209 protein-coding genes, 5 tRNA genes, 1 pseudogene and 1 riboswitch (1 of these 216 only partly in view) are annotated in these 225,137 nt (G+C 66.4%); of the genes and pseudogenes, 133 read left to right on the top strand and 82 right to left on the bottom strand.

What is annotated here, in order from left to right; all coding sequences use genetic code 11:
- From AO057_RS04005 to AO057_RS04055, 11 genes are all read left to right on the top strand, one after another.
- On the top strand, positions 1-689 hold a 689-nt coding region (locus AO057_RS04005; RefSeq protein ID WP_156404465.1), incomplete at its 5' end, for a uracil-DNA glycosylase.
- A gap of 24 nt (positions 690-713) precedes the next feature.
- Entirely contained in the window at positions 714-1,151 is a 438-nt protein-coding gene (locus AO057_RS04010) for a hypothetical protein (RefSeq protein WP_082605401.1), read from the top strand.
- Positions 1,152-1,261: 110 nt separating this feature from the next.
- Positions 1,262-1,597 (top strand): hypothetical protein, encoded by a 336-nt coding sequence (locus AO057_RS04015; RefSeq protein WP_057674422.1) that lies wholly within the window; start codon positions 1,262-1,264, stop codon positions 1,595-1,597.
- A gap of 30 nt (positions 1,598-1,627) precedes the next feature.
- On the top strand, positions 1,628-2,707 hold the full coding sequence (locus tag AO057_RS04020; RefSeq protein ID WP_057674423.1) for an alpha/beta fold hydrolase: 1,080 nt from the start codon (positions 1,628-1,630) through the stop codon (positions 2,705-2,707).
- Positions 2,691-3,245: an RNA 2',3'-cyclic phosphodiesterase gene (gene thpR, locus AO057_RS04025; protein ID WP_057674424.1), complete on the top strand. Its 555-nt coding sequence runs from the start codon at positions 2,691-2,693 to the stop codon at positions 3,243-3,245. The genes AO057_RS04020 and thpR overlap by 17 nt, the downstream gene beginning before the upstream one ends.
- A gap of 45 nt (positions 3,246-3,290) precedes the next feature.
- Complete coding sequence (locus AO057_RS04030; RefSeq protein WP_057674425.1) at positions 3,291-3,782, top strand: MarR family winged helix-turn-helix transcriptional regulator; 492 nt, start codon at positions 3,291-3,293, stop codon at positions 3,780-3,782.
- Between the two features lie 159 nt (positions 3,783-3,941).
- Entirely contained in the window at positions 3,942-4,991 is a 1,050-nt protein-coding gene (locus AO057_RS04035) for an aromatic ring-hydroxylating dioxygenase subunit alpha (RefSeq protein WP_057674426.1), read from the top strand.
- Positions 4,992-5,000: 9 nt separating this feature from the next.
- Positions 5,001-5,966, top strand: coding sequence for a PDR/VanB family oxidoreductase (locus tag AO057_RS04040; RefSeq protein ID WP_057674427.1), 966 nt, complete (start codon positions 5,001-5,003; stop codon positions 5,964-5,966).
- Positions 5,967-6,015: 49 nt separating this feature from the next.
- On the top strand, positions 6,016-6,855 hold the full coding sequence (gene pyrF / locus AO057_RS04045) for an orotidine-5'-phosphate decarboxylase (protein WP_205629996.1): 840 nt from the start codon (positions 6,016-6,018) through the stop codon (positions 6,853-6,855).
- A 146-nt stretch (positions 6,856-7,001) separates the two neighbouring features.
- Positions 7,002-7,598, top strand: coding sequence for an RcnB family protein (locus AO057_RS04050; protein WP_240480731.1), 597 nt, complete (start codon positions 7,002-7,004; stop codon positions 7,596-7,598).
- A 37-nt stretch (positions 7,599-7,635) separates the two neighbouring features.
- Positions 7,636-9,876: a putative bifunctional diguanylate cyclase/phosphodiesterase gene (locus tag AO057_RS04055; RefSeq protein ID WP_057674428.1), complete on the top strand. Its 2,241-nt coding sequence runs from the start codon at positions 7,636-7,638 to the stop codon at positions 9,874-9,876.
- Positions 9,877-9,880: 4 nt separating this feature from the next.
- On the opposite strand, the gene uvrA is transcribed toward AO057_RS04055, so the two are convergent.
- Positions 9,881-12,910: an excinuclease ABC subunit UvrA gene (gene uvrA / locus AO057_RS04060; protein WP_082605403.1), complete on the bottom strand. Its 3,030-nt coding sequence runs from the start codon at positions 12,908-12,910 to the stop codon at positions 9,881-9,883.
- 156 nt (positions 12,911-13,066) lie between these two features.
- On the opposite strand from uvrA, the gene AO057_RS04065 reads away from it, so the two are divergent.
- Both AO057_RS04065 and ssb read left to right on the top strand, forming a co-directional pair.
- Positions 13,067-14,239 (top strand): MFS transporter, encoded by a 1,173-nt coding sequence (locus AO057_RS04065; RefSeq protein WP_057674429.1) that lies wholly within the window; start codon positions 13,067-13,069, stop codon positions 14,237-14,239.
- A 26-nt stretch (positions 14,240-14,265) separates the two neighbouring features.
- Positions 14,266-14,754 carry a single-stranded DNA-binding protein gene (gene ssb / locus AO057_RS04070; protein ID WP_057674430.1) on the top strand — a complete coding sequence of 163 codons (489 nt, stop codon included), beginning with the start codon at positions 14,266-14,268 and terminating at the stop codon, positions 14,752-14,754.
- Between the two features lie 168 nt (positions 14,755-14,922).
- On the opposite strand, the gene AO057_RS04075 is transcribed toward ssb, so the two are convergent.
- Positions 14,923-15,915: a LysR family transcriptional regulator gene (locus tag AO057_RS04075; protein WP_057674431.1), complete on the bottom strand. Its 993-nt coding sequence runs from the start codon at positions 15,913-15,915 to the stop codon at positions 14,923-14,925.
- A gap of 121 nt (positions 15,916-16,036) precedes the next feature.
- Here AO057_RS04075 and AO057_RS04080 point away from each other — a divergent pair, with 121 nt between their 5' ends.
- The 3 genes from AO057_RS04080 (at position 16,037) to AO057_RS04090 (ending at position 19,485) form a co-directional block, all read left to right on the top strand.
- Positions 16,037-16,888 carry an aldo/keto reductase gene (locus AO057_RS04080; protein ID WP_057674432.1) on the top strand — a complete coding sequence of 284 codons (852 nt, stop codon included), beginning with the start codon at positions 16,037-16,039 and terminating at the stop codon, positions 16,886-16,888.
- 93 nt (positions 16,889-16,981) lie between these two features.
- Complete coding sequence (locus AO057_RS04085) at positions 16,982-18,166, top strand: (R)-mandelonitrile lyase (RefSeq protein WP_057674433.1); 1,185 nt, start codon at positions 16,982-16,984, stop codon at positions 18,164-18,166.
- A 101-nt stretch (positions 18,167-18,267) separates the two neighbouring features.
- Complete coding sequence (locus AO057_RS04090) at positions 18,268-19,485, top strand: aldo/keto reductase (RefSeq protein WP_057674434.1); 1,218 nt, start codon at positions 18,268-18,270, stop codon at positions 19,483-19,485.
- Positions 19,486-19,604: 119 nt separating this feature from the next.
- Here AO057_RS04090 and AO057_RS04095 read toward each other — a convergent pair whose 3' ends face one another.
- The 4 genes from AO057_RS04095 to AO057_RS04110 are packed head-to-tail and all read right to left on the bottom strand — an operon-like array spanning position 19,605 to position 23,695.
- A complete protein-coding gene (locus AO057_RS04095; protein ID WP_057674435.1) occupies positions 19,605-20,522 on the bottom strand; it encodes a dihydrodipicolinate synthase family protein in 918 nt (305 codons plus the stop codon).
- Positions 20,523-20,527: 5 nt separating this feature from the next.
- Positions 20,528-21,700 (bottom strand): L-rhamnonate dehydratase, encoded by a 1,173-nt coding sequence (locus tag AO057_RS04100; RefSeq protein ID WP_057674436.1) that lies wholly within the window; start codon positions 21,698-21,700, stop codon positions 20,528-20,530.
- Between the two features lie 11 nt (positions 21,701-21,711).
- Positions 21,712-22,728, bottom strand: coding sequence for a 4-hydroxythreonine-4-phosphate dehydrogenase PdxA (locus AO057_RS04105; protein ID WP_057674437.1), 1,017 nt, complete (start codon positions 22,726-22,728; stop codon positions 21,712-21,714).
- 7 nt (positions 22,729-22,735) lie between these two features.
- Complete coding sequence (locus tag AO057_RS04110) at positions 22,736-23,695, bottom strand: Bug family tripartite tricarboxylate transporter substrate binding protein (RefSeq protein WP_057674438.1); 960 nt, start codon at positions 23,693-23,695, stop codon at positions 22,736-22,738.
- A gap of 111 nt (positions 23,696-23,806) precedes the next feature.
- On the opposite strand from AO057_RS04110, the gene AO057_RS04115 reads away from it, so the two are divergent.
- The 6 genes from AO057_RS04115 to AO057_RS04140 all read left to right on the top strand — a co-directional run bounded on the left by AO057_RS04115 (position 23,807) and on the right by AO057_RS04140 (position 30,311).
- Positions 23,807-24,742: a LysR family transcriptional regulator gene (locus AO057_RS04115; RefSeq protein WP_057674439.1), complete on the top strand. Its 936-nt coding sequence runs from the start codon at positions 23,807-23,809 to the stop codon at positions 24,740-24,742.
- Positions 24,743-24,860: 118 nt separating this feature from the next.
- A complete protein-coding gene (locus AO057_RS04120; protein ID WP_057674440.1) occupies positions 24,861-25,919 on the top strand; it encodes an efflux RND transporter periplasmic adaptor subunit in 1,059 nt (352 codons plus the stop codon).
- An 8-nt stretch (positions 25,920-25,927) separates the two neighbouring features.
- Positions 25,928-29,248 carry an efflux RND transporter permease subunit gene (locus tag AO057_RS04125; RefSeq protein WP_057674441.1) on the top strand — a complete coding sequence of 1,107 codons (3,321 nt, stop codon included), beginning with the start codon at positions 25,928-25,930 and terminating at the stop codon, positions 29,246-29,248.
- 16 nt (positions 29,249-29,264) lie between these two features.
- The gene (locus AO057_RS04130) at positions 29,265-29,489 is read left to right on the top strand and encodes a YgaP family membrane protein (RefSeq protein ID WP_057674442.1); all 225 of its coding nucleotides are present in this window, start codon (positions 29,265-29,267) and stop codon (positions 29,487-29,489) included.
- A gap of 10 nt (positions 29,490-29,499) precedes the next feature.
- On the top strand, positions 29,500-29,946 hold the full coding sequence (locus AO057_RS04135) for an OsmC family protein (protein ID WP_057674444.1): 447 nt from the start codon (positions 29,500-29,502) through the stop codon (positions 29,944-29,946).
- A gap of 11 nt (positions 29,947-29,957) precedes the next feature.
- Positions 29,958-30,311: a metal-sensing transcriptional repressor gene (locus tag AO057_RS04140; protein WP_082605405.1), complete on the top strand. Its 354-nt coding sequence runs from the start codon at positions 29,958-29,960 to the stop codon at positions 30,309-30,311.
- Positions 30,312-30,329: 18 nt separating this feature from the next.
- Here AO057_RS04140 and AO057_RS04145 read toward each other — a convergent pair whose 3' ends face one another.
- The 6 genes from AO057_RS04145 to AO057_RS04170 all read right to left on the bottom strand — a co-directional run bounded on the left by AO057_RS04145 (position 30,330) and on the right by AO057_RS04170 (position 36,664).
- Complete coding sequence (locus AO057_RS04145; RefSeq protein ID WP_057674445.1) at positions 30,330-30,815, bottom strand: DUF4262 domain-containing protein; 486 nt, start codon at positions 30,813-30,815, stop codon at positions 30,330-30,332.
- 60 nt (positions 30,816-30,875) lie between these two features.
- Positions 30,876-31,892, bottom strand: coding sequence for an adenosine deaminase (locus tag AO057_RS04150; protein WP_082605406.1), 1,017 nt, complete (start codon positions 31,890-31,892; stop codon positions 30,876-30,878).
- Positions 31,893-31,961: 69 nt separating this feature from the next.
- Complete coding sequence (locus tag AO057_RS04155; RefSeq protein ID WP_057674447.1) at positions 31,962-33,098, bottom strand: BMP family ABC transporter substrate-binding protein; 1,137 nt, start codon at positions 33,096-33,098, stop codon at positions 31,962-31,964.
- A 32-nt stretch (positions 33,099-33,130) separates the two neighbouring features.
- Entirely contained in the window at positions 33,131-34,051 is a 921-nt protein-coding gene (locus AO057_RS04160; protein WP_057674448.1) for an ABC transporter permease, read from the bottom strand.
- Positions 34,051-35,112 carry an ABC transporter permease gene (locus AO057_RS04165; protein WP_057674449.1) on the bottom strand — a complete coding sequence of 354 codons (1,062 nt, stop codon included), beginning with the start codon at positions 35,110-35,112 and terminating at the stop codon, positions 34,051-34,053. The genes AO057_RS04160 and AO057_RS04165 overlap by 1 nt, the downstream gene beginning before the upstream one ends.
- A complete protein-coding gene (locus AO057_RS04170; protein ID WP_057674450.1) occupies positions 35,099-36,664 on the bottom strand; it encodes an ABC transporter ATP-binding protein in 1,566 nt (521 codons plus the stop codon). The genes AO057_RS04165 and AO057_RS04170 overlap by 14 nt, the downstream gene beginning before the upstream one ends.
- Positions 36,665-36,811: 147 nt before the next feature.
- Between AO057_RS04170 and xdhA the strand changes: the two genes are divergently transcribed.
- From xdhA to AO057_RS04190, 4 genes are all read left to right on the top strand, one after another.
- A complete protein-coding gene (gene xdhA, locus AO057_RS04175; protein WP_057674451.1) occupies positions 36,812-38,239 on the top strand; it encodes a xanthine dehydrogenase small subunit in 1,428 nt (475 codons plus the stop codon).
- Positions 38,236-40,524, top strand: coding sequence for a xanthine dehydrogenase molybdopterin binding subunit (xdhB, locus tag AO057_RS04180; RefSeq protein WP_057674452.1), 2,289 nt, complete (start codon positions 38,236-38,238; stop codon positions 40,522-40,524). The genes xdhA and xdhB overlap by 4 nt, the downstream gene beginning before the upstream one ends.
- A gap of 9 nt (positions 40,525-40,533) precedes the next feature.
- On the top strand, positions 40,534-41,940 hold the full coding sequence (locus tag AO057_RS04185) for an 8-oxoguanine deaminase (RefSeq protein WP_057674453.1): 1,407 nt from the start codon (positions 40,534-40,536) through the stop codon (positions 41,938-41,940).
- A 192-nt stretch (positions 41,941-42,132) separates the two neighbouring features.
- Positions 42,133-43,047 (top strand): hypothetical protein, encoded by a 915-nt coding sequence (locus tag AO057_RS04190; RefSeq protein ID WP_057674454.1) that lies wholly within the window; start codon positions 42,133-42,135, stop codon positions 43,045-43,047.
- A 4-nt stretch (positions 43,048-43,051) separates the two neighbouring features.
- Here the strand turns inward: AO057_RS04190 and xdhC are convergent, their stop codons facing one another.
- Positions 43,052-43,864, bottom strand: coding sequence for a xanthine dehydrogenase accessory protein XdhC (gene xdhC, locus AO057_RS04195; protein WP_057674455.1), 813 nt, complete (start codon positions 43,862-43,864; stop codon positions 43,052-43,054).
- 894 nt (positions 43,865-44,758) lie between these two features.
- Complete coding sequence (gene mnmA, locus AO057_RS04200) at positions 44,759-45,961, bottom strand: tRNA 2-thiouridine(34) synthase MnmA (RefSeq protein WP_057674456.1); 1,203 nt, start codon at positions 45,959-45,961, stop codon at positions 44,759-44,761.
- A gap of 51 nt (positions 45,962-46,012) precedes the next feature.
- On the opposite strand from mnmA, the gene AO057_RS04205 reads away from it, so the two are divergent.
- Both AO057_RS04205 and AO057_RS04210 read left to right on the top strand, forming a co-directional pair.
- Positions 46,013-46,945, top strand: a complete 933-nt coding sequence (locus AO057_RS04205) for a LysR family transcriptional regulator (RefSeq protein ID WP_057674457.1) — start codon at positions 46,013-46,015, stop codon at positions 46,943-46,945.
- Positions 46,946-47,091: 146 nt separating this feature from the next.
- A complete protein-coding gene (locus tag AO057_RS04210) occupies positions 47,092-47,604 on the top strand; it encodes a GlcG/HbpS family heme-binding protein (RefSeq protein ID WP_057674458.1) in 513 nt (170 codons plus the stop codon).
- 35 nt (positions 47,605-47,639) lie between these two features.
- Here AO057_RS04210 and AO057_RS04215 read toward each other — a convergent pair whose 3' ends face one another.
- The gene (locus AO057_RS04215; RefSeq protein ID WP_057674459.1) at positions 47,640-48,575 is read right to left on the bottom strand and encodes a LysR substrate-binding domain-containing protein; all 936 of its coding nucleotides are present in this window, start codon (positions 48,573-48,575) and stop codon (positions 47,640-47,642) included.
- A 147-nt stretch (positions 48,576-48,722) separates the two neighbouring features.
- Here AO057_RS04215 and AO057_RS04220 point away from each other — a divergent pair, with 147 nt between their 5' ends.
- From AO057_RS04220 to AO057_RS04310, 19 genes are all read left to right on the top strand, one after another.
- Complete coding sequence (locus AO057_RS04220) at positions 48,723-49,994, top strand: ABC transporter substrate-binding protein (protein ID WP_057674460.1); 1,272 nt, start codon at positions 48,723-48,725, stop codon at positions 49,992-49,994.
- A 103-nt stretch (positions 49,995-50,097) separates the two neighbouring features.
- Complete coding sequence (locus AO057_RS04225) at positions 50,098-50,973, top strand: branched-chain amino acid ABC transporter permease (RefSeq protein WP_057674461.1); 876 nt, start codon at positions 50,098-50,100, stop codon at positions 50,971-50,973.
- Between the two features lie 22 nt (positions 50,974-50,995).
- On the top strand, positions 50,996-53,530 hold the full coding sequence (locus tag AO057_RS04230; RefSeq protein WP_057674462.1) for a branched-chain amino acid ABC transporter ATP-binding protein/permease: 2,535 nt from the start codon (positions 50,996-50,998) through the stop codon (positions 53,528-53,530).
- 30 nt (positions 53,531-53,560) lie between these two features.
- A complete protein-coding gene (locus tag AO057_RS04235; RefSeq protein ID WP_082605624.1) occupies positions 53,561-53,947 on the top strand; it encodes a cupin domain-containing protein in 387 nt (128 codons plus the stop codon).
- Positions 53,947-55,416, top strand: coding sequence for an aldehyde dehydrogenase family protein (locus tag AO057_RS04240; protein WP_082605407.1), 1,470 nt, complete (start codon positions 53,947-53,949; stop codon positions 55,414-55,416). Before AO057_RS04235 ends, AO057_RS04240 begins: the two co-directional genes overlap by 1 nt.
- Positions 55,417-55,448: 32 nt before the next feature.
- Positions 55,449-57,227, top strand: coding sequence for a thiamine pyrophosphate-binding protein (locus AO057_RS04245; RefSeq protein ID WP_057674464.1), 1,779 nt, complete (start codon positions 55,449-55,451; stop codon positions 57,225-57,227).
- A 30-nt stretch (positions 57,228-57,257) separates the two neighbouring features.
- Positions 57,258-57,980: an SDR family oxidoreductase gene (locus AO057_RS04250; protein WP_057674465.1), complete on the top strand. Its 723-nt coding sequence runs from the start codon at positions 57,258-57,260 to the stop codon at positions 57,978-57,980.
- A 5-nt stretch (positions 57,981-57,985) separates the two neighbouring features.
- Positions 57,986-58,882 carry a sugar ABC transporter substrate-binding protein gene (locus tag AO057_RS04255; RefSeq protein WP_057674466.1) on the top strand — a complete coding sequence of 299 codons (897 nt, stop codon included), beginning with the start codon at positions 57,986-57,988 and terminating at the stop codon, positions 58,880-58,882.
- Positions 58,879-59,850 carry a Bug family tripartite tricarboxylate transporter substrate binding protein gene (locus AO057_RS04260; protein WP_057674467.1) on the top strand — a complete coding sequence of 324 codons (972 nt, stop codon included), beginning with the start codon at positions 58,879-58,881 and terminating at the stop codon, positions 59,848-59,850. The genes AO057_RS04255 and AO057_RS04260 overlap by 4 nt, the downstream gene beginning before the upstream one ends.
- Before the next feature lie 15 nt (positions 59,851-59,865).
- Positions 59,866-60,837, top strand: coding sequence for a Bug family tripartite tricarboxylate transporter substrate binding protein (locus AO057_RS04265; RefSeq protein ID WP_057674468.1), 972 nt, complete (start codon positions 59,866-59,868; stop codon positions 60,835-60,837).
- A gap of 10 nt (positions 60,838-60,847) precedes the next feature.
- On the top strand, positions 60,848-62,332 hold the full coding sequence (locus AO057_RS04270; RefSeq protein WP_057674469.1) for an FAD-dependent oxidoreductase: 1,485 nt from the start codon (positions 60,848-60,850) through the stop codon (positions 62,330-62,332).
- 98 nt (positions 62,333-62,430) lie between these two features.
- Complete coding sequence (locus tag AO057_RS04275) at positions 62,431-63,186, top strand: SDR family NAD(P)-dependent oxidoreductase (protein ID WP_057674470.1); 756 nt, start codon at positions 62,431-62,433, stop codon at positions 63,184-63,186.
- Between the two features lie 88 nt (positions 63,187-63,274).
- Complete coding sequence (gene tcuA / locus AO057_RS04280) at positions 63,275-64,693, top strand: FAD-dependent tricarballylate dehydrogenase TcuA (RefSeq protein WP_057674471.1); 1,419 nt, start codon at positions 63,275-63,277, stop codon at positions 64,691-64,693.
- Positions 64,680-65,867 (top strand): tricarballylate utilization 4Fe-4S protein TcuB, encoded by a 1,188-nt coding sequence (gene tcuB, locus AO057_RS04285; protein WP_057674472.1) that lies wholly within the window; start codon positions 64,680-64,682, stop codon positions 65,865-65,867. The genes tcuA and tcuB overlap by 14 nt, the downstream gene beginning before the upstream one ends.
- Positions 65,868-65,947: 80 nt before the next feature.
- Positions 65,948-66,487: a decarboxylase gene (locus AO057_RS04290; protein ID WP_057674473.1), complete on the top strand. Its 540-nt coding sequence runs from the start codon at positions 65,948-65,950 to the stop codon at positions 66,485-66,487.
- A gap of 9 nt (positions 66,488-66,496) precedes the next feature.
- A complete protein-coding gene (locus AO057_RS04295; protein ID WP_057674474.1) occupies positions 66,497-67,144 on the top strand; it encodes a thiamine pyrophosphate-dependent enzyme in 648 nt (215 codons plus the stop codon).
- A complete protein-coding gene (locus tag AO057_RS04300) occupies positions 67,144-68,556 on the top strand; it encodes an aldehyde dehydrogenase family protein (RefSeq protein ID WP_057674475.1) in 1,413 nt (470 codons plus the stop codon). The genes AO057_RS04295 and AO057_RS04300 overlap by 1 nt, the downstream gene beginning before the upstream one ends.
- 20 nt (positions 68,557-68,576) lie before the next feature.
- Entirely contained in the window at positions 68,577-69,923 is a 1,347-nt protein-coding gene (locus AO057_RS04305; RefSeq protein ID WP_057674476.1) for an MmgE/PrpD family protein, read from the top strand.
- A gap of 2 nt (positions 69,924-69,925) precedes the next feature.
- A complete protein-coding gene (locus AO057_RS04310) occupies positions 69,926-70,936 on the top strand; it encodes a D-2-hydroxyacid dehydrogenase (protein WP_057674477.1) in 1,011 nt (336 codons plus the stop codon).
- A 13-nt stretch (positions 70,937-70,949) separates the two neighbouring features.
- On the opposite strand, the gene AO057_RS04315 is transcribed toward AO057_RS04310, so the two are convergent.
- Entirely contained in the window at positions 70,950-71,444 is a 495-nt protein-coding gene (locus tag AO057_RS04315) for an NUDIX hydrolase (RefSeq protein ID WP_057674478.1), read from the bottom strand.
- 149 nt (positions 71,445-71,593) lie between these two features.
- On the opposite strand from AO057_RS04315, the gene AO057_RS04320 reads away from it, so the two are divergent.
- The 4 genes from AO057_RS04320 (at position 71,594) to AO057_RS04335 (ending at position 77,170) form a co-directional block, all read left to right on the top strand.
- The gene (locus AO057_RS04320) at positions 71,594-73,201 is read left to right on the top strand and encodes a Re/Si-specific NAD(P)(+) transhydrogenase subunit alpha (RefSeq protein ID WP_057674479.1); all 1,608 of its coding nucleotides are present in this window, start codon (positions 71,594-71,596) and stop codon (positions 73,199-73,201) included.
- Positions 73,202-73,221: 20 nt separating this feature from the next.
- The gene (gene pntB / locus AO057_RS04325; protein WP_057674480.1) at positions 73,222-74,637 is read left to right on the top strand and encodes a Re/Si-specific NAD(P)(+) transhydrogenase subunit beta; all 1,416 of its coding nucleotides are present in this window, start codon (positions 73,222-73,224) and stop codon (positions 74,635-74,637) included.
- 105 nt (positions 74,638-74,742) lie between these two features.
- Positions 74,743-76,419, top strand: coding sequence for a long-chain-fatty-acid--CoA ligase (locus tag AO057_RS04330; RefSeq protein ID WP_057674481.1), 1,677 nt, complete (start codon positions 74,743-74,745; stop codon positions 76,417-76,419).
- A 13-nt stretch (positions 76,420-76,432) separates the two neighbouring features.
- A complete protein-coding gene (locus AO057_RS04335; protein ID WP_057674482.1) occupies positions 76,433-77,170 on the top strand; it encodes a 5'-methylthioadenosine/adenosylhomocysteine nucleosidase in 738 nt (245 codons plus the stop codon).
- Between the two features lie 127 nt (positions 77,171-77,297).
- Here the strand turns inward: AO057_RS04335 and corA are convergent, their stop codons facing one another.
- Entirely contained in the window at positions 77,298-78,284 is a 987-nt protein-coding gene (gene corA, locus AO057_RS04340) for a magnesium/cobalt transporter CorA (protein ID WP_057674483.1), read from the bottom strand.
- Between the two features lie 453 nt (positions 78,285-78,737).
- On the opposite strand from corA, the gene hpf reads away from it, so the two are divergent.
- The 3 genes from hpf (at position 78,738) to hprK (ending at position 80,672) form a co-directional block, all read left to right on the top strand.
- A complete protein-coding gene (hpf, locus tag AO057_RS04345) occupies positions 78,738-79,070 on the top strand; it encodes a ribosome hibernation-promoting factor, HPF/YfiA family (protein WP_057674484.1) in 333 nt (110 codons plus the stop codon).
- A 167-nt stretch (positions 79,071-79,237) separates the two neighbouring features.
- On the top strand, positions 79,238-79,705 hold the full coding sequence (locus AO057_RS04350) for a PTS sugar transporter subunit IIA (protein WP_057674485.1): 468 nt from the start codon (positions 79,238-79,240) through the stop codon (positions 79,703-79,705).
- A gap of 19 nt (positions 79,706-79,724) precedes the next feature.
- The gene (gene hprK, locus AO057_RS04355) at positions 79,725-80,672 is read left to right on the top strand and encodes an HPr(Ser) kinase/phosphatase (protein ID WP_057674486.1); all 948 of its coding nucleotides are present in this window, start codon (positions 79,725-79,727) and stop codon (positions 80,670-80,672) included.
- Between the two features lie 121 nt (positions 80,673-80,793).
- Here hprK and fur read toward each other — a convergent pair whose 3' ends face one another.
- The gene (fur, locus tag AO057_RS04360; RefSeq protein WP_057674487.1) at positions 80,794-81,222 is read right to left on the bottom strand and encodes a ferric iron uptake transcriptional regulator; all 429 of its coding nucleotides are present in this window, start codon (positions 81,220-81,222) and stop codon (positions 80,794-80,796) included.
- 84 nt (positions 81,223-81,306) lie between these two features.
- On the opposite strand from fur, the gene AO057_RS04365 reads away from it, so the two are divergent.
- From AO057_RS04365 to AO057_RS17400, 9 genes are all read left to right on the top strand, one after another.
- Positions 81,307-81,813 (top strand): outer membrane protein assembly factor BamE, encoded by a 507-nt coding sequence (locus tag AO057_RS04365; protein ID WP_057674488.1) that lies wholly within the window; start codon positions 81,307-81,309, stop codon positions 81,811-81,813.
- Between the two features lie 13 nt (positions 81,814-81,826).
- Entirely contained in the window at positions 81,827-82,642 is an 816-nt protein-coding gene (gene dapB / locus AO057_RS04370; RefSeq protein WP_057677164.1) for a 4-hydroxy-tetrahydrodipicolinate reductase, read from the top strand.
- A gap of 16 nt (positions 82,643-82,658) precedes the next feature.
- Positions 82,659-85,352, top strand: a complete 2,694-nt coding sequence (gene leuS, locus AO057_RS04375) for a leucine--tRNA ligase (RefSeq protein WP_057674489.1) — start codon at positions 82,659-82,661, stop codon at positions 85,350-85,352.
- 4 nt (positions 85,353-85,356) lie between these two features.
- The gene (gene lptE, locus AO057_RS04380; RefSeq protein ID WP_057674490.1) at positions 85,357-85,860 is read left to right on the top strand and encodes an LPS-assembly lipoprotein LptE; all 504 of its coding nucleotides are present in this window, start codon (positions 85,357-85,359) and stop codon (positions 85,858-85,860) included.
- 36 nt (positions 85,861-85,896) lie between these two features.
- Positions 85,897-86,976: a DNA polymerase III subunit delta gene (gene holA / locus AO057_RS04385; protein WP_057674491.1), complete on the top strand. Its 1,080-nt coding sequence runs from the start codon at positions 85,897-85,899 to the stop codon at positions 86,974-86,976.
- A gap of 4 nt (positions 86,977-86,980) precedes the next feature.
- Positions 86,981-88,273, top strand: coding sequence for a glutamate-5-semialdehyde dehydrogenase (locus AO057_RS04390; protein WP_057674492.1), 1,293 nt, complete (start codon positions 86,981-86,983; stop codon positions 88,271-88,273).
- A 92-nt stretch (positions 88,274-88,365) separates the two neighbouring features.
- Positions 88,366-89,661, top strand: a complete 1,296-nt coding sequence (gene gshA / locus AO057_RS04395; RefSeq protein ID WP_057674493.1) for a glutamate--cysteine ligase — start codon at positions 88,366-88,368, stop codon at positions 89,659-89,661.
- 146 nt (positions 89,662-89,807) lie between these two features.
- A complete protein-coding gene (locus AO057_RS04400) occupies positions 89,808-91,676 on the top strand; it encodes a potassium transporter Kup (RefSeq protein ID WP_057674494.1) in 1,869 nt (622 codons plus the stop codon).
- 150 nt (positions 91,677-91,826) lie between these two features.
- A complete protein-coding gene (locus AO057_RS17400) occupies positions 91,827-92,897 on the top strand; it encodes an IS30 family transposase (protein WP_082605367.1) in 1,071 nt (356 codons plus the stop codon).
- A 555-nt stretch (positions 92,898-93,452) separates the two neighbouring features.
- On the opposite strand, the gene AO057_RS04410 is transcribed toward AO057_RS17400, so the two are convergent.
- The 3 genes from AO057_RS04410 to argS all read right to left on the bottom strand — a co-directional run bounded on the left by AO057_RS04410 (position 93,453) and on the right by argS (position 96,495).
- Entirely contained in the window at positions 93,453-94,094 is a 642-nt protein-coding gene (locus AO057_RS04410; RefSeq protein WP_057677165.1) for a thiol:disulfide interchange protein DsbA/DsbL, read from the bottom strand.
- Between the two features lie 70 nt (positions 94,095-94,164).
- Positions 94,165-94,758: an SPOR domain-containing protein gene (locus tag AO057_RS04415; protein ID WP_057674495.1), complete on the bottom strand. Its 594-nt coding sequence runs from the start codon at positions 94,756-94,758 to the stop codon at positions 94,165-94,167.
- Between the two features lie 51 nt (positions 94,759-94,809).
- Positions 94,810-96,495 (bottom strand): arginine--tRNA ligase, encoded by a 1,686-nt coding sequence (gene argS / locus AO057_RS04420; RefSeq protein WP_057674496.1) that lies wholly within the window; start codon positions 96,493-96,495, stop codon positions 94,810-94,812.
- Positions 96,496-96,651: 156 nt separating this feature from the next.
- Here argS and AO057_RS04425 point away from each other — a divergent pair, with 156 nt between their 5' ends.
- Positions 96,652-96,960 carry a PsiF family protein gene (locus AO057_RS04425; RefSeq protein WP_057674497.1) on the top strand — a complete coding sequence of 103 codons (309 nt, stop codon included), beginning with the start codon at positions 96,652-96,654 and terminating at the stop codon, positions 96,958-96,960.
- 81 nt (positions 96,961-97,041) lie between these two features.
- Here AO057_RS04425 and AO057_RS04430 read toward each other — a convergent pair whose 3' ends face one another.
- Entirely contained in the window at positions 97,042-97,965 is a 924-nt protein-coding gene (locus AO057_RS04430; RefSeq protein WP_057674498.1) for a LysR family transcriptional regulator, read from the bottom strand.
- A 94-nt stretch (positions 97,966-98,059) separates the two neighbouring features.
- Here AO057_RS04430 and AO057_RS04435 point away from each other — a divergent pair, with 94 nt between their 5' ends.
- From AO057_RS04435 to AO057_RS04465, 7 genes are all read left to right on the top strand, one after another.
- Positions 98,060-99,334, top strand: coding sequence for a GGDEF domain-containing protein (locus tag AO057_RS04435; protein WP_057674499.1), 1,275 nt, complete (start codon positions 98,060-98,062; stop codon positions 99,332-99,334).
- 82 nt (positions 99,335-99,416) lie between these two features.
- Positions 99,417-100,286 (top strand): HTD2 family dehydratase, encoded by an 870-nt coding sequence (locus AO057_RS04440; protein ID WP_057674500.1) that lies wholly within the window; start codon positions 99,417-99,419, stop codon positions 100,284-100,286.
- 15 nt (positions 100,287-100,301) lie between these two features.
- Positions 100,302-101,459 carry an acyl-CoA dehydrogenase family protein gene (locus tag AO057_RS04445; RefSeq protein WP_057674501.1) on the top strand — a complete coding sequence of 386 codons (1,158 nt, stop codon included), beginning with the start codon at positions 100,302-100,304 and terminating at the stop codon, positions 101,457-101,459.
- Positions 101,459-102,637 (top strand): CaiB/BaiF CoA transferase family protein, encoded by a 1,179-nt coding sequence (locus tag AO057_RS04450; protein ID WP_057674502.1) that lies wholly within the window; start codon positions 101,459-101,461, stop codon positions 102,635-102,637. Before AO057_RS04445 ends, AO057_RS04450 begins: the two co-directional genes overlap by 1 nt.
- A gap of 2 nt (positions 102,638-102,639) precedes the next feature.
- Entirely contained in the window at positions 102,640-103,998 is a 1,359-nt protein-coding gene (locus AO057_RS04455) for an MmgE/PrpD family protein (RefSeq protein WP_057674503.1), read from the top strand.
- 141 nt (positions 103,999-104,139) lie between these two features.
- Positions 104,140-105,126 carry a tripartite tricarboxylate transporter substrate-binding protein gene (locus AO057_RS04460; protein ID WP_057674504.1) on the top strand — a complete coding sequence of 329 codons (987 nt, stop codon included), beginning with the start codon at positions 104,140-104,142 and terminating at the stop codon, positions 105,124-105,126.
- A gap of 119 nt (positions 105,127-105,245) precedes the next feature.
- Positions 105,246-106,064, top strand: a complete 819-nt coding sequence (locus tag AO057_RS04465; protein ID WP_057674505.1) for a metal-dependent hydrolase — start codon at positions 105,246-105,248, stop codon at positions 106,062-106,064.
- A 31-nt stretch (positions 106,065-106,095) separates the two neighbouring features.
- On the opposite strand, the gene AO057_RS04470 is transcribed toward AO057_RS04465, so the two are convergent.
- Both AO057_RS04470 and AO057_RS04475 read right to left on the bottom strand, forming a co-directional pair.
- The gene (locus AO057_RS04470; protein ID WP_057674506.1) at positions 106,096-106,296 is read right to left on the bottom strand and encodes a hypothetical protein; all 201 of its coding nucleotides are present in this window, start codon (positions 106,294-106,296) and stop codon (positions 106,096-106,098) included.
- Positions 106,297-106,472: 176 nt separating this feature from the next.
- On the bottom strand, positions 106,473-107,381 hold the full coding sequence (locus tag AO057_RS04475; RefSeq protein WP_057674507.1) for a LysR substrate-binding domain-containing protein: 909 nt from the start codon (positions 107,379-107,381) through the stop codon (positions 106,473-106,475).
- 188 nt (positions 107,382-107,569) lie between these two features.
- On the opposite strand from AO057_RS04475, the gene AO057_RS04480 reads away from it, so the two are divergent.
- Positions 107,570-108,280: a haloacid dehalogenase type II gene (locus tag AO057_RS04480; protein WP_057674508.1), complete on the top strand. Its 711-nt coding sequence runs from the start codon at positions 107,570-107,572 to the stop codon at positions 108,278-108,280.
- Between the two features lie 43 nt (positions 108,281-108,323).
- Positions 108,324-110,540, top strand: a complete 2,217-nt coding sequence (locus AO057_RS04485; protein WP_057674509.1) for a malate synthase G — start codon at positions 108,324-108,326, stop codon at positions 110,538-110,540.
- Positions 110,541-110,664: 124 nt separating this feature from the next.
- On the opposite strand, the gene AO057_RS04490 is transcribed toward AO057_RS04485, so the two are convergent.
- Complete coding sequence (locus tag AO057_RS04490) at positions 110,665-110,970, bottom strand: hypothetical protein (protein WP_057674510.1); 306 nt, start codon at positions 110,968-110,970, stop codon at positions 110,665-110,667.
- Between the two features lie 254 nt (positions 110,971-111,224).
- On the opposite strand from AO057_RS04490, the pseudogene AO057_RS04495 reads away from it, so the two are divergent.
- Positions 111,225-112,066 (top strand): annotated as a pseudogene (locus AO057_RS04495) (NAD-dependent protein deacetylase).
- Between the two features lie 72 nt (positions 112,067-112,138).
- On the opposite strand, the gene AO057_RS04500 reads toward AO057_RS04495, so the two are convergent.
- The 15 genes from AO057_RS04500 to AO057_RS04575 form a co-directional block, all read right to left on the bottom strand.
- A complete protein-coding gene (locus AO057_RS04500) occupies positions 112,139-112,702 on the bottom strand; it encodes a hypothetical protein (protein ID WP_057674511.1) in 564 nt (187 codons plus the stop codon).
- A gap of 94 nt (positions 112,703-112,796) precedes the next feature.
- Positions 112,797-113,399 carry a hypothetical protein gene (locus AO057_RS17695; protein WP_156404466.1) on the bottom strand — a complete coding sequence of 201 codons (603 nt, stop codon included), beginning with the start codon at positions 113,397-113,399 and terminating at the stop codon, positions 112,797-112,799.
- Positions 113,400-113,591: 192 nt separating this feature from the next.
- On the bottom strand, positions 113,592-113,867 hold the full coding sequence (locus AO057_RS04515) for a KTSC domain-containing protein (protein WP_057674514.1): 276 nt from the start codon (positions 113,865-113,867) through the stop codon (positions 113,592-113,594).
- Positions 113,868-113,940: 73 nt separating this feature from the next.
- Positions 113,941-116,349 carry an AsmA family protein gene (locus tag AO057_RS04520; RefSeq protein ID WP_057674515.1) on the bottom strand — a complete coding sequence of 803 codons (2,409 nt, stop codon included), beginning with the start codon at positions 116,347-116,349 and terminating at the stop codon, positions 113,941-113,943.
- A 117-nt stretch (positions 116,350-116,466) separates the two neighbouring features.
- On the bottom strand, positions 116,467-116,964 hold the full coding sequence (locus AO057_RS04525; protein ID WP_057674516.1) for a hypothetical protein: 498 nt from the start codon (positions 116,962-116,964) through the stop codon (positions 116,467-116,469).
- A 24-nt stretch (positions 116,965-116,988) separates the two neighbouring features.
- Complete coding sequence (locus tag AO057_RS04530) at positions 116,989-117,345, bottom strand: DUF1304 domain-containing protein (RefSeq protein WP_057674517.1); 357 nt, start codon at positions 117,343-117,345, stop codon at positions 116,989-116,991.
- Between the two features lie 78 nt (positions 117,346-117,423).
- The gene (locus tag AO057_RS04535; RefSeq protein ID WP_057674518.1) at positions 117,424-118,248 is read right to left on the bottom strand and encodes an HDOD domain-containing protein; all 825 of its coding nucleotides are present in this window, start codon (positions 118,246-118,248) and stop codon (positions 117,424-117,426) included.
- A gap of 8 nt (positions 118,249-118,256) precedes the next feature.
- The gene (locus AO057_RS04540; RefSeq protein WP_057674519.1) at positions 118,257-118,859 is read right to left on the bottom strand and encodes a hypothetical protein; all 603 of its coding nucleotides are present in this window, start codon (positions 118,857-118,859) and stop codon (positions 118,257-118,259) included.
- Positions 118,860-118,902: 43 nt separating this feature from the next.
- Positions 118,903-119,148 carry a hypothetical protein gene (locus AO057_RS04545; protein ID WP_057674520.1) on the bottom strand — a complete coding sequence of 82 codons (246 nt, stop codon included), beginning with the start codon at positions 119,146-119,148 and terminating at the stop codon, positions 118,903-118,905.
- Positions 119,145-119,363: a hypothetical protein gene (locus tag AO057_RS04550; RefSeq protein ID WP_057674521.1), complete on the bottom strand. Its 219-nt coding sequence runs from the start codon at positions 119,361-119,363 to the stop codon at positions 119,145-119,147. The genes AO057_RS04545 and AO057_RS04550 overlap by 4 nt, the downstream gene beginning before the upstream one ends.
- Positions 119,364-119,477: 114 nt before the next feature.
- A riboswitch (cyclic di-GMP riboswitch) is annotated at positions 119,478-119,567 on the bottom strand.
- Positions 119,568-119,692: 125 nt separating this feature from the next.
- Positions 119,693-120,433, bottom strand: a complete 741-nt coding sequence (locus AO057_RS04555; RefSeq protein WP_057674522.1) for a sulfite exporter TauE/SafE family protein — start codon at positions 120,431-120,433, stop codon at positions 119,693-119,695.
- A 7-nt stretch (positions 120,434-120,440) separates the two neighbouring features.
- Positions 120,441-122,045: an MFS transporter gene (locus AO057_RS04560; RefSeq protein ID WP_057674523.1), complete on the bottom strand. Its 1,605-nt coding sequence runs from the start codon at positions 122,043-122,045 to the stop codon at positions 120,441-120,443.
- A 51-nt stretch (positions 122,046-122,096) separates the two neighbouring features.
- Positions 122,097-122,780, bottom strand: coding sequence for a glutathione S-transferase family protein (locus tag AO057_RS04565; RefSeq protein ID WP_057674524.1), 684 nt, complete (start codon positions 122,778-122,780; stop codon positions 122,097-122,099).
- Between the two features lie 20 nt (positions 122,781-122,800).
- A complete protein-coding gene (locus AO057_RS04570; RefSeq protein WP_057674525.1) occupies positions 122,801-123,589 on the bottom strand; it encodes a phosphatase PAP2 family protein in 789 nt (262 codons plus the stop codon).
- A gap of 6 nt (positions 123,590-123,595) precedes the next feature.
- Positions 123,596-125,116 (bottom strand): glycosyltransferase family 39 protein, encoded by a 1,521-nt coding sequence (locus AO057_RS04575; RefSeq protein ID WP_057674526.1) that lies wholly within the window; start codon positions 125,114-125,116, stop codon positions 123,596-123,598.
- Between the two features lie 63 nt (positions 125,117-125,179).
- On the opposite strand from AO057_RS04575, the gene AO057_RS04580 reads away from it, so the two are divergent.
- Entirely contained in the window at positions 125,180-125,401 is a 222-nt protein-coding gene (locus AO057_RS04580) for a cysteine-rich CWC family protein (protein WP_057674527.1), read from the top strand.
- A 2-nt stretch (positions 125,402-125,403) separates the two neighbouring features.
- Here the strand turns inward: AO057_RS04580 and AO057_RS04585 are convergent, their stop codons facing one another.
- On the bottom strand, positions 125,404-125,712 hold the full coding sequence (locus AO057_RS04585) for a c-type cytochrome (RefSeq protein ID WP_156404467.1): 309 nt from the start codon (positions 125,710-125,712) through the stop codon (positions 125,404-125,406).
- Positions 125,713-125,785: 73 nt separating this feature from the next.
- Between AO057_RS04585 and AO057_RS04590 the strand changes: the two genes are divergently transcribed.
- From AO057_RS04590 to AO057_RS04600, 3 genes are read left to right on the top strand one after another with little or no spacing between them, the layout of a single operon-like run.
- Positions 125,786-126,916: a cation diffusion facilitator family transporter gene (locus tag AO057_RS04590; protein WP_057674529.1), complete on the top strand. Its 1,131-nt coding sequence runs from the start codon at positions 125,786-125,788 to the stop codon at positions 126,914-126,916.
- Positions 126,917-126,939: 23 nt separating this feature from the next.
- Entirely contained in the window at positions 126,940-128,373 is a 1,434-nt protein-coding gene (locus AO057_RS04595; RefSeq protein ID WP_240480816.1) for a DHA2 family efflux MFS transporter permease subunit, read from the top strand.
- A 4-nt stretch (positions 128,374-128,377) separates the two neighbouring features.
- Entirely contained in the window at positions 128,378-129,142 is a 765-nt protein-coding gene (locus AO057_RS04600) for a class II glutamine amidotransferase (protein ID WP_057674531.1), read from the top strand.
- A gap of 9 nt (positions 129,143-129,151) precedes the next feature.
- Here the strand turns inward: AO057_RS04600 and gshB are convergent, their stop codons facing one another.
- A complete protein-coding gene (gene gshB / locus AO057_RS04605) occupies positions 129,152-130,114 on the bottom strand; it encodes a glutathione synthase (RefSeq protein WP_057674532.1) in 963 nt (320 codons plus the stop codon).
- Positions 130,115-130,340: 226 nt separating this feature from the next.
- Here gshB and lptA point away from each other — a divergent pair, with 226 nt between their 5' ends.
- From lptA to AO057_RS04635, 6 genes are all read left to right on the top strand, one after another.
- Positions 130,341-130,940: a lipopolysaccharide transport periplasmic protein LptA gene (gene lptA / locus AO057_RS04610; RefSeq protein WP_057674533.1), complete on the top strand. Its 600-nt coding sequence runs from the start codon at positions 130,341-130,343 to the stop codon at positions 130,938-130,940.
- Between the two features lie 74 nt (positions 130,941-131,014).
- Positions 131,015-131,770 (top strand): LPS export ABC transporter ATP-binding protein, encoded by a 756-nt coding sequence (gene lptB, locus AO057_RS04615; protein ID WP_240480817.1) that lies wholly within the window; start codon positions 131,015-131,017, stop codon positions 131,768-131,770.
- A gap of 31 nt (positions 131,771-131,801) precedes the next feature.
- Positions 131,802-133,376 carry an RNA polymerase factor sigma-54 gene (locus tag AO057_RS04620; RefSeq protein ID WP_057674534.1) on the top strand — a complete coding sequence of 525 codons (1,575 nt, stop codon included), beginning with the start codon at positions 131,802-131,804 and terminating at the stop codon, positions 133,374-133,376.
- Positions 133,377-133,387: 11 nt separating this feature from the next.
- Complete coding sequence (locus AO057_RS04625) at positions 133,388-134,647, top strand: THUMP domain-containing class I SAM-dependent RNA methyltransferase (RefSeq protein ID WP_057674535.1); 1,260 nt, start codon at positions 133,388-133,390, stop codon at positions 134,645-134,647.
- A complete protein-coding gene (locus AO057_RS04630) occupies positions 134,644-135,057 on the top strand; it encodes a putative toxin-antitoxin system toxin component, PIN family (RefSeq protein ID WP_057674536.1) in 414 nt (137 codons plus the stop codon). The genes AO057_RS04625 and AO057_RS04630 overlap by 4 nt, the downstream gene beginning before the upstream one ends.
- A gap of 22 nt (positions 135,058-135,079) precedes the next feature.
- Positions 135,080-135,871 carry a YecA/YgfB family protein gene (locus tag AO057_RS04635; protein WP_057674537.1) on the top strand — a complete coding sequence of 264 codons (792 nt, stop codon included), beginning with the start codon at positions 135,080-135,082 and terminating at the stop codon, positions 135,869-135,871.
- 10 nt (positions 135,872-135,881) lie between these two features.
- On the opposite strand, the gene AO057_RS04640 is transcribed toward AO057_RS04635, so the two are convergent.
- Positions 135,882-137,387 (bottom strand): winged helix-turn-helix domain-containing protein, encoded by a 1,506-nt coding sequence (locus tag AO057_RS04640; RefSeq protein ID WP_057674538.1) that lies wholly within the window; start codon positions 137,385-137,387, stop codon positions 135,882-135,884.
- 163 nt (positions 137,388-137,550) lie between these two features.
- On the opposite strand from AO057_RS04640, the gene AO057_RS04645 reads away from it, so the two are divergent.
- A complete protein-coding gene (locus AO057_RS04645; RefSeq protein ID WP_240480732.1) occupies positions 137,551-138,129 on the top strand; it encodes an OsmC family protein in 579 nt (192 codons plus the stop codon).
- Here AO057_RS04645 and AO057_RS04650 read toward each other — a convergent pair.
- The 6 genes from AO057_RS04650 to apaG all read right to left on the bottom strand — a co-directional run bounded on the left by AO057_RS04650 (position 138,122) and on the right by apaG (position 143,499).
- Positions 138,122-139,021: an alpha/beta fold hydrolase gene (locus AO057_RS04650; RefSeq protein ID WP_057674539.1), complete on the bottom strand. Its 900-nt coding sequence runs from the start codon at positions 139,019-139,021 to the stop codon at positions 138,122-138,124. The genes AO057_RS04645 and AO057_RS04650 overlap by 8 nt on opposite strands.
- Positions 139,018-139,500 carry a CinA family protein gene (locus tag AO057_RS04655; RefSeq protein WP_057674540.1) on the bottom strand — a complete coding sequence of 161 codons (483 nt, stop codon included), beginning with the start codon at positions 139,498-139,500 and terminating at the stop codon, positions 139,018-139,020. The genes AO057_RS04650 and AO057_RS04655 overlap by 4 nt, the downstream gene beginning before the upstream one ends.
- The gene (locus AO057_RS04660; RefSeq protein ID WP_082605408.1) at positions 139,500-140,048 is read right to left on the bottom strand and encodes a phosphatidylglycerophosphatase A family protein; all 549 of its coding nucleotides are present in this window, start codon (positions 140,046-140,048) and stop codon (positions 139,500-139,502) included. The genes AO057_RS04655 and AO057_RS04660 overlap by 1 nt, the downstream gene beginning before the upstream one ends.
- Before the next feature lie 71 nt (positions 140,049-140,119).
- Complete coding sequence (gene thiL, locus AO057_RS04665; protein WP_057674542.1) at positions 140,120-141,100, bottom strand: thiamine-phosphate kinase; 981 nt, start codon at positions 141,098-141,100, stop codon at positions 140,120-140,122.
- Complete coding sequence (locus AO057_RS04670) at positions 141,093-143,093, bottom strand: site-specific recombinase (RefSeq protein ID WP_057674543.1); 2,001 nt, start codon at positions 143,091-143,093, stop codon at positions 141,093-141,095. Before AO057_RS04670 ends, thiL begins: the two co-directional genes overlap by 8 nt.
- A gap of 13 nt (positions 143,094-143,106) precedes the next feature.
- Positions 143,107-143,499: a Co2+/Mg2+ efflux protein ApaG gene (gene apaG, locus AO057_RS04675; protein WP_057674544.1), complete on the bottom strand. Its 393-nt coding sequence runs from the start codon at positions 143,497-143,499 to the stop codon at positions 143,107-143,109.
- A 96-nt stretch (positions 143,500-143,595) separates the two neighbouring features.
- Here apaG and rpe point away from each other — a divergent pair, with 96 nt between their 5' ends.
- On the top strand, positions 143,596-144,276 hold the full coding sequence (gene rpe, locus AO057_RS04680; protein WP_057674545.1) for a ribulose-phosphate 3-epimerase: 681 nt from the start codon (positions 143,596-143,598) through the stop codon (positions 144,274-144,276).
- Between the two features lie 77 nt (positions 144,277-144,353).
- The gene (locus AO057_RS04685) at positions 144,354-147,593 is read left to right on the top strand and encodes an EAL domain-containing protein (protein ID WP_057674546.1); all 3,240 of its coding nucleotides are present in this window, start codon (positions 144,354-144,356) and stop codon (positions 147,591-147,593) included.
- On the opposite strand, the gene AO057_RS04690 is transcribed toward AO057_RS04685, so the two are convergent.
- The gene (locus AO057_RS04690; protein WP_082605409.1) at positions 147,583-148,164 is read right to left on the bottom strand and encodes a chalcone isomerase family protein; all 582 of its coding nucleotides are present in this window, start codon (positions 148,162-148,164) and stop codon (positions 147,583-147,585) included. The genes AO057_RS04685 and AO057_RS04690 overlap by 11 nt on opposite strands.
- 329 nt (positions 148,165-148,493) lie before the next feature.
- Between AO057_RS04690 and trpE the strand changes: the two genes are divergently transcribed.
- The 25 genes from trpE to AO057_RS04815 all read left to right on the top strand — a co-directional run bounded on the left by trpE (position 148,494) and on the right by AO057_RS04815 (position 174,197).
- Positions 148,494-149,993: an anthranilate synthase component I gene (trpE, locus tag AO057_RS04695; RefSeq protein ID WP_057674547.1), complete on the top strand. Its 1,500-nt coding sequence runs from the start codon at positions 148,494-148,496 to the stop codon at positions 149,991-149,993.
- Between the two features lie 5 nt (positions 149,994-149,998).
- The gene (locus AO057_RS04700; RefSeq protein ID WP_057677169.1) at positions 149,999-150,592 is read left to right on the top strand and encodes an anthranilate synthase component II; all 594 of its coding nucleotides are present in this window, start codon (positions 149,999-150,001) and stop codon (positions 150,590-150,592) included.
- Between the two features lie 17 nt (positions 150,593-150,609).
- Entirely contained in the window at positions 150,610-151,659 is a 1,050-nt protein-coding gene (gene trpD, locus AO057_RS04705; protein ID WP_057674548.1) for an anthranilate phosphoribosyltransferase, read from the top strand.
- Complete coding sequence (gene trpC, locus AO057_RS04710; protein ID WP_057674549.1) at positions 151,656-152,456, top strand: indole-3-glycerol phosphate synthase TrpC; 801 nt, start codon at positions 151,656-151,658, stop codon at positions 152,454-152,456. The genes trpD and trpC overlap by 4 nt, the downstream gene beginning before the upstream one ends.
- A complete protein-coding gene (locus AO057_RS04715) occupies positions 152,456-153,217 on the top strand; it encodes a uracil-DNA glycosylase (RefSeq protein WP_057674550.1) in 762 nt (253 codons plus the stop codon). Before trpC ends, AO057_RS04715 begins: the two co-directional genes overlap by 1 nt.
- 64 nt (positions 153,218-153,281) lie before the next feature.
- Positions 153,282-153,367, top strand: a tRNA-Tyr gene (locus AO057_RS04720).
- A 34-nt stretch (positions 153,368-153,401) separates the two neighbouring features.
- Positions 153,402-153,475, top strand: a tRNA-Gly gene (locus tag AO057_RS04725).
- Positions 153,476-153,509: 34 nt separating this feature from the next.
- Positions 153,510-153,584: transfer RNA gene (locus tag AO057_RS04730), tRNA-Thr, on the top strand.
- Between the two features lie 83 nt (positions 153,585-153,667).
- Positions 153,668-154,858: an elongation factor Tu gene (gene tuf / locus AO057_RS04735; protein ID WP_057674145.1), complete on the top strand. Its 1,191-nt coding sequence runs from the start codon at positions 153,668-153,670 to the stop codon at positions 154,856-154,858.
- A 9-nt stretch (positions 154,859-154,867) separates the two neighbouring features.
- Positions 154,868-154,943 (top strand) — tRNA-Trp (locus tag AO057_RS04740).
- Between the two features lie 112 nt (positions 154,944-155,055).
- Positions 155,056-155,439 (top strand): preprotein translocase subunit SecE, encoded by a 384-nt coding sequence (gene secE / locus AO057_RS04745; RefSeq protein ID WP_057674551.1) that lies wholly within the window; start codon positions 155,056-155,058, stop codon positions 155,437-155,439.
- A complete protein-coding gene (nusG, locus tag AO057_RS04750; protein ID WP_057674552.1) occupies positions 155,439-156,023 on the top strand; it encodes a transcription termination/antitermination protein NusG in 585 nt (194 codons plus the stop codon). The genes secE and nusG overlap by 1 nt, the downstream gene beginning before the upstream one ends.
- A 124-nt stretch (positions 156,024-156,147) precedes the next feature.
- Entirely contained in the window at positions 156,148-156,579 is a 432-nt protein-coding gene (gene rplK / locus AO057_RS04755; RefSeq protein ID WP_057674553.1) for a 50S ribosomal protein L11, read from the top strand.
- Positions 156,580-157,269 (top strand): 50S ribosomal protein L1, encoded by a 690-nt coding sequence (gene rplA / locus AO057_RS04760; RefSeq protein ID WP_057674554.1) that lies wholly within the window; start codon positions 156,580-156,582, stop codon positions 157,267-157,269.
- 234 nt (positions 157,270-157,503) lie between these two features.
- Complete coding sequence (rplJ, locus tag AO057_RS04765) at positions 157,504-158,010, top strand: 50S ribosomal protein L10 (protein WP_057674555.1); 507 nt, start codon at positions 157,504-157,506, stop codon at positions 158,008-158,010.
- Positions 158,011-158,049: 39 nt separating this feature from the next.
- Positions 158,050-158,424, top strand: coding sequence for a 50S ribosomal protein L7/L12 (rplL, locus tag AO057_RS04770; RefSeq protein WP_057674556.1), 375 nt, complete (start codon positions 158,050-158,052; stop codon positions 158,422-158,424).
- Positions 158,425-158,679: 255 nt separating this feature from the next.
- Positions 158,680-162,792, top strand: coding sequence for a DNA-directed RNA polymerase subunit beta (rpoB, locus tag AO057_RS04775; RefSeq protein ID WP_057674557.1), 4,113 nt, complete (start codon positions 158,680-158,682; stop codon positions 162,790-162,792).
- Between the two features lie 20 nt (positions 162,793-162,812).
- The gene (gene rpoC / locus AO057_RS04780; RefSeq protein WP_057674558.1) at positions 162,813-167,012 is read left to right on the top strand and encodes a DNA-directed RNA polymerase subunit beta'; all 4,200 of its coding nucleotides are present in this window, start codon (positions 162,813-162,815) and stop codon (positions 167,010-167,012) included.
- A gap of 99 nt (positions 167,013-167,111) precedes the next feature.
- Entirely contained in the window at positions 167,112-168,434 is a 1,323-nt protein-coding gene (gene rsmB / locus AO057_RS04785) for a 16S rRNA (cytosine(967)-C(5))-methyltransferase RsmB (RefSeq protein WP_057674559.1), read from the top strand.
- A gap of 34 nt (positions 168,435-168,468) precedes the next feature.
- Positions 168,469-169,023 carry a DUF4390 domain-containing protein gene (locus tag AO057_RS04790; protein WP_240480733.1) on the top strand — a complete coding sequence of 185 codons (555 nt, stop codon included), beginning with the start codon at positions 168,469-168,471 and terminating at the stop codon, positions 169,021-169,023.
- 23 nt (positions 169,024-169,046) lie between these two features.
- Positions 169,047-171,308 carry a sensor histidine kinase gene (locus AO057_RS04795; protein ID WP_057674560.1) on the top strand — a complete coding sequence of 754 codons (2,262 nt, stop codon included), beginning with the start codon at positions 169,047-169,049 and terminating at the stop codon, positions 171,306-171,308.
- A 36-nt stretch (positions 171,309-171,344) separates the two neighbouring features.
- The gene (locus tag AO057_RS04800) at positions 171,345-172,028 is read left to right on the top strand and encodes a response regulator (protein WP_057674561.1); all 684 of its coding nucleotides are present in this window, start codon (positions 171,345-171,347) and stop codon (positions 172,026-172,028) included.
- 46 nt (positions 172,029-172,074) lie between these two features.
- Positions 172,075-172,150 (top strand) — tRNA-Phe (locus tag AO057_RS04805).
- Positions 172,151-172,315: 165 nt separating this feature from the next.
- Positions 172,316-172,717 carry a hypothetical protein gene (locus AO057_RS04810; protein ID WP_057674562.1) on the top strand — a complete coding sequence of 134 codons (402 nt, stop codon included), beginning with the start codon at positions 172,316-172,318 and terminating at the stop codon, positions 172,715-172,717.
- 142 nt (positions 172,718-172,859) lie between these two features.
- Entirely contained in the window at positions 172,860-174,197 is a 1,338-nt protein-coding gene (locus AO057_RS04815; protein ID WP_082605410.1) for an MATE family efflux transporter, read from the top strand.
- Positions 174,198-174,312: 115 nt separating this feature from the next.
- On the opposite strand, the gene AO057_RS04820 is transcribed toward AO057_RS04815, so the two are convergent.
- Positions 174,313-175,197, bottom strand: coding sequence for a dienelactone hydrolase family protein (locus AO057_RS04820; RefSeq protein WP_156404470.1), 885 nt, complete (start codon positions 175,195-175,197; stop codon positions 174,313-174,315).
- A gap of 213 nt (positions 175,198-175,410) precedes the next feature.
- Here AO057_RS04820 and AO057_RS04825 point away from each other — a divergent pair, with 213 nt between their 5' ends.
- Together AO057_RS04825 and AO057_RS04830 are read left to right on the top strand one after the other, a co-directional pair.
- Entirely contained in the window at positions 175,411-175,806 is a 396-nt protein-coding gene (locus AO057_RS04825; protein WP_156404621.1) for a carboxymuconolactone decarboxylase family protein, read from the top strand.
- A gap of 10 nt (positions 175,807-175,816) precedes the next feature.
- Positions 175,817-176,785: a Bug family tripartite tricarboxylate transporter substrate binding protein gene (locus AO057_RS04830; protein WP_057674565.1), complete on the top strand. Its 969-nt coding sequence runs from the start codon at positions 175,817-175,819 to the stop codon at positions 176,783-176,785.
- An 18-nt stretch (positions 176,786-176,803) separates the two neighbouring features.
- Here AO057_RS04830 and AO057_RS04835 read toward each other — a convergent pair whose 3' ends face one another.
- Entirely contained in the window at positions 176,804-177,931 is a 1,128-nt protein-coding gene (locus AO057_RS04835; protein ID WP_057674566.1) for a phospholipase A, read from the bottom strand.
- On the bottom strand, positions 177,928-180,051 hold the full coding sequence (locus tag AO057_RS04840; RefSeq protein WP_057674567.1) for an ATP-dependent helicase: 2,124 nt from the start codon (positions 180,049-180,051) through the stop codon (positions 177,928-177,930). The genes AO057_RS04835 and AO057_RS04840 overlap by 4 nt, the downstream gene beginning before the upstream one ends.
- 68 nt (positions 180,052-180,119) lie before the next feature.
- Here AO057_RS04840 and AO057_RS04845 point away from each other — a divergent pair, with 68 nt between their 5' ends.
- The 5 genes from AO057_RS04845 (at position 180,120) to AO057_RS04865 (ending at position 186,702) form a co-directional block, all read left to right on the top strand.
- The gene (locus AO057_RS04845) at positions 180,120-181,085 is read left to right on the top strand and encodes an AEC family transporter (RefSeq protein ID WP_057674568.1); all 966 of its coding nucleotides are present in this window, start codon (positions 180,120-180,122) and stop codon (positions 181,083-181,085) included.
- A gap of 31 nt (positions 181,086-181,116) precedes the next feature.
- Positions 181,117-182,604 (top strand): M20 family peptidase, encoded by a 1,488-nt coding sequence (locus AO057_RS04850; RefSeq protein ID WP_057674569.1) that lies wholly within the window; start codon positions 181,117-181,119, stop codon positions 182,602-182,604.
- A gap of 303 nt (positions 182,605-182,907) precedes the next feature.
- On the top strand, positions 182,908-185,055 hold the full coding sequence (gene katG, locus AO057_RS04855) for a catalase/peroxidase HPI (RefSeq protein ID WP_057674570.1): 2,148 nt from the start codon (positions 182,908-182,910) through the stop codon (positions 185,053-185,055).
- Between the two features lie 270 nt (positions 185,056-185,325).
- On the top strand, positions 185,326-185,973 hold the full coding sequence (locus AO057_RS04860; RefSeq protein ID WP_057674571.1) for a hypothetical protein: 648 nt from the start codon (positions 185,326-185,328) through the stop codon (positions 185,971-185,973).
- A gap of 96 nt (positions 185,974-186,069) precedes the next feature.
- The gene (locus AO057_RS04865) at positions 186,070-186,702 is read left to right on the top strand and encodes a hypothetical protein (protein WP_057674572.1); all 633 of its coding nucleotides are present in this window, start codon (positions 186,070-186,072) and stop codon (positions 186,700-186,702) included.
- A gap of 41 nt (positions 186,703-186,743) precedes the next feature.
- Here AO057_RS04865 and priA read toward each other — a convergent pair whose 3' ends face one another.
- The 6 genes from priA to AO057_RS04895 form a co-directional block, all read right to left on the bottom strand.
- Entirely contained in the window at positions 186,744-188,816 is a 2,073-nt protein-coding gene (gene priA, locus AO057_RS04870) for a replication restart helicase PriA (RefSeq protein ID WP_057674573.1), read from the bottom strand.
- Positions 188,817-189,213: 397 nt separating this feature from the next.
- Entirely contained in the window at positions 189,214-190,314 is a 1,101-nt protein-coding gene (gene hemE / locus AO057_RS04875; protein WP_057674574.1) for a uroporphyrinogen decarboxylase, read from the bottom strand.
- Positions 190,315-190,432: 118 nt separating this feature from the next.
- Positions 190,433-190,801 (bottom strand): hypothetical protein, encoded by a 369-nt coding sequence (locus AO057_RS04880; RefSeq protein WP_057674575.1) that lies wholly within the window; start codon positions 190,799-190,801, stop codon positions 190,433-190,435.
- Positions 190,794-191,216: a CoA-binding protein gene (locus AO057_RS04885; RefSeq protein ID WP_057674576.1), complete on the bottom strand. Its 423-nt coding sequence runs from the start codon at positions 191,214-191,216 to the stop codon at positions 190,794-190,796. Before AO057_RS04885 ends, AO057_RS04880 begins: the two co-directional genes overlap by 8 nt.
- Complete coding sequence (locus AO057_RS04890) at positions 191,216-191,827, bottom strand: redoxin domain-containing protein (RefSeq protein WP_057674577.1); 612 nt, start codon at positions 191,825-191,827, stop codon at positions 191,216-191,218. The genes AO057_RS04885 and AO057_RS04890 overlap by 1 nt, the downstream gene beginning before the upstream one ends.
- Before the next feature lie 16 nt (positions 191,828-191,843).
- Positions 191,844-194,000, bottom strand: coding sequence for a protein-disulfide reductase DsbD family protein (locus AO057_RS04895; protein ID WP_082605411.1), 2,157 nt, complete (start codon positions 193,998-194,000; stop codon positions 191,844-191,846).
- A gap of 526 nt (positions 194,001-194,526) precedes the next feature.
- Between AO057_RS04895 and AO057_RS04900 the strand changes: the two genes are divergently transcribed.
- From AO057_RS04900 to cynS, 6 genes are all read left to right on the top strand, one after another.
- Entirely contained in the window at positions 194,527-195,753 is a 1,227-nt protein-coding gene (locus tag AO057_RS04900) for an SAM-dependent methyltransferase (RefSeq protein ID WP_082605626.1), read from the top strand.
- A 38-nt stretch (positions 195,754-195,791) separates the two neighbouring features.
- Entirely contained in the window at positions 195,792-196,616 is an 825-nt protein-coding gene (locus tag AO057_RS04905) for a creatininase family protein (RefSeq protein ID WP_057674579.1), read from the top strand.
- On the top strand, positions 196,613-199,195 hold the full coding sequence (locus tag AO057_RS04910) for a sensor domain-containing phosphodiesterase (protein WP_057674580.1): 2,583 nt from the start codon (positions 196,613-196,615) through the stop codon (positions 199,193-199,195). Before AO057_RS04905 ends, AO057_RS04910 begins: the two co-directional genes overlap by 4 nt.
- Positions 199,196-199,273: 78 nt before the next feature.
- Positions 199,274-199,654, top strand: a complete 381-nt coding sequence (locus tag AO057_RS04915; protein ID WP_057674581.1) for a PilZ domain-containing protein — start codon at positions 199,274-199,276, stop codon at positions 199,652-199,654.
- Positions 199,655-199,663: 9 nt separating this feature from the next.
- Complete coding sequence (locus tag AO057_RS04920) at positions 199,664-200,236, top strand: histidine phosphatase family protein (protein WP_057674582.1); 573 nt, start codon at positions 199,664-199,666, stop codon at positions 200,234-200,236.
- A 217-nt stretch (positions 200,237-200,453) separates the two neighbouring features.
- On the top strand, positions 200,454-200,897 hold the full coding sequence (cynS, locus tag AO057_RS04925) for a cyanase (RefSeq protein WP_057674583.1): 444 nt from the start codon (positions 200,454-200,456) through the stop codon (positions 200,895-200,897).
- Positions 200,898-200,959: 62 nt separating this feature from the next.
- Here cynS and AO057_RS04930 read toward each other — a convergent pair whose 3' ends face one another.
- Positions 200,960-201,178 carry a SlyX family protein gene (locus AO057_RS04930; RefSeq protein ID WP_057674584.1) on the bottom strand — a complete coding sequence of 73 codons (219 nt, stop codon included), beginning with the start codon at positions 201,176-201,178 and terminating at the stop codon, positions 200,960-200,962.
- A gap of 351 nt (positions 201,179-201,529) precedes the next feature.
- Here AO057_RS04930 and AO057_RS04935 point away from each other — a divergent pair, with 351 nt between their 5' ends.
- On the top strand, positions 201,530-201,970 hold the full coding sequence (locus AO057_RS04935) for a PilZ domain-containing protein (protein ID WP_057674585.1): 441 nt from the start codon (positions 201,530-201,532) through the stop codon (positions 201,968-201,970).
- Between the two features lie 16 nt (positions 201,971-201,986).
- On the opposite strand, the gene AO057_RS04940 is transcribed toward AO057_RS04935, so the two are convergent.
- Entirely contained in the window at positions 201,987-202,943 is a 957-nt protein-coding gene (locus AO057_RS04940; RefSeq protein WP_057674586.1) for a LysR substrate-binding domain-containing protein, read from the bottom strand.
- Between the two features lie 123 nt (positions 202,944-203,066).
- On the opposite strand from AO057_RS04940, the gene AO057_RS04945 reads away from it, so the two are divergent.
- Positions 203,067-203,525: a DUF2917 domain-containing protein gene (locus AO057_RS04945; protein ID WP_057674587.1), complete on the top strand. Its 459-nt coding sequence runs from the start codon at positions 203,067-203,069 to the stop codon at positions 203,523-203,525.
- Positions 203,526-203,545: 20 nt separating this feature from the next.
- Here the strand turns inward: AO057_RS04945 and AO057_RS04950 are convergent, their stop codons facing one another.
- The 18 genes from AO057_RS04950 to flgB form a co-directional block, all read right to left on the bottom strand.
- Positions 203,546-204,013, bottom strand: a complete 468-nt coding sequence (locus tag AO057_RS04950) for a DUF3237 domain-containing protein (RefSeq protein WP_057674588.1) — start codon at positions 204,011-204,013, stop codon at positions 203,546-203,548.
- Between the two features lie 45 nt (positions 204,014-204,058).
- Positions 204,059-204,727 carry a histidine phosphatase family protein gene (locus AO057_RS04955; protein WP_057674589.1) on the bottom strand — a complete coding sequence of 223 codons (669 nt, stop codon included), beginning with the start codon at positions 204,725-204,727 and terminating at the stop codon, positions 204,059-204,061.
- Between the two features lie 62 nt (positions 204,728-204,789).
- On the bottom strand, positions 204,790-205,458 hold the full coding sequence (locus AO057_RS04960; protein ID WP_057674590.1) for a VOC family protein: 669 nt from the start codon (positions 205,456-205,458) through the stop codon (positions 204,790-204,792).
- Entirely contained in the window at positions 205,455-206,381 is a 927-nt protein-coding gene (locus AO057_RS04965; protein WP_057674591.1) for a PhzF family phenazine biosynthesis protein, read from the bottom strand. The genes AO057_RS04960 and AO057_RS04965 overlap by 4 nt, the downstream gene beginning before the upstream one ends.
- Positions 206,378-207,574 carry an aminotransferase-like domain-containing protein gene (locus AO057_RS04970; protein WP_057674592.1) on the bottom strand — a complete coding sequence of 399 codons (1,197 nt, stop codon included), beginning with the start codon at positions 207,572-207,574 and terminating at the stop codon, positions 206,378-206,380. Before AO057_RS04970 ends, AO057_RS04965 begins: the two co-directional genes overlap by 4 nt.
- Entirely contained in the window at positions 207,571-207,711 is a 141-nt protein-coding gene (locus AO057_RS17700) for a hypothetical protein (protein WP_156404471.1), read from the bottom strand. The genes AO057_RS04970 and AO057_RS17700 overlap by 4 nt, the downstream gene beginning before the upstream one ends.
- Before the next feature lie 59 nt (positions 207,712-207,770).
- Positions 207,771-208,919: an HDOD domain-containing protein gene (locus AO057_RS04975; RefSeq protein ID WP_057674593.1), complete on the bottom strand. Its 1,149-nt coding sequence runs from the start codon at positions 208,917-208,919 to the stop codon at positions 207,771-207,773.
- 38 nt (positions 208,920-208,957) lie between these two features.
- Positions 208,958-210,172 carry a flagellar hook-associated protein FlgL gene (gene flgL / locus AO057_RS04980; protein ID WP_057674594.1) on the bottom strand — a complete coding sequence of 405 codons (1,215 nt, stop codon included), beginning with the start codon at positions 210,170-210,172 and terminating at the stop codon, positions 208,958-208,960.
- A gap of 22 nt (positions 210,173-210,194) precedes the next feature.
- Positions 210,195-212,117: a flagellar hook-associated protein FlgK gene (flgK, locus tag AO057_RS04985; RefSeq protein ID WP_057674595.1), complete on the bottom strand. Its 1,923-nt coding sequence runs from the start codon at positions 212,115-212,117 to the stop codon at positions 210,195-210,197.
- Entirely contained in the window at positions 212,114-212,980 is an 867-nt protein-coding gene (gene flgJ, locus AO057_RS04990; protein ID WP_057674596.1) for a flagellar assembly peptidoglycan hydrolase FlgJ, read from the bottom strand. Before flgJ ends, flgK begins: the two co-directional genes overlap by 4 nt.
- A gap of 1 nt (position 212,981) precedes the next feature.
- Positions 212,982-214,121, bottom strand: a complete 1,140-nt coding sequence (locus AO057_RS04995; protein WP_057674597.1) for a flagellar basal body P-ring protein FlgI — start codon at positions 214,119-214,121, stop codon at positions 212,982-212,984.
- 62 nt (positions 214,122-214,183) lie between these two features.
- Complete coding sequence (locus AO057_RS05000; RefSeq protein ID WP_057674598.1) at positions 214,184-214,861, bottom strand: flagellar basal body L-ring protein FlgH; 678 nt, start codon at positions 214,859-214,861, stop codon at positions 214,184-214,186.
- Positions 214,861-215,643 carry a flagellar basal-body rod protein FlgG gene (gene flgG, locus AO057_RS05005; protein ID WP_057674599.1) on the bottom strand — a complete coding sequence of 261 codons (783 nt, stop codon included), beginning with the start codon at positions 215,641-215,643 and terminating at the stop codon, positions 214,861-214,863. Before flgG ends, AO057_RS05000 begins: the two co-directional genes overlap by 1 nt.
- A gap of 23 nt (positions 215,644-215,666) precedes the next feature.
- Positions 215,667-216,407 carry a flagellar basal body rod protein FlgF gene (locus AO057_RS05010; RefSeq protein ID WP_057674600.1) on the bottom strand — a complete coding sequence of 247 codons (741 nt, stop codon included), beginning with the start codon at positions 216,405-216,407 and terminating at the stop codon, positions 215,667-215,669.
- A 23-nt stretch (positions 216,408-216,430) separates the two neighbouring features.
- The gene (flgE, locus tag AO057_RS05015) at positions 216,431-217,651 is read right to left on the bottom strand and encodes a flagellar hook protein FlgE (protein WP_057674601.1); all 1,221 of its coding nucleotides are present in this window, start codon (positions 217,649-217,651) and stop codon (positions 216,431-216,433) included.
- A 36-nt stretch (positions 217,652-217,687) separates the two neighbouring features.
- Positions 217,688-218,350: a flagellar hook assembly protein FlgD gene (locus tag AO057_RS05020; RefSeq protein WP_057674602.1), complete on the bottom strand. Its 663-nt coding sequence runs from the start codon at positions 218,348-218,350 to the stop codon at positions 217,688-217,690.
- Positions 218,351-218,368: 18 nt separating this feature from the next.
- Positions 218,369-218,773: a flagellar basal body rod protein FlgC gene (flgC, locus tag AO057_RS05025; protein ID WP_057674603.1), complete on the bottom strand. Its 405-nt coding sequence runs from the start codon at positions 218,771-218,773 to the stop codon at positions 218,369-218,371.
- Positions 218,774-218,799: 26 nt separating this feature from the next.
- Positions 218,800-219,219 carry a flagellar basal body rod protein FlgB gene (flgB, locus tag AO057_RS05030; RefSeq protein ID WP_057674604.1) on the bottom strand — a complete coding sequence of 140 codons (420 nt, stop codon included), beginning with the start codon at positions 219,217-219,219 and terminating at the stop codon, positions 218,800-218,802.
- Positions 219,220-219,446: 227 nt separating this feature from the next.
- Here flgB and flgA point away from each other — a divergent pair, with 227 nt between their 5' ends.
- The 6 genes from flgA to AO057_RS17705 all read left to right on the top strand — a co-directional run bounded on the left by flgA (position 219,447) and on the right by AO057_RS17705 (position 222,278).
- Positions 219,447-220,196, top strand: coding sequence for a flagellar basal body P-ring formation chaperone FlgA (gene flgA / locus AO057_RS05035; RefSeq protein WP_240480734.1), 750 nt, complete (start codon positions 219,447-219,449; stop codon positions 220,194-220,196).
- Between the two features lie 129 nt (positions 220,197-220,325).
- Positions 220,326-220,646: a flagellar biosynthesis anti-sigma factor FlgM gene (gene flgM, locus AO057_RS05040; protein ID WP_057674605.1), complete on the top strand. Its 321-nt coding sequence runs from the start codon at positions 220,326-220,328 to the stop codon at positions 220,644-220,646.
- A 19-nt stretch (positions 220,647-220,665) separates the two neighbouring features.
- Positions 220,666-221,025 (top strand): hypothetical protein, encoded by a 360-nt coding sequence (locus AO057_RS05045; protein WP_057674606.1) that lies wholly within the window; start codon positions 220,666-220,668, stop codon positions 221,023-221,025.
- Between the two features lie 103 nt (positions 221,026-221,128).
- Complete coding sequence (locus tag AO057_RS05050; protein WP_057674607.1) at positions 221,129-221,440, top strand: type II toxin-antitoxin system RelE/ParE family toxin; 312 nt, start codon at positions 221,129-221,131, stop codon at positions 221,438-221,440.
- Positions 221,424-221,738, top strand: coding sequence for a helix-turn-helix domain-containing protein (locus tag AO057_RS05055; protein ID WP_057674608.1), 315 nt, complete (start codon positions 221,424-221,426; stop codon positions 221,736-221,738). Before AO057_RS05050 ends, AO057_RS05055 begins: the two co-directional genes overlap by 17 nt.
- 84 nt (positions 221,739-221,822) lie before the next feature.
- Positions 221,823-222,278 (top strand): HNH endonuclease, encoded by a 456-nt coding sequence (locus AO057_RS17705; protein WP_156404472.1) that lies wholly within the window; start codon positions 221,823-221,825, stop codon positions 222,276-222,278.
- A 180-nt stretch (positions 222,279-222,458) separates the two neighbouring features.
- Here AO057_RS17705 and AO057_RS05060 read toward each other — a convergent pair whose 3' ends face one another.
- The 3 genes in view from AO057_RS05060 to flhF are tightly spaced (each overlapping or abutting the next) and all read right to left on the bottom strand, a layout consistent with a single transcriptional unit that may run on beyond the window.
- The gene (locus AO057_RS05060; RefSeq protein ID WP_057674609.1) at positions 222,459-223,175 is read right to left on the bottom strand and encodes an RNA polymerase sigma factor FliA; all 717 of its coding nucleotides are present in this window, start codon (positions 223,173-223,175) and stop codon (positions 222,459-222,461) included.
- Positions 223,175-223,960, bottom strand: a complete 786-nt coding sequence (locus AO057_RS05065; protein WP_057674610.1) for a MinD/ParA family ATP-binding protein — start codon at positions 223,958-223,960, stop codon at positions 223,175-223,177. The genes AO057_RS05060 and AO057_RS05065 overlap by 1 nt, the downstream gene beginning before the upstream one ends.
- Positions 223,953-225,137, bottom strand: the 3' portion of a protein-coding gene (flhF, locus tag AO057_RS05070; RefSeq protein WP_057674611.1) for a flagellar biosynthesis protein FlhF. The gene runs 273 nt beyond the window's last position; the window shows 1,185 of its 1,458 coding nt (coding positions 274-1,458); the start codon falls outside the window, past its right edge; it ends in the stop codon at positions 223,953-223,955. The genes AO057_RS05065 and flhF overlap by 8 nt, the downstream gene beginning before the upstream one ends.

Here is a 225,137-nt window from a genome sequence, read left to right on the forward strand (position 1 = left end):
CTGTGGCCGTGGCGCGCCCGGCCACAGGTTCGGCGACATCTGTGGTCGCGAGAGTCGTTGCTCCCGTTTCGCGTGCCATGCCAGCTGAAATCGCGGGCATGGACTGGGGGCCGCTGCAGCAGGCGGTGGCATCGTGCCAGGCCTGCGGCCTGTGCCAGAGCCGCAAGAACACCGTGTTCGGCGTGGGCGATACGCAGGCGCGCTGGCTGGTGGTCGGTGAAGCACCGGGCGAGAACGAGGACATCCAGGGCGAGCCCTTTGTCGGCCAGGCCGGCCAGTTGCTGGACAACATGCTCAGGGCGGTCGGGCTGAACCGCCAGGGCACGGGGACGCAGGGCGTCTACATCGCCAACGTGCTCAAGTGCCGCCCGCCGGCCAACCGCAACCCGCAGCCCGAAGAGGTGCTGCAGTGCGAGCCCTATCTGCGCCGCCAGGTCGCGCTGTTGCAGCCGCAGATCATCCTGGCACTGGGCCGTTTTGCCGCCCAGTCGCTGTTGCAGCACAGCGTGCCCGACGTGGCCACGATGCCGCTGGGCAAGCTGCGCGGCCGGGTCCACCGCTACGAGGGCGTGCCGGTCATCGTGAGCTACCACCCGGCTTACCTGCTGCGCACGCCGCAGGACAAGGCCAGGACCTGGGCTGATCTGTGCCTGGCCATGGACGTCATGCGCAGCGGCGCCCCCGCCTGAGTCAACGAATCTGGAGCATCCCTCATGAAAAACAAACTGATCCGCCTCGTGCTGATATTCCTCGCGGTCGTGGTCCTGCTGACGATCGGCTGGGTCTGGATCGCCTTGCACTGGAGCTATTCCGACGGCGAGCGCGCGGGTTATGTGCAGAAGCTCTCGCGCAAGGGCTGGCTGTGCAAGACCTGGGAGGGTGAGATTGCCATGGTCACCATGCCGGGGGCCATTCCGGAGAAGTTCGAGTTCTCCGTGCGTGACGACGACGTGGCGCAGAAGATCAACCTGTTGGCCGGCAAGCGTGTCGTGCTGGACTATCGCCAGTACAAGTTCATCCCCTCGACGTGCTTCGGCGAGACCGAATACTTCATCGATGGTGTCCGGGAGGTGGTGGACACACCTGCGCAAGCCGCCCCGCAGCCACTGGCACCCGTCGTCTCACCAGGCCAGCTGACGCCGGTGCGTTGACACACCGGCCGTGGTCATGAAGCCTCGCACCCTGGTCTTCATCGCCACCCGCCTGGACGGCTGCATCGCGTGCAGCAACGGCAGTCTCCGCCGGCCGAAAGGTTGATGCCATGTACGAATCCAGAAAAGAAGCGCCCCTGCCGCACGCCAGTTTTGTCCGGCGTCTCTTGCTGCACCTGTTTCTCGCGTTGGCCCTGCTGGCGCTCTCGCTGCTGGCCGGCATGGCCGGTTACGCGTATTTCGAGCAGCTCGATTGGGTGGATGCCTTCATCAACTCGGCCATGCTGCTGGGGGGCATGGGGCCGGTCCATCTGCCTGTGACGACCGGGGGCAAGCTGTTTGCCGGGTTTTACGCCTTGTACGCGGGGCTGGTGTTCATCGCCACGGCGGCCCTGATGTTCACGCCGGTCATGCACCGCCTGCTGCACAAGTTTCACTGGGACTGACTTCGAATTCATCCACAAGAGGAGACAAGCATGAGACAAGCAATTCAAAAGACGGGCTGGCGTACGCTGGCCCTGGCCCTGGCCCTGCTGGCGGGGAGCAGCCTGGCCGGCGCGGCCGACTACCCGGCGCCCAAGTCGGGCAGCTGGGTCATCAAGAACTTCCGTTTCAATACCGGCGAGGTGATGCCGGAACTGAAGGTGAACTACCACACGGTGGGTGAGCCCACGGGCGAGCCGGTGCTGATCCTGCACGGCACCGGCGGTTCGGGTCGGGGCCTGCTCAGCCCGGGTTTTGCCGGCGAGCTGTTCGGGCCCGGGCAACCGCTCGATGCGGCGCGTCACTACATCATCCTGCCGGATGCCATCGGGGCCGGCGGCTCGTCCAAGCCCTCGGATGGCCTGCGCATGGCCTTTCCGAAGTACAACTACGAGGACATGGTGCGGGCGCAGCACGCGCTGGTGACCGAGCATCTGGGGATCAAGCAACTGAAGCTGGTGCTGGGCAACTCCATGGGGGGCATGCACACCTGGTTGTGGGGCGTCATGTACCCGGACGCCATGCGCAACCTCGTGCCCATGGCCTCGATGCCGGTGGAGGTGGCCGGGCGCAACTGGATGACGCGCCGCATGCTGATGGAGGTGATCAAGCTCGACCCCGACTGGAACAACGGCAACTACACGCGCCAGCCGCGCGGGCTGCAGGTCGCGCAGCTGTACTTCAGCGTGGCCACGCTGGGGGGCAACCAGGGCCTGCACCAGATCGCGCCGACACGCGAGAAGGCCGACCAGTACATCACCGACCAGCTGGCCAAGGGCTCAGCGAGCGATGCCAACGACATCCTCTACCAGTTCGATGCCCTGCGCGACTACAACCCGGCGCCTCGGCTCGAAGCCATCCGCGCCCGCCTGCTGGCCATCAATGCCGCCGACGACGAGCGCAACCCGCCCGAGCTCGGCATCATGGAACGCGAACTCAAACGCGTGAAGAACGGCAGTCTCTATCTCATTCCCGCCAGCCCCAGCACCCGCGGCCATGGCACCACCGGTCAGGCCAAGTGGTGGACGGCCCAGTTGCAGGCCTGGCTCGCTCAGGATGCAGCACGACGTTGAAACGCCCACCGAGGCCCGGCTGTTCCTCGCCCTGGTACCGGGGGGGCCGGTCCGGGCCGAGCTGAGTGCGCACACCCAGGCCTGGCGCTGGAACGACGGGGCCCAACGCTACGCCCCACCCGACTGGCATGTGACCCTGCACTTCATCGGCCCGGTGCCGCGCACACGCCTGGACGAATTGCGGGCCGGGCTGTCCCAGCCGTTCACCCCCTTCGAATTGCGCTTTGGCGAGCCTGCCTTGTGGCCGCATGGGCTGGCGGTGCTCTTGCCGATGGCCACGCCGCCCGCCTTGCAGGTGCTGCATGACCGCCTGGGCGCGCAGCTGCGCCGGCTGGGTTTGCACACCGACGAGCGCCCTTACCGGCCACACCTCACCCTGGCGCGCCGCGCCGAGCAGGCCGTGCCGCCGGCGCCGCCGGCCTGGGGCTGGATGGTGCGGGGGTATGTGCTGATGGAGTCGACCGGCCGGCCCGAGGCGCGCTACCGCGTACTGCAGCGTTTTGATGATCGCGGTCAAGACGATGGCGCGACGGCTTGAAGCACAATTCGTCTTCAGGAACGCCCCCATCATCCCGAAGCCGCCATGACCAACAAGACTGCCGACGCCCCGCTGTCCATCGAGCTCTATGACGAGCCCGGTCACCTGATCCGCCGTGCCCAGCAGATTGCCGTTTCCAAGTTTCACGAGGTGCATGGTCGCCATGTCACGCCCATCCAGTACGCCATCCTGCGCACCCTGCACGAGACCCCGGGCATCGACCAGGTCACGCTGGCGCAGCTGATCGCGCTGGACACTTCCACCACGGCCGACATCGCCGCGCGGCTGGAGACCAAGGGCTGGATCCTGCGCGAGGTGCTGCCGCGCCGCCAGCGCCGTCTGTCCCTGACCCCGGAGGGTGAAGAGGTGCTGCTGGAGCTCAAGCCCGGCGTGGACGTGCTGTACCACGGCATGATGAGCAGCCTGGAGTCGGCCGAGCAGAAGGAGTTCATGCGCCTGCTGCGCAAGTTCGTGCACCTGCACGACAGCCAGAACCCGGCCGAGGTCCGCAAGCTCCGCCTCGCGTCCAAGGCCTGAGGGCGCCTGCCCCCGGCCACCGGTCGGAAACCCCCGCCAGGTCAGGGTAAGTCCGGTTTTTTTGGGTTTGACAGGCCGTAATCATTCAGTACAATGAATGACATTCAGTATACGGAATGATGAAGTCCGTCTATTTTTAACCCTCACAAGGAGCCCGCCATGTTTCCCAAGAACACCTGGTACGTCGCCGCCACCCCCAACGAGATCGACGAAAAGCCCCTGGGCCGCACGATCTGCGGCGAGCGCATTGCCTTCTACCGCGGCGAGGAGGACAAGGTCGCCGCCGTGCAGGACTTCTGCCCGCACCGCGGCGCACCCCTGTCCCTGGGCTATGTGAGCGAGGGCAAGCTGGTCTGCGGCTACCACGGCCTGGAGATGGGCTGCAAGGGCAAGACCATTTCCATGCCCGGGCAGCGCGTGGGCGGCTTCCCGGCCATCAAGGCCTACCCGGTGGTCGAACGCTACGGCTTCATCTGGGTCTGGCCCGGCGAGCCGGCACTGGCCGACGAGAGCAGGATCCCCGTGCTCGAGTGGTACGACCACCCCGACTGGGCCTACGGCGGCGGCCTGTACCACATCGCCTGCGACTACCGCCTGATGGTCGACAACCTGATGGACCTCACGCACGAGACCTATGTGCACAGCACATCCATCGGCCAGAAGGAAATCGACGAGACGCCCTGCAAGACCGTGGTCGAGGGCGACATGGTCGTCACCAGCCGCTACATGAACGGCATCCTGCCCCCGCCCTTCTGGAAGGCCGCGCTGCGCAGCAACAACCTGGCCGACGACGTGCCGGTGGATCGCTGGCAGATCTGCCGTTTCACGCCGCCCAGCAACGTGATGATCGAAGTGGGCGTGGCCCACCAGGGCCACGGCGGCTACGACGCGCCCAGCGACAAGAAGGTCTACAGCGTGGTGGTGGACTTCATCACGCCCGAGACCGAGACCTCGATCCACTACTTCTGGGGCATGGCGCGCAAGTTCAACCCGAAGGACAAGGCGCTGACCGCCACCATCCGCGAAGGCCAGGGCAAGATCTTTGCCGAGGACCTGGAGATGCTGGAGCGCCAGCAGCAGAATCTGCTCACCTATCCGGACAGGAAGCTGCTGATGCTCAACATCGACGCCGGCGGCGTACAGTCGCGCAAGATCATCGATCGCATCGTCGCGGCCGAGCAGGCCGCAGCGGCTGTCGCCACGAACTGAGGACCCGGCATGAGCTCTGTCAATCTGCAGGTGCGTGTGGCCCGCAAGGCCCAGGAGGCGCTGGACATCGTCACGCTGGAGCTGGTCGCCAGCGACGGCCGCGCGCTGCCGGCCTTCTCGGCCGGCTCGCATGTGGACGTGCAGCTGCCGGGCGGCATCACGCGCCAGTACTCCCTGTGCAACGACCCCAAGGAAACGCACCGTTACCTGATCGGCGTGCTGCGCGACCCGGCCTCGCGCGGCGGCTCTTTGGTCGTGCACGACAGCCTGAAGGAAGGCGATGTGCTGCAGATCAGCGCACCCAGGAACCATTTCCCGCTGGCGCACGAGGCGAAGCAACACCTGCTGCTGGCCGGCGGCATCGGCGTCACGCCCATCCTGTGCATGGCCGAGCGCCTGGCCATCACGGGTGCGGCTTTCGAGATGCACTACGCCACGCGCGCGCCCGAGCGCACCGCCTTCCGCAGCCGTATCGCGGCTTCCAGCTTCGCGGACCGTGTGCACTTCCACTACGACAACGGTGATGCTGCGCAGAAGTTGGACCTGAAGGCGCTGCTCGCCAGACCGCAGGCCGGCACACACCTCTACGTCTGCGGCCCCAAGGGGTACATGGACGCGGTGCTGGGCACGGCGCGCGCCGCCGGCTGGCCCGAGAGCCAGCTGCACTACGAGTTCTTCGGCGCGGAAGTGGCGAAGTCCGACAGCGACGCCGGCTTCGAGATCAGATTAGCCAGTTCCGGCCGCATCATCATGGTGCCCAAGGATCAGACCGTCACCCAGGCCCTGGCCGCGGCCGGCGTGGAAGTCATGGTGTCCTGCGAGCAGGGTGTGTGCGGCACCTGCCTGACGCGCGTGCTCGAAGGCGTGCCTGACCACAAGGACAGCTACCTGACACCGGAAGAGCAGGCGGCCAACGACCAGTTCACGCCCTGCTGTTCCCGTTCCAAGACGCCGCAACTGGTGCTTGATCTCTGAGCCGAAGGTGAGGAAGGGGCCCGTTCGGGCCCTTTCTTACAATAGGACCATGACTTTCCTCGACATGTTGCGTGCCGCCGAGCGGCAGAACGATTCCATGCTCTGCGTGGGCCTGGACCCGGAACCGGCGAAGTTTCCCGCCGCCATGAAGGGCGATGCCACGAAGATCTACGACTTCTGCGCCGCCATCGTCGAGTCCACGGCCGATCTGGTGATTGCCTGGAAGCCGCAGATCGCCTACTTCGCCGCGCACCGCGCCGAAGACCAGCTGGAAAAGCTGGTGGCCCACATGCGCCGCGTATCACCCAATGTGCCGGTGATCCTGGACGCCAAGCGTGGGGACATCGGCAGCACGGCCGAGCAGTACGCGAAAGAGGCCTTCGAGCGCTACGGTGCCGATGCGGTGACGCTCTCGCCCTTCATGGGCTTCGATTCCATCCAGCCTTACCTCAAGTACCACGGCAAGGGTGCCTTCCTGCTGTGCCGCACTTCCAACCCGGGCGGTGACGACCTGCAGGCCCAGCGCTTGGCCAGCGTGCCGGGCGAACCCCTGCTCTACGAACACATTGCCCGCCTGGCGCAGGGGCCCTGGAACACCAATGGCCAGCTGGGCCTGGTGGTGGGTGCCACCTACCCGGCCGAGATCGAGCGTGTGCGGGCCGTGGCCCCCACCGTGCCCTTGCTGATCCCGGGCGTGGGCGCGCAGGGCGGTGACGCCGCAGCGACGGTCAAGGCCGGCTGGCGGGCCAGTGGTGGCGAGACCACGGCACCGATCGTCGTCAACTCCTCGCGTGCCGTGCTCTACGCCTCGCAGGGCGCGGACTACGCGGCCGCGGCACGCCAGGTGGCCCGGCAGACGCGAGACCTGTTGCAGACGGCACGCGGCTGAAGCCGATTAGGGCCTGTTCACACTTGAGAAATGAGTGTGAACGGCCCTAGCCTGAAACAAAATGTAGAGGGCAAGCGCTGGACACGGCCTGGAGGCACAATCAAGGTCATGTTTTTTGCAGCCCAGGCTGCGCAGGAGTGTGGCTCATGATGAAAATTCTCAAGCAATTACCGATGTACGCCTTGATCGGCTCCATGGCCCTGGGGGGCTGCTCCGTGGTGGCCGAGGCCCCGGGTGCCAGCGGGCCGGGACGTGACAAGGACCGCTATGAGCGGCGCGATGACCGCAAGGATGACCGTCGGGAGAGCCGCCGCGACGACAAGCATGACCGGCGTGATGATCGACGAGATGACCGACGCGATGATCGCAGGGACGACCGGCGTGACGACCGCGGTGACGATCGCCGCGGCGGCTCGAATGTGCAGATCAATATCGGCGGCTATTTTGGCGAGCGCCAGCGCACTTCGGTCTACGAGGCCTATGGCCAGCCGTCGCGCGCCAACTGCCCGCCCGGCCTGGCCAAGAAGAACAACGGCTGCCAGCCGCCCGGACAGGCCAAGAAATGGAAGATGGGCCAGCCCCTGCCGCGTGACATCGGCTACCGCCCGGTCGAGGCCGACATCCGCGTGCGCCTGGGCACGCCGCCGGCCGGCCACGAGTTCGTGCGCGTGGCGCAGGACATCCTGCTGATCGCCGTCGGCACCAGCATCGTCATCGACGCCATCGAAGACCTGCAGCGCTGAGCAGGCAAGACGCAGCGAACCGCGGGGGAAGGCTTCCATGGACCGAAGCCCTTCCCGCTTCGCCTACACGCGCAGCTTGCGGCTGTCGGTCGGTATTGCGGCGCTGCTCTTCATCTGCTTCGGCATCTACGTCCAGGCGGAAAAACAGATCGACCGCGCCAACGAAGCGCGTTACCGCTCACGCCTGCTGGCCGACGAGTTGCGGCAGTCCTCCGATGATCTGACTCGCATGGTGCGCAGTTATGTGCAGACGGGCCATCCGCTTTACAAGCAGTACTTCTCCGATATCCTGGCCATCCGTGACGGCCGCAAACCCAGGCCGATTGCTTACGACGGCATTTACTGGGACCTGTTCGGCCCGGATGGGCGCCCGCCACGGCCGGACAGCGACCAGGCCACCAGCCTGCTGGACCTGATGCGCCAGGCCGGCTTCACGGCGGCTGAGTTCGAGCGGCTGGAGCAGGCCAAGGAAAACTCGGACGCCCTGACCGAGATCGAGCACGTCGCCATGAACCTCGTCGAGGCCCCGGGCCCCGATCTCCCGCAACGACGCCTGCAGGCCAGCCGCATCCTGCACGACGTGATCTACATGCAGGCCAAGGCCGACATCATGCGCCCCATCGGCGAGTTCTATGCCCTGCTGGAACAGCGCACGGCCAAGGACGTCGAGGATGCCGTCAACCGGGCCTACTGGCTGCGCGTCCTGGTGGTGACCCTGGGCCTGGCCCTGTTGCTGGCCTTGTGGGACAGCCTGCGCAAGCTCAGAGCCACCCTGGGCGCAGCGCCGGACGAGGTCTATGCCCAAATCGTGCAACTGGGCCAGGGCAAGTTCCAGGACCCGATCGCCGTACAGGCGGGCATGCAAGACAGCGTGCTGGGCTGGCTGCAACAGACCCAGCGGCAGCTGCACCAGATGGAGGTCGAACGGCGTGTATCGGACGCCCGGCTGGTGCAGCTGGCCGACTACGATCCGCTGACCGGCCTGCCCAACCGCCGCCTCTTGCAGGACCGGGCGCAGACCGCGCTGGGCCGCGCCCATCGGCATGGCGAGGCACTGGCCCTGATGTTCCTGGACCTGGATCGATTCAAGAACATCAACGATAGCCTGGGGCACCAGCTGGGCGATGCGTTGCTGGTGCAGGTGGCGCAGCGCCTCAAGTCCCTGCTGCGCGAAGAAGACACGATCTGCCGCCTGGGCGGCGACGAGTTCGTGCTGCTGTGCCCGGGCACCGACGCAGCCAGTGCCGCCCACGTGGCGCGCAAGGTGCTGGCCCTGGCGGCGCAGCAGTACCAGATCGGCACGCAGGAACTGGCGGTCACCTGCTCGATCGGCATCGCCATGTACCCCTCGGACGGTGACTCGCTGGAGACCCTGTCGATGAGCGCCGACACGGCCATGTATCGCGCCAAGCAGGCCGGCCGCAATGGCTTTCGCTTCTTCAAGGCGGAAATGCAGACTCACTCCACCCGCACCTTGCAGCTGGAGAACGCGCTGCGCCGCGCGCTGGCACTGGGCCAGATGCACCTGGAGTACCAGCCCCAATTCAGCCTGCACAACGGCGAGGTCACCGGGGCCGAAGCCCTGCTGCGCTGGCACCATCCGGAGCTGGGTGTGCTGTCACCGACCGAGTTCATCCCCGTGGCGGAAGACAGCGGGCAGATCCTGGAGATCGGCGAATGGGTGCTGCGCACCGCCTGCCGCCAGCTGCGTGCCTGGCAGGATACCGGCCTGCCGATCCGGCGCATGGCGGTCAACCTGTCGGCCCTGCAGTTTCGCCACCCCAAGCTGCCCCGGCAGGTGGAGCAGGTGCTGGCGCAAACCGGTTTGCCAGCGCAGTGCCTGGAGCTGGAATTGACCGAGCGCGTGGCCATGGAGAACCCGGAAAGTGCGATCGCCATGATGGATCACCTGTCCGAACGCGGCGTGCAGATGTCGATCGACGACTTCGGCACGGGCTACTCATCGCTCAACTACCTCAAGCGCTTCAGGATCTACAAGCTCAAGATCGACAAGTCCTTCGTGCGGGATATCGCCGAGGACCCGGACGACCGCGCCATCGTGACGGCCATCATCAGCATGGCGCGCAGCCTGGGTTTCCTGACCATCGCCGAAGGGGTGGAAACGCCGGGGCAGCTGCAGTTCCTGCGCGAGCACGGCTGTGACGAGGTCCAGGGCTACCTCTACGGCCGGCCCTTGCCCCCGCAGGAATTCGAGCAGCATGTGCGCCAGCACCTCGCCCGCCACCCGGTCGTGTCCCAGGCGGGCGTGCCGGGCTGAAACCCTACAACAAGGGACGCAGGTAGCGCGCGGTATGGCTGGCCGGGTTGGCGGCCAGTTCCTCGGGTGTGCCCATGCCCACCACGGTGCCGCCGCCCGCGCCGCCTTCGGGCCCCATGTCGATCAGCCAGTCGGCCGTCTTGATGACGTCCAGGTTGTGTTCGATCACGACGATGGTGTTGCCCGCGTCGCGCAGCTGGTGCAGCACTTTCAGCAGCAGGTCGATGTCGGCGAAGTGCAGGCCCGTCGTCGGCTCGTCCAGGATGTAGAGCGTGCGCCCCGTGTCGCGCTTGGAGAGTTCCAGCGCGAGCTTGACGCGCTGCGCCTCGCCGCCCGAGAGCGTGGTGGCCGACTGGCCCAGTTTCACGTAACTCAGGCCCACGTCCAGCAGGGTCTGCAGCTTGCGGGCGATGGCCGGCACGGCCTTGAAGAAGGCGTAGGCAGCCTCCACCGTCAGGTCCAGCACCTGGGCGATGTTCTTGCCCTTGTACATGACCTCCAGCGTCTCGCGGTTGTAGCGGGCACCAAAGCAGACGTCGCAGGGCACGTAGACGTCGGGCAGGAAGTGCATTTCCACCTTCACCATGCCGTCGCCCTGGCAGGCTTCGCAGCGGCCGCCGGCCACGTTGAAGCTGAAACGCCCGGGGCCGTAACCACGCTCGCGCGCCATGGGTACCTCGGCCATGAGATCGCGGATGGCCGTGAACAGACCGGTGTAGGTGGCCGGGTTGGAGCGCGGTGTGCGGCCGATGGGCGACTGGTCGACGTTGATGACCTTGTCGAAATGCTCGATGCCCTCGATTTCCTTGACGGGGGCCGGCTCATCGTGTGCGCGGTAGAGCTGGCGCGCCACGGCCTTGTACAGGGTGTCGTTGACCAGGGTGGACTTGCCCGAGCCCGAGACCCCGGTGACGCAGGTGAACAGGCCCACGGGTATATCCACACTCACGTTCTTGAGGTTGTTGCCGGTCGCGCCGATGATCTGCAGGCGCTGGAGTTCGGTGCGGTCCTTGCCCTTTTGCGGGGTCTTGGTCGAGGCCTCGGCCGGCTCACCGCGCAGGGGCAGCCAGGGGGTGCGGCGCTTGGGCAGGGGAATCTTCAGGGTGCCGGCCAGGTACTGCCCGGTCAGCGAATCCGGGTGGGCCTTGACCTCGTCGTAAGTGCCCTGGGCCACCACGCGCCCGCCATGCACGCCGGCACCGGGGCCCATGTCGATCAGGTGGTCGGCCGCGCGCATCATGTCCTCGTCGTGCTCCACCACCAGCACGCTGTTGCCGATGTCGCGCAGATGGCGCAGGGTTTCGATCAGGCGGTCGTTGTCGCGCTGGTGCAGGCCGATGCTGGGCTCGTCCAGCACGTACATCACGCCGGTCAGGCCGCTGCCGATCTGGCTGGCCAGGCGGATGCGCTGGGCCTCGCCGCCCGAGAGTGTTTCGGCGCTGCGGTCCAGGCTCAGGTAGTTCAGGCCCACGTCGTTGAGGAACTTCAGGCGCAGCCGGATCTCGCGCACCACCTTGTCGGCAATGCCGGCCTTGGCGCCGTGCAGTTGTAGCTGCTCAAAGTAGTCAAAACATTCGCGCAGCGTCAGGTGGCTGACCTCGAAGATCGCGCGTGCCTGCGCGCCTTCGCCCAGCTTCACGTGCCGCGCTTCGGGGCGCAGGCGCGTGCCGGCGCAGGCCGGGCAGGGCTGCGTGCCGCGCAGGCGGGCCAGGTCTTCGCGCACCAGGGCCGAGTCGGTTTCGCGGTAGCGCCGCGTCATGTTGGGGATGATGCCCTCGAAGGGGTGGGTCTTGCTGACCTTGCGGCCCTTGGAGGCACCCGAGTCCATCACGTAGCTGAACTTGATCTCGTCCTCACCCGAGCCGTGCAGGATGACATGCTGGAGTTCAGGCGGCAGCTCCTCGAAGGGGTCTTCGAGCTTGAACTTGTAGTGTTTGGCCAGGCTCTCCAGCATGGCGAAGTAGTAGGCGTTGCGCCGGTCCCAGCCCTTGATGGCGCCGCCGGCCAGGCTCAGGCTGGGGAAGGCCACCACCCGCGCCGGGTCGAAGAACTCCTGCTGCCCGATGCCGTCACACGTGGGGCAGGCACCTTGCGGTGAATTGAAGGAGAACAGGCGCGGCTCCAGCTCGCTGATCGAGTAGTGGCACAGCGGGCAGGCGTAGCGCGCGTTGAACATGTGCTCGGTGCCCTGGTCCGTCTCCAGCGCAATGGCGCGACCCTGGGCGATGCGCAGCGCGGCCTCGAAGCTCTCGGCCAGGCGCTGGCGCAGGGCAGCGTGCTCGGGCTCGTCGGCGCCACGTACCTTGAGGCGGTCGATCACCACGTCTATGTCGTGTTTCTCCGTTTTCTTGAGCGTCGGCAGCTCGTCGAAATTGAGGGCCTGGCCGTCGATGCGAAAGCGCACATAACCCTGGGCCTGCATGTCCTCGAAGACCTCGGTGAATTCACCCTTTTTCTGCCGCGCCAGCGGCGCCAGGATCATCAGGCGCGTGTCGGTGGGCAGGGCCAGCACGGCGTCCACCATCTGGCTCACGGTTTGCGCCTGCAGCGGCAGGCCGTGGTCGGGGCAGTGCGGGGTGCCGGCGCGGGCGTAAAGCAGGCGCAGGTAATCGTGGATCTCGGTCACCGTGCCCACGGTGGAGCGCGGGTTGTGGCTGGTGGCCTTCTGCTCGATGGAAATTGCCGGCGACAGGCCCTCGATCAGGTCCACGTCGGGCTTGTCCATCAGCTGCAGGAACTGGCGCGCGTAGGTCGAGAGGCTTTCCACGTAACGGCGCTGGCCCTCGGCGTACAGGGTGTCGAAAGCCAGGCTGGACTTGCCCGAGCCGCTCAGGCCGGTGATCACCACCAGCTGGTTGCGCGGGATGTCCAGGTCGATGTTCTTGAGGTTGTGCGTGCGCGCCCCGCGGATGTGCATGGCCTGCTGCTGCAGGGCGCGGGCCAGGTAGCGCCCCTGGCCTTCTTCGGCGTGGACGGGGGGGCGGAGGCCTTCAGGGGTGGAGTTCAAGGGCGGCCTATGGGCAAAACCGTCCATGATAGAGAATTCCTGGAGGCCCTGGTGCCCCGGCTGGCCGGATCGGGGACAATACAGGTCTTGCCCGCCCCTGCGCGGGCCTTCTCTATTCCGGTGCCCGCTTCCCCCGTGTCTTCTTCAGTCGCTACGCCCGCCGCCAGCCCCGACGCCTACGCCATGACCGCGCACGAGCGGCGTGCCAGCGCTTCCCTGGCCGCCATCTTCGCCCTGCGCATGCTGGGTCTGTTCCTGGTGCTGCCGGTTTTCGCGCTGGAAGCCGCCCGTTACCCGGGTGGCGACGACCCGGTGCTGATCGGCCTGGCTATGGGCATCTATGGCCTGACCCAGGGCCTGCTGCAAATCCCCTTCGGCATGGCTTCCGACCGCCTGGGGCGCAAGCGCGTCATCATCGCCGGCCTGCTGGTTTTTGCCCTGGGCAGTTTCGTGGCCGCCCTGGCCGGCAGCCTGACCTGGCTCATCATCGGCCGCTCCCTGCAGGGCGCCGGTGCCGTCTCGGCTGCCGTTACCGCCCTGCTGGCCGACCAGACCCGCGACGAGGTGCGCACCAAGGCCATGGCCCTGGTGGGTGCCAGCATCGGCCTGATGTTCGCGCTCTCCCTGGTGCTGGCGCCCCTGCTGGTCACCTACATCGGTCTGGCCGGCCTGTTCACGCTGACGGGCTCGCTGGCCCTGGCCGGCGTGGCCGTGGTGATCTGGTGGGTGCCCGCCGAACCCCTGCAGCACAAGAACCAGCCACGCGGCAAACTCTCCGAGGTGCTCAGACACGCTGCCCTCTTGCGCCTGGATGCCGGTGTGTTCATCCTGCACGCGGTGCAACTGGCCATGTGGGTGGCCATTCCGGCCCTGCTGGTGCAGGCCGGCCTGCCCCCGGCGCAGCACTGGTGGGTCTACCTGCCGGCCGTGCTGGCATCTTTTGTGGTCATGGGCGCCACCCTGTTCCCGCTGGAGCGCCGCGGTTACCTGCGCGCCGTGTTCCTGGGCTCCATTGCGCTGATCGCCCTGGTCCAGCTGGGCCTGCTGTGGGCGGCAGATACGCCGCACATCGCCTGGCTGGCCTTCATGCTGTTCCTGTTCTTCTGCGGCTTCAATGTGCTCGAAGCCAGCCAGCCCAGCCTGGCCTCGCGCGTGGCTCCGCCCCATGCGCGTGGCGCGGCCCTGGGGGTCTACAACACCCTGCAATCCCTGGGCTTCTTCGCCGGCGGCGCGGCCGGCGGCTGGTTGGTCAAGACCCAGGGCGTGCCGGCGCTTTTCATCGCCTGCGCGGTCGGCATGGGCCTGTGGCTGCTGCTGGCCTGGCCCATGGTGGCGCCGGGCCGCAAGGGCTCATAATTACTGAATCTCTGGAGGAATTCCCCATGGCATCCGTCAACAAAGTCATCCTGGTCGGCAACTGCGGCCGCGACCCCGAAATCCGTTACCTGCCCTCGGGCCAGGCCGTGGCCAACGTCAGCGTGGCCACCTCCAGCCGCCGCAAGGACAAGAACTCCGGCGAGATGATCGAAGACACCCAGTGGCACCGCGTCACCTTCTATGACCGCCTGGCCGAGATCGCTGGCGAGTACCTCAAGAAGGGCCGTCCGGTCTACGTCGAAGGCCGCATCAAATACGGCAAGTTCACCAACAAGGATGGCGTTGAGCAGAACACCTGCGACATCATCGCCACCGAAATGCAGTTGCTTGGCGGCCGTGAAGGCTCGGGCGGCCCGGAGGAAGACGGTGGTGGCGCCCCGCGCCGCAGTGCTCCCCCGGCGGCACGCCCAGCGCCCAGCGCCGCCCCGCGCCCGCAGGCCCCGGCCAAGTCGGCCAGCGGCTTCGAGGACATGGACGACGACATTCCGTTCTGACCTTTTCCTTGTCAGGCTGAAGTGCAAGAGCCCCGTTGACCGGGGCTCTTTGTTTTTGGTGAGGTGGGTTGCCGAAACAATTCGTCCGGCGGCCGCACGTTGCCACGGTTGTCGCGCCAGACATGGTCGAGCCCGTCAACGACCACGACCAACGGGGCCTTCTTATCTTCAACTGCCGCGAGAGGCTACTTTTCTCTTGTAAGCGACGCCACGAACCTGGCGTTGCGCGCTTAGAAGCTCCTTGCCGCTCAATACGTACTCAGGGTTGTTGCTTAGTCGTTCCACGGCCAAGTCGATGAACGCCCGGGCACGCGCAGGCTGTGATGTCCTGCTGCCAAAGTACACAAAGTAGCTGGCGAAGTCCGGCATATGGTCGACAAGTATGGGCACCAGCTGCCCTGAACGGATATAGGGTGCGGCAGTTACACCTGCCAACTGCCCCAAGACCTTCCCGGCCAGCACGGCCTGCAACTCGAAAACTTCGTCATTGCTGCAGATGGCGGGCACGACCGGTTGGTCTACGACCTGATCACCCAAGCTGACGTGCCAGGGGACGACCTTGCCTGTCCCTGGGTGGCGGAAGGCACTGCAGCGGTGGGAGGCAAGTGCGGCCAGGGAATCCGGCAGGCCGTGGCGCTGAAAGTAGGCCGGTGCCCCGCAAATGACCATCTGCAAGGGAAACAGCTTGCGGGCGATGACGCCTTCATGCGGCGAGGGCCCGAGCCTGAAGCCGACGTCCACTCGATCCTCTACCCAGTTGCCGACCCGGTCATCCAGGAGCACGTCGGGCTGAATGTTTGGGTATAGCTCACAGAATTCCTCGACCAGTCGCCAGAGGATGGGCTGAAAGGTCGTGCGCGGGCCGGTGATCCGCAATGGCCCGGCGAATTCATCCTTGGCCGTCCGTGCGCTTTGCAATGCGCGTTGCATGCCCAGCAGCGCGGGCTGGACATCTTCGAGCAGGTGCTGGCCAGCGTCTGTCAAGGACATCACCCGCGTGGTGCGGTGAAATAACCGCGCATCCAAATGCTCCTCCAGCTGCGCTAGCGCCTTGCTAGCCGCCTGCGGGCTGATGTTGAGCGCCTGGGCAGCCTTGCGCAGGCTGCCCAACTCGGCAGCCTTGATGAAAGTGGATACGGACCGAAGCTCGTTAATGGCCATGTAAGAGCATCTCCTGTTTTCATTATCTCCAAATTCATGCCAATAAAACAACCTATTGACAACTATTCGGATGCGAGTTGAGTGTCTAAAGTTCGCTGCATGGAACCCTTGAAGACCCGCCATGCAGAACGTCACCCTGAATAACGGCGTCGAGATGCCCATCCTGGGCTTCGGCGTCTTCCAAATCCCCGAGGCGCAGGAGTGCGAGCGCAGCGTCATCGACGCCATCCAGACCGGCTATCGGCTGATCGATACGGCAGCGTCCTACATGAACGAGGCGGCGGTGGGCCAAGGTCTCAAGGCCAGTGGCGTTGCCCGTGATCAGCTTTTCGTGACGACCAAGCTGTGGGTTCAGGACGCCGGCTACGAGCGCACACAGCAAGCCATCGACAAGTCACTGCGTCGCCTGCAGTTGGACTACCTGGATCTCTACCTGATCCACCAGCCCTTTGGCGACGTACATGGCTCCTGGCGCGCCATGGAGAATGCCTATCGCGCGGGCAAGCTGCGCGCCATTGGCGTCAGCAACTTCCACCCCGACCGCCTGATGGACATCAAGGCGTTCAACGAGATCGCACCGGCGGTCAACCAGGTGGAGGTGAACCCTTTCCAGCAGCAAATCGAAAGCGCTGCATTCATGAAGGACATCGGCGTACAGGCGCAGGCCTGGGCACCGTTTGCAGAAGGCCGCAACAACCTGTTCCAAAACGGCGTGCTCGCCGAGATTGGCAAGCGTCATGCCAAGTCGGTGGGGCAGGTTGTGCTGCGCTGGCTGACCCAGCGAGGCATCGTCGCGCTGGCCAAGTCAGTACGCAAGGAACGGATGGCAGAAAACATCGCCATCTTCGACTTCGAGCTCGATGATGCCGACATGGCCCGCATCGCGACGCTCGACACGAACACGAGCAGCTTCTTCTCGCACCGTGACCCCGCCATCGTCAAGTGGATGGCCGAGCGCAGGCTCGACATCTAGGCCGGTCGCATGAGAACTGGCACCGCTTGTGTCCACTGGCTGCATCGTGGCACGACGTCGCCGCCATCCATCACGTCAACAGGAGACCTATGCATGAAAACACTGCTTTGCCTCTTCCTGGGTGGTGCGGCTACCCTGGTGGGCGCGCAGACGCCCGCCACGGCGAGTGCCGCGCCCGCCGTCCTTGTTCGCATGGCCTCGTCTTCGCCAGTCACAACAGGGGCGAAAGAGACCTTCAATGGCACCGTGCGCATCAGCTCTCCGTTCCAGGCGCTGTCGCCCGGGAGAGCCGGGGGCGCGATAGTGAGCTTCGAGGCGCGAGCGCGGACTGCCTGGCACACCCATCCGCTGGGGCAAACCCTGGTGGTCACCGCCGGATTGGGGCTCGTGCAACAGCAGGGGCAGCCAGCCCAGGTGATACGCCCAGGAGATGTCGTCACGATTCCCGCCAACGTGCACCATTGGCATGGCGCAGGCCCCGGCAGCGCCATGAGCCACGTTGCCATCGCCGAAAAGGAAGAGGGCAATTCGGTGACCTGGAAAGACCAGGTCAGCGACCAGGACTACCAGGCTGCCTTGCTCAGCGCCGGCCTCGCTTCGGCTCCCTCCGCCATGAGGCGTGCACAACCCAGCTCCGAAATTCTGTCGGCCAGGCAGCAGGCCATTCCACTGATGGCGTCTTTCATGGCCAACAGCGACATGCCCAGGCTCAATGCCGCTTTGAACCAGGGTCTGGATGCGGGGATGACCATCAACGAGGCCAAGGAAATTCTCGTGCAGCTCTATGCCTACGCCGGTTTCCCGAAAAGTCTCAACGCGCTCGGTGAGCTGCTGAAGGTCGTGGAAGCGCGCAAGCAGCGAGGCATCCAGGACGCAACGGGCCGCGAACCCAGCCGCGCCATTGCCACAGGCAATGAACTGCTTGCGGCAGGCCAAGCGAACCAGACCGAGATTTCCGGTGGTCCGGTGCAGGGCCCGGTGTTCGACTTCGCGCCCGTCATCAACCAGTTCCTGCAGGCCCATCTGTTCGGCGACATCTTCGAGCGCGACAACCTCGACTGGCAAAGCCGCGAACTGGCGACCGTCGGCGCACTGGCTGCCATGCCGGGCGTGGAGGCGCAATTGCGTTCGCACATGCGGGCCAGCCTGCGCGTGGGTTTGAGCGGCGTGCAGTTGCGGCAACTGGCGCAAGTACTGGCCGAACACGGCCATCCCGATGCCGCCACTCGCGCAAACGAAGCACTTACGCAGGCCCTGGCCGCTGCCTCGCAAGGGTGAACATGAAAGCCACTCTCCAACAACGTCCAGATCGCCAACCCGGTATCAAAGTTTCCGGTCGAGAAGAAGCTGGACAGACCTAAATCGCAAGGAGCATAGCCATGAAATCCAAAGTGACCCAGATCCCTCTTCTGGCGCAGACACGCCAGCTCGACCAGCCCGAGCGCCGCCGCTTGCTGGCTGCCACAGCCACGCTGGGTCTCGCCCCGTGGCTGCTGTCTGCCTGCGCCGGGACCGCTGATGCCTCCAGTGCGGCCCATCACAAGCCAGCGTCTGGCACCCACTCCGTTACCCGCCGACGCCTGGGCCCCTTCGATGTGTATCCCATCGGCCTGGGGGTCCAGTGGCATTCCGGCCGCGGCCCGCTAGCGGTCGCCGATCTCTACACCAGCAGCACGACCCGGCAGGGAGGCATCGCACTCATTCGCCGCGCGGCGGATCTGGGCGTCAATCTGTTCGATACCGCTGAAGCCTATGGCCCCTTCATGTCGGAGGAGCTCCTCGGCGAGGCACTGCAAGGCATCCGTGACCGCGTCGTCGTGTCCACCAAGTTCGGTTTCGACATCGATCCGGCGACGGGTGCACGGCGAGGTGGCGTGAATAGCCGCCCCGACCATATCCGGCAGGTCGTCGAGGCCCAGTTGCGGCGCCTGCGCACCGACCGCATCGACCTGCTGTACCAGCACCGTGTGGATCCGAATGTGCCGATCGAGGACGTGGCTGGCACCATCAAGGATCTGGTCAAGCAAGGCAAGGTGCTGCACTACGGCCTGTCCGAGCCAGGACTGCAGACGGTCCGCCGCGCGCACAAGGAGAACCCCGTGGCAGTGATCCAGAACGAGTACTCCATGCTGTATCGCGGCCCCGAAGCCCAGGTTCTGCCGCTGTGCGAGGAACTGGGTATCGGCTTCGTGCCCTGGAGCCCGCTGGGCATGGGCTTCCTGGCGGGCACCATCAACGCCAGGAGCCGTTTCGAAGCGCCGGATTTCCGCGCGACCGTCCCGCGTTTCGCGCCCGATGTGCTGCCGGCCAATATGGCGCTCGCCGAACTGGTCAAGACCTGGGCGGCGCGCAAGAACGCCACGCCGGCCCAGCTTGCATTGGCCTGGCTGTCGGCCCAGAAGCCATGGATCGTGCCGATTCCGGGCACCACCAATGTGGCCCATCTGGAAGAGAACGTCGCCGCCGCCTCGATTTCTTTCAGCGCCGACGAGCTGAAGGAATTGAACGCGGCTGTGGTTGCCATTCCCATCCGGGGCGCGCGCCTGCCGCCTGCCGTACTGTCAGCCACGGGCGTCGAAGCAGTACCGAAGCGGTGATGCGCCTGCATCCTGTCCCACCCCCCCACCGTGTCAGACGGATTCGAGGGGTTGAGGCTGGGCGGGGCGGCGCTGCCGGCGCGCCATTCACCGACGATGTGTAGTTGGCGTGACCGCTCTCAGCGGCCCCAGCGCAGCACCAGCGGATCGAGGCGTTTGGCGGCGTCCAGCAGGCCGGCGCGCACCTCGGGCTGCATCGCAGGGAAGGGGTGGCGGCCCGCCTCGCAGGCGATCACGCCGCCGGCCTTCATGAGCGCCTTGGCGGTGAGGATGCCGCCCTGGCGGTTCTCGGCGTTGATCAGCGGCAGCCATTTGCCGTAGGCCGTCACTGCGGCTTCACGGTCGCCGGCCAGGTAGGGGTCGATGATGGTGCGGATGCCATCGGGGTAGGCACCGCCCGTCATGGCGCCGGTGGCGCCGGCGTCCAGGTCGGCCAGCAGGGTGATGGCTTCTTCGCCGTCCCAGGGGCCTTCGATGGCCTCACCGCCCAGGCGGATCAGCTCGCGCAGCTTCGCTGCAGCGCCTGCGGTCTCGATCTTGAAGTAGGCCAGCTGTTCGATCTCCCGGGCCATGCGGGCCAGGAAGGGCGCTGACAGCACCGTGCCGCTGGCCGGCGCGTCCTGCACCATGATGGGAATGTCGATGGCGTCCGAGACCCGCGCGTAGAACTCGTAGATCTGCGGCTCGGGCACGCGGAAGGTGGCGCCGTGATAAGGCGGCATGATCATCACCATGGCCGCGCCCTGCTCCTGCGCGCGACGGCTGCGTGCGGCGCACACTGCTGTGCCGTAGTGGGTGGTGGTGACGATCACCGGCACGCGGCCCGCCACGTGTTCCAGCACCGTGCGTGTGATGGTTTCACGCTCCTCGTCCGAGAGCGAGAACTGCTCGGAGAAGTTGGCCAGGATGCACAGGCCGTTGGAGCCGGCAGCGATCATGAAGTCGACACAACGCTTCTGGCTTTCCAGGTCCAGCGTGCCGTCTTCATGGAAGGTGGTGGGCACCACCGGGTACACGCCCTGGTAACGACGCTGCATGGCACTCATTCAGTGATGTGGAACTGGTCGAGGTAATCGGGCTTGAGCGTCAGGCCCAGGCCGGGCACGTCGTCGCGCAGGTCCAGGAAACCGTTCTCGGCGATGGGTTCACCGTCGAAGATGTACCAGAACAGCTCGTTGCCCACTTCCACGTCGAAGATGGGGAAGTACTCGGCCATGGGCGAGGCCAGGGTGCTCATGGTCAGGTGGTAGTTGTGCATCTGGCCCGCGTGCGGGATCACCGGCACGCTGTAGGCCTCGCACAGGGCGTTGATCTTGTGCGCGGCGGTGATGCCGCCCACGCGGTTGGTGTCGTACTGCACCACGCTCACGGCTCGTCTGTCGAGCAGCTGCTTGAAGCCGTAGAGCGAGAACTCGTGTTCACCACCCGAGATCGGGATGCTGGTGAGCTGGTTGAGTTCGGCGTAGCCGTCGATGTCGTCGGCGATCACGGGCTCTTCGAGCCAGCGCGGCTCGAACTTCTCCAGTTTGGGCAGGATGCGCTTGGCGTATTCCAGGTTCCAGCCCATATAGCACTCGAGCATCAGGTCATTCTCGTAACCGATGACTTCGCGCACGGCTTCCACCGATTTGAGGTTTTCCGTCACGCCGGTCTGGCCGTGCGCCGGACCGTAACCGAAGCGCATCTTGAAAGCCTTGAAACCCTGGTCCTTGAACTGCTGGGCCTCGGCCTGCATGGCCTGGAGGTCGGTGCGGTAGAGCTTGCTGTAGTAGCAGGGAATTTTTTCCTTGGTGCGCCCGCCCAGCAGTTTGAACACCGGCTTGTTGACCGACTTGCCCAAGATGTCCCAGATGGCCAGGTCCACCGCCGAGATGGCGGCCATGGTCACGCCCTTGCGGCCCCAGGCGTGGGTGGCGCGGTACATGCGCTGCCAGAGGTATTCGTAGTCCCAGGGGTCCTGGCCGAGGACCAAGGGGGTCAGGTACTCGTCGATGATGGCCTTGGCGATCTTGGGTGCCAGGGCCACATTGCCCAGGCCAACGATGCCGTCGTCGGTCTCCACTTCCACCACCGTCCAGGAATGGAAACGGAAGGTGCTCATGGTCTCGGCCCTGGAGTACAGCAGGTCCATGGCGTTGGAGCAGAAGTTGCCCTGGGGCGGCACGGTCTTGCCCTTCCATTCGAAGACACGGGCACGGACGGATTTGATTTTCATGCGGGAGACTTTCAGGAAGACAGGCCGGCCGCACCCATGCGGCAGGCGATGAGAAACGCTTGTTCGGTGGCGCCCACATTGGCGCGGCCCTGGCCGGCGATGTCGTAGGCCGTGCCGTGCGCGGGCGTGGTGATGGGCAGGGGCAGGCCGCCCTGCACCGTCACACCCTTGGAGAAGCCCATGAGCTTGAGCGCGATCTGGCCCTGGTCGTGGTACATGGTGACGATGGCGTCGAGCTCGCCGTCGCGGGCCCGCAGGAAGATGGTGTCGGCAGAAAAAGGCCCGTCGATGGCCAGGCCCTCGGCGCGCAGCGCGCGCACCGCCGGCTCGATGATCTCGATCTCTTCGCGCCCGCAGGTGCCGCCGTCCCCGCCGTGCGGGTTGAAGGCCGCCACCGCCACGCGGGGCTGTGCCGTGCCTGCCGCCTGCAGCGAGCGGTGGATCAGCCGCGTGGCTTGCTGGATGCGTTCCACGCTCAGGTAACTCGCCGCGTCCTTGAGCGGGATGTGCGAGGACACACGCGCCGTCCACAGCCCGTCCAGGGTGTTGAACTCGCAGAAATAGCCCCTCACGCCCAGGTACTCGGCAAAGTGGTGCAGCTCGTCCTCGTGCTTGAGGCCGCCCAGTTTCATGGCCTGCTTGTTCAGCGGCGCAAAGCAGATGGCGTCCACCGCGCCGGCGCGTGCCGCGTCCATGCAGCGGTTGAGCACCTGCAGCACCGAGCGGCCACCGGCGGCGCTCACCTGGCCCACTGTGACCTCGCTGCGCTGCACCGTGTCCATGGCCACAAAGGCTGGCACCCCGGTGTTGCTGCGGCTGCGTGCCTGCTCCAGCGTGGCCAGCGGCGTGGTGGCCACCGGTACCCCGGCCATCTGCTGGCCCCAGGCCCAGAGCCAGGGATCGCCGATCAGCACCACGTTGGCGCGGCGCGTGGCGTCGGTTTCGCTCAGCAGGCGGGCGATCAGCTCGGCGCCGATGCCGGCGGGGTCGCCCAGGGTCAGGGCGACGACGGGAAGTGGCTTGCTCATTTCAGGTTCAGTCCAGCTTGATGTTCTTCTTGCGGATCAGGCCGCCGTAACGCTGGTTCTCGGCGTCGTGAAACGTCTTGAACTGCGCGGGTGTCATGGGGGTGAGATCGGCGCCGATGGCGGACAGGCGGGTCAACGTCTCGGGCATGGCGATCACCTTGTTGACCTCGGCGTTCACGCGCTCGATCACGGCCTTGGGCGTGGAGGCCGGCATGTAGATGCCGTACCAGGCGCTCATCTCCACGCCCTGGACGCCGGCCTCGGCCATGGTGGGCACGTCCGGCAGCTGCGGGTTGCGCCTGGCCGCGGCCACGGCCAGCGCCTTGACCTTGCCGTTCCTGATGTGGCCGATCACCGAGGGCATGGTGTCGAAGCTGATCTGCACCTGGCCCGCGATCAGGTCGATCAGCGCCGGGCCGCTGCCGCGGTAGGGGATGTGGGTGATGAAGGTGCCGGTCGCGTCCTTGAACAGCTCGGCCGCGATGTGCTGCGTGCTGCCGGCGCCACTGGTGGCGTAGTTGAGCTGGCCGGGTTTGCTCCTGGCCAGCTTGACCAGATCGCCCACCGTGGCCGTCGGTAGCGCGGTGTTGGCCACCAGCACATTGGGCACCGAGCCGACGAAGGCCACGGGCACCAGGTCCTTGTTGTTGTCGTAACCCAGCTTGAGCAAATGTGGCGCAATCGCGTGCGCGGTGGACACGCCCATGACCAGGGTGTGGCCGTCGGTGGACTTGGCGGTGAAGTCGGCCGCGAGCGTATTGGACGCACCGGGTTTGTTCTCCACCACCACGGATTGTTTGAGCAGCGGGCCCAGGCGGTCGGCCACCGCACGGGCCATGGCGTCGGTGCCGCCGCCGGGTGAGGAGCCGACCATGATGCGGACCGGGCGGCTCGGCCATTCCTGGGCTTGCACGGCGCCGCAGGTGGCCAGGATCGCGAGGGCGATCGTTGTGGTCAGAGTCTTCATGGTTTTGTCTCCAGATGTGGTTTGAGGACGTCTCGAGAACCGATGGTAGGGATGCCTTCAATTGCCGTAAACTGAAAGCTATTGATCGATCGATAACCTGAGGTAATCAGCGTGGGCTCCATCGACCGCCAGGACAGCACACCGCAGTTGCTCAACCGGCTGCGCATGCGGCAGATTGCGCTGATGCTCGCCATCGACAGCGAGCGCACCCTGCGGGGTGCGGCCGGCCAGCTCGGCCTGACCCAGCCGGCGGCCACCAAGATGCTCAAGGAACTGGAAGACGCCCTGGGCCAGCCCCTGTTCGAGCGTGTGGGCCGCGGCCTGCGGCTCAACGCGGCGGGCGAGCGGGTGACCGGTTATTTCCGCAGCATCCGCGGCAGCATGGAGGCGCTGAACCGCGAATTGGTGGAGGTGCGCCAGGGCCGGGCCGGCAAGTTTTCGGTGGGCAGCATCATGGCGGCCTCACCGGGGCGCCTGACCGAGGCCTTGCTCGGGCTCAAGGAGCTGTTTCCCCTGCTGACCATCGAGATCGCGGTCGACACCAGCGACCGCCTGCTGCAGCAATTGAGCGAAGGTGTGCTCGAAGTGGTCGTCGGCCGGCGCGTGGGCAACCCCGGCATTGAATGCCGTTTCACCGCCATCGAGGACGAACGTCTGGCCGTCGTGGTTGGCAACGAGCATCCCCTGGCGCGCAAGCGGCAGGTGGTGTTTGAGGACCTGCTGGACTATCCCTGGATCCTGCAGCCGGCCGGCAGCCCGCTGCGCGAGCTGATCGAGCGCGAATTCCGCGACCACCAGGCCGCCTTGCCCCGGGGCCTGATCGAGACCGGCTCCATCCTCACCACCATCAACCTGATCCGGCGCTCACAGCTGGTCTCGGTCATTCCCGAAGCCGTGGCCCAGCGTGACGCCGAGCACGGCATCCTGCGCATCCTGCCCTACCGCCTGGGTCAGAGCCTGGCCGCCTACGGCAGCCTGGTCAGCAAGGACCGTCCGCTGAGCAAGCCGGCCGAACATTTTCTGGAACTGCTGCACCGGAAACGATAGCCTTGGATGAAGCCGGGCGGCAGACCCGCCAAGCTCGCGGGTCGTGGGGGTTTGAGGGGGCGTTGTTGTACTCCTGGGGGTATATGGTATATACTGCACCCAGTATATGGAGAAAGCCATGAAATCGATCCACACCATCGCCTTTGTCGTTTCCCTGGCCGTTCTGGCCGGTGCCCCCGTTCTGGCCAAGGGCGGCGTCACCGTGCCGACGGTCCAGATCGGGGCGCGTGCCGTTTCCACCGGTTATGAGATCGACGGCGTCATCGAGCCGGTCAAGCAGAGCGTGGTTTCGGCCCAGGCCTCCGGGCGTGTCGTCAAGCTGCTGGTCAAGATGGGCGACCGCGTCAAGGCGGGCCAGTTGCTGGCCACCATCGACGACCAGGAAAGCTCGGTCGGTGTGCAGCGCAGCGCCGCCCAGGTGACGCAGAGCGAGGCCGAGTTGCGCAACGCCCAGGTCAACTACGAGCGCACGCGCAACCTGCAAAGCCAGGGTTTCGTGAGCCAGGCCGCGCTGGACGTGGCCGAAACCCAGTACAAGGCCGCCCAGGCCGGCCGTGCGCAGGCCGCCGCCGGCGCGCGGCAGTCGGCGCTCTCGCAGGGCTACACCCGGGTGACCGCCCCTTATGACGGCTGGGTGTTGCAGACGCACGCCGAGGCCGGTGACCTGGCCGTGCCGGGCAAGCCCATCGTGACGGTCTACGCGCCGCTGCCGCTGCGCGCCGTGGTGCAGGTGCCGGCCTCGCTGGCCGACAGCACGCGTGCGGCCAAGGAAGTGCTGGTGCAGCTGAGTGAGGCCAACGGCGAATCGAAGTGGGTCGCGCCGGTCAAGCGCAGCGCCATGCCGGCGGCCGATCCCGTGTCGCAGACCGTGGTGTGGCGCCTGGACCTCTCGCCCCAGGCGGCGCAGAATCTGCTGCCGGGTCAGCAGGTGCGTGTGCGTTTCGTCGGAGGCCAGGCCAACCGTACGGTGGTGCCGGCGGCTGCGGTGCTGCGACGCGGTGAATTGACCGCCGTCTATGTGGCCACCGAGCGAGGTTTCGTGCTGCGCGCCGTGCGCCTGGGTGCCGACCATGGTGCCGACGGTGTGGAAATCGTGGCCGGACTGGCCGCTGGCGAGCGCGTGGCGCTCGATCCGGTCAAGGCCGGCCTGGCCGGCGCCGTTGCCGCCCAACCTTGAGAACCGACATGAAAAACAGCCAGGAGGAGCGCATGGGCATTTCCGGACGCATCGCGGCGGCCTTCCAGGCCAACGCCATCACCCCCTTGCTGGCCCTGGTGGCCCTGCTGCTGGGCCTGTTCGCCGTGTTCGTCACGCCGCGCGAGGAAGAGCCGCAGATCAACGTGACCATGGCCAATGTGCTGATCCCCTTCCCCGGGGCCAGCAGCACCGATGTGCAGAACATGGTCGCGCGCCCGGCCGAGCAGGTGCTCAGCCAGATCGCCGGCATCGAACACACCTATTCCGTGGCCCGCCCGGGGCTGGCCGTGCTGACCGTGCAGTTCAAGGTGGGCGTGCCGCGCACCGAGGCGCTGGTGCGCCTGTACGACGTGCTCAACGCCAACCAGGACTGGCTGCCGCGCGACCTGGGCACGCTGGCGCCCATCGTCAAGCCCAAGGGCATCGACGACGTGCCGGTGCTGGCCGTGACCCTGTGGAGCAAGGACGCCCAACCCGCACAGGAACTGGAGCGCGTGGCCCACGAGGTGGAAACCGAACTCAAGCGCGTCAAGGGCACGCGTGAGGTGCAGACCATCGGCGGCCCGGGCCGCGCGGTGCACGTGTGGCTGGACCCCACGCGCCTGCGCGCCCGCGGCATTGACGTGCTGACGCTCAAGCAGACGCTGACCGCCGCCAACTTCGGCATGCCGGCCGGCAGCGTGCTGGATACCAGGGGCAAGACCAAGGGTGCTGCGCCGCAGATGCTGAGCGTGGAAACCGGCGAGTTCCTGCGCTCGGCGCAGGATGTGGGCGACATCGTGGTCGGCGTGAGCCGGGGCGCCCCGGTCTACCTGCGCGAAGTGGCGCGCGTCGAAGCCGGCGCCCAGCAGCCGCAACGTTATGTCTGGTTCACCCCCGGAGCCGCCATGGCCCAGGGTGAGGGTGGCGATGCCGCCCCCGCTGGTCAGGTCTACCCGGCCGTCACGCTGACCGTGACCAAGAAGCCGGGCGAGAACGCGGTGGACGTGGCACGCGGGGCCAACGCCCGCGTGCAGGCCCTGCGCAACACCGTCATCCCGGGCAACATCGAAGCCACCGTCACCCGCAACTACGGCGAGACCGCGGCCGAGAAAGCCAACAAGCTGATCCAGAAACTGGCCTTCGCCACCGGCTCGGTGATCCTGCTGGTGGGTTTTGCGCTGGGCCGGCGCGAGGCCGTGATCGTCGGCGCTGCCGTGATCCTGACGCTGATGGCCACGCTCTTTGCCTCCTGGGCCTGGGGCTTCACGCTCAACCGCGTTTCGCTGTTCGCGCTGATCTTCTCCATCGGCATCCTGGTGGACGACGCCATCGTCGTGGTGGAGAACATCCACCGTCACCAGCAGCTCACACCCGAGGCGCCGCTGCGCGAGATCATTCCGCGCGCCGTCGATGAAGTGGGCGGCCCCACCATCCTGGCCACGCTGACCGTGATCGCCGCGCTGCTGCCCATGGCCTTCGTGAGCGGCCTGATGGGCCCTTACATGAGCCCGATCCCGATCAACTCCAGCCTGGGCATGGCCCTCTCGCTGGCCATCGCCTTCACGGTCACGCCCTGGCTGGCGCTGAAACTGATGAAGGAACACGGCCCCGGCCATGCTGCACACGACGCGCATGCTGGCGGCGGCATCGGTGGCAAGCTGCAAACGCTGTTCACCCGCGTGCTCACGCCCTTCCTGGCCAGTTCGCGCCAGCGCCTGCTGCTGCTGGCCGGCATCATGGGGGCGCTGCTGCTGTCGGTCGCGCTGACCCTGGTGCCTTCTTCCTTTGTCGGCGTGGTGCTCAAGATGCTGCCCTTCGACAACAAGAGCGAATTCCAGGTGCTGGTCGAAATGCCGGCCGGCGCCCCGCTGGAAGACACGGCCGCCACTTTGCACGAGCTGGGCGCTTTTCTCTCGCAGCAGCCCGAGGTGCAGGACCTGCAGGGTTATGCCGGCTCGGCCTCGCCCATCACCTTCAACGGCCTGGTGCGCCAGTACTACCTGCGCGCTGAAGCCGAGCAAGGCGACCTGCAGGTCAACCTCGTCGACAAGCACCACCGCAGCGACAAGAGCCACGTGATCGCCCAGCGCCTGCGCCCCGAGCTGGAAAAGATCGGCGTCAAGCACGGCGCGCGCGTGAAGGTGGTCGAAGTACCGCCGGGCCCGCCCGTCATGAGCCCGCTGGTGGCCGAGATCTACGGCCCCGACGAAGCCGGCCGCCAGCAACTGGCTCGGCGTGTGGCACAGGCTTACAGCGAGACCACCGACATCGTCGGGGTGGATACGTCCCTCAAGGAAGACGCGCCGCGCGCCTGGCTGCGTGTGCGCCGCCAGCGCGCCGAGTCCCTGGGCATTCCGGTGGCCGCCGTGGCGCAGACCGTCTCGGCCGCGCTCTCGGGCACCGATGCCGCCTGGCTGCACGACGCGCAGTCCAAGTACCCCGTGCCGGTGCGCCTGCAGCTGCCGCGTGAGCAGCAGGTCGGCCTGGATGCACTGCTGGCCCTGCCCCTGCGCGCGGCCAACGGCCAGCTGGTGCCGCTGTCCGAACTGGTACGCGTGGAGCGCGGCGTGATCGACAAGCCCCTGTTCACCAAGGACCTGGCCAACGTGAGTTACGTCTTCGGCGACATGGCGGGCAAGCTGGACTCGCCGCTCTACGGTCTGTTCGCCATCCGTCCGAAGCTGGAAGAAGCCGCGCTCAAAGGCACGGGCGAACTCAACGAATACTGGATCAGCCAGCCGACCGACACCTGGCGCCAGTACGCGCTCAAGTGGGACGGCGAATGGCAGATCACCTACGAGACCTTCCGCGACATGGGCGCCGCCTATGGCGTGGGGCTGATCCTGATCTACCTGCTGGTGGTGGCGCAGTTCCGCTCCTACACCACGCCGCTGGTCATCATGGCGCCCATCCCGCTGACCATCATCGGTGTGATGCCGGGCCACGCCCTGCTGGGCGCGCAGTTCACCGCCACCTCCATGATCGGCATGATCGCGCTGGCCGGCATCATCGTGCGCAACTCCATCCTGCTGGTGGACTTCATCGAGCTGCAGGTCAGCCAGGGCATGAAGTTCCGCGACGCCGTGGTGCAGTCGGCCGCCGTGCGCGCGCAACCGATCGCGCTCACGGGCCTGGCCGCCATGATCGGCGCCTTCTTCATCCTGGACGACCCGATCTTCAACGGCCTGGCGATTGCCCTGATCTTCGGCATCCTGGTCTCCACGCTGCTGACGCTGGTGGTGATCCCGGTCCTGTACTATTCTCTATACCGCCGGAGGTATAAGAACGCCGACGGTACGCCCCTGCAACCCGTATCCGCAACCTGAACCCTAGGAGTTAAAAATGACTGTTGAACGCTACATCCGCATCATGGCCGGTTTCTTCGTCATGCTGTCGCTGGCCCTGGGCGTCGAAGCCAGCCCGATCTTCGTGAGCCCCTGGTTCCTGGCCTTCACCGCCTTCGTCGGCTTCAACCTGTTCCAGTCCGGTTTCACCGGCTTCTGCCCGCCCGGCATCCTGCTCAGGAAACTGGGCGTGCCTGAAGGCGGCTCCTGCGGCACCAAGTAAGGCCAGCGCCATGAGCGAGTCCAGGCCCCGTGTCGTGCTGCGTCAGCAGCAGGACTTCCAGTTCGCCATCGACTTCGGCAACGGCCAGCCGCCGCTCGTGGGTGACGAGAACCCGCCGCTGGGCCAGGGCCGAGGCCCGACCCCGGTGCAGTTGCTGGCCGCTGCCGTGGGCAACTGCCTGTCGGACTCGCTGCTGTTTGCCCTGCGCAAGTTCAAGCAGACGCCCGAGCCCATCAGCTGCGAGGTCACGGCGGAGATCGGCCGCAATGCCGACAACCGCCTGCGCGTGCTGGGGCTGGACGTGGCGCTCACCTTGGGCGTGCCGGCAGCCAGCTTGCAGCACCTGGACCGCGTACTCGAACAGTTCGAGGCCTTCTGCACCGTGGGCGCCAGCGTGGCGCAGGGCATCCCCCTGCACGTGAGCGTGCGTGACGCCAACGGGCAGCAACTCAAATAAAGGGAAGAGGCATGGCCAAAAGCGCATCCTTGAAGAAAGCACCGGCGCCCACCAGCACCGTGGTCGGCTGCGACCCGACCGTGCTGACCGACAGCGACGCACGCACCGAGGTGCTCAACCGCCTGCGTCGCGCTGAAGGCCAGCTGCGCGGCATCCAGCGCATGATCGAGGATGGCGAAAGCTGCCTCAAGATCGGCCAGCAGTTCTCGGCCGTGCGCAAGGCGCTGGACAGCACCTACCTGCGCATGACGGTCTGCTTCATGGAGCAGGAACTCGAAGCGCGCCTCTCACCTGGCGAAGAGCAGAAGGCCGACCTCTCGGCCATGATGAAGGACATGGAGACGCTGCTGGCGCGGATGGGCTGAGCTTGCGTGCGGCAACCGTCAGGGGCGGTTGGGACGGACGCGGCCCAGCATGCGCTGGTTCGTCTTGAACCACTCGCTGGCGCCTGCCTGCCAGGGCCATATGCCGCTGGTGGTCGGGTAAATGAGCTGGACGACTTCGTAGCTTTTGCCCTTGTAGTGTCGGTCGCAGCCCAGCGTGTATTCGGTCAGTCGGCTGGGCTTGGCCGGCTCGACATAGATGGAGAAACCTTCCAGGAAGCCCGAGTAGAGTACGCCTCGGGCGAATCGGCCGTTGCGTCGGACCTGGTCCTTGTATTCGTTGATCATGGCGTGGCCCAACTCCGGGCGCACGCCGATGACGATGGCTTCGGGCGCGCCGCAGCTTTCCTGGATGCCCACCGAATAGGAAAACGTGGGCTCTTTCCCCTCGGGGTCAAACACGCTGATCACGTGGCAGCCATATTCGGCGATGTCGGCCTTGACGCGTTCATCGTTCTCCCGTCGCTGTTCTTTGCTGATCGCCATCTCATTCAACTCCAAATGTCTGGTAGATCAAGATGCAGGGTCTCAGTGCACACCCGGTTATCAGCCTGCATCTACGCAGGCGTCGAGCGCTTTTAGCCAGCGGCGCTTGTCCGCCTCGGGCGCGAAGCTGGCCGTGAGGCTGTTGGCGGCCAGCGTGCGCGCATGGCCGGCGTCCAGCTGCAGGGCCTCAAAGGTCTGCAGGTAGTTGTCGAGCAGGTAGCCGCCGAAGTAGGCCGGGTCGTCGGAGTTGATGGTCACGCACACGGCAGCGTCGAGCATGCGGCGCAGGTTGTGCTGCTTCAGGTCTGCAAAGACACAGAGCTTGAGGTTGGAGAGGGGGCAGACGGTCAGCGGCATGCGGCTGTCCGCCAGCCGCTGCATGAGCGCGGGGTCGTGGATGGACTGCACGCCATGGTCGATGCGCTCGACCTTCAGCACGTCCAGCGCCGACCAGACATAGGCCGGCGGGCCTTCCTCACCAGCATGGGCCACAAGGTGCAAGCCCAGCTCGCGACAGCGTGCGAAGACACGCGCGAACTTCTCGGGCGGATGGCCCACCTCGCTCGAATCCAGACCCACCCCGATGAAGTGCTTGCGCCAGGGCAGGGCCGCTTCCAGCGTGGCAAAAGCGTCTTCCTCGGAGAGATGGCGCAGGAAGCAGAGGATGAGGTCGGCGCTGATGCCCAGCTTCGTTTGTGCATCGGCGCAGGCGCGGCTCAGACCTTCAATCACGGTGCCCATGGGCACGCCACGCACGGTGTGCGTCTGGGGATCAAAGAACAGTTCAGCACGCACCACGCCGTCCGCCTGGGCGCGCTCGAAATAGGCCCAGGCCATGTCGTAGAAGTCCTGCTCTTTCAGCAACACGCTGGCGCCGGCGTAGTACAGGTCCAGAAAGCTTTGCAGGTTGGTGAAGGCATAGGCCGCACGCAGGGCGGCCTCGTTGGCGTAGGGCAGCGTCACACCGTTGCGCCGCGCGAGTTTGAAGATCAGCTCGGGCTCCAGCGTGCCTTCGATGTGCACATGCAGCTCGGCCTTGGGCATGCGGCGCAGCAGTTCAGCCAGTGGCGTGTTCATGGTGTCCTCCTTGCAACTCTGCAAACAAAAGGGGCTGCCGAAGCAGCCCCTCTCATGCGGTTTCAGGGTTTATTTGCCCCCGGGAATCTTGCCTTCCACGCCCTTGACGTAGAAGTTGACGCCGCCGAGGAACTTGTCGTCGGCCACTTCGTCCTTCTTCAGAACGTCCTTGCCGTCCTGGCCGACGATGGGGCCCTTCCAGATCACGAAGCTGCCCGCCTTCAGGCCGGCCTTGATCTCGTCGATCTTCTTCTTGCTGTCTTCCGGCACGTCGGCGGCGATGGACACCATGTCGATGGCGCCTTCCTTCACGCCCCACCAGGCCTGGCCGGTGGCCCACTTGCCTTCGAGTGCATCACGCGTGGCCTTCACGTAGTAAGGGCCCCAGTTGATGATGGCCGAACCCAGGTGGGCCTTGGGGCCGTAGGCGGTCATGTCGCTGTCCCAGCCGAAGGCGCGCTTGCCCATCTTCTCGGCGGTCTGCAGCACGGCCGAGGAGTCGGTGTTCTGCATCAGCACGTCGGCACCGCCGTTGATCAGCGCGGTGGCCGCTTCGGTTTCCTTCGGCGGGTTGAACCACTCGCCCACCCACACCACGCGGGTCTTGACCTTGGGGTTGACCGACTGTGCGCCCAGCGTGAAACTGTTGATGTTGCGGATCACCTCGGGGATCGGGATCGAGCCGACCACACCCAGGGTGTTGCTCTTGGTCATCTTGCCCGCGATCACGCCGGCCATGTAGGCGCCTTCGTAGGTGCGGCTGTCGTAGGTGCGCATGTTCTCGGCGGTCTTGTAGCCGGTGGCATGCTCGAACTTCACGTTCTTGAAATCAGGCGCGACCTTGAGCATGGGCTCCATGTAACCGAAGGTGGTGCCGAAGATCAGGGTGTTGCCCTCGCCGGCCATGTCGCGGATCACGCGTTCGGCGTCGGCGCTTTCCGGCACCTTCTCGACGAAGCTGGTGACGACCTTGTCGCCGAATTCCTTCTCGATGGCCTTGCGTCCGTTGTCGTGCGCAAAGGTCCAGCCGCCGTCGCCCACCGGGCCGACGTAGGCAAAGGCGATCTTCAGCGGCGCGGCCTTGGGCGCGGCGGCGGGTGCGGTAGCGGCAGGTTCTTCCTTCTTGCCACAGCCCACGAGGGCGGCGGCGGTGATGGCGGAAATGGCGGCGGCCTGGAACAGGCGGCGTTGGGTCAGGTCGGTCATGGTGTCCTCACTGGGTTGAAAAAACGTTGCGATTATGAGCTTGGCGTGAAAGTCTTGCCCAGCGATGCGGGCATGTTCACGCGGATCCAGGCCGGGTTGCGCGAGATCAGGGCCAGCACCACGATGGTGGCCAGGTAGGGCAGCATGTCCAGGAACTGGCTGGGCATCTCCACGCCCACGCCCTGCAGATGGAACTGCAGCATGGTCACGCCGCCGAACAGGTAAGCACCGAGCAAGACGCGTGCCGGGCGCCAGGTGGCAAAGGTCGTCAGTGCCAGGGCGATCCAGCCCTTACCGGCCACCATGCCCTCCACCCACAGCGGGGTGTAGATGATGGAGAGGTAGGCACCCGAGAGGCCGCACAGCGCGCCGCCGGCCACCACGGCCGCCAGTCGGATGCGCCGCACCGGGTAACCCAGGGCATGGGCCGATTCGGGCGACTCGCCCACAGCGCGCAGGATCAGGCCGCTGCGGCTGCGCCCGAACCAGAAGACCAGGGCCACGACCAGGGCCATGGTCACATAGACCAGCGGGTGCTGGCGGAACAGTGCCGGGCCGATCCAGGGGAGGTCGCCCAGCACCGGCACCACCCATTGCGTGCGCTCGGGCAGCTTGGCCTGCACGTAGGCGATGCCCGCGAAGGCGGAAAAGCCCGCGCCAAAAAGACTCAGCGCCAGGCCGGTGGCATAGGGGTTGGTGTTGAGCCAGATCACCAGCCAGCCGAAGAGCGCGGCCAGCAGCGCCCCGGCGCCCATGCCGGCCACGAAACCCAGCCAGTCGTTGCCCGTGTGCACCACGGTGGCGAAACCGGCAATGGCCGCGCACAGCATCATGCCTTCGGCCCCCAGGTTGACGATGCCCGACTTCTCGTTGAGCAGCAGGCCCAGCGCAGCAAGCGCCAGCACGGTGCCGGCATTGAGTGTGGCCGCGAGCAGCAGCGCGTAGGACTCCATCATCCCCCCTTGCCCCAGCGCAGCCGGTAGTTGATCAGCGTGTCGCAGGTCAGCAGCGTGAACAGCAGCAGGCCCTGGAACACGCCGGTGAGGGACTTGGGCAGGCCCAGGCGCGACTGCGCCAGCTCACCGCCGATGTAGAACATGCTCATGAGGATGGCCGAGAACACCATGCCCACCGGGTGCAGCCGCCCCACGAAGGCCACGATGATGGCGGCAAAACCGTAACCCGCCGGCACATAGGGCGTGAGCTGGCCGATGGGCCCCGCCACTTCCAGTGCGCCGGCCAGGCCGGCCGCGCCGCCCGAGACCAGCAACGCCGTCCACAGCGCCTTGCGTGAAGAGAAACCCGCGTAACGCGCCGCTGCCGGCGCCAGGCCGCCCACCTGCAGTGCAAAACCCGCGCGCAGGCGGAACAGGAACACCCAGAGTGCCCCCGCGCCCAGCAGCGCCAGGATGAGGCCGATGTTCAGGCGCGAGCCGCTCATCAGGCGCGGGATCTGCGTGACCGCCTCGAAGGTCTTGGTTTGCGGGAAGTTGTAGCCCCCCGGGTCCTTCCAGGGGCCGTGCACCATGAAGTTGAGCAGCTGGATGGCCACGTAGACCAGCATCAGGCTCACCAGGATCTCGTTGGCGTTGAAGCGGTCACGCAGCAGGGCCGTGAAACCCGCCCAGACCATGCCGCCCAGCACACCGGCCAGCAGCAGGGCCGGGATGATCCAGGGGCCGGTGCCTTTGTCGGCCAGCAGGGCGACGCCGCCGGCGCAGACAGCGCCGATCACGAACTGCCCCTCGGCACCGATGTTCCAGACATTGGAGCGGAAACACACCGCCAGGCCCAGCGCAATGATGAGCAGGGGCGTGGCCTTGACCATCAGCTCGCCCAGGGCGTAACCCGACTTCACCGGTTCCCAGAAGAACATCTGCAGGCCGCGCAGCGGGTCCTTGCCCAGCGCGACGAAGAGGATCACGCCCAGCAGCACCGTGAGCGCCAGCGCCAGCAGGGGCGAGCCCAGGCTCCAGGCGCGCGAGGGTTGGGGGCGGGCTTCAAGCCGCAGCATGACCGGCCTCCATATCCTGCAGATGGTGTTGCACTTCGCCGTGCCACAGGCCGCTCATCCACTCGCCGATGCGCTCGGTCGTCGCCTCGGCCATGGGCAGCGAGGGCGAGAGGCGCCCCTTGGCCATGACGTGCAGGCGGTCGCTGAGCTCGAACAGTTCTTCCAGCTCCTCGCTCACCACCAGCACGGCGCAGCCCGCGTCGCGCAGCGCCAGGATCTCGGCGCGGATCTGCGCGGCCGCGCCCACGTCCACGCCCCAGGTCGGCTGCGAAACGATCAGCAGGCGCGGGCCGGCGTCGATTTCGCGGCCCACGATGAATTTCTGCAGATTGCCGCCCGAGAGGCTGCGCGCCGCGGCGTGTTCGTCGGCCGCCTTCACGTGCAGGCGCGCGATGATGCCGCGCGCCTGGGCGGCCAGCACCCCGGTGCGTATCCAGCCTAGGGGGCCCAGCGCTTCGCCGCGCGTGAGCAGCAGGTTGTGGTCCAGGCCCATGGCGGGCACGGCGCCACGGCCCAGGCGTTCCTCGGGCACGAAATGCAGGCCCAGGGCGCGGCGGCGGGCCGGGTCCAGCCGGGTCGCGTCCTGCGTGCCCAGGCGGATGCTGCCGCCCGGGCTGCGCAGGTCTTCACCCGAGAGCGCGTAGAGCAGCTCGCGCTGGCCGTTGCCCGACACCCCCGCGATGCCCACCACCTCGCCTGTGCGCACCTGCAGGGCGATGTCGTCCAGGTCCACGCCGAAGGGGTCCTGCCGCGGCAGGCTCAAGGCCCGTACGTCCAGCTGCACCGCACCGGTCTGGGGCGGCTTGTGCTGCAGGGCCGGTGGTTCCGCGCCGATCATCAGGCGGCTCAGCGAGGCATTGCTCTCCTCGCGCGGGTCGCAGGTGCCAGTCACCTCTCCGCCGCGCAGCACGGTGCAGGCCGTGCACAGGGCACGGATCTCGTGCAGCTTGTGGCTGATGTACAGGATGCTGCAGCCCTGGGCGGCCAGCTGGCGCAGCACCTCGAAGAGTTTTTCCACCGCCTGCGGCGTGAGCACCGAGGTCGGTTCGTCCAGGATCAGCAGCTGCGGCTCACCCAGCAGCGCACGGATGATCTCCACGCGCTGCATCTCGCCCACGCTCAGGCTGTGCACGGGGCGCAGCGGGTCGATGTCCAGCCCATACTCCTGTGCCTTGTCGCGGATGCGCTGCGTCACCGCGGCCAGCGTCAGGCTCTTGTCCAGGCCAATCCAGACGTTCTCGGCCACCGTGAGTGAATCGAAGAGGCTGAAATGCTGGAACACCATGCTGATGCCCAGCGCGCGGGCCTGCTGCGGGTTGCGAATGTGCACCGGCTGCCCGTTGTAGATGATCTCGCCCTCGTCGGGTTTGACGGCGCCGTAGATGATCTTCATCAGGGTGGACTTGCCCGCCCCGTTTTCGCCCAGCACCGCATGGATCTGGCCAGCTTGCACCGCCAGCGCCACCTGGTGGTTGGCCACCACGCCGGGGTAGCGCTTGGTGATCCCCGAGAGTTGGAGGCGTAGGCGGGTGTCGGCCACGGCAATGCTCATGATGTCAGAGGGGGTGTACGCACAGGGCTAAAGGTGTGAGCCGTTCCTAGCTTAAGCTATAACTGTGCCAAGTCCTGTATACAACTATCGCATACAAACGGGTGCAGGTGGGCGACATCTGGTATGACGCTTGCTTCGGAGACCGAGATGAACGTAAGACCCTTGCAGTTCGTGCGCCGCGGCCAGCTGGTCAGCCTGGAGAACGTGGCGCCCTCACGCACCCTGCTGGAAGTGCTGCGCGAAGACCTGCAGTGCACGGCCGTCAAGGAAGGCTGCGGCGAAGGCGACTGCGGTGCCTGCACCGTGGTGCTGGCCGAGCCCGCGGGGGAGGGCCTGAGCTACAAGGCCATCAACAGCTGCATCCGCCTGGCCCATTCGGTGCACGGCATGGCGGTCTGGACCGCGCAGGACCTGCCGGCTTCTGACGGTGCCCTGCACCCCTGCCAGCAGGCCATGGTCAACTGCCATGGCAGCCAGTGCGGTTTCTGCACCCCCGGCTTCGTGATGAGTCTGTTTGGCATGTACCAGAACCGTGTCTTGGCTGGCGAGACCGTGAGCCGTGAAGACGCCCAGACCGATCTCTCGGGCAACCTCTGCCGCTGCACCGGTTACCGCCCCATCCTCGACGCCGCGCAGCAGATGGGCGCCTTGCCCCGTGTGCCGGTGGACGAAGCCGCGGTGCTGGCCCAGCTGCACCAGATCGCACCCGCCCCCGCGGCCGACTACAGCGCACCCACTCGCCTGGTTGACTTGCTGAAACTCCGCGCTGAACAACCCCAGGCCCAATTGGTGGCCGGCTGCACCGACGTGGGGCTCTGGGTTACCAAACAGCACCGCCAGTTTGCCCAGGTGCTGGACGTGACCCGCGTGGAGGAACTGCGCCAGCTCAGCCGCACATCCGACACCCTGCGCATCGGCGCGGCCGTCACCCTGCACGAGGCCTACGCCGCCCTGGTGGCCGATCGCCCGCAGCTGCGCCGGTTTGCCGAACGTTTCGCCGGCCTGCCCGTGCGCAACAGCGGCACCCTGGGTGGCAATGTGGCCAACGGCTCGCCCATCGGCGACAGCATGCCCCTGCTGCTGGCCCTGGGCGCCACCCTGGTGCTGGCCAGTGTGCGCGGCGAGCGCCGCTTGCCCCTGGACGATTTCTACACGGGCTACCGCAAGAACCTGCTCGCGCCGGACGAGGTGCTGGCTTTCATCGACGTGCCGTTGCCCGTGGTGGATGAGCACCTGCGTATCTACAAAATCTCCAAGCGCCAGGACGACGACATCTCTGCCGTCTGCCTGGCGCTGAACCTGCACGTGCGTGCGGGCCGTATCAGCAGCGCGCGCATCGGCGCGGGCGGCGTGGCGGCCACGCCGGTGCGCGCGCGCAAGACCGAAGCCGCCTTGCTGGGCCAACCCTGGGCGCTTGCCACCTTCGAGGCGGCAGCCCAGGTGCTGCAGCCCGAGTTCGAACCCATTTCCGATATGCGCGCCAGCGCGGCCTACCGCAGCAGCGTGCTGGGCCGCCTGCTCTTGCGTTACTGGGCCGAAGAACAGGGCGAGTTGCAGCTGGAGGCCTTGTCATGAGCGCTTCCGATCCCGTCTTCGCCAGCGGCCAGTCGGTCGCGCACGAAAGCGCGCGCCACCAGGTCCAGGGCCTGGCGCCCTATGTGGACGACCTGCCCGAGCTGCGCGGCACCCTGCACGCCGCGCCTATCCTCTCGCCTGTCGCGCACGGCAGGCTGAAGGGCGTGGACACGAAGGCTGCACGCGCCATGCCCGGTGTGGTGGACGTGGTGCTGGCCGCCGATATTCCCGGTGACCCACTGTTGGCCACCTTCGTCCACGACGAACCCATCTTCGCGCGCGACACGGTCTTACACGTGGGCCAGGTCATTGGCCTGGTGCTGGCCGAGACCGTGATGCAGGCACGCCGCGCCGCGCGTGCCGTCAAGCTCGACATCGAAGCCCTGCCCGCCCTGCTCACCGCGCGCGCCGCCCATGCCGCGCAGAGTTATGTGCTGCCGCCCGTCACCGTGAAGCGCGGCGAGCCCGAGCAGGCCATGAAGAGCGCCAAACACAGGCTCACGGGCAGCTTTGAGGTCGGCGGCCAGGAGCACTTCTACCTCGAAGGCCAGATCGCCTACGCCATCCCGCAGGAGCAGCAGCAGTGGCTGATCCACAGCAGCACCCAGCACCCGGGTGAAATCCAGCACTGGGTGGCCCATGCTCTCGGGCTGGACAACCACCGCGTGCGCGTGGAATGCCGGCGCATGGGCGGCGGTTTCGGCGGCAAGGAAACGCAGGCCGGGCACCTGGCCGTGTGGGCCGTGCTGGCCGCACACAAGACGGGCCGCCCCGTCAAGCTGCGCCTGGACCGCGACGACGACTTCATGGTCACCGGCAAGCGCCATCCCTTCGCCTACGACTACACCGTGGGTTTTGATGACGAGGGCCTGGTCACCGCCCTGCAGCTCACCCTGCTGGCCGAATGCGGTTTCAGCGCCGATCTCTCGGGCCCCGTGGCCGACCGCGCCGTCTTCCACAGCGACAACGCCTATTTTCTGAGCGATGTGCGCATCGACAGTTACCGCTGCAAGACGAACACGCAGAGCCACACGGCCTTCCGCGGTTTCGGCGGCCCGCAGGGGGTGATCGCCATCGAGACCATCCTGGGTGACATCGCGCGCCAGCTGGGCCGCGATCCGCTGGACGTGCGCCTGCGCAATCTCTACGGCATCACGGAGCGCAATGTCACCCACTACCAGATGACGGTGGAAGACAACATCCTGCAGCCGCTGATGACTCAGCTGGCGCAGACCGCACGCTACCGCGAGCGCCGCGCCGAGATCGCCGCCTGGAACCGCGAGCACACCCTGCTCAAGAAAGGCCTGGCCCTCACACCCGTGAAGTTCGGCATCAGCTTCACCGCCACCCTGTTCAACCAGGCCGGTGCGCTGGTGCACGTCTACAACGACGGCAGCGTGCTGGTCAACCACGGCGGCACCGAGATGGGCCAGGGCCTGCACACCAAGGTGGCGCAGATCGTGGCGGATGAGTTGGGCCTGCCGTTTGAGCGCGTGCTGGTCAGCGCCAGCGATACGGCCCGTGTGCCCAATGCCAGCGCCACTGCGGCCTCCAGCGGCACCGACCTCAACGGCCGCGCGGCCCAGTTCGCCGCGCGCCAGGTGCGCGAGAACCTGGCTGCTTTTGTGGCCGGCCTGCAGGGCTGCGGTGCGGGTGAGGTGCGATTTGCGGGCGGCAAGATCCACGCCGCCGGCAGCACACGCGACTTCCGCGAAGTGGTCAAGGCGGCCTACGCCAACCGCATCCAGCTCTGGAGCGACGGTTTTTACCGCACGCCCAAGATCCACTACGACAAGACCACGCTCACGGGCCGGCCCTTCTACTACTTCGCCTACGGCGCGGCCTGCTGCGAGGTGGCCATCGACACGCTCACGGGGGAGAGCCGTGTGCTGGCCGTGGACATCCTGCACGACGTGGGGCAGAGCATCAACCCGGCCATCGACATCGGCCAGATCGAAGGCGGTTTCATCCAGGGCATGGGCTGGCTCACCACCGAGGAACTGGTCTGGAACGCCGACGGCAAACTCGCCACCCACGCGCCCAGCACCTACAAGATCCCCGCCACGGGCGACGTGCCTGAAAAAATGCGCGTGGACTTCTGGCCCGAGCCCAACCGTGAAGACAACGTCTTCGGCAGCAAGGCCGTGGGCGAACCGCCTTTCATGCTGGCCATCGCCGTGTGGGAGGCCATCCGTGACGCCGTGGCCGCTACACGGACCGACGGCCGCGTGAGCATGAGCGCCCCCGCCACGGCCGAACGCGTCTGGCGCGCCCTGCAAGACTGAGACCTATTCATGACGACACTGCTCATCAAGGACGCCCGTTGCATCGCCACCCAGGACGACGCACGCACGGAACTGAAAGGCGCCTCCATCCTTATCCGTGACGGTTTCATCGACCGCATCCTGCCCGCAGGCACGGACCTGCGCGCGCTCGTGGCCGAAGTGGACGAGGTCATCGACGCCCGCAAGCATGTGGTCATCCCCGGTTTGGTCAACACGCACCACCACATGGTGCAGTGCCTTACACGCGCCATTCCCGGTGTGCAGAACGCCGAGCTTTTCTCCTGGCTCAAGGGCCTCTACCCCATCTGGGCCGGTCTCACGCCCGAGATGGTCAAGGTCTCCAACCAGGTGGCCATGGGCGAGCTGCTGCTCAGCGGCTGCACCACCAGCAGCGACCATCTCTACATCTACCCCAACGGCGTGCGCCTGGACGACAGCATCGAGGCCGCGCACACCATCGGCATGCGCTTCACGGCCACGCGCGGCAGCATGAGCGTGGGTGAGAGCCAGGGCGGCCTGCCGCCCGACCGCGTGGTGGAGAAGGAAGATTTCATCCTCCAGGAAACGCGCCGCCTCATCGAGACCTGGCACGACACGAAACCCGGCGCCATGCTGCAGGTGGCCGTGGCCCCCTGCTCGCCTTTCACCGTGAGCCAGGACCTGATGCGCGAATCGGCCAAGCTGGCCCGCGCCTACGGTGTGCGCCTGCACACCCACCTGGCCGAGAACGACCACGACATCGCCTACACGCGCGAGCACTTCAACTGCACGCCGGCCGAGTACGTGGAAGACCTGGGCTGGGTGGGGCAGGACGTGTGGCACGCCCACTGCGTGAAACTCGACGAGCACGGTAGCCATCTCTTTGCCAAGACCGGCACCGGCATCGCCCACTGCCCTTGCAGCAATATGCGCCTGGCCAGCGGTATCCTGCCGCTGCGCAAGCTGCTCAACCTGGGCGTGCCCGTAGGCCTGGGTGTGGACGGCAGCGCCAGCAACGACGCCGGCCACCTCTTGAACGAAGCACGCCAGGCCATGTTGCTGGCACGCGTGGGCAAGGCGCTCGAACCCTTCGGTTGCGATACGGGGCCGAGCGAAATGACCCCGCGCGACGCGCTTTGGCTCGCCACCCGCGGTGGTGCCCGCGTGCTGGGCCGCAGCGACATCGGCCAGATCGTGCCCGGCAAGTGTGCCGACCTGGCCATGTACCGCACCGACACGCTGAGCATGGCCGGCGGCGCCGTGCATGACCCCCTGGGCGCGCTCATGCTCTGTTCCAGCGACAACGCCGACTACACGGTGGTCAATGGCAGGGTGGTGGTGCGCCAGGGTGAGCTGACCACGGTGGACACGGGCGCGCTGATCGAACGCCAGAACACCCTGGCCTGGCAACTCGCGCAGCAGGCCGGCACGCGCTGAATATTTACTCTTACGGCTGCCTGAGCCGGGCGAAAAGCTTTTGCGCACTAGGCAGACCGGTCACACGCGACGATAGGGGATCAACAGACAAGTCAGCAGTAGACTTATCCGGGCCCGAGCAGCCCATCTTGTAATAGACGGATGGCTCAGGTGGGGTGATGAGTCAATAAAAAAGACACAGGGAGCGCGTGCGTGCTGAAACTATCCGGCTTTGACGTGTTGTTCGCCGTAGCAGGCAATCTGTACCTGCTGTTGGCATTCGCTGGTGTGTGCGTTGCTTTGTGGAAGGGCAGGACCTGGCTGCGCAAAGGAATTTATGCGGTGGTGGTGCTTGTCGGCTTCGCTGCACCGCTCGCGCCCGAGGTCAGTCGACAAATAGAGCATCGCAACAGGCTGGCTACCGCACAGCACATGTTTGCGGAACGCTGCAAGACAGCGGGTGAGAAGATCCACAAGACGGTAGAGGGTGTGGAAGGTATTTACCTGATGAAGGTACGCACCACGACCAACTTCGGAGACCAGTTCGCGCTGGATGACCCGTATGGGGATGATTCAACGGGCGATCAGTACTTGCTCAATTTTTTGCAAGGTTTTTACCATCAGCGCAATGATCCGCCGGTTGCTGGCTCGCCACCGCGCATCGGCTACCACTACATCGAGGCTCAAGACCCCAAAGACGGACAGCGCTATCGTTACACGGGGCGTACTGAACAGCCGGGGCTGACGGACACACGTTACTCCTACGACTACAAGCGTTTTGTTTTCGACAAAGTCCCGGCTCCCGGAAATCCGCCTCGCTACGGCGTCACCTATGACGACATCTCGACCCGCGAAGAGCGCGAATACTGGATTGCAGGCAGTTCGCTCAAGGTAATCGACCTTGAAACCAAGGAAGTCATAGGCGAGCGCATTGGCTACATGATGGATTGGGCGCAGGGCAGCACGGCTGGGTTTCGTTCACCTTGGCGTTATGCAGCGAGTAACGCTTGTCCTGGATTTCAGTGGAATCCGAAATTCCCGATAAACCCAAGCAATGGTGGCGGCGCAAGTGAGCAGCCTGGGCAAACCCTCATATTTGTCGAAAAAATTCTCAAACCAGCTAAGTAAGCGGTCAGGCTGGTCCGAAGCGCTGCAGCAGCTGCGCCGCCACCGCCACGGCTATCACCTCGGGCTGTTTGCCCGCAATGCCCGGCACGCCTATGGGGCTGGTCACGCGCGCGAAGTCTTCCTCAGCAAACCCCCGCGCTTCCAGCCGGTGGCGAAAGGTCGCCCATTTGCTCTTGCTGCCGATCAGGCCGATATAGGGCAGGTCATCCTGCTCACGCGCGCGGCGCAGGCACAGGGCGAGGATCTCCAGGTCTTCCGCATGGCTGAAGCTCATGATGAGCACGGCCGAACCCGGCGCGATGTCGGCCACCGCCGCCTGCACCGGGTATGAATGTTCGCAGCGGATGTTGGGTGGCGTGTCCGTAGGAAAGATCTCGTCGCGGCTGTCGATCCAGTGCAGGGTAAAGGGCAGGTGGGCGAGCTGGCGTGCAATGGCCTGGCCCACATGGCCGCCGCCGAAGAGGGCCACGGGCGAGGTGGGTGCCTGCAGGCGCTGCGCCAGGCCGGTCGCGTCCTGCGGGCCCAGCAATTCGTAACGCAGAAACACCACACCGCCGCAGCACTGGCCCAAGCTGGGGCCCAGGGCCACGCGCTGTGGTTCGGTCGGGACGGCGGCACCTGCGAGCAGGGTGCGGGCCCGGGCGATGGCGTCGAACTCCAGATGGCCGCCGCCGATGGAGCCGATCACGCTTGTTGGCAGTACGGCCATCCAAGTCCCGGTTTCACGGGGCGCTGAGCCTTGAGTCTGAACTACGCGCACCAATACTGAGGGTTTGTGAGAGAGGGCCTGCTCCAGCTTGAAAGACGCAAGATTCATGGGTCTAGTATCGCGCTGAAGGGGCCGGACCAGATGCCGGCGTGTCTGCTAAGTTCTCTTGCGCGCCGCGTGGAAAGCCTGTCGATTGGCCTCGGATGTGAGGGCTGTCTTGCGCATTGCTTTAATGTCATTAGAGCCAGTTAGGGACCTGGCCACTAGCACGCAGGGCCCACTAGCCTGTAGCGACAGGGAAGCAAACGGTTCGGAAAATTGTTGCTGATCTACCTTAATGTATGCCACGACTTTCCCGAGATAGAGGCGGTATGCATTGACACCGTCCCACTGCTCCCGGTGGGGATTCATAAGGGCAGTGGTAGGGATTCGATCATCATCAGATTCGCTCCATACCGAAAGAACTGCATCGAAGGTCGCAGAAACGATAGGAGGTGACCCAAACAGCGACCCCTTTGCCGTCTGCTCCTGAACTCCAAGATCGACGGTGTTGTAAAAGGGCTGACTTGAGGCAGACGCGCGCCACAGAATAGAAACCAAAAACTCCAAGAGCCGAATCTTGTCAACAGCAAGGCCGGCGTAGCCTACGGTTTGAGAGTCTTGCCGAACAGGTTCAAAGTGATTTGTAAATCTGGTCAGCAAAACGTCGACGCCATATGAGTCGGTTGGGGAGAATCTGGCCTCGCATGAAGCGCAAAGCAACTCCTTGTCATATATGCCGATTGGCGCTCGTTTAGGAAGGATTCCTTTTGCACCAGCGACGATAAGAGGACTTTCGCCGCCCTCGCGAAGTGGCCGGAAGAAAGCTTCGGGAATGACATGGGCCTTTATGAGGCTTGCTTCAGCACCGCAAAACCGACAGCACTTCATGTTGTTAGGCTGAAAAATAAGGAGCGTGTCTCGCAAAGCTTCAATAAAGGCTGGCAGGTGGAATCGCGCTCTCTAATTCGCAGCGTCAATCACCCCGCCACCCAAACACACCTCACCGTCATACAGCACCGCCGACTGCCCCGGCGTCACCGCCCACTGCGCCTCCGGGAAAACAAGGCTGAAGCCCGCGCCTTCGATGTCGGAGATCGTGCAAGCTGCATCCGCCTGCCGATAGCGCGTCTTGGCCGCCAGGGCGCCCGGCTTGGGCGGTTCACCCGCCACCCAGCTCGCGTCCTGTGCGCGGAGCAGATGGCTCTGCAGCAGCGGATGCTCGTGCCCCTGCACCACCCACAGGGTGTTCTTCTCCATGTCCTTGCGCGCGACAAACCAGGGGGCGTGTTCACCACCGCCTTTTTGCGCGCCTTTGGCCTTGATGCCGCCGATGCCCAGGCCCTGGCGCTGGCCCAGGGTGTAGAAGCTCAGGCCTTCGTGTTTGCCGATGACACGGCCATAGGCCTTGTCGCCCACAGGCGGCGTGCCGTCCTTGATGGGGCCGGGTTCTTTCTGGATGTAGCGGTTCAAAAATTCGCGGAAGGGGCGCTCGCCGATGAAGCAGATGCCGGTGCTGTCCTTCTTCTTGGCATTGGGCAGGCCGATTTCGGTGGCGATGCGGCGCACCTCGGTCTTGTGCAGCTCGCCCACGGGGAAGAGCGTCTTGCTCAGCTGCGCCTGGTTGAGGCGGTGCAGGAAGTAGCTCTGGTCCTTGCCCGGGTCCAGGCCCTTGAGCAGTTGGTAGCTCACGCGGGCACCATCGCGCGCGGTCGCGTGCGATGTTCCATCTTGCCCAACGGGCTCGCCTGTGTCGGCTGCAACGCAGCGGACACGGGCGTAATGCCCGGTGGCGATCTTCTCGGCGCCCAGGCGCATGGCGTGGTCCAGGAAGGCCTTGAACTTGATTTCGGCGTTGCAGAGGATGTCTGGGTTGGGTGTGCGGCCGGCCTGGTATTCGCGCAGGAACTCGGCGAAGACGCGGTCCTTGTACTCGGCGGCGAAGTTGACGTGTTCGATCTCGATGCCGATCACGTCGGCCACGGCGGCGGCGTCCACGAAGTCGATGTTGGACGAGCAGTATTCGCTGTCGTCGTCATCTTCCCAGTTCTTCATGAAGATGCCGATGACCTCGTAACCCTGCTGTTTGAGCAGGTGCGCGCTGACCGCAGAGTCCACGCCCCCGCTCAAACCCACCACCACCCTTTGTTTGCCTGCTGTACCCATAGGTGTGCGATTATCCCAGCCGCAGACAAACAAGGCAGACAGCAGGCTTTTATGGAACTCAGGCAGATCCGTTATTTCGTGCGGGTGGTGGAGCTCGGCAGCATGAGCCGCGCCGCGCTGGAGCTCGACATGGTGCAGTCGGCCCTGAGCCAGCAGATCAGCCGGCTGGAGGGGGAGCTGTCCACCCGCCTGCTGCAGCGTTCCAGCAAGGGCGTGACGCCCACCGAGGCCGGCCTGGCCTTCTTCCGCGAAGCCCAGCTGACCCTGCGCCACGCCGAGCAGGCCGCGCGCGCGGCGCAGCAGGCGCGGCTCTCGGGTTCGGTCAGCGTGGGCCTGGCGCCCACCACGGCTGCCGTGCTGGGCCTGCCCCTGCTGCGCGCCATGCGCGAGCGTTACCCCGATGTGCGCCTGCATCTGGTGGAAAGCATGTCGGGCCATGTCACCACCATGCTCAATGCGCGCCAGCTGGACCTGGCCGTGCTGTTCAACACCGACCCGGGGCGGCGCTGGAGCGTGATGCCGCTGCTGGAGGAAAAGCTTTATTACATCCGCGCGCGCAGCAGTGTGAAGGGCAAGCTGCCAGCGCAGGTGCGAGCGGCCAGCCTCAAGGGTGCACCGCTGATCATGCCCACGGGGGGGCACGGCCTGCGCAGCGCGCTGGATGCCGTGTTCAGCCGTGCGCGCATCCAGCCCACGGTGGTCGCCGAGATCGACTCCCTGTCCATGCTGATGGATGCGGTCGAAGCGGGCCTGGGCGGTTCCTTGCAGCCCTGGGCGGCGGTGAGCCGCTACCGCGATGCGGCCGAGCGTTTTGCCCTGTCGGAGCTGGCCGATCCCCTGGCCTGCCGCCGCAACATGCTGTGCAGCCTGTCGGACGACGAGCTCTCGCCGGCCGGCCTGGCCGCCCGCGTGGTGCTGGCCGACTGCGCGCGCGAGCTGGTGCGCTCGGGGCGCTGGGTGGGTGCCAGCCTGCTGGCGGATTGAGTCAGCGCACTCTCATCAGAAAAACTGATGCCCCCATCGCGACCCTGAGGGGGGCGAGGGTATTGCGGCGGACTACATTGCGTCGGTCTGCTGCCGGTACTTGACCAGGCGGTCAGATGTCATAAACACACAAACAGGAGACGTTCATGATCAAGACCCGCAAACTGCTGGTGGTGGCTACCCTGCTGCTGGCCGGTACCGCTTTTGCCCAGACGCCCAACCCCCTGGACGTGGTGGCCGAGAAACAACCCAACGACTTCCCTTACGGCAGCCCGATCAGCCTGGAGCGGGCCGACGCCGTGCTGGCGGCGGCCGTGGCCGAAGCCAGGCGCCGCAACTGGACGCTGGCCTGCGCCGTGGTCGATTCCGGCACCAACCTGGTGTCCTTCAAGCGCGTGGACGGCACCCAGATCGGCTCCATCGACGTGGCCATCCACAAGGCCCGTGCGTCGGCCAAGTACAAGCGTCCGACCAAGGCCTTCGAGGCAGGGATCCAGGGTGGCAACAACTATCTGCTGACCCTGGATGACGTGATCGCTTCGCGCGGCGGCATTCCGCTGATGGAGGGCGGCAAGATCATCGGTGCCATCGGCTGCTCCGGCGCTTCCGGCGCGCAGGACGAGGTGGTGGCCAACGCCGGCATCGCCGCGCTGAAGTAAGCCCCGGCGCTCATCCACCTAAGGGGTCAATCTGCTCAGAGCAGGTTGACCCCTTTCCACGTCCCGCTACTCACGAGCTGCTTGACGGTTTCGCGCAGCTCGCCGCGCACGGCGGCGGCGGCGGGTGTCAGGCGCTCCGGGTCGACCGAATAGAGGAAGTTGGGGCGTTTCATCTCGGCGTCGGAAATCGCCAAGGTGCGCCAGCCCTCGCGCATGCGGCCTTCCAGCAGGGCGGCCGACATGGGCTTGATGGTGGCGCCCATGCCGTCGCGCACGCAAGTCATCAGCAGGGAGAGCGAGTCGATCTCGGCCACCACGTGCAGGGCCAGGTTGCGCTGCTCGAACTCGGCCGCGATGCGACGGCGCAGGCCGTGGATGCCGGTGGGCAGGATCAGGGGCAGGTCGGCCGTGTCGGTGCAACTGAGCTTGATGCGCCGGGGCGGCACCAGGTCGCTGTCTTCGGGCAGCATCACAAACAGCTCTTCTTCCACCAGGGGCTCGGCCGGCAGGTCGGGCACGGCGTCGCGGCTGAAGAGGATGGCCAGGTCCAGCTGGCCCATGCGCATCATCTGCGCGAGGTGGCCGCTCATGCCCTCGACCACATTGAGCACGATGCCGGGGAATTTCTCGCGGATGCGGCGCATGAAGGGCACGCCCACGGCGCAGACCGTGGTGGCCGCCAGGCCCACCGAGACCATGCCGTGCACGGTGCCCGGTTCCTGGCGCGCGATCGAGAGCGCCTGGTCCAGCTGGCGCAGCATGAAACGCGCATGGTGGTGCAGGGCGGTGCCGTTTTCGGTGGGGGTCACGCCCTTGGCGGTGCGGATCAGCAGGGGCTTGCCGACCTCGGCCTCCAGCTTGGCGATGTGCTGGCTCAGCGCGGGTTGGGCAATAAAAAGCTGGCGCGAGGCCTTGGCCAGGCTGCCGCTTTCCACGATCTGTACGAAGTATCTGAGTTGTCGCAGGTCCATCGCCGCATCCTATAAGTTTTTGAGGATGGCCCCCTATAAGAAATAGCTATACCCCATCTCGGAAAACAGTATTTTCCAGAGTGACGGGCTCTTCCTATCATCGGCCCTGCATTCCAGTCCATACCCAAACCAACAGGAGACAAGATCATGGAAGCCAAACAGAACAAGCAAAAAAGCCAGGCGCCCTCCAGCCAGCGCCGCACCCTGCTGCAGGCCGGTGCCCTGGTGGCCGGCAGTGCCGCCCTGGGCCTGCCCTCGCTGGTCAGCGCCCAGTCGGGCCCGATCAAGATCGGCCACCTCACGCCCATGACCGGCTTCCTCGGTGCGCTGGGCGAGTATGCCGCGCAGGGCATCAAGATGGCGGCCGAGGAGATCAACGCCGGCGGCGGCGTGCTGGGCCGCCCACTGGAAGTGATGAGCGAAGACTCGGTCAACCCGCAGACGGCCGCCACCAAGGCGCAGCGCATGATCGAGCGCGACAACGTCACGGTGCTGATGGGCGAGATCAACTCCGGCTCGGCGCTGACCATCTCGCAGGTGGCCGCACGCAACAAGAAGCTGTTCATGAGCATCGGCGCGCGCTCCGACGCGCTGCGCGGCAAGGACTGCAACCGCTACACCTTCCACGTCGACATCCCGGTGACGGTGATGGTCAATGCCGCCGGCGAGGCGCTGGTGCGTGAAGGCCACGTCAAGGGCAAGAAGATCTTCAGCCTGACGGCCGACTACCTCTTCGGCCACGACCTGTCGCGCCAGGCCAAGCGTTTCTTCACCGCCAACGGCGGCACCGTGATCGGCGACGAGCTGGTGGCCACCGACGTGACCGACTTCAGCCCCTACCTGCTCAAGATCCGCCAGGCCCGCCCCGATCTGGTGGCCACCAACCTGGCCGGCAACCAGGTGACCAACTTCGTCAAGCAGTATTCGGAATTCGGCCTGCCCTACCCGGTGGCGGGTTTCAACCTGAACACCGCCGACGCCTGGGCTGCCGGCGAGGGCAATCTGGGCGGTATCTGGCCCACCGTCTGGCACCACGAGCTCAAGACCCCGGGTTCGCAGGCCTTCGTGGCCAACTTCACCAGGAAGTACGGCCGCATCCCGGAGAACCACGCCTGGATCGAGTACGTCTCGCTCAAGATGATGGCCCAGGCCATGAACGCCACCAAGTCCACCGACACCGAGAAGCTGATCGCCTACTTCGAGTCCGAGGCCAAGTTCGACGTGCTGAAGGCTCGCCCGGCCTACTTCCGCAGCTGGGACCACCAGCTCATGCAGGAGGCCTATCCCTTCACCGTCAAGCCCAAGGGCCAGGCCAAGAACAAGCAGGACTTCCTGCTGTTCGGTGAAGCCGTGCCGGCCGCGAACCAGCCGCTGGACTCGCTGGCCCCTCCGAAGGCGGAGAGCGCCTGCAAGATGTAAAGAAGCCGTGAGTTGATGGGAGGGGCGTTGCGTGCCGTGACGCCCCTTGCCTTGCCCGGGCCGCCGCGTGCGGTGCCGCGCCACTCCCACCCGTCTGGAAATCATGGAAATCTTGTTCTTGCTCGAGCAGGTCGTCAACGGCCTGGTGCTCGGTGGTTATTACCTGCTGCTGGCCCTGGGCCTGTCGCTGATCTTCAGCGTGGGTGGCATCGTCAACCTGGCGCACGGCGCCTTCTATGCGCTGGGCGCCTACGTTTCGCTGGAGGTGATCAAGCATGCCGGCTTCACCGGCAGCATCTTCATCACGCCGGCCCTCGTGGGCCTGCTGGGCATCCTGTTCGAGCGCTACCTGCTGCGCCGTTTCTACACGGCCGATCCCATCCTCAGCCTGCTGGTGACCTTCGGCCTGGCCCTGGTGGCCGAGCAGGCCCTGCGCATGGCCTGGGGCTCGGCCCCGCTGGCCTCCACCATGCCGCCCGAATTCAAGGGCCAGCTCATCATGGGCGACATGATGTTCTCCAAGTACCGGCTCTTCATCCTGGGCGTGGTGACGGTGGTGATGGTCGGCATCTGGCTGCTGCTGCACAAGACCTCTTTCGGTCGTGTGGTGCGCGCCGGTGTGCAGAAGCCCGACATGGTGGCCGTGCTGGGCATCAAGCTGCAGCCCTATATGACGGCCATCGTCATGCTGGGTGTGGCCACGGCCGCGCTGGGGGGTGTGCTCTTCGGCCCCATCACCATCGTGCACCCGGCCATGGGCACCGAGATCATGACGGTGGCCTTTGTCGTCGTGGTGATCGGCGGCCTGGGCAGCTTCTGGGGCGTGGTGCTGGCGGCGCTGCTGGTGGGCGTGGTGCGCGGCATCACCATCCATTTCCAGCCGGCGGCCGGCGAGGCTTCCATGTACGTGCTGATGTTCCTGGTGCTGATGTTCCGTCCGCGTGGCCTGCTGGGTGAGCGCATCGAACGCTTCGAGTGAGAACGAGAAGAAAACCAAAACAATGACTGCTCTGCTGAATTCCAAATACCGGCCCTTGTGGGTCGGCCTGGTCGCCCTGGTGCTGCTGCCCCTGGGGTTCCAGGCCATCGGCCTGACGCTGGACGCCGCTACCGTGGTGGTCATCCTGGCCATGGCGGCCATGGGCCTGAACCTGCTGGTGGGCACCACCGGCCTGGTCTCCTTCGGCCACAGCGCCTGGTTCGGCATCGGCGGCTACGCAGCCGCGCTGGCCCAGCTGCACTGGTTCAAGGATCAGATCGTGCTGCCCTTCGCCTTTTCCATCCTGTTCACGGCGACCTTGTCGCTGCTGGTGGGCTTTCTCATCCTGCGTCGCCGCGGGGTCTATTTCTCGCTGCTGACGCTGGCGCTGACCGCGCTGACCTTTGCCATCGCCTTCCGCTGGACCAGCCTGACCGGCGGCGAGGGTGGCCTGGGTGGCATCGAGCGGGGCGGGCTGGCCCTGCTCAACCTGGACAGCCACCTGGTCTATTACGTGCTGGTGGCGCTGACTGGTTTTGCCGTGCTCTACGCCCTGCTGCGTGTGACACGCTCGCCCTTCGGCCATGTGCTGGTGGCCATCCGCGAGAACGAGCAGCGTGCGACCTTCCAGGGCTACAACGTCGACCGCTACAAGCTGCTGGCCTTTGTGATCTCGGCCACGGTGACCGGCCTGGCCGGCGCGTTGATGGTCTTCCTGCACCGCCTGGCCGCGGCCGAGTCCACCACGGTGGCCTTCTCGGGTGAGCTGCTGGCCATGGTGGTGATCGGCGGCATGCGCAGCTTCCTGGGCCCGGCCCTGGGCGCGCTGTTCTTCCTGCTGTTCCGCGAGCTGTTCTCCATCTACACCGACAACTGGCTGCTGTATTTCGGCCTGATCTTCGTCGCCTTCATCATCTTCTCGCCCGCGGGCCTGACCGGCATCTGGGCCCAGCTGCAGCGGCGCTGGCGTCCCGCGCCCGAAGACGGCGCCGCCATGAGCAAGCGCAAGATCTTCGAAGGCCTGCCCCTGCCCGAGTTCCTGCGCCCGAAGCGCGTCGAGGGCGCCGTGCTGGAGGCGCAGGGCATCAGCAAACGTTTTGGCGGCATCCAGGCCGTGCGCGAGAACAGCCTCACGATGGAGGCGGGACAGATCCACGCCCTGATCGGCCCCAATGGCGCGGGCAAGACCACGACCTTCAACCTGATCTCGGGCATGTTCATGGCCGACACGGGCACGGTGCGCCTGCACGGGCAGGCCATCCAGTTCCTGGCGCCGGACCGCATCTGCCAGCAGGGCCTGGCCCGTTCCTTCCAGATCACCAATCTGTTCAAGGGCCTGAGCATCTACGAGAACCTGCGCCTCTCGCTGCAGGCGCGGCACGCGGCGCGCTTCAACGTCTGGCGCGACATCGACAGCTACCCCGAGGTTCACACCGAGACGACCGAGCTCATGAAGTTCCTGGGCCTGCAGGGCATGGAGCAGGTGGGCGGGGGCGACCTGTCCTATGGCGGCCAGCGCCTGGTGGATCTGGGCATCGCCCTGGGCTCCAAGCCCCAGGTGCTGCTGCTGGACGAGCCGCTGGCCGGCCTGGCCGCGGCCGAGCGCGAGCGGGTCTCCAATCTGGTCAAGACCATCGCGAGCAACATCCCCGTGCTGATCGTGGAGCACGACATCGACCGCGTGTTGTCTTTCTCGCACCGCGTGACGGTGATGAACCAGGGCGAGGTGCTCATGAGCGGCACGCCCGAGGAGGTGCGCTGCGACCGGCGTGTGCAGGAGATCTACACCGGCACCGGCACGCCGCCCGTGACGGGCCGCACCGGCGTGGCCACGGGCGACCGGCCCCTGGTGCTGGACTTCGACAAGGTCAACGCCTTTTACGGCAAGAGCCACATCCTCAACGACGCCAGCCTGCAGGTGCGCGAGGGCGAGATCGTGGCGCTGCTGGGCCGCAATGGCGCGGGCAAGTCCACGCTGCTGAAAAGCCTGGTGGGCCTGCTGTCACCGGCCAGCGGCCGTGTGAACTTCAACGGCCGCGAGATCGCCGGCCTCAGCGCGCCCGACATTGCGCGCCTGGGCATCGGTTACGTGCCCCAGGGCCGCGGCCTGTTTGCCGGCATGACGGTACGCGAGAACCTGTCGCTGGGCCGGCTGGCGCGTCCCACCGACGGCAAGACCGGCGTGGTCTGGGACGAGGCGCAGATCCTGGCCTATTTCCCGCGCCTGAAAGAACGCATGGACGTGGCGGCCGACTACCTCTCGGGTGGCGAGCAGCAGATGGTGGCCGTGGCGCGCGCGCTGTCGGGCAACGTCAAGCTGCTGCTGCTGGACGAGCCCTTCGAAGGCCTGGCGCCCACCGTGGTGCAGGAGCTGTTCACCGTGTTCGACAAGCTGCGCCAGCACGTGTCCATCGTCATCGTCGAGCACAACCTGGATCTGGTGCTGGCCCTGGCCGACCGCGCCTATGCGCTGGAGCGCGGCGCCGTCTTCCACGAAGGCCCGGCCGAACCCCTGTTGACCGATCTCGATTACCGCAAGAAGATTCTCTGGCTCTGAGCCGCTGCAACACACAAGGAAGGAATGATCATGAACAAGAAACCCGAGCTGCGGCTCCTGCTGGAAAAGATGGCGAACATGCCCTGGAAGGAATACCCGGGCCACTTCGGCGGCGCCCTGTCCAAGGAGCTGGCCGGCCCCACCACCACGGGCAGCTCGCGCGTGGACTTCCGCATCTCGCGCTACGCGCCCATGGCCTATGTGCAGGAGCACGTGCACAAGGTGCAGGAGCAGGTGTATTACGTGCTTGAAGGCGAGGGCATCCTCACGCTGGACGACCAGAAGCAGCTGATGCGAGCGCACGATTACGTCTACGTGCCGCCCGGCATCCGCCACAGCTTCACCAACACCGGCACCGATGGCCTGGTGTTCCTGGTGGTCACCACGCCGGCCGACGACGAAGAGGAGATGCGCTGATGGACCGCAAGGTATCTGCCGTGATCGACACGGCCACGTCCGCCGCTCCGGCTGTCTACGGCCTGCTGGTCAACGGCCAGTGGATCGCCGGCACGGGCCCGCGCGTTGCCGTGCGCGACAAGTACAAATTGCAGCCCTGCGCCACGGTCACCACCGCCGACGCGGCGCAGGTGCGCCAGGCCGTGGAAGTGACGCACGCTGCCTTCCGCCAGGGCGCGCCCGTGGCCTATGAGCGTGGTGTGGTGCTGGACCGCGCCGCCCAGTTGCTGGAGGCGCGCAGCGAGGAGTTCGTGCGCGCCATGCAGCTGGAAGCCGGTTTCACCCAGAGTGATGCCATGGGCGAGGTGCGCCGCTGCCTGCAGACGCTACGGCTTTCGGCCGAGGAGGCGCGCCGCCTGGCCGGCGACGTGATCCCGCTGGCCGGCGCGCCCGGCGCCGCCGGCCGCCTGGGTTTCACGCTGCGTGTGCCCCTGGGTGTGGTGGCCGCCATCACACCCTTCAACTCGCCGCTCAACACGGTGACGCACAAGGTGGCGCCGGCCTTTGCCGCCGGCAATGCCGTCATCCTCAAGCCTTCGTCCTTCACGCCCATCACCGCCTGCCTGCTGGCCGAGGTGCTGCTGGACGCCGGGATACCGAAGGGTTTCCTCAGCGTGCTGCATGGCAGTGCCGAGGTGGTGCAGGCCTTGCAGGCCGACGAGCGCGTGCGCTTTTTCGCCTTCACGGGCAGCACCGAAGTGGGCCGCAAGATCCAGCAGGCCGCCGGCCTGCGCCGCACGCAGATGGAGCTGGGCTCGATCGCCTGCACCATCGTCTGTGACGACGCCAAACTGGACGCGGCCCTGCCCAAGATCGTCAATGCCGGTTACCGCAAGGCTGGCCAGGTCTGCACCTCGGTGCAGCTGCTGCTGGTGCACGAGTCGCTGCTGGCCGAGGTGGAAACGCGCCTGGGCCAGATGGTCAAGGAGCTGGTCTGCGGCGACCCGCAGGACAGCAAGACCTTCGTCGGCCCGGTCATCAGCGAAGACAACGCCATCCGCATCGAGGCCTGGATCAACGAGGCCGTGGCGGCCGGCGCCAAGCTGCTGGCCGGCGGCCCGCGCCAGGGCGCCGTGGTGCCACCCACACTGTTGACCAACATCGGCGACGCCATGAAGGTGGGCTGCAACGAGATCTTCGGCCCCGTGGTCTGCATCGTGCCTTTCAAGACCCTGGCCCAGGCCATCGCGCGCGTGAACGCCACGCCCTTCGGCCTCGCCACCGGCCTGTTCACCAACCGCCTGGGCGATGCGCTGGCCGCGGCCCAGCAGCTGGAGGTGGGCGGCGTGCACATCAACGAGACCTCGAGCTCGCGCGTGGACCTCATGCCTTACGGCGGCTCCAAAGACAGCGGCTTCGGCCGCGAAGGCCCGCATTACGCGGTCCATGAAATGACCGAAGAGCGTATCGTGACGTTCACTGCGGTCTGATACCTGACACCTGAAAGTAGAAAGAGCTGAACATGGCCAAGATGAAAGGTGGCGAACTGATCGCCCAATACCTGGTCCAGGAAAAAGTGCCGTACATCTTCGGCATCTGCGGCCACGGCAACGTGGGCATCCTCGATGCCCTATACGACGTGAAGGACGAGCTCAAGCTCATCTCGCCGCGCCACGAGCAGTGCGCCGGCCACATGGCCGACGCCTACTTCCGCGTCAAGCACAAGCCGGTGGCCACGCTGACCTCCACCGGCCCCGGTTCGGCGAACATGGTGATGTCCTGCGCCACCGCGCTGTCGGATTCGTCTGCCTTCCTGTGCATCACGTCCAACGTGCCGACCTCGCAGCACAACCGCGCGCCCTTCCAGGAGCTGTACAAACACAACCAGGCCGACTTCGCGCAAGTGATGCGCCCGGTGGTCAAGCGGGCCTTCCAGCCCACGCGCGTGGACATGCTGCCGCTGGCCCTGCGCCAGGCCATGGACACCATGGTCACGGGCCGCCCCGGCCCGGTGAACCTGGACATCCCCTACAACGTCTACCAGGAAGAGGCGGATGTGGAGCTGCCGCCGCCCTCGCACGTGCAGCGCGCGCACCGCCCGGGCGCGAACGACGCTGACATCGCCATCGCACTGGACCTGCTGGCCGCGGCGCGCGAGCCCGTGCTCTTCATCGGCCACGGCGCCACCCTGTCCGAAGCCGGCCCCGAGATCACCGAGCTGGCCGAGAAGCTGGGCATCCCGGTCATCACCTCGCCCAATGGCATGGGCGCGATCCGCGGCGACCACCCGCTGGCGCTGGGTTTCATCGGCCGCAACGGCGCCTACCCCGCCAACGAGGCCGGCCGCCGTTCGGACCTGGTGATCACGTTGGGCACACGCTTCGACGACCGCAGCTCTTCGAGCTGGTTCGAGGGTTATTCCTGGAACTTCCCCAAGACCAAGCTCGTGCACGTGGACATCGACCCGCAGGAGCTGGGCCGCAACTACGCGCCCACACTCGGTGTGATCGCCGACGTGAAGGTCTTCACGCGCCAGCTGCTCAACGCGCTGCCCAACCGCAAGGACATCACGGCCACGCGCTACGCGCCCTGGCTGGCCCAGGTGCAGGGCTGGCAGGCCCAGTGGGAAGCTTTCGTGCGCCCGCACTTTGGTGACTCCACCAGCCCGCTGCGCCCCGAGTTCGTGGTGGGCACGCTGCAGAAGGTGCTGCCTGACGACGTGATCCTCGCACTCGACTCCGGCGTGCACCACAACTGGTTCATGCAGTTCTGGCAGGCCAAACGCCCGCAGAGCATGCTCAACAGCTGGGGCTATTCCAGCATGGGCTTCGGTGTCTGCGGTGTCATGGGTGCGGCGCTGGCCGCGCCCGACCGGCCTTGCGTGGCCGTGGTCGGCGACGGTGGTTTCACCATGGCGCCTTATGTGCTGTGCACGGCGGTGGAATACAACCTGCCCGTCGTCTGGATCATCTGGAACAACTTCGCCTGGGGCGCCATCCGCGATCTGCAGTACGGCCTGTTCGACGGCCGCGAGATCGGCACGGCCTTCTACCACGGTGAAACCGGCGCGCGTTACAACCCGGACTTCGCCGCCTGGGCCCGTGCCTGCGGCGCCGACGGCTACACCGTGACCCGTCCGCAGGACCTGGGCGCCACCGTGCAGCAGGCGCTGAAGAACAAACGCCCCTGTGTGATCGACGTGCACGTCGATGCCGAGGTGCGTCCCCCCTCTACGGGTACCTGGCAGCTGCCCCCCATCCCCTACAAAGAACCGATCTACGGCAAGCCTTACAAGGCCTGACATTTCACTCGAATCAATCAAGGATTTCCCATGAGCAAGAAGATCGCACTCGTTTTCGGCGGCACGCGCGGCATCGGCGCGGCGACGGTCCAGAAACTGGCCGAGGGCGGCTACGACGTGGCCTACACCTATGTGAGCAGCGCGCCCAATGTGCCGGCCAAGATCGGCAGCGCCACGACCCGGGGCTACAAGGTCGACATCCGCGAGGCGGCCCAGGTGGCCCAGGTGTTCACCGATGTGGCCAGGGACTTCGGCAGCATGCCCCATTGCGTGGTGGCCAACGCCGGCATCAACGTGCCGCCCGGCCCCATCGCCACTTACGACCCCGAGAACTTCCGCAAGGTCGTGGAGGTGAACCTCATCGGCGCCTTCAACGTGCTGAGCGCGGCCGCGAAGCACGTGGTGGACGGCGGCAACATCATCGGCCTGACCACCTCCATGGTGCGCGTCGCCGTGCCCGGCGGCGGTGCCTACACCGCCACCAAGGCGGGCGTCGAAAGCCTGCTGCGGTCCATGTCCAAGGAACTGGCGCCGCGCAAGATCCGCGTCAACGGCGTGGCCCCGGGCCCGGTGGACACGGACCTGTTCCGCGCCGGCAAGGACGAAGCCGCCATCGCGCGCTCGGCCGGCATGAGCCCCTTTAACCGCGTGGGCCAGCCCGAAGAGGTGGCCGAGGTCGTGGCCTTCCTGGCCTCCGACAAGGCGTCCTGGGTGCACGGCCAGATCATCCAGCCCAACGGCGGCATGGTCTGATCTCGATGCGCCTCGCGGTCTTCACCAAGAACTTTACGAACCCGGCCTACGGCGCAGCGCGCCTGGGCGCGGAGCGTGCGGCCGCGGTCTTCGGCGACGAGGTGCTGCACTTCGTTCCCCAAAAGGGTGACGACCCGGTGGAGCAGAGCGCGCTGATCGAGCAGGCTCTGGCATTGAATCCGCGACCCGATGCCTTCGTGTTTTCGCCCGTCCATGCGAGCAGGGTGGATGCGGCGATCGGCCAGGTGGTGGCCGCTGGCATCCCCATGATCGGCTTCGTCAACCCGATCGCGGCCGCGCCCATGGTGAGTTACGTCAGCTCGGACGATGAGCAGCTGGCGCAGGCGATCGCCAGCTACCTGTTCAGACATCTGCAAGGCAAGGGCCGGGTGCTCGTGGTGACGGGCCCCGAGGAGTCCTACACCAGCCAGGAGCGTCTGCGCGGTTTCCGCGACGCCGCGTGCGCCCTGCCCGGCATCGTGCTGGTCGGCCAGATCGCGGGTGACTACGTGCGCGAGACCGCACGGGACCGCACGGCGGCCTGGCTGCGCGACAACCCGGAACCCGATGCGGTGCTGGTGGCCAACGACATCATGGCCATCGGCGTGCTCGATGCATTGGACGCCGCGGGGAAGACCGCGGCCGTGGTCGGTGTGAACGCCATTCCCCAGGCCATCGAGGCCATCGCCGCGGGCCGCATGCTGGCCACGGCCGATTTCAACGCCATGCAGATGGCCTATCTGGCGGCCGAATGCGCGGCGCGCCACCTGCGTGGTGAGACGGTGCCGGCTTCGGTGGAACTGCCCGTGCAGATCGTGGACCGAGGCAATTTCGCGCAGTGGAACCTGCCCTACGAGCAGCGCCCCGTCATCACCTTGGAACAACTGAGGAGCAAAAAATGAAACGCAACTTCCTGAAGCAGGTCCTGGGCGGACTGCTGCTGGCCACGCTGGCCGGCGGTGCTGTCGCGCAGGACTACCCAAACAAGCCGATCCGTCTCGTGGCGCCCTTCGCGCCGGGCGGCGCGGTCGACATCCTGGCGCGCATCATCGGGGAGCGCCTGAGCACCCAGTACGGCCAGAACGTGATCGTCGACAACAAGCCCGGCGCCAGCGGCCACCTGGGTGCGCAGATCGTGGCCAAGGCGCCCGGCGACGGCTACACCCTGATGGTGGGCACCATCGGCATCCATGCTGCCTACGCCAGCTACAGCAAGCTGACCTACAAGCCGGCCGAGGAGCTGCGGCCCGTGCTGATCATTGGCGAGTCGCCCAATATCGTGGTGGTGCCTGCGAACTCCAGGTACAAGACCTTTGCCGACTTCCTGGCCGATGCGAAAGCGAATGCCGGCAGGATCAACTACGCCACGGCCGGCGCCGGCTCCTCGGTGCACATGGTCACCGAGCTGTTCCAGCTGGCCATCGGCCAGCGCATGAACCACGTGCCCTACCGAGGCAGCGGTCCGGCCCTGATCGACCTGATCGCCGGCCAGGTCGACGTGATGTTCGACAACATGTCCTCCGGCATGCCGCACGTGCAAAGCGGCAAGCTGCGTGTGCTGGCCGTGACCGGTTCGAAGCGCGACCCGCGCCTGCCGGAGGTGCCCACCATCGCCGAAGCCGGTGTGCCCGGTTACAGCGGCACCTCGTGGTTCTCGCTGGCCGCACCGGCCAGCATGCCGGCCGCGCTGGTGGCCAAGCTCAACCAGGACGTGCAGCGTGTGCTGGCCAGCCCCGAGGTGGTGGCGCGCTACGACAAGCTGGGCATGAACTACACACCTAACAGCCCGGCCGAGGCGACGGCGTTTTTCAAGAGCGAAACCGAGAAGTGGACCCGCGTGATCGAAGCGGCCAGGATTCAACTCGACTGACCCCAGGAGACCAACATGCTGAAGCAACTGATCCATCCGCTGCTGGTGACCGGCCTGCTGGCCGCCAGTCTCTGTGCCCAGGCCCAGGACGTCTTTCCCTCCCGGCCGGTCAAGATCGTCGTGCCCTATGCGGCCGGTGGTCCGGCCGACCTGCTGGCCCGCGGCGTGGCCGAGAAGCTGGGCCCGCGCCTGGGCCAGCCCGTGGTGGTGGAGAACAAGCCGGGTGCCGGCGGCCACACGGGCGCCGAGCAGGTGGCCAAGGGCCCGGCCGACGGCTACACCCTGGTGCTGGCCACGATTGCGCACAACGGCGCGGTGGCCCTGTACCCCAAGCTGCGTTACGACCCCATGAAGGAGCTCAAGCCGGTGATCCTGCTGGCCGAAGCGCCCAGCATCCTGATCGTCAAGCAGGACCTGCCGGCCAAGTCGGTGCAGGAGCTGTTGGCGCTGGCCCGGGCCCAGCCCGGCAAGCTGACCTACGGTTCGGCCGGCAATGGTTCGGCCATGCACATGGCGGCCGAGCTGTTTCGTTACATGAGCAAGGTGGACTACGTGCACGTGCCCTACCGCGGTGGCGCGCCGGCCATGGCCGACCTGCTGGGCGGCCAGATCGACATGCTGTTCGAGAGCCTGGGCACGGCCCATCCGCAGCTCAAGAGCGGCAAGGTGCGTGCCCTGGCCGTGACCGGCACCAGCCGCAGCCCCAGCCTGCCCGATGTGCCCACCGTGGCCGAAGCCGGTGTGCCCGGTTACTCCTCGGTGCCCTGGTACACCCTCTCGGTGGCCAGCGGTACGCCGGCGGCCATCGTCAGCAAGCTCAATGCCGAGCTCAACGTCGTGCTCAAGGACAAGGACCTGGTGCAGCGCTGGGACGGCCTGGGCATCATGGCCCTGGGCGGCACACCGGCCGATGCGCAAAAGCGCAACGAGGCCGAGACGAGCAAGTGGACGGCGGTGATCAACGCGGCCAACATCAAGTTGGATTAAGCGCCCGGGCATGCAGAGAGAAGAACGGACTTACGACGTGGTGGTGGTCGGCGGCGGCGGCGCCGGCTTGGCCGCGGCCATCGAGGCGCGCGAGAGCGGGCGCAGCGTGCTGCTGCTGGAGAAGAACCCGGCCCTGGGCGGCTCCACGGCCTGGTCCATCGGTTCGGTGACGTCCAGCGGCACGCCGCATCAGAAAAAGCGCGGCATCGTCGACAGCCCCGCGGACCACTGGGCCGACATGCCGGGGTTTGCGGGTGAGCTCGATGCCCGCGACAACCCCGAGCTGCGCCGCATCCTCTGCAACGAGATCCCCGCCACCTTCCAGTGGCTGCTCGACTCCGGCGTGCGTTTCATGGGCCCCATGCCCGAGCCGCCGCACCGCCAGCCGCGCATGCACAACGTGCTGCCCAATTCACGCGCCTTCATCTACCACCTGGGCCGGCGTGCGCGCCGCGTTGGCGTGGAGATCCGCACCGGCCTGCGCGTCACGGCGCTGCTGCAGGAGGGCGGGCGCGTGACCGGCGTCGATGCCGAGGGTGACAGCGGCCTGAAGCGCTACATGGCGCGCGGCGGTGTGGTGCTGGCCGCGGGCGACTTCACCAACGGCCCCGAGTTCAAGGCTCGTTTCATGGGCCCGCAGGAGGCCAAGGTGGAGGGTGTGAACCTCACGGCCACCGGCGACGGCCAGCGCCTGGGCGAGACCCTGGGCGCGCGCATCGTCAACGGCGACCTGGCCCTGGGCCCCGAGATCCGTTTCATCGCCCCGGCCACCGAGACCTTCGTGCGGCGCCTGCCGCCCTGGCGCTGGCTGGCGGTCTTCATGCAGTGGTCGCTGGACCACCTGCCCCAGGCCATCCTGCGGCCCTTCATGATGAAGTTCCTGACCACGGCGCTGGCGCCCTCGACCACGTTGTTCGAGCAGGGGGCCATCCTGGTCAACCAGCGCGGCGAGCGTTTCGGCAACGAACTTGACAAACCGGCCTGGCGCCTGCCCGACCAGCCCGGCAAGGTGGGCTACATCGTGATCGATGCCGCACTGGCGCAGCAGTTCTCGGCCTGGCCGCACTTCGTGTCCACCGCGCCGGGCATCGCCTATGCCTACATCCCCGACTACCGCCAGAACCGGCCCGACGTCTACGCCGAGGCGCCGACGCTGCCCGAACTGGCGCGCAAGCTCGGCATGGACGCGACGGTGCTGGCGAGCAGCGTGGCGGCGGCCCCGGTGCGCCCCCTGGGTGCAGGGCCCTACGTGGCGCTGGGCCCGGTGCGTTCGGTCTTCGTGCACAGCGAGGGCGGCCTGATGGTGGACCACCAGCACCGCGTGCTGGGTGCCGACGGCCAGCCCGTGAGTGGACTGTACGCTGCGGGTTCCACCGGCCAGGGCGGCCTGCTGCTCAAGGGCCATGGCCACCACCTGGCCTGGGCCTTTGTCTCGGGCCGGCGCGCGGGCCGCCTGGCGGCCCAATCCGGCACGCCCGACCGGCAGCCATCCTAGCCATCACAATCTGTGATACCCCCTTGTGCCCCGACCCCTCGCCGGGGCGGGGCACAACGTATACAGTGCATGCTTATCTTCTCAGCAAGGCACAGATCATGGATTTGCAACTCAAGGACAAGACGGCGCTGGTCACCGGCGCCAGCGCAGGCATCGGCCGTGGCATCGCCAAGACCCTGGCCGCCGAAGGCGTGCGTCTGGCCATCACGGCGCGCCGCGTGGACAAGCTGCGTGAAGTCGCCGCCGAGATCGTGGCCGCTGGCGGCCACGCCCCGGTGCTGATCGAGCAGGACATGTATGCCGAGGACGCCGCGAAAAATCTGGCCCGGGCCGCCATCCAGGGCCTGGGGCACGTGGACATCCTGGTCAACAACGCCGGTGGTTCGCGCAGCTTCAAGGACCTGCACGTGAGCGAAGAGCAGTGGCAGGAAGCCATCACGCTGAATTTCCACCGTCCGCGCCAGCTGGGCGACGCCCTGATCGACCAGATGATCGAACGCAAGTGGGGCCGCATCGTCTGCATCACGGGCAAGAGCGAGCCCGAGCACATCAACGGCGCCTTCTGCGCCAAGGCCGGCATCCACAGCTGGGCCAAGGGCCTCTCGCGCATGGTGGGCCAGCACGGCATCACGGTGAACTGCGTGCCGCCCGGGCGCATCATCTCCGAGCAGATCATGCGCAACTACTCGCCCGAGTTCCAGAAGTGGCAGTGCGAGAACGAGATCCCGGTGGGCCGCTACGGTGAGCCCGAAGAGCTGGCCAATCTGGTGACCTTCCTGGCCTCGCCGCGCGCCGGCTACATCACGGGCGCGGTGATCCCGGTCGACGGCGGCCTGCGCAAGTACCAGTTCTGAACGGAACAGGCTGAGCGCACCGCTCTCCGGCCTGCAGGGGCCCGGGGGCGGCGCATGAGTTTTCCCGAAGAGGGTTGGAGTTGTACGTATGAGTCTGGACGTCCTGGTGATCGGTGGCGGCAATGCCGCCCTGTGCGCCGCCCTGATGGCCCGTGAGGCGGGTGCCAGCGTGATGCTGCTGGAGTCCGCGCCCAAAGAGTGGCGCGGCGGCAATTCCATCCACACGCGCAACCTGCGCTGCATGCACGATGCGCCGCAGGACGTGCTGCAGGAAGCCTACCCCGAAGAAGAGTTCTGGCAGGACCTGCTCAAGGTCACCGGCGGCCTCACCAACGAGCACCTGGCCCGCCTGACCATCCGCGCTTCCTCCACCTGCCGGCCCTGGATGATCAAGCACGGTGTGCGTTTCCAGCCCTCGCTGTCGGGCACCCTGAGCCTGTCGCGCACCAACGCCTTTTTCATGGGCGGGGGCAAGGCCCTGGTCAACGCCTACTACCGCAGCGCGGAGAAACTCGGCGTACAGATCCGCTACAACGCAGCCGTGGATCGCCTGGACATCCAGGACGGGCAATTCAAGGCGGCCTACATCGGCGATGAGCGCATTGAGGCCAAGGCCTGTGTGCTGGCTGCCGGCGGTTTCGAATCCAACCGCGCCTGGCTGCGCGAGGCCTGGGGCCAGAACGCCGACGGTGAATGGCCGGCCGACAACTTCCTGATCCGCGGCACGCGTTTCAACCAGGGCGTGCTGATCAAGGACATGATGAAACACGGCGCCGACATGATCGGCGACCCCTCGCAATCGCACTGCGTGGCCATCGACGCACGCGCGCCGGAATATGACGGCGGCATCTGCACGCGGCTGGACTGCGTCTCGCTCGGGGTGGTGGTCAACAAGCATGCCCAGCGTTTCTACGACGAGGGCGAGGACTTCTGGCCCAAGCGTTACGCGATCTGGGGCCGGCTGGTGGCGCAGCAGCCTGGGCAGATCGGCTACTCCATCATCGACAGCAAGGCCGTGGGCCGTTTCATGCCGCCGGTGTTCCCGGGCATCCAGGCCGACAGCCTGCCCGAACTGGCACGCAAGCTGGGCCTGGACGAAGCCACCTTCATGCAGACGATGAACGCCTACAACGCGGCCTGCCGCGTCGGCACCTTCGACCACACGGCGCTGGACGACTGCCACACCGAAGGCATCACCCCCGCCAAGACCCACTGGGCCCTGCCCATCGACACCGGGCCGTTCTACGGCTACGCGCTGCGCCCGGGCATCACCTTCACCTACCTCGGGCTCAAGGTCGACGACCGGGCCGCCGTGCATTTCGGCGGCCAGCCCAGCGACAACCTCTACGTGGCCGGCGAGATGATGGCCGGCAATGTGCTGGGCAAGGGCTACACGGCCGGTGTGGGCATGTCCATCGGCACGGCCTTCGGCCGCATTGCCGGCACCGAGGCGGCACAGGCTGCCCTGAACATCAAGGATACGGAGAAGCAACGTGCAGCAGCTTGAGACTTTGACCCGCGAGGCACGGGCCCTGGCCAACGGTGAAGTCCTGCCCGGCAGCCCGGAAGCCGAAGTGGCGCGCCAGTTGCAGATCTGCAATGCCTGCCGTTATTGCGAGGGCTTCTGCGCCGTCTTCCCGGCCATGACCCGCCGCCTGTCCTTCAATGCCGCCGACGTGCACTACCTGGCCAACCTCTGCCACAACTGCGGCGCCTGCCTGCACGCCTGCCAGTACGCGCCGCCGCACGAGTTTGCGGTCAATGTGCCGCAGGCCATGGCCAAGGTTCGGCTGCAGACCTACACGGACTTTGCCTGGCCGTCCGCGCTGGGCCAGCTCTACCAGCGCAACGGTCTCACGCTCTCCCTGGCAACGGCGGGGGCCCTGGCCTTTTTCATGATGCTGACCCTGTGGCTCAAGGACACCCTGTGGCGCGTGCCGGCCTCGGCGGACTTCTACGGCATCTTCCCGCACAACCTGCTGGTGAGCCTGTTCGCCCCGGTTTTCCTGTTGGCCGTGCTGGCCCTGTCTTTGGGATTGCGCCGTTTCTGGCGCGAGGTGACGCCGGGCCGCGACTACGAGGCCCCGGTCATTGCGGCCGTGCAGGGCGGTGCGGCGCTGGAAGCCACGCACGACGTGCTGCGCCTGAAGTACCTGGACGGCGGCCACGGCGAGGGCTGCCACAACGAGGACGATGCCTGGACGAAAAAGCGCCGTGTCTTCCACCACGCCACCTTCTACGGCTTCATGCTGTGTTTTGCCGCCACCAGCGTGGCCACGCTTTACCACTACCTCTTCGGCTGGGTTGCGCCCTATGACCTGCCCAGCCTGCCCAAGATCCTGGGTGCCGTGGGTGGCGTGCTGCTACTGATCGGCACGGCGGGGCTGTACTGGCTCAACCTGCGGCGCCACCCGCAGCACGGTGATGCCGCGCAAAAACCCATGGACCGCGGTTTCATCGCCCTGCTGTTTTTCACCAGCCTGACCGGCCTGGGCCTGTGGGGTGCGCGCGGCACGGCGTTCATGCCGGCCACGCTGGCCTTGCACCTGGGCTTCGTGATGGCCCTGTTCCTCACGCTGCCCTATGGCAAGTTCGCGCACGGTTTCTTCCGCAGCGCGGCCCTGCTCAAGTGGGCCATCGAAAAACGCCTGCCGAGCAAGCTCAAGGTGGGTGACGAGTAAGAGCTCGGCGCCAAAAATTCACGATGCATTGCCACGGCGGTGCATCGGCTGTAATCTGAAATAAACAGGAGAGTATTGCCATGGTGCAAGAGACGACCGGCCCGACCGGCGAAACCTGGGACGAGACCCTCGTCCGTGTCTTCAAGGCGAACGAGATCAAGCTCATCACCTATGTGCCCGACAAGGTGCTGGCCCCGCTGATCAAGCGCCTGCATGCCGACGACTACTTCACCGTGGTCTGCCCGGCGCGCGAGGAAGAGGCCGTGGGCATCGTGACCGGTGCCTATATGGGTGGCCTGCGCGGCATCGTGCTGATGCAGACCAGCGGTTTTGCCACCCTGCCCAACGCCCTGGCTTCGCTGACCGTGCCCTACCAGATCCCCCTGCTGATGCTGATCTCGGAGCGCGGCACCCTGGGCGACTTCCAGCTGGGCCAGGTCATCGTCTGCCGCACCATGCGCCCTATCCTGAATTCGCTCAACATCGAGAACTACGCCATCGAGCGCCAGGACGATGTCGAGTTCATCGCCGACCGCATGATCAAACAGGCTTACGCTACCCAGGCGGCGGCTGCCATGATCCTGTCGCCGCTGCTGACCGCGCGCGTGAAGAAGAACTGAGAGGAATACATGCAAGCTCAACTCCTCAACCCCGTGGCCCGCGAAACGGCCAAGGTCATGAACCGCTCCGACCTGACCCGTCGCCTCGTGGCCAAGCTCAAGCACGAAGAGGCCGTGGTCGGTGGTATAGGCCACACCCACTTCGACCTCTGGGCCGCCGGCCAGCGCCCGCAGAACTTCTACATGCTGGGCACCATGGGCCTGGCTGCGCCCATCGCCGTGGGCGTGGCCCTGGCCCAGCCGCAGCGCAAGGTGTTTGCGCTCGAAGGCGACGGCTCGCTGCTGATGCAGCTGGGCACCCTGGGCACCATCGCCAACCTCAAGCTCAAGAACCTGGTCGTGATCGTCTGGGACAACGGTTCCTACCAGATCACCGGCGGCCAGCCCACGCTGACGGCCACCCATGTGGACCTGGTCGCGATCGGCAAGGGCTCGGGCCTGGTGCAGAGCGTCTGGGCCCGTGACGAGGCCCACTTCGAGGCCCTGGTCGAGGCTGCGCTCACGAGCGACGGTCCCCTCTTCATCTGCGCGCGCACCGACAACGCGCCGCCGGCCGGCGTGACCGAGCGCGATGCGGCCAAGATCCGCAACAAGTTCATGGAAGGCCTGAAGGTCAACACCCGCGGCAACCAGCAGACCTACGCCGGAGCCGCATGATGAAACAGCTGCTGATCGGTGGGCAGTGGGTGGCCGGTGTGTCCAGCCAGCCCCTGCGTGACAAGTACGACGGCCAGGTCTATGGCGAGATGGCCGTGGCCTCGCCCGAACAGGTCACGGCCGCCGTGGCCGGCGCCGTGGCGGGTCAGCAGCAGTCCACCCTCACGCCCTACCAGCGCTACAAGATCCTGCTGGCCGCGGCGCGCATCGTCGAGAGCCGCCTGGAGCCGCTGATCGAGCTGATGCGCCACGAGGCCGGTTTCACCCGTGCCGACGGCGACAACGAGGTGCGCCGCTGTGTGCAGACCCTCGAGCTGTGCGCCGAGGAAGCCAAGCGCCTGAACGGCGAGATGGTGCCCATGCAGGCGGCCGATGGCGTGAAGAACCGCGTGGGTTTCACCATGCGCTCGCCGCGCGGGGTGGTGTGCGTGATCACCCCCTTCAATTCGCCGCTTAACGTGCTCATGCATAAGGTGGGTCCGGCCCTGGCTGGCGGCAATGCCGTGGTGATCAAGCCCTCGGAGTTCACGCCGCTCACCGCCGTGGAGCTCTGCAAGATCCTGATCGAGGCCGGCCTGCCGCCCACCCTGTTGGCCCTGGTGCACGGCGACGGCGCCGTGGTCGGCCCGCAGCTGTGCGCCGACCAACGCATTGCCTTCTACGCTTTCACCGGCAGCACCCGCGTGGGCCGCGAGATCCAGCGCGCCGCCGGCCTGCGCCGCACGCAGATGGAGCTGGGCAGCATCGCCAGCACCATCGTCTGCCATGACGCCGACCAGGCCCTGGCCATTCCCAAGATCCTCAACGCGGGTTTTCGCAAGGCCGGCCAGGTCTGCACCTCGGTACAACGTCTGTATGTGGACCGCCGTATTGCAGGTGAATTCGTGCCCAAGCTGGTGGCGGCGGCGCAGAAGATGAAGGCCGGCGACCCGGCCGATGCGGCCACCATCATCGGCCCCATGATCAGCGAACACCATGCCAAGCGCGCGCAGTCCTGGGTGGACGAGGCCGTGGCGGCCGGCGCGCGCCTGCTGACCGGCGGCCAGCGCGTGGGCAATGTGATCCAGCCCACCATCCTGACCGGCGTGAAACCCGAGATGAAGGTGGTCTGCGAGGAGATCTTCGCGCCCGTGATGTCGGTGATCGAGTTCGACGGCATCGATGAAGCCGTGGCGCAGGCCAATGCCCAGCCCTTCGGCCTCTCGGTGGGCCTGTTCACGGCCGACCTGCACACGGCCTTCACGGCCGCCAAGGCCCTGCGTTTTGGCGGCGTGCACGTGAACGAGGCGTCCAGCGCGCGTGTGGACGCCATGCCCTTCGGCGGCGTCAAGGACAGCGGCTTCGGCTGGGAAGGCCCGGCCTATGCGATCCGCGAGATGACCGAAGAACGGCTGATGACCATCAGCTACTGAAGCTGCGATAAGCAAACACCATGATCGTCGACCAACTCGCCGAGTACGCCCAGCGCGAGTCGGCCCGCCCCTTGCCCGCCGAGGTCACGCACCACGCCAAGCGCGCGCTGATCGACTGGTTCTCGGCCCTGTTCCCGGGCATCGCCCTGGCACCGGGCCCGCAGCTCATGCGCACCCATGCGGACGAGCTGGGGCACGGCAAGTCCAGCCTGCCGGGCCAGCGCACCACGGCTTTTGCGGCCACGGCGGCCTGGATCAACGGCAGCATCTCGCACGCGGCCGAGTTCGACGACATCTTCCGTGACGCGGTCTACCACCCCGGCTGCCCCACCATCGGCGCGGCCCTGGCCGTGGCCGAGGAGCGGTCTTGCAGCGGCGCTGAGTTGCTCAAGGCCATCACCATAGGCTACGAGATCTCCACACGCATTGGCGTGGCGGTGCAGCCCTCGCACTACCGCTTTTTCCACACCACCGGCACCATCGGCTGTTTCGGCGGCGCGGCGGCCACGGCGGCCCTGGTGGACGGGACCAACCCGGACGTGATGCGCCATGCGCTGGCGACCGCGGCGACCTTTGCCTCTGGCCTGCAGCAGGCCTTCCGTTCGGACGCCATGACCAAGTGCCTGCACGCGGGCCACGCGGCCTGGGTGGGGGTGACCGCCGGCAAGGGCGCAGCCAATGGCGTGACCGGTGCGCTCGATATTCTCGAAGGCGCCGCAGGTTTCGGCGCCGCGCTCTCGGTCAACCCGAACTGGGCCGAGGCCACGCGGGACCTGGGCACGCGCTACAACATCCAGGTCATCACGCAGAAGAACCATGGCTGCTGCGGCCACACCTTCGCGGCCATCGACGCCATGCTGGACATCCGCCAGCTGCAGACCGTGGACCCGACGCAGATCGCGTCCATCCGCATCGACACCTACCAGACCGCACTGGACGTGACCGGCAACTTCGAGCCGCGCACCGCCTTTGAGGCCAAGTTCAGCCTGCCCTATGTGGTGGCCCATGCCCTGCTCTATGGCGCCGTGCGCCTGAACGCCTTCGAGCCGCAGCGGCTGGCCGACGCCGGCATCCGCGCGCTGATGGCCAAGACGCAACTCGTGGCCGACCCGCAGCTCAGCGCCGGTTTCCCGGCCCTGCGCGCCGCGCGCATCGTGATCACCCTGCGTGATGGCCGCGTGATCGAGCAGTACGCGCCCTGCCGCAAGGGCGACCCGGAGGCGCCGCTGAGCGACGCGGACATCAACGACAAGTTCACCGAGCTGGCCTCACCGGTCATCGGCGCCGGGGCGGCGACCCGGTTGCTGGCGCAGCTCTGGCAGATGGAGCGGCTGCAGGTCGCGGACCTGCGCCTCACCAGTCTCTGAGCATGCCCGCCAGCCTCCTGATCTCCCGGCAGATCGCCGTCGAATACCAGGCGGCCCTGGCGGAGATCCTGGCGGCGGCGCCAGGCCGGCTGGAGTTGCTGCACTTCGAGCCGGACGCTGGCTACACGGCGCAGCAGATCGCCAGCATCGAGGTGGCCTTTTATTCACGCGACATCTGGGAAGGCACGCCGGCCAAGCACCGCAGCCCGCAGGGGCAGGCCTTCTGGTCCCTGGTCGACGCGGCGTCGGGCCTCAAGTGGCTGCAGCTGGTGTCCGCCGGGCTGGACCATGCGGTCTACCAGCCCTCGAAACAACGTGGCATCCGCATCAGCACCGCCGCGGGCACCAACGCCGAGCCGGTGGCCCTGAACGCGCTGACCGGGCTCTTGATGCTTGCGCGCGGCTTCCCGCACTGGCTGCGGGCGCAGCAGCAGCGCGAGTGGGCGCCCATCCGCGACCAGGACCTGGCGCATGACCTGGGCGGTCAGACGGCAGTGATCGTGGGCGTGGGCCACATCGGCACGCGGATTGCCCGCGGCCTGCAGGCCTTGGGGGTGCGCACCATCGGCTTGCGCCGGCAGGCGCAGCGGGCCGAGTTTTTCGACGAGGTGCTGGGCCTGGAGGCCCTTGACGGCCTGCTGCCGCGCTGCGACTGGCTGGTGCTGGCCTGCCCGCTCACCGAGCAGACGCGCCGCCTGGTCGACGCGCGCCGCCTGGCCCTGCTGCCGCGCGGCGCGGGCCTGGTGAACATCGCCCGCGGCGAGATCGTCGACGAAGCCGCGCTGATCGAGGCGCTCACGCGTGGCCATCTGCTGGGCGCCTACCTGGACGTGTTTGCGAAAGAACCGCTGCCGCCCGAGTCCCCGCTGTGGAGCCTGCCCCATGTGCTGATGACACCGCACAGCGCCTCGGCCTCCCTGGGCACCCGCCAGCGCGGCGCCGAACTGTTCCTGCGCAATCTGCGGGCCTATCTGCAGGGCACGCCGCTGGAAAGCGAAGTTCCGCCCAGCTGAGGGCCGCAGCCCGTCAGCGCTGCAGCAACTGCACCGTGGTGTCGGTGTAGACCGACTCCAGCGGATAACGCTGGCCGCGCAGGTGGTCTTCCATGCAGCGCACGAGCAGGGGGCTGCGATGCCGCGCGACACTGGCGCGGATCTCCTCGGGGGTGAGCCAGAGCGTGCGCACGATGCCGGTGTCCAGTTGGCGACCCGGTTCCACCGCGCCCAGCTCGCCGGCAAAGGCAAAACGCAGGTAGGTGATGTCCTCCACGCCGCCGTCCGGCTGCGGGCGCTGGAAGCGCGACAGGTAGATGCCCAGCAGATGCGTGGGTCTGAAGCGGTGGGTGGTTTCCTCCAGCGCCTCGCGCGCGCAGCCTTCGGCGGGGGACTCGCCCGGGTCCAGGTGACCCGCCGGGTTGTTGAGTTTCAGGCCTTCGGGGGTCTCTTCCTCGACCAGCAGAAAACGGCCTTCTCGCTCGATGATGGCGGCCACGGTGACACTCGGTTTCCAGCGCATATTCATATGCGTGCATTATGAATCGGGCCTCAAATCGTTATACCGCTTATTCCTGGGCGGAATGGATTTCTCAGTTAAGCTTTCGTGATGTGCGGACAGCGCCCTGGGGTGGGGCCTGCTTGACCGTCATGTCTATCATGTTCAGGAGTTGATTTATGCAAGCTGGCACAGCTAAACCGGCGCAGCGCATCGGCGTGCCGCGGGAGATTTTCCCGGGCGAAAAGCGCGTGGCGACGGTGCCCGAGGTGGTGGAAAAGCTCATCAAGCTCGGTTTCACGGTGGCCGTCGAATCCGGCGCCGGTGACGCCGCCAATTTCAGCGATGACACCTATCGCGCGGCCGGCGCTGAAGTCATCAACGGCGCCGCGGCGCTGTGGGCGGCTGCTGACATCGTGTTCAAGGTGCGCGCACCGAGCAAGGACGAAGTGGCGCTTTTGCGCGAGGGCAGCGCCCTCATCGGCTTCATCTGGCCGGCTCAGAACCCGGAACTGATGCAGCAACTGGCCGCCAAAAAAGTGACGGTGCTGGCCATCGACGCGCTGCCGCGCACGCTGAGCCGCGCCCAGAAGATGGACGCCCTGACCTCCATGGCCGGCGTCAGCGGCTACCGTGCCGTCATCGAGGCGGCCAACGCCTTCGGCCGCTTCTTCAACGGCCAGATCACGGCCGCGGGCAAGGTGCCGCCGGCCAAGGTCTTCATCGCCGGCGCCGGCGTGGCCGGCCTCGCGGCCATCGGCACCGCCGCCAGCCTGGGTGCCATCGTGCGCGCCAATGACACCCGTGCCGAAGTGGCCGACCAGGTCGTGTCCCTGGGCGGCGAGTTCGTCAAGGTCGATTACGAAGAAGAGGGCTCGGGCGGCGGCGGTTACGCCAAGGTCATGAGCGAAGGCTTCCAGCAGGCGCAGCGCGAGATGTACGCCAAGCAGGCACGCGAAGTCGACATCATCATCACCACCGCCCTGATCCCGGGCAAGCCGGCGCCCAAGCTCATCACCGCCGAGATGGTGAAGTCCATGAAACCGGGCAGCGTGATCGTCGACATGGCGGGCGAGCAGGGCGGCAACTGCGAACTGACCGAACCCGGCCAGGCCGTGGTGAAACACGGTGTGACCATCGTCGGCTACACGGACCTGGCCTCGCGCCTGGCCAAGCAGTCGTCGACCCTGTACGCGACCAACCTGTTCCGCGTTGCCGAGGAACTGTGCAAGGCCAAGGACGGTGTGGCCAACGTCAACATGGAAGACGACGCCATCCGCGGCCTGACGGTCGTCAAGGACGGCAACATCACCTGGCCGGCCCCGCCGCTCAAGCAGGCAGCAGCGCCCGCGCCGAAGCCGGCCGCTGCACCGGTGGCCGAGAAGAAGGGTGGCCACGGCCACGGCAGCAGCGCCCCGCTGCCGGCCAAGACGCTGGCCATCATCTTCGCCGTGGCGGCGCTGGCCTTCTGGTTCATCGGTGCCTACGCGCCGGCAGCCTTCCTGGGCCACTTCACGGTCTTCGTGCTGGCCTGTTTCATCGGCTACATGGTGGTCTGGAACGTGACCCCGGCGCTGCACACGCCGCTGATGAGCGTGACCAACGCCATCTCCAGCATCATTGCCATCGGCGCGCTGGTGCAGATCCTGCCGCCGGAGGCCGGCACGGGCGGTCGCCCTGACGCGCTGATCCGCTGGCTGGCCTTTGCCGGCATCGTGCTGACGGCCGTCAACATGTTCGGTGGCTTTTCGGTCACCCGCCGCATGCTTGCCATGTTCCGCAAATAAAAAAGAGAAGAAAGACGACCATGTCCCAAAGTCTCGCTACGGTGGCCTACCTCGGTGCCGCCATCCTCTTCATCCTGAGCCTGGGTGGCCTGTCCAACCCTGAAACCTCGCGCCGCGGCAACCTGTTCGGCATGGTCGGCATGGCCCTGGCCGTGCTGGCCACGGTGTTCGGTCCGCGTGTCAGCGCAGCCGGCATCCCCTGGATCATCGCTGCGCTGGTGCTCGGCGGCAGCATCGGTCTCTACGCCGCCCGCGTGGTGAAGATGACGCAGATGCCCGAGCTGGTGGCGCTGATGCACAGCCTGGTGGGCCTGGCGGCCTGTCTGGTCGGTTTTGCCAGCTACGTCGACACCTCGATCCAGCTCGCCGGCGCCGAAAAGGTCATCCACGAAGTGGAGATCTACATCGGCATCCTGATCGGTGCGGTCACCTTCTCCGGTTCGCTGATCGCCTTCGGCAAGCTCAACGGCAAGATCGGTGGCAAGCCGCTGCTGCTGCCCGCCCGCCACTGGCTGAACCTGGCCGGCCTGCTGATCGTGATCTGGTTCGGACGCGAATTCATCCAGGCCAAGACGGTGGCCGAAGGCATGACGCCGCTGATCGTGATGACGGTCATCGCCCTGCTGTTCGGCATCCACATGGTGATGGCCATCGGCGGCGCCGACATGCCGGTGGTGGTGTCCATGCTCAACAGCTACTCGGGCTGGGCCGCTGCGGCCACCGGCTTCATGCTGTCCAACGACCTGCTGATCGTCACCGGCGCGCTGGTGGGCTCCAGCGGTGCCATCCTGTCCTACATCATGTGCAACGCGATGAACCGCAATTTCATCAGCGTGATCGCGGGGGGCTTCGGCTCCGGTGGCGGCTCCACCCCGGCCAAGTCGGGTGAGGCGGCCCAGCCGCAAGGTGAAGTCGTGCCCGTGAACGCGGCCGACACCGCCGAACTGTTGCGCGATGCCAAGAGCGTGATCATCGTGCCGGGTTACGGCATGGCGGTGGCCCAGGCCCAGCACACGGTGTACGAGATCACCAGGACCCTGCGTGAAAAAGGCGTCAAGGTGCGTTTTGCCATCCACCCGGTGGCCGGCCGCATGCCGGGCCACATGAACGTGCTGCTGGCCGAGGCCAAGGTGCCTTACGACATCGTGATGGAGATGGACGAGATCAACGAGGACTTCCCGGGCACCGACGTCGCCATGGTCATCGGCGCCAACGACATCGTCAACCCGGCCGCGCAGGACGACCCGGCCAGCCCCATCGCCGGCATGCCGGTGCTGGAGGTGTGGAAGGCCAAGACCTCCATCGTCATGAAGCGTTCCATGGCCTCGGGTTATGCCGGCGTGGACAACCCGCTGTTCTACAAAGAGAACAACCGCATGCTGTTCGGCGATGCCAAGAAGATGCTTGACGAGGTCCTGGGCGCACTCAAGGCCTGACGAGGCATAATTTCCTGCCCGTCCAAAAAAGCACGACCGTGCCGGGTGATACCCGGCACGGTTTTTTTTCGCCGCAACGCCACAAAATTATTAGGAGATCCGACCATGACCGACCGACTCTGGCTCAAGAGCTACCCTGAAGGGGTGCCGGCCGATCTGCCGCCCTCGCCCTACCCCTCGCTGGTGGCCTTGATGGAAGAAAGCTTCCGCCAGTACGCCGACCGCCCGGCCTACAGCTTCATGGGCAAGGAGATGAGCTTCGGCGAGACCGACCGCCTCAGTCGTGCCTTCGCCGCCTACCTGCAGGGCCTGGGCCTGGCGCAGGGCGACCGCGTGGCCATCATGATGCCCAATGTGCCGCAGTACCCGGTGGTGGTGGCGGCCATCCTGCGCGCCGGTTACGTGGTGGTCAACGTCAACCCGCTGTACACGGCGCGCGAACTGGAGCACCAGCTCAAGGATTCGGGTTCCAAGGCCATCGTCATCATCGAGAACTTCGCCCACACGCTGGAGAAGTGCATCGCCGCCACGCCGGTCAAGCACGTGGTGCTGTGCGCCATGGGCGACCGCCTGGGCCTGCTCAAGGGCGCGCTGGTCAATTTCGTGGTGCGCAAGGTCAAGAAGATGGTGCCCGCCTTCAACCTGCCCGGCGCCGTGCGTTTCAACGATGCCATCGCCAAGGGTGAGCGCGGCACGCTGCGCCAGCCCGCGATCAAGCCTGACGACGTGGCCGTGCTGCAGTACACCGGCGGCACCACTGGCGTCTCCAAGGGCGCGGTGCTGCTGCATCGCAACGTCATTGCCAACGTGCTGCAGTCTCAACTCTGGAACGAGCCGGCCATGAAGAAGATCCCGGCCGGCCAGCAGTCCACGGGTATCTGCGCCCTGCCGCTGTACCACATCTTCGCCTTCACGGTGGGCATGATGCTGTCCATGCGCATGGGCGCCAAGCTCATCCTGATCCCCAACCCGCGCGACCTGCCTGCCGTGCTCAAGGAGCTGTCCAAGCACGTCTTCCACAGCTTCCCGGCGGTCAACACCCTGTTCAATGGCCTGGCCAACCACCCCGACTTCAACAAGGTGGACTGGAGCAACCTGAAGGTCTCGGTCGGCGGCGGCATGGCTGTGCAGGGTGCGGTGGCGCAGAAGTGGTTCGAGAAGACCGGCTGCCCGATCTGCGAGGGCTACGGCCTGTCGGAGACCAGCCCCTCGGCCAGCTGCAACCCGGTGACGGCGACCGAATACACCGGCACCATCGGCGTGCCGATCCCCGGTACCTGGATGAAGATCATCGACGACGACGGCCGCGACGTGCCCCAGGGCCAGCCCGGCGAGATCGCCATCAAGGGTCCCCAGGTCATGGCCGGCTACTGGCAGCGCCCGGACGAGACCGCCAAGGTCATGACACCGGATGGCTGGTTCAAGAGCGGTGACGTGGGCATCATGGATGAGCGCGGTTTCTTCCGCATCGTCGACCGCAAGAAGGACATGATCCTGGTCAGCGGTTTCAACGTCTACCCCAACGAGGTTGAGGACGTGGTGGCCAAGCTCGACGGCGTACTGGAGTGCGCCTGTGTGGGCGTGGCCGATGCCCAGACCGGTGAGGCCGTCAAGCTCGTGATCGTGAAGAAGGACCCGGCCCTCACCGAGGAGAAGGTGCGCGCCTGGTGCCGCGAGAACATGACCGGCTACAAGCAGCCCAAGGTGATCGAGTTCCGCACCGACCTGCCCAAGACCCCGGTCGGCAAGATCCTGCGCCGCGAATTGCGAGACGCAAAGTAAAGACTGATCGCTCATGACCACGGCCATCCTGAGTGCGCTGGCCGAGGAGCAGCAGGGGCTGATCGATCTGTTGCGTGAACCCCGGCGCGTGACGCGCGCCGGGCGCGAATTCTGGTTGGGTGAGTTGCACGGCACGCCCGTCGTGCTCGCCTTTTCGCGCATCGGCAAGGTGGCGGCGGCCACCACGACCACCACCCTGATCGAGGCCTTCGGCGCGCAGCGCCTGGTTTTCACCGGTGTGGCCGGCGGCATCGGCCCCGGCGTCCAGGTGGGTGACGTGGTGGTGGCCAGCGAGTTCGTGCAGCACGACATGGATGCCTCGCCGCTGTTCCCACGCTACCAGATCCCCCTCTACGACCGCGAGCGTTTTGCCTGCGACATCGCCCTGGGCGACGCGCTGCTGGCAGCAAGCCGTGCCGGCCTGGAAAGCCTGGCCTTGCCAGCCACGGTCCACCACGGCCTGATCGCCAGCGGCGACCGTTTCGTTTCGGCCGCCGAGGAGGCGCGGGCCCTGCACGCCGCACTCAGCGCAGCCGGTCACCCGCCCCTGGCCGTGGAGATGGAAGGCGCCGCCGTGGCCCAGGTCTGCCACGACTACGGCATCCCCTTCGCCGCCGTGCGCACCATCTCCGACCGCGCCGACGACACGGCGCACGTGGACTTCCCGAAGTTCGTCACCGAAGTCGCCAGCCGCTACGCTCTCGCGATCATCGACGAGTTTGTGCGTGGCTTGAACGTGCCAAAGCGATAGCGAAGGGCGCCACGCGAGAAGGGATTGATACGGGGAACGCCGTGGAACCGGCTTTGCCGGGCCACTGGCGTTGTCCCCCTCAGGGGGAGAGGGCCGCTACACGCAGTGAGCGGTCAACAGGGGGAGATCACTTCAACCAGCCCCGCTTGCGGAAGTACCACATCGGCACCAGTGCGCTGGCCAGCATCAGCACCAGCGCGAAGGGGTAGCCCCAGGTCTGCGCCAATTCCGGCATGTACTGGAAGTTCATGCCGTAGATGCTGGCGATCAGCGTGGGCGGCAGCAGGGCGACGCTGGCCACCGAGAAGATCTTGATGATCTTGTTCTGGTTGATGTTGATGAAACCGACGGTCGCATCCATCAGGAAGTTGATCTTGTCGAAGAGGAAGGCGGTGTGCGAGTCCAGCGAGTCGATGTCGCGCAGGATCTGGCGCGCCTCCTCGAACTGCTCGGAATTCAGCATCTTGCTGCGCATCATGAAGCTGACCGCGCGGCGCGTGTCCATGACGTTGCGCCGGATGCGGCCGTTCAGGTCTTCCTGGCGGGCGATGGCGCCCAGCACCTCACCGGCCAAGGCGTCGGTCACGTCGCCAGCGAGCACCAGCTTGCCGGCTTTTTCCAGCTCGTCGTAGATGCCTTCGAGCGTGTCGGCCGAGTACTCGGCGTCGGCGTCGAAGAGCTTGAGCAGCACCTCCTTGGCGTCCTCGATCAGGCCGGGGGCGCGGCGTGCGCGCATGCGCAGCAGGCGGAACACCGGCACGTCCTCGTCGTGGATGGAGAACAGAACGCCCTTGCTCTTGAGGCTGGCGTTCACGAGGTTGAGGATGAAGGCCACGCGCACGGTGCGCGGCTCGGCGTCGTCGGCGATCAGGAAGTCGCTGCGAATGTGCAGTTCGCCGTTGTCTTCCTCATAGAAGCGGGCGGATTCCTCGATGTCCTCGTCCATCGCGTCTTCCGGGATGGACAGGCCGTAGTACTGCTTGACCCAGCGCTTCTCTTCGAGTGTGGGCGATTCGAGGTCAACCCAGATGGGCTGGAACTTGGAAAGCTCCTCCAGCGACTCGATCTCTTCCTGGAAGAGCCGGCCGTTGGCGAGCGTGAAGATGTTGAGCATGGCTCACTCCCTCTTGGTTGGGGCATCGGGCGGGTGGGGGGTGGGGCGTGGCTTCCAACCCCCGATGCCGGGAGTCGAAAGCTACCGACTAGGGCAGGTTTCCAAGGAGCGATCTCCGGAGTGACGACAGGCGCAATTATGGCACTGTGCCGGCTTGCAGAAGGGGGGATTTGCAGGTCTGCAGGGCCTGGGCCCGGGCTCGCGGAGGGTGCGAGGAGTTGCTGCAATCCAGGCATTCTGCACCGGTGTGTGCAGGCTGGCAAGCCCCCGCGCGACAGGCGGAATTCAAGGGGCGAAGTCCGCAAAAAACTTGTGCGGCATCAAGGAAAAGGGATTGCATTTCGAGCGGGCCGGGCGCATAGTGAATTTGCCTGCAGCAGCGAAGTCCGAAGTGTCGTCGGGCTTCGCAGGTGCGGGCGGCAGTTCAAATCCGAGAGCAACAGGAGGCTACTCATGAACCTGACGATCAGCGGTCATCACCTCGAAGTCACCCCGGCCTTGCGCAGTTATGTCACGACCAAGCTTGATCGAATCACCCGGCACTTTGACCAGGTTGTCGATGTCAAGGTGCTACTCACCGTTGAAAAACAGAAGGAAAAGGAACGACGGCAACGCGCCGAATGCAATATCCACGTCAAGGGCAACGACCTGTTTGCGGAAAGCTCCCACGAGGACCTGTACGCTGCCGTGGATGAACTGGTCGACAAGCTCGACCGCCAGGTGGTGCGCCACAAGGACCGCCTCCAGGACCATCATCACGACGCTGCCAAGCGCCTGATGCAATAGCCGGACGGCCACAGGGACAGGGCTGCGCGCCCGTCCCGCCCAAAGCAGCCGCGGGCCCTCCGCGGCTTTTTTGTCGCCGGACCATCCCAAGCCCCTCGGGGGCGACCCACGTCAGCGGGGGAGCGTTGGAGGACGTTTTGTGTGCATAATCTGCCCACTCGAACATCATGAATCGTCTTGCGTCCATCCTGCCGACCGCACAAGTGCTTGTGCATGTCGATGCCACGAGCAAAAAACGCGCGTTCGAGGAAGTGGGCCTGCTGTTCGAGAACCTGCATGGCCTCAACCGCGCCCTGGTGACCGACAGCCTGTTTGCGCGGGAGCGCCTGGGCTCCACCGGTCTGGGTCACGGCGTGGCCATTCCGCACGGACGCATCAAGGGCCTGAAGGCGCCGATGGCTGCCGTGCTGCAGCTGGCCCAGCCCATTGGCTTCGACGCGCCGGACGAGTTGCCGGTCAGCCTGTTGATCTTCCTGCTGGTGCCCGAGGCGGCCACCCAGAAACACCTGGAAATCCTGTCCGAGATCGCCGAGCTGCTGAGCGACACCGCGCTGCGCGCCAAGCTCAACAGCAGCGCCACCTCCACCGAATTGCACGCGCTGATCGCCAGCTGGCGCTCGGCCCAGCCGGCCTGAGCCCGGCCGTCCGCCCGACATGAGACCCACCGTCGTCAGCGCCGAGGTCCTGTTCGAGGAGTTCCGTGCCAAGCTCAAGTGGGAGTGGGTCGCCGGCCTGGGGGCTTCCGAGCGCCGTTTCGACGAGGTGGCCGTGCGCGCCGCCCGCTCGGGTGCCGACCTGGTGGGCTACCTGAATTACATCCATCCTTATCGCGTGCAGGTGCTGGGCGAGCGCGAGATCGCCTATCTGACCAGCGCCACGCCGGAAGACTGCGAGCGCCGGATCTCGCGCATCACCACGCTGGAGCCCCCGGTGCTGGTGCTGGCCGACGCGCAGAAGGTGCCACCGGCCCTGCAGGCCATGTGCGAGGGCGCCAACATTCCCATGTTCGCCTCGCCGGAGTCCTCGGCTTACGTGATCGACGTGTTGCGCAGCTACCTCTCGCGCCACTTTGCCGACCGGGCCTCCATGCACGGCGTGCTGATGGACATCCTGGGCCTGGGCGTGCTGATCACCGGCGAATCCGGCCTGGGCAAGAGCGAGCTGGGGCTGGAGCTGATCTCGCGCGGCCACGGCCTGGTGGCCGACGACGCCGTGGACCTCTACCGCGTGAACCAGGACACCATCGAAGGCCGCTGCCCCGAGCTGCTGCGCAACCTGCTCGAAGTGCGCGGCATCGGCCTGCTCGACATCAAGGCCATCTTCGGTGAGACCGCCGTGCGGCGCAAGATGCGCCTCAAGCTCATCGTGCACCTGGTGCGGCGCGAGACCCTGGAGCGCGACTACGAGCGCATCCCCTACGAGCCGCTCACGCAGGACGTGCTGGGCATCCCGGTGCGTAAGGCGGTGATCCAGGTGGTGGCCGGTCGCAACCTGGCCGTGCTGGTGGAGGCGGCCGTGCGCAACACCATCCTGCAGCTGCGCGGCATCGACACCTACCAGGAATTCGTGGAGCGCCACCGCAAGGCGATGGGCGAGAGCTGAGGCCGACGCCCCGGTTCAGTGGCTGCCGCCGCTGCGCCCGCCGTTGCCGCCGGGCCGTCCCAAGGCGACGACGGCCCCCGCGGGGGGCAGCGGCTACACGCAGTGAGCAAGCGTGGGGGCGCTATTTAGTGCGGTTCGGGCACTTGTCCTTGGTGCAGTGGGCGTAGAGGCTGAGCGCGTGCTCGGCCAGTTCGAAGCCGCGTGTCCTGGCCACGGCGTTCTGCCGGCTCTCGATCTCGGCATCGAAAAATTCCTCGACCTTGCCGCAGTCCAGGCAGACCAGGTGGTCGTGGTGCTGGCCTTCGTTGAGTTCGAAGATGGCCTTGCCGCCTTCGAAGTTGCTGCGCGTCAGGATGCCGGCTTGCTCGAACTGGGTCAGCACGCGGTAGACCGTGGCCAGGCCCACGTCCGAGCGATCCTCCAGCAGTACGCGAAACACGTCCTCCGCGCTCATGTGGCGCTGGGCGCCTTTCTGGAAGATTTCCAGCACCTTCAGGCGGGGCAGCGTGGCTTTCAGGCCGGTGCTCTTGAGTTCGTCGATGGTGTTCATGGGCGTATTTCCAGAGGGGACCGGACCGGGCGGCAGCAGGTCCAGCCGCTACAATGGGCCGATCATATCGCTAGCGCCAGTTTCATGTTCATTTTCCATCGCGCCCTCGGCCGTCTGGGGCTGGCCCTGCTCTTGGGCGCAGCCCTCTCGGCCTGCAGTTTCCTGCAGCCCTACCGTGTTCCGGTGGTGCAGGGCAATGTTGTCACGCGCGAGCAGGTAGGGGCCTTGCGTCCGGGCATGAGTCGCATCCAGGTGCGCGACATCCTCGGCACGCCGCTGCTGGCCAGCGTCTTCCACGCCAACCGCTGGGACTACGTCTTCACCCTCCGGCGCCAGGGCGCCGAGCCGCAGGCCCGCCGTGTCACCGTCTATTTCAAGGGTGAAACGCTCGAGCGCTTCGAGGCCGATGCCCTGCCCAGCGAGACCGAGTTCGTCTCCACCCTGGGCAACCAGGAGCCGCCCAAGGTGCCGGTGCTCGAAGCCACGCCCGAAAAGCTGCAGGAATTCCCGGCCCCGGTCCCGGCGCCTGAAGCCAAGCCCCTGCCGCCCCTGCCCGCCAGCTATCCTCCGCTGGAGCCGGCCACCCGCTGAGATGGACCACGCCATGACCGCACACACGCCCCACCCGATCGCCATCGCCGGCGCTTCCGGCCGCATGGGCCGCATGCTCATCGAGGCCGTGCATGCGGCCGAGGACTGCCGGCTGGCCGGGGCCCTGGACGTGGCGGCCAGCCCCGCCATTGGCAGCGATGCCACCGCCTTCCTGGGTCACGCAAGCAGCGTGCACATCACGGCCGATCTGAAGGCCGGTCTGCAGAATGCCCGCACCCTGATCGACTTCACGCGCCCCGAGGGCACGATGGCCCATCTCAAGGTCTGCCGCGAGCTGGGCGTGGCCATGGTGATCGGCACCACTGGCTTCAGCGAGGCGCAGAAGGCGGAGATCGCCGCTGCCGCCAAGGACATCGCCATCATGCTGTCGCCGAACATGAGCGTGGGCGTCAACGTCACGCTCAAGCTGCTGGAGATGGCGGCCAAGGCTCTGTCCACGGGCTACGACATTGAGATCATCGAGGCGCATCACCGCCACAAGGTCGATGCGCCCTCGGGCACGGCCATCAAGATGGGCGAGGTGATCGCCGGTGCGCTGGGCCGCGACCTCAAGGACTGTGCCGTCTACGAGCGTTACGGCCACACCGGCGAGCGCGATCCGTCCAGCATCGGTTTTGCCACCATCCGCGGTGGTGACATCGTGGGCGACCACACCGTGCTCTTCGCCGGCATCGGCGAGCGCATCGAGGTCACACACAAATCCGCCAGCCGCGTGACCTACGCCCAGGGCAGCCTGCGCGCCGTGCGCTACCTGGCCGGACGCCAGAGCGGCCTGTACGACATGTTCGACGTGCTCGGGCTCAAGTGAACTGAATCTGTCAGCCATGCAAGACAAATACCAACACCTCGAGGTCGAGAAGGCCGCCCACAGCCACTGGGTGGCACGTGATGCCTACCGCGTGACGGAAGACGCCGGCAAGAAGAAGTTCTACGCCTGCTCCATGCTGCCCTACCCCAGCGGCAAGCTGCACATGGGCCACGTGCGCAACTACACCATCAACGACATGCTCACGCGCTACCTGCGCATGAACGGCTACAACGTCCTGATGCCCATGGGCTGGGACGCCTTCGGCCTGCCGGCCGAGAACGCGGCACTCAAGAACGGCGTGCCGCCGGCCAAGTGGACCTACGAGAACATCGCCTACATGAAGGGGCAGATGCAGGCCATGGGCCTGGCCATCGACTGGAGCCGCGAGGTCGCCACCTGCGACCCCACGTACTACAAGTGGAACCAGTGGCTCTTCCTCAAGATGCTGGAGAAGGGCATCGCCTACCGCAAGACCCAGGTCGTGAACTGGGACCCGGTGGACCAGACCGTGCTGGCCAATGAGCAGGTCATCGACGGCCGCGGCTGGCGCACCGGTGCCCTGGTCGAGAAGCGCGAGATCCCCGGTTATTACCTGAAGATCACCGACTACGCGCAGGAGCTGCTGGACCACGTGCAGATCGGCAACGACAAGGCCACGCTCAAGGGCTGGCCCGAGCGCGTGCGCCTGATGCAGGAGAACTGGATCGGCCGCAGCGAGGGCGTGCGCTTTGCGTTCACCCACAACATCCAGGGTGAGGACGGCCAGCCCATCGGTGATGGCCGCATGTACGTCTTCACCACGCGTGCCGACACCATCATGGGTGTGACCTTCTGCGCCGTGGCGCCCGAGCATCCGCTGGCCCAGCACGCGGCGAAGAGCAACCCGAAGCTGGCAGCCTTTATTGAAGACTGCAAGAAGGGCGGCACCACCGAGGCCGAACTGGCCTTGCGGGACAAGGAGGGCATGCCCACGGGCCTCTTCGTCAAGCATCCGCTGATCGACGAGCAGGTCGAGGTCTGGGTCGGCAACTACGTGCTCATGAGCTATGGCGACGGCGCCGTCATGGGTGTGCCGGCGCACGACGAGCGCGACTTCGCCTTTGCGCTGAAGTACCAGCTGCCGATCCGCCAGGTGGTGCACGTCGACGGCGAGCATTACGACTACCACCATTGGCACGAGTGGTACGCCGACAAGGCCAAGGGTGTGACCATCAACTCCGACACCTTCAGCGGCCTGGCCTACGCCGAAGCGGTGAACGCGGTGGCGCATGCCTTGCAGGTGCGCGGCCTGGGCGAGAAGAAGACCACCTGGCGCCTGCGCGACTGGGGCGTTTCGCGCCAGCGCTACTGGGGCACGCCGATTCCCATCATCCACTGCGAGGAACATGGCGCGGTGCCGGTGCCCGAGAAGGACCTGCCCGTGGTGTTGCCGCAGGATTGCATCCCCGACGGTTCGGGCAACCCGCTGCACAAGCACGAAGATTTCCACGCCGGCGTGGTCTGCCCGGTGTGTGGCAAGCCCGCGCGGCGCGAAACCGACACCATGGACACCTTCGTGGATTCGTCCTGGTACTACATGCGCTACTGCGATCCGGCCAACCCGGACAAGATGGTGGCGGATGGCGCGCAGTACTGGATGCCGATGGACCAGTACATCGGCGGCATCGAGCATGCCATCCTGCACCTGCTGTATGCGCGCTTCTGGACCAAGGTCATGCGCGACCTGGGGCTGGTGAAAGTGGATGAGCCCTTCACCAAGCTGCTGACGCAGGGCATGGTGCTCAACCACATCTACTCGCGCCGCACCGACAAGGGCGGCAAGGAGTACTACTGGCCGCATGACGTGGAGCATGTGCTCGATGCCGGCGGCAAGATCACGGGCGCCAGGCTGAACAAGGCGGTGGGTGGCCTGCCCTCGGGTACGGCCATCGACTACGAGGGCGTGGGCACCATGTCCAAGTCCAAGAACAACGGCGTCGACCCTCAGGACCTGATCGAGAAGTACGGCGCCGACACGGCGCGCCTGTACACCATGTTCACCGCGCCGCCCGAGGCCACGCTGGAGTGGAACGACGCAGCCGTGGAAGGCAGCTACCGCTTCCTGCGCCGCGTCTGGAACTTCGGCGTCAAGCTGAGCGGACTGGATCACACCACCGCGCTGGCCAGCGTGGCCGGCGTGAAGAAGCTCAAGGACGTGAGCTTCGGCAAGGAAGCCAAGGCCCTGCGCCTGGAAATCCACAGCGTGCTCAAGCAGGTCGACTACGACTACCAGCGCATGCAGTACAACACCGTGGTCTCCGGTGCCATGAAGCTGCTCAATGCCCTCGAGGACTTCAAGGCCGCCGGCACACCCGGCGCCGAGGTGGCGCTGATCGAAGGTTTCGGCATTCTCTTGCGCTGCATCTACCCGGCCACGCCGCACATCACGCACGCGCTGTGGAGCGAACTGGGCTACGCCGGCGTGTTGGGTGAACTGCTGGACGCACCCTGGCCCCAGGTGGACGAGTCCGCCTTGCAGCAGGACGAGATCGAGCTCATGCTGCAGATCAACGGCAAGCTGCGCGGCGCCATCCTGGTGCCGGCTGGTGCCTCCAAGGAAGCCATCGAGGCCATCGCCGTGGCCAGCGAGCCGGTACAGACCCAGGCCGAGGGCGGGGCAATCAAACGCGTCATCGTGGTGCCGGGCCGCCTGGTCAACGTGGTGGTCTGAGGCCATGAATCGGCGCCTCCCGGCCTGGCTCTTGTTTGCACTGCTGCTGGCGCTGGCCGGCTGTGGTTTCGGCCTGCGCCAGCCGGTCAACTTTGCCTTCTCTTCGCTCTACAGCGGCGTGCCGCCGACTTCGCCGCTGGGTGTGGAACTCAAGCGCCAGTTGCAGTCCAGTGGCCAGTTGCAGTACATCACCGAGGCCTCACGCCAGCAGGAGGCGCAGGCGGTGCTCGACATCCTCACCGAGCAGCGCGTGAAGTCCGTGGTCGGCGTCAGCGCCACCGGCCAGGTGCGCGAATTCCAGTTGCGCCTCATCATCAAGTTCCGCCTGCGTACGCCGCAGGGCAAGGAGCTCATCCCCGAGACCGAACTGGTGCAGCAACGTGCGCTCAGCTACGACGAAGTCTTTGCCCTGGCCAAGGAGGCCGAGGAGGCGCTCCTCTACCGCAATATGCAAAGCGACATGGTGCAGCAGATCCTGCGTCGCCTCGCGGCGGTGAAAGAGATCTAGGCCCCAGCGCCGGCACCACGACCGCCGCCAACTCCCATGCAAGTCGCCGCCGCCCAGATCTCCGCCCAGCTGCAGCGCGGGCTCAAGAGCCTGTACACCGTGCATGGCGACGAGCCGCTGTTGCAGCAGGAAGCGGCCGACACCATCCGCGCCGTCGCGCGTGCCCAGGGCTATACCGAGCGCACCGTGCACACGGTGGCCGGCGCGCATTTCGACTGGAGCGAGGTGCTGGCCGCCGGCGGAAGCCTGAGCCTGTTCGCCGACAAGCAGATCGTCGAGATCCGCATCCCCTCGGGCAAGCCCGGCAAGGACGGCAGCGTGGCGCTGCAGCAGCTGGCCGAGGCCGCCCAGGGCAACGACAGCACGCTCACGCTGGTGCTGTTGCCGCGCCTGGACAAGGCCACCAAGACCGGCGCCTGGTTCGCCGCCCTGGAGAGCTTTGGCGTGACGGTGCAGGTCGAGCCGGTCGAGCGCCGGGCCTTGCCGCAATGGATCGCGCAGCGCCTGGGCGCCCAGGGCCAGCGCGTGACGGGTGGCGAGGAAGGGCAGCGCACCCTGCAGTTCTTTGCCGACCGGGTCGAGGGCAATCTGCTGGCCGCGCACCAGGAAATCCAGAAGCTCGCCCTGCTTTACCCGCAAGGCGAGCTGAGCTTCGAGCAGGTCGAGGGCGCGGTGCTCAACGTGGCGCGTTATGACGTCTTCAAGCTGTCCGAAGCCGTGCTGGCCGGCCAGGCGGCACGCGTGCAGCGCATGCTCGATGGCCTGAAGGCCGAGGGCGAGGCCGAGGTGCTGGTGCACTACGCCCTGAGCGAGGACATCCGCGCCCTCAAGCGCGTCAAGGATGCCATCTCCGCCGGCCGTCCCCTGCCCATGGCGCTGCGCGAGCAACGCATCTGGGGCCTGAAGGAGCGCCTGTACGAGCGCGTGCTGCCCCTGCTGACGGCCACCGAGCTGTCCCATCTGCTGCAGGCGGCACACCAGGTCGACGGCATCGTCAAAGGACTGAAGGTGCCCGGGTGGCCGACGGACGGCTGGCAGGCCCTGCAGCGCCTGGCCCTGCAGCTGTGCGGGCACTGTGCGTCGCCAGCCGCAAAAACCGCCGCCGTGAGAAAATGAGCCCATGAACGCGCCCGACGCCACTGCCCGCATCACTGAGACCACCCAGACCCTGGGCCGGCAGGCGCGCGTCGCCGCTGCCGGGATGGCCAAGGCCGGCACCGCGCAGAAGAACGCCGCCCTGCGCCGCCTGGCCGAACTGCTGCGCGCCAATACCGCTGCGCTGGCGCAGGACAATGAAAAAGATCTGGTCCGTGCCAAAGCGGCTGGCCTGGCCGAACCCATGGTGGACCGCCTGCGCCTGACACCGAAGGTCATCGAGACCGTGGCGCTGGGCTGCGAGCAGCTCGCGGCCATGGGCGACATCATTGGCGAGATCATCGGCATGAAACAACAGCCCAGCGGCATCCGCGTGGGGCAGATGCGCGTGCCCATCGGCGTCTTCGGCATGATCTTCGAGAGCCGGCCCAACGTCACCATCGAGGCGGCCAGCCTGAGCATCAAGAGCGGCAATGCCTGCATCCTGCGCGGCGGCTCCGAGGCCATCGAGTCCAACAAGGCACTGGCGAAGCTGGTGCAGCAGGCGCTGGTCGAGTCCGGTTTGCCGGCCGAGGCCGTGCAGCTGGTGCAGACCACAGACCGCGAGGTGGTGGGCCAGCTCATCACCATGCCCGAGTACGTGGACGTGATCATCCCGCGCGGTGGCAAGTCGCTGATCGAGCGCATCAGCCGCGAGGCCAAGGTGCCCGTCATCAAGCACCTGGACGGCAACTGCCACACCTATGTCGACGATCCCTGCGACCTCGACATGGCCGTCAAGGTGGCCGACAACGCCAAGACCCACAAGTACAGCCCCTGCAACGCCACCGAGAGCCTGCTGGTGGCGCGCGGCGTGGCCACGGACTTTCTGCCGCGCATCGGTGCCGTGTTCGCAGCCAAGGGCGTGGAGATGCGCTGCGACCCCGAGGCCTGGGCCATCCTGGAAGGTATTCCCGGCGCCAACCTGAAAGAGGCGAACGAGCAGGACTGGTACGAGGAATACCTGGCGCCCATCATCGCCGTCAAGGTGGTGGCGGGGCTGGACGAGGCGATTACCCACATCAACCAGTACGGCAGCCATCACACCGACGCCATCATCACGCGCGACCACATGCACGCCCAGGCCTTCCTGCGCGAGGTGGATTCGGGCAGCGTGATGGTCAACGCCAGCACGCGTTTTGCCGACGGCTTCGAATACGGCCTGGGCGCCGAGATCGGCATCAGTACCGACAAGTTCCACGCCCGCGGCCCGGTGGGCCTCGAAGGGCTGACCTCGCTCAAGTACGTGGTGCTGGGCGAAGGCGAAGTGAGGTCCTGAACGGCCGCATGGCGGTGCCGGCCCGGGCCTTGAATTCGGCGGCCAGCCCGCCACGTCCTAGAATTGCTTCACCCATCCATTAGCGAGGCCGCATGGTCCCCCATCTCATCACGGCCCTGACCGGTCCGATCAACGAGCTCGAGCAGCGCATCCTCGACTCCATGCCCGCCATCGAGCGCTGGTTCCGACTGGAGTGGATGGAACACACGCCGCCCTTCTACAGCTCGGTGGATATCCGCAACGCGGGCTTCAAGCTGGCCCCGGTGGACACCAACCTCTATCCCGGCGGCTGGAACAACCTCACGCCCGAGATGCTGCCGCTGGCCGTGCAGGCCGCCATGGCGGCGATCGAGAAGATCTGCCCCGAGGCGCGCAACCTGCTGCTCATTCCCGAGAACCACACGCGCAACACCTTCTACCTGAGCAATGTGGCGCAGCTGCGGCGCATCTTCCACATGGCCGGCCTGAACGTGCGCATCGGCTCCATCAGCCCCGAGATCAAGAAGAACACCACCATCGAGCTGCCTGGCGGCGAGACCGTGACGCTGGAGCCGGTGATCCGCAGCAAGACCCGCCTGGGGCTGAAGGACTTCGACCCCTGCACCATCCTGCTCAACAACGACCTCTCGGCCGGCATTCCCGGCATCCTGGAGGATATCCATGAGCAGTACCTGCTGCCGCCGCTGCACGCCGGCTGGTCGGTGCGCCGCAAGAGCAAGCATTTCCAGAGCTACGAGGAAGTTTCCAAGCGCTTCGGCAAGTTGCTGGGCATCGACCCCTGGCTGATCAACCCCATGTTCAACCAGTGCGGCCAGGTCAACTTTGCCGAAAGCAGCGGCATGGACTGCCTGACCAGCAACGTCGATGCCTTGCTGGGCAAGATCCGTCGCAAGTACAAGGAGTACGGCATCAAGGAAAAGCCCTTTGTCGTCGTCAAGGCCGACAACGGTACTTACGGCATGGGCATCATGACCGTGCGCGACGTCAAGGAGCTCGAAGACCTGAACCGCCGTACGCGCAACAAGATGAGCGTGATCAAGGACGGCCAGGAGGTCAGCGAGGTCATCATCCAGGAGGGGGTGCTGACCAACGAGCGCATGCACGACGCCGTGGCCGAGCCCGTGGTCTACATGATGGACCGTTATGTGGTGGGCGGTTTCTACCGCGTGCATGCCGAGCGCGGCGTGGACGAAAATCTCAATGCGCCGGGCTCCAGCTTCGTACCCTTGGCTTTCGACCAGAGCACCCGACTGCCTCAGCCCGGTGCCAAACCCGGCGCCAGCGCCCCCAACCGCTTCTACATGTACGGGGTGATCGGCCGCCTGGCCATGCTGGCGGCCAGCTACGAGCTGGAAGCCACCAATCCCGAGGCTGAGGTCTACGAGTAAGCGGGTTCCACCCTGAGTTGCTGCGCTGCAACAATCCGGGCTGCCGGCGGGGTGGCCGAGCGGCATCGTTTGGCGCGCCGGGGCGGTCGGAGCACAATAGCGCATCTGCATAGCTTGAACCCCGCCCTTGAAGACGGGGCCCATTTGTGTCCGCATCCAAATCCTCGCTCGCGGCCCTGACCCTGGGCGCCATCGGTGTTGTCTACGGTGATATCGGCACCAGCGTCCTGTACGCGGTCAAGGAGGTGTTCGGTTCCGGGCACGTGGCCTTCTCGCCGGACAACGTCTACGGCATCCTCTCCATCTTTTTCTGGACGCTGACGGTCATCGTCTCGCTCAAGTACGTCACGCTGGTGCTGCGGGCGGACAACAATGGCGAAGGCGGGCTGGTGGCCATGTTGGCGCTGGCTTCGCAGTCGGTCAAGGACAAGCCGGCACTGCGCCGCGTACTGCTGCTGGTCGGCATCTTCGGCACCTGCCTGTTCTACGGCGATGGTGTCATCACCCCGGCGATCTCGGTGTTGTCGGCGGTGGAAGGCCTGGAAGTGGTGTCACCCACCTTCAAGGCCGCGGTCATACCGCTCACCCTGGTGATCCTGTTCGGGCTGTTTGCCGTTCAAAAGCGCGGTACGGCCGGCATCGGCAAGTTCTTCGGCCCCATCACCCTGGTCTGGTTCGCGATCATCTCTCTGCTAGGTCTGGCGCAGATTGCCAGCAATCCCGCCATCCTGTGGGCGCTCAGTCCGCATTACGCCGTCGGTTTCATGTGGCACAACCCGGGCACCACCTTCATCATCCTGGGGGCGGTGGTGTTGTGCGTGACCGGCGGTGAGGCGCTGTACGCCGACATGGGACACTTCGGCAAGAAGCCGATCCGCCTGGCCTGGTTCTCGGTGGTCATGCCCGCGCTCACGCTCAACTACTTTGGCCAGGGCGCGCTGCTGTTGAAGAACCCCGAGGCCGTGAAGAATCCCTTTTTCATGATGGCGCCCGACTGGGCCCTGCTCCCTTTGGTGGGCCTGGCCACCATGGCCACCGTGATCGCCTCGCAGGCCCTGATCTCCGGGGCCTTCAGCGTGACCAAGCAGGTCATCCAGCTGGGCTACCTGCCGCGCCTGCAGGTGTTGCACACCAGCGTCAAGGACACCGGGCAGATCTACATGCCCTTCGTGAACTGGGGCCTGTTCGTGGCCATCGTGCTGGCGGTGCTGATGTTCCGATCTTCCAGCAACCTCGCGGCGGCCTATGGCATTGCCGTCACGCTGGACATGCTGATCACCACCGTGCTGACCTTCTTCGTGTTGCGCTACGGCTGGAAGTACCCGCTCGCATTGTGCCTGGCGGCCACCGGTTTCTTCTTCGTGGTGGACCTGGCCTTCTTCAGCTCCAACCTCATGAAGCTGCACCATGGGGGCTGGTTTCCCCTGGCCATCGGCGGCGCCGTCTTCATACTGATGGTCACCTGGAAGCAGGGGCGTGCCCAGCTCAACGCCGCGTTGCGCCAGGATGCGCTGGACCTGCCCGGTTTCCTGGAGGCCGTGTTCGTCAGTCCGCCGGTGCGGGTGGAAGGCACGGCCGTCTTCCTGACCGCCGAGACCGGCAGCGTGCCCAACGCGCTGCTGCACAACCTCAAGCACAACAAGGTGCTGCACGAGAACAACCTCTTCGTCACCGTACGCAACCACGAGGTCCCCTGGATCGGGCTGGACAAGCGCATCGAGATCGAACCGCTGGGGCATGACTGCTGGCAGGTCATCGTGCACTACGGCTTCAAGAACGACCCCGATCTGCCCAGTGCGCTGGAGCAGGTCCGTACCCAGGGCTGCGCGCTCAACCCCATGACGACCAGCTACTTCCTCTCACGCGATATCGTCATCCCCACCATGGGTCGCGGCATGTCGCCCTGGCGCGAGAAGCTGTTCGCGCAGATGCACCATAACGCCAGTGCTGCGGCCGAGTTTCTCAACCTGCCGAACAATGCGGTGGTGGAGTTGGGGTCGAAGATCGAGATCTGATCTTCTGGCTTCTTCGATCAGCTGATTTGCTGGCGTGGCTTTGTCGGGATATGCCCCCGACAGGGCAGTAACTTTCTTTTGCTTCGCCAAAAGAAAGTCACGGCGGATTCAAAGCTGAAGTGCAACACACTTCCAGAAGGAGCCCGTTGCATGAAAGCCACCTACACCCACCTGAGCGCCGAGGAACGTGGCGCGATCATGGCCATGAAGTTTCAGGATTGCAGCGTCCGCGGCATTGCTCGGGCGCTTGGCCGTTGTCCGAGCACCATCAGTCGCGAACTGCGGCGAAATGGCTACAAGCAGGAATCTGAGTTAGGGCCTATGGGCCGTCCCCGAGTTGCGGGCGGCTACAACGCAGTACGTGCTGGCGTGCGTGCCCGTCGCCTCCGTCGTGCTTGTCGACCAACCCGAAAACTTCATCCGGACGGTGCCTTGTGGCAAAGGGTTCATGGCCTGCTGTGCCAGAGCTGGTCGCCTGAACAGATTGCGGGCACACTCAAACGCGAGCATCCCGGGCAACCTCAATTGCAAGCTTCCCACGAGACGATCTACACCGCCATTTACGCGGCCCCGCGAGGGGAGCTGCGTCGACAGCTGGTCAGCCTGCTGCGCCAAGGGCGTGGGGCACGCCGTCCCCAGGCACGAGGCACTGGGCGGCGCGGCGCCCTACAGGACATCGTCAGCATTCATCTGCGCCCCCCCGAAGCCAGCGATCGATTACTACCGGGTCACTGGGAAGGCGATCTGATCAAGGGTTCCAGGAACCAATCGGCTGTGGGCACCCTGGTGTGCCGCAAGACCTTGTTCGTCATGCTGGTGAAGATGGATGGTGCCACGGCAGAAGAAGCCCTGCGCGGCTACGAACAGGCCTTCAGCCCTCTGGACGATGCATTACGCCAGACCTTGACGTACGACCAGGGCAAGGAGATGGCGTTGCACAAAAAGCTGGCCGAGAGCACAGGATTGAAGATCTACTTTGCGGACCCGCACAGCCCCTGGCAGCGCGGAATCAACGAGAACACCAATGGGCTGATCAGGCAATACCTGCCCAAGGGGACGGATCTGAGCGTCTATAGCCAGCGCCAGCTCGATCACATTGCCTGGAGTCTCAATACCCGCCCTCGCAAGACCCTTGGGTTCAGGACTCCAGCCGAGGTGCTCTTCGAAGATTGCTTCAAGCAGAATGTCGATATCCAGCCCATCGTTGCACTTGGTATTTGAATCCGCCCACCAAAGAAAAGGCGAGCCGGGTGCGTCGTCCCTCCGCTGCGCTCCGGGCATGCTGCGTTGCTCGGCCAGGACGGGAAGTGCAGAAACTCGCCCTGCGGGCTCAGACATCTGCACTTCTTTTTCCGCCCTTGCCTGTGCTACTCGCCTCCGCACACGGCAGTGGAAACCGACTCCGAATACCAAATGCCAAGACAACAAGGACGCGCCATGGCGCGTCCTTGTGGGGTCCGGCTGTTGGTTCCCTGGCTGTCCGGACCCCCATGCCGTGTGGCAGGGCTGAGCAGCGCAGCAGCGGGCGGATCAGGGCGGGCGTTGTCTGAGCGCAGCGAGTTTAGCCCGACCCCGCCCGATGCGAGCAGCGCAAGGTACCCCGAAGGGGCCCTGACTTCGGCTCGCCTTTCTTTTGGGTACTTTGCTTTGGCGAAGCAAAGAAAAGTACCTCGCCCGCCGGGGCGAGACCCGGCTTGCAACGCACGCAACAAAACAAGGCAGAAAAAGAAAAGCCCGCTCGAAAGCGGGCCTCGGCAAGAGAAGGCGAGAGAAGGATCAACGACCCTTGCGCACTTCCCCGACCAGATAGTCCACCACCTGCAGCGACCGCTCCATATTGCGCGTCAGCGTGCCGTCGGTGTAGAAACGGCCGGCCACGCCCATGGCGGGCACGCCTTCGACCTTGTAGGCGGCGGTCAGCTGGCCGGCGCGGGTGACCTTGGAGGCCACGGTGAAGGAGTTGAACTGCTCCATGAACTTGGTCTTGTCCACGCCCTGGCTGGAAATCCATTCGGCGATGACCTCCGGCTGTTCCAGGCGCTTGCGCTCGCCGTGGATGGCCTGGAAGACCTTGCCGTGGATCTTGTCGACCAGGCCCATGGCTTCCAGCGTGTAGTACAGGCGCTGCTGGCCCTGGTAGGCGCTGCTGAAGGCCACCGGCACGCGCCGGATCACCACGTCCTTGGGCGCGCGCTTGATCCAGGCTTCCAGTGCGGGCTCGAAGGCGTTGCAGTGCGGGCAGTTGTACCAGAAGAACTCGACCACCTCGATCTTGCCGCTGGGCGTTTCGATCGGGGCGGGTTTCTCCAGCGGCAGGTAGTCCTTGCCGGCGTCGAAACGCTGCTGGGCGAAGGCGGGCAGCACGGTGGCTCCGGCCAGGGCAGCGCCGCAGGCGCGGGAAAAGTCACGACGTTTCATCATTTGCGTTGGCTCCATGAAGATGCCGGGGTGGGACACGTCCCGGCGGTACAAGTTCCGTTCAGACGAATCAGCGCTGCACGCGCACCAGGGCGGTCTCGTGGCCGGCGGCCTCGATCTGGCCCTTGACCTTCTCGGCTTCTTCCTTCTTGTCGTAGGGGCCGACGCGCACGCGGTAGATCTGGCGTCCCGCCTGCTCGCGTTCGGTGACCTTGGCTTCCACGCCGGTCAGCGAGAGCTTGGCGCGCTGGGCCTCGGCATCCTCGGGAGTGCGGAAGGCGCCGACCTGGATGAAATAGGCAAAAGGATCGGCAGCACCCGCCTTGGCCTTGGCCAGGTCGCCCAGCGGGTCGGCTGAGGGTTTGCTGTCGGCCTTGGCCGGCTGCTTGACGGCCGGTGCCGGTGTGGCGGGCCTGGCCGCGGCCTTGGGGGTCGAGGCGGCGGCAGCCGGCGGTTTGGTCTTGTTGTAGAGCGGGGCGTTCGGGTCCCAGTCCTTGTTGCGTTTTTCTTCGGCCGCGTCCTGGTCGGGGGTGCGGTTCTGCCCCTTGTTCAGGAAGGGCACCGGGGTCTTGGTCACGTAGAGGGCGACAACCAGCGCCACGGCCAGGCCGATGACGACGCCGATGATCAAGCCCAGGATGGTTCCGCCGCGTTGCTGTTTCATGCCTTGCCTTTGTCTCGCCAATCTGGATGTCCGATACCGCATCGCAGCCGGCTACATCTTCTCCGGTGCGCTCACGCCCAGCACCGCCAGGCCATTGTGCAGCACCTGCGCCGTGGCGGCCACCAGGGCCAGCCGTGCGCGCTTGAGTGCCTCGTCTTCCACCAGGATGCGCTCGGCATCATAGTAGCTGTGGTAGCTGGCGGCCAGCTCGCGCAGGTAGAAGGTCACGTCGTGCGGCGCGAAATCCTGCGCAGCGGCCGTGAGCATCTCGGGGTACCGGGAGAGCTGCAGCATCAGGCCCTGGGCGGCCGGGCTGTCCAGCAGCGCCAGGTCGGCGTCCTTGAGCGTGCTGCGGTGGCCGCCTTCCTTCTCGCGCCAGGCGTTGATCACCGAGCAGATGCGCGCATGGGCGTACTGCACGTAGTAGACCGGGTTCTCGTTGTTCTTCTGCACGGCCAGATCGACGTCGAAGGTGTATTCGGTGTCGGGTTTGCGGCTCAGCAGGAAGAAGCGCACGGCGTCCTTCGAGGTCCATTCGATCAGGTCGCGCAGCGTCACGTAGCTGCCCGCGCGTTTGGAGATCTTCACCTCCTGGCCGCCGCGCACCACGCGCACCATGGTGTGCAGCACGTAGTCGGGGAAACCCTGCGGGATGCCCAGGCCCACGGCCTGCAGGCCGGCGCGCACGCGTGCGATGGTGCCGTGGTGGTCCGTGCCCTGGATGTTCACGACCTTCTCGAAGCCGCGCTCGAACTTGGTGATGTGGTAGGCCACGTCCGGCACGAAGTAGGTGTAGGTGCCGTCGCCCTTGCGCATGACACGGTCCTTGTCGTCGCCGTACTCGGTGGTCTTGAGCCACAGGGCGCCGTCCTGCTCGTAGGTCTTGCCGGCCTCGCGCAGCCGCTGCACGGCGGCGTCGACCTTGCCGCTGGTGTACAGGCTGGACTCGAGGTAGTAGTTGTCGAACTTCACCTCGAAGGCCTTGAGGTCCAGGTCCTGCTCATGGCGCAGGTAGGCCACGGCGAACAGACGCATGCCGTCCAGGTCGTTCACATCGCCGCTGCCGGTGAATTCGCGGTCATCCGACTTGACCGTCTTCTTCGCCATGAAATCCGCCGCAATGTCGGCGATGTAGTCGCCGTTGTAGGCCGCCTCCGGCCACTCGGCGTCGCCCGGCTTGAAACCCTTGGCGCGCAGCTGCACGCTGTTGGCCAGGGTGCCGATCTGCACGCCGGCGTCGTTGTAATAGAACTCGCGGCTGACCTCCCAGCCCTGGGTCTGGAAGAGGTTGCAGATGGCGTCGCCCAGGGCGCCCTGGCGGCCATGGCCCACGTGCAGCGGGCCGGTGGGGTTGGCCGAGACGAACTCGACCATCATGCGCCGGCCCTTGGCCGTCTGTTCACCGTAGTGCCGGCCCTGTGACAGCACCTCGCGCACCACCTGCTGCTTGGCAGCGGGCTTGAGGCGGATGTTGATGAAACCCGGGCCCGCGATCTCCACCGCCTCGACCCAGGTCGAGAAGGCCGGGGTGGCGAGCAGCGCGCTGCGCAAGCTCTCGGCCACCTGGCGCGGGGGCTGTTTCAGGGGTTTGGCCAGCTGCATGGCTGCCGTGGTGGCCAGGTCGCCGTGTTCGGCCACCTTGGGGGATTCAAAGGCCGCGCGCGCGCCGGCGCCGGGCAGCAACTGCTCCAGCACGATGCCGAGGGTCTGGAGCAGTTCGTTTTTGACAGTCAACATGGAGCCCGATTCTACTGACCGGGGCTGTACCGCCTGCTGGTGCGCTGCGCAGGCCGGGGTAACCGTTTGTCAGCAGATTTGCCGTCCGGACCGTTGTATGCTGGAATCGGGCTGCGATTCACCCACCCCAACCGTTCATATCCTGGAGGAGACACCATGAAGAAACTGCTTTCCCTGCTCGCCCTCGGCCTGTCCCTGAGCCTTGGCGTCGCGCACGCCGACGAAGAGAAGAAGGCCCCGACCGCCCAGCAGAACAAGATGGGCATGTGCAACAAGGAGGCCGGCGAGAAGAAGGGCGACGAGCGCAAGAAATTCATGAGCGAATGTCTCAAGGCCAAGCCGGCCGCCGCGACGGCCAAGGCCACGCCCCAGCAGGAGCGCATGAAGAAGTGCAACGCCGACGCCACCGGCAAGACCGGCGACGATCGCAAGAAGTTCATGAGCCAGTGCCTGAGCAATAAATAAGCACCAGCGCTTCTCGAAAACAACCCCGCGTGGCGTACCGCTCGCGGGGTTTTTTCATGGGCCGGGCGCCAGTCCGTAGCCTCAGCGGCGGACCTGCCAGAAGCCGGGCTGGCCGTAATGGTGCTTGAGAAAGTCCACCCACAGCCGCACGCGCAGCGGCAGGTGCTTGCGCTGCGGGAACACCGCATAGATGCCGTTGGGCGGTGCGGCGTAGTCCTCCAGCACGGTCACCAGACGGCCCTCGGCGATCTCCTCTTCCACTTCCCAGGAGCTGCGCCAGGCGATGCCATGGCCAGCCAGGCACCAGTTGTGCAGCACCTGGCCGTCCGAGCAGTCCATGGGGCCGCTGGGGCGCAGGTGCATGACTTCCCGGACCCCCTCCTTGGGAACACTGAATGCCCACCCCCGGGTCTGTGAAGCATCGCTGGACAGCACCAGGCAGTCGAAACGGGTCAGATCCTGCGGTTGCGCGGGGGTGCCGTGGCGTTTGAGAAAGTCGGGGGTGGCCACGCACAGGCGCCGGTTGTCGGCCATACGCACGCTGACCAGGGAGGAGTCCGGCATGTCGCCCACGCGCACCGCGCAGTCATAACCTTCGCCGGCAATGTCCACCACCCGGTCGCTGAGGTTCAGGGAGATGGTCACATCGGCATGCAGTTCGCGGAACTTCGGGATCAGGGGCGCCACATGGCGGCGGCCGAAACCCGCCGGCGCCGTGATCCGCAGGTGGCCGCTGGCCTTGACCCCGCCGGCCGAGACGCTGGCTTCGGCATTGGCCACGTCAGTGAGCAAGCGCTGGCAATCTTCCAGAAAGGCGCTGCCCTCGTGGGTCAGGCTGATGCGTCGCGTGGTGCGCACCAGCAGTTTCACGCCCAGGCGCTCCTCCAGCGCGTCCAGTCGCCGGCCCATGATGGCGGGCGCCACGCCCTCGGCATGGGCGGCAGCGGTGAGGCTGCCGCGGGTGGCCACCGAGACGAAGGACTCCATTTGCTTGAGCTTGTCCATCGGGCAATTATGTCTCTGCGTGGTTCTAATTGACGAAAAACAAGACGGATTTGTTCATTTTTGAGAAAATCCGGGCACAACTTCCCAGGCACCCGTGAACACCTCACCTGCCTCCATCTACCCCGAAAGCCTGCCCCGGCTGGAGGAAGAGGCCATCCAGACGCGCATGATGCGCGAGCTCTTCGCGCGCACGCGCGAATCGGCGCTGGTGGGTTTTCTGCCGGTTTTCCTGATTGTCTGGTCGCACTGGACGGCCCAGCCGCTCGGGCAGTTGCTGCTGTGGGCCGGCTGTGCCCTGCTGGTGCTTGCCTTTCGTGTCCTGCTGGCCCATGTTTTCCTGGCCTCCTTGCCGCAGACCCAGATCGGGCATGGGCGGCTGTGGTTCGGCCTGGAGTGGCTGGGTTCCGTCGGCCTGGCCGCGGTCTGGGTCGGCAGCATCACCATGGTGGGCACGGGCCAGGTCGATGCGCTGTTCTTCCTGCGCCTGATCTTCATCGTGGCCCTCGTCGCCTTCCTGCTGAGTGCGCTGGGCATCGAGATGCGGCTCTACGCCAGTTTCATGACCGCCATCGTCGCTGGCACCCTGTGGCAACTGCACCGGCACTACCCGGGTTTCGTCCAGGAGCTGCCGGTGGTCGACTGGGCCTTCGTGGTGTATGCGGTGATGCTGCTGGTGCGCAGCCGCGGCGAACACCGGCGCACGCGCGAGTGGGTGCGCGCGCGCCTGACCCAGCGCAAGCTGCTGGACCAACTGCACCAGAACATCCAGCAGGAACTGCAGATGCATGAGTTGCTGCGCAGCCGCACCCAGGAGCTGGAGGCCACCAACCGCAAGCTCGGCGAACTCGCCATCCGCGACAGCCTGACCGGCGCTTTCCGCCGCGGCCACATCGAGGCCGAGCTGCGGCGCCAGGTCAAGGCCTGGGAGCGCCAGCCCGAGGACTTCTCCATCCTCCTGCTGGACATCGATTTCTTCAAGCGCGTCAACGACGCGCATGGCCACGCCGTGGGCGACGAGGTGCTGCGGCGCCTGGCGACGCGGGCCCAGGAAACGCTGCGCGGCAGCGACATCTTTGGCCGCTGGGGCGGGGAGGAGTTCATCGTGCTGCTGCCGGCCACGCCCCTGTCGCAGGCCGTGGAGGCCGGTGAACGCGTGCGCCTGGCCATCGCCGGCCTGGAGTTCACGGGCGAGGGCGGGCGCCGCTTTGGCATCACGGTTTCGGTCGGGGTGGCCCAACTGGCGCCCGGCGAAACGGCCGACACCCTGACCGAGCGCGCCGACAAGGCGCTCTACGCCGCCAAGAGCGCCGGGCGCAACCGCGTGCTGGCCTATGAGCCCGGGCAGACCCAGTTCAGCCACCTGGGGTGAAGGCCGCGTTAAGGGCCGGCTAACAGGGCCTTGTCGAAAAGCAAATTGCCGGCGGCAGCCGGCCGGCGCATGATCTGCGCCCATGAACACCCCCGCTTCCACCCCCACCCTGGCGCTGGACACCCTGCGCGACTGGATCGGCCGCAGCGAATCCCGCGAGGACCAACTCAGCGCCACTCCGGTGGCCGCCCTCTCGGCCACGCTGGACCGCGAGGATCCGGTCCCCGTGCCCGGCACCGCGCTGCCGCCCTTGTGGCACTGGCTCTACTTCACGCCGCTGACGCGCCACAGCGAGATCGGCGAGGACGGCCACGCCAAACGCGGCGGTTTCCTGCCGCCGGTACCGCTGCCGCGGCGCATGTGGGCCGGCGGGCGGCTGGATTTCCTGCAGCCGCTGCGCGTGGGCGAGCGCGTGACCCGCGTGTCGACGATCAAGGACGTGACGGTGAAGGAGGGCCGCAGCGGATCGCTGGTCTTCGTCTGCGTACGCCATGAATTCAGCAACGCCCAGGGCCTGGCGCTGAGCGAAGAGCACGACATCGTCTACCGCGACGCACCGGCGCCCGGTGCACCGCAGCCGGCCCCCACGCCCGCGCCGCGCGACGAGCAGTTCAGCCGCGAGATCGTGCCCGACCCGGTGCTGCTGTTCCGCTACTCGGCGCTCACCTTCAATGGCCACCGCATCCACTACGACCGCAGCTATGTCACGGGTGTGGAGGGTTACCCCGGTCTCATCGTGCACGGGCCGCTGATCGCCACGCTGTTGACGGACCTGCTGCGCCGGAATCTGCCGGACGCCAAGGTGCAGCGCTTCAGCTTCAAGGCCGTGCGTCCGACCTTCGACATCCATCCTTTCACGGTCTGCGGCAAACGCGAGGGCCAGACGGTCACGCTCTGGGGCCGTGACCACGAGGGCTGGCTCACCATGCTGGCCACGGCCGAGATCGCATAAGGAACACGTTTCGATATGAACAAGACCGACCAATACCAGGACATCCGCGACGCCGTGCGTGGCCTCTGTGCCCAGTTTCCCGACGAATACCACCGCAAGATCGACGCGGCACGCACCTACCCCGAGGAGTTCGTCGATGCCCTGACCAAAGCCGGCTGGCTGGGCGCGCTGATCCCGCAGGAATACGGCGGCTCCGGCCTGGGCCTGACCGAGGCCTCGGTCATCATGGAAGAGATCAACCGCAGCGGCGGCAACGCCGGCGCCTGCCACGGCCAGATGTACAACATGGGCACGCTCTTGCGCCATGGCTCCAAAGAGCAGAAGGAGCTCTACCTGCCCAAGATCGCGTCCGGCGAGTGGCGCCTGCAGTCCATGGGCGTGACCGAGCCCACCACCGGCACCGACACCACCAAGATCAAGACCTCGGCTATCAAGAAGGGCGACCGTTACGTGGTCAACGGCCAGAAGGTCTGGATCTCGCGTGTGCAGCACTCGGACTTCATGATCCTGCTGGCGCGCACCACACCCCTGGCCGAGGTGAAGAAAAAATCCGAGGGCATGTCCATCTTCATGGTGGATCTGCGCCAGGCCGAGAAGTCCGGCCTGACCGTGCGCCCCATCCCCAACATGGTCAACCACGAGACCAACGAGCTCTTCTTCGAGAACCTGGAGATCCCGGCCGAGAACCTGATCGGCCAGGAAGGCCAGGGTTTCAAGTACATCCTCGACGGCCTGAACGCCGAGCGCACGCTCATTGCCGCCGAGTGCATCGGCGACGGTTACTGGTTCGTGGACCGCGTGACGAAATACGTGAAGGACCGCGTGGTCTTCGGTCGCCCCACCGGCCAGAACCAGGGCGTGCAGTTCCCCATTGCCGAGAGCTACATCGAGGTGGAGGCTGCCAACCTCATGCGCTGGAAGGCCTGCGAGCTGTTCGACGCGCACCAGCCCTGCGGTGCCGAGGCGAACATGGCCAAGTACCTGGCGGCCAAGGCCTCGTGGGAAGCCGCCAACGTCTGCCTGCAGATGCACGGCGGCTTCGGCTTCGCCTGCGAATACGACATCGAGCGCAAGTTCCGCGAGACGCGCCTGTACCAGGTGGCGCCGATCTCCACCAACCTGATCTTTTCCTACGTGGCCGAGCACCTGCTGGGCCTGCCGAGGAGTTTCTGATGAAACCGCTCGAAGGCATCACCGTCGTCACGCTGGAACACGCCATTGCCGCGCCCTTCTGCTCGCGCCAGCTGGCCGACCAGGGCGCGCGTGTCATCAAGGTCGAGCGCCCGGGCAGTGGCGACTTCGCGCGGGGTTACGACAGCCGTGTCAACGGCCTGTCCTCGCATTTCACCTGGACCAACCGGTCCAAGGAAAGCCTGGCGCTCGATCTCAAGCACGCCAAGGCCGGCGAGATCATGGACAAGCTGCTCAGCACAGCCGACGTGCTGGTGCAGAACCTCGCGCCCGGCGCCGCCGCGCGCATGGGCCTGTCCTTCGAGGCCCTGCACGAGAAGTACCCCAAGCTCATCGTCTGCGACATTTCGGGTTATGGCGACAGCGGCCCCTACCGCGACAAGAAAGCCTACGACCTGCTGATCCAGAGCGAGGCCGGTTTCCTCTCGGTGACCGGCTCGCCCGACGAGCCCGCCAAGGCCGGCTGTTCGATTGCCGACATCGCCGCCGGCATGTACGCCTACACCAACATCCTCACCGCCCTGCTGCAGCGCGGCCGCACCGGCCTGGGCCGGCGCATCGACGTCTCCATGCTGGAGAGCATGGCCGAGTGGATGAGTTTTCCCATGTATTACGCCTTTGAGGGCGCCACGCCGCCGCCGCGCGCCGGCGCCTCGCACGCCACCATTTACCCGTATGGCCCGTTCGCGGCCGGCGACGGCAAGAGCGTCATGCTGGGCCTGCAGAACGAGCGCGAGTGGGCGGTGTTCTGCGATCAGGTCCTGCAGCAGCCCGCGCTGGCGAAAGACGCACGCTTCGACGCCAATGCCAAGCGCTCCGCTGCGCGCGCCGAGGTGAAGGCGCTGATCGAAGCGGCCTTCGGCAAGCTCAGCGCGGCCCAGGTGATCGAACGACTGGAAGCCGCCGGGATTGCCAACGCCCAGGTCAACACCATGGCCGATCTCTGGGCGCACCCGCAGCTGGCCGCACGCCAGCGCTGGACCGAGGTGAGCACCCCCGTCGGCCCCGTGCCGGCGTTGCTGCCGCCCGGTGCCCCGGACGAAGCCCATGTGCGCATGGACGCCATCCCCGCCGTGGGCCAGCACAGCGAGGCCATCCTGCGCGAGCTGGGCCTGAGCGCTGCCGATATCGAACAACTCAAGAACGAACAAGCCATCTGAACATGAGCACGACTCCCTCATCCGCGGCCCTGGCCGAATTCGCCGCCACGCTGAAGTTCGAATCCATCCCCGAGCCCGTCATCCGCCGCACTGAGGACCTGTTGCTCGACTGGTTCGGCTCGGCCCTCGCCGGCAAGAACGCGCGCGCCGTCGAGATCCTCGCCACCTTTGTCGAAAGCATGGGGCCCAGCGACGGCCCCAGCGAAATCCTGATCCACCGTCGCAGCAGCAGCCCCCTGCTGGCTGCCATGGCCAATGCCGCCGCCTCGCACGTGGCCGAGCAGGACGATGTGCACAACGGCTCGGTCTTCCACCCCGCGACCGTGGTGTTTCCGCCCGCACTCGCGGTAGCCCAGGCCCTGGGCCTCAGTGGCCGCGAACTGCTGACCGCCTGCGTGGCGGGCTACGAGGTCGGCATCCGCGTGGGCGAATTTCTCGGACGCTCGCACTACAAGGTCTTCCACACCACGGGCACGGCCGGCACGCTGGCCGCCGCTGCCGCGGTGGGCCATCTGCTGAAGCTGAGCCCCGAGCAGATGCTGAACGCCTTCGGCTCGGCCGGCACGCAGTCGGCCGGCCTGTGGGAGTTTTTGCGCGACGCAGCGGACTCCAAGCAGCTGCATACCGCGCATGCCGCGGGCGCCGGCCTCACCGCCGCCTACCTGGCGCAAAAGGGTTTCACCGGCGCGCGCCGCATCCTCGAAGGCCCGCAAGGGCTGGCCGCCGGCATGTCCAGCGATGCCGATGTGAGCAAGCTCACCGACGGCCTGGGCACGCGCTGGGCTACGGCCGAGACCTCCTTCAAGTTCCACGCCTCCTGCCGCCACACGCATCCCGCAGCCGATGCCTTGCAGCAGGTGCTGGCCACGCACAAGATCAAGGCCAGTGAGGTGAAGCGCGTCACGGCCCTGGTGCACCAGGGCGCCATCGACGTGCTGGGCCCTGTGACCGATCCGCAGACCGTGCACCAGAGCAAGTTCTCCATGGGCACGGTGCTGGGGCTGGTGGCCGTGCTGGGGCGTGCGGGCCTGAGCGAATTCGACGCCAGTTTCAAGTCCGGTGAGGTGACGGCCTTTCATGACAAGGTCGTCATGGAACTCGACCCCGAGGTCGATGGCGCTTACCCCGCGCGCTGGATCGGCAAGGTGCGCGTGGAAACGGTCGACGGCCGCCTGCTGCACGGTCGTGTGGACGAGCCCAAGGGCGACCCGGGCAACACCCTGAGCCGCCCCGAACTGGAAGACAAGGCGCTGCGCCTGGCCCTGTACCACGGTGGTGCCAGTGAGCTTGAGATGCGCGCTGCCATGGCCCGGCTCTGGGCCATCGCCGATGCACCACAGGTGGGCCGGCTGCTGCCCTGATACGCCGGCGCAGCAAATCCCCAGAACCCATGGGCCTTAGGGATGACCCGGCTTGTTCGCCGGCCGCATCTGAACGAGCATAGGTACCATAAGAAGGAAAAGGGAGTTCCCCATTCATCCAAGCTACGAGGACGACAAACCATGAACCTGAACCGCAGAATCTTTACCGCCGCCGCCGTGGCTTCCACCCTGGCCCTGGGCAGCAGCCTGGCCCAGGCGCAGGCCTATCCGGCCAAGCCGATCAGTCTGGTCGTGCCCTTCGCAGCTGGCGGCCCCACCGACATCGTGGCCCGCACCCTGGCCGCCACCATGACCAAGTCGCTGGGGCAGAGCGTGGTGGTGGAAAACAAGGCCGGCGCGGGCGGCACCATCGCTGCCGGTTACGTGATGAAGGCCGCGCCGGACGGCTACACCTTCCTGATCCACCACAACGGCATGGCCACGGCGCCGGCGCTGTACCGCAAGCTGGCCTACAACCCCGTGACCGATTTCGAGCACGTCGGCAATGTGGTGGACGTGCCCATGACCATGCTGGCGCGCAAGGACATGGCGGCGAAGAACCTGGGCGAACTGATCGCCTACATCAAGGCCAACGCCGAGAAGATCAACCTGGCCAACGCCGGTCTGGGGGCTGTCTCGCACCTGTGCGGCACGCTGTTCCAGCAGTCGCTGGGCGTGACCCTGACCACCGTGCCTTTCCAGGGCACGGGCCCGGCGCTCAATGCGTTGCTGGGCGGCCAGGTCGACCTGCTGTGCGACCAGACCACCAACACCGTGCCGCACATCAAGGCCGGCACCGTCAAGATGTACGGCGTGACCAGCAAGCAGCGCATCAAGGCCCTGCCCGATGCACCCACGCTGGATGAAGGCGGCCTCAAGGACTTCGAGGTCATCGTCTGGCATGGCGTCTACGCGCCCAAGGGCACGCCGGCGGCCGTGGTGCAGAAGTTCGGCGACGCCATGCGCGCCGCCCTCAAGGACCCGGCCTTTGTTGACCGCATGGCGCAACTCGGTGGTGAGATTCCCCCGGCGGGCCGCCAGTCCGGCGAGGGCCAGCGCGCCTGGTTGACGGCCGAAGTCGAGAAGTGGGGCAAGGCCATTCGCGCCGCCGGCCAGTTCGCCGACTGATCGTCGCGGCACGAGCCATGCAAAACGCCGGGTCCGCCCGGCGTTTTGCATGGACTCCCCCAGGCCTTGCGGGAGGAGTAGCATCGTCCCCGGTTTCCCGTCAATCAGCCCGCCACACCATGACCGATCTTGTTGTCCGCCGCCTGCTCGTCGACATGGACGCGCCCATGGCGCGCCACTGGTGCGCGGGTGACCCCTTGCGCACCGCTTTCTTCAACGCCCTGTCCATGAGTTTCCCGGTGGGGGAGCAGTTCTTCATCGATGCCGTGCGCCAGGGCTATCAGGCCTTGCCCGGCGATCTGCAGGCGAAGTTCAAGGCGGAGGTGCAGGGTTTCGTGGGCCAGGAAGCCACGCACCGGCGGCTGCACGAGCTGTACAACCAGCAGCTGGGCAAGCAAGGCCTGGAGAACCGCTGGGGCCCGCGCGCGCAGCAGCGTCTCAAGCAGCTGGAAGACCTGGACCCGCGGCATCCGCTGGCCATCACCGCGGCCAACGAACATTTCACGGCCATCTTTGCCGACTGGCTGCTCAAGCACCCCGAGGTGCTCGGCAGCGCTGACCGCCGGCTGGCCACCCTGTGGCTGTGGCACAGCGCCGAGGAAGCGGAGCACCGTTGCACGGCCTTCGGCCTCTACCAGGCGCTGGGTGGCAACGAAGCCTGGCGCATCACATGGTTTCGTCGTGCGACGATGTTCTTCCTGGGCGACCTGCTGCGCCAGACGGTGCTCAATCTGCGGCGCGACAAGACGCTCTGGCGCTGGCGCACCTGGACCAGCGCCGCAGGCTTTCTCTTCGGCAGGCAGGGTCTGGTGCGCTGCACTTTCAAGCCCTGGCGCGACTACCTGCGCGCTGATTTCCACCCGGCGCAGCATGATGCGGTGGCATCACGCCAGTGGCTGGAGGCCAACCGCAGCGCCTACACCCCGGTCGGGGGCTGAGGCTGGCGCCGCGGGTCGGCGCCGCCGCCTGTCAGAAGGATGAGTGGAGTTCGCGTTTGACCTGGTGCTCCGCCATCACGAAGTTGGCGATAGCTATCACCAGCGACACGCCCAGGGCCAACAGGCCGATGAGCAGCGCCTTCAGGCTCGGCGCCGCCAGGCCCAGCAGGGTGAACAGGACGAAGGTGGCCAGCAGCGAGATCTTGAAACGGAAAAGCAGGGTGTGGTGCATGGGGTGGTCAGAGCGCCCGGGTGCTCGTGTGCAGTGCAGGAGCAGGCCATTGTCCGGACGGGCCGCCGCGCAGACAAGCGGGAAACCGTATCAGCGGTAACGAAGCGTAGGGGCTTCGGCTGTCCAGGAGTGGGCATTCGGCCCACAGTCGTGGCCATCTGGCGCAGACACGCCCCCTACGCGCCACCCTGCCGCGCATCCTCCACCAGCAAGTCCACCAGCTCGCGCGCATAGGCCGGCAGCGCGTCCAGGCTGCGCACCACGATCTGCATCGCGCGTTCGGCCCAGGGGTCGGCCAGGGGCACGATGCTGATGGCCATGGTCTGCGCATGCCGGTGGGCGGCCGAGCCGGGCAGGATGGCCACACCCACGGCGGCCTCCACCATGCGGCAGGCGGCTTCGAAGTTGCTGACCTGGATGCGCTGCTGCATGGGCCGGCCCATGCCCTCGCAGATCTGCTGCAGGAAAGCGCGGATGGCGCTGCTCTCGGCCAGACCGATGTGGTCGAAATCCAGCGTGTCGGCAAAGCTCACGGCGGGCGCGCCGGCCAGCGCGTGGCCGCGCGGCACCACCAGCACCAGGCGGTCGCGCCGGTAGGGCAGCACCTGCAGGTTCTCGGTGCGCACCAGGCCGGCCACGATGCCGATGTCGGTCTGGCCCTCGGACACCGCGCGCACGATGTCGTGGCTCAGGCGTTCCTGCAGGTCCACGTTCACGTCGGGGTGGGCCAGCAGGTAAGAGCGCAGCACGGGCGGCAGGAACTCGCCCAGGGCCGTGGTGTTGGCGTGCACGCGCAAATGGCCGCGGATGCCGCGCGCGTACTCCTGCAGGTCGGTGCGCAGGTGTTCCAGCTGGCCCAGCACCAGGCGGGCGTGGTGCACAAAGGCCTGGCCCGGCGGCGTGAGCGTCACGCCCTGGGAGCTGCGGTGCAGCAGCTTGACGCCCAGGCTTTCCTCGATGTTCTTGATGCGGGTGCTGGCCGCGGGGGCCGACATATGGGCCGCCTCGGCGCCCTTGGTCAGGCTGTCGGCTTCGGCAATGCGCACCATGAGGCGCAGATCGACCAGATCAAAGGGCATGTTCATCAAAATTGGCTGTCAAAACACGGCAGATCATGAAAGAAGACGGCGATTGATGGATTGATGCCATCGACCGATCCGATTATGCCGTTCTTGGCATTTTTGGCCCAAAAAGTCGATTCGATACTTTTTGTTCGCAATTTACGCATTATTTTGCTATTAATGGTTTTGAAAGTATCAAATAAAGTGGAGGCATGGAAAAAACCCGCGCCTCTGCCACGTCACAGCCGAAAGCCGTGCTGTTCGACGCCTATGGCACCTTGTTCGACGTCTACAGCGTCGGCCTCGTGGCGGAACAATTGTTTCCCGGCCAGGGCCAGGCCCTGGGCCAGCTCTGGCGCGAGAAGCAGATCGAATACACGCGCCTGGTCACCACCAGCAACCACGGCTCGCACTACCAGCCCTTCTGGCAACTCACGCAGGCCGGCCTGCGCTACGCCTGCAAGCGCCTCAAGCTCATCCTCACGCCCGAGGCCGAGTTGCAGCTGATGAACCAGTACCGTCACCTGAGCGCCTTCCCGGAAAACCGCGACGTGCTGCAGGCGCTGAAGGCCCGCGGTATCACCACCGGCATCCTTTCCAACGGCGACCCTGAGATGCTGGGCATCGCCGTGCGCAGCGCGGGCCTCGAAGGCCTGCTGGACCACGTGATCAGCGTGGACGCCGTGCGCAAGTACAAGACCCACCCCGAGGCGTACGCGCTGGGCGAGCAGGCGACCGGCCTGCGTGCCGCGCAGATCGTCTTCGTCAGCAGCAACAGCTGGGACGCACTGGCCGCCACCTGGTACGGCTACCGGACCCTGTGGGTCAACCGCTATGCGCTGCCTTTCGAGGAACTGGGTACCCAACCCACGCGTACCGGCAACACGCTCAACGACGTGCTCGGCTTCTTTCCCGCCGAATGACACGCCGTCTGACTACGATTTTTATATTCCAGGAGTTAAGACCATGACGCAACGCACCAAAGCCCACCGGCTGCAAGTCGCCACCCAGCTGTACCGCTTCATCGAAGACAAGGTGCTGCCGGGCACCGGCATCAGCAGCGCGGCTTTCTGGAAAGGCTTCGACGCCATCGCCCATGAGCTGGGTCCCAAGAACGCCGCCCTGCTGGCCGAGCGCGACCGCCTGCAACTGGAGATGGATGCCTGGCACAAGGCCCACCCCGGTCCCATCAAGGACATGAAGGCCTACCGCGCCTTCCTGGAGAAGACCGGTTACCTGGCCCCCGTGCCCGCCGAAGTGCAGAGCGACACCGCCAACGTGGACGCCGAACTCGCCGTGCAGGCCGGCCCGCAGCTGGTGGTGCCCATCCTGAACGCACGCTACGCGCTCAACGCCGCCAACGCGCGCTGGGGTTCGCTGTACGACGCGCTCTATGGCACCGACGCCCTGCCGGAGGACGATGGCGCCAGCAAGGCCGGCCCGGACGGCAAGGGTTACAACCCGAAGCGCGGCGCCAAGGTCATCGAATACGCGCGCCACGTGCTGGACCGCGTGGCCCCGCTGAAGAAGGGCTCGCACGTCGACGCCACCGCCTACACGGTCGAAGGCGGCAAGCTGAAGGTGGCGCTGAAAGACGGCAGCAAATACTGCCTGGTCGACGCGCACAAATTCGTGGGTTACCAGGGCAGCGCGGTGGCGCCCTCGGCCGTGCTGCTGCGCAATAACGGCATCCACATCGAGATCCAGTTCGATCGCAGCACGCCCATCGGCCGCAGCGACGCTGCCGGCGTGAGCGACCTGCTGGTCGAAGCCGCGCTCTCCACCATCCTGGACCTGGAAGACTCCGTGGCCGTGGTCGATGCCGACGACAAGGTGCTGGCCTATGACAACTGGCTGGGCATCCTCAAGGGCACGCTGACCGAAGAGGTGAGCAAGGGCGGCAAGACCTTCGTGCGCCGCCTCAACGCCGACCGCATCTACAAGGGCGCCAACGGCGAAGAGATCCGGCTGCACGGCCGCTCGCTGCTCTTCGTGCGCAACGTCGGCCACCTGATGACCAACCCGGCCATCCTCTACGGCGACGGCAGCGAGATCCATGAAGGCATCATGGACGCCGTCATCACCACCACCATCGCCCTGCACGACCTCAAGGGCCTGACGCAGAACGGCGTGCGCAACTCGCGCACTGGCTCCATCTACATCGTCAAGCCCAAGATGCACGGCCCCGCCGAGGTGGGCTTTGCCTCCGAGCTGTTCGCCCGGGTCGAGCAACTGCTGGGCCTGGCCGAGAACACGGTCAAGCTGGGCATCATGGACGAGGAGCGCCGCACCAGCGTCAACCTCAAGGCCTGCATTGCCGCGGCCAAGAGCCGTGTGGCCTTCATCAACACCGGCTTCCTGGACCGCACCGGCGACGAGATGCACACCGCCATGTACGCCGGCCCCATGATCCGCAAGGCCGCCATGAAGGGCACCGAGTGGATCGATGCCTACGAGAAGAGCAACGTGCTCGAAGGCCTGGCCTGCGGCCTCAAGGGCCGTGCCCAGATCGGCAAGGGCATGTGGGCCATGCCCGACCTGATGGCTGCCATGCTCAAGCAGAAGGTGGTGCACCCGCTGGCCGGCGCCAACACGGCCTGGGTGCCCTCGCCCACCGCCGCCACCCTGCACGCGCTGCACTACCACCAGGTCAACGTGGCCGACATCCAGGACGCGCTGGAGCAGCAGGCCACGGCGAAGAACTTCAAGGCGCTGGAAGAGAAGCTGCTCACCGGCCTGCTGACCATCCCCGTCGCTGCCAAGCCCAACTGGAGCGCCGAGGAAATCCAGCAGGAGCTGGACAACAACGCACAGGGCATCCTGGGCTACGTGGTGCGCTGGATCGACCAGGGTGTGGGCTGCTCCAAGGTGCCCGACATCCACAACGTGGGCCTGATGGAAGACCGCGCCACGCTGCGCATCAGCAGCCAGCACATGGCCAACTGGCTGCAGCATGGCATCACCGACGAGGCGCAGGTGCGTGCCACCTTCGAGCGCATGGCCGCCGTGGTGGACCAGCAGAACGCCGGCGACCCGCTGTACCAGAAGATGGCTGGTAACTTCGCCACCTCCATGGCCTACAAGGCGGCCACCGACCTCGTGTTCAAGGGCCTGGAGCAGCCCAGCGGCTATACCGAGCCGCTGCTGCACGCCTGGCGCCTGAAGGTCAAGGCGGCAGCCTGACGCCACCCCCTCGCCCTGGCTCAAGGGCGGCGCCAAACAAAACGGCACCCGAGGGTGCCGTTATTTTTTGGCGCTGAGGCCTGGGCCCGTGGGCCTGCCGCAGTGCCGGGAGCGTGCGTGGCGCTTAGCGCGCGCCGACGCGGCTGGTATCGCTCACACGCATCGCGCAGCGTGCGTTCAGCTGGGCGAAAGCCTGGTCCACAGGCGCGTTGATTTCCTTCAGCGAGGCATCCAGTGCCACGTTGTAGCTGGTGGGCAGCGTGTCACCGTCGTTGCCGCCACCCAGCATTTGCATGCAGTTGTAGGGCTGGTCCACAAAGCGGGCCACGGCCGACGAGGCGGCAGCGGAGGGGGCGGGCGTCTCCATGCTCTGGGCATGGGTGGCGATGGCCATGGCGGCGAATGCGATGGAAACTGCGATCTTTTTCATGGTGAAACTCCTTGGTGTGTTGTGTGTTCACGCCGAAGAACCAGGGGCCCCTTGTGGGTTTGGCCGTCCATTTCTTGCTGCAACTTCGTCGTGTAGTCAGATTAAGTCGTTTGTAAAAAAGAGCAACACCGCGTGACACACGCCGCATTCGTTTCTGTCGATTAAGTCACGGTGCAATTCGTCCGGCTGACGCCGGTGTGAAATAAGTCACACGAATTTCCCGGCCTGGTTCCACCACACCGCACAATCCGCTCATGGACGGCCTGCAGCCCCTGATCGACTTTGTCGCCAAGCACCCGCGCCTGCTGGTCATCACCGGCGCCGGCTGCAGCACCGCCGCCGGCATCCCCGACTACCGCGACGAAAACGGCGCCTGGAAACGCCAGGAGCCCATGCGCTACCAACTGTTTGTGGACAGCGCGCTGGCGCGCCAGCGCTACTGGGCACGCAGCATGCTGGGCTGGCGCACCATGGCCGGCGCCTTGCCCACGGCCGCGCATCACGCGCTGGCGCAGCTGGAGCGCGCGGGCCGCATCGTCCAGCTCGTCACGCAGAACGTCGACGGCCTGCACCAGGCCGCGGGTAGCCAGGCCGTGGTGGACTTGCATGGGCGAATCGACACCGTGTGTTGCCTGGGCTGTGGCGTTCGCTCTCCGCGCCGTGCGCTGCAGGAGGAACTGATGGCGCGCAACCCGGACTGGCTGGCGCTCGATGCGCGCAGCCTACCTGATGGCGATGCCGATCTGGAGTCGCTCGACTTTGCCGCCTTCGGCGTACCCGCCTGCCCGCACTGCGGTGGTTTGCTCAAGCCGGATGTGGTTTCTTCGGTGAAAGCGTGCCACGTGAGCGTGTGGCGGCTGTGCGTGCGGCGCTGGCGCAGGCCGATGCCGTGCTCGTGGCCGGCTCTTCACTGATGGTGTATTCGGGTTACCGCTTTGTGGAGGAGGCGGTGGCGGCCGGCAAACCCGTCGCGACCGTCAATCGGGGGCGGACGCGGGCGGACCCGGTGTTGACACTCAAGGTGGAGACGGAAGTGGGACGAGCGCTGAAGGCGTTGGCTCAGCCCGCCGCAGCGGGTGAGCGGGTGGAGAGCTGAAGTTTGGGGCCTCCCGAGTGCGGAAGCGGGCGAAGCCCGCTATGGCACTTCGGGTGCAGCAGAGGGTTAGGCCTACTCATCCCACTTGAGCACACGTGCCCAATCGATGTGCTCCTGGAATACGGCGTTGAACCGCATCATGGCCGTGCACCAATCTGCGACGTTGACTCGGGCCACCCACGCTTTGCCTGACTGCTCATGGCCGAACAGGCGGCAGACACCGGTCCAGTACTCGAACAAGTCTTTGCCCGCGCCGACTTCTTGCCACACGAGTTTTGCACCGGTTGCATGGATGATCTTGTTGCATGAGTCGCGTAGTGACAGTGCGCCGCCTCCCTCGATCGTTCCGATGTCAAGGCCTCTACTCGCATCCAGCTGGAGAGTGTTGGCATCGAACTCTTCGTCCTCCGCACGACCAATGTCCTGAAGCATGCGGATCTTGATCGCCGCATCAATCATCGTTCCGCTGACGAGAGCCTTCAAGTTTCCGAAGTACTGCCACCACTCATATTCAGCCGGCGCCTCGGAGTGACGGGCAATCTTGAATCGGTCGCAGAACGCCCTGCTACCGAGGACTGCGTGGTGAAGGGTGAAGAGGCGCGCTTCGATGGAGTCAAAGTCGATAGAGTGCGTCATTGGGGTTGCTAGTTGACCTAACGTCTGACACGAGATGTACTTATAAGCCTTAGGCCGGAAAGCGTCCTCTCGATGGAGGGATCAAAGCGCTCGCTCACCGCAGGCGCATTTCACTGAGATCTTTGCCCGTGCATGCGCGATACAAGGCGGATAGAGTTGTGCGGGCTTCTTCGATCTCGCCAATCGCGTACTCAGCGAACCCTTGAATGTGGCTTCTGGCAACGTCATCCTCGTCTGATGACCCGTGGTAGAGAAGGCTCTCGCGCACATGCGCTAGCTCTGCTGTCGCGGTGAGGGCCGGCTCCACAAGGTCGAATAGATCTTTATCAAGTGTTGCGACTTCAAGAAGATGCTTTGACATCTGTTCTTGGTGAATAACCGGAACAGCAATCTTTGAATAGTTGCCTTTCGATTCAGAGTCTATGCATGCGTAAATTCGTCCACTTTTCGCATACTCAATTGAGAAGGCAGCTGTGGAATCTGGGTTTGGTGCAGACTGAAGTTCATCAGCGATGCTGCGCAGTGATCGGATGGCCCAGTGGTTCAACTCGCATTCGCGAGCGAGAAGTTCTTTGATCGCTTTTTTCTTGCGCCCCTCGCTGCTGTGGCGTCTCCAAGTCTCCAGAATCTCCTTCAGCATGAAGATGATGATTGCTACTAGAGCGGTGGCCGGAAGAAGTGATGAGAGCGTCTGCATGTGGAGCGCTCTAACGTGATGTAGACCGCAAAAGTGCGGAATGACATGGACGGAAATTCATCCTAGCGCCCCCGTGTTGCAAGCTAAATGCTTGTTTTGTTTGAAGAATTCTCGCAAATATACCGCGACCGGAGGCTCAAAAAAAACCGCGAAACCTCGCAGTAAGGCCCGTCTCTGCTAAAGCGAGCGCGCTCACTTACCGCCGCCAAACAAATCCCGAAATTTCTGAGTCGCATCGTCGGTGCCCGAGCCCTTGCCCATCGGCACCCCCCTCGGATACTCCTCCGCAATCCGGTCTTCCCAATAAGTCGTCGGGTTCGGTGCGCTGCACAGGCGGCGAAAGACTTCCTGCGGCACCTGCTTGTAGGCCAGCACGGTCTTGCTGTCCCAGTGCAGGTCCAGCTGCTGGGATTTTTCGTCGTAGTCCGCGCGGCGGAAGCGACCGATGGTGAAGGTCTTGCTTTGCATGGCGCATTGTCTCGGGCGCCAGGCCCAGGCGCAAGTGGACTTGCAGCGCCGCCCCTGGTCGCGGCGGTGACGTTTATTTGCCTGCTGGCTTGCCGGCGCCGGCCGTGCTGGCGGTGGTCGTCGTACTGACAGGCGCTGCCGGAATCGGCGCGGCCGCCGCCGTCACGCGCGCCTGGTTGGCCCGCGCCAGCCGGGGCAGATTGCCGCCGCTGGCTTCGCCCAGGCTGTAGCTGAGGGTTGCTGCGCTGCCCTGGCCGTTGATGCGCATGGGGATGTTGATGCCCGCCAGTTCGGCCAGTTCGCCGGCGCTGGCGCGCTTGAGACCCGGTGCCACGGTGGTATCGAGCCAGCCGTCGATCTGCCAGGTGCCGAGGTCCAGGTCCATCTCGCCCTTGCTGGTGAAGAGCGGGGACTTCAGCAGCAGGTCTTCGCTGCGTGCCTTGCCTTGCGCCAAGGTCATGCTGGCTTTGAGTTCGTTGTAGGCCGTGTTTTCCGTCAGGCGCACGCTGTCGCGACGCTCGGCGCCGGCCAGGCCCAGCTGCTCCTTGCCGGCCAGCAGGGCTTCGCCCAGCTGCACGCCGGCCAGCGTGCCGCGCGTGAGCGCCAGGCTGGCCGTGCCCGTGAGCGACTGGCGCAGCGCTGGCAGCGTGGCACCTTGCGCGCTCAGGTCGAACAGCAGGTTGCCCTTGCCGCTGAGCCGGGCCTCGCCGCCCGTCAGGTCGGCCAGCAGGGCATCGATCTGCACGCCCGTGAGTTTCTGGCGCACGCTGAGTTGCGGCGCCTCGCCGGCGCTCAGGGTCAGGCCGCCTTGCAGGTTGCCGCCATAGAGCTGTGCCGAGAGCGGCTCCACACTGAGCGTGCCCGAGGCGGCGCGCAGTTCGGCCGTGAATGCACCCGTCTGCAGGCGCGCCATGCGCAGTGACTCGCTGCGCAGCTTGCCGCGCAGGTTCAGGGTCTTGAGCCGGTCGAAGTCCTGGGCTTGCGTGCTTTCCTGCAGGCGGCGTGCCCAGTCGCTGACCAGGTAGCGGTCCAGGTCCAGCGCGCTGGCTGTGAGATCGAAGGTCCAGGCCGGGGCCTTGAAGTCCTGCAACTGCACGCGGCCGCTGAGCTGGTTGTCATCCACGCCGGCCTTCACGTCCAGCGTCACCTCCTGCGTGGCCAGTGCGGCCAACAGCTTGCCGCTGGCCGTGGCCTGCAGGCGCGCAGCCAGCAGGGGGTGGCTGGCGCTCCAGCTGGTGTTGAGAGCGTCGAGTTGCAGCTGGCGTTTCTCGGTGTCGTAGAGCAGGGGGCTGTTGCCGCGCCCCTGCAGCAGACCACCGGCGTGTTTGAGTTCGATGCTGCCTTGCACATCGGCGCTCTTCCAGCTCTTGGCGCCGGCTTCGATGGCCGGTACCTGCAGCGTGGCGGCCAGCACGGACGGTTCGCGTGTGATGCGGCCTTCCAGGGCCAGGGTGCTGGCCTGCCAGAGGTCGCGCGTGAGCTGCACGCGCGCCGCCGCCAGCTTGCCTTCAAAAGGGTCCTGCGCCAGCCGGCCGCGTGCCGTGGCGCTGAAGGGCTCCAGCACCAGCCGGTGCTGATCCGGCCAGGCCGTGAGCCTGCCGCGCCAGTCCAGCAGCAGTTCGTTGAAGCCGCCGGCCTCGCCCTGCGCCTGGCCTTCCATCTGGGACAGCTCGTAGCGATGGGCGGCGTGGTCGTAGAGCAGCTGCGCGTTCAGGCGCAGCTGCAGGTCCAGCGGCGGCTGTGCCGACTGCAGGCGCAGGCTGGCCTGCACCTGCCCGGCCGTGGCGTCGGCCAGGCGGCCGGTTTCCAGCTTGAGTTCGTGCACGAAATAGGTCTGGCCCGAGGCCTCGTCATGGAGCTTGAGCGTGGAGTCGAGTACGCGCACTTTCTCCACCGCGAACTGGAGTTCGCCCATCCAGTCGGCCGGCTGCAACAGGTCGTCGAAATTGGTGCTGCCGTCGGGGTGGCGTTGCAGGTTGGCGTGCACGCCGTCGAGCACGACGCGTTCCACCTGCACCTGCTTGATGAACAGGGGCCACCAGGCGACGTAGAGCCGCGCGTTCTCCACCGAGGCGAACTTGAGGCTGCTGTTGCGCTGGCTCAGGCTGAGCTTGCCGGTTTCCAGGCCCAGTTGCGGGAACCAGGTGACGTGGATGTCGCCTTCGAGCACCAGGTCGCGCTGTTTGTGGGTCTTGACGTAGTCGACGATCTGCGACTTGAAGTCGTTGGCGTCGAGCAGGTGGAAGGCCAGGCTCACGATGCCGCCGATCAGCATGAGCATCAGCACCAGGCTGCCCAGCGCGTGGCGCCAGTGTTCCTTGGCGTAGCCCTCGGCAAAGGGCAGCTTGACCGGGGTGACGTAAGCGAGCGTGACGCCGACCACCCCGTACCAGCCCAGGAAGGCAAGTTTGAGCGAGCCCGCCTGCGCGGGGACGGGTACAGGTGCAGGTGCAGGTGGCGCTTTCTTGCCGGGCTTGCTCATGGTGAGGGGGAGAAGACGGGGACAACCATTCTTGATGAAGTGGCTGTTGCCGTCTGTAAGTTGTGGTAACGCCGGCGTGGCGTGATGCGCGTCATGTCCCTGAAGCGGCCCGTTGCCTCAGGCCGGTTTTTTCCGTCTGAGGAAAAACCAGGCATACAGCGCGGCCAGCAGCAGCACGTTGCCGAAGAAGATGCGCGGGTCGCTCCACGGCACCCCGTCGACGCGCACATCCGAGAGTGGCCACAGGAAGGGCGTGGGGAAGAACGCTTCGCTGTGCGTGAAGATGTCCACCGCGATGTGCAGGCCCCAGGCGCCCAGCTCCATCAGGGGCTTGCCGCGCACCAGCCAGACCAGGCCGAACACGAGGGCGAACACCACCAGGCTGTGCGTGGCGTTGTAGAGGCTGTGCACGTAGGCCGGGATGAGCGTGGGGTCCGGCGGGTGGCCCAGGCCGTTGAAAAAATCCAGGCCGTGGACCCGCAGGCCGTTGGCGAAGACCAGGCCGAAGGAAAAGAGATCGGGTGCGGTACCGATGGCGAAGGCGGTCCAGAAGCTGCGCCGGCTGGCGCGCCCCAGCGCGAGGCCGCCCCAGAGTCCGTGCGAGACGATGTCCATGTGCGGGGTTGCAGCCGGCGGGGACTAGGACAGCATCAGCAGCACCAGGCCCAGCGCGGCCGGCAGGGCCTGCACGAAGAGGATCTTGCGGCTGGCGGTGGCCGCGCCGTACAGGCCGGCCACCAGCACGCAGAGCAGGAAGAAGACCTGGATGTGCGTACCCGCCGCGCCCAGGCTCAGCCCCCAGAGCAGGCCGGCTGCCAGGAAGCCGTTGTACAGGCCCTGGTTGGCGGCCAGCACCTTGGAGGCCTGGGCCTTCTCCAGCGTCTGGCCGAAGGCTTTCAGGCCGGCCGGCTTGTCCCAGAGGAACATTTCCAGCACGAGGAACCAGATGTGCAGCAGGGCGACCAGGACGATGACGATGGCGGCAAGGATGGACATGGCGTTTCCTTCGGGTGGGGTGCGCAGGTGTGGAACGATACCGCAGGCGCAGACCGGCGAGGAAAAGCGTCCGCAACTCTAGCCGGTCAGGGCGTCAACCTCCTGCCCCGTGGTCCAGGCGATGGGGTCGCGGTCCAGCACGTCGTGCAGGTCCAGCTGCAGGGCCAGGGCCGTGGTGTCGGGAAAGGTCCCGGCCAGATCGCGGTCGGTGTAGCCCATCTCCATGGTGCGGCAGCGCCACACCGCCAGGTGCAGGATGCCGCTGAGGGGCTCGTAGTTGTCGCGCTCGAAAGGCGCGTCCTGGTGTTCCAGGATGTCCACCAGGGCCTGTGGCAGCTGCCAGGCGCGCGCCAGGTCGGCCCCGACCTGGGCGTAGTTGTAGCCGACCAGTTCGTATTCGGCGCTGTGCCGCTGCGGGGCGTACAGGGGCACACGACGGTCGAGTTCTTCCATCTGCCTGGGCATGCCCAGGTGCATGACCAGCATGCCCAGGCCGTGCAGCAGTCCGGCCGTGAACGGTGACACCGCATGGCGGGCGTCCTTGGCCAGGTGCCGCGTGAGCTTGGCCACGTTCAGGCTGTAGCGCCAGAAGCGCGGCATGTCCACATTGCCGACCTGGCGGAAGGCGCTGGTGGCGGCCGCGGCGTAGGCCAGCTCGCGCACCTGCTGCAGGCCCACCAGGGCCATGGCCTCGCCCACGCTGGTGATCGGCTTCTGCAGCTGGTGGTGCGCCGTGCCGACGAGTTGCAGCAGGCGCGTGGTCAGCACGGGGTCCTGGCCCAGGAGCCGGTTGATCTGGAAGAGATCGGGCTCGTCCCGGTCGAGTTCGGCCAGCAGCAGCGCGATCACGCGGGGAATGCTGGGAAGCGCGGCGGGGGACTGGAGCAGGCTGGCGAGTTCCATGGAGTGCTTCAGAGTTGCCCGTACTGGGTGCTGCCGATGTCGCTTTTCCCGCCGCCTGCGGCGGGGGCACCGGGCGTGCTGTTCGCGCTGCCCGTCGGTGGCGCCGGTTCGGCGGGGGTCTCCGCGCTGCGGCGCGCCAGTCGCACCCTGGCGTGGGAGACGTCACCCGGCACTTCGCGTGTGCGCATGGCCACACCGGCCTGCTCGGTGCCGTCGCCGGCCCGGGCCGGCATGGCGAAGGCGTCGACCGATTCGTCGACGCGCCAGAAGACGCCCTGCAGCGTGACACCGGCGCGGTTCGTGGCGCCGGTCATCATGCGCTGCTCGGCCTGGGCGAAGCTGGCGGTGGTGCCGTTCCATTTGGCTTCGAACAGCTTGCTGACTTCGATCATGGCAATGAAGACCTCGTGCTGCTGGTCGACGTTCACCACCTTGAACTTGTACATGTTGGAAAGCACTTCCATGGCCAGCATGCTTTCGCGGATGGACTGGTAGAGCATCTCGCGTCGATAGCGCATGCCCTCGTCGGGTGGCATGCGTTCCGCACGGGCTTCGCGCTGGGCCGGGGCGGCGGACTTCTGGCCGAGCAGGGTCTTGATTTGGGGCAGCATGGGGCGTACTCAGGTGGCGATGTCGAGGGGGGTGGGTGGCGTCTCAGCGGAATTTCATCCGGGCCTGGAAGGCGGCCCAGCAGTTGGCGCAGCGGAAACGGCCGGGCGAGGTCTCCACGCCGCCCGCTGCGGGCCGGTCGGCCTGGCATTCGCCGATGCAAAAGCGCAGCTTGTCACGTTGCGGGTCGAGCGAACCCGGCAAGGCGGGTAACATGCGCCCGCGCGCCGCACGGGTTTTCACCGTGGCGGCTTCCGGCAGGGGGTCTGTGATGGCGCTGGACGGGTTCACAACGCGGCCTCGGCCAGCTGCTTCTGTTGCCGTATCCGCCGGGTGTATTCGCGCAGGGCTTCTTCCGCCCGGTCGATCTCGCGGGACGGTGCGGCCCGTGGGGGCCGCAGGCAGTCCTGCAGCACCGAGCTCATGGCGGCCAGGGTGTCATGCCACGCCGTTTCTGCGTCGGTAGCCGGCGGGCGGGGGGCGAACTCTGCTTGCGGGTGTTCCATGCGTGCTTCCATTCAAGGGCTGGCACGCTGGCAAAAGTGGGAGTGGCAAAACACGGAAACGCGCAGGTGGCGTTTCTGTTTGCGACAAGAGCCGGTCCCGAAACAGACCGTCTTGACGGCAACCCCGCTATCGTGCCCAGGGAAGGGGCTTTAGACCGGAGGTTTTGCGACCCCGACTTTCGTGCGGGTGTGCCAAATTGAGAATTCTATCGGCGAATAGCCGGGCGTAGGCGAGCAAATCTGAGCGGGCTGGCGCCTTCATTGCTGCGGAGCATGGCTATGAGCGATGGCCGATTGATAGCGGCCTTATGGCCAGATGGCCTGCCCAGTCAGTCATGCGGCCAGGCCATCCACAGGATGGAAAGCCCGGACACCAGCATCACGGCTTCCATGAGTTGCAGGAATCGGTGCTCGGGCAGGTGCAGTACCAGGCGCTTGGACAGGGTGGAGCCGATGAGCACGAAGACGCCGATCAGCAGGCCCTGGCTGATGGCGCGGTTGTCGATCACGCCCAGCGTGTGGAAGGCCGCGCCCTTGGCCAGGAAGACGGCCAGCGAACTGGCGGCCTCGGTGCCGATGTAGGCGCCTTTCACCAGGCCGAAGGCCAGGAAGAACGGGGTGTTGATCGCACCGGTGGAGGCGACGATGCCCGTGAGGTAGCCGATGACCGCGCCCACCAGCGCCATGTGGCCGAGGTGGGGTTTCCATTCCATGCGGCGCAGCCAGCGCCTCACCGGGATCATCAGCAGCAGGAAGCTGCCGAGGATGAGCTCGATCAGGCGCGGGTTGAACTGCACCAGGGTGTGGGCGCCCAGCACCACGGCGGGCACGGAGGTGGCCGCATAGACGCCGCAGAGTTTCCAGTCGATGCTGCGCCACCACAGGCCCACGCGCGCCAGGTTGGCCACGATGGCCACCAGCGCAATCACGGGCACGGCCGTCATGGGGCCGTAGAAGTACACCAGCGGCGGCATCAGCAGGATGGTGGTGCCAAAGCCGATCACGCCGCCCAGCACGCCGGCGCCCAGGCCAACGGCACAGATCAGCAGCATGGGCAGCAGTTCGCTCATGGCCGCTTCAGTTGCGCACCGTGCTCTCGATCACGAAGCGTTTCACGACCAGCGGGGCGTCGCCGATGTGAAAAGCCCGCGCGCGCTCGCGCAGCGCGACGTCATCGGCCGTCATGCGCTCGAAGCGGCGCAGGTGATCGGTCCAGGATTCATCGACGATGTGCTCGACGTAGACCCCCGGCTGGCTCAGGTCGTGCAGCAGCTCCCAGTGGAGCGCGCCTCGGCGCAGGCGGCTGTGCCGGTTGTCCTCCAGCACGGCCTTGAATGCTTCGGCCTGGGCCGGATCGATGCGGTACTCGATCGTGACCAGGATGTGGCCGGAGGGCGGTGGTGTGCTGACCACCGGTTGCGTGTACTCGCTCGCCGGCGTCAGGTCTTCCTCGCCGTGGTGGCCCGCCCAGTAGCGCCGGGCCAGGAACAGGGTGAGCACGGCAGAAATGGCCGCCACCAGCAGGCTGGTCTGCACGCTGCTCCAGGTCGCCACCTGGCCCCAGACGGCGGCGCCGATGGCGCCGGAGCCCATGAGCGCCATCTGGTACATGGACATGCCCCGGGCGCGCACCCAGTTGGGCAGCGCCATCTGGGCCGACACGCTCAGGGAATTGGCCACCGTGATCCAGGCCACCCCGCCCAGGAACATGGTGGGCACGGCCAGGTAAATATTGGGCGTGAAGGCGATCACGGCCATCGATGCCGCCTGCAGCACGGTGCCGAAGACCACGCGCTGATCGAGGTTCATGGCCTGGCGCATGCGCGGCAGGAAGAGCACGGCGACGACAGCGCCCGAGCCCATGGCGGCCAGCAGCAGGGTGAAGGTGCCGGCGCCGCCGTCGGGCAGGCCGCGCGCCACCAGCGGCAGCAGGGCCAGCACCGCCGTGCAGTGGCTGTAGAACAGGGCGATGCGCAACAGCACCACACGCAGGCGCGCCGAATGCGCGACGAACTGCATACCCACCCGCATGGCGCTGAAGAGTTTCTCCCGGCCCAGGGGGTTGGGTTTGTGCTCGCGGCGCCAGCGCATGATGGTGAAACCGGCGATCACGGAGAGCGCGGCATTGAGCAGGAAGACGTAGAGGGTGCCGGCGCTGGCGATCAGGGCGCCGGCCACCAGCGGCCCGATGATGCGCGAACCGTTCATCGCCGCGCCATTGAGGGCCAGGGCCGCCGGCAGTTGCGTGCGCGGCACCAGCTCGGGCACGATGGCCGCGAACACCGGCCAGCGCATGGCCAGGCCGATGCCGTTGGCAAAGGTCAGCAGCAGCAGCAGGGCCGGCGACATCCAGCCCGCCAGGATGGTCACGCACATCAGCAGGGCCACGCCGGCTACCCAGAACTGGGTCAGGATGAAATAGCGCCGGCGGTCCAGGATGTCGGCCATGGCCCCGCTGGGCAGGCCCAGCAGGAACACCGGCAGGGTGGAGGCGGTCTGCACCAGGGCCACCCAGATGGGGGTCGTGGTGAGCGAGGTCATCATCCACGCGGCCGCGACATCGTTCATCCACATGCAGACGTTGGCGGTCAGCCAGGTGGCCCACAGCATGCGGAACACCGGCAGGCGCAGCGGGGCCAGGGCGGACGGGGGAGCGTTGTCGGCGGGAGCGGGGGACGTCATCGCAGCGGAAGGTCTGGCACGGAACAGGGACAGCCGGGCGCTCACATGTTGTCAGGCGGCCCGTTCCCTGCGTGCAGCGCCTTCGTAAAGATCCAGGCAACGCTCACGCCAGGCGTGGACCGGATCGTCGGCGAGCAGCAACTGGAAGGGGCTGCTCACGCGCGCCCACATGAAACCGCCGAAGGCCAGGTAGTCGGCATAGCCGGGCTGCTCGCCGCAGATGTAGGGTCCGTCGCCCAGCGCCAGACGCAGGGGCTGCAGCGATTTGCGGAAGGCATCGACGCGGTCCTCGCGGCCGGCCTGCAGGTCTTCCAGTGTGGTCTTGTACATCTTCTCGCGCGAAGCGCGGAAGTAGGCCTGGTCAGCCGGGTCCAGGCTGTCGTGCAGGTCCTTGAGGATCAGGCGCGCAATGCCGCCGTGAATCGTGGTCTGCGCCCAGTACTGGAAGAACTTGAGCACATGCCCCTCGGCGCCGGCGGGGATCAGACGCGGTGTGTCGGGAAAGGCCGTGTCCAGGTGCTGCGCGATGGCCCAGCTGTCGGTGACGAGCTTGCCGTCATGCGAGAGGGTGGGGATGGTCAGCTTGTCACCGCCGCTGTGGATGCCGGGGATGTCGCCGAACAGCACGTCGCGCACCTCGAAGGCCAGGCCCTTGTGCAGCAGGGCCAAGCGCGCACGCCAGCTGTTGGGGCTGAAGTGGGCGCGTTTTGCATTCACCAGGTCATACAGCAGCATGGGTATGTTTCCGTCAGGTTTCAGTTGGTGCGCAGGCTGCGCGCGGCAAACAGCGCCAGGCAGGCGGCCAGGAAGGCCCCCAGCGCGTACTGCCAGGGCATGTTGATGGCAAAGCCCATCTCGTCGGTCCACAGCACGTAGAGGCAGTACAGGCCGAACACGGCCACACCGCGCATCAGCCAGGCCTGCGGCCGCAGGTGGCGCTCGGGGATGCGCCCGGCCAGCCAGGCGCCCGTCAGTCCGCTGAGCAGGCCGATGGCCGCGCCCACCGACACGTCGGCCGGCCAGTGGGCGCCCACGGCGATGCGCGAGCAGGCCACGCCGAAGGCGAAGACGAAAAGCCAGAGCCAGCGCAGGCGCCGGCCCGGCTCCAGCGCGAAATAGATGGCGGTGGCGCCGGCGAAGGCGGTGATGGCATGCCCCGACGGCATGGCGGCGATGAAGAGCGGCTCGCCGATGACGTGGATGCCCTCCAGGCCCAGCACTTCGAGCGGGCGCGGGTTGTCGGCCAGGTTCTTGCCCACGCGCGTGAGCACGCCGGCCAGCGGCGCGGCGCAGATCCAGGCCAGGACGATGCGCGGTGCGCGCCACAGCGCTGGCGCCGTGGCGGCATAGATGGCCCAGCCGGTGCCGAAGAGCGAGAGCAGGGCCCATAAGCCGTCCGGCAACACCATGAAGGCGCGGTTGAGCGTGCGGAACACGCCGGGTTCGTACCAGCCCAGCCACAGCGGCGCGGTCAACGCGGCCACGAGGAAGGGAAGGGCCCAGTGCCAGGGGGCGATGCGGCGGCGGGTGACAGCGTTGTTCATGGAAGTTCAGGAAGCGTCCTGGCGGCGCGGCGCGGGGCGGTCGCCCCAGCCGTGGCACAGGTACAGGCGAAAGCGCGAGATGGCGCGCCCGGCGTGCTGCACGGCAAAGCTCTCGCCCGGCTCGCAGCGTTCGAACAGGCCCTCGCCCACGGGCAGCTGGTGCGCCATCTGCGACCAGTCCAGCAGCACGGCGCTCTCGCCCACGGGCAGGGGCCCGGTCCACAGCGAGAACTGGTCGAAGTCGGGCGCCAGCACGTGCACCGGCAGGGGGCGGGCATACCAGGCGAAGCGGCTGGCCAGGGTCCAGTTCTGCACGGCCAGATGGGAGATGTTGTTATCACGTGCCAGTTGCTGTGCGTGCGCGCCGGCCTCGTCCCAGCCGTAGAAATCGGTGAAGGGGTTGACCATTTCCGGTTCGCCGCTGCCGGGTTCTTCACCGGCGATCCAGGGCGGGCCGGCCAGCAGCATGAGCACGTACATGCCCAGGGTGAAGAGGGCCTGCAGGCTGCCCAGCACCCAGATCAGCGTGCGTCGCCCGCCCGCCCACAGGGCCGCCAGGCCGAGGCCGGCAAAGGGCGCCAGGGCCACCCAGGCCGGCGCCGTCCAGTGCGGCAGGCTGGAGCCGCCGCCCGAGAGATAGGCCAGCACGGCGAAGGGCAGGGCGAAGAAGGCCAGCAGCCAGGCCTGGGAACGGTCCAGCTCGAAGCCGCCCAGCACCTTGTGGCGCAGGCCGAAGCCGCCCCAGACCAGCAGCGGATAGAGCAGGGCTTGCGCCAGCAGGAAGACCAGCACCTGGCCGAGTTGCCAGTGGCTGCCCTTGCCGTGCTTGAGCTGGTAGGCAAAGGAGATCCAGTCGTGTTGCGCGTTCCACACGAAGACCGGCAGCACCAGCACCACGGCCAGCAGCAGGGCGATCCACGGGCCGGCTTGCCTGAGCAGGCGCAGGCCATGGGCCGACAGCAGGCAGGCCAGCACCGGCAGCGCGGCGAAGATGGCGGTGTATTTGGAGAGGCCGGCCAGCCCGAGCAGCGCGCCCAGCAGCAGCCATTCGGGCAGGCGCTGCGCGACACTCTCGTCCAGCAGGCGCAGGGTCTGCCAGAGGATGGCGGCGGTGAACAGCATCAGCAGGGTGTCGGGCAGCAGGCCGATGCCCAGGATGTGCAGCACCGGCGCCAGGCTGTAGGCCAGCACGGCCCACAGGCCGGCGGCGTCGGCGCTGCCGGCGGCCGGCACCAGCAGGGTGTGCAGGCGGCGCGCAGTGTCGTGGATGAAGAGGGCGGTGAACGCCCAGAGGGCTTCGGGGATGAGACGCAGGAAACCCTCCGGCGCGTCCAGCGCCACCAGCGGCCACTGCACCCAGCCCACCAGGGGCGGGTGGTCGTAATAACTCAACGCCGGCTGGGCGCCGTAGAGCGCGTAGTGCGCCTCGTCACCCGAGAGGCCCAGCACCCAGCCCAGCACGAAGTGCAGCAGGCTGTGGCCCAGCAGGAGCAGGGCCAGCACGGTGGAGGGGCGGACGGCAGGCACGATGGATTTCGAGAGACGGGATCGTGGAGTCTAAACGAGGCCCCGGCGGCTAAACTGCTCCTCATGCAGACACCCCTTGCCAGCGTCGACCCCTGCCGTTGCCCCCTGTGCGGCCAGCCCAATGGCTGTGCCAACGAAGTCGCGCGCGCGACCGGCCAGGCCCAGCCGCCCTGCTGGTGCACCACCGTGACGTTTGCGCCGGATCTGCTGGCGCGTGTGCCGGCCGAGGCGCAGCGCAAGGCCTGCATCTGCGCGGCCTGCGCCCGGGCGGCCCCGCCTCCCTGATTTCACTTCGCGCCCTCGATGATCCAGCGCATCAGCGCTTCGCATTCCTCGGGGCTAAGGCGCTCATGCGCGGCGATGTGGGCGAACAGGCCGCCCTCGCGCAGCTTGTCGGCCAGCCGGCGCGGGGCGTCGGCCTGGCCGCGGTAGCGCGCGTAGTCGGTCGCCAGCTGGGCCATGCCCGGTGCGTTGCGCCGGGGTGGTTCGCCGTGGCAGTTGTAGCAGCCTTTGTCCAGCGCGAGTTGCGAGCTGGCCTGGGCCGGCAAGGCGGCCAGGGACAGAAGGAGCAGGAAGGTCAGGCGGCGCGGCATCATGTCTGCATGGTGCCACCAAGGGGGCCTGCCTGCTAGCATCAGGTTCCCGCCACCCCCGGACCCGCACCCTGCCATGACACGCAGCAACGAAGAGCAACGCCAGGCCCTGCGCTCGACCTGGATCAGCGTCTGGGTCAATCTGTTCCTGGCCAGTGCGCAGGTGGTGATCGGCGTGTTCGCGCGGTCCCAGGCCCTGATTGCCGACGGCCTGCATTCCCTGTCCGACCTGGTGGCCGATGGCGTGGTGCTGTTTGCCGCGCGCCATTCGCACGCCGAGGCCGATGCGGAGCACCCCTACGGCCATGCCCGCTTCGAGACGGCCGCCTCGCTGGCCATCGGCCTGATCCTGCTGGCCACCGGCGTGGGCATGGTGTGGACGGCCGGGGTCAAGCTGCACGACGGCCAGAGCCTGGGGGCCGTGCATCCGCTGGCGCTGGTGGCGGCTTTCATCACGCTGGTCGCCAAGGAGGGGCTGTTCCGCTACATGCGGCGCATCGGCGAGCGGCTCAAGTCCTCCATGCTGATCGCCAACGCCTGGCACGCGCGCGCCGACGCCGCCTCGTCCCTGGTGGTGGCGGTGGGCATAACGGCCAACCTGCTGGGTTACCACAGCATGGACGCGGTGGCAGCCGTCATCGTGGGTTTCATGATCGTCAAGGCCGGCTGGGATTTCTCGGTTGATGCCTTCCACAGCCTGACCGACCACGCGCTCGATCCCGGGGAGATCGCGCGCATCCTGCAGACCGCCGAGGCGGTCGACGGCGTGCTGGACGTGCACAACCTGCGCACCCGCCGCATGGGCGACTGGGCCGTGATCGACATGCACGTCGAGGTGGACACGCATCTGTCGGTGTCCGAAGGGCACTACATCGCCGAACAGATCAGCGCGCAGGTCAAGGCGGCGCACCGCGTCGCCGAGTGCACCGTGCACATCGACCCCGGCACGGTGCGGCATCTGGCGCGCGTGCTGGCGCTGCCGTCGCGCACGCAGGTGCAGGCCAGGGCGCAGCAGGTGCTGGGCCATCCGGTGACGCTGCGCCTGCATTACCTGGAGGGCGGGCTGGAGGTGGAGGCCGAGCTGGCCGTGCACGTCACGGCAGCGGAATTGCAGCGCCTGCAGCGTGCCTTGCAATTGGCCCTGGCGGAGCTCGGCCACGTGGCCGGCGTCAGCCTGCGCTGCGCCCCCGCCGGAGGGCCTGTGTGACGCATCCGGCCACCCTGCCCGAGATGCAGGCGCGTTACGGCGAGCGCTACCGCTGGCTGCTCTTGCTGGCGGTGATGGTGGGCACCATGGCCTCCATCATGTCGTCCACCATCATCAACGTGGCGATTCCCGACATGAGCCAGCAGTTCACGCTGGGCCAGGAGCGCGCGCAGTGGGCCACGTCCAGCTTCATGGTGGCGACCACGGTGGCCATGCTGTGCACGCCCTGGCTGCTGGCGAGCTTCGGTTACCGCCGCACTTACGTGGTGGCCATGCTGATGTTGCTGGGCGGCGGTGTCTGGGGCGGCCTGGCAGGGAATTTCGAGGTGGTGCTGGCCGCGCGCGTGGTCGAGGGCCTGGCCGCGGGGGTGGTACAGCCGATCCCGGCCATCATCATCATGCGCGCCTTCCAGCCGCAGGAACGCGGCCGCGCCGGCGGCATCTTCGGCATGGGTGTGGTGCTGGCCCCGGCGCTGGGCCCCAGCATCGGCGGTCTGCTGGTGGACTGGTTCGGCTGGCGCTCGATCTTCTTCATGGTCGTGCCCTTCTGCCTGGCCTCGATCTGGCTGGCCTACCGTTATGTGCCGGTCACCGCGCCCGGTGGCGCCGCGGCCGACCGCCTGGGCAACCGCCTGGACTGGGCTGGCCTGCTGCTGGCCACCGTGGGCACGCTGTGCCTGCTCAACGGCATGGTCGAGCTGCATGGCGCAACTTCCGCACAGGCCTGGGTGCTGCTGGGTGTGGCGCTGGCCTGCACGGTGGCGTTCATCGGCTGGCAGCGGCACCAGGCGCGGCGCGGCGACATGCCGCTCATGCACCCGGACCTGTTCGCCTTCCGCTCCTTCGCCATGGGCAGCCTGGTGGCCTTCATCTACGGCACGGCGCTGTTCGGCTCGACCTACCTGCTGCCGCTGTACATCCAGATGGCGCAGCAGCTCTCGGCGTCCCACGTGGGCACCATCATGCTGCCGGCGGGGCTGGTGCTGGCCGTCACCATCCCCCTGGCCGGGCGCCTGTCGGACCACTGGCCGATCCGCGTGCTGATCTGCCTGGGCCTGGCGCTGCTGGCCGCCTCCTTTGCGCTGATGGTGACGATCAGCCTGCACGCCACGCTGTGGCTGCTGGTGGCCTGGGTGGTGCTGGGGCGCATCGGCCTGGGCTTCATCCTGCCTTCGCTGAACAACGGCGCCATGGCGGGCCTGGAGCCGCGGCTGATCTCGCAGGCCTCCAGCGCCATCAATTTCCTGCGCATGCTGGGCGGTGCCGTGGGCGTGAGCCTGTGCGGCATCGTGCTGGAGTGGCGCATCGCCGCGCACGGCGACAGCCTGGGCCATCCCGACAGCAGCCTGGCGCGGCTGGCCGCCTTCGACGAGACCTTCGTGATGTTGGCGGGGGTCTGCGCGCTGGCCATGCTGGCGGCCTGGCAGATGCGCACGCCGGCGCGACTGGAGACATAAGACCATGTGCCAGCTGCTGGGCATGAACTGCAATGTGCCGACCGACGTGATGTTCAGCTTCGCCGGTTTTGCCGAGCGTGGCGGGCGCACCGATCATCATGGCGACGGCTGGGGCATCGCCTTCTTCGAGGACAAGGGCCTGCGCCATTTCGTCGACCACCAGTCGGCCGCCGGGTCGCCGGTGGCCGAACTGATCCGCCACTACCCGATCAAGAGCCGCAACGTCATCTCCCACATCCGCAAGGCCACACAGGGGGCGGTGACGCTGGAGAACTGCCATCCCTTCGTGCGTGAACTCTGGGGGCGCTACTGGGTGTTTGCGCACAACGGCGACCTCAAGGACTACCAGCCCAGACTGCACGGCAGCTTCCGCCCGGTGGGCCACACCGACAGCGAGCGCGCCTTCTGCTGGCTGCTGCAGGAACTGGCCAAGTCGCACGCCAGCGTGCCCCCCATCGCCGAGCTCACCTTGACCCTGCGCGAACTGGTGCCGCAGATCGCGCGCCACGGCACCTTCAATTTCCTGCTGAGCAATGGCGAGGCGCTGTGGGCCCATGCGTCCACGAACCTGTACCACGTGGTGCGCCAGCACCCCTTCGGCAGCGCCACGCTGCGCGACGAGGACCTGAGCGTGAACTTCGCCGAGCACGCCGCGCCGGGTGACCGGGTGGCGGTGGTGGTGACGGCGCCGCTGACCACCGACGAGGTGTGGATGCCGTTCGCGCCGGGTGAGTTGCGGGTCTTCGTGGACGGCGCGCCGGTCGCCTAAGGCGGGTCTTCAGCGCACCGTCAGCGCCACTTCCAGCGTGTCGATGAACATGGCCGCGACGTCGAAGCCGGCCTGGTCGGTGATTTCCTGGAAGCAGGTGGGGCTGGTGACGTTGATCTCGGTGAGGCAGTCGCCGATCACGTCCAGGCCGATCAGCAGCAGGCCGCGCGCAGCCAGCACCGGGCCGATGGCTTCGGCGATCTCGCGGTCGCGTGCGCTCAGGGGCTGGGCCACGCCCTTGCCGCCGGCCGCCAGGTTGCCGCGCACTTCGCCGCCCTGCGGGATGCGTGCCAGGCTGTAGGGTACGGGCTTGCCGCCTATGACCAGGATGCGCTTGTCGCCCTGGGTGATGGCGGGCAGGAATTTCTGCACCATCAGGGTCTGCGCGCCGTGGCGGTTCAGCGTCTCGATGATGCTGCCCAGGTTCAGGCCGTCGTCGCGCACCCGGAAGATGCCGGCACCACCCATGCCGTCCAGCGGCTTGAGGATGATGTCGCGGTGCTGGGCGTGGAAGTCGCGCACGGCCTGCGCCTCGCGCGTGACCAGGGTGGGCGTGGTGAATTGCGGAAATTCGAGGATGGCCAGCTTTTCCGGGTGGTCGCGCAGCGCGCGCGGCTTGTTGAAGACCCGGGCGCCCTCGCGCTCGGCCTGCTCCAGCAGGTGGGTGGCGTAGAAGAACTCGCTGTCGAAGGGCGGGTCCTTGCGCATGACGATGGCGTCGAAGTCGCGCAGCGCAGCCAGGCGCTGGGCCGGTGGCAGCGGCGACTCGTGGAACCAGTGCTCCTCATGGCCGGTCAGCCGGATGCGGCGCACATGCGCCTGCACACCGGTGCTGGCCAGCCAGCTCATCTGCTGCGGCTCGCAGGCGGCCACCGTGTGGCCCCGGCGCTGCGCCTCGCGCATCATGGCAAAGGTGCTGTCCTTGTAGGTCTTGAAGGATTCCAGCGGGTCGGCAACAAAGAGCAGGTTCATGGCGGACGGTCGCAGCGTGATGAGGGGCGATGGTCCCGCACGGGCGGGGTGGAGCCGGGCTCGTTGCGCTAAAGCGCGGGAGTCCGTGCCGGGAAGTCTCTCACGAAACCGCAAGACACAGGGCTTCGGGCGTCTATGGATACAGGGCGGCCCTGTCGGAAGCCGTGAGCAGTCTCTCAGGCCCGATTACAATGCCCGAGACCCAAAGAGCAAGATTCGTGCCTTTATGAAATTCGCTATCCTCCGCTTCCTTCTGTGCGCCGCCTGTGCACTGAACGTGGGCGTGGCCGGTGCCGAGAAGACCGATGCCAAGAAGCCGATGAGCATCGAGGCCGATGCGCTGCGCTATGACGACCTCAAGCAGATCAGCGTTTTCAGCGGCAATGTGGTGCTGACCCGCGGCTCCATCATCATCAAGGGCACGCGCATCGAAGTGCGCCAGGACCCGCAGGGTTACCAGTTTGGCGTGGTGACGGCCGAGCCGGGTCAGCGCGCCTTCTTCCGCCAGAAACGCGACGGCGAGGACGAATACATCGAGGGCGAGAGCGAGACCATCGAATACGACGGCCGCGCCGACGTGTTCAAGCTCATCAAGGACGCCCGCCTGCGCCGCCTGCGCGGCACGCAGGTGGCCGACGTGGTGACGGGCAACATCATCCAGTACAACAGCCTGACGGACGTCTTCACGGTGGACGGCAGCCCGCAAAAGGGCGGCGAGCGCGTGCGCGCCACCCTGACCCCGCGCAACGAGACGGCCGCGCCGGCGGCCCCGCGCGCCAGTGCGCCCCTGCGCACCGACAACACCCTGGGTGGAGGGCGCAAGTGAGCGACAGCCTGCAGACGGCCGGTGGCACCCTGCCGCCCGATTCCCAGCCCGACTCGGCTGCCGCCCAGGACACGCTGCCTGGCGGTGAACCGAGTCGCCTGGAGGCGCGCCACCTCAAGAAGTTCTATGGCAGCCGCGAGGTCGTCAAGGACGTCTCGCTGACCGTGCGCAAGGGCGAGGTGGTGGGCCTGCTGGGGCCCAACGGCGCGGGCAAGACCACGTCCTTCTACATGATCGTGGGCCTGGTGCGCGCCAGCGCCGGCGAGATCCTGATCGACGACGAGGCGGTCGCGCACATGCCCATCCACCAGCGCGCGCGCCTGGGCCTGAGCTACCTGCCGCAGGAGGCGTCGATCTTCCGCAAGCTCAATGTCGAGGACAACGTGCGTGCCGTGCTGGAGTTGCAGCGCGACGAAACCGGCAAACCGCTGAGCAAGAGCGAGATCGAGAACCGCCTCACCGCCCTGCTGCAGGATCTGCGGGTGGAGTCGCTGCGCAAGTCGCCCGCACTGGCACTGTCGGGTGGCGAGCGTCGCCGCGTGGAGATCGCCCGCGCCCTGGCCACGCAGCCGCGTTTCATCCTGCTCGACGAACCTTTTGCCGGCATCGACCCGATCGCGGTGATCGAGATCCAGCGCATCATCAGCTTCCTGAAAGCGCGCGGTATCGGGGTGCTGATCACCGACCACAACGTGCGCGAGACCCTGGGCATCTGCGACCACGCCTACATCATCAGCGAAGGCCGCGTGCTGGCCCAGGGCACACCGGCCGAGATCGTCAACAACGCCGACGTGCGCCGGGTCTACCTGGGCGAGCACTTCAAGATGTGAAGGGTTTTTCCCCTGCACATCGGCTAGCAATATGAAACAGGGACTGTCGCTGCGGGTCTCCCAGCATCTGGCGCTCACGCCCCAGCTGCAGCAGTCCATCCGTCTCCTGCAGCTCTCCACGCTGGAGCTCAACCAGGAGGTCGAGCAGCTGCTCGACGAAAACCCCTTTCTGGAGCGTGCCGACGACAGCGTCGAGCGCGAGGCCCATGGCCTGGAGCGCACCGATACCCCGGTGGCGCGGGACGACGCCGACTACGACTACAGCAGCAGTGCCTCGTCCAGCGAGGGGCCGGACGAAAGCGCCGCGGTGACCAGCCTGGAGAGCGAAGGCAGCTGGGAGGGCGACGGCAGCGTGGACATGTCGCCCGACGACAGCGAGTGGGGCGGCGACGCGCCGGCACGCAACGGCGCGCGCGAGGACGACGAAGCCGATGCCACGGAGCTGGCGCGCAGCCAGGAGTCGCTGCAGGACTTTCTCAAGCGCCAGGCCCTGTCCCTGCGCCTGAGTGCCGAAGACAGCGCGGCGCTGCAGTTCCTGATCGAGTCGCTCAACGAAGACGGTTATCTGGAGGACCCGGTCGAGGAGCTGGCGCGCAGCCTGACCGGGGATGATCCGGAGCACGAGGAAGCGATGATCGCGCACTTCGGGCTCGCACTTCGCCTGCTGCAAAGCCTGGAGCCCACGGGCGTGGGCGCGCGCAACATGGCCGAATGCCTGCGCCTGCAGCTGCACGCCCTGCAGGCCGATGCGATGCGGGGCGCGGCGGCTCTGCCGGAGCCGGCGGTGGTGGCGCAGGCCCTGCGCATGATCGAGCAGCCGCCTGAGTTGCTGGCGCGGCGCGACCTCAGGAAGCTGGCCCAGCTCTGCGGCGGCAGCGAGGCCCTGACGCGCGAGGCCCTGGGCCTGGTGGCGCGGCTCGAGCCCAAGCCGGGCCGGCGCTTCGTGAACGTCGAGCGCAACGTGATCGTGCCCGATGTGCTGGTGCTGCGCAGCGGCAGCGGCGCGCAGACGCGTTTTCGTGTGCAGCTCAACCCGGACATCATGCCGCGCCTGCGTGTGCACGATATCTACGCCAACGCGCTCAAGGGGCACAAGGCCGGCGGCCGTGAGGGCGACAACTACGCCGCCCTGCAGCAGCGCCTGCAGGAGGCGCGCTGGTTCATCAAGAACATCCAGCAGCGTTTCGACACCATCCTGCGCGTCTCCAGCGCCATCGTCGAACGGCAGAAGAATTTCTTCGTGCACGGCGAGCTGGCCATGCGTCCGCTGGTGCTGCGCGAGATTGCCGACGAGCTGGGTCTGCACGAGTCCACCATCAGCCGCGTGACCACGGCCAAGTACATGTCCACGCCTTTCGGTACCTACGAGCTCAAGTACTTCTTCGGTTCGGGCCTGGGCACCGAATCGGGTGGCAACGCCTCCAGCACGGCGGTGCGCGCGCTGATCAAGCAGTTTGTCAGCGCCGAAAATGCCAAGAAGCCCCTGTCCGACAGCCAGCTCTCCGAGATGCTCAAGGAGCAGGGCATCGAGTGCGCCCGCCGCACCGTGGCCAAATACCGCGAGGCGCTCAAGATCGCGCCCGCCAACCTGCGCAAAGCGCTCTGATTGGACGCACTGTGAACCAGCTGCAATTGTTTCTGCCCTGCGCCGCCGGCGTGGAGGACTATCTGGCCGCCGAGATCCTGCGGATCACGGGCCTGCCCCCGGGTTGCATCACCAAACAACGCGGCGGTGTGGCGGTGCGCACCTCGTTTGCGCACGCCATGCTGCTCAACCTGTACAGCCGCCTGGCCCAGCGCGTGCTGGTGCTGCTCTCCTACACCGAGTACCGCAGTGAGCAGGATTTGTACCGCGCCGCCATGGCGGTCCCCTGGGAGCACTGGTTCACCCCCAGGGAAAGCATCAAGGTCGAGATCACGGCCCAGCACAGCCCGCTGACCTCGCTGAACTTCGCGGCGCTGAAGGTGAAGGATGCGGTCTGTGACCGTTTCCGCGAAACCGCTGGTGGCGTGCGCCCCGATGTGGACACCCAGTGGCCCGATGTGCGCATCTACGCCCACCTGACCACCGACAGCTGCTCGCTCTACATCGACACCTCGGGTGAGCCGCTGTTCAAGCGCGGCTGGCGCGAAGACAAGGGCGAGGCGCCGCTCAAGGAAACCCTGGCCGCCGCCATGATCGCCGCCAGTGGCTGGGCCGAGGGCGACGCCGACGGTGACCTGGCGCCGCTGTATGACCCCTGCTGCGGCAGCGGCACCATCGCCATCGAGGCGGCGCAGATCGCCTGCAATATCGCGGCCGGTTCCCTGCGTCGTTTTGCGTTTGAGAAATACCGGCCCTTCCGCGCCCCCGAGTGGGCGGCCATGAAGGCCGAGGCCGCGCAGGCCGTGGTCAAGCCCGAGCCGGGCCAGGCCGCGCTGATCTACGGCAGCGACGTGTCGCACCGCATGGTGGACTTTGCCCAGCGCAATGCCCAGCGGGCCGGTGTGGCCGACGTGATCGAATTCCGCGGCGGTGACGCCCTGCAGCGTTTGCCGCCCTGCGCCACGCCGGGCGTGATGCTGGTCAATCCGCCGTATGGCGAACGCATCGAGGCGGGCGGCTTCGCGGGCGCCGCGCGCTTTGGCGCGCGTGAATTGCCTGAGACCGACAGCGCCGGTGATGACCATGACTTCTTCAGCAAGCTCGCCACGCACTGGAAAAAGAACTACAGCGGCTGGACCGCCTGGGTGCTGACGCCCGACCTCAAGCTGCCCAGCAAGATGCGCCTGAAGGAATCGCGTCGCGTTCCGATGTGGAACGGCCCGCTGGAGTGCCGGCTCTTCAAGTTCGAGATGGTCAAGGGTTCGGCGCGCGAGAAGCCGGTCGAACCATGATCGTTCTGGACACCAACATCGTGCTGGACCTGCTGGTCTTCGACGACCCGGCCACGCCGCCGCTGAAAGACGCGCTCGCGGCGCGTCGGCTGCAGTGGATCGCCACGCCGGCCATGCGCGTGGAACTGGCCCGCGTGCTGGCCTATCCGCACATCGTGTCGCGCCTGGCCCATTACCAGCTCGGCGCTGCCGACGTGCTGGCCGCTTTCGACCGGCAGGTGCAGATCGTCGAGACGGCCCCGCGGGTGTCTTGCGTCTGCAAGGACCCGGACGACCAGAAGTTCATCGACCTGGCCGTGGCGCACCGCGCGCTGCTGCTCAGCAAGGACCACGCCGTGTTGCGCCTCAAGCGACGCCTGCTGCCGCTGGGGGTGAGCACCGCCTCGGCCCTGGCCACCGCGACCCACTGACGATCATTTCTCGGGAACGACCATGACGACATCCGACACCCCCACTCCCGGCGAACTGCTGCAGCCCGGGGATTTCGACGAGCTCGACGCCATCCTCGACGACCTGCGCACGCGCGACGAGGAAATCCCGCAATGGGAATTCTGCGAAGGCTTCATGGCCGCACTGATCTGCGGCCGCCGGCCCATCCCGCCAGAGGAATATCTGCCGGTGCTGCTCGGCCTGGACGATGTCGCTGCCCTCGCGCCTTTTGCCGATGCGGCGCAGCGTGAGCGTTTTCTGGCGCTATGGACGCGACGCTGGCAGGAGGTGGCTGTGGCGCTCGACGCCGAGGTCGAGAACCTGGAAGACGAGGCGGCCTACCAGCCCGAGGTGATGGACGTGCGCGGCGCCATAGCCACACTGCCCGCCGCCGAGCGTGCGGAACTCGGTGACGAGGTGCCGGCCTTCGCCCAGGTCTGGGCTCTGGGCTTCATGTTTGCCGTGGAGAACTGGCCCGAAGAGTGGGCGCCCCCGCGCGACAAGGAGGCCGCGCAGTGGCTGGACGAGGCCCTGGAAACCATCGTGACCATGACCGAAGATGACACCGGTGAGCCCGAGATCTCACCGTTCGGCGACGATACGCCGCCCTCGGTCAGCGTGGAGCGCCTCAATGCCTTTGGCGATGCGATCTGGGCCGTCTACGACCTGCGCGAACTCTGGCGCAGCATCGGCCCGCGCGTGGAGACGGTGCGCAAGCAGGCCGAACCTGGCCGCAACGACCTTTGCCACTGCGGCAGCGGCAAGAAGTACAAGAAGTGCCACGGCGCGACCTGAGTCTGCTGGCTCACGACGCTGCTCCCCAGTACCGGGCCAGTCGCTCGCTGATGCGCTTGCCGTGCGTCAGCGTGATTTCCTGCAGGCTGAGGGGCGCCCGCAGCTTTCGAGCCGCTGCCAGCGCCTGTCGGGCCTCGTCGTCGCGGCCCAGGCGATCCAGGGTGGCGGCTTCCAGCACGCGCGCCAGATAGAAGGTCGGATCGCGCCGGACCGAGGTTCGCGCCTCGGTCAGCGACTCTTCGTTGTTCCCGACCCGCAGCAGAAAGCACCCCAGCGCCCAGCCCCAGAACCCCAGGCGTCGGTCCCGCGGGCTGATCTTCATGCCCAGTCGCATGCGCGCGATCCCCTCCGCCAGCTGCCCTTGCATCCCCTGCGCGGCGCCCAGGGCCACATGGGCCTGGGCGTTGCTGGGGTCGATTTCCAGGGCCAGCTGCAGGATGGCGCTGCCGCGCTCATGCCGTCCGATGTCGCACAGTGCACAACCGGTGTAGCCCAGGACCTCGGCACTGCCCTCGTCGAGCGCGATGGCACGCTCGGCGGTTTGCAGCACCTCGCTCTCAGCTTGCGCCGCATCCGGCAGCATCCCGAGGTTGCGGGCCAGTGCGGTCAGCAGGGCGTAGTGGGCATGCCCCAGGCCGAAAGCGGGGTCCAGCGCCACGCTTTTCTGCAACTGCTGGCGGGCCTCGTTCAGTGAGGCTTCGCCCCAGCCCTTGAGGGTGATGGCGCCGATGGCCTGGCGGTAGTGGGCCCAGGCGTCCAGGTTCTCGGGCCGCTGGCGGCGGATGTGCGCAATCTCGGCGCGGGTGAGCTCGGGCTCCAGCTGCGAGATGACGCCGCGCGCGATCGCGTCCTGCAGATCCCCGGTGGCGTCCGGGGCGCTTTCGAACTGTCCGCTCCACAGCACGTGCCCGCTGGCCGCGTCGGTCAGTTGCGTCGACACGCGCAGCGTGGTGTCCAGGGCACGCACGCTGCCCTCTACGACATAGCGCACGCCGAGTTGCCGGGCAATCTCCGGCAGCGTGGCGGGCTGGTTTCGGAAAACAAAGGATGAGGCATGGGAGATCAGCAGGAAACCGGGCACGCGGGCCAGCAAGGCAATCACATCCTCCGCCAGGCCGTCGGCCAGCAGCTGGACCCGATGGTCCTCCGAGCGCATGCTGAAGGGCAGCACGGCAATCGTAGGCTGGCCCTGTGCCACGGAAGGCGTCGCGGTGACGGCAGGCGGCTGCAGCTTGAGCGAGAAACGGTAGCCGCGGCCGGCCACGGTCGAGATGGCCTGGCTGCCCAGGACCTTGCGCAGGGCCGAGACTTGCACGGAGAGGTTGTTCTCTTCCACCACCAGCCCGGGCCAGACCCGGTTCAATGCCTCCTCCTTGCTCACCATGTGCGGGTGGCTTTCGAGCAGGCACAGCAGGAGGTCGAATGCCCGCGCCCCCAGGGCAGCCGGCACGCCGTCCAGCAGCAGGACACGGTCCGCCGGGCGGACCTCACACTGGGCAAAACGATAGGAATGCAAGAGGAGCTCCCGGATGGCTAGGGCCTGTTCACACTTGAGAAATCAGTGTGAACAGACCCTAGGTGTTTTAGCAGGGTTTAGGAAATCTTTCAGAACATTAAAGGACAGACCAGGGGCTGCAGGACGACAGTCAAGCCATCGTTCACACACCTGAGGAGATGCAATGAACCTGGCCCTGCCCACCCCCACCAAGGCGTCCATGATGGAAACCGTCAGCATTCAAGAACGCCAACGCCCCTTGCGGGCCCGCTACAAGACCGAACCCGGGGCGGCCTGGGTCACCGACTACGCGCGCACCCGAAGCAGCGACCCGCGCGATCCCTTGCACTTCATCGTGGAGCCCAAGCAAGGTTCTGGCGTTCAACTTCCCGTGGGCGTGCACGGCGCCGTCGGCGGTTTGCACGATGCGCCGTGCCCGGGCGACATCCTGTGCGCGGCCCTGGCGGCCTGCCAGGACTCCTCGATTCGCATGGTGGCCAACCTGCTGGGCGTGGAGCTGGCGTCATTGACCGTGGAGGTCACGGCCGAGGTCGATGTGCGTGGTGCCCTGGGCATGGACCCGCAGGTGCCGGTGGGTTTTCAGACCCTGCGCTGTGACGTGCACCTGAGCGCGCAGGAGGGTACGCCGCCGGAGCTACTCGCCAAGCTGCGCATGGGCGCGGAACGCTGCTGCGTCGTGCTGCAGACCTTGCGCCAGCCGCCGACCGTGCAGACGGTCTTTCACGGCGCCGACCTCAGCTGAAAAATGCCTGCAGCGCGCTGGCGGTCTCGGCCGGCAGTTCTTCCGGAATGAAATGCCCGGCCGGCAGCAGCTGGCCGCTCACGGTGGCGCTGCATTGCGCCTGCCAGAGTTCCAACGGCTTGAAGAGCTTGTTCACCACGCCGCGCTCGCCCCACAGCACCAGCGTGTCGCAGGCGATCTTCTCGCCGTGCGCGCGGCTGGCCCGATCGTGCTCCAGGTCGATGCCGGCGCTGGCCCGGTAGTCCTCGCAGGCACCGTGGATGGCCTCGGGGGTGCAGAAGCAGCGCTCGTACTCGGCCAGGGCCTGCGGTTCGATATAGCCCAGGCCCGCGCTGCCCCAGCCGCCGAGCTTGGCGTGCAGGTAGGTCCTGGCGTCGGCGCCGATCATGCGTTCGGGCAGGGGCCAGGGCTGGATCAGGTGGAACCAGTGGTAATAGGCGCGTGCGAAGGCCATGTCGGTGGCGGCGTACATGTCCAGCGTGGGCGCGATGTCGATCACGCAGAGCTTTGCCACCTTCTCGGCGTGATCCAGCGCCAGGCGGGCCGCCACGCGGCCGCCGCGGTCATGGCCGCAGAGGTAGAAGGACGAACAGCCCAGCTGGTCCATCACGTCTACCAGGTCCTGCGCCATGGTGCGCTTGCTGTAGTTGCCGTGGTCGGGCAGGCCGGCGGGTTGGGCCGAATCGCCGTAACCACGCAGGTCGGGCAGCACGATCCAGTAGTCGTTCTTGAGCTGCTGCGCCACGCGCTGCCACAGTGCATGGGTTTGCGGGAAGCCATGCACCAGCAGCAGGGCGGGCTTGCCGCCGCGTGGTGCAGCCGGCACACGGGCCTGGATCTGCACGCCGTTGACCTCGAAGCGGCGGGTCTCGAAACCTTCGAACCAGTTCATCGCATCAACTCCAGCAGGCGGGACAGGGCGTGTTGCACGGTGGCGGCGCGCACCGCAGCGCGGTCGCCGGGGAAGTGCATCTTCTCGGTCACCCGTTGCCCCGGCAGGGCGTAGCCGAACCAGACCAGACCGACGGGTTTGTCGGGTGTGCCACCCGTGGGGCCGGCCACGCCGGTGACGGCCACGGCCACCTGGGCCTGCGAATGCGCCAGCGCACCGGCGGCCATGGCGCGCGCCACTTCCTCGCTGACGGCGCCGTGCCGCTGGATCAGCGCAAGCTCCACGCCCAGCAGCTCGTTCTTGGCCGTGTTGGAGTAGCTGACGAAGCCGCGTTCGAACCAGTTGCTGGAGCCGCTCAGGTCGGTGCAGGCCGCGGCGATCAGGCCGCCCGTGCAGCTCTCGGCCGTGGCCAGCATCCACTGGCGCTGCTGCAACTGCGTGGCCAGCCGCTCGACCAGGGGCGCGGTGGGCGGGCTCATCAGAAGCTGCGCCACAGCGCGATCAGCAGCAGCGTGCAGAAAGCTGCGACCAGGTCGTCGAGCATGATGCCCCAGCCGGCCTTGGCCCAGCCGTGGCGGGCGTGGCTGGGGTCCATGTCGTGGTAGAGGCGGTCGGCCCAGCCCACCGGGCCGGGCTTGGCGGCGTCGAAATAGCGGAACAGCGCGAAGGCCAGCAACTGTTCGGGCCAGCCCGTGGGCATGATGAGCCACAGCACCAGCCAGAAGGCGAGGATCTCGTCCCAGACGATGCAGCCGGGGTCACCCGCCTGCAGGTGGCGCGCGGTGACGCTGCAGGCCCACCAGCCCAGGGGCAGCGAGATCAGCAGCAGCAGGCCCCAGCGGGCCTCGTTCATCCAGGGCTGCAGCACCAGGAAGGCGGCCCAGGCCCACAGCGTGCCCACGGTACCCGCGGCCTTGGGGCTCAGGCCCGAGCCGAAACCCAGGGCGATGGCGTGGGCCGGGTGCGCCAGCATGAAGCGGCCGGTGGGCCGGGTCATGGGCGGGCGCAGGGGGCTGGGAGCGTTCATTCAGAGATTATGGTGGAGGCGCAGCCGCTGGCCCTTCGCCTGGCCCGGCATGCGCAGTTGCGCCAGCCGGCTCAGGCGAAGTGATCGAAGGAGGCGTAGCGGCCGACCACGGGGCGGCCCTGCGCGTCGACCAGGCGCAGGCCGGCTTCGGTCTCGATGCGGCCGATGCGCGTGACGGGCGTGGCCGCTTCCCGTGCGGCGGCCAGCACGGCTTGTCCCTGTGCGGCCGGTGCCGTGAACAGCAATTCGTAGTCGTCGCCGCCGGCCAGCACCAGGCTCAGGCGTTCTGCTTCATCCAGGGTCACGTCCGGTGTTGCCAGCAAGGGGGCGGCCAGGGTGGTGTCGATGCAGGCGCCACAGCCCGAAGCCTGCAGGATGTGGCCCAGATCGCCGAGCAGGCCGTCGCTGACGTCCAGCGCTGCGCTGGCCACACCGCGCAACGCCATGCCGAGCGCGATGCGCGGGGTGGGCTGCTCCAGTCGAGCGCGCGCGGCCTGCAGCAGGGGGGGCGGTAGCTTGCGCCGGCCTTGCAGGGCTTCGAGTGCCAGCCGCGCATCGCCCAGCGTGCCGCTGACCCAGAGCTCATCGCCAGGCCGCGCGCCCGAGCGCAGCAGCGCGCGGCTGCCGTTGTCGGTCACGGGCACTTCGCCGAAGATGGTGATGCAGATGTTGAGCGGGCCGCGTGTGGTGTCGCCGCCGATGAGCTGGCAATCGTGCGCGTCGGCCAGCGCGAACAGGCCGCGCGCGAAGGCGGCCAGCCAGGCCTCGTCGGCCTGCGGCAGGGACAGGGCCAGCGTGAAAGCCAAGGGGCGGGCGCCGCAGGCGGCCAGGTCGCTGAGGTTCACCGCCAGGGCCTTGTGGCCCAGCGTTTGCGGATCCACGTCGGGAAAGAAGTGCCGGCTCTCGACCAGCATGTCGCTGGAGATGGCCAGTTGCGTGCCGGGTGCCGGTTGCAGCAGGGCGCAGTCGTCGCCCACGCCCAGCCGCACAGCGCCGGTATAGGGGCGTTGCGGACGCTGGAAATAGCGCGCGATCAGGTCGAATTCACCCACCGCTGTCCTCCTGCGCACGGGCCACCTCGCGTGGCGGCCACAGGAAACCCAGCGGCGCGTGGCGCAGCCGCGAGCGGATCGCGGCATAGATGCGGGCACGGTCCACGCCGCTGACGCTGTGGGCGCGCAGCGCAAGCTGGAAGGCGAGGTAGAAACTCACGCCGACATTGAGGGCGCCGGTCACCAGCACGGCGCCCAGGCACCACCACAGGGCCGGCTGGGCCAGCACGTCCAGGCCCAGCGTGAAGCCGGCGGCTGCCAGCTGGCCGGTGGAGAGGGTGACGTGTCGCACCTCCAGCCCCAGGCCGAAGAAGGCGGCGAAAGCCGGTACCAGGCCGAGCATCAGGCCGAGCGAGATGTTGGCGGCCAGGCCCGAGATGTTGTTGCGCAGGAAGAGCGCCCAGCGCGCCGCCCGTTGCTCGCCGAGCACGGCCGTGATGCGCGGGTTGTAGCGCAGTGCCGAACCGAGCCGGTTCAGCACGAACCAGTTCTCGGCCCAGCCGGCCACGATGCTGGAGGCAAACAGCAGCACGCCGGTGAAGGCGGCAAACAGGGCCGTGGGGCCGAGCAGGGTGAGGGAGTGCAGGACGTAGTCGGCTTCCTGCGGACTCAGTGGCGGGCGGCCCGAGAGCAGGAGCCAGGCGCCGCTGAGCAGCAGCACGCAGGGCACGACCAGCAGCAGATTGCCCGCCACGGCCGCGACCTGCGAGCGCACCAGGTGGCTGACCTCGTCGACAAACTGCTCCACCGCGTTCGCGGCGTTCAGGTCCTTGAGGCGTGCCGCCATGGCCGGGGCCGTCATGGCGGGCTGCTTGGTGGCCACGGTCCAGTGCAGCAACTGGATGAGCACGAAGCTCAGGGCGTAGTTGAGGCTGGCGGCGAAGCCGCTCCAGAAAGCCGAGAGGCCCAGGCCCAGCAGCGCAAATTTCATGAGCGTGGTGAGCGACATCACGGCACCGCCGCCGGCGGCCTTGCGCAGCATGTCGCGGTACTCGCTGCGATTGCGCGTGATGTAGTGCTCGCCGGTTTCGGCGCTGCGCTCGGCCACCTTGGCCGCCAGCAGCGAGGAGTTGCTGGCGATCAGGGCGCGCACGCTGCGGCTTTGCTGCCCGAGCTGGGTCAGGCGGGCCAGCAGCCGTGCCGTGCTGAGGGCCGGCGTGGGCGAGAGCAGGGTGTCGAGCAGTTCGCGCACACGCAGCACGCGTTCACGCAACTGGCGCAGGCGAAACACCATGTCCACCGAGATGCCGTTTTCGTCCAGGTGCGTGTAGACGCTGGCGGCGGCCAGGCGACAGGCCTCAAGCCGCTCCTTGAAGCGCTGCACCGCCTGACCCAGCGCGGCGGCATCGGGCGGGCCCTGGTGCAGGGCCAGGCGCACGGCCTCGAAATCGGCCGCCAGGTTCTGGAAGGCACGCGTTTCCTGGCTGGCCTGGCTCATGCGCAGGCGCAGCTCGGGGGCGAAACCGATGGCCCGGATCTGGCTGATGCAGTAGGTGATGGACTCTTCCAGGGCCAGCGCCCAGGGCGAGCGTGCCGCCGCGTCGGCCGGGCTCAGCAGCGCGTCCAGCCGGGCGACCGTGGTTTCATCGAGCTGGGCCAGCCATTGGCTGTCATAGGGATGGGGGAAGAGCAGCAGGAACAGCTCGGAGGCGTCACGCGTCTGCGGCGTGGCCGGCAGCAGCTTGTTCAGCAGGCGGCTGAAGAACTCGCTGAGGAAGGCCGGGCGCTGGGCAAAACCGTGGTCGGCCAGCAGCGTGGTGGCGTCCAGGCCGTCCAGCAGGGCCAGCCACCAGGCCTGCAGCCGTTCGCGCAGGGGGGCTTGTGCTTCCAGCAGGTCCAGCAGCAGTCGCACGCGCTCGATGGAAACAGCAGGGTCGCTTTGGTCGCCGCGCACCCAGTCGAGCAGGGCGGCGAGCCAGAGATGGCGCTGGACCAGCGTCGCCTCTGGGTCCAGCGCGTCCAGCAGGCTGGGCAGGTCACGAAAGGCCGGCATGGGTGAACAGGCCCTAGTGCAGGGTGCGCGTACCGCCGCCGGCGCTCAGCGCGTCGAGCACGAACATGGGAATGTCGACGTCGAAGCGCTCGCCGTCCTCGGCCACGAAGAAGTAGCTGCCGTGCATGGTGCCGGTGGGTGTGCGCAGGCGCGTGCCGCTGGTGTACTCGAAGGTCCCGCCCGGCTGCAGCAGCGGCTGCTGGCCGATCACGCCCAGACCGCGCACTTTCTCCGTATGGCCGTTGGCATCATTGACGTTCCAGCTGCGCGAAATCAGCTGGGCCGGAATCTCGCCGGTGTTGGTGACGGTGACGGTGTAGGCGAAAACGTAAAGCCCCTGCGCCGGGGCCGACTGCTCGGGCATATGGCGGGGCTGGACTTCGACAAGAATCTGGTACTTTGCCATATATGGATATAGTCGAGGAAATGGTGCTCAGGACGCGCGTGCACGATGCGAGTCCTGAGCACCATTCCCTGCATCGTACCTGTGAAAATACCGACCATGTCCAAAACCTTCCGCATTGCCCCTTCCATCCTCTCGGCCGATTTCGCCCGTCTGGGCGAGGAGGTGCGCCATGTGATTGCTGCCGGTGCCGACTGGATCCACTTCGATGTGATGGACAACCACTACGTGCCCAACCTGACCTTCGGCCCCATGGTGTGCCAGGCGCTCAAGCCGCACGCGAAGACCCCCGATGGCAAGGCGGTACCGATCGATGTGCACCTGATGGTGCAGCCGGTGGACGCGCTGGCCGAGGCCTTTGCTGCTGCCGGGGCCGATCTGATCAGCTTCCACCCGGATGCTTCGGGCCACGTGCACCGTAGCGTGCAGGCCATCAAGGCCAAGGGTTGCCAGGCCGGCCTGGTGTTCAACCCGGCGCAGCCGCTGGACGTGCTGGACTGGGTGATCGAGGACATCGACCTCATCCTCATCATGAGCGTCAACCCGGGTTTCGGCGGCCAGAGTTTCATTGACTCGGCGCTGCGCAAGGTGGAGGCCGCGCGCAAACGCATCGAGGCCTCGGGCAAGGACATCCGGCTGGAGGTTGATGGCGGCATCAAGGTCGACAACATCCGCCGCGTGGCCGATGCCGGGGCCGACACCTTCGTGGCCGGCAGTGCCATCTTTGGCAAGCCGGACTACCGCGCCGTCATCCAGGCCATGCGCCAGGCGCTGGCCTGATCTCCGGGCGGGGGCGTTCCTACGTGTTAGCCATGACGCCGGGGAGTAGGCTTCACGGCTAGCATCGGCGCCAGTTCATGAAAAGCAGCGACACCACGTCCATCGCATCCGGCCGGCAGGAAAAGCGCGGCTCCGTATGGCGGCGTGCGCTGGACTGGCTGCCCGGGCGGCGTCAGCCCGAAGGCGGCATGCATGTGTACCGCTGGGTGCGGCTGGCCCTGTACACGGTGCTGGTGGTGGTGGGCGCCCTGACCTATTGGCAGATGCGCCAGCAGCAGCTGGCCGAGCAGATCCGGCAGGCCGATGCCGAGATCATCCGCGTGGCGGCCGCCCAGGGGACGCAGATCCAGCGCATGATCATGCTGCTGACCCGGCTGCAGCACGTCGAGGGCAGCGAAGAGGAAAACGCCAATGCGCTGGGCGAGACGCTGAGCCAGACGCAGACCCAGGCCACTTTGCTCGATGAGCTGTTGTCGCGCCAGGGGGTCTGGCAGATCGACGACCGTCCCCAGCTGCGTGGCGTCATTTTCGAATGGCAGGACCGGCGTGAACGGGTCTGGTATCGCGCCCAGTCCCTGCTGTGGCTGCTCGACCAGAAGCACCTGGAGAAGCGTTCGACGGCAACCCTGTTCCTGCTGACCGAGCTGGAATCCTTCTGGCTGACCACGCAAACCCTGGTGGATGAACTGCAGCTGGCGGCGCAGCGGCGCTCGCGCGCCAGCCTGGACCGGATCGAGTTTTCGAGCAACTTCATGCTCGGTGTGCTGCTGCTGCTGATCCTGGCGGTGGCCGAGCCGCTGGTGCTGTTCGTGCGGCGGCAGAGTGAGGCTCTGCTGAACCAGTCGCTGGAGCTCCAGCGACTGGCCCTGGTGGCGCAGCGCACCTCCAACTGGGTGGCCGTGGTGGACCGCGAACGTCGGGTGCTCTGGTGCAACGACACCTTCCTGCGCGGCAAGGGGGGCACACGGGACGAGATCCTGGACCAGCATGCGGCCTTGCTGGTCATCAATGAATACAACGACCCCGAGGAAATGACGCGCCTGCTGGCCGAGCTGGACATGGGGCTGGCCGTGCGGGTCGAAGTCATGCACCGCGGTCGTCAAGGCGAGGAGGTCTGGCTCGACGTCGACTACCAGCCCATCCATGACGCGCAGGGGGTGCACATCGGCTTCACCCTGATGGCCCGCGACATCACCGACACCGTCAACCAGCGCGTGCGCATGCAGACCCTGCTGGACATCATGCCGGCCGGCGTGGTGCTGCAGTCGGCTGCCGGTGTGGTGATCGAGTGCAACCGGCAGGCGCAGGAGATGCTCGCCCTGCCGCAGCAAAAGCTGCTGGGCCGCGACCGGCTGGCCGATGACACCATGGTGGTGCGTGCCGACCTCACGCCCTATCCGCTGGCGGAGCGTCCCAGTGTGCGTACCTTGCGCACAGGCCAGGGGCTGCGCGGCGAACTGGTCGGCCACATGCGGACGGCGGGTGAGTTGCGCTGGCACATGGTCAACACCGAGCCGGTGCACGATGCCACCGGACACCTGACCGGCGTGATCTCCTGTCTGGTGGATGTGACGCAGCAGCGTGAGCAGCAGCAATTGCTGACGCTGGCCATCGAAAGCGCCTCTCTGGGGGTCTGGCACTGGGATGTGGCTACGAGCGACATGAGCTGCAATGACCGCCTGCTCCAGTTGTATGGCTATTCGCGGGCGGGTCTGGGTATGAAGGTGGACGACTGGAATGCCATCATCCACCCGGATGATCTGGCGGGCTGGCTGTGGGCCGTGCGTACCAACCTGAAGGACTCGCGGCAGCCGCTGCACTGGGAAATGCGCATCCGGCATGGCAGCGGCCGCTGGGTCTGGCTGCTGTACAGCGGCACGGTGGTGGCGCGCGACGGCAGCGGCCGGGCCCTGCGCATGGCGGGCATCTGCTACGACATCAACGCCCAGAAGGAGCTGGAAGAGCAGCTGCGCCAGAGCGCACGTACCGACAGCCTGACACGCCTGCCCAACCGGGTCGAATTGCTCGGCCGCATCGAGGCCTCGATCCAGCGCATGCAGCAGCAACCGGGGTACTGTTTTGCCGTGCTGTTCATGGACTTCGACCGCTTCAAGCAGGTCAACGACACGCTGGGCCATTCGGTCGGCGACGAGCTGCTGCGCCAGATCGCCAAGCGCCTGGAGGACAGCCTGCGCCCGGGCGACGCCTTCGTGCAGACCAGCGATTTCAGCCAGATGGCGGCGCGCATCGGTGGCGACGAGTTCGTGGTGCTGCTGGACAACATCCGCGGCGACCTGGACGCGCAGGTGGTGGCCTCGCGCCTGCTGGAGGTGCTGGCCGAGCCCTACCAGATCGGTCCGCACCGCATCAACTCCACCGCCAGCATCGGCATCGTCACCACGGCCTACATGGCCGAGGATCCCGACAGCGTGTTGCGCGACGCCGACATTGCCATGTACGAGGCCAAGCGCCAGGGGCGCGGGCGCTACGAGATGTTCGAGCCTTCCATGCGCAAGCGCGTGCACGACGACGCGGAGCTGGAGAACGACCTGCGCCAGGCGGTCGACAAGGGCGAGATCCACGTGGTCTACCAGCCCATGATCGAGCTGGGAAGCGGGCGGCTGGTGGGCATGGAGGCGCTGGCGCGCTGGTTGCATCCGCAGCGCGGCCCGGTCTCGCCGCTGACCTTCATCCCGGTGGCCGAAGCCACGGGCATGATCGGTCGCCTGGGCGAATTCGTCCTGAAGACCGCCTGTCACGAACTGGTGCGCCTGCGCACCCTGCTGGGTGAGAGGGCACCCGAGACGGTGTCGGTCAACCTCTCGCGCGCCCAGTTGCGCCAGGCCGGGTTTACCGCCAAGCTGTCGGAACTGCTGTACAGCGCCGGGCTGGCGCCGGGCGCGCTCATGCTGGAGGTCACGGAAAGCCTGGCCGCCCAGGACGAGGGCATGCAGGCCATCCTGCGCGAGATTCGCGCGCTCGGCGTCTCGCTCTCGCTGGACGATTTTGGTACCGGCTATTCCTCGCTCTCGTGTCTGCACGAATTGCCGGTCAACCAGGTCAAGATCGACCGCTCCTTCGTGAGCGAGGCACTCACCAGCAACTACCACCGCGTGATGATCGCCGCCACCATCAGCATGGCGCGCACGCTGGGCCTGCAGACGGTGGCCGAAGGGATCGAGACGACCGAGCAGGCCGCGCTCATGGCCGATCTGGGCTGCGGCAAGGGCCAGGGTTATCTGTACAGCCGGCCGCTGAGCGCCCAGGACCTCGAGTCCTGGGCCCTGGCCATGCCAACCGCTGCGCTCAGGACTTGATGTCCAGCAGGGCGTTCTTGAGCTGCCAGTCCGCCGGGGCCTTGCCCAGCCAGATGCCCATCAGGGCGGCGAAGAACTCCGCCTCCTTGAAGGGGGCGCCCTGGACCTTGCCCTTGACCGCGATGGACAGGCCCTGACCGGGGACCCAGTCCAGGGTGAAGCTGTCGCCAGCCATGAGCTTCTTGTGATCGGAAAAGATCTGGCTCATGCGCATGATGCCGGGGATCAGCTGGACGAAGGCGGCGCGGTCCATGTTGTCTTCCATGCCGCGGGAAAACAGCTTGCCCAGTTCGGCGGCATCGATGTCGCGCAGCATGGTGATGCTCATGCGCTTGGGGCCGGGGGCCTTGAGGATTTCGTCCAGCGAGCCGGCCTTGCGGCCCACATAGAGGCCTGCGGCATAGACCTTGAAAACGGCCTTGTAACGCACGCCGGCACCGTTGAGTTCCAGCTTGCTGCCGCTGACTTCGACCTGCGGCGCGAAATTGACGCCGCCGACTTCCAGGGCGGATGCCTGCTGGCCGATGCCGAACAGCAGGGCGAACAGGAAGGGACGTAAGGGGGACCACATGATCGATAACCTCCAAAATAGTACGATCGTTCGTTCTAATTATCCCAGACCCCGGCTCCGGCCCGATTCAGGGTTTTTCTGGGGGTGGGCGCCTTTGCTAAACTGGCCCCATGTTCATTCACCGCCTCATCAGCACAGGTTGCAGCGACCGGGGAGCCTGGCCCTGGCGCACCTGTCCTGCCGCGCGCGCCCGGTCGCGCGACTGAGACTGCGGCAACCCGCCGGCCCCACTTCCCCGCCCCGTCCGGTGGGGCTCCAGAATCGAATGAACATGGCACGACGTGCCTGGCGCCCAGGGCTGCAGGCCCGCGCCGAACCGGAGTTTTCCTGTGATGACCGAATCCGAATTCAACGAACTGGCCCGCCAGGGCTACAACCGCATTCCGCTGCTGGCGCAGGCTTTTGCCGACCTGGAAACGCCGCTCTCGCTCTACCTCAAGCTGGCGCACGCGCAAAACGGCGGCAAGAACACCTTCCTGCTGGAGTCGGTGGTGGGCGGCGAGCGCTTCGGCCGCTACAGCTTCATCGGCCTGCCGGCGCGCACCCTGGTGCGCTCGCGCGGCTTCGGTGACGAGGCCGTGACCGAGGTGGTGACGGAAGACGTGGTGGTCGAGACCTCGCGCCTGAACCCGCTGGACTTCATCGCCCAGTACCACCAGCGCTTCAAGGTGGCCTTGCAGCCCGGCCTGCCGCGTTTCTGCGGCGGCCTGGCCGGTTACTTCGGCTACGACACCGTGCGCCACATCGAGAAAAAGCTGGTGCACAGCTGCCCGCCCGACACCCTGGGCTGCCCGGACATCCTGCTTCTGCAGTGCGAGGAGCTGGCCGTTATCGACAACCTCTCGGGCAAGCTCTACCTGATCGTCTACGCCGACCCCGGCCAGCCGCAGGCCTACGCCCAGGCGCAGGCGCGCCTGGCCGAACTGCGCGAGCGGCTCAATACCTCGGTGCAGGCACCGCCCATCAAGCCCAGCCCCTCCCATGAGATGGGACGCGAGTTCGCCAAGGACGACTACATCGCCGCGGTGGAGCGCGCCAAGGAGTTGATCGCCGCCGGCGACTTCATGCAGGTCCAGGTGGGCCAGCGCCTGCACAAGCGCTACACCGAGTCCCCGCTCTCGCTGTACCGCGCGCTGCGCTCGCTCAACCCCTCGCCCTATATGTATTACTACCACTTCGGGGATTTCCACGTGGTGGGCGCCTCCCCGGAGATCCTGGTGCGCCAGGAACAGACCCCCGAGGGGCAGAAAGTCACCATCCGCCCGCTGGCCGGCACGCGCCCGCGCGGCGCCACGCCCGAGCTGGACAAGGCGGCGGAGGTGGAACTGGTCGGCGACCCCAAGGAGCGCGCGGAGCACGTGATGCTCATTGATCTCGCGCGCAACGACATCGGCCGCATCGCCAAGACCGGCAGCGTCAAGGTGACGGAAGCCTTCGTGGTCGAGCGCTACAGCCACGTGATGCACATCGTGAGCAATGTCGAGGGCCTGCTGAAGGACGGCATGAGTTCCATGGACGTACTCAAGGCCACCTTCCCGGCCGGCACCCTGACCGGCGCGCCCAAGGTGCACGCCATGGAGTTGATCGACCAGCTGGAGCCCAGCAAGCGCGGCCTCTATGGCGGCGCCTGCGGCTACCTGAGTTATGCCGGCGACATGGACGTGGCCATTGCCATCCGTACCGGCATCATCAAGAACGACACGCTTTACGTGCAGGCCGCGGCCGGCGTGGTGGCCGACTCGGTGCCCGAGATGGAGTGGCGCGAGACCGAGCACAAGGCGCGTGCCCTGGTGCGCGCCAGCGAGCTGGTGGAACAGGGCCTGGAGTGAACATCATGGCAAAGAACATCCAATTGCTCATGGTGGACAACTACGATTCGTTCACCTACAACCTGGTGCAGTACTTCGGCGAACTCGGCGCTGACGTCGAGGTGCACCGCAACGACGAGATCACGGTCGCAGAGATCGAGGCCAAGCTGAAGGCCGGCCAGTTGGACCGGCTGGGCATCTCGCCCCGCCCCTGCTCGCCGGCCGAGGCCGGCATCTCGGTGGCGGCGATCCGCCACTTCGCGGGCAAGCTGCCCATCCTGGGCGTCTGCCTGGGGCACCAGAGCATCGGCGCGGCCTTCGGCGGCAAGATCATCCGGGCGCAGCAGCTCATGCACGGCAAGACCAGCGTCATCACCACCACGCAGGAAGGCGTGTTTGCCGGCCTGCCGAAACAGTTCACCGTGAACCGTTACCACTCGCTGGCCATCGAGCGCGCCACCTGCCCCCTCGAATTGAAAGTGACGGCCTGGACCGAAGATGGCGAGATCATGGGCGTGAAGCACAAGACCCTGGCCATCGAGGGCGTGCAGTTCCATCCTGAATCGATCCTGACCGAGCATGGCCATGCCATGCTGAAGAATTTCCTGCAGCCAGCATAAACAACGAGGAGCACACCATGCCCCATCCCCACCAGATCACACCGCAGGAAGCGCTGCAACGTGTCATCGAGCACCGCGAAATCTTCCATGACGAGATGCTGCACATCATGCGGCTCATCATGAGTGGCGAGATGTCGCCCGTGCTGATGGCCGCCCTCATCACCGGCCTGCGCGTGAAGAAAGAAACCATCGGCGAGATCACGGCCGCCGCGCAGGTGATGCGCGAATTCTCGACCAAGGTCAATGTGGCGGATCGCAAGCACCTGGTCGACATCGTCGGCACCGGCGGCGACGGCGCCCACACCTTCAACATCTCCACCTGCTCCATGTTCGTGGCCGCAGCGGCTGGCGCCAAGGTCAGCAAACACGGCGGACGCAGCGTCAGCAGCAAGAGCGGCAGCGCGGATGTGATGGAGTCGCTGGGCATCAACATCCACCTCAAGCCGGAGGCCATCGCCCGGTGCATCGCCGAAACGGGGGTAGGTTTCATGTTCGCGCCCAACCACCACCCGGCCATGAAAAACGTGGCGCCGGTGCGGCGCGAACTGGGGATCAAGACCCTCTTCAACATCCTGGGTCCGCTGACCAACCCGGCCGGCGCGCCCAACATCCTCATGGGCGTGTTCCATGCGGATCTGGTGGGTATCCAGGTGCGCGCCCTGCAGCGCCTGGGTACCGAGCATGCCGTGGTGGTCTACGGCAAGGATGGCATGGACGAGATCAGCCTGGGCGCGGCCACCCTGGTGGGCGAACTCAAAAACGGGGAGGTCACCGAGTACGAGATCCATCCCGAGGACTTCGGCCTGACCATGGCCAGCACGCGCGCCCTCAAGGTGGACACGCCCGAGGCCTCGCGCGCCATGCTACTGGGCGTGCTGGACAAGCAGCCGGGCGCTGCGCGTGACATCGTCCTGCTCAATGCCGGGGCGGCGCTGTACGCCGCGAACGTGGTGGACAGCATGGCGGCGGGCATCACGCGTGCGCGTGAGGTCATCGATTCCGGCGCCGCCAAGGCCAAGCTGGAGCAACTCGTGACGACGGCGCACAAACTGGGGCAGGCAGCATGAGCGATATCCTCGACAAGATCGTGGCCGTCAAGCGCCAGGAAGTGGCTGCAGCCCTGAAGAAGACATCGCTGGCCGCCATGCGGGCCGACGCCGAATCGCGTGTGCTCACCCGCGACTTCGTCGGCGCCCTGCGCGCAAAGATCGCCGCCGGCCAGGCGGCGGTGATCGCCGAGATCAAGAAAGCCAGTCCGAGCAAGGGCGTGCTGCGCGAGGATTTCATCCCCGCCGACATTGCCCAGAGCTACGCCGAAGGCGACAGCCAGACCAGCGCCGCCTGCCTGTCGGTGCTCACCGATCGCCAGTTCTTCCAGGGCCAGCCCGACTACCTGAAGCAGGCCCGTGCCTCCTGCGAGCTGCCCGTGCTGCGCAAGGACTTCATGGTCGATCCGTACCAGATCTACGAGTCGCGCGCCATGGGCGCGGACTGCATCCTGCTGATCGCCGCCTGCCTGGACGATGCGCAGATGGCCGACCTGGAGGCCATCGCGCGCGGGCTGGACATGGCCGTGCTGGTCGAGGTGCACGATGGGGCCGAACTGGACCGCGCGCTGAAACTGAAAACCCCGCTGGTGGGGATCAACAACCGCAACCTGCGCACCTTCGAGGTGTCGCTGGAGACCACGCTGGCGCTGCGCGAGCGTGTGCCGGCCGATCGCCTGCTGGTGACGGAGTCCGGCATCCTGGATCGCGCCGATGTGCAGCGCATGCGCGCGGCAGGCGTCAATGCCTTCCTGGTCGGCGAGGCTTTCATGCGCGCCCCCGATCCAGGCCTGGCATTGGCCGAACTGTTTGCCTGATGACCTTGTCGCAGCCGGACCTGTTCACGGGTGGCGCGGCTGCGCCGGCCTGCCTCCAGGCCTGGGAGCCGGGCAACTGGCCGGTGGCTGCCGACTGGCATCCGCTGGTCTCCCGGTTTCTCGACAGCGAAGCCGGAGTGCAGCTGGGCCACCACATCGGTGCCAGGCTGGCGGCTGGCGCCACCATTTACCCGCCCCGGCCCCTGCGCGCGCTGGAGCTGACGGCGTTGGCCGACGTGCGCGTCCTGATCCTGGGCCAGGACCCGTACCACGGGCCGGGCCAGGCCGAGGGCCTGGCTTTTTCCGTGGCGCCGGGTGTGCGCCTGCCACCCTCCCTGCGCAATATCCACTTGGAACTGGCGCGTGATCCAGCGCTCACCTCCACCAGCCCGCCGGCCGACGGCTCCCTGCTGCGTTGGGCGCGCCAGGGGGTGTTGCTGCTCAATACCTGCCTGACGGTAGAAGACGGCCAGCCCGCCAGTCATGCGAGCCGTGGCTGGGAAGTGCTCACTGACAAAGTAATTCGTGCCGTGGTCGAGCGGTCACGGCCGGCCGTGTTCATGCTCTGGGGTGCCCATGCCCAGCGGGCCGCTGCTGCTGCCGGGCTTGCCGCAGGGGATCGGCGCCACCTCGTGCTGACGGCCAACCATCCGTCGCCCCTGTCGGCCCGGCGCGGCCCGCAGCCCTTTCTGGGGTGTGGCCACTTCAGCCGGGCGAGTGCGTTTTTGCTGGAACAGGGGCTGGGCGAGGTCCCATGGTGAACTTGGAGGGTTTGACGCCTCGCTGTCGTCAAAATTTCATGGCATAATCTGAGGTTCACCTAATGGAGAGGTGGCCGAGTGGTTAATGGCAGCAGACTGTAAATCTGCCCTCTTACGAGTACGCTGGTTCGAATCCAGCCCTCTCCACCAGTGAAAGATGCGTAGAGCGAGCGTTTTGGGTGATGCGGGAGTAGTTCAATGGTAGAACCCCAGCCTTCCAAGCTGATGACGCGGGTTCGATTCCCGTCTCCCGCTCCATGTGTCTTTTGCCGTAGGTAGTGACAAGAATATTGCCCTTTTGGCTCAGTGGTAGAGCACTCCCTTGGTAAGGGAGAGGTCGCGGGTCCGATTCCCGCAAAGGGCACCACTTTCAGGTGCGCGGCCGTTGCCGGCGTGTCTTGGTGTTTGAAGTCGTAATTGCTTTTTGCATCCTTTCTGGAGATTTGAAAAATGGCAAAAGAGAAATTTGAGCGGACCAAGCCGCACGTCAACGTGGGCACGATCGGTCACGTGGACCACGGCAAGACCACCCTGACGGCGGCCATCACCACTGTGCTGGCGGCCAAGTTTGGCGGCCAGGCCAAGGCCTACGACCAGATCGATGCGGCTCCTGAAGAGAAGGCCCGCGGCATCACCATCAACACCGCCCACGTCGAGTACGAGACCAAGAACCGTCACTACGCCCACGTGGACTGCCCCGGCCACGCCGACTACGTCAAGAACATGATCACCGGTGCCGCCCAGATGGACGGCGCCATTCTGGTCGTGTCCGCCGCTGACGGCCCCATGCCCCAGACCCGCGAGCACATCCTGCTGGCCCGTCAGGTGGGTGTTCCCTACATCATCGTCTTCCTGAACAAGTGCGACATGGTCGACGACGCCGAGCTGCTCGAGCTCGTCGAGATGGAAGTGCGCGAACTCCTCTCCAAGTACGACTTCCCCGGCGACGACACCCCCATCGTCAAGGGCTCGGCCAAGCTGGCCCTGGAAGGCGACAAGGGCGAGCTGGGCGAAGGTGCCATCATGAAGCTGGCCGACGCCCTGGACACCTACATCCCCACCCCTGAGCGTGCCGTGGACGGTGCCTTCCTGATGCCCGTGGAAGACGTGTTCTCCATCTCTGGCCGCGGCACCGTCGTGACCGGCCGTATCGAGCGCGGCATCGTCAAGGTCGGCGAAGAAATCGAAATCGTCGGCATCAAGGTCACCCAGAAGACCACCTGCACCGGCGTGGAAATGTTCCGCAAGCTGCTGGACCAGGGCCAGGCTGGCGACAACGTCGGTATCCTGCTGCGCGGCACCAAGCGTGAAGAAGTCGAGCGCGGCCAAGTGCTGTGCAAGCCCGGCTCCATCAAGCCCCACACCCACTTCACGGGTGAGGTGTACGTGCTGAGCAAGGACGAAGGCGGCCGCCACACCCCCTTCTTCAACAACTACCGTCCGCAGTTCTACTTCCGTACGACGGACGTGACCGGCGCCATCGAGCTGCCCGAAGGCAAGGAAATGGTGATGCCGGGCGACAACGTGTCGATCACCGTCAAGCTGATCGCCCCCATCGCCATGGAAGAAGGCCTGCGCTTCGCCATCCGCGAAGGTGGCAAGACGGTGGGCGCCGGTGTGGTCGCCAAGATCCTGGCGTAATGGTTTTGTAGGGGTATAGCTCAATTGGCAGAGCGTCGGTCTCCAAAACCGAAGGTTGTAGGTTCGATTCCTACTGCCCCTGCCACCTGACCTGCTGAAGCGGGTTGGTGCACAAAAAGCCCGCCACCGCCGTGGCGGGCTTCAGCGTCTCAAGAGGCGCGGTGGTTTTGATACAGGCGCTAAGCGGAATTTTGAAAATGGCAACGTCACAAGTGGAAACGGTCGGTAGCGGAGCGAACAAGCTCAAGCTGGCTGCAGCAGTGCTGCTGCTGCTGGCTGGCCTGGTGGCCTTCTACTGGCTGGGCAAGCAGGGCGCCCTGGTGCAGTGGGGTGCGCTGCTGGCGGCCCTGGTGGCTGCGGTCGTCGTGTTTTTCTCGGCCCAGACGGGGCGGGATCTGTGGGCCTTCGGGCGCGATGCCTGGCGCGAAGTCGGAAAAGTGGTCTGGCCGGCGCGCAAGGAAGCGATCCAGATGACGGCCTACGTCTTTGCCTTCGTGGTGGTGATGGCCCTGTTTCTGTGGCTGACCGACAAGACCCTTGAGTGGTTCATCTTTGACCTGATTCTGGGCTGGAGGAAGTAATGACTGACGTGGTAGATGCTTCGTCCGTGCCGGCTGCCAAGCCGGCCAATCCGGACCTGCGCTGGTATGTCGTGCACGCCTACTCCGGCATGGAGAAGGCGGTCGAGCGCAACATCATCGAGCGCATCAACCGTTCCGGTCTGCAGGACAAGTTCGGCCGCATCATGGTGCCGATGGAAGAAGTGGTCGAGATCAAGAACGGCCAGAAGCGCACCACCGAGCGCAAGTTCTTCCCCGGCTACGTGCTGGTGGAAATGGTCATGGACGACGACACCTGGCACCTGGTGAAGCACACCAACAAGGTGACCGGTTTTGTGGGTGGCGCCAAGAACCGCCCGGCCCCGATCTCCGAAGAAGAGGTCATGAAGATCGTCAACCAGATGCAGGAAGGCTCCGAGAAGCCGCGTCACAAGGTCGAGTTCGAAGTGGGCGAGTACGTGCGCGTCAAGGAAGGCCCGTTCACCGACTTCAACGGCACGGTCGAGGAAGTCAACTACGAAAAGAACAAGGTGCGCGTGGCGGTCACGATTTTCGGCCGCTCGACACCGGTGGAGCTGGAGTTCTCGCAGGTCGAAAAGACCTGAGAGCCGGCGCCAGGCAGTATTGGATTTCGCGCTTTTCGACTCGGCGCGGATGTTTGAAGTGAGTCGTTAACCCCGGGGAGCCGAGGCAGATTGCCCAGGCGCTATCACCCGTAAGGAGAAAAGCATGGCGAAAAAAATCGTCGGTTTTATCAAGCTGCAAGTGCCGGCTGGTAAGGCCAATCCCTCGCCGCCGATTGGTCCCGCTCTGGGCCAGCGCGGTCTGAACATCATGGAGTTCTGCAAGGCGTTCAACGCCCAGACCCAGGGCGTCGAGCCCGGTCTGCCGCTGCCGGTGGTGATCACCGCCTTCGCGGACAAGAGCTTCACCTTCGTGATCAAGACGCCGCCTGCGACGGTGCTGATCAAGAAGGCCATCAAGCTGGACAAGGGTTCGTCCAATCCGCTGAAGGACAAGGTCGGCAAGATCACCCGGGCCCAGCTCGAGGAAATCGCCAAGACCAAGATGAAGGACATGACGGCCGCCGATCTGGATGCCGCTGTTCGCACCATCGCTGGTTCTGCCCGTTCCATGGGCGTGAATGTGGAGGGCGTGTAAATGACCACCAAGAAACAAAAAGCCCTGCAAGGCAAGGTCGACAGCAACAAGCTGTACCCGCTGGCCGATGCGCTGAAGATCGTGCAAGAGTGCGCCACCGCCAAGTTCGATGAGTCCATCGACGTGGCCGTGCAGCTCGGCATCGATGCCAAGAAGTCGGACCAGGTGGTGCGTGGTGCCGTCGTGCTGCCGAACGGCACCGGCAAGACCAAGCGCGTGGCCGTGTTCGCCCAGGGCGCCAAGGCTGAAGAAGCCAAGGCCGCCGGCGCAGACGTGGTCGGCATGGACGACCTGGCTGCCCGCGTGAAAGCCGGCGACATGCCCTTCGACATCGTGATCGCTGCTCCGGACGCGATGCGCGTCGTGGGTACGCTGGGTCAGATCCTGGGTCCGCGTGGCCTGATGCCCAATCCCAAGGTCGGCACCGTCACCGCAGACGTGGCCACGGCCGTGAAGAACGCCAAGGCTGGTCAGGTGCAGTTCCGCGTGGACAAGGCCGGTATCGTGCACAGCACGATCGGCCGCCGCTCGTTTGACGCTGCCAAGCTCCAGGGCAACCTGGCTGCGCTGATCGAGGCGTTGAACAAGGCCAAGCCGGCTTCGAGCAAGGGTATCTTTTTGCGCAAGATTGCTGTTTCGTCCACGATGGGCGTGGGTGTCCGCGTCGACACCCAGACCATCTCGGCGTAATCGCAAAGATTTGACTGGCTGGAAACAGCTGGTCGATGTGGTGGGCTGGCCAGTTGCAAGACTGGCTGGGCCATCCAAGACCGTTGGCGCACAGTCCTGCTGTGCTTAATCAGTGAAAGCCAGCGTAGATGGCGATCCCGCTGCAGATGGAATGAGTTCCTGAACAGTTGATCGCTGCAATGAGGCGTGTCCGCAGGCGCTTAGTCGACGGACACATTTTGAAGGAGTTAGACCTTGAGTCTGAATCGCAGTGAGAAAGAAGCGGTCATCAGTGATGTGACCGGCCTCGCCGCTAAAGCTCAAACGCTCGTGATGGCGGAATACCGCGGCATCACGGTCGCTGACATGACCAAACTGCGCGCCAACGCCCGCAGCAATGGTGTGAGCCTGAGCGTGTTGAAAAACACGCTGGCCCGCCGTGCTGTGGCTGGCAGCCAGTTTGAAGTGGCAGCCGACCAGATGACCGGACCGCTGATCTATGGCTTCTCTGTCGATGCCGTCGCCGCTGCAAAAGTGGTGGCTGACTTCGCGAAAACCAACGACAAGTTGGTGATACGCGGTGGTGCATTTGCAGGCAAAGCCCTGGACGTGAACGGCGTCAAGCAGCTGGCAAGCATTCCCTCCAAGGAAGTGCTGCTGGCCCAGCTGTGTGGCTTGCTGATGTCGCCGATCTCCCGCACCGCCGTGGTGCTGGGTGCCCTGGCGGCCAAAAAAGGCGAAGGCGAAGTTGCTGCTGCTTGAAGCGCGGCAACCCTGTTAACCAATTGTTAGGAAATTAAAATGGCATTCGATAAAGACGCATTTCTGACCGCGCTGGACAGCATGACGGTCATGGACCTCAACGACCTGGTGAAAGCCATCGAAGAGAAGTTTGGCGTGAGCGCTGCCGCCATGGCCGCCCCCGCTGCTGCTGGCGGTGGTGCCGCTGCTGCCGTGGAAGAGAAGACCGAGTTCAACGTGATGCTGCTGGACGCTGGCGCCGCCAAGGTGTCGGTCATCAAGGCCGTGCGCGAAATCACCGGTCTGGGCCTCAAGGAAGCCAAGGACCTGGTCGACGGCGCTCCCAAGGCTGTCAAGGAAGCCATGCCCAAGGCCGACGCCGAAGCGGCCGTCAAGAAGCTGGTGGAAGCCGGTGCCAAGGCTGAACTGAAGTAATTCGGTCCTGCTCGAAGGCTGGAGTGTCTGAAAAGGCCTCCAGCCTTTGGCGCTTACAGAGCGCACCCGAAAGCCCCCTCACAACGGGTGTTTTTGAGTGACTTCTGACCCGACTGCAGAAGACGCCTTGGTTCGGGCCGCGTGCAACGCGCGGCCGTCCGCCATTGGTTGGTAGCGGCCAACCACCAAGCCTGCTGGGTGTGATGCCCGGCGCGCCAGTCGCCAAAGACCTCTCAAGCCCGTGGAGTAGATCTAATGGCCTATACCTATACCGAACGCAAGCGAATCCGCAAAAGCTTCGGCAGCCGCGACAGCGTGCTCGAAATCCCCTACCTGCTGCAGATGCAAAAGGACGCCTACACGGCCTTCCTGCAGGCAGACAATTTGCCCACCAAGCGCACTCCTGAGGGCTTGCAGGCCGCTTTCGAAGCCGCCTTCCCCATCGTCTCGCACAACGGTTTTGTGGAGATGAAGTTCCTTGAATACAACCTGGCCAAGCCCGCTTTCGACGTGCGCGAGTGCCAGACCCGCGGCCTGACCTTCGCGTCCGCCGTGCGTGCGCGCGTGCAACTCATCATTTACGACCGTGAGTCCTCGACCCCGCAGAACAAGGTGGTCAAGGAAGTGAAGGAGCAGGAGGTCTACATGGGCGAAGTGCCGCTCATGACGACCAAGGGTTCTTTCATCATCAACGGTACCGAGCGCGTCATCGTGTCGCAGCTGCATCGTTCGCCCGGCGTGTTCTTCGAGCACGACAAGGGCAAGACCCACAGCTCGGGCAAGCTGCTGTTCTCGGCGCGCATCATCCCCTACCGCGGTTCCTGGCTGGACTTCGAGTTCGACCCGAAGGACGTCCTGTACTTCCGCGTCGACCGTCGTCGCAAGATGCCGGTGACCATCCTGCTCAAGGCCATCGGCTTGAACCCGGAATCGATCCTGGCGAACTTCTTCGTCAACGACAACTTCCGTCTGATGGACAGCGGCGCGCAGCTGGAATTCGTGGCCGAGCGCCTGCGCGGTGAAGTCGCCCGTTTCGACATCACCGACAAGGGTGGCAAGGTTGTGGTCGCCAAGGACAAGCGCATCACCGCGCGTCACACGCGCGATCTGGAGCAGTCCGCCACCACCCACATCAGCGTGCCGGAAGACTTCCTGGTCGGCCGCGTGGTGGCACGCAACATCGTCGACCCGGACACCGGCGAGATCATCGCCAAGGCCAACGACGAGCTGACCGATGCCTTGCTCAAGAAGCTGCGCACCGCCGGTGTGCAGGATCTGCAGTGCATCTACACCAATGAACTCGACCAGGGTGCGTACATCTCGCAGACCCTGCGCAGCGACGAAACGACCGACGAGTTCGCCGCCCGAGTGGCCATCTACCGCATGATGCGCCCCGGCGAGCCGCCGACCGAAGACGCCGTTCAGGCCCTGTTCCAGCGCCTGTTCTACAACCCGGACACCTACGATCTGTCGCGCGTGGGCCGCATGAAGTTCAACGCCAAGATGGGTCGCAACGATCCGAATGGCCCCATGGTGCTGACCAACGAGGACATCCTCGCCGTGGTCAAGATCCTGGTGGACTTGCGCAACGGCCGCGGCGAAGTCGACGACATCGACCACCTGGGCAACCGCCGCGTGCGTTGCGTCGGCGAACTGGCCGAGAACCAGTACCGCGCAGGCCTGGCCCGTATCGAGAAGGCCGTGAAGGAGCGTCTGGGCCAGGCCGAGCAAGAGCCGCTGATGCCGCACGACCTGATCAACTCCAAGCCGATCTCTGCGGCACTGAAGGAGTTCTTCGGTGCCTCGCAGCTCTCGCAGTTCATGGACCAGACCAACCCCCTGTCCGAGATCACGCACAAGCGTCGTGTCTCCGCCCTGGGCCCGGGCGGTCTGACCCGCGAGCGCGCCGGCTTCGAGGTGCGTGACGTGCACGTCACGCACTACGGTCGTGTCTGCCCGATCGAGACCCCGGAAGGTCCGAACATCGGTCTGATCAATTCGCTGGCCCTGTACGCCCGCCTGAACGAGTACGGCTTCATCGAGACGCCCTACCGTCGCGTGGTGGACGGCAAGGTGACGATGCAGATCGATTACCTGTCGGCCATCGAGGAAGGCAAGTACGTCATCGCCCAGGCCAATGCCACCCTGGACAAGGATGGCCGCCTGACCGACGAGCTGGTCTCTGCCCGTGAAACGGGTGAGTCCATCCTGTGCGGCGCCGAGCGCATCCAGTACATGGACGTGTCGCCTGCGCAGATCGTCTCCGTGGCCGCGTCGCTGGTGCCCTTCCTGGAGCACGACGACGCTAACCGCGCGTTGATGGGCGCCAACATGCAGCGCCAGGCCGTGCCGGTGCTGCGTCCCGAGAAGGCCTTCGTCGGCACCGGTATCGAGCGCGTTTCCGCGATCGACTCCGGCACCGTGGTCACCGCCAACCGCGGCGGCGTGGTCGACTATGTCGACGCCACCCGTATCGTGATCCGCGTGAACGACAACGAGGCCATGGCCGGTGAAGTGGGTGTGGACATCTACAACCTCATCAAGTACCAGCGTTCCAACCAGAACACCAACATCCACCAGCGTCCCATCGTCAAGAAGGGCGACAAGCTGGCCAAGGGTGACGTGATCGCCGACGGCGCATCGACCGACCTGGGTGAACTGGCCTTGGGCCAGAACATGCTGGTGGCCTTCATGCCCTGGAACGGCTACAACTTCGAAGACTCGATCCTGATCTCCGAACGCGTGGTCGCCGAAGACCGCTACACCTCGATCCATATCGAGGAACTGGTGGTCATGGCACGTGACACCAAGCTGGGCGCCGAGGAAATCACCCGCGACATTCCCAACCTGTCCGAACAGCAACTGAACCGTCTGGACGAGTCCGGCATCATCTATGTGGGTGCCGAAGTCATGCCCGGCGACACGCTGGTGGGCAAGGTGACCCCGAAGGGCGAGACCACGCTGACGCCGGAAGAGAAACTGCTGCGCGCCATCTTCGGCGAGAAGGCCAGCGACGTGAAGGACACTTCGCTGCGCGTGGACCAGGGTTCGCAGGGCACCGTGATCGACGTGCAGGTCTTCACCCGTGAAGGCATCACGCGCGACAAGCGCGCCCAGCAGATCATCGACGACGAGCTCAAGCGTTACCGCCTGGATCTGAACGACCAGTTGCGTATCGTGGAAGCCGACGCCTTCGATCGTATCGAGAAGCTGCTCAACGGCAAGGTCGCCAACGGCGGCCCGCAGAAGCTGGCCAAGGGCAGCAAGATCGACAAGGCCTACCTGGCCGGCGTCGAGAAGTTCCACTGGTTCGACATCCGCCCGGCCGACGACGAAGTCGCCAGCCAGCTGGAAAGCATCAAGAACTCGCTGGAGCAGACCCGTCACAGCTTCGACCTGGCTTTCGAAGAGAAGCGCAAGAAGCTCACGCAGGGCGATGAGCTGCCTGCTGGCGTGCTCAAGATGGTCAAGGTCTACCTGGCCGTCAAGCGCCGCCTGCAGCCGGGCGACAAGATGGCCGGCCGCCACGGCAACAAGGGCGTGGTGTCCAAGATCGTTCCGGTCGAAGACATGCCCTACATGGCCGACGGCACCCCGTGCGACATCGTGCTCAACCCGCTGGGCGTGCCTTCGCGCATGAACGTGGGCCAGGTGCTGGAAGTGCACCTGGGCTGGGCCGGCAAGGGTATCGGTCAGCGCATCGGCGACATGCTGCAGGCAGAAGCCAAGGCGGTCGAGCTGCGCAAGTTCCTCGAGACGCTGTACAACACGTCCGGCCGCAAGGAAGACCTGAGCAAGCTGAGCGACGCGCAAGTGGTGGAGATGGCCGGCAACCTGTCGACCGGTGTCACCTTTGCCACGCCGGTGTTCGACGGCGCCTCGGAAGAGGAAATCCGCAACATGCTCAAGCTGGCCTATCCGGAAGAGGTGGTCAAGGCCAAGGGCCTGACCGACGCCCGCACGCAGGCCCGCCTGTTCGACGGCCGTACCGGTGAGCAGTTCGAGCGCCCGACCACGATCGGCTACATGCACGTGCTCAAGTTGCACCACCTGGTGGACGACAAGATGCACGCCCGTTCGACCGGTCCGTACTCCCTGGTCACCCAGCAGCCGCTGGGCGGCAAGGCCCAGTTCGGCGGCCAGCGTTTCGGCGAAATGGAAGTGTGGGCACTGGAAGCCTACGGCGCCGCGTACACCTTGCAGGAAATGCTCACCGTCAAGTCGGACGACGTGCAGGGCCGTACCAAGGTCTACGAAAGCATTGTCAAGGGCGAGCATGCCATCGAAGCTGGCATGCCCGAGTCGTTCAACGTGCTGGTCAAGGAAATCCGCTCCCTGGGCCTGGACATCGAGCTCGAGCGCTCCTAATTCGCAAAGGATAGAGTCATATGAAATCCCTACTCGACCTGTTCAAGCAGTTCACGCCGGATGAGCATTTCGATGCCATCAAGATCGGCCTGGCCTCGCCCGAGAAGATCCGTTCCTGGTCTTTCGGCGAAGTGAAGAAGCCCGAGACCATCAACTACCGCACCTTCAAGCCCGAGCGCGACGGCCTGTTCTGCGCCAAGATCTTCGGCCCCATCAAGGACTACGAGTGCCTGTGCGGCAAGTACAAGCGCCTCAAGCATCGCGGCGTGATCTGCGAGAAGTGCGGCGTTGAAGTCACGCAGACCAAGGTGCGCCGCGAGCGCATGGGTCACATCGACCTGGCCGCGCCCTGCGCCCACATCTGGTTCCTGAAGTCCCTGCCTTCGCGCCTGGGCCTGGTGCTGGACATGACGCTGCGCGACATCGAGCGCGTGCTGTACTTCGAAGCCTATGTGGTGACCGATCCCGGCATGACCCCGCTGAAGAAATTCAGCATCATGTCCGAGGACGACTACGACGCCAAGGTCAAGGAATACGGTGACGAGTTCACCGCCAAGATGGGCGCCGAAGGCATCAAGGACCTGCTGCAAGGCATCGAGATCGACAGCGAGATCGAGCGCCTGCGCGGTGACCTGACCGGCTCCGAGCTGAAGGTCAAGAAGAACGCCAAGCGCCTCAAGGTGCTCGAAGCCTTCAAGAAGTCCGGCATCAAGCCCGAGTGGATGGTGCTGGAAGTGCTGCCCGTGCTGCCGCCGGACCTGCGTCCGTTGGTGCCGCTGGACGGTGGCCGCTTCGCGACCTCCGACCTGAACGACCTGTATCGCCGCGTCATCAACCGCAACAGCCGCCTGCGTCGCCTGCTCGAGCTCAAGGCCCCCGAGATCATCGCGCGCAACGAAAAGCGCATGCTGCAGGAAGCTGTGGACTCGCTGCTGGACAACGGCCGCCGTGGCAAGGCCATGACGGGTGCCAACAAGCGCGCCCTCAAGTCCCTGGCCGACATGATCAAGGGCAAGAGCGGTCGTTTCCGCCAGAACCTGCTGGGCAAGCGCGTCGACTACTCGGGCCGTTCTGTCATCACCGTGGGCCCGACCCTCAAGCTGCATCAGTGCGGCCTGCCCAAGCTGATGGCCCTGGAACTGTTCAAGCCTTTCATCTTCTCGCGCCTGGAAGCCATGGGCATCGCCACCACCATCAAGGCGGCGAAGAAGGAAGTTGAAACCGGCACGCCGGTGGTCTGGGACATCCTGGAAGAGGTGATCAAGGAGCACCCGGTGCTGCTGAACCGCGCGCCGACGCTGCACCGCCTGGGTATCCAGGCCTTCGAACCCATCCTGATCGAAGGCAAGGCCATCCAGCTGCACCCGCTGGTCTGCGCCGCCTTCAACGCCGACTTCGACGGCGACCAGATGGCCGTGCACATCCCGCTGTCGGTGGAAGCGCAGATGGAAGCCCGCACCCTGATGCTGGCCTCCAACAACGTGCTGTTCCCCGCCAACGGTGAGCCTTCCATCGTTCCTTCGCAGGACGTGGTTCTGGGCCTGTACTACACGACCCGTGAGCGCACCAACGGCAAGGGCGAAGGCATGATCTTTGCCGACACGTCCGAAGTCCAGCGCGCGCTGGACAACAACCAGGTCGAGCTGACCGCCCGTGTCAACGTGCGCCTGACCGAGTGGACCAAGGACAAGGACACCGGCGAGTTCGTGCCCGAGACCAAGCTGGTCGAGACCACAGCCGGCCGTGCGCTGCTGTCGGAGATCCTGCCCAAGGGCCTGCCCTTCAGCAACATCAACAAGGCGCTGAAGAAGAAGGAAATCTCCAAGCTGATCAACGTGTCCTTCCGCAAGTGCGGCCTGAAGGAAACCGTGGTGTTCGCAGACAAGCTGCTGCAAAACGGCTTCCGTCTGGCGACCAAGGCGGGCATCTCGATCTGCATCGACGACATGCTGGTCCCGAAGGAAAAGGGCGAGATCATCGAGTCGGCCGAAAAAGAGGTCAAGGACATCGAGCAGCAGTACACCTCGGGTCTGGTGACGTCCGGTGAGCGCTACAACAAGGTGGTGGACATCTGGGGCAAGGCGGGCGACAAGGTCTCCAAGGTCATGATGGACCAGCTGCGCACCGAGAAGACCACCGACCGCCACGGCAAGACCGTGGACCAGGAGTCCTTCAACTCCATCTACATGATGGCCGACTCCGGTGCGCGCGGCTCTGCCGCGCAGATCCGCCAGCTGGCCGGCATGCGCGGCCTGATGGCCAAACCCGACGGCTCCATCATCGAGACGCCCATCACGGCCAATTTCCGTGAAGGCCTCAACGTGCTGCAGTACTTCATCTCCACGCACGGCGCCCGTAAGGGCCTGGCCGACACGGCGCTGAAGACCGCGAACTCCGGCTACCTGACCCGCCGTCTGGTGGACGTGACGCAGGACCTGGTGGTGACGCAGGACGACTGCGGCACCAGCGAAGGTTCGCTGATGCGTGCCATCGTCGAGGGCGGCGAGGTGATCGAGTCGCTGCGCGACCGTGTCCTGGGCCGTACCGCGGCCGAGGACGTGCTGCATCCGGAATCCCGCGTCGTGCTGGTGCCCGCTGGCAACATGCTGGACGAGGACATCATCGAGGAGCTGGAAGCTGCCGGTGTCGACGAGGTCAAGGTCCGCACCGCGCTGACCTGCGCCACGCGCTTCGGCCTGTGCGCCAAGTGCTATGGCCGCGACCTGGGTCGTGGCGGTCTGGTGAACCTGGGCGAAGCAGTCGGCGTGATTGCCGCGCAGTCCATCGGCGAGCCGGGCACGCAGCTGACGATGCGTACCTTCCACATCGGTGGTGCCGCTTCTCGTGCGGCCATCGCCTCCAGCGTGGAAGCCAAGTCCAACGGCATCATCGGCTTCAACGCTACGATGCGCTACGTGACCAACAGCAAGAAGGAGCTGGTGGTGATCGCCCGTTCCGGCGAGATCGTCATCCAGGACGAGCATGGCCGCGAGCGCGAGCGTCACAAGGTGCCTTACGGTGCCATCCTGACGGTCAAGGCCGACCAGCAGATCAAGGCCGGCACCATCCTGGCCAACTGGGATCCGCTGACGCGCCCGATCATCACCGAGTTCGCCGGCAAGGCGCATTTCGAGAATGTCGAAGAAGGCCTGACCGTGGCCAAGCAGGTGGACGAAGTCACCGGCTTGTCCACCCTGGTCGTGATCGACCCGAAGCGTCGCGGTTCCGTCAAGGTCGTGCGTCCGCAGGTCAAGCTGATCGATGCCTCGGGCAACGAAGTGAAGATCCCCGGCACCGACCACTCGGTGACCATCGGCTTCCAGGTCGGTGCCCTGATCCAGGTGCGTGACGGCCAGGACGTCGGCCCGGGCGAAGTGCTGGCCCGTATCCCGATCGAAGGCCAGAAGACCCGCGACATCACCGGCGGTCTGCCGCGTGTGGCCGAGTTGTTCGAAGCCCGTACTCCCAAGGACAAGGGCATCCTGGCCGAGGTCACGGGTACCGTGTCCTTCGGCAAGGAGACCAAGGGCAAGGTGCGCCTGCAGATCACCGATCCGGAAGGCAAGGTCTGGGAAGAGCTCGTGCCCAAGGAAAAGAACATCGTGGTGCACGAAGGCCAGGTGGTCAACAAGGGCGAGAGCATCGTCGACGGTCCGGCCGATCCGCAGGACATCCTGCGCCTGCTGGGCATGGAAGAGCTGGCACGTTACATCGTGGACGAAGTCCAGGACGTCTATCGCCTGCAGGGTGTGAAGATCAACGACAAGCACATCGAGGTGATCGTTCGCCAGATGCTGCGTCGTGTGGTGGTCGAGGCCCCTGGCGATTCCGGCTACATCGGCGGCGAGCAGGTGGAGCGTTCCGAGATGCTCAACACCAACGACGCCCTGCGCAAGGATGGCAAGATCCCGTCGACCTATACCAACCTGCTGCTGGGTATCACCAAGGCCTCCTTGTCTACTGACAGCTTCATCAGCGCCGCCTCCTTCCAGGAGACCACGCGCGTGCTGACCGAAGCCGCCATCATGGGCAAGCGCGACGAGCTGCGCGGCCTGAAGGAAAACGTCATCGTCGGCCGCCTGATCCCCGCAGGTACCGGCATGGCCTACCACGACGCCCGCAAGATCCGCGAAGGCATGGACGAGGCCGAACGCCGCGCCATCGCCGACGCGGAAGCGGCCGAACTGGCCCAGAGCAGCGAAGGCGCCGCCACCGAGTAAAACCGGTTGGCGCTCGCGCACAATGCCCCAGGTGCTGCCGCACTTGGGGCATTTTTTTGAGCCCGAAAATACCGTACACAAAACACAAGGGATCCACGCATGAGTGAGACCGGGCAAGCCCCACCGCTGTGGCGCCAACTGCAGGCCGGTGCCAGCGCACTGGCGGCGATCCGCGCCGGCACCTCCGGTACGGCGGCCATCGAGGCCGTGCCCGCTCTGCTGCGTCCCGGTGTGCAGGCGCTGGTCTATGCCGCCCTGCGCGAACTCGGCCGCGCCGAGGCGCTAAGGCGCCTGCTGGCCCCGCGCAAGCCACCCCCCGCGGCCGATGCCCTGCTGTGCCTGGCGCTGGCGCTGGGCTGGCGTGAGGGCGGGCCTTATGAGATCCATACCCTGGTCAACCAGGCGGTGGAAGCCGCCAAGCGCACCGAGGTCATGCACGCCCAGGCCAGCTTCGTCAACGCCTGCCTGCGCCGTTTCCTGCGTGAACGCGCCGCATTGGTCGCGCAAACGGACGCCGACCCGGTCGCGCGCTGGAACCACCCGGCCTGGTGGATCACCCGCCTGCAGCGCGAGGCACCGCAGCATTGGCAGGCCATCCTGCAGGCCAACAACACCCAGGCCCCCATGACGCTGCGGGTGAACCTGCGCCAGGGCAGCGTGGCCGCTTACCTGGACGCCTTGCTGGCCGCCGGCATCAGCGCTCGCCGCAATGGGGCCCAGGGGCTCACACTGGCCGCACCCGTGCCGGTGCAGCAGCTCCCGGGTTTTGCCCAGGGGCGGGTCTCGGTGCAGGATGCGGCGGCCCAGCTGGCAGCTCCCCTGCTGCTGCAGGGCCTGGAGCATCGGCCCGGCCTGCGCGTGCTCGACGCCTGCGCCGCCCCCGGCGGCAAGACCGCCCACTTGCTGGAGCTGGCGCAGGCGCAAGTGACGGCCCTGGACATTGATCCCCAGCGCTGCCAGCGCATCACGGACACCCTGCAGCGCCTGGGCCTGCAGGCCCAGGTGCTGGCGGCCGATGCCGGCACGCCCGAGCGCTGGTGGGACGGACAGGCTTTTGATGCCATCCTGCTCGACGCGCCTTGCACCGCCTCGGGCATCGTGCGCCGCCACCCCGACGTGCGCTGGCTGCGCCGTGAAAGCGACGTGGCCCAGCTCGCGGCACAGCAGGCGCGCCTGCTGGGGACGCTGTGGCCTCTGCTCAAGCCGGGCGGACGATTGGTGTACTGCACCTGCTCGGTGTTCCGGGCCGAGGGGGAGGATCAGGTCCGGGCGTTTCTTGCACACAACAGAGAAGCCCGTTTGCTGCCTTCGCCCGGGCATTTATGGCCCTCCATCTCGCTGGAAAGCAACGCGGTCACGGACAATCAGAGCAGTGACCACGACGGCTTTTATTACGCACTGCTGGAGAAGGGCGCGGGCTGACCTGTCCGCGCTGCTGGCCTGCGCCCTGTTGGGCGTGTCGCCGCTGGTTCTGCACGCCCAGCCGGCCGTGGCCGAAGTCACCCAGATGGACCTGGGCCGCAGCGGCGATGGCGTCGAACTGGCGGCGACCGTCAAATTCCAGCTGCCGCCAGCCGTCCAGGACGCCCTCTACAAAGGCCTGCCGGTGATCTTCGTCGAGGAAGCCGAGGTCTACCGCGAGCGCTGGTACTGGCTGGACAAGCGTGTCGGCAGCGCCCAGCGCCATATGCGACTGGTGTTCCAGCCCCTGATCCGCCGCTGGCGACTCACCGTGGGCGCCGGCCCGGTCAGCGGCAACGAAGGGGGCGTTGCCCTGGCGCAGACCTTCGACACGCTGGACGAGGCCCTGGGCGTGATCCGGCGCGTTTCGGGCTGGCGCATTGCCAACCTGGCCGAACTGGAGGCCGGAACGCAGCATCGCTTCGAATTCCGCTTCCGTCTCGACATCACGCAGCTGCCGCGCCCGCTGCAGATCGGCGCCCTGGGCGAGAGCGACTGGGTGCTGGCCGTCAGCGCGAGCAAGCGCCTGCAGCCGGAGAGCCTGAAGTGACAACGCCTGCTGCGGGCGCCAATATGCGCCTGGACCGGCAGAAGTCCAAAGCCCTGCGCTGGACCCTGGCCATCGTCGTGGCCATCGTCGTGGCCATCGGCCTGGTGCTGCTCTTTTTGCTGACCCAGGCCACCGACAACCGCGCCATGTATGAGCGCAATTACGCGCGCCTGTTCACGCTGAACGTGGTGGTGGCCGTGGTCCTGCTGGGCGTCATCAGCTGGGTGGCCTGGCGCCTTTTCAGGCGTTTGCGGCAGGGGCGCTTCGGCAGCCGCCTGCTGGTCAAGCTGGCCGCGGTATTTGCGCTCGCCGGCTTCGTGCCCGGCCTGCTGATCTACGTGGTGTCCTACCAGTTCGTCTCGCGCTCGATCGAGAGCTGGTTCGACGTTCAGGTCGAAGGGGCATTGGAGGCCGGCCTGGGCCTGGGGCGCGCCACGATCGAGACGCTCTCCAGCGACCTGGCCAGCAAGACACGCGCGTCGGCCGCGCAGCTGCAGGACACGCCCGACGTGGTGGCCGGCCTGATGCTCGAGCGCCTGCGCGAGCAGCTTGAGGTGCGCGACGCCACGCTGTGGAGCGGCAGCGGCCAGGTGCTGGCCAGCGTGGGCGAGTCGCGTTTCCAGCTCAACCCCGAAAAGCCGGCGCCTTCACAGTTCCGCCAGGCGCGCACCCAGCGCGCCGTGACCTGGGTCGAGGGCCTGGAAGACGGCAGCGCCATGGCGCCGGCGCAGGCGCGCATCAAGGCCCTGGTGGTGGTGCCACGCACCGGGCTGGACATGCTGGACGAGCCGCGCTTTCTCGTGGTCACCCAGGCCCTGCCCGAGACCCTGGTGGCCAACGCCCTGGCCGTGACCGAGGCCCATCGCGAGTACCAGGAGCGTGCCCTGGCACGCCAGGGCCTGCGGCGCATGTACATCGGCACGCTCACGCTCAGCCTGTTCCTGGCCGTCTTCGGCGCCGTGCTGCTGGCCGTGGTGCTGGGCAACCAGATCACGCGGCCGCTGCTGCTGCTGGCCGACGGCGTGCGCCAGGTGGCCGCCGGTGACCTGACCCCGAAGGCCGCGCTGCAGGGGCGCGACGAACTCGGCGGCCTCACCCGATCCTTTGCCGACATGACCCAGCAGCTGGCCGACGCGCGTGGCGCGGTGGAGAGCAGCATGGAGCAGGTCAATGCGGCGCGCGAGAACCTGCAGACTATCCTGGACAACCTGACCGCCGGCGTCATGGTGCTGGATGCGCAGGGTGTGATCCGCTCCGTCAACCCCGGTGCCACCCGCATCCTGCGCGTGCCGCTGGCGGCCTGGGAGGGCAAGCGCCTGGCGGACATCGAGGGCCTGGCCGACTTCGCCCGGAACGTGCAGCAGCAGTTCGACCGTTTCGTGGAGGAACGCGCCGAACACGCGCTGGACCACTGGCAGCAATCCTTCGAACTCGGCCCCCCCTCGGGCTCGCCGGCGGCCGGCACGGGCGGGGAGAGCACCCTGACCCTGGTGGCGCGCGGTGCCGAGCTGCCGGGCAAGGACTGGCTGCTGGTGTTCGACGATATCTCGGAGATCGTCTCGGCCCAGCGTGCCCAGGCCTGGGGTGAGGTGGCGCGCCGCCTGGCGCACGAGATCAAGAACCCGCTCACGCCCATCCAGCTCTCGGCCGAGCGGCTGGAGAAAAAACTCACCGGCAAGGTGGAGGCGGCCGAGCAGACCGTCCTCACCAAATCGGTCAAGACCATCGTCGACCAGGTCGACGCCATGAAGCGCCTGGTCAATGAATTCCGCGACTACGCGCGCCTGCCCGCTGCCGAGCTCAAGCCGCTGGAGCTCAATGCCCTGGTGGGCGAAGTGATGCATCTCTATGGGGGCGACAGTGCACGCGTGCCGGTGCGCGCCGATCTCGACGAGCGCTGTCCCCGGGTCATGGGCGACGCCCAGCAGCTGCGCCAGGTGCTGCACAACCTGCTGCAGAATGCCCAGGACGCCACCGACACCGCCGGGCGCAGCGGGCCGGAATTCCCGGTCATCGTGCGCACCCAGTGGGTGGAAGCCAGTGGCCGCGTGCGCCTGAGCGTGCTGGACTGGGGGGTGGGCTTCCCCGAGGCCATCCTCAAGCGCGCCTTCGAACCCTACGTCACCACCAAGGCCAAGGGCACCGGCCTGGGCCTGGCCGTGGTCAAGAAAATTGCCGATGAACACGGTGCCCGGATCGACCTGGCGAACCGCCTGGCCGAAGAGCAGGTGGTAGGGGCGCAAGTATCGTTATCATTCGCGGTGGAGAAACCGGCCCCGGCCTGAATCCCGCCCGAACTACGAGAGACCCGCGTTCACATCATGGCAAACATACTGGTAGTCGATGACGAGCTAGGCATACGCGACCTGCTGTGGGAAATCCTGAACGACGAGGGCCACACCGTCGAAGTCGCCGAGAACGCGGCGCAGGCACGTGCCGCCCGCCAGCGCGAGCGCCCCGACCTGGTCCTGCTCGACATCTGGATGCCCGACACCGACGGTGTCACCCTCCTCAAGGAATGGTCCACCACCGGGCTGCTGACCATGCCCGTCATCATGATGAGCGGCCACGCCACCATCGACACCGCCGTGGCGGCCACCAAGATCGGCGCCCAGGCCTTCCTGGAAAAACCCATCACCCTGCAAAAGCTGCTCAAGGCGGTGGAGCAGGGCCTGGTGCGCAACACCCCGCAGCCGGCGGCGCCGTCCCTCGGTGGTGGCGGCTTGCCGCCAGCCGCCAGCGGCGAGGCCCTGGCCGGCCTGGGCCAGCCCCTGATGGCCAGTGTCGAGACCGGCCCGCAGGCGCAGCAGAACTTCCAGCTCGACAAGCCGCTGCGCGAGGCACGCGACGAGTTCGAGAAGGCCTATTTCGAGTACCACCTGGCGCGCGAAAGCGGCTCCATGACCCGTGTGGCCGAAAAAACTGGCCTGGAGCGCACCCATCTCTACCGCAAGCTCAAGCAGCTCGGCGTGGACCTGAGCCGCGGCAAGCGCAACAGCGGCTGAGCCTGCGGAAGGGCAGCAGACTGCTGCTATAATTCCATCTCTCCATGGCCCGGTAGCTCAGTTGGTAGAGCAGCGGATTGAAAATCCGCGTGTCGGTGGTTCGATTCCGCCCCAGGCCACCAGAATCTCTCGGAAAGCCATCCTCAGGGGTGGCTTTTTTGTTTCCCGCACCAGGCCCTGTCGCCTCCGAGTTGTGCGGTCCCTGTTTCCAGCGTCTGTCATCGGCCCACAAGGCGATGCCCCAGCCGTACCCTGGGCTCACGCTCATCACCCACCAGGAGCCCTCCATGGCCATAGAAAATTCCGTGAACGAGCACGCCGAGCAGGTTGCCGGTCTCATGAGCGCCATCTGCACCCGCACCCTGAACCATTTCGCCGAAGAAGCCAAGATCAACGGCGAGAGCCTGAAAGACGCCTTCGAACGCTACGAGATCGACTACGCCTGGCACGTGCTGGGCTCCGACCGCCTGCGCGACGCCACCCTGGCCTGCCTGGCCCAGCGCCACAGCCACGTGGCCACCGATGCGCAGCGCGCCAGCCTGGCCAGCATCCTGAAATCGGCGTCTGCAGCCCAGGCGCCCGACTTGCTGATGAGCTTCGACAACGAGGTGCCTGAGCAACTGGCGGACACGCTGTGTGCTGTCTGGACGGGGCGCACACTGAGCCCCGCCACCGCGCAAGCCGCCTGAGCAAGAAGCCCCGCAAGGGGCTTTTTTATTGCTGCTGACGGTGCTGCGCATGGCGCAGACCTGTCGCCCAGGCGTGCAGCAGAAAACCGGGAACCCTGCCATCATGGGACACGCGGGCCGGTGGCGGCCCCCTCAAGATCCCATGGCCGCTCCCCATTCCCTGACCACCGCGCCCATCCTCCCCACCCTCTGGCGGCTCAGCGTGCCCAATATGTTCGCCATGGTGGCCACGGCCCTGGTGAGCGTGGCCGAGACCGTGTACGTGGGTTTGCTGGGCACGCCGGCACTGGCCGGCATGGCGCTGGTCTTTCCGCTCATCATGCTGCAGCAGATGCTGTCGGCCGGCTCCATCGGTGGCGGCATCTCGGCGGCCGTGAGCCGTGCCATCGGGGCCGGCCAGCAGGCCCGCGCCGATGCGCTGGCCCTGCATGCCGTGATCATCAGCGCGGTGCTGGGGCTGTTCTTCAGCGCGCTCATCCTGCTCTGGGGGCGACCCCTGTTCGCGCTGATCGGCGGGCAGGGCGCGGCCCTGGAGCAGTCCCTGGCCTATGCGCAGATCGCCTTTGCCGGGGCCCTGAGCATCTGGCTGGCCAATGCCCTGGCCTCGGTCATCCGCGGCGCGGGCAATATGAAAACGCCGTCGCTCACCCTGCTGGGCGTGGCCCTGGGGCAGATCGTCCTGGGTGGCCTGCTGGGCCTGGGCTGGGGGCCGGTGCCCCGCCTGGGCATGGCCGGTATCGCGCTGGGGCAGGTGATCGCCTTCAGCCTGGGCGCGCTGTACCTCTACCGCCACCTGCGCACGGGGCAGGGCCGCGTGCGCCTGGTGTTCGCCACCCGGCTGCTGCAGCGCAGCCACTTTCACGACATCCTCAAGGTCGGTGCCGTCGCCAGCATCTCCTCGCTGCAGACCGTGATGACCATCCTCATCATCACGCGCATCGTGGCCGGTTATGGCACCGAGGCCCTGGCCGGCTACGGCATCGGCGCGCGGCTGGAGTTCCTGCTCATTCCCGTCACCTTCGCCATCGGCGTGGCCTGCCTGCCCCTGGTGGGCATGGCCCTGGGTTCGGGCCTGGTACCGCGCGCGCGGCGCGTGGCCTGGACGGGTGCCAGCCTGGCGGCCGCCATCGTCGGTGGCATCGGCCTGCTGGTGGCGGTCTTTCCTGATGCCTGGTCGCGGCTGTTCACGGAGCAGCCGCAGGTGATCGCCTACGCAGGCAGCTACTTCCGCTGGGTCGCGCCGGCCTACGGTTTCTTCGCTTTCGGCCTGTGCCTGTACTTTGCCGCCCAGGGCGCGGGCAAGCTGCTGGGACCGGTGCTGGCCGGCACGCTGCGCCTGCTGCTGGTGGCCGTGGGGGGCTGGCTGCTGGTGCACTACGCCGTGCCGGTGGAGGGCATGTTTGCCCTCATCAGCGCGGCCATGCTGCTGTACGGCCTGGTCACGGCGCTGGCCGTGTACTACGCCCGCTGGGGCGATTGAATACCTACGGGCTTGTACAGTGCCGGGCGACGAGTATGTCAACAATTCGCTGTTCAACGCCGATGAGTTCATGGCGTCAATACGGCTGTTCCTGACCGGGAGCGCCTGGGCGTCATCACCTCGGGGCGAGTTCGCGCACGAAGAAATCGGTGACTGCTGTCAATGATTGCTCAAACGTGGACTGGCTGCGAGTGTGCTGGATTCGCCCGTTCTTGCGTGAAATGTGATCCTGATAACTGCGGCTCGCCGGGACATCCCAGCCATGTCCAGCGTCGGGATAGATGACCAGATCGACAAGGCCGGGAGCTGAAGCATTCATGTCGGTGACGAGCTTGGGGCAAGCCGTCGGCGCGTCCTCATAGTCCTCATTTCTTGCTGCCAGCAACAAGGTCTTTGCGCCCGTCATCTTGTCAAACATGCCCTTATAGAAATTCGGATCTCCGCCCTCCGCGGGGCGCGCGGTCTTCCAATTCATGAAGGATGCGCGGTTCGCGTCATACACCAGCGAACACACGGGGTAAAGGGCCGCATGCGCTCTGAAGCGCAGATTGACGGGGCGGACCACGCGAGCCATCAGCGACTCAGAGCTCGCCACGAGGCTGACCATGGCGCCATGCGAGAACCCCATGATTCCAATTCTGTCCGGATCAACGCCAAAGTTCCTGACTGACTGGGCCATCACGATTTTCGACATCATGACGTTGCGTATCCAGTTGTCGTCCGCCAGCGGGTTCAGCTCCGCGGTGGCGATGCCTCGTTCGTTGAGGGCCTTGATGTATTGCGGACCTGTACCGTCGAGACCGCCGGCGTTCGGGAGAACGAGTACCAGCGCCAGCTTGACTGCTGATTTTGGAATTCTGACTTCCGCCAAGACCTTCAGGTCTGGGCCGTTCGGGAGTGGCTGGCTCAGGTCAATTTTTTCAACACGGATGTCCTGCGCGGACACGACCGACACGCCCAGAGAAAGAGCCAGAATCATTCCTTGAACAAGGGCATGCATAAACATCCATTCATCGATTGGACCGCCGGGGAGCACTCCCGAGGAGCTAAGAACAATATACAGGGTATCTCGCCCGCACACATGACACGCGATGTTCACGTCCCTCCAAACGCAATCCCCACCGGACCAGCCCAGCCTTCCTCGAGCCGCCCGCCCGTGACTGCCAGCCTGTACAGTGGTGTGCTGTACCAACTCCCGATGGAGACAAAGATGATGAACGAGAACCCGAAATACAAGGCCGGCCTGGCCGTGCGCAGAGCCGTGCTGGGCGACGAATACGTCAACAACTCGCTGGCCAACGCCGATGAGTTCATGGCACCGATACAGCAGCTCCTGACCGAGAACGCCTGGGGTGAGGTCTGGGTACGCGACGGCCTGCCGCGCAAGACGCGCAGCATGCTCAACCTGGCCATGCTCACGGCGCTGAATCGCCCGAACGAGCTCAAGCTGCACATCAAGGGCGCCCTCAACAACGGCGTCACGAAGGAGGAGATGTGCGAAATCTTCCTGCAGGCGGCCGTCTACTGCGGCGCACCGGCCGGGCTCGACTCCTTCAAGATCGCGCAGCAGGTGTTCAAGGATGAAGCCGCCAAGGCGGCCAAGTCCTGAGGAGCGCACCATGACAACATGGTTGCCTACCCTGGGCCTTGTGCTCGCCGGCGCCCTGGCGCTGCCCCTGCAGGCGCAGACTGCTGCTGACAAGCCGGTGCGCATCGTCGTGCCGTTCGCTGCCGGTGGCCCCACCGACGTGGTGGCGCGTGTGCTGGCCCCGCGGCTGGCGGCTGGCCTCAAGCGCACCGTCATCGTGGAGAACCGCGTGGGCGCCACCGGTGCCATCGGTGCGGCGCACGTGGCCAAGTCTGCACCGGATGGCGACACGCTGCTGCTGGGCACCAGCAGCATCATGGCGGCCAATCCCAACCTCACGGCCAACCTGCCCTTCGACCCGGTGGGCGACTTCACGCCGATCTCGCTGGTTGCCACGGTGGAGAACATCCTGGTCGTCCACCCCTCGGTGCCCGCCAAATCCGTCAAGGAACTGGTGGCCTATGCCAAGGCCAACCCGGGCAAGCTGAGCTACGCCTCTTCCGGCGTGGGCAGCACCTACCACCTGGGCGCCGAGATGTTCCGTTCCATGACGGGCATCGAGTGGACGCACGTGCCTTACAAGGGCGCGGCGCCCGCCATCCAGGACGTGCTGGCCGGCCATGTACCGGTGATGTTCGACAACGCCTCCTCGGCCATCCAGAACATGAAAGCCGGCCGCGTGCGGGCGCTGGGCGTGGCCAGCCTGCGTCGTTACCCCAGCCTGCCCGAGCTGCCCACGATCGCCGAAGAGGGCCTGCCCGGCTACGAGACCACCATCTGGATCGCGCTGTTCGTCCCGTCGAAGACGCCGGCCGCACAGGTGCAACTGCTCAACCGCGAGGTGCAGGCGGCCGTGAACTCGGCCGAGTACAAGGAGCGCCTGCAGGGCCTGGACATGCAGCCGCGCGTGAGCAGCCCGCAGGAACTGGCCGATTACCTGAAGTCCGACCTGGCCAAGTGGGCGCGGGTGGTGAAGGACGCCGGCATCAAGCCCGAGTGAGTGCCCGGGCCGGTCGGCTTACCAGTCCACCAGGCTCAGGCCGATGCTGAACACAGTGCGGCCGCGGTTGTAGTCCACCAGCGAATCGCCGTAGCCATTGAACAGCTGCACATGCATGCGCAGTCCGCTCGGGCTGCCATTGCGATTGGCTTCCCCCAGGGTCTGCAGCCACTCAAACCGCCAGGAGCCGTTGGCCGGCGAGGACATCGAATGCCGCAGGGTCAGCAGCAGGGTGTTGTCCTTGTTGACCAACCAGCCGCCGGTGACTTCGCCGCGGCCGATGAGTTTGTCGATGTCGGGGTTGTCGTCGATCTCGTCGCCATCGGGAATGCGGTTCCACAGGCGGGCGGTCACCGTGAAACGCTCACCTTTTTCCATGCCGGCCATCAGGATGGCGCGGTTCCAGCTGCGCGACAGCGGCAGGCTCTGCCCGTTGGACTGGTGGTTGAAGCTCGCCCCGCTGTAGCGCAGGCGCCAGCCGCCCGGCAGGTCGGCCGGCGTGGGCACGATGTACATGATCTCGGGCTCGTGGTCCGTGGTGCGGAAGGGCCGCGAGATCGAGCCGCTGAAGAGCTGCCAGTAGGACTGCTGCGTGTAGCCGAACCACAAGGAATCGCGTCCGCCAAAATTGCTGACAGGCAGGAAGCCCTGGCCGACCTTGGTGCGCACCGAGAGCTGGATGCGTCCCTCGTTGATGAGGTAGGGCGTTTCACTGCCGGCGCTGTGGCCGGCCGCGGGCGAGCTTGGCGCCCGGTTGACCGTGTCCGAATGGATGTACGAGAGGCTGATGGGGCGGTAGCCGCGGATGTTGAAGCGGCCGCAGTCGCTGCCGTCTTCCAGTTCCCAGTAGCGCGAAAGGGCCGACTGCGGGCCGCTGCGGCACTCTGGCGGTCGGGGGGACGCACTGGTCTTGCTGCCGGGTTCGGCAGGTACAGCCGCCGGGGTAGTGGCGCCGGCTTCGGCCGGCTGGCCCTGCTCTTGCACCCAGCGGTCGTAGCAGGCCAGGCGTGCGGTCGCGTCCTGGGTCTGCTGCGCGCATGACTGCCAGCCGCTGGCAGGCGATGGAGCGGCCGCCTGGGCCTGCGCCCAGGCCGGCACGGCGCCGCCCAGCAGCACCAGCCCTGCCAAGACCCGCTGCAGGCTCATGCCGCGTCTCCCGCCAGGGCTTGCGCGGCCGCCGTGTCCAGCGCCTTCTTGGCGAACTCGGCGCGCAGCGCGCGCAGCTTCTCGCGCGGGTCTTCCTTGGTGGTGGCCTGGTTCAGCGCCATCTCGGCGATGAAACGGCTGGGCTGTACGCTGACCATCTCGCGGCCCTTCTTGCGTTTCCTGGGCCAGCTTACGGCCAGCGTGCGCTGCGCGCGGGTGATGCCCACGTACATCAGGCGGCGTTCTTCCTGCAGACGCAGCGCCACGCTCTCGTTGACGGCCTCGTGCTCGCGCGTGGAGCCGCCCAGGGAGTCGGCGCCTTCGTCGAGCTTGAAGGGCAGCATGCCCTCGGTCACGCCCACCATCATCACGTGCGGCCACTCCAGGCCCTTGGCGGCGTGCAGGGTGGACAGCGTCACCACGTCCTGGTCCTTGTCGCGTTCGCTGATGGTCGAGAGCAGGGAGATGGTCTGCGCCACCTCCAGCAGCGACTTCTTCTCGCTGGCCAGCGTCACACCGGCGGCATCGTCGATCTGGCCGCCGCAGCGCTTGGCCATCCAGTCGCAGAAATCCAGCACATTGGTCCAGCGCGAGGCCGCGAGTTTCTCGCTGTCCTCGCCGTCATACAGGTGCTTCTCGTAGCCGATGTCCTTGAGCCAGTCCATCAGGAAGACCATGGCGTCCTCGGCGCCTTCGGTGTGGCGGGCGCGGTATTCGAGGTCGTTCACATACCGGCCGAACTCGTGCAGGCTGCCGACCGCGCGGGCGTTGAGCACCGAGGGCAGGGAGTTGGAGAACAGGGCTTCGAACAGGCTGAGCTTGTACTGGCCGGCAAAGGTGCCCAGCTGCTGCAGGGTCTGGTGGCCGATGCCGCGCTTCGGTGTGGTCACGGCGCGCAGGAAGGCCGGGTCGTCGTCGTTGTTGACCCACAGGCGAAACCAGGCGCACAGGTCGCGGATCTCGGCGCGGTCGAAGAAGCTCTGGCCGCCCGAGACCTTGTAGGGGATCTGCGCCTTGCGCAGGGCCTGCTCCAGGATGCGGGCCTGGTGGTTGGCGCGGTAGAGCACCGCGAAGTGGCGGAACTCCTTGTGCTGCGACTCCGAGCGCAGGCTCTGGATGCGCGCCACCATGCGCTCGGCCTCGTGTTCCTCGCTGTCGGCGTCCACCACGCGCACCGGCTCGCCCTCGCCCAGCTCGCTCCACAGGCGCTTGGGGAAAAGCTTGGGGTTGGGGCCGATCACGTTGTTGGCGGCCTGCAGGATGGCGCCGGTGGAGCGATAGTTCTGCTCCAGCTTGATGACCTTGAGGGTGGGGAAATCCACCGGCAGTTTTTTCAGGTTGTCCAGCGTGGCGCCGCGCCAGCCGTAGATGGACTGGTCATCGTCGCCCACGGCGGTGAAACGCGCGTCCCGCGGGTCAGGCGGCACCAGCAGCTTGAGCAGGTCGTACTGCGTGGCATTGGTGTCCTGGTACTCGTCGACCAGGATGTGGCCCATGATCTTCTGCCACTTGGTCCGCACCTCGGCGTGGTCGCGCAGCAGCTTGAGGGGCAGGCCGATCAGGTCGTCGAAGTCCACGCTCTGGTAGGCGGTCAGGCGTTCCTCGTAGCGCGCCATGATGCGCGCGGTGATGCGCTCGTTGTCGTCCTTGGCCAGGGCTTCGGCCTGCTCGGCGTTCAGCCCCATGTTCTTCCACAGGCTGATGGTCCACTGCCACTGGCGCGCGGTGGCCGCGTCGGTGCTGCCGCCGGCGTCCTTCAGGATGCCGGTGACGTCGTCGCTGTCCAGGATGGAAAACTTCGGTTTCAGGCCCACGGCCTCGCCGTCTTCACGCAGCAGGTGCACACCCAGGGCGTGGAAGGTGCAGATGCGCACCTCTTTGGCGGCCTTGCCGATCAGGCTCTTGGCGCGCTCGCGCATTTCGGCCGCGGCCTTGTTGGTGAAGGTGATGGCCGCGATGCGCTTGGGCTCCAGCCCGGCCTGGATCAGGCGGCCGATCTTGTGCGTGATGACGCGGGTCTTGCCGGAGCCGGCGCCGGCCAGCACCAGGCACGGACCCTGCAGGAAATTGACGGCGTCCTGCTGCGCGAGATTGAGACCGTGGGTGGGGGAAGACGACATTCGTTATTTGGATTCAGCTGGGGAATCATACCGAGGAGACGTTTCACAGTGCGGCGACAATACACACCGTGTTGCAAATCTTCTCGGTCACCTTCCCTTTCTTTGCACTCGTCCTGTGCGGTTACCTGGCCGCCCGGCGGCGCATGCTGCCGCTGGAGGCCATCCCCGGCCTGAACGGTTTCGTGCTGTTCTTTGCGCTGCCCTGCATGCTCTACCGCTTCGGCGCCAGCACGCCGATCGCCCAGCTGCTGGACTACTCGGTCTTTCTGGTCTGGATGTTCTGCGGCCTGGTCATGGTGGGTTTCACCATCGCCGTCACCCTCAACGACCGCATCCGCTGGAACGATGCCTCGTTCGGCGCCCTGGTGGCGGCCTTCCCCAACACCGGTTTCATGGGCGTGCCCCTGCTGGTGGCCCTGCTGGGGCCGCTGGCGGCCGCGCCCATCATCGTGGGCATGCTGGTGGACATGGTCATCACCACCTCGCTGTGCATCGCGCTGTCGCGTCTGGACGGCGCAGACAAACACGGCATGGCCGTGGCGCTCAAGAACGCCCTGCGCGGCATGCTGACCAACCCCATGCCCTGGGCCATCCTGCTGGGGGGGCTGGCCTCCTACGTCCAGCTCGAACTGCCCGGCCCGGTGCACAAGACCGTGGGCCTGCTGGCCGATGCCGCCTCGCCGGTGGCGCTGTTCACCATCGGCGCCGTGCTGGCGCGCTCGCAGATCCTCACGGTGGAAAGCAAGCACGCTCCCATCCCCCTGCGCGACTACGTGCCCGTGGCCGTCTTCAAGCTGCTGCTGCATCCTCTGCTGGTGCTGCTGGTGGGTGTGGGTGCCGTGCAGCTGGGCGTGCCGCTGAGCCGCTTTGCGCTCACCGTCATGGTGCTGGCCGCGGCCCTGCCCAGCGCCAGCAACGTCTCGCTGCTGGCCGAGCGCTTCGGCGCCGACAACGGGCGCATCGCCCGCATCATCCTGGTCTCCACCGCGGTGGCCTTCCTGAGCTTCTCGGGGGCTGTCGGCCTGATGACCTGAGGCTCGTCGTCTGTTTTCCTCATCCAGTCCCATGATCAAGAAAGCGCTTCTCTTCATCGTCGTGCTTGTGTTGCTCCTGGCCACGGCGGTCGGCATCAACACCTGGCGCAAAGGCTCGCGCCAGCTGGCCGTGACGCCGCTGGCGCCGATCCAGGTCGACGAAGCCGGCGCAGCCGGCCGCCTGGCCGAAGCCGTGCGTCTGCGCACCGTATCCTCGCGCACGGAGGCCGGGCTCAACGCGGACCAGTTCCGCGCCCTGCGCACGCTGTTGCAGCAGCGCTTCCCGCGCGTGCACGCCGCCCTCAAGCGCGAGGTGGTGGGTGAACTCAACCTGCTCTACACCTGGGAGGGCAGCGACCCCCAGGCCCGGCCCATCCTGCTCATGGCCCACCAGGACGTGGTGCCGATCGCGCCCGGCACCGAAGGCGACTGGAGCGAAGCGCCTTTTTCGGGCAGCGTGAAGAACGGCTACGTCTGGGGGCGCGGTTCCTGGGACGACAAGGGCAACCTGCTGTCCCAGCTGGAGGCCGTGGAGCTGCTGCTGGCCAGCGGCTACAAGCCCTCGCGCACCCTTTACCTGGCCTACGGTGCCGACGAAGAAGTGGGTGGCCTGCGCGGCGCTGCGAAGATCGCCGCCCTGCTCAAGTCGCGCGGCGTGCGCCTGGACTTCGTGCTGGACGAGGGCCTGCTCGTGCTCGAAGGTGTGCTGCCCGGGCTCAGGCAGCCCGCCGCGCTGATCGGCGTGGCGGAAAAGGGGTATCTCTCCGTGGTCCTCAACGTGTCGGCCACACCGGGGCACTCGTCCATGCCGCCGCCCCGGGGCGGCAGCGCCATCGGCATGCTGAGCGCGGCCCTCAAGCGCCTGGACGATCACCAGCTGCCCGGGGGCATCCGCGGCGTGGCCGGCGAGATGTTCGACACCCTGGCGCCCGAGATGGGCGGTTTTTCCCGGGTGGCCCTGTCCAACCTCTGGCTCTTCGGCCCCGTGGTGCAGAGCCAGCTGGAGCGCGCCGCCGGAACCAACGCCGTCTTGCGCACCACCACCGCGCTGACCATCGTGAACGCCGGCAACAAGGACAACGTGCTGCCCGGCCGCGCCGAGGCCACGGTGAACTTCCGCATCCTGCCCGGTGACCGCAAGGAGCAGGTCATGGAACATATGCGCGGCCACGTGGGCGCCGTGGTGCCGGCCAGCCAGTTCGAGCTCTACGCCTTGCCCGGCGCGGTCGATGCGTCCAAGGTGGCACCCACCGATTCGGCCCAGTACCGCACCCTGAACCGCACCATCCGCGAAGTGTTCCCCGACGCCCTGGTGGCCCCGGGCCTGATGGTGGCGGGCACCGACTCGATCCACTACGGCGAGATCAGCGACCACATCTTCAAGTTCTCGCCCGTGCGGGCGAATGCCGAAGACCTCAAGCGCTTCCACGGCACCAACGAGCGGCTGAGCATCGCGAACTACGCCGATGCCATCCGCTTCTACCACCGCCTGATCACCCAACTGGCCCCCGCGCCCTGATCTTGCCGGCCGGCCTCAAGGGCTGATCCCCTCCCCGGTACAGACAAGGGCCATCGCTTCGTGCTGCAATGGCCCTGCGTATAGGCGCCGGCTATTTGATAGATATTTGAAATCAAATATCTATTTCAATAGTCTTTTCCTAAACTTGAGCCTCGTTCAAGCCAGGAGCCCGTCATGCCCAGTCCAGCCCGTTCCACCGTGCCCAGCCGCCCGTCGGCCTGGCTTGAATGTCTGGCCGCACTGGCGCAAGCCAGTTGAGACGCCCGGCCCGAACGCCCACCTCACAACCCGCAGGAGAGAACCATGTCGAATGAAGCCAAATGCCCCTTCCACGGTGCCGCCGGCACCGGTACGCAAAACAAGGATTGGTGGCCCAACCAGCTGCGTCTGGATCTGCTGAACCAGCATTCGGAAAAATCGAACCCGCTGGGCCAGCGTTTCAACTACGCCGAGGCTTTCAAGAAGCTGGACTACCCGGCGCTCAAGGCCGACCTGAACAAGCTGATGACCGAATCGCAGGACTGGTGGCCCGCCGACTCCGGCAGCTACGCCGGCCTGATGATCCGCATGGCCTGGCACAGCGCCGGCACCTACCGCGTGGGTGATGGCCGTGGCGGTGCCGGCCGGGGCCAGCAGCGTTTTGCGCCGCTCAACGCCTGGCCCGACAACGTGAACCTGGACAAGGCCCGCCGCCTGCTGTGGCCCATCAAGCAGAAGTACGGCCAGAAGATTTCCTGGGCCGACCTGATGATCCTGGCCGGCAACGTGGCGCTGGAAAACGCGGGCTTCCGCACCTTCGGTTTCGCCGGCGGCCGCGAAGACGTGTGGGAACCGGACCAGGACGTGTACTGGGGCAAGGAGAGCACCTGGCTGGCCGCCGACCAGCGCTACAGCGGCCAGCGTGACCTGGAGAACCCCCTGGCCGCCGTGCAGATGGGCCTGATCTACGTGAACCCCGAAGGCCCCAACGGCAATGGCGACCCGGTGTCGGCCGCCAAGGACATCCGCGAGACCTTCGCGCGCATGGCCATGGACGACGAGGAAACCGTCGCCTTGATCGCCGGCGGCCACACCCTGGGCAAGACCCACGGTGCCGGCCCGGCCGACAACGTGGGCGCAGACCCGGAAGCCGCTCCGCTGGAGCAGCAGGGTTTCGGCTGGGCCAGCAAGTTCGGCAGCGGCAAGGGCAAGGACACCATCTCCTCCGGCCTGGAGGTGACCTGGACCAGCACCCCGGCGCGCTGGAGCAATGACTTCTTCCAGTTCCTCTTCAAGTACGAGTGGGTGAAGACCAAGAGCCCCGCCGGCGCCATCCAGTGGGAAGCCAAGGATGCCGAGGCCATCATTCCCGGCCCCACGCCCGACTCGCCCAAGCGCAAGCCCACGATGCTCACGACCGACCTGTCGCTGCGTTTCGACCCGGCTTACGAGAAGATCTCGCGCAGGTTCCTCAACGACCCGCAGGCCTTCGCCGAAGCCTATGCCCGCGCCTGGTTCAAGCTGACCCACCGCGACCTGGGCCCCAAGGCCCGTTACCTCGGCCCCGAAGTGCCCAAGGAAGACCTGCTCTGGCAAGACCCGTTGCCGGCTGCCACGCACAAGCCCACGGCCGCCGACATCGCCGACGTGAAAGCGAAGATCGCCGCCTCCGGCCTGTCCGTGGCCGAGCTGGTGTCCACCGCCTGGGCCTCGGCCTCCACCTTCCGCGGGGGTGACAAGCGCGGCGGCGCCAACGGCGCGCGCATCCGCCTTAGCCCCCAGAAGGACTGGGCCGTCAACCAGATCGCGGCCAAGGTGTTGCCCAAGCTCGAAGCCATCCAGAAGGCGAGCGGCAAGCTGTCGCTGGCGGATGTGATCGTGCTGGCCGGCGGCGTGGGCATCGAGCTGGCCGCCAAGGCGGCAGGCACGGCGGTGGACGTACCCTTCGCCCCGGGCCGCGTCGACGCCACGGCCGAGCAGACCGATGCGGAATCCTTCCAGCACCTGGAGCCCCTGGCCGATGGTTTCCGCAACTACGTCAACACGAAGATGGCCAAGTCGGGCATCCCGGCTGAGCACCTGCTGGTGGACAAGGCCCAGCTGCTCACGCTCACCGCACCGGAGATGACGGCGCTGGTCGGCGGCCTGCGTGTGCTGGGCGCCAACTTCGACGGCAGCAAGCACGGTGTGCTCACGGCCAAGCCCGGCACGCTGACGAACGACTTCTTCGTCAACCTGCTCGACATGGCGACGGAGTGGAAACCCGCGGGCAACAACTTCGAAGCCAAGGACCGCAAGACCGGCACCGTCAAGTGGACCGGCACCCGTGTGGACCTGGTGTTCAGCTCCAACGCCGTGCTGCGCGCCCTGGCCGAGGTCTATGCCGAGTCCGATGGCAGGGAGAAGTTTGTGCAGGACTTCGTCGCGGCATGGGTCAAGGTGATGAACCTGGATCGGTTTGATCTGGCTTGATTTGATGGGTTAAGGGGTGAGCGGCCGCCGGGGTGTGAGCCCTGGCGGCCGCTTTTTTATGGCCAAAGGCCATTTGGAGGGGGTTTGGTATGCCGATGACCCTTTAGAGGGATAGGCAGGGGCACGTGGCCTCTCTAGAATCCAGTGAGCCCCATCACCTTTCTGGCAGAAAATCTTGACATGACAAGGACTTAGGGGGCACCTGAGCAATTTAAACCGCACGCGCCAGATTAAGCCGCAGGTTTTGCGGCATACATTACGTTAGGTTGCATGGAGCCGCTCCTTCAGCTTTTTCTTATTCCCGGGCGTCTGCGCTTTCGCTGGACGAATCGCAAGCGGCAACGCGTGACCGAGAATCTCAAGCAGACACTCAGGGCGCGCTGCGAAGAAGCTACACGAGCGAGCAGTAAGACATATCGAGGCCTGTACAACGTTGGCCTATTTGTGGCTTTGCTGGAGCAAGACATCAGCGCATTCAGCGAATGCATTTACTTCGCGCGTTCTGACTGGCATCGTCAATTTCATGCGCGAAACTTAGCTGTTCTATTGTTCGAAGGAGCCGAGGATCTGCCGGAACTGCTTGGAAAAGAGTATCGCGCTTGGCTCAAGGAAATCTCGGCTGACACGCTGGTCGATCACCTGAATCAGATTCATTCCAAGTTCTCGTCGTTCCAGAGAAAGCATGGCCCGTTCCTGAAAGAGGTGCGAACCTATGTCGGTGCTCATCGCGACCACGATTCATTAGTCCAGCTTGAATTGATGTCGCGCTTCACTGCACTCGATGTGTATAGACTCGGCGCGGAGTTCTCGGTGCCTTTGAGGGAGTTGATCAACTTTCATATGAAACTGCTGGCCCATATGCACGATCCTCTCGTCATGCTGCAAGCAGTTGCCAGGACTTTGCCAAATGAAACCTAATAGGTCTTTAGACACGAACGCCCAAGGGCGTCCGCCGCGACACTGCTCTTCTCCGTTGGTCGCTGGTTACGTTCGACGTTAAGTCTCATCGCAGCCATGATTGCTGGAATTCTGAAGACGAAACTCGAAGCGATCGACGCTGACTGCGAGGGGGCTGTTATCCCAGCGATCAACAAGCTCTACGCCGATGCGCGTTACGACGGCTCCAGATTCCGCGTTCCTTCATTTCAGGCGGCCGGAGCACTTTGGATCGATCTCATCGCTAGAAAGGAGCGCGAGTTCGTCAAAGAGATCGCCCGGATTCTTGGGGCGCCTGGCGTAATCCTCACCGTGGCAGGTACGGCTGAAGTTCGAAGCTTCGTCGAGGGAATCTTCTCTGAGGGTCGATACGTCGAACGCATGCGCATCTTTTCCGAGGGAGTGGGTAGGGCGGCGGCGTCGTATGGTCTTGCTTTCGATCCCATGGTTCATCGTATCGATATTCACGACGCCGCTTATCGTGCAGGGGCGATGAACGCTCTTCGCAGGGCCCGCACAAATGTTCTTGCCGAGATCGAACTTCTCAGCCATTCGAAGACTCCAGAGTTTGTTCGATCTGTATCTCAGTGGTGGACCTATCTCAGGGTGCATCCTTGGCGCTGGCTCAGCGCAATTGTGCTGATTCTCATCTCATGGCTGCTCTCGAAGGTCAGCGCGGCTGACCTGTTGGGATGGCTTCGCACATGGTGATCGTGAGCCCTACACGACGGCCATAGAAGCAAAGCAGTCCGTCAAATCGTCAGCGGATCCACATCCACCGCCCAACGGATCAGCCCCTTGCCCTCGGGCCCCTGCCGCACCGCGTGCAAGGTGTCATGCCAGCCCGCCAGAAAGCGTTGCAGCGCAGCGCGTGAAGGGCTTTCGATCAGCATCTGCGCCCGCTCCACATTGGCCACGCGCTGCACGCTCATGGGCACGGCCGGGTAGAGCGTGACGTTGAGCGACGCAGCGGCCTCCGTGCCGAAGGTGCTGGCGGCATTGAGGAAGGCCTGGGCCGTTTCCTGTGTGCGCGCTTCGGCCCGCACCAGGGCCTGGAAGCTGTAGGGCGGCAGGCCGGCCTGTTCGCGCTCCTTGAGCTGCTGGGCGGCGAACCCCGGGTAGTCGTGTTTCTTGAGGTTTTCGTACAGCGGGTGGGTGGGGTGCTGGGTCTGCACCCACATCTCGCTCTGCGCGCTGATGCCGGCATCACGGCCCGCGCGCCCCGCCGCCTGCATGAGCAGGCTGAACAGGCGCTCGGGCGCGCGGAAGTCGCTGGAGAAGAGGGCGCTGTCAGGGTTGGCGGCGGCCACCAGGGTGATACGACGGAAGTCGTGGCCCTTGGCGATCATCTGCGTGCCCACGAGCACGTCCACCTCGCCGCTGTGCACCTGGGCCAGCTGGGCTTCAAGCTCGCCCTTGAGTTTGGTGGTGTCGGCGTCGATGCGCACGATGCGAACGGGTTGCCCATCGGGCCGCTGCACATCAGCCAGCAGTTCGGCCAGGTGCTCTTCAAGCTTCTCGGTGCCGCGACCCATGGGGCGGATGTCGGGGCTGCCGCAAGACGGGCAGGCGCGCGGCACGCGCTCGGTGAATCCGCAGTGGTGACAGCGCAGGGTGCGGTCCAGCTTGTGGAAGACGCGGAAGGCGCTGCAGTGCGGGCACTCGCTTTTCCACTCGCAGTCATTGCAGTGCAGCACCGGGGCGTAACCGCGCCGGTTCAGGAAGACCATGCTCTGCTCGCTCTTGGCGATGCGGCCCTTGAGGGCTTCGAGCAGCGGCGGTGAGAACACGGCGTGTTTGGGCTGGTGGTTCATGTCCACGCGTCGCACCAATGGCAGTGCACCACCATCGCCGACGCGGCTGGGCATGAGCAGGCGCACATAACGCCCGCCCTCGGCCACCGGGCGGCTGTGGTGCCAGGACTCCAGCGAGGGGGTGGCCGAGCCCAGGATGACCTTGGCGCCTTCCAGGCGGCCGCGGTAGATAGCCAGGTCACGCGCGGAGTAACGCGCGCCTTCCTGTTGTTTGTAGCTGGGGTCGTGTTCTTCGTCCACCACGATGAGTCGCAGTTTCGGCATGGAAGCGAACACGGCCATGCGTGTGCCCAGCACGATGCGCGCCGCGCCGCTGTGCGCGGCCAGCCAGCTTTTGAGGCGCTGCGGGTTGGTCATGCCGCTGTGCAGCGAGACCACGACCTCGGCACCAAAGCGGGCCGCAAAGCGCGATTCGAGCTGGGGCGTGAGGTTGATCTCGGGCACCATGACCATGGCCTGGGCCTCGGGGTCGCGTTCCAGCAGGGCCTGCACGCAGCGCAGGTAGACCTCGGTCTTGCCGCTGCCGGTGGCGCCGAACAGCAGGAAGGGGCCGGCCTGGGCTTCGATCTGTGCCAGCACGGTCTGCTGCTCGGGTGTGAGTGTGGGCGCCTGCTCTGTGGCCGAGGGCGCGGTCTCGGCTGCTGTGCGCTTGAGGCGGCGCGCCAGCTGTTCGCTGCTGAGTTCGCGCAGCTGCGGCGGCAGGGCCGCCAGCGCGATCTCGCCGGCGGCGCGCTGGTAGTAGCTGGCGGCAAAGTCCACCAGCTGGCGCCAGGCGGCGCTGAGCGGGGGCAGGGCGGTGAGCGCGGTGGCGATGGGTCGCAGGCGGCTGGTTTCGACCTCGGCTTGACCCTGCGACGCAGCATCCCAGACGATGCCCAGCGTCTCGCGCCGGCCCAGCGGCACGCGTACCAGGGTTCCCGCTGGAAGTGCCAACTCACTCAGATAACTCAGCGTGCCGGCCACCTGGCTGTGGGCCGGGGTCTGGACCAGGACGGGGAGCGGCTGCGTCATGCGATGTGGGTGTTTGGAGGCCGGTCTTCATGCCGACTGGTGAAAGTCACGCTAAGTGCTTGATCTGGAATGACTTTGCGAACGATTCAAGGTTTCTGTGGATAACTTTGTTGATAGCTTGTCACGAGACTGTCCTAAGCCTTGATTTTCAAGGCTTTGCTCAAAATGCCCTTAAAAAAAGCACAAAGCAAATCCTTTATAAATCAATAACTTGCTGCCGCTATTGGTTTTGTAGCAACAGTCACACCCCCGGGGGCACTTTGGCGCACCGCAGCACGGATTTTGTGCATAAGTGAGTCTGCACTGAGCTTTTTTGGGGCCATCCGGTGCGGGCCGCTGGAATTGGGGAAATCCATGAGGGCCGGTTCTTGACGGCTGCCGGGGATGCAACCGCCCACTAGGCCCGCATGCGGCGGGAATGCGTATGCACGGCCTCGACCAGCGCCGACACATGGTCCGGCGGGGTGTACTGGCTGATGCCGTGGCCCAGGTTGAAGATGTGCGTGGGGCCGCTGCTCTTGGGGTCACGGTGCGGGGCGCCGAAACTTTCCAGCACCCTCTTGACCTCGGTCTCGATGGCCGCCGGCGGGGCGAACAGCACATTGGGGTCGATATTGCCCTGCAGGGCTTTGCTGCCGCCCACCAGGGTGCGTGCCTTGCCCAGGTTCATGGTCCAGTCCAGGCCCAGCACCTCGCAGTCGAGCTGGCCCATCTGTTCCAGCCACAAGCCGCCGCCCTTGGTGAAGACGATGCGCGGCACGATCTTGCCGTCCACGCCGTTGCGCTTGAGGCCGGCCAGCACGCGGGCCGTGTAGGCCAGGCTGAATTCCTGGAAGGCGCCGTCGGCCAGCACGCCGCCCCAGCTGTCGAACACCATCACGGCCTGGGCGCCGGCGTCGATCTGGGCGTTGAGGTAGGCGGCCACGGCGTCGGCGTTGACCTGCAGGATGCGGTGCATCAGGTCCGGGCGGCTGTAGAGCATGCTCTTGACCAGGCGGTAGTCGTCCGAGCCCGCGCCCTCGACCATGTAGCAGGCCAGGGTCCAGGGGCTGCCGGAGAAGCCGATCAGCGGCACCCGGCCGTTCAGGGCCTTGCGGATGGAGGTGACGGCGTCGAAGACGTAACGCAGCTTGTCCAGGTCCGGCACGGCCAGTTTGGCCACGGCGGCCTCGTCGCGCACCGGGGTGGCGAAACGCGGGCCCTCGCCCTGGGCGAAGGACAGGCCCAGGCCCATGGCGTCGGGCACGGTGAGGATGTCGGAAAACAGGATGGCCGCGTCGAGCGGGTAACGCGCCAGGGGCTGCAGCGTGACCTCGGTGGCGTAGTCCACGTTGGTGGCCAGGCCCATGAAGCTGCCGGCCTTGGCACGCGTGGCGCAGTACTCGGGCAGGTAACGCCCGGCCTGGCGCATCAGCCACAGGGGGGTGTAGTCGGTGGCCTGGCGCAGGCAGGCGCGCAGGAAGGTGTCGTTTTGCAGGGGGGCGTAGCTGGAACTCATAGCCCCCAATTGTCGCAGGCCTGAACATGGACCCCCACGCTCCCGCACTGCGTGTCGTTCGCTGCCCCCCGAGGGGGCGCTCGTCGCCTTGGGACGGCCCGGCGGCGACTCGGGCTGGCTACTGGGCCAGGCGCACTTCCATGATCTCGAAGTCGATGGCTTCGCGGTAGATGCGGATGTCGTGCGTGGCCATGTAGAGCAGGATCTTGGGCGCCTGGTGGGCCACCACGCGGTGCGCGCCCACGCCGAACAACACCAGCCCCAGGCCCAGCCAGGGGTAGCCGAAATAGGCCATGCCGATGCCGGTGCCGATGATGGGGAGGATGAGCGCGGTCAGCATCAGGCGGTGCTTGACGTACTTGCGCGCGCGCTCCGGGTTGACGATGAGGCGGAAGCGCCCGGCGGGCAGGCCGGTGCGGAATTCCTCAAAAGGCACGTAGATCGGCTCGGGGCCGTCGACGATGCCGGGGCTGGCGGTCTCACTCATGGTTCTGGTTCTGTGCGTGGTCGATTTTCAGACAGCGATTCTGCACCACGCGCAGCCCGGCCTTGCAGGCACGGGCGGCGGCCTCGTCGTGCTCCACGCCCAGCTGCATCCAGACGGCCAGGGCGCCGATGCTGATGGCCTCGTCCACGATGGGCGGGATGTCGGCGCTGTTGCGAAAGCAGTTCACCAGCTCGATGCGCTCGTGGCGGGCGGCTTCTACCAGGCTGGGATACACCGGCTCGCCCAGGATGACCTGCCCTGCCGCCATGGGGTTGACCGGCACGATGCGCCAGCCCCGGGCCTGCATGTAGCGCGCCACCATGTAGCTGTCACGGTGCGGCTTGGGCGAGAGGCCGACCACGGCCACCGTGCGGCAGTGGCGCAGGACCCAGCGGATGTCGTCGCTCTGGTCCATCAGCGGTAGGTGATGGGGCAGCCATAGGGCCGGCTGGTGGCCACGCTCAGGGGCTGGCCGGCCAGCGCCTCCTTCAGGCCCTGGCGCACGTAGTTGGTGGCGTTGGGCAGATCCTCCGCCTTGGCCGAGGGGATGCTGTCGATGGCGCCGGCATAGATCAGCTCGCCGCGCGGATTGAGGATGAAGAAGTGCAGGGAGTTGCGCGCGCCCATGGCGCGGCCCAGCTCGCCGCTGTCGTCCATCAGCGCAGCGCTGGGCGCGGCCTTCTGCTCGGCCAGCCAGCGCGCCATCTGCTGCGGTGAAAGATAGTCGGCGCTGCCATCGGCGGTGGAGTTGACCGTGAGCCAGACCACGCCCCGGCCCCGGGCTTCGGCCTGCAGGGCCTGCATATTGCCGCTGCGGTAATGCTTGCGCACAAAGGGGCAGCCTGGGTTGGTCCATTCCAGTACCACGTGGCGGCCGCGGTAGTCGCTCAGGCGGACGGGTTTGCCCTGTACATCGGACAGCGCCATGTCGGGGGCGGTCTGGCCCAGGCCCAGGGCGGCCGATGCCGGGCCCGGCAGCAGGACGCTGCACAGCACGAGCAGGGAGAGGAGCAGGCGAGGTGCCACGGTGATCTCCGGTGGTTCAGAGGGAAGCCAGTGCCTGGCGCACTTCGCCCACGCTCAGCACTTCGGACAGCACCTGGGGCGCACGGCCGGGGCGGTAGAAGACGTAGACCGGCACGCCGTTGCGACCCAGCTGGGCCAGGGCGGCGGTGATGGCCGGGTCGCGCCGGGTCCAGTCGGCGCGCAGCATCACGACGTTCTTGGCATCGAAGTCGGCCAGCACTTGCGCGTCGGCCAGCGTGGTCTGCTTGTTGTACTGGCAGGTCACGCACCAGGCAGCGGTGTAGTCCACGAAGACGGTCTGGCCACCGGCCAGCAGGGTCTGCACCCGCTCGGGACTCCAGGCCGACCAGCGTTCGCCGCCGGCCTGGCTGGCCGTGGCGGTCTCGATCTTGAACATGTAGGGGCCCAGGGCCCAGGCCGCCCAGGCGCCGGCGGCGACCAGCAGCGCGGCGATCACCGTGCGCAGGCGGCCCTGCAGCGTCAGCGCCCAGATCACGGCGCTGAGCGCGATCAGCAGGGTCAGCAGGGCGGCCGCGCCGTCCACGCCGCTCTGGTGGCCCATGACCCAGACCAGCCAGACCACGGTGACGAGCATGGGGAAGGCCAGCAGTTTGCGCAGCGCGTCCATCCATGCCCCCGGCTTGGGCAGCAGGCGCGCGAAAGCCGGCACGAAGCTGACGGCCAGGTAGGGCAGGGCCAGGCCCAGGCCCAGTGCGGCGAAGATCAGCAGGGCCTGGGCGGGCGGCAGCGTGACGGCCAGGCCGAGCGAGGCGCCCATGAAGGGCGCGGTGCAGGGCGAGGCCACGGCCACCGCCAGCACGCCGGTGAGGAAGGCGTCGATCACCGGATGGCGCGCCTGGAAGGCCGCCAGCGAGGAGGGCGCGAACTGGCCGAACTCGAACACGCCGACCAGGTTGAGCGCAATGACGGTGAACAGTGCGGCCAGCGCGGCCACCACCCACGGGTCCTGCAGCTGGAAGCCCCAACCCAGGCTTTCGCCGGCGGCGCGCAGGCCCAGCAGCAGCAGGCCCAGCAGGACGAAGCTGACGATGACCCCGGCGGTATAGGCCAGGCCGCTGATGCGGTGGCTGCGGTGGTCGTCGGCGTGGCGCGTGAAGCTCAGCACCTTGATGGCCAGCACCGGGAACACGCAGGGCATGAGGTTGAGGATGAGGCCGCCGATCAGCGCGCCCAGCAGGGCGGCGTAGAAGCCCAACGGCGCGGCCGCAGCGGCGGGAGCCTGCGCGGCATTGGCGGCCAGCGCCGCCTGCAGCGCCGGCGAGATGGCGGCTGGCGCGGCGCTGGCCGGCCAGCTGCCGCTGACCGGCAGCTCGATGCGCCAGCCCTGGCCACCCTGGGTCAGCACCACGGGCAGCAGGGTGGGGCTGGCACTGCGCTGCGCCATGAGCGGCAGTTCGGCCGTCCAGACCGCGCCCGACCAGCTTTGCTTCCAGGGGGCCGATGGGTTGATGACTTCGACGGTTTCGGGGAAGGCGTCCAGCGGCTTGCCCTGCAGGCTGGCGGGCAGGCCGGCAACGGCCAGCTTGAGGGTCTGGCCCTCGATCTGGATGCGGCTGGCCTTGCCGGCGTCCAGTGCCCGGGGCTGGGCCTGGCGCGCGGCCTCGAAGGTGGCGCCGTGCAGGGCGGTGGAGCCCTTGAGCGGAATGCGCAGGGTGTACTCGCCTTCCTCGGGGATGCACTCGGTCTTGCAGATCAGCCAGCTGGCGCGCAGCTTGACGGTGAGCTCGTCACCCAGCAGGGGCGGCTTGAAGTCGGGGCTGATGGTCAGCGGCACGGCCAGCAGCAGCGTGTCCTCAAAACCGTAGTTGACCAGCGGGCCGACCGAGATCTTCTTCGGGATGGGCCAGGCGATCTCGCCGGCCTGTACGCCCGGCGGCAGCGTCCACTCCAGCACGGTGGGCAGGCCGGAGTCGCCGGCGTTTTTCCAGTAGGTGTGCCAGTGTTTCTTGTGCTCGATCCGCAGGCCCACCCAGACCGGTTGGCCTGGGGACACGCCTTCGGGCGCATGGGCCAGCAGCTCGGTGCGGGCCTGCTCGGTGGTGACGACGGCCTTCTGGGCGCTCAACTGTGCGCTGGCGTACGGAGCGAAGAGCGCGGCGGCTGTAAAAAGCGGAGCCAGCAACAGGGAGCGCAGATGACGGAGAAGAGTCATGGGTACCACGGTGGGGGAAACAGATGGGAGTGCGCCAGACCGGTGCAAGTTCCCCGCAGACGCCAACCGCAGGGCGGGCAACGCAGGCGACCCACGAATATAAGGCAGAGCTGGGGGCCCTCTGCAGAACTCGCGTCGCGCGCGGCGTGGATTTTGCGGGATGAGCCGCAAGGCGCAAAACCCAAGGCAAGCCTGGACGGCTTGCCTGGTTTTGTAACGCGGCGGATCGCCCGCAAAACCACGCCCCCAAAGGGGTTCGGCCAAAAACGGGCCCTTTGCCCACCAAACCCCTTGCGTGTGCTGCAGCACACGCTGCGTGGTCTTGGCGGTCAAATCATCCCGTTTTTAACTCGAACGCGCATGACGGGAGTTCTGCAGAGGGCCCCAAAGACCTTGAATTCCCTATGGGCCTCATAGACACTATCAAATTCCACGCCCCGGTCCCTGGTCCGAATAATGCGCGGAGATGACTGCAGGCCGTCATCCTGGCCTGTCCATGAAAAGCTCGATCCAAGGGAGATTCATGATGACGTCCAGCATGGAAGCGGTGTTGAGCCCCTGGGTGGCTCAACTCAAGTCCAAATCCAACCTGCCCCTGCTCGTGCAATGGGGCGAGAACCCGGCGCCTGGCTCGGGCCTGCGCCTGGGCGATTTCAGCACCCCCAAGGTCGTGATCCGGGTGCGCAAGGCCGGCGCCGTGCCCCTGCTGCTCTCGCCCACGCTGGACAGCCTGGGCGAGGCCTATGTCGAGGGCCTGATCGACGTGGACGGCAGCGTGGACGACATCCTGGAGATGGCGCACCGCCTGGCTGAAGCCGGCAGCCGGACCGAGAGCCGTCTCACGCGCATCGCCCGCCACTTCCAGCATACCCAGCAGGGCGACAGTGCAGCCATCCAGTACCACTACGACGTCTCCAACGAGTTCTACCAAGCCTGGCTGGATCCGGGGCTGGTCTACTCCTGCGCCTACTTCGAGAACGGCGACGAGACCCTCGAAGAAGCGCAGATCAGGAAGATCGACCACATCCTCACCAAGGTGCAGCTGCAGCCCAACCAGCGCCTGCTGGACATCGGCTGCGGCTGGGGCGCGCTGGTCATGCGTGCTGCGCAGAAGTTCGGTGCGCGCTGCACCGGCGTCACGCTGTCGCAGCGCCAGTTCGAGCTGGCCACCGAGCGGGTACGCGCCGCCGGCCTGCAGGACCGCATCGAGATCCGCCTGCAGGACTACCGCGACGTGCAGGGCACCTTCGACCGCATCACCAGCGTGGGCATGTTCGAGCACGTGGGGCTCAAGCATCTGGAAGGCTACTTCGCCTGCATCAACGGCCTGCTGACTGATGAGGGCTGGGTGCTCAACCACGGCATCACGTCCACCGATGTCAACGATGGCGAGACCGCCTACGGCGGCGGCCGTTTCATCGACCGCTACGTCTTCCCGCAGGGCGAGCTGCCGCACATTTCCACCCTGCTCAAGACCATGCAGGCCGGCGGCCTGGAGGCGCTGGACGTGGAAAGCCTGCGCCGCCACTACGCGCGCACCACCGGGCTGTGGAGCCAGGCCTTCGAGGCCGGTGGCGAGAGGCTGCGCGACATGGTGGGCGAGCGCCGCTGGCGCATCTGGCGTGTCTACCTGGCGGGCTGCCAGTGGGCCTTCGAGAACGACGAAATCTCGCTCTACCAGGTGCTGTGCCGCAAGTCGGGCCGCCCCGCCCGCGGCCTGCCCTGGTCGCGGCGCTGGATGTACCAGCGTTGACTGGCAGGACTTGGTCAGCGTTGCCCTAAGATAGACGGATGGGCACACCTACCCGCGCCACCCCCTCTCCTTACTGGGCCGACCTCAGCACGCGTGACTTCGCGTTGCTCGACACCGCGCGTGCCATTGCCGTGCTGCCGGTGGCCGCCACGGAGCAGCATGGCCCGCACCTGCCGCTGAGCGTGGACTCGGATCTGGCCGACGGCGTGGTGGCCGCGGCCCTGCCGCATATCGCCGCGGACCTGCCCGTGCTCTTCCTGCCCACGCAGGCCGTGGGCCTGAGCCCCGAGCACCAGGCCTTCCCCGGTACGCTCACGCTGTCCTCGCACACGGTCATCAGCCTGTGGACCGAGCTGGGCGAATCGGTGGCGCGCGCCGGCGTGAAGAAGCTGGTGCTGCTCAATGCGCACGGTGGCCAGGTGGGGGTGATGGACATCGTGGCGCGTGACCTGCGCGCCCGGCTGGGTTTGCTGGTCTACAGCGTCAACTGGTTCAACCTGCCGCTGGGCGCGCAGGTCGAAGGCCAGTTCAGCGCCGAGGAGCATCGCTTCGGCATCCATGCCGGCCAGATCGAAACCGCCATGATGCTGGCGCTCAAGCCCGAGCGCGTGCAGATGGCGCAGGCGCAGAACTTTGCCTCTGCTTCGCAGCAGCGCGCACCGACATTCCCCATCCTGGGCAATGGCAAGAGCGCCAGGCTGGGCTGGCAGATGCAGGACTACAACCCGGCGGGTGCCGTGGGCAACGCGGCCGCGGCCACGGCCGAACAGGGCCGCACCGTGCTTGATGCCGCCGGTCGCGCGCTGGCCGCCTTGCTGGCCGAGATCGATCGCTTGCCGCCAGATACGCTGGCGATGCGATGAATCCGGCCAGCCCTGCTCCCGGCGCCAATCTCACGGCAGAGCAGCGGCGGCTGCAGTCGCTGCACAGTTATGCGGTACTGGACTCGCCGCCCGAGGCGGGTTTCGACGAGCTCACGCAACTGGCCTCCGAATGGCTGGGCACGCCGATCGCGCTGGTCAGCCTGATCGACGAAGAGCGCCAGTGGTTCAAGTCACGCGTGGGGCTGGATGTCGACCAGACACCCCGCAGCCAGGCTTTTTGCAGCGTGGCGATCGAGCGGCCGACCGAGCTGATGGTGGTGCCTGATGCGCAGCTGGACCCCCGATTCCGGGACAACCCGCTGGTCACGGGTGAACCCCGCATCCGTTTTTATGCCGGCGCACCGCTGCTCATGCCCGACGGCCAGGCCCTGGGCACGCTGTGCGTGATCGACCGGCAAGCCCGTGACTTCAGCGAGGCGCAACGCCAGACCCTGGTGCGGCTGGCCCGGCAGGTGGTGGCCCAGCTCGAATTGCGCAAGCAGCAGACCAAACTGCAACTGGCCGTGGACCGCTACCAGAAGCTGTTCGACCACACCCTGGACGGGGTGCTGCAGACCCGTCCCGGCGGTGACATCCTGTCGGCCAATCCGGCAGCCTGTGCCATGCTGGGCATGAGCGTGGAGGAGATGCGGCTGCGTGGGCGTGACAACGTGCTTGACCTGAACGATCCGCGCCTGCACACCTTGCTGGAAACCCGCCAGCGCGAAGGCCAGGCGCGGGGCGAACTGCGCATGCGCCGTGCCGATGGCGCCTTGTTCGAAGTGGAGATCACCTCGGCGCTCTACCAGGGCCTGGACGGGCAGTGGCTCAGCAGCATCGTGTTTCGCGACATCACCGAGCGCCAGCTCTGGGCGGCGCGGCTGCAGGCCCAGGTGGACCTGCTGCACAAGCTGTCCCGGCATGCGCCGGGTGTGCTGTGCCAGTTCCGCATGACATCCGACGGGCAGTTCAGCATGCCTTTCGCGAGCGAAGGCGTGCAGACCATCTACGAAGTCTCGCCCGAGGAGGCGCGCGCCGATGCCACGCGGCTGAGCGAGCGCATGCATCCCGACGACCTGCCGATGCTGAGCGAAACCTTCATGGCCTCTGCCCGGACCCTGCAGCCCTGGCATTGCGAATTCCGCATGCTCCTGCCCGAGCAGGGGCTGCGCTGGCGCCAGGGCGACGCCCAGCCCGAAAGGCTGGAAGACGGCAGCATCGTCTGGTACGGCTTCATCACCGACATCACCGAGCGCAAGGAGGCCGAGGCGCACACCTTCCGCCTGGCCTATTTCGATGCCCTCACCGGCCTGCCCAACCGCAGCCTGCTGCGCGACCGCATCGAACAGGCGCTGGCGCTGGCGCGGCGCAACCACCAGTACGGGGCCGTGATGTTCGTCGATCTGGACAACTTCAAGCAGATCAACGACGCGCGTGGCCATTCGGTGGGTGATGACCTGCTGACCGAGGTGGCCAAGCGCCTGCAGGCCCTGCTGCGCGCCGAGGACACGGTGGCGCGCATCGGTGGCGACGAATTCGTGCTGCTCATCAATGAGCTGGGCCATGATGTGGAAGCCAGTGCCCGCGGGGCGATGGCCGTGGCCGAGAAAGTCCGCGCCGCGCTGGACCGGCCGTACCTGATCGACAACTTCAGCTACACCAGCACGGGCAGCCTCGGCATCAGCCTGTTCCCCAAGGCCGGCCAGCAGATCGACGACCTGCTGCGCGAGGCCGACACCGCCATGTACCGCGCCAAGTCCGCCGGGCGCAACCGCATCGCCTTCTTCGAGCTGTCCATGCAGCACGAAGTGGAGGAGCGGCTGGCCCTGGAGCAGGAGCTCAAGGAAGCGCTGGCCACCGGGCAGTTGCGCCTGCACGTGCAGTCCCAGGTCGATGCCCAGGGCCGGGAGGTCGCCGGCGAGCTGCTGGTGCGCTGGTTGCACCCCGTGCGCGGCCTGGTCCCCCCGATGCGTTTCATCCCGCTGGCCGAGGAAACCGGCCTGATCCTGCCGCTGGGGGAATGGGTGATCGAGCAGGCCTGTCACACGCTGGCGCGCATGCGCCGCCAGGGGCTGTCGCAGTCGCTGTCGGTCAACGTCAGTTCGCGCCAGTTCCGCAGCGAGGATTTCGTGCCCCGCGTGCAGGCCATCCTGCAGAGTACCGGCGCGCCGGCGCAGCAGCTGGTCTTCGAGGTGACGGAGAGCCTGTTCATCCAGGACTGGGACAACTCCCTGCGCCGCATCATCGAGCTCGTGAAGATGGGCATCCGTTTCTCGATCGACGACTTCGGCACCGGTTATTCCAGCCTGAGCTACCTGCAGCGCCTGCCGCTGTTCGAGCTCAAGATCGACCGCAGCTTCGTGCAGGACACGCCGCACGACGTCAACGACACGGCCATCGTCCAGTCCATCCTCTCGATGGCGCAGCACCTGGGACTGGAGGTCGTGGCCGAGGGCGTGGAGAACCGTGCCCAGGCCGACTTTCTGCTGGCCAGCCACTGCAACCGGCTGCAGGGTTATCTGTTCTCCCAGCCGCAGCCGCTGGAAGACTGGCTGGCGCACATGGGATTGCGTGACTGAAGGCACCTAGGGCCGGTTTGACAGTCCCGGCCGCGCTGCGGATACTCTCTGAATCCGTTCCAGGAACAGGAGCCGCTTTTGAACACTTCCAACGATCGCCGTCAGTTCCTGCGCTCCGTTTTCCACGCGCCGGTGCGCCTGCGCCTGGGCGAACGCGAAAGCCAGGCGTTTCTGCATGATGTGTCGCTCAAGGGCGCGCTGGTCGAAGTCTCGGCCAGCTGGGGCGGGCGCGTGGGCGATGCCTGCCTGCTGCGCCTGGAACTGGCCAGCGATGCGGCCATCACCATGGAGACCACGGTTGCCCATGTCGAGGGCATCCATGTCGGCCTGCACTGCGAGCGCCTCGATCTGGACAGCATGACGCACCTGCGCCAGCTGGTCGAACACAATGCCGATGACCCGGCCCTGCTTGAGCGCGACCTTGCCACCCTGGTGACCCAGGGCCGCGCCGAAGTCTGAGATTGCGACGTGCAGCGACGTTCCCTGCTGGCCTGGCCGGCCTTGCTGCTGGGGTCTCCCGCACGGGCCGCCACACCGGGTGAGCTGCTGACCTCGGGTCGGCACGTGCTGCTGATGCGCCATGCCGATGCCCCGGGCTACGGCGATCCGCCGGGTTTCCGCCGGGGCGATTGCGCCACCCAACGCAACCTGGGCGCGGCCGGTCGCGAGCAGGCCCGTGCCGCCGGTCGCTGGCTGCGCAGCCAGGGCGTGGTGCGCGCGCAGGTGTTTTCCAGTCCCTGGTGCCGCTGCCTTGAGACCGCGCGCCTGCTGGGCCTGGGCGCCGTGAGTGTGGAGGAGAGCCTGGGCTCCATCTTCGGACGCGCGGAGCTGACGGCGCAGCACACCGAGGCCTTGCAGGCCTTCGTGGCGCGCCTGCTGGCCGGCCCGCTGGACCGCGCGCCCATCCTGGTCACGCACCAGGGTGTCATCACGGCCTATGCCGGCGGCGGGGTGGCCAGCAGCGAGATGGTGCTGGTGCGGGTGGATCGCCTGGGCCGGCCGCAGGACTCGGTGCGTTACGCACCGCCGCCGCTGTCCTGATCCGTCGCTGACACGGGCCTGCGTGCGGCGCCGCGCACCAGACGCGTGCATGACCTGCATCCAGCGCACCCCGGCCTGGCGCGCCGGCCTGTTCACACCCTGGCCTGACTATTGCGTAAGTCTCGGCATCCCATCTACCAGGTGCTGCCATGACCCCCTACGTCGATTCCAACAAACCCGATCGCTCCCTGATGCACAAGCCAGCGAAGGAGTTCACATGAACCGTAACGACGTCACCGAGAAGATCATCACGGTCAAAGTGGCCAAGGGCCTCAAATGGGAAGACGTGGCCAGGAAGGTCGGCCTGAGCAAGGAATGGGTCACGGCCGGCTGCCTGGGCCAGATGACCTTCGACGCCAAGCAGGCCAAGGTCCTCGGCAAGATCTTCGGCCTCAACGACGAAGAGCAGAAGTGGCTGCAGGTTGTGCCCTACAAGGGCTCGCTGGACACGGCCGTGCCGACCGATCCGCTGATCTACCGCTGGTACGAGATCGTCAGCGTCTACGGCACCACCATCAAGGAGCTGATCCACGAGGAGTTCGGCGACGGCATCATGAGCGCGATCGACTTCAGCATGGACATCCAGCGCCAGGCCGACCCCAAGGGCGACCGCGTCAACGTGGTGCTCTCGGGCAAGTTCCTGCCCTACAAGACTTACTGAGCACCCCGAACTTGTGAAGAAATCGTGGCGAGCGGGGCGCGCAGTAGATTTATTCGCAAGCTTCAGTAGTGCGGCGGCAGTTCGTCGCGTGCATTGCGCAGCACGGGCGCGCCGCCTTCGGGCAGCTGCTGGCGCAGGCTCATGACTTCGCGCAGCAACAGGTCGATCTGCTGTTGCTGGCGGTAGATCGTGGCGTTGAGCTGCTCCAGCAGGTCTTCGGCGTAGCTGGCCTTGATCTCCAGCTCGGTCAGGCGGGCGTCGGCATCGTGCATCGGGTTCATGGCCGTATTGGACCCGAAAAGCAGGCGTGTCGCCGAGGGTGCGTGTGGCGCTTCAAGGTGCGGGCCGACCCGATGCAAATTCCTGAAGCGAAAACCTCGTTCATAGGTCATCACAGGGCTTAACGCAAGAGCCCTTTTCCCAAGTGTTGCGCTCGGAAGACGTCACACTTCAAGCGATTTCTCAAGTCTCGGCCCTAAGCGCATGGGCTGCCGTGAAGCGCGCGTAACTGTCTGGTTTTTCTATGTTTTCCGCTGGAGTTTCGTGCTGTTTTGACGTGCGCGGCCCGGACAATAGGCGCAGCAAAGCGACAGCGCGACAACACCACTACAACACAGCAAGGGCGACACACCATGTTTGATGCCTGGAAAAAATTCGCGACACGCCCCGAACCGGTCGAGGTGCTGGACGCTGTGCCGGTGCTGAACCGTTCGACGGCCTACCGCCGTTTCCTGCGTTCGGTGTACCAGGCGCCGGCGCGGCTCAACCTCGCGGGCTACATGCGCGAGGTCCAGGTGCTTGATGTCTCCCTCAAGGGTGCGCTGGTCGACATGGGCGCGGCCCTGCCCTGTCCGGTGGGGGTGCGCGGCCGGCTGCGCCTGCTGCTGTCACCCACCGTCTTCATCGCCATGGACGTGGCGGTGACACGCGTGCAGGGCAGCCAGCTGGGCCTGCAGTGCCTGCACATCGACCTCGACAGCGTCACGCACCTGCGCCAGCTGATCGAGCGCAACTCCCAGGACCCGGCCCTGCTGGCACGCGAGCTCTCGGTGCTGGTGGGCGCCACGGCCTGAGTTTTAGCGCGCAGCCTCAGCGGTCCTTGCTGATGGCTTGGCGCGTTTGCGCCGCCTGTCCCGTGAGCCACTCGCAGAAGGCCTGCACCTCGGGTCGCGCATGGCTGTGCGGTGCCGCAATCAGCCAGTAGGCCATGGGCGAGTCCAGGCGCATGCCGGGCAGCACTTCGATCAGGTCGCCTGAACGCAGGCTGTCGGCCACCAGCGGCATGCGCGTGAGCGCCACGCCCTGGCCGGCCAGCGCGGCCTGCGCGATCTGGTACGCGTAACCGAAGTAGAGCCAGCGCTTGGGTTCGAGCTTGCGCAGGCGGTAGACGTCCAGCCAGTGCCGCCAGGTCAGCCAGGTCATGGGCTGGCTGTGCTGCGCTTCGTTGGCCTCGATCAGGGTGAAATGCGCCAGGTCCTCGGCGCGCTGCAGGGGCCGGTTCTTGAGCAGCCAGGGGCTGACCACGGGGGTGAGCTGTTCGTCGAACAGGTGCACCGCGTGCGCCGGCACACTGGAGGCCTGCGTGTAGCGCAGCACCAGGTCGACGTCGGCGGTGTCCAGGTCGACCAGCGCATCCGAGGCGTCGATGCGGATGTCGATGTCGGGGTGCTGGCTCTGGAAGGCCTCCAGCCGCGGGATCAGCCACATGGACGCGAAAGAGGCCCAGGTGCTGATGGCCACGCTCTTGCGCCCGGCACTGCGACGGACCTGGCGCACCGCGCTGTCCAGCCGCTCCAGCGAGGGCAGCACGGCCTGCAGCAGCTGCGCCCCGGCGGCCGTGAGCTCCACCGCACGCGTGTGGCGCAGGAACAGGCTCACGCCCACCTCGCCCTCCAGCGCCTGGATCTGCCGTGTCACCGCGCTCTGGGTCAGCGCCAGTTCTTCGGAGGCGGCGCGGAAGTTCAGGTGCCGCGCCACGGCCTCGAAGGCGCGCAGCTGGCCGACCCCGATGGGGCGGGTGCGGGGCGAGAAATCGGTGGGCGACATGGTGATACCGGTGGGGGCTTGATTGATGCGCTTTGAGAATCAATAGCCTAACCGGATTTCATTAGACGGGCCAGCAGATTTTGCTGATGATGCAATGCCGAACACTCTCAAAAGGAGTCAGTCATGGCATCCCTCGGCGATCACGAATTGCAACAATCATTTGACGCGATCGGCGTCGCGCGCTGCTGGAATCTGGCGGCCGGGCAGGTGCTGAGCCTGCGTCCGCGCGGCGCCGGTACCTTGCGCATACGGGAGGGTCGGGCCTGGGTCACGCTGGATGAGCGGCCCACCGGACATGGCCCGGACGCGGGTGACTATTTCCTGCTGGTCGGGGATCAGCTGGCGGTGGCGCCCGGGCGGCATCTGGTGCTCGAGTCGCTGGATCAGGATCTGCTGAGCTTCGAATGGCTGCCGCTTGCCCAGACCGCTGCGCGGCAGCGCGAGCCGCTGTGGCACACACTGGGGGATCTGCATGCGGCGGTGCGGCTGGCCGGTAGTGCACTGCTGCGTCTTGTGCGCAGGCTGGCCGCCTATCCCGAAGTCCTGCTGCTGGCGGGTTACCGCGGACTGCGGCGCCGGTGATCGAGTTCGAGACGCGCAGTTCAGGCCACGGTGTAGAACTGCATCTCCACGCGGTCCGGGCGGCGTACGCCGGTGCCGACAAAGAGCCGTTCGCTGATCCAGCCCAAGGCGGGTGACGCGGTTTCGAAACTCGGGCTGCAGCGGAAGTAGATCAACTGCGGGTCAACGGCCTCGCCGCGGATGAGTCGGCGCATCACCTCAGGCTCGGCCACGCGCACGGCCCGGTTCTGCACGAAGATCAGGTCGCCCGCATCGGTTTCCATCACATATCGTGCATCGAGCTCCGCCAGGCGCGGATTGACGATGAGCTGGAAATCGGCGCCGCCCGGTAGCACGCGCGCGCTCCAGCCCTGGCCTCGGGCTTCGCCGCCCAGGATGGGGATGAGGCGGCGCATGCCGTGCACGGTCTGGCCAACTTCCAGAGGGCGGTCCACCGTGACAGACAACTCGGCGAAAAATTCCAGCGAGGGGGGGGTGAGGTGCTGCATGCCGCCAGTTTAGGACACAGCGGCGCACACCGGGACTGCCTGCCTTCAGGCGTAGGTGATCCAGTCCGCCAGGTCCGGGCGGTCCAGGTGCGGCAGGGTGTTGTAGCTCAGCAGGCTGTGGCGCTTCGGCGTGTAGGTGAACTCGCTCACCGCACTGTTGCGGATGCGCATATTGAGTTCGATGGTCGTCTCGGGCGTGGTGCCCAGCACGTGGCCCACGGCGGTGGCGATGGGGCCGCCGCTGGAGACGATCAACACATTGCCATCAAAGTTCTTGCGCACATGGTCCAGCGCGCCGGTCACGCCGGCCAGGAAGTCGGTGTAGCTGGGCATGCCGCGCGGGCTGACCACCCCGTTCATCCACTGGCGCAGGCCGTCGCGTAGCAGACGGAAGTGATGGCGGTAAAGCTCTGGCGTGTCCGGTTTCTGCAGGGGATGCGGGTGGATGGTCGCGATCACGGCCTCGCTGTCGTATTCGTTCAGGCCGGCCAGCGCCTGCACCGCGTTGGCATAACCTGCACCCTGCGCGATGCCGGCCCAGGTCTGCGCATGGCGGCGCAGGGTGCCGGTGAGCACGGCGTCGAAGGTGATGCCGCGTTCGCGCCAGTACTGGCCCAGGCGCTCGCTCTGCTTGCTGCCGAGTTCGCTGAGCTGGTCATAGTCGGCCGCGCCGAAAGAGGCCTGGCCGTGGCGCACGAGGTAGAGAGTTCCCATGCAGGTGATTGTCGCAAGTCCGGCGCCTGGCGCTTGTCGCCGTGGCGACGAGCGCTATGAATTCAGGAGCAAATCTCGATCAGGCCTTTCGGCGTCTGCAACCTTGCCCGCAGGTGTGCCGGGCCGGGCTGCACAGGCAAGGCCGGCAGGTCGAGCGCGCGACAGGCCGTCGCCAGTGTGTCAGCCTGCGGGTGTTGCAATGCAAAGGACACCAGGGTGATACCGCTGGCCGGCATGGCCGCGGCCGGGTGTACCGCGCCCCACTGGATCAGCGTGGGCAGGGCGCCGTCGTACAGGCGTTGGCCATCGGCGCGCACCGTGATCTGCCACTGCAGCAGGCCTTGCGGCGTCGGACGCGATGCGGCGATGACCTCACCGCGGTCCAGGCCCTGCGCTTGCAGCGCGGCCACGGCGGCACGGGCATCGGGAACACGCGCCGCCCAGTGCGCGAGTTGGGGGCCGTCGCGCCGCACGTGTTCCTGCAGGGCGTGGTCGTCCATGTCGAACCAGCGCCGGCGTGCCGGGCTTGGCGCCGCAGGATCGATGGCGATGATCTCGAAATAGGCCAGCGGGTAGGTGGCGCTCGCGATGCTGAAGAGCCGGTTGTGGGTGCCCATCAGCGCGTGCTGGCCGCCCGGGCCTGGCGTCACGCCCAGCGTGGCCTCGCACCAGGCCACGCCTTCGTCCAGCGAGGCGGCGATCACCACCAGGTGGTCGAGCTGCGCGCTCAAAGCAGAACTTGCCCCGTGATGCAGGTCTGCACCTGCCCGCCCACCCAGACCTGGCCCTGCGCATCACGCTCCAGCAGCACACGCCCGGCGCGGCCCAGGCAGGTGCCCTGCGCGGCCAGATAACGTGCCGGCAGCCGACCCTCGGCCATCAGCCACTGGGCCAGGCTGGCATTGAGGCTGCCGGTGACCGGGTCTTCGGTGATGCCCACCGGTGCGGCGAAGGCGCGCACTTCCAGGTCGGGCTCGGCCAGCAGGGGTGCATCGGCCGCGTGTTCGGCGAAGGCGCGGGTCTCGCGGCTGCTGCGTGCGATCAGCTGCACCGCGCCGCTGTCCTGCAGGAGCGCGGCCACGCCCACCTTCTGATTCAGTTCGCGCAGGCGCTGGTGGTCGGGCTCCAGCGCGAGCACCGTGTCCACGCTGTCCAGCAAGAGGCCCAGCCAGGAAGGGCCGTTGTTCAGCAGCTGTGCAGCAAGGATGTGTTGCGTGGTGATGCCCAGGGCCTGCGCCACCTGGGCCAGCAGCGCGGGTGTCGGCGTGCTGCGTGTCAGCGGCGGGGCCGCAAAGGCCAGGTGCTGGCCAGCGCGGCGGATGCTGACCAGGCCCACCGAGCATTCCTGCACGATGAGGTCGGGGTTCTTCGGCACGCTGCCGGCTTCCAGCCAGGCATGGCAGCTGCCCAGCGTGGGGTGGCCGGCGAAGGGCAATTCGCCGCCGGGTGTGTAGATGCGCACGCGGTAGTCGGCGCCGGCTTGCGTGGGCGGCAGCAGGAAGGTGGTTTCCGAGAGATTGGTCCAGCGCGCGAAGCGCTGCATTTCGTCCTCGCTCAGGCCGCTGCCGTCCAGCACCACGGCCAGCGGGTTGCCCCAGTAGGGCGTGGCGGTGAAAACGTCGACTTGCTTGTAGGGACGTTGCAGGTGGCTCATGTCGTGTGCTCCTGGATGACCATGGCGAGTGCGGCCACGCCGCGTTCGATCTCTTCTTCGCTGGCCGTGACAAATGACAGGCGCAGGGTGCGTGCATCGGGCGCCCCGGCGTAGAAGGCCGCGCCCGGCACATAGGCCACGCCGCGCGCCACCGCTTTTGGCAGCAGGGCCGTGGCGTCCAGGCCCGCGGGCAGGCGGGCCCAGAGGAACATGCCGCCCACGGGCCGGTTCCATGTGACACCGGCGGGCATGTGCCGGGCCAGCGCCGCCAGCATCGCGTCGCGCTGAGCCTTGTAGAGCGCACGGATGCGCGGCACGTGGCGATCGAGAAAACCGTCTTTCATGACCTCGGCCACCACGCGCTGGTTGAAACCCGGGCTGTGCAGGTCGGCCGCCTGTTTGGCCTGCAGCAGCTTGGGGAACACCTCCTTGGGCGCCACCAGATAACCCAGGCGCAGGCTGGGTGCCAGCACCTTGGAGAAGGAGCCGAGGTAGATGCAACCCTGCGGGTTACGCGCCGTCAGCGGCGCGGGCGGCGGCTGGTCGAACCAGAGCTCGCCATAGGGGTTGTCTTCGAGCAGGGGCAGGGCCAGCTCGGTGGCCGTGCTGCTCAGCGCCGCGCGCCGCGCCTCGCTCATCATGCGGCCGCTGGGGTTCTGGAAGTTGGGCAGCACGTACATGAAACGCGCCGGTGTGCCGGCCGCCTGCGCCTGGCGCAGCGCGGCGATGTCCACCCCCTCGTCGTCACTGGCCACGCTGTGCACCTGCGGCTCCATGGGTGCGAAGGCCTGCAGGGCGCCGAGGTAGGTGGGTGTTTCCACCAGGATGCGGCTGCCGGCGTCGATCAGCACCTTGGCTGCGAGGTCCAGGCCCTGTTGCGAACCGGTGGTGATGAGCACCTGCGCCGGGTCCACCTTCCAGGGCAGCCCGGCCGCCACCATCTCGCGCAGCGGGCCGTAGCCTTCGCTGGCCGCGTACTGCAGCGCGGCCTGGGCGTCGTCGCGCAGCACGCGCGCGCAGGCTTGCTCGAATTCTGCGACCGGAAAGGTCTTGGGCGAGGGCAGTCCACCGGCAAAGCTGATGATGCCGGGTTGCTCGGTGAGCTTGAGCAGTTCACGCAGCACCGAGGGGTTCATCAGCGCGGCGCGCGAGGACAGCACCCACGGCGAGTTGGAGGGGGTGCTCGGCTTCATGGTGTGCTTCCTTGTGTTTCAGAGAGACGGGTGAGGGCCCTGCCCACAGGCATTTTGCGCCCGGCAAAGACGACGGCGATCACGGCCAGGCTGAAGCCCAGCGTGAGGACGTCCAGTGGTTCGCCCAGCAGGATCATGGCGACGAGCGTGGGGAGGCGGGGCGTGCATCGCACCGACTTTAACGCGCTGCGCCGGCTCAGTTCGACAGGGTGGCCAGTGCGTGCAGCAGGGCACGGTTCACGTCTTCGGGCGTATAGCCGTAGCTTTCGCAGAGCAGGCGCGTGGCCCGGGTATCGGCCAGTTCGAGCGAGCGAGCCAGTTGCAGGGCCGGGTGGTAGGGGCCGCTGTGTTCCAGCAGGGCCTGCAGGATGCGCTGCGACAGGGGCAGGCGTTGCAGTACCGCGGCCAGGGGTTCGCCCAGCAGGCGGTCGAGCTGCGAGAACAGGCCGCAGAGCTGGACCTCGCGGCGCAAATCCTCTTCGTCACCGGCGTCGAGCAGGTGTTCGAGCACGCGCGCACGCGCGACCATGCCCAGGCGTACGGGTTGCAGGTCCGGCTCGTTGGTCGCCTGCGGTAGCTGGCCCAGCAGCCAGGCCTGCACGTGCTTGAGGCCCCAGACCTGCAGGCCGCGCTGCAGGGTGTCGATCTGACCGCGCAGCTGCGCCGCCGCGGTGTTGACGTGCTGCAGGAAGCGGTAGGCCAGCAGCGGGTCGGCGCTGAGCAGGGTTTCGATGCGGTCCAGGTCCGCGTCGTCGTCGATCGCGCGCACCACGCGGCTGATCGCCGTGCGGTCGGGTTGCCGGGCCTGGGCGCTCAGGCTGTGCAGCACATCCTCGACGGGCCAGCCGGCAACGGCCCAGGCGGCGTGCTGGTCGAGTGCGGTGTCGGTCTGCGCGCGGTGGCCGCTGCCCAGCACGATCTGACCCGGGGACAGGGCCGCCTGCGCCTCGTCCGTGAGGTACACACCGGGGCGCTTGGCAGGCGGCGTGGTGTCGGCGGGCGGGCGGCCCGGCCAGACCAGGGGCAGGCCGCGCGCCTGGGCCTGCAGCGCGCGCGGGCGCAGCACGGCATCGCTTTGCACCTCGGGCGGCAGCACCAGCCAGGGGCCATCGGCGCGACCGTGCGCCAGCAGGTCGAGCAGCAGCAGGGGGTGGCCCACACGCAGCAGCAGCTGGGGCGCACGCATCGGCCAGAGTTCGGCCAGCGTGGACAGCAGGTGGCGGGCATCGATGCCACCGGTCTCGGGCAGGGGCTCGGCGTGCAGCTCGACCGCTGCGATCTCGCGCCGGTGGTTCCAGAGGAAGCGGTAGCCCAGGGTGAGCTGGTCCAGGACGGAGGCGCTCATGCCGTGCAGTGCAGGAGGTGCAAGAGGGTGCGGGCGGCTCAGCCCAGGTAGTTGAACAGCGAGAGGCGCTGGATCTGGGCGTAGGTCTTGAGCGCCGCGTCGTAGCCGGTCTGCTGGTTCTGGAATTCGGAGATGCCCTTGATCATGTCCATGTCCTCGGCGCGCGAGCGGTCGGCGGCGAGCTGGATGCTCTTTTCCTCCTGCGTGCCTTCGATGATGTCGGCGCGCTTGAGCAGTTCGCCGGCCTGGCTGCGGGCCGATTGCACGCGTTCCATGCCGCTGTCGATCTGGGACAGCGCCAGCGAGAGGTCCTGCGCCAGCTGGTGGCCGTTGCCGGCGCCGCTGATGGCGGTGATGGCCTGGTCCAGCAGGGCGAAGAGGTCGTCGCGTGTGCTGGGGGTGACGTTGACGGTGTCGCCGTTGGCTGGCACGCCGCGTGCGACAAAGGTCAGGCCGTCGAAGGCGATGTCCTGGCCGTCGGTGTAGGGCTGGGCCGTGAGGACCGGTGTGGTCGTGATGGGCAGCACCACCGTGGTCATGGAAACGTCATAGGTGGTCACCGGTGGCACGGTGGCGCTGACGTTGAAGGTGACGGTGTAGTTGTTGCCGGTGAGCAGCGAGGGGTCGGCGATCTGGCCGACGTCGGTCCACAGCTCGCCGGTGTTGGTCCCGCCCAGGGCCATGTTGAACACGCCGTTGCCGGTGGGTACGCTCATCCACACGGCCTGGCCGTCCATGGTGCCGGGGATGGAGACGGCGGTGCTGGCGCGCGAGCCCGGGATGCCGTTGTAGACCACGCCCGCGGGCACATCGACGAAGGGTTGCGAGGCGCTGCCCAGGCCGCTGAACAGCGGGATGCCGTTGGTGTCCTTCTTGTTGGCGTAGGTGAAGAGCTGGTCGCGCAGGCCCGCCATTTCCTCGGCAATGCTGCGGCGGTCCGACGGGTTGTAGGCCGCGTCGCCGGCGCTCACCATGAGCTGGCGGATGGTCTGCAGCAGTTCGATGCTGTTGCCCAGCGTGCCTTCGGCCATGGCCACCGAGTTGCGCTGCAGGTTCAGGGCCCGCACCTCCACGTCCACACGCGTGGAGCGCGTCAGGGCGCGTTCGGCCTGGGCCGCGCCGGTGGGGTCGTCGCTGGGGCGCACCACCTTCTTGCCGGCCGAGAGTTTCTCCTGCAGGTCGGCCAGGCCGGCCTGCCGGTTGGTGATGTTGGCCAGGGTGTTGTCGTAGGTATTGGCGGTGGCGAGTCTCATGGCTCAGTCCTTGCGGTACGCATCAGCGCGAGAAAGAGGCCAGCAGGGTGTCGAAGATGTTCTGCGCGATCTGCATCATCTTGCCGGCGGCCTGGTAGGCCTGCTGGTACTGGATCATGCGGGCCGCCTCTTCGTCCAGGTTGACGCCGGCCACGCTGGTGCGGTCCTTCTCGATGTTGGTCGCGATGTTGCCCGACACGATGGAGGCCTGCTCGGCCCCCTGCACCTTGGTGCCGATCTCGGCGATCAGGCTGGCGTAGCCGTCGGTCAGCGGGCCGCCGTCGAACAGGGCCAGGTCGCGCAGGTCCAGCATGGCCTTGGCGTTGTTGCCGTCGAGCAGCGGGTAGGGGTTGGCGTCCACGGTGTAGGTGTCGCCGATCTGCGGAATGCCCTTGAGCGTGAGCGACCAGCCCGTCAGCGGCGCCACGGCGGGGGTGGTGTATTCGATGGGCTGCCCCGGCACGTAGTTGTGCACGGTGGCGCCGGTGTCGGAGCGCGTGTAGGTGCCCGGGCCGGTGAAGGTTAGGGTGACGGCCGGCGGAATCGGTACCGTGCGCACCGCCAGGCCCTGCAAGGCCAGCGCGCCGGTATTGGTGGTGCCGGCGCTGGCCGCGATGGGGCTGGCCATGGCCAGTTCCTTGGGCGAGGAAAAGGCGGTGTTGATGCTGCGCGAGGCGGTGGCGAAGGGCGTGATCACGAAGCGGTCGCCGGCCGCTGCTGCAGGTCCGCTGCGCAGGATCTCGAAGCCGTCGAGCAGCACCGGGTTGGTGGCACCGAAGTCGAAGGCGGTCTGCACGCCGTCGGACAGGCGGGTGATGGTGCCGGTGGTGGCCGTGGCGAAGGAGAACTCGTAGTTGCTGGCCAGGAAGGAGGTCGTGCCCGAGGGGTTGGCCTGGATGCTGACGCCCAGCGTGGCGCCGCCCGTGTTGGCTGAGGACGCGTAGCCGTTGGGGAGGGTCGACAGGTTGAACAGCGGATTGCCGGCGTTGCCGTTGAGGTCCAGGCCCAGGGCCTGTTGCTCGTTCATCTTGGTGCCGATGGCCAGGGCCATGCGGCCCAGCAGGTTGGAGGCGTCGACCAGGTCCTTGTTCTGGAAGCGCAGCAGGCCGGCGACTTCGCCGCCGCCCAGCATGGACTCTTCGAGGATGCGGGACACGCCGCCCACCGTGATGGCCAGCTTGACCTTGGCCGGATCGCCGAACTCGTCCTCGACCACGGACACCGGCGAGACCGTCTTGCCCAGCACCAGCGGCTGGCTGCCGGCCAGGAAGATGCTCAGGCTGCCGTCGTCGGCCTTGATGTTGGTGGTCTGGACATATTTGTTGAGGTCGCGGATCAGCTGGTCGCGCTGGTCCAGCAGGTCGTTGGGCGTGTGGCCGCTGCCCATCGCAATTGCGATCTGCTCGTTGGTCTTGGCGATCTGGCCGGCCAGGTTGTTGATGGCGGTGGCGTCGATCTTGAGCTGGCTGGTGGTGCCCATGCGCAGTTCGTTGATCGCTTCGGCGGTCGAGCGGAAGCGGTGCGCCATCTCGTCGGCCCGCGCCAGCGCCACCGCGCGCGCGGTCAGGTCGGTCGGCGCATTGGTGATGTCGGAGTAGGCGTTGAGCATGTCGCTGACCGACGCGCCCAGGCCGTTGGGGCCGCTCGGGAACAGGCTCTCGAGCTGCTGCATGTAGCTGTAGCGCGTGGCGTCGCTGGAGGCCACGGCCTGCGAGGTGGCGGCCTGGCGCGTGAGGAACTCGTCGTACAGGCGCCGCACCGTCAGGGTCTCGACGCCCTTGCCGTAATACCCGCTGCCGGTGAACTGGCCCGGGACGTTGGACAGCACCACGGCCTGGCGCGTGTAGCCGGGCGTGTTGACGTTGGCGATGTTGTTGCTGATCGTCTGCAGCGCGTTCTGGTTGGCGGTCAGCGCGGTCACGCCGATGTTGATGATGCCGCTCATGACAGGCTCCCGGCGTCAGAGGCACGCTGCAGCCGCAGCGTGGTGTTGATGGCACGGCTCAGCTTGGCCGCGTAGTCCGGGTCGGTGGCGTAACCGGCGTCCTGCAGGCCCTCGGCCCAGCCCTGCACCGAGCCGGTCTGCTGGCGCGCCTGCGCATAACGCGGGCTGTTCGAGATCAGCTGCGCGAAATCGCGGAAGGACTCGGCATGCGAGTCGTAGGCGCGAAAGCGTGCCACGGTCTTGTGCGGCACGCCGTCCGTGTATTCGGTGGTGGTGACCTCGGCCACCTTGCCCTTCCAGTCGCCACCGGCCTTGATGCCGAAGAGGTTAAACGAAGGGCTGCCGTCCTTCATGAGGATCTCGCGCTGGCCCCAGCCGCTTTCATGGCCGGCCTGGCCCAGCATATAGCTGGCGGGCAGGCCGCTGCTGCGCTGCACCTCTTGCGCGGCGGCGCCGTGCTGCTGCACGAAGCCGCGCGCGGCGGCGGGTGCCGGCACAGTTGTGGCGGCGGCAGCGGGCGCGGCCTGGGCGGCCTGGTCCTTCATGCCCATCTGCTGCATCAGCTGCTTGGCAATCACCTCAGCCAGGCCGCCGGGCTGGCCGGCCATCTGCACGGCGAACTGCTGGTCCAGCAGGTCGGCGCCCAGGTCGCCGCCGGGGCTGTCCATCATGCCGCTCTTCATGCTCGCGGTCGCGTCGCGCATGCTCTTGAGCAGCTCGCGCATGAACAGGGACTCGAACTGCTTGGCCGTTTCCTTGACAGCCGCCGGCGTGGCCTGGCCGGCCTGGTACTTCAGGCGGTTCAGGCTGGCGCCGTCGGCGGCCAGGGACTGGGTCAGGGGGTTCAGTGCGCCGGACTGCATCTCAGATCACTTCCAGTTCGGCGTTGAGCGCGCCGGCGGCCTTGATGGCCTGCAGGATGGCCAGCAGGTCCTGCGGCGTGGCGCCCAGGGCATTGAGCGCGCGCACCACGTCGGCCAGCTTGGGCGCCGTGGGCAGCTGGATCAGGATGCCGGGTTCCTGGCGGATCTCGATATTGGCCTTCTCGGCCACCACGGTCTGGCCGCTGGAGAGCGGACCGGGCTGGCTGATGATGGGCGTGGAGCTGATGCTGACCGAGAGGTTGCCGTGCGCGATGGCGCAGGGGCCCAGCGTCACGGCCTGGTTGAGCACGATGGAGCCGGTGCGTGAATTGATGACCACGCGCGCGGCCGGCACCGAGGATTCCAGGGGCAGCTCTTCCATCTCGGCGATGAAGCTGATGCGGTCGTTCGGTTCGGTCGGGGCGCGCACGTCCACCGTGCGGCCGTCCAGGGCGCGGGCCACGCCGTCGCCGAAGCGGGTGTTGATGGCCGCGGCCACACGGCGCGCGGTCTGGAAGTCGCTGGCCTCCAGGCCGAGCTTGATGCTATTGCCTTCGAGCAGGGGCGTGGGCACGGCGCGCTCGATCTGGGCACCGCCCGGGATGCGGCCGGCGCTCAGGTGGTTGATCTGCACGCGGCTGCCGCCGGCGGAGGCGCCCGCGCCCGCGACGATCAGGCTGCCCTGGGCCAGCGCATAGACCTGGCCGTCGGCGCCGCGCAGCGGCGTGGAGATGAGGGTGCCACCCTTGAGGGACTTGGCATTGCCCAGCGAGGAGACGGTCACGTCCATGTTCTGGCCGGGCCGCGCGAAGGCCGGCAGCTGCGCCGTGACCAGCACGGCCGCCACGTTCTTGAGTTGCAGGCGCGAAGCGAGGTCCGGCGAGAGGGCGATGCCCATCTGCTGCAGGTAGTTGCTCAGCGTCTGCGTGGTGTAGGGCATCTGCGTGGTCTGGTCGCCGGTGCCGTCCAGGCCGATCACCAGGCCGAAACCGGTCAGCTGGTTGCTGCGCACGCCTTCGATCGCGGCCACTTCCTTGATGCGGCCGGCCAGCGCGGGCTGGGCGACGAGCAGGCACAAGCCCAGCAGCGCGGCGCCGCGGCGCAGGGCGGTGGACAGGGAATGGAGGCGGCCGGTGTTCATGGTGCGGGGCTCAAGTTCTGGCAGGAAAGGTCGAAACAAGCGATAACTGATTCTGTAAGTGCTCAGAACGGCGAAATGTTGAAAAAGAACCGGGTTAACCAGCCAACTGTCTGCGCTTCGTGCTGCGGGCCGCGGCCCTTGGACTCGACGCGGACATTGGCGACCTGGTTCGAATTGATGATGCTGCCCGGCAGGATGGCGAGTGGATCGACGGTGCCGGTGAAACGCAGCACGTCCACGTTGTGGTTCAGGCCGATCTGCTTTTCCCCGGTGACGACCAGGTGCCCGTTGGGCAGCACTTCGGCCACGGTGGTCGTGATCGAACCCGAGAAGGTGTTGGCGGCTTCGGTGCCGCCCTTGCCCGAGAAGTCGGCCTCGCTGCCCGCGCCGATGCGGAAATTGTTCTCGGCGACGGTGCCCGGGAACTTCATGCCCGGCACGGCGGTGATGCTGCCTTCGATGCTGCTGGTGCGGTTGGCCGTGGAGCTGGACTTCTGGCTGGCCGTGACGTTCTCGACGATGCGCACGGTCAGCGTGTCGCCGACCTGGCGCGCGCGCCGGTCTTCGAAGCTGGGGCGGTAGCTGGCGTTCTGGAACAGGCTGCCGGTGGCCGGGCGCGCGGCCGGCTGCGCGGCCGCTTGCGCCAGGCGGGGTTCGGCGAAGTCGACCAGCGCCGGCTTCGGCGTGGAGGCGCAGCCCGCCAGCAGCGCGACGCCCAGGAGCAGGGTCAGGTGTTTCATCACAGTTGTCCCAGTTTCTGCAGCATCTGGTCCGAGGTCTGGATGGCCTTGGAATTCATCTCGTAGGCGCGCTGGGTCTGGATCATGCTCACCAGTTCCTGCACCACGTTGACGTTGGAGGTTTCGAGAAAGCCCTGCATCAGCTGCCCCAGGCCGTTGGCGCCTGGCGTGCCGGTGTTGGGCTGGCCGGAGGCGGCCGTCTCGGCATAGAGGTTCTGGCCGCGCGGCTCCAGGCCGGCCGGGTTGATGAAGCTGGCCAGCGCGATGGTGCCGATGGGCTGCGGCGACACGTTGCCCGGGATGGACGCCGTGACGTTGCCGTCGGCGGAGATGGACACATTGGTGGCGTTGGCCGGCACCGTGATGCCGTTGGCCACCGGCAGGCCGTTGCTGGTGACGAGCTGGCCCTGGGCGTTGATCTGGAAGGCGCCGTCGCGTGTGTAGTTGATGGTGCCGTCGGGCATGGTGATCTGGAAGAAGCCGTTGCCCTGCACGGCCAGGTCCAGGTTGTTGCCCGACTGCTGCAGGCTGCCCTGCGTGAAGCTGCGGGTGGTGGCCACGGTGCGCACCCCCAGGCCGACCTGCAGGCCGGTGGGCAGCTGCGATTGCTCGGAGGTGCTGGAGCCGACCTGGCGCAGGTTCTGGTACATCAGGTCCTCGAACACGGCGTGCGCGCGCTTGAAGCCGTTGGTCGAGGAGTTGGCCAGGTTGTTGGAGATGACGTCCAGCTGCATCTGCTGGGCTTCCATGCCGGTCTTGGCGATCCACAGGGAATTGAACATGGTGGTTTCCTGAAAAGTGGGCTTCAGCCTTGCAGGCTCAGCAGCTGGCCGGCGGAGCGGTCGTTGGATTCGGCGGTCTGCATCAGGCGCATCTGCACCTCGAACTGGCGCGCGGTCTGGATCATGCCGACCATGGTCTCCACCGCGTTCACGTTGGAGCCTTCGAGCACACCCACCAGCATGCGGGCATTGGCGTCGTTGGGCAGTGGGGCGCCCGAAGCGGGGCGGAACAGGCCGTCGGTGCCGCGCTTGAGCGGGTCCTCGGGGGTCGGTGTGGCCAGCTTGAGGCGGCCTACGGTGGCCGAGGGCTGGTTGCCGGTCTTGGCGCTGATGGTGCCGTCGAAACCCAGGCTGATCACCGAATCGTTGGGCACGGTGAGCGGCGCGCCGCCATCGGACAGCACGGGCAGGCCGTTGCTGGTCATTACCACGCCCTGGGGCGAGACTTCGAAGCCGCCGCTGCGGGTGTAGGCCTCGGTGCCGTCCAGGCCCTGCACGGCGAACCAGCTGTTGCCCTGCGGCATGGCGTCGAGGTCGCGGCCGGTGCGCTGGGCCGGGCCCGGCGCATCACGGTGGCCGGCAGTGGCCTCGAGTGCGAACACGCGCGTGGTGGCGCCCTCGCCGCGCAAGGGCACGGCGCGGTAGGTCGAGAGCTCGGCGCGAAAGCCGTTGGTCGAGACGTTGGCCAGGTTGTTGGAGAGCACGGACTGCCGGTGCGCGGCAGCGTTGGCCCCGGTCATGGCGGTGTAGATCAGGCGGTCCATGGTCTGTGGCTTTCAGGTGGCGTTTAGCGCAGGTTCACCAGGGTCTGCAGCACCTGGTCCTGCGTCTTGATGGTCTGGGCGTTGGCCTGGTAGGCGCGCTGCGCGGTCATCATGTTGACCAGCTCCTGCGTCAGGTCGACGTTGGAGTCCTCCAGCGCGCCCGCGCGCAGGGAGCCGAACTTGCCCTCGGTCGGGGCGCCCTGGATGGGCTGGCCCGACTCCAGGGTCTCGATCCACTGGCCGTGGCCGGTGGGCGCCAGGCCCTGCACGTTGCGGAAGTTGACCATGGCGAACTGGCCGGCGGCCTGGGTCTCGCCGTTGGAGTAGCGCGCCAGGATAACGCCGTTCTCCTCGATCTTCACGCCCACCAGTTCGCCGGGCGGATAGCCGTCCTGCGACAGGTCCGACACCGCGAAGCGCGCGCCGTACTGGGTGACGGTGGCCACGTCGAGTGTGACGTTGAAGGTGCCGATGGCCGGGTTGGGCGAGGTGATGGGCACCGTGAGCGCGGCCGGCACGGTGGAGGTCAGCAGGCCGTTGGTGCCGAAATTCAGCAGGCCGACCGCGCTGGCGGTGGCGGTGGCGGCCGAGGTCGGGTCGGTGTAGATCTGCCACTGGTCGTTGGCGACCTTGCGCATGTACATCGAGACCGGGATCTCCACGCCCTGCGAGTCGTAGGCCGTCAGCGATGTGCCGTAGGTGGTCAGCGGGGTGTTGGGCACCACCGAGTTCCACACCACGGCCTCGGCGTCGACGTTGAACTCGGCGGTGATCGCGGTGGTCTGGTTGGCGCCGATGGGCGCGGCCGTGGGCAGCTGGATCGGGTTGGTGGCAAAGCTCAGGCGGTTGCCGGCGATGTCGGTCTGGTAACCCAGCACCTGGGCGCCGGTGTTGGTGACGATGAAGCCAAAGCGGTCCAGCTTGAGTTCGCCCGCGCGCGTGAAGGCGGCCGAGCCATCGGGCAGTTCGAGTTGCAGGAAGCCCGCACCGTTGACGGCCACGTCCAGGTCGTTGTTGGTGACCGTGATGTTGCCTTGCGTGAACTGCTGCGAGACGGTGCTCACCTCCACGCCCAGGCCGGCCGAGCTGCCGCCGCCCGTGCCCAGGGAAGAGGCCACCAGCTCGCCGTATTCGGCACGCGAGGCCTTCATGCCCGTGGTGTTGGCATTGGCGATGTTGTGGCCGATCACGTCCAGGTTGCGACTGGTGGCGTTCAGACCGGAGAGACCTTGTTGGAAGCCCATGATGTGTTCCTTGGTGGATGCGTGAGGGTGTCGGGTTTAGAGGATGGACTTGATGTCGGCGTAGGACACCGGGTCGCGGCCGGCCAGGCGGATCTGCATGACGCCGTTTTCGCTGCCCACCGATTCCACGGTGCTGCGCGCCAGGCTCGTGGCCTCGATGGCGCTGCCCGCGCGCGTGGCGACGATGCGGAAACTCGGGTTGGTGGTGCCCGCGTAGGTCGAGGCGTCCCAGGCGAATTCGTGGCGGCCGGCCGGCAGCGAGCCGGCGCTCAGGGTCTCGATGAGCTGGCCCGAGCCGTTGAGAATCTCGATCTTCACGTTGTCGGTCGCGCCCTTGAGGTCGATGGCGCCGCGCGCCACGCCGCCCTGCACCACCAGCTTGTCGCTTTCGATGAACACATCGCGGCCCACCAGTGCGGCGCCCTGCAGCACCTGCATGGCGGAGAACTGGGCCGTCATGCTCTGCATCGTGGTGTTGAGCTGCTGGATGCCGCTGACCGTGTTGATCTGTGCCATCTGCGTGGTCATCTGCGCGTTGTCCATCGGGTTGAGCGGGTCCTGGCTGTTGATCTGCGCGACCAGCAACTTGAGGAAACGGTCCTGCATCTGCGCCGGGTCGGTGGTCAGCGTGCGGCTCGACGCGCTGCCGCTGCCGGTCTTCGTGAGACTGTCGATGTACGTTGCGCTGTCTACTGCCATGATGGGTGCTCCGTGTGTTTACTGGCCGAGCTGCAGCGTCTTGAGCAGCAGGGACTTGGCGGTGTTCATGACTTCGACGTTGTTCTGGTAGGAACGTGAGGCGGAAATCATGTTGACCATCTCCTCCACCGGGTTCACGTTGGAGTGGGTCACGTAGCCTTCGGCGTCGGCCGAGGGGTGGGTGGGCTCGAACACGCGCCGCGCCGGGGTCTGGTCTTCCTTGACGCTGCTGACCTTGACGCCGGCCGAGGACGCGGAGTCCATCAGCACGGTCTCGAAAGTCACCTGGCGGGCCTTGTAGGTCTTGCCGTCGGGGCCGGCCACGGCGTCGGCGTTGGCCAGGTTGCTGGCCACCACGTTGAGGCGCTGGGACTGCGCGCTGATGGCGCTGCCCGAAACCCCGAAGATGGAAAACATGGACATGATGGTGTTCCTTGGCCGGTGGCGGCTTACTGGCCCTGGATCGCGCTCAAGATCGTGCGCGAACTGCCGTTAATGAAACGCAGGGTGGATTCGTAGCGCACTGCGTTGTCGACGAAGTTGCCGCGCTCGCGGTCGAGGTCGACGCTGTTGCTGTCCATGGCCGGCTGGGTCTGCTGGGCATAGCCGAGGTTGGAGCCCAGTGCGCTGCCGCTGGCGTTGAGCGGCAGGTGGCGCGGGTTGGGGGCGCTGGCCGCGGGCTGCGCCAGGCCGGCGGGGCTCCCGGCGTCCAGGGCCTGGGTCATGGCCTGGCGGAAATTGAAGTCACGGGCCACGTAGCCCGGCGTATCGGCATTGGCGATGTTGCTGGCGATGGTGCGCTGGCGTTCGGCGCGCAGCACCAGGGCCTTCCCGTGGAAGTCCAGTGCGCTGGTCAGTTTGTCGAACATAAATCACCTCTGCGGTCGGTGGGGCCCCATAGGGCGGGTGCTGGCTGGGACCCCGTACGGAAATTATGGAAAGAACTTGAATTCCCGAGCGCCTGAAATGAGGGGGGAAAGCTGTGCATTTGCCGGCTTTGCGCTCCATGCCTGTACGTATAGTCGGCAATGTGGGTGGAGTCCTGAGCACTTTTTTGTAACACCCGGCGACACCGTTCAGGCAGGAGAAACAAGTCATGAAGCAGATGCCCTCGGGCTGCAAGACGTGGATACGTGGCGCCTACGCCGCGCTGGTCCTGTTCGCCTGTGTTTTCATGCAGCTGCCGGCCCGGGCCCAGGCCGTGAACAGCGAAGCCCAGTTGCCGGCGCTGGCACAGCGCTGGCTGGACCAGACGCTAGCGACCCAGGCCGCCCGCATGGAACAGCCGGTGCGCCTGCAGGCCACGCTGGGCCCGCTGGACAGCCGGCTCAAGCTGGCGCCCTGCGCTCGCGTCGAAACCTATCTGCCGCCGGGCAGCCGCCTCTGGGGCCAGGGCCGTATCGGCCTGCGCTGCCTGGAGGGGGCAACCCGCTGGAATGTTTCCATGCCGGTGACCGTCAAGGCCACCGGATCGGCCTGGGTGCTGCGCCGCGACGTGGCGCCGGGCCGCCCGCTGGAAGCGGACGACCTGATGCTGGCCGAGGTGGATTGGGCCGCCGAACCCAGCCCGGTGCTGGCTGCCCGCGATGCGTGGTCGGGCCAGGTGGCCACCCGCGCCCTGGGCACCGGCCAGACCCTGCGCCAGAACATGGTGCGGGCCGCCCAGGTGTTCCAGGCCGGCGCCCAGGTGCGGGTGCTGGTACAGGGCGGCGGTTTCCAGATCAGCTCCCAGGCCCAGGCCCTGTCGCCCGGCGTGGTGGGCCAGCTGGCCAAGGTTCGAATGGATAGTGGGCGCGTGCTCACAACCACCGTTCTGGATGCCAGAACGGTCCAGGTCGAGATGTGACAAGAGCTGATCGAGGGAAAAGCGTAGAAAAACCTAAAGTCAGTCATGATGCTGCCGATACCAAACGTACGGGGCATCACATGCCCTCCTGGCGGGTAGGCTCTACCTGCGGCAGTTTTGGAGAACGCAATGAAAGTAGGTCAACCGGCAGATTTGCCCAAAGTTTCGACACCGGCGGCAGCGGCGTCCGGCGCGGCTGCACCTGCGAAAAAGGAAGCGGCCGCCACGGCAGCCAGCACCGCCAGCTCGTCTGGCGTGGCGGTGACCGTGTCGACCTCGGTGCGCAGCCTGGAGCAGGCCAACCGCGGTGAGGCGGCCGATATCGATACCGAGAAAGTCAACGCGGTACGCCAGGCCATCGAAGACGGCACCTACGTCGTCAACCCCGAAGCCATCGCTGACAAATTGCTGTCCAACGCCCAGGAAATGCTGAACCGCACGCAGAACTGAGCCCCCCACGGAGAACCCCATGCTGCCCGCCGAGATTGAAAAACCGTTGTCGTTGATTGAACTGCAATGCGAAGCCGTGGCAGCGGCCGTGGCCACCGGCGAGCTGCTGATGCTGGAAAACGCCAGCAACGCCCTGCAGCAGGCGGCCCTGGATTTCTCCGGTCTCATGGACCGCCTGGGCGGTGCGCAGCAGGCCGGCCCCGAACTGCGTGCCCGCCTGAAAAAGCTGGCCGTGCAACTCAACATCCAGCGCGAAAACCTGATCCGCCGCAGCGTGGTGGTGGAGCGCGCCCTGCACGCCATGGTGCCCGCCACCCGCAAGAGCACCTACGCCGCCCCGGCCGGCCGGGCTGGTGGCTACAAGGCGTTTTCCGCCTGAGCTGAGACGCTCCAACACAAGGGCTGCCGTGGGCAGCCTTTTTTGTGTCCGCATGGATCGCGGTAGGCTGGATATCTATGCGCCTTAGGCGTATAGTTACGTGATGCTTACCGTTGTCGAGAGCCCCATCTTCCAGCGTCTGTGGCCTCGGTATTGGGACGAAGACGAGCGCGCTGAGTTCGCTTCGTTCATCGCGGTCAACCCGGATGTCGGTGCTGTGATACGTGGTTCTGGAGGCGTCCGCAAGGTGCGATGGGCCAGGGAAGGTACTGGCAAGTCGGGTGGCGTGCGCATCGTCTATCTCACCAGGAACGAAGCCGGCGAGGTTTACCTTCTCACCCTGTACGCAAAGTCGAAGTCGGAGAACATTTCTCTGGACACTCTCAAGGAGATCCGTCGTGCCCTCGAAACTTAAAAAACTCAGTTCTGCCGAAATAGCCGCGTTCGAGGCGAAGCGCGATATTGGCGCGGAGATACTCCAATCGATCAGGGACATGCAGGCTGGCAAAGGCAAGGTTGTGGTCTCGTCGGCCACCGAGGCCCGTGAGGCCACGGGTTTGTCCCAGTCCCAGTTTGCCAGCCTGCTTGGTGTTTCCGTCCGTACCCTGCAGGGCTGGGAGCAGGGTCGCAAGCAGCCGAGCGGCGCGGCGCGGACTTTGCTGGCGATCGCCAGCACCAATCCCAAGGCGGTGTTGGCGGTGGCGGGGAAGTAATTGGATCAATACTGACGATGAAGATCGATCCATGTGGCTCCGGCCTTTTGTGGTCTAAATCACGGGAGAGGGCAAAAACACACTATGTCGAGAACCAACGACCTTCTGTACATTGAGACCGAAGACTCTTGCGCGAATTGCGGGATTCGAGATGTCCGCGCCCTGACTATTCATCACATTGAACAAGTCAAACCGAAGAACGAGGCCTATGACAACAAGATCGTTCTTTGTCACAACTGTCACCAGTGCCACCACGATGGAACGGGACCGTCGGATAAGCAACTTCGCGACATCAAGCGCAGACTCATTGTCAAGACTCTCACGAGGTTGGGCCTCAATGCACTTAAGCGCGCAAATCGTCACTCAATGGTTGCTGCGTCTCCATTCACTGTTGATCATCTCGTAGAGTGGGGCTATCTGAAGCATGTTGAAGATCTCTCCAGTTGGGGGGACGAATCCGGAGAAGAGTTTCCGCTTGAGTCGATCTACAAAATTACTGACCGAGGTCGCGAACTCCTGCAGAAATGGAAGCTCACGTGAGTCCGTGAGTTGGCAGTGGTGGTGCCGTGTAACCCGCCAGTCAGAGCGAGCGCACAACTTCGTTCATTCATTGCGACTGCATCTATTCTTGTACGCCGGTTGCAATCGTCAATACCGTACGTTCCAATCGAAATAGAGAAGGGCTGCACGATGCAGCCCTTTGTCTTGGTGCGACCATTCTCAATGCGACCGCATCTTCGCCCGTAGCCGTGCAATCGACTGGCTGTGCAGCTGGCACACGCGGGACTCGGTGATGCCCAGCACGGCGGCGATTTCCTTGAGGTTCATGTCGTTCTCGTAGTACATGCTCATGATGTACTGCTCGCGCTCGGGCAGGCCTTTGATGGCGGTGACCAGGGAGTCGCGGATGCGCTGGTTGCGCAGCAGCTGCATGGGGTCGGAGTCGCCGTCGACCATGTGGCGGTCGAGGAAGCCGTCTTCGCCTTCGCTGTTGCCGGTCATGTCTTCCAGGTAGACCAGCTGCGTGCCCTTGACCTTGTAGAGCAGGGCCTGGTACTCGGCCAGTTCCATGCCCAGTTCGGCGGCGATCTCGGATTCGCTGGCCGAGCGGCCCAGCTTGTGCTCCAGGCGGGTGAGGGCGACCTCGATCTCCTTCTGGCTCTTGCGCGAGCCGCGGCTCATCCAGTCGTTCTCGCGCAGTTCGTCGATCATGGCGCCGCGGATGCGCTGGGTGGCGAAGGTTTCGAACTGCACGCCCTGGCTGGCCTCGAAACGGGTGAGCGCTTCCGACAGGCCGATCAGGCCGACCTGGATCAGGTCATCGACCTGGATGCTGGGCGGCAGCTTGGCCATCATGTGGTGGGCCAGGCGGCGCACCAGCGGCGAGTACTGCCGGATCAGGGCGTCGCGGTCGAGCTGGCCTTTGGCGGTATACATCAGAGGCTCCTCGCGGCCCGGGTGGCGCGGCCGGTGGCAGGGGGGGGCGCCCAGCGCGGCGGCTGCAGCGCATGCTCCAGGGTGCGCAGCGCCAGGCGCTGGGTCTCTTCGGCCTGGTCGGGGCAGACGGTCAGGGCCGGGACCTCGCAGGCGAGGAAATCCCGGGCACAGTCCTGCAGGTTCCTGCTGATGCTGTGCCCCGAGACGCGGGTGGCCAGGTTGGAGTCGTCCATCACAGCCACGATGGTAGGCCTAAGTTTGCCCATGTTCAACAACTGCTTGAGCGCGTGGTAGGCCGTCAGCAGCGCAGCGTCGCTGGCCGAGACGGGGAGCAGCGGCGACAGGCCGCTGCCCTGCAGCGAGCGCGCCAGTTCGTGCGCCGGGGCGTAGAGCAGGATCAGTTCGTAATCGTGGAAGAGTTCGGCCAGCTGGCGCGCGCGCTCGGCGCTGGCAGCGGGCGGCGGGCTGGCCTGGGGCGTGCCCAGTGCGGTCAGGCCCAGGGCGGCCGGCACGATGGGCCAGTCTTCCGGGCCCTGGCCGAGGTGGCTCAGTTCGTCGCTGTCCATCAGCAGTTGCTGCAGGCCGGGCTGTGCTTCGGATTCGCGCACGTGGGCATCGAGCACGACCACCGGGTAGCCCAGCGCCGTCCAGGCCGCACACAGTTGCCACAACAGGGGCAGTTCGCTGCGGCGGTCGCCATGGCTGGCGAGGGCGACGATGCGCGGTGCCTGTTCGGCGGCCATGGCGGCCAGACCGGCGGCCTGGTGGCTGTCGGTGTCAAGCATGCAGTTGTCCCTGTACGTGCATGCCCTGGGCGCCGGCCTGCGCGAAATACAGGCCCAGCTCAGCCATCTGCGGGTCGTGGGCCGATTTGCCCGAGGAGCGCATGGACAGCCTGACCAGTTGTTCGGCATTGGCGCGTTCCAGATCCTCGGGCACGCGCTGGCCGTTGCTCACGCCGCGCAGCACGAGGTGGTGGCGGATGACGCTGTCCAGCGCGGGGCCGAGCTTGACGGCTTCGTCGATCTTGGTCAGCACGGCCTGCTTGGCGCCGAAGTTGGCCACGGCCTCGTCCTGGGTGTCGCCGTGGCTGGCGGCGTTGAGCACCAGCAGGCGCTTGATCTGCGGCAGGTCCAGTACATCGAGGATGTCGCGCTTGCGCGGGTCGCGCGGGGCCACGCCGGTGGTGTCGATGATGACCAGCTTGCGGTTGGACAGCAGGCCCAGCAGATCCTGCAGGGCGGCGCGGTCGTGCGCCATGTGGGCCACCACGCCCAGCATGCGGCCGTAGGCGCGCAGCTGTTCGTGGGCGCCGATGCGGTAGCTGTCCAGGGTGATCAGGCCCACGCTGCCGGCGCCGTGTATGCGTGCGCACTGTGCGGCCAGCTTGGCGGCGGTGGTGGTCTTGCCCACGCCGGTGGTGCCGACCAGGGCGAACACGCCGCCTTCGTCCTTCAGCGCGGGGCCGCCGGCGTCGGTCTTGATGTTGCGCGTGAGCACGCCCAGCAGCCAGAGCATGGCCTCGGCCGGGCTGGCGTCGTCGGGCATCATGCTCAGCACGGCGCGCGCCAGGGCGGGCGAGTAGCCGGAGCGGATGAGCTTGAGCGTGAGGTTGGCGCGGATCGGGCTCTGCTTGGTCTGGCCCAGCCAGGCCAGGGTGCTGAAGCGTTCCTCGATCAGGTCCTTCATGGCGCTGAGTTCATTGACCAGTCCCTGCGACACGGCGGCCGGGGCGGCGGCCACGGGAGCCGGGGCGACGGGCAACGGCGCGGGGGCGGCCACGGCCTTGCGCGCGGGCGGCGGTGCGACCTCAGGATCGGGCGGGATGATTTCGTAGGCGGGGCGTGCGGACAGGGGCGCTGCGGTCTTGGCCTGTTGCTGGGCTTCGGCGCGGCGCTGCAGCATGCGTTCACGCACATAGTCCTGGAAGGACAGCGTGCTCATGGCCAGCTGGGCGGCGTC

Origin of the sequence: Curvibacter sp. PAE-UM, assembly GCF_001432305.1 — a bacterium.
GTDB lineage: Bacteria > Pseudomonadota > Gammaproteobacteria > Burkholderiales > Burkholderiaceae_C > Hylemonella.

Excerpts from the sequence above, each read along its gene's own strand:
- AO057_RS04010 (WP_082605401.1), top strand. The coding sequence starts at position 714 with ATGAAAAACAAACTGATCCGCCTCGTGCTGATATTCCTCGCGGTCGTG.
- AO057_RS04015 (WP_057674422.1), top strand. The coding sequence starts at position 1,262 with ATGTACGAATCCAGAAAAGAAGCGCCCCTGCCGCACGCCAGTTTTGTC.
- AO057_RS04020 (WP_057674423.1), top strand. The coding sequence starts at position 1,628 with ATGAGACAAGCAATTCAAAAGACGGGCTGGCGTACGCTGGCCCTGGCC.
- thpR (WP_057674424.1), top strand. The coding sequence starts at position 2,691 with ATGCAGCACGACGTTGAAACGCCCACCGAGGCCCGGCTGTTCCTCGCC.
- AO057_RS04030 (WP_057674425.1), top strand. The coding sequence starts at position 3,291 with ATGACCAACAAGACTGCCGACGCCCCGCTGTCCATCGAGCTCTATGAC.
- AO057_RS04035 (WP_057674426.1), top strand. The coding sequence starts at position 3,942 with ATGTTTCCCAAGAACACCTGGTACGTCGCCGCCACCCCCAACGAGATC.
- AO057_RS04040 (WP_057674427.1), top strand. The coding sequence starts at position 5,001 with ATGAGCTCTGTCAATCTGCAGGTGCGTGTGGCCCGCAAGGCCCAGGAG.
- pyrF (WP_205629996.1), top strand. The coding sequence starts at position 6,016 with ATGACTTTCCTCGACATGTTGCGTGCCGCCGAGCGGCAGAACGATTCC.
- AO057_RS04050 (WP_240480731.1), top strand. The coding sequence starts at position 7,002 with ATGATGAAAATTCTCAAGCAATTACCGATGTACGCCTTGATCGGCTCC.
- AO057_RS04055 (WP_057674428.1), top strand. The coding sequence starts at position 7,636 with ATGGACCGAAGCCCTTCCCGCTTCGCCTACACGCGCAGCTTGCGGCTG.
- uvrA (WP_082605403.1), bottom strand. The coding sequence starts at position 12,910 with ATGGACGGTTTTGCCCATAGGCCGCCCTTGAACTCCACCCCTGAAGGC.
- AO057_RS04065 (WP_057674429.1), top strand. The coding sequence starts at position 13,067 with ATGACCGCGCACGAGCGGCGTGCCAGCGCTTCCCTGGCCGCCATCTTC.
- ssb (WP_057674430.1), top strand. The coding sequence starts at position 14,266 with ATGGCATCCGTCAACAAAGTCATCCTGGTCGGCAACTGCGGCCGCGAC.
- AO057_RS04075 (WP_057674431.1), bottom strand. The coding sequence starts at position 15,915 with ATGGCCATTAACGAGCTTCGGTCCGTATCCACTTTCATCAAGGCTGCC.
- AO057_RS04080 (WP_057674432.1), top strand. The coding sequence starts at position 16,037 with ATGCAGAACGTCACCCTGAATAACGGCGTCGAGATGCCCATCCTGGGC.
- AO057_RS04085 (WP_057674433.1), top strand. The coding sequence starts at position 16,982 with ATGAAAACACTGCTTTGCCTCTTCCTGGGTGGTGCGGCTACCCTGGTG.
- AO057_RS04090 (WP_057674434.1), top strand. The coding sequence starts at position 18,268 with ATGAAATCCAAAGTGACCCAGATCCCTCTTCTGGCGCAGACACGCCAG.
- AO057_RS04095 (WP_057674435.1), bottom strand. The coding sequence starts at position 20,522 with ATGCAGCGTCGTTACCAGGGCGTGTACCCGGTGGTGCCCACCACCTTC.
- AO057_RS04100 (WP_057674436.1), bottom strand. The coding sequence starts at position 21,700 with ATGAAAATCAAATCCGTCCGTGCCCGTGTCTTCGAATGGAAGGGCAAG.
- AO057_RS04105 (WP_057674437.1), bottom strand. The coding sequence starts at position 22,728 with ATGAGCAAGCCACTTCCCGTCGTCGCCCTGACCCTGGGCGACCCCGCC.
- AO057_RS04110 (WP_057674438.1), bottom strand. The coding sequence starts at position 23,695 with ATGAAGACTCTGACCACAACGATCGCCCTCGCGATCCTGGCCACCTGC.
- AO057_RS04120 (WP_057674440.1), top strand. The coding sequence starts at position 24,861 with ATGAAATCGATCCACACCATCGCCTTTGTCGTTTCCCTGGCCGTTCTG.
- AO057_RS04125 (WP_057674441.1), top strand. The coding sequence starts at position 25,928 with ATGAAAAACAGCCAGGAGGAGCGCATGGGCATTTCCGGACGCATCGCG.
- AO057_RS04130 (WP_057674442.1), top strand. The coding sequence starts at position 29,265 with ATGACTGTTGAACGCTACATCCGCATCATGGCCGGTTTCTTCGTCATG.
- AO057_RS04135 (WP_057674444.1), top strand. The coding sequence starts at position 29,500 with ATGAGCGAGTCCAGGCCCCGTGTCGTGCTGCGTCAGCAGCAGGACTTC.
- AO057_RS04140 (WP_082605405.1), top strand. The coding sequence starts at position 29,958 with ATGGCCAAAAGCGCATCCTTGAAGAAAGCACCGGCGCCCACCAGCACC.
- AO057_RS04145 (WP_057674445.1), bottom strand. The coding sequence starts at position 30,815 with ATGGCGATCAGCAAAGAACAGCGACGGGAGAACGATGAACGCGTCAAG.
- AO057_RS04150 (WP_082605406.1), bottom strand. The coding sequence starts at position 31,892 with ATGAACACGCCACTGGCTGAACTGCTGCGCCGCATGCCCAAGGCCGAG.
- AO057_RS04155 (WP_057674447.1), bottom strand. The coding sequence starts at position 33,098 with ATGACCGACCTGACCCAACGCCGCCTGTTCCAGGCCGCCGCCATTTCC.
- AO057_RS04160 (WP_057674448.1), bottom strand. The coding sequence starts at position 34,051 with ATGGAGTCCTACGCGCTGCTGCTCGCGGCCACACTCAATGCCGGCACC.
- AO057_RS04165 (WP_057674449.1), bottom strand. The coding sequence starts at position 35,112 with ATGCTGCGGCTTGAAGCCCGCCCCCAACCCTCGCGCGCCTGGAGCCTG.
- AO057_RS04170 (WP_057674450.1), bottom strand. The coding sequence starts at position 36,664 with ATGAGCATTGCCGTGGCCGACACCCGCCTACGCCTCCAACTCTCGGGG.
- xdhA (WP_057674451.1), top strand. The coding sequence starts at position 36,812 with ATGAACGTAAGACCCTTGCAGTTCGTGCGCCGCGGCCAGCTGGTCAGC.
- xdhB (WP_057674452.1), top strand. The coding sequence starts at position 38,236 with ATGAGCGCTTCCGATCCCGTCTTCGCCAGCGGCCAGTCGGTCGCGCAC.
- AO057_RS04185 (WP_057674453.1), top strand. The coding sequence starts at position 40,534 with ATGACGACACTGCTCATCAAGGACGCCCGTTGCATCGCCACCCAGGAC.
- xdhC (WP_057674455.1), bottom strand. The coding sequence starts at position 43,864 with ATGAATCTTGCGTCTTTCAAGCTGGAGCAGGCCCTCTCTCACAAACCC.
- mnmA (WP_057674456.1), bottom strand. The coding sequence starts at position 45,961 with ATGGGTACAGCAGGCAAACAAAGGGTGGTGGTGGGTTTGAGCGGGGGC.
- AO057_RS04205 (WP_057674457.1), top strand. The coding sequence starts at position 46,013 with ATGGAACTCAGGCAGATCCGTTATTTCGTGCGGGTGGTGGAGCTCGGC.
- AO057_RS04210 (WP_057674458.1), top strand. The coding sequence starts at position 47,092 with ATGATCAAGACCCGCAAACTGCTGGTGGTGGCTACCCTGCTGCTGGCC.
- AO057_RS04215 (WP_057674459.1), bottom strand. The coding sequence starts at position 48,575 with ATGGACCTGCGACAACTCAGATACTTCGTACAGATCGTGGAAAGCGGC.
- AO057_RS04220 (WP_057674460.1), top strand. The coding sequence starts at position 48,723 with ATGGAAGCCAAACAGAACAAGCAAAAAAGCCAGGCGCCCTCCAGCCAG.
- AO057_RS04225 (WP_057674461.1), top strand. The coding sequence starts at position 50,098 with ATGGAAATCTTGTTCTTGCTCGAGCAGGTCGTCAACGGCCTGGTGCTC.
- AO057_RS04230 (WP_057674462.1), top strand. The coding sequence starts at position 50,996 with ATGACTGCTCTGCTGAATTCCAAATACCGGCCCTTGTGGGTCGGCCTG.
- AO057_RS04235 (WP_082605624.1), top strand. The coding sequence starts at position 53,561 with ATGAACAAGAAACCCGAGCTGCGGCTCCTGCTGGAAAAGATGGCGAAC.
- AO057_RS04240 (WP_082605407.1), top strand. The coding sequence starts at position 53,947 with ATGGACCGCAAGGTATCTGCCGTGATCGACACGGCCACGTCCGCCGCT.
- AO057_RS04245 (WP_057674464.1), top strand. The coding sequence starts at position 55,449 with ATGGCCAAGATGAAAGGTGGCGAACTGATCGCCCAATACCTGGTCCAG.
- AO057_RS04250 (WP_057674465.1), top strand. The coding sequence starts at position 57,258 with ATGAGCAAGAAGATCGCACTCGTTTTCGGCGGCACGCGCGGCATCGGC.
- AO057_RS04255 (WP_057674466.1), top strand. The coding sequence starts at position 57,986 with ATGCGCCTCGCGGTCTTCACCAAGAACTTTACGAACCCGGCCTACGGC.
- AO057_RS04260 (WP_057674467.1), top strand. The coding sequence starts at position 58,879 with ATGAAACGCAACTTCCTGAAGCAGGTCCTGGGCGGACTGCTGCTGGCC.
- AO057_RS04265 (WP_057674468.1), top strand. The coding sequence starts at position 59,866 with ATGCTGAAGCAACTGATCCATCCGCTGCTGGTGACCGGCCTGCTGGCC.
- AO057_RS04270 (WP_057674469.1), top strand. The coding sequence starts at position 60,848 with ATGCAGAGAGAAGAACGGACTTACGACGTGGTGGTGGTCGGCGGCGGC.
- AO057_RS04275 (WP_057674470.1), top strand. The coding sequence starts at position 62,431 with ATGGATTTGCAACTCAAGGACAAGACGGCGCTGGTCACCGGCGCCAGC.
- tcuA (WP_057674471.1), top strand. The coding sequence starts at position 63,275 with ATGAGTCTGGACGTCCTGGTGATCGGTGGCGGCAATGCCGCCCTGTGC.
- AO057_RS04290 (WP_057674473.1), top strand. The coding sequence starts at position 65,948 with ATGGTGCAAGAGACGACCGGCCCGACCGGCGAAACCTGGGACGAGACC.
- AO057_RS04295 (WP_057674474.1), top strand. The coding sequence starts at position 66,497 with ATGCAAGCTCAACTCCTCAACCCCGTGGCCCGCGAAACGGCCAAGGTC.
- AO057_RS04300 (WP_057674475.1), top strand. The coding sequence starts at position 67,144 with ATGAAACAGCTGCTGATCGGTGGGCAGTGGGTGGCCGGTGTGTCCAGC.
- AO057_RS04305 (WP_057674476.1), top strand. The coding sequence starts at position 68,577 with ATGATCGTCGACCAACTCGCCGAGTACGCCCAGCGCGAGTCGGCCCGC.
- AO057_RS04310 (WP_057674477.1), top strand. The coding sequence starts at position 69,926 with ATGCCCGCCAGCCTCCTGATCTCCCGGCAGATCGCCGTCGAATACCAG.
- AO057_RS04315 (WP_057674478.1), bottom strand. The coding sequence starts at position 71,444 with ATGAATATGCGCTGGAAACCGAGTGTCACCGTGGCCGCCATCATCGAG.
- AO057_RS04320 (WP_057674479.1), top strand. The coding sequence starts at position 71,594 with ATGCAAGCTGGCACAGCTAAACCGGCGCAGCGCATCGGCGTGCCGCGG.
- pntB (WP_057674480.1), top strand. The coding sequence starts at position 73,222 with ATGTCCCAAAGTCTCGCTACGGTGGCCTACCTCGGTGCCGCCATCCTC.
- AO057_RS04330 (WP_057674481.1), top strand. The coding sequence starts at position 74,743 with ATGACCGACCGACTCTGGCTCAAGAGCTACCCTGAAGGGGTGCCGGCC.
- AO057_RS04335 (WP_057674482.1), top strand. The coding sequence starts at position 76,433 with ATGACCACGGCCATCCTGAGTGCGCTGGCCGAGGAGCAGCAGGGGCTG.
- corA (WP_057674483.1), bottom strand. The coding sequence starts at position 78,284 with ATGCTCAACATCTTCACGCTCGCCAACGGCCGGCTCTTCCAGGAAGAG.
- hpf (WP_057674484.1), top strand. The coding sequence starts at position 78,738 with ATGAACCTGACGATCAGCGGTCATCACCTCGAAGTCACCCCGGCCTTG.
- AO057_RS04350 (WP_057674485.1), top strand. The coding sequence starts at position 79,238 with ATGAATCGTCTTGCGTCCATCCTGCCGACCGCACAAGTGCTTGTGCAT.
- hprK (WP_057674486.1), top strand. The coding sequence starts at position 79,725 with ATGAGACCCACCGTCGTCAGCGCCGAGGTCCTGTTCGAGGAGTTCCGT.
- fur (WP_057674487.1), bottom strand. The coding sequence starts at position 81,222 with ATGAACACCATCGACGAACTCAAGAGCACCGGCCTGAAAGCCACGCTG.
- AO057_RS04365 (WP_057674488.1), top strand. The coding sequence starts at position 81,307 with ATGTTCATTTTCCATCGCGCCCTCGGCCGTCTGGGGCTGGCCCTGCTC.
- dapB (WP_057677164.1), top strand. The coding sequence starts at position 81,827 with ATGACCGCACACACGCCCCACCCGATCGCCATCGCCGGCGCTTCCGGC.
- leuS (WP_057674489.1), top strand. The coding sequence starts at position 82,659 with ATGCAAGACAAATACCAACACCTCGAGGTCGAGAAGGCCGCCCACAGC.
- lptE (WP_057674490.1), top strand. The coding sequence starts at position 85,357 with ATGAATCGGCGCCTCCCGGCCTGGCTCTTGTTTGCACTGCTGCTGGCG.
- holA (WP_057674491.1), top strand. The coding sequence starts at position 85,897 with ATGCAAGTCGCCGCCGCCCAGATCTCCGCCCAGCTGCAGCGCGGGCTC.
- AO057_RS04390 (WP_057674492.1), top strand. The coding sequence starts at position 86,981 with ATGAACGCGCCCGACGCCACTGCCCGCATCACTGAGACCACCCAGACC.
- gshA (WP_057674493.1), top strand. The coding sequence starts at position 88,366 with ATGGTCCCCCATCTCATCACGGCCCTGACCGGTCCGATCAACGAGCTC.
- AO057_RS17400 (WP_082605367.1), top strand. The coding sequence starts at position 91,827 with ATGAAAGCCACCTACACCCACCTGAGCGCCGAGGAACGTGGCGCGATC.
- AO057_RS04410 (WP_057677165.1), bottom strand. The coding sequence starts at position 94,094 with ATGAAACGTCGTGACTTTTCCCGCGCCTGCGGCGCTGCCCTGGCCGGA.
- AO057_RS04415 (WP_057674495.1), bottom strand. The coding sequence starts at position 94,758 with ATGAAACAGCAACGCGGCGGAACCATCCTGGGCTTGATCATCGGCGTC.
- argS (WP_057674496.1), bottom strand. The coding sequence starts at position 96,495 with ATGTTGACTGTCAAAAACGAACTGCTCCAGACCCTCGGCATCGTGCTG.
- AO057_RS04425 (WP_057674497.1), top strand. The coding sequence starts at position 96,652 with ATGAAGAAACTGCTTTCCCTGCTCGCCCTCGGCCTGTCCCTGAGCCTT.
- AO057_RS04430 (WP_057674498.1), bottom strand. The coding sequence starts at position 97,965 with ATGGACAAGCTCAAGCAAATGGAGTCCTTCGTCTCGGTGGCCACCCGC.
- AO057_RS04440 (WP_057674500.1), top strand. The coding sequence starts at position 99,417 with ATGAACACCCCCGCTTCCACCCCCACCCTGGCGCTGGACACCCTGCGC.
- AO057_RS04445 (WP_057674501.1), top strand. The coding sequence starts at position 100,302 with ATGAACAAGACCGACCAATACCAGGACATCCGCGACGCCGTGCGTGGC.
- AO057_RS04450 (WP_057674502.1), top strand. The coding sequence starts at position 101,459 with ATGAAACCGCTCGAAGGCATCACCGTCGTCACGCTGGAACACGCCATT.
- AO057_RS04455 (WP_057674503.1), top strand. The coding sequence starts at position 102,640 with ATGAGCACGACTCCCTCATCCGCGGCCCTGGCCGAATTCGCCGCCACG.
- AO057_RS04460 (WP_057674504.1), top strand. The coding sequence starts at position 104,140 with ATGAACCTGAACCGCAGAATCTTTACCGCCGCCGCCGTGGCTTCCACC.
- AO057_RS04465 (WP_057674505.1), top strand. The coding sequence starts at position 105,246 with ATGACCGATCTTGTTGTCCGCCGCCTGCTCGTCGACATGGACGCGCCC.
- AO057_RS04470 (WP_057674506.1), bottom strand. The coding sequence starts at position 106,296 with ATGCACCACACCCTGCTTTTCCGTTTCAAGATCTCGCTGCTGGCCACC.
- AO057_RS04475 (WP_057674507.1), bottom strand. The coding sequence starts at position 107,381 with ATGAACATGCCCTTTGATCTGGTCGATCTGCGCCTCATGGTGCGCATT.
- AO057_RS04480 (WP_057674508.1), top strand. The coding sequence starts at position 107,570 with ATGGAAAAAACCCGCGCCTCTGCCACGTCACAGCCGAAAGCCGTGCTG.
- AO057_RS04485 (WP_057674509.1), top strand. The coding sequence starts at position 108,324 with ATGACGCAACGCACCAAAGCCCACCGGCTGCAAGTCGCCACCCAGCTG.
- AO057_RS04490 (WP_057674510.1), bottom strand. The coding sequence starts at position 110,970 with ATGAAAAAGATCGCAGTTTCCATCGCATTCGCCGCCATGGCCATCGCC.
- AO057_RS04500 (WP_057674511.1), bottom strand. The coding sequence starts at position 112,702 with ATGACGCACTCTATCGACTTTGACTCCATCGAAGCGCGCCTCTTCACC.
- AO057_RS17695 (WP_156404466.1), bottom strand. The coding sequence starts at position 113,399 with ATGCAGACGCTCTCATCACTTCTTCCGGCCACCGCTCTAGTAGCAATC.
- AO057_RS04515 (WP_057674514.1), bottom strand. The coding sequence starts at position 113,867 with ATGCAAAGCAAGACCTTCACCATCGGTCGCTTCCGCCGCGCGGACTAC.
- AO057_RS04520 (WP_057674515.1), bottom strand. The coding sequence starts at position 116,349 with ATGAGCAAGCCCGGCAAGAAAGCGCCACCTGCACCTGCACCTGTACCC.
- AO057_RS04525 (WP_057674516.1), bottom strand. The coding sequence starts at position 116,964 with ATGGACATCGTCTCGCACGGACTCTGGGGCGGCCTCGCGCTGGGGCGC.
- AO057_RS04530 (WP_057674517.1), bottom strand. The coding sequence starts at position 117,345 with ATGTCCATCCTTGCCGCCATCGTCATCGTCCTGGTCGCCCTGCTGCAC.
- AO057_RS04535 (WP_057674518.1), bottom strand. The coding sequence starts at position 118,248 with ATGGAACTCGCCAGCCTGCTCCAGTCCCCCGCCGCGCTTCCCAGCATT.
- AO057_RS04540 (WP_057674519.1), bottom strand. The coding sequence starts at position 118,859 with ATGCTGCCCCAAATCAAGACCCTGCTCGGCCAGAAGTCCGCCGCCCCG.
- AO057_RS04550 (WP_057674521.1), bottom strand. The coding sequence starts at position 119,363 with ATGGAACACCCGCAAGCAGAGTTCGCCCCCCGCCCGCCGGCTACCGAC.
- AO057_RS04555 (WP_057674522.1), bottom strand. The coding sequence starts at position 120,433 with ATGAGCGAACTGCTGCCCATGCTGCTGATCTGTGCCGTTGGCCTGGGC.
- AO057_RS04560 (WP_057674523.1), bottom strand. The coding sequence starts at position 122,045 with ATGACGTCCCCCGCTCCCGCCGACAACGCTCCCCCGTCCGCCCTGGCC.
- AO057_RS04565 (WP_057674524.1), bottom strand. The coding sequence starts at position 122,780 with ATGCTGCTGTATGACCTGGTGAATGCAAAACGCGCCCACTTCAGCCCC.
- AO057_RS04570 (WP_057674525.1), bottom strand. The coding sequence starts at position 123,589 with ATGAACAACGCTGTCACCCGCCGCCGCATCGCCCCCTGGCACTGGGCC.
- AO057_RS04580 (WP_057674527.1), top strand. The coding sequence starts at position 125,180 with ATGCAGACACCCCTTGCCAGCGTCGACCCCTGCCGTTGCCCCCTGTGC.
- AO057_RS04585 (WP_156404467.1), bottom strand. The coding sequence starts at position 125,712 with ATGATGCCGCGCCGCCTGACCTTCCTGCTCCTTCTGTCCCTGGCCGCC.
- AO057_RS04590 (WP_057674529.1), top strand. The coding sequence starts at position 125,786 with ATGACACGCAGCAACGAAGAGCAACGCCAGGCCCTGCGCTCGACCTGG.
- AO057_RS04595 (WP_240480816.1), top strand. The coding sequence starts at position 126,940 with ATGCAGGCGCGTTACGGCGAGCGCTACCGCTGGCTGCTCTTGCTGGCG.
- AO057_RS04600 (WP_057674531.1), top strand. The coding sequence starts at position 128,378 with ATGTGCCAGCTGCTGGGCATGAACTGCAATGTGCCGACCGACGTGATG.
- gshB (WP_057674532.1), bottom strand. The coding sequence starts at position 130,114 with ATGAACCTGCTCTTTGTTGCCGACCCGCTGGAATCCTTCAAGACCTAC.
- lptA (WP_057674533.1), top strand. The coding sequence starts at position 130,341 with ATGAAATTCGCTATCCTCCGCTTCCTTCTGTGCGCCGCCTGTGCACTG.
- AO057_RS04620 (WP_057674534.1), top strand. The coding sequence starts at position 131,802 with ATGAAACAGGGACTGTCGCTGCGGGTCTCCCAGCATCTGGCGCTCACG.
- AO057_RS04630 (WP_057674536.1), top strand. The coding sequence starts at position 134,644 with ATGATCGTTCTGGACACCAACATCGTGCTGGACCTGCTGGTCTTCGAC.
- AO057_RS04635 (WP_057674537.1), top strand. The coding sequence starts at position 135,080 with ATGACGACATCCGACACCCCCACTCCCGGCGAACTGCTGCAGCCCGGG.
- AO057_RS04645 (WP_240480732.1), top strand. The coding sequence starts at position 137,551 with ATGAACCTGGCCCTGCCCACCCCCACCAAGGCGTCCATGATGGAAACC.
- AO057_RS04650 (WP_057674539.1), bottom strand. The coding sequence starts at position 139,021 with ATGAACTGGTTCGAAGGTTTCGAGACCCGCCGCTTCGAGGTCAACGGC.
- AO057_RS04655 (WP_057674540.1), bottom strand. The coding sequence starts at position 139,500 with ATGAGCCCGCCCACCGCGCCCCTGGTCGAGCGGCTGGCCACGCAGTTG.
- AO057_RS04660 (WP_082605408.1), bottom strand. The coding sequence starts at position 140,048 with ATGAACGCTCCCAGCCCCCTGCGCCCGCCCATGACCCGGCCCACCGGC.
- AO057_RS04670 (WP_057674543.1), bottom strand. The coding sequence starts at position 143,093 with ATGCCGGCCTTTCGTGACCTGCCCAGCCTGCTGGACGCGCTGGACCCA.
- apaG (WP_057674544.1), bottom strand. The coding sequence starts at position 143,499 with ATGGCAAAGTACCAGATTCTTGTCGAAGTCCAGCCCCGCCATATGCCC.
- rpe (WP_057674545.1), top strand. The coding sequence starts at position 143,596 with ATGTCCAAAACCTTCCGCATTGCCCCTTCCATCCTCTCGGCCGATTTC.
- AO057_RS04685 (WP_057674546.1), top strand. The coding sequence starts at position 144,354 with ATGAAAAGCAGCGACACCACGTCCATCGCATCCGGCCGGCAGGAAAAG.
- AO057_RS04690 (WP_082605409.1), bottom strand. The coding sequence starts at position 148,164 with ATGTGGTCCCCCTTACGTCCCTTCCTGTTCGCCCTGCTGTTCGGCATC.
- AO057_RS04700 (WP_057677169.1), top strand. The coding sequence starts at position 149,999 with ATGGCAAAGAACATCCAATTGCTCATGGTGGACAACTACGATTCGTTC.
- trpD (WP_057674548.1), top strand. The coding sequence starts at position 150,610 with ATGCCCCATCCCCACCAGATCACACCGCAGGAAGCGCTGCAACGTGTC.
- trpC (WP_057674549.1), top strand. The coding sequence starts at position 151,656 with ATGAGCGATATCCTCGACAAGATCGTGGCCGTCAAGCGCCAGGAAGTG.
- AO057_RS04715 (WP_057674550.1), top strand. The coding sequence starts at position 152,456 with ATGACCTTGTCGCAGCCGGACCTGTTCACGGGTGGCGCGGCTGCGCCG.
- tuf (WP_057674145.1), top strand. The coding sequence starts at position 153,668 with ATGGCAAAAGAGAAATTTGAGCGGACCAAGCCGCACGTCAACGTGGGC.
- secE (WP_057674551.1), top strand. The coding sequence starts at position 155,056 with ATGGCAACGTCACAAGTGGAAACGGTCGGTAGCGGAGCGAACAAGCTC.
- nusG (WP_057674552.1), top strand. The coding sequence starts at position 155,439 with ATGACTGACGTGGTAGATGCTTCGTCCGTGCCGGCTGCCAAGCCGGCC.
- rplK (WP_057674553.1), top strand. The coding sequence starts at position 156,148 with ATGGCGAAAAAAATCGTCGGTTTTATCAAGCTGCAAGTGCCGGCTGGT.
- rplA (WP_057674554.1), top strand. The coding sequence starts at position 156,580 with ATGACCACCAAGAAACAAAAAGCCCTGCAAGGCAAGGTCGACAGCAAC.
- rplL (WP_057674556.1), top strand. The coding sequence starts at position 158,050 with ATGGCATTCGATAAAGACGCATTTCTGACCGCGCTGGACAGCATGACG.
- rpoB (WP_057674557.1), top strand. The coding sequence starts at position 158,680 with ATGGCCTATACCTATACCGAACGCAAGCGAATCCGCAAAAGCTTCGGC.
- rpoC (WP_057674558.1), top strand. The coding sequence starts at position 162,813 with ATGAAATCCCTACTCGACCTGTTCAAGCAGTTCACGCCGGATGAGCAT.
- rsmB (WP_057674559.1), top strand. The coding sequence starts at position 167,112 with ATGAGTGAGACCGGGCAAGCCCCACCGCTGTGGCGCCAACTGCAGGCC.
- AO057_RS04795 (WP_057674560.1), top strand. The coding sequence starts at position 169,047 with ATGCGCCTGGACCGGCAGAAGTCCAAAGCCCTGCGCTGGACCCTGGCC.
- AO057_RS04800 (WP_057674561.1), top strand. The coding sequence starts at position 171,345 with ATGGCAAACATACTGGTAGTCGATGACGAGCTAGGCATACGCGACCTG.
- AO057_RS04810 (WP_057674562.1), top strand. The coding sequence starts at position 172,316 with ATGGCCATAGAAAATTCCGTGAACGAGCACGCCGAGCAGGTTGCCGGT.
- AO057_RS04815 (WP_082605410.1), top strand. The coding sequence starts at position 172,860 with ATGGCCGCTCCCCATTCCCTGACCACCGCGCCCATCCTCCCCACCCTC.
- AO057_RS04820 (WP_156404470.1), bottom strand. The coding sequence starts at position 175,197 with ATGCATGCCCTTGTTCAAGGAATGATTCTGGCTCTTTCTCTGGGCGTG.
- AO057_RS04825 (WP_156404621.1), top strand. The coding sequence starts at position 175,411 with ATGAACGAGAACCCGAAATACAAGGCCGGCCTGGCCGTGCGCAGAGCC.
- AO057_RS04830 (WP_057674565.1), top strand. The coding sequence starts at position 175,817 with ATGACAACATGGTTGCCTACCCTGGGCCTTGTGCTCGCCGGCGCCCTG.
- AO057_RS04835 (WP_057674566.1), bottom strand. The coding sequence starts at position 177,931 with ATGAGCCTGCAGCGGGTCTTGGCAGGGCTGGTGCTGCTGGGCGGCGCC.
- AO057_RS04840 (WP_057674567.1), bottom strand. The coding sequence starts at position 180,051 with ATGTCGTCTTCCCCCACCCACGGTCTCAATCTCGCGCAGCAGGACGCC.
- AO057_RS04850 (WP_057674569.1), top strand. The coding sequence starts at position 181,117 with ATGATCAAGAAAGCGCTTCTCTTCATCGTCGTGCTTGTGTTGCTCCTG.
- katG (WP_057674570.1), top strand. The coding sequence starts at position 182,908 with ATGTCGAATGAAGCCAAATGCCCCTTCCACGGTGCCGCCGGCACCGGT.
- AO057_RS04860 (WP_057674571.1), top strand. The coding sequence starts at position 185,326 with ATGGAGCCGCTCCTTCAGCTTTTTCTTATTCCCGGGCGTCTGCGCTTT.
- AO057_RS04865 (WP_057674572.1), top strand. The coding sequence starts at position 186,070 with ATGATTGCTGGAATTCTGAAGACGAAACTCGAAGCGATCGACGCTGAC.
- priA (WP_057674573.1), bottom strand. The coding sequence starts at position 188,816 with ATGACGCAGCCGCTCCCCGTCCTGGTCCAGACCCCGGCCCACAGCCAG.
- hemE (WP_057674574.1), bottom strand. The coding sequence starts at position 190,314 with ATGAGTTCCAGCTACGCCCCCCTGCAAAACGACACCTTCCTGCGCGCC.
- AO057_RS04880 (WP_057674575.1), bottom strand. The coding sequence starts at position 190,801 with ATGAGTGAGACCGCCAGCCCCGGCATCGTCGACGGCCCCGAGCCGATC.
- AO057_RS04885 (WP_057674576.1), bottom strand. The coding sequence starts at position 191,216 with ATGGACCAGAGCGACGACATCCGCTGGGTCCTGCGCCACTGCCGCACG.
- AO057_RS04895 (WP_082605411.1), bottom strand. The coding sequence starts at position 194,000 with ATGACTCTTCTCCGTCATCTGCGCTCCCTGTTGCTGGCTCCGCTTTTT.
- AO057_RS04900 (WP_082605626.1), top strand. The coding sequence starts at position 194,527 with ATGACGTCCAGCATGGAAGCGGTGTTGAGCCCCTGGGTGGCTCAACTC.
- AO057_RS04905 (WP_057674579.1), top strand. The coding sequence starts at position 195,792 with ATGGGCACACCTACCCGCGCCACCCCCTCTCCTTACTGGGCCGACCTC.
- AO057_RS04910 (WP_057674580.1), top strand. The coding sequence starts at position 196,613 with ATGAATCCGGCCAGCCCTGCTCCCGGCGCCAATCTCACGGCAGAGCAG.
- cynS (WP_057674583.1), top strand. The coding sequence starts at position 200,454 with ATGAACCGTAACGACGTCACCGAGAAGATCATCACGGTCAAAGTGGCC.
- AO057_RS04930 (WP_057674584.1), bottom strand. The coding sequence starts at position 201,178 with ATGAACCCGATGCACGATGCCGACGCCCGCCTGACCGAGCTGGAGATC.
- AO057_RS04935 (WP_057674585.1), top strand. The coding sequence starts at position 201,530 with ATGTTTGATGCCTGGAAAAAATTCGCGACACGCCCCGAACCGGTCGAG.
- AO057_RS04940 (WP_057674586.1), bottom strand. The coding sequence starts at position 202,943 with ATGTCGCCCACCGATTTCTCGCCCCGCACCCGCCCCATCGGGGTCGGC.
- AO057_RS04945 (WP_057674587.1), top strand. The coding sequence starts at position 203,067 with ATGGCATCCCTCGGCGATCACGAATTGCAACAATCATTTGACGCGATC.
- AO057_RS04950 (WP_057674588.1), bottom strand. The coding sequence starts at position 204,013 with ATGCAGCACCTCACCCCCCCCTCGCTGGAATTTTTCGCCGAGTTGTCT.
- AO057_RS04955 (WP_057674589.1), bottom strand. The coding sequence starts at position 204,727 with ATGGGAACTCTCTACCTCGTGCGCCACGGCCAGGCCTCTTTCGGCGCG.
- AO057_RS04965 (WP_057674591.1), bottom strand. The coding sequence starts at position 206,381 with ATGAGCCACCTGCAACGTCCCTACAAGCAAGTCGACGTTTTCACCGCC.
- AO057_RS04970 (WP_057674592.1), bottom strand. The coding sequence starts at position 207,574 with ATGAAGCCGAGCACCCCCTCCAACTCGCCGTGGGTGCTGTCCTCGCGC.
- AO057_RS17700 (WP_156404471.1), bottom strand. The coding sequence starts at position 207,711 with ATGATCCTGCTGGGCGAACCACTGGACGTCCTCACGCTGGGCTTCAGC.
- AO057_RS04975 (WP_057674593.1), bottom strand. The coding sequence starts at position 208,919 with ATGAGCGCCTCCGTCCTGGACCAGCTCACCCTGGGCTACCGCTTCCTC.
- flgL (WP_057674594.1), bottom strand. The coding sequence starts at position 210,172 with ATGAGACTCGCCACCGCCAATACCTACGACAACACCCTGGCCAACATC.
- flgK (WP_057674595.1), bottom strand. The coding sequence starts at position 212,117 with ATGAGCGGCATCATCAACATCGGCGTGACCGCGCTGACCGCCAACCAG.
- flgJ (WP_057674596.1), bottom strand. The coding sequence starts at position 212,980 with ATGCAGTCCGGCGCACTGAACCCCCTGACCCAGTCCCTGGCCGCCGAC.
- AO057_RS04995 (WP_057674597.1), bottom strand. The coding sequence starts at position 214,121 with ATGAACACCGGCCGCCTCCATTCCCTGTCCACCGCCCTGCGCCGCGGC.
- AO057_RS05000 (WP_057674598.1), bottom strand. The coding sequence starts at position 214,861 with ATGAAACACCTGACCCTGCTCCTGGGCGTCGCGCTGCTGGCGGGCTGC.
- flgG (WP_057674599.1), bottom strand. The coding sequence starts at position 215,643 with ATGTTCAATTCCCTGTGGATCGCCAAGACCGGCATGGAAGCCCAGCAG.
- AO057_RS05010 (WP_057674600.1), bottom strand. The coding sequence starts at position 216,407 with ATGGACCGCCTGATCTACACCGCCATGACCGGGGCCAACGCTGCCGCG.
- flgE (WP_057674601.1), bottom strand. The coding sequence starts at position 217,651 with ATGGGCTTCCAACAAGGTCTCTCCGGTCTGAACGCCACCAGTCGCAAC.
- AO057_RS05020 (WP_057674602.1), bottom strand. The coding sequence starts at position 218,350 with ATGGCAGTAGACAGCGCAACGTACATCGACAGTCTCACGAAGACCGGC.
- flgC (WP_057674603.1), bottom strand. The coding sequence starts at position 218,773 with ATGTCCATGTTTTCCATCTTCGGGGTTTCGGGCAGCGCCATCAGCGCG.
- flgB (WP_057674604.1), bottom strand. The coding sequence starts at position 219,219 with ATGTTCGACAAACTGACCAGCGCACTGGACTTCCACGGGAAGGCCCTG.
- flgA (WP_240480734.1), top strand. The coding sequence starts at position 219,447 with ATGAAGCAGATGCCCTCGGGCTGCAAGACGTGGATACGTGGCGCCTAC.
- flgM (WP_057674605.1), top strand. The coding sequence starts at position 220,326 with ATGAAAGTAGGTCAACCGGCAGATTTGCCCAAAGTTTCGACACCGGCG.
- AO057_RS05045 (WP_057674606.1), top strand. The coding sequence starts at position 220,666 with ATGCTGCCCGCCGAGATTGAAAAACCGTTGTCGTTGATTGAACTGCAA.
- AO057_RS05050 (WP_057674607.1), top strand. The coding sequence starts at position 221,129 with ATGCTTACCGTTGTCGAGAGCCCCATCTTCCAGCGTCTGTGGCCTCGG.
- AO057_RS17705 (WP_156404472.1), top strand. The coding sequence starts at position 221,823 with ATGTCGAGAACCAACGACCTTCTGTACATTGAGACCGAAGACTCTTGC.
- AO057_RS05060 (WP_057674609.1), bottom strand. The coding sequence starts at position 223,175 with ATGTATACCGCCAAAGGCCAGCTCGACCGCGACGCCCTGATCCGGCAG.
- AO057_RS05065 (WP_057674610.1), bottom strand. The coding sequence starts at position 223,960 with ATGCTTGACACCGACAGCCACCAGGCCGCCGGTCTGGCCGCCATGGCC.